Raw genomic sequence first — 230686 nt, 5'->3', positions numbered from 1 at the left:
GCCGCTAGCCCTAGACATTACTTTTGCTGACGATAAAACCCAGAGAGTGCAGGGTATTTATACTATCGATGAGGAAAAGTTAGACCAACTTAGCAAAGATGAGATGCTAGTGCTACATCAACAAAAATATTTAAAACCAATTTACACAATGGTATCTAGCCTTGGGCATATTTATTCGCTTATTCAGCGAAAAAATACTAGCCTAATGGCACAGTAGCTATATAGTTATGGTATCTGAAAAAAACCTGCATTATAAGGTATTAGAATGTGGGGATGAAAAGAACAAGGTCATCGTAATTGATAATTTTCATCCCGATGCTGAGACTATTTTTAAAAAAGCTCAAACATCCCCTCATTTTACTGCTCAAGCAGAAGATTTTTACCCTGGAAAGCGTAAGCCGGTTGAGCAGCAGTATGTTCTTTATCTTATTAAGACATTAGAGCAGCTGCTAAAAAAAACTTATAATATTGAAAAAAATAAGATGTTAAGCGTTGGCTTGTGTGCATATTCCTTAACAACCAACACAGAACGTCAATTGCGTCCCATACAATGCATTCCCCATATAGACACCCACGATAAATATCAATTTGCGGCAGTACATTATCTTAGTTATAGAGCTTTTGGTGGAACCTCTTTTTATAAACACCGAAGCAGTGGCTTGGAAAGTATCGATAGTCAACATCTTAAAAACTACTTTGCACAGCTAAAAGTAGAGATTATGAAAGATACTCCGACAACTTATATTCACAGTGATACGTTTTTATTTCAGAAATTAATGGAAGTGGAATTTTTATTTAATCGTGTTGTAGTGTATCCCAGTAATATGTTGCATTCTGGAAATATTTATCCTAATAATTCACTCTCATCCGACCCTAGAAAAGGTAGATTAACGGTTAATGCTTTTCTTAACTTTTCCGATTTAAACTAAAACCCAATTAGCAGAGTTGCCAAGAGGTAGATGATATGCCAAAAGTTAAACTTTACGGTTATGCGACTAGTCCATATGTTCGTAAGACTGCGTGTTTCCTTCATTATAAAAAAATACCTTTTGAATATATCCCTGTTAACCCAATTAATCCTAAAGAGACGATTGGTTTTACTGGCAATACGCGTGTTCCCATACTTCAAATTGATGACGAGTGGCGGGTTGAGTCAAGTGAACATGCCCACTGGCTTGACGAGTTATTCCCTGAGTATACCCTTTGCCCAAATGAATATAAGCAAAAAATTATCGAAGTGGATACTTGGCTAAACCGTGTTTTCTTACCATCAATTTTTAGGAGCGTTATCGATGGTAAATTAAATTTAAATGCACGTATGCGTTATTGGCGTTTGGCTGCAATTGTTTCCTCACAAACACCTTTACCCGAAAAAATACGTCATCAATGGCCAGAGATATTAATGCAAGCAAGTTTTATCCAAAAAATGGGTGAAGATATGGATCTTACTGAAGACCCAAAGGATATGCAGATGAGAATCGGTATGGAGCTAGTTACACATATTGGTGATGGGCCGTTTATTGCTAGTATGGAGTGCCCGACAATGCTAGACTTTGCTGTATTCCCACAAGTTGTCTTTGGTGTTATGGCCGGTCTTGAAGATAAACTATTGGCTGCAATGCATCCTGTACTAAAAAATTGGATTAAAGCTGTGGCCAAACATTTACCCGAAAACCCTATACTTATTCCTAACTATATGATTGTGAAAACAGTGGATCAAGCGATATATGAAATATAATTTTTGTTCTCTATCTGTCAAGAATTTTTTACCTTGGTAAATAGTAGCTTAATTTTTCAGTTAAAAATTAATTTCATCACATAATAGTATTATTAAATATAAAAAAATTATTTATTAGCATTTAAAAAATGAGTGGCTCTCCATTTTTTTAAGTAAAATTTAATACCTAGTCTATAATAATTTGGTTAAAATGATGCCAATAAATTTCATGGTTTAATTTATTAATATTAAAAAATTAAGAAATAAATATGGGTGAACTAAAATCACTGGGCAAAGCGTATTATCAAAATTTCTTCACCTTCAAGTACTTCTCTTTTATTAGAGAAATACCTAAAATTCCACCAATTTTCTCTGGATAAATCTCGATAAAATTTATCCCATGCTGATTGCTCTTTTTCAAGAATTTTAACTTCACATGAACTGGTTTTGCATTCAATAGATTTTAGTTTCATTGTATAAAAAAGCTCGTGACCATATAAATAATTTTTAATTTCTTCTTCTTTTTTAATGCTCCAAACAGGGTCAATATCTTGCTTGTCAAATTCATTAAGTTTAACTTTAATTTCGACAAAACTCTGTGCTGCTTCATCGTGGAAATCTTCTTTAATATCATCTTTTGTTTCATGTAAACTAGATTTATTTGAATCAACTAAATATTTATTTTCATTTAATTCGGGAATGTTAATATCTACTATAGTTAAAGAATTTTCCGTTGAATCAGGATGGCAATCATTTTCTTTTTGGTTAGCGGAAGTAATCGTGTTTGTGGAGTATGATTTTTTTTCTATTATTTCAAATGATATAGTATTATATAGAATAAAAGTAGAGAAAGAACCAATGAGTACCCCAAAGGTTAAACTTAAAATCAACTGAAATTTTGTATAATTCATTATTTTTTTAACCTCGATGATCCTATTTTTAAAAAGGGCGATATCCTTTCGCCACTTAAATTTTTTAAAATTAACTTATACGGTTAGTCACTGCATACTACTTCTTCGTAGCAATGTTCTCTACCAAAAGGATCCATCCAACACACTCGCTCTGTTACGCGGCAATCGCCACCTTGAATAGCTTCTATTTCCTCTATACTCAAATCTCTTATCTCTTCAGACATAAAATTTTCCTGATATATTTTGGTTTCTTAAAATTTATAATCACCACATACTATTTCTCTGTAACAGACTTCTGTCCCGTCAGGCTTTACAATACAATGAGAAATGATTTCTCTACACTCGTCGCCCCTTCCCAAAATACTATCAATTTCTTCAGGTGATAGATCTCTAACATCATCATTTTTTTTATTCATATGATTATCCTCATAGTGAGATTTAATTAAAATTAGATATGTTAATTTGCCTCTCAGCACTCATAACAGTTTCCATTCTATGGGCCACCAATACCTGTGTAATATTTAAATTGTTAAGGTTAGTGTTGACAATATTTTCATTGCCTACATCTAGATGGCTAGTAGCTTCATCCATGAATAGGATAGAAGGGTTTGAGTAAAGAGCCCTTGCTATTATAATTCTTTGCATTTGCCCTCCACTTAAACCTCCACCCATATCTCCTAGGTATGTATTATATCCTGCAGGCATCGAATCAATATCAATGTTGATAGATGATAACTTTGCACAATTTCTGATTTTAACTAAATCTGGGAGAGGATCGAAACCAGAAATATTTTCTGCGATAGTTCCACTAAATAATGAATCATTCTGAAGAACACCAGATATTTGTGAGCGGTAATTTCCGACTTCAGCTAAAGGCTTTCCATCTATGAGTATGGTGCCTTCGGTTGGTAAATATAATCCCATCAAACATTTTAAAAGTGTTGTTTTTCCACAACCACTCCCTCCAACAATAACAACTTTCTCACCTTGTTTGATAGTAAAATTTATATTCCTAAAAACAAAATTCTCGCTATCTCCGTACCTAAATGCGAGGTTTATAACTTCTATCTTCCCACTAATAATATATTCATTTCTTCTCTGAAATTTTGAAATGCAAGAAGTTTTATCATCATTATCATCACCAAAATATGACTTACTACCAGAAGTATTTATATCAGTTTTAGCACGAACTATATCAGATAGTCTGTTCATGTATACATTCAATGTGTTTAAGCTCATTATTTGACGCATTAATGACTTAACTGTATCGACATACTTTACCTTAAAACTAATAAACGCAATTAACATGCCTAGGCTGATAGAATTCTTAATTACCATCAAAGATCCTAGATATATTATAGTAATATTTTCTAAACCAAAAATTATTTGTCTAAGAAATTCAATTTTATTCTCTAGATGTGCACTTTCATACCTTTTATCGGTTTCTTGAGAAAAATAAGTCAGCCATTTATAATGTCTATTCTTTTCATTTTCTAGTATCTTAACTGATTCAATTAATCTGACGCTTTCAATAAAAGCTGTATGGCCTTTTGCGCCAAAGGATACCGCGTCTTCTAATAGTACCTTTTGTATTTTGAAGTTATTAAAATCTAAAACAACATAGAAAACGCTTACTGCAAACACTATAATTGATAATTTTACGCTATAAAAAAGCATGGCGATAATCGCAATTATAAGCATAATAGCATCTATGAACGAGCTGACCACTTCATTACTTAGATAATTTTTTAAATATCCTTGGGCTTCAAATTTTGTTATTACATCACCTAACCCTCGTCTAGAAAAATATAAAGTTGGAAGGCGAATCAAATGATAAAACAACCTCGAAGATGAATGGAATCCATATTTAAAAGAAAATAGATTTGTAATGTAACTTCGTGAATATGAAATAATAGATTGTATAATTATTAGAAAAATAAAACAGAGAAATAAAATTTCTAATAATTTTATATTATGACTCTGTATTACTTTGTCTATTATAGTCTGAATGTAAAAGGGAGTAGATAAAGAAATTAATTGAAGAAAAAAAGATAATAGAATTATATATAATATATTACGCTTAATACCTGAAAAATCTTTAAAAAATTTTTTAATATCTTTGTTTTCTTTTTTATCCTTCTTCTTGAAATTTTCAGTTGGCGTCACCTCTGCAGCTATTCCAAAGAAAAATTCGCTTAGGTTTTTATAAATAACGAACCTTTTCCCTATGGATGGGTCATGAATATAAATTCCGCTTTTATTTATAGATTTTAAAACTACAAAGTGATTCTTCTTCCAGTGAAGAATACATGGTAATGAAAGCTTATTTATACTTTTTATGTCAACTTTAACTGGCCTGGTTTTTATGTTAAGTTTGTTTGAGATATTTAAAAGATGAGAAAATCCACTTCCTCTTGAAGAAATATTAATGCTATCTCTGAGCTCGATTAAATCTACTTTTCTTCCATGATAATTTAATATCATAGCAATACATGCTAACAAGCATTCAGAGGCTTCGTTCTGCATGATTAACGGCAGTTTTTTTTTAATTGAATTTTCTAATCGGCCAAAAAAATACATAGATTCACCTCAAAATAAAATCCATGACATTAAAACTTTCAACGACATATAGGTTTACTCCTTTTTTATGGTCGCATGAGCGCAAAGAATTGTGAAATTCGTTAATGTTGTTCGCTAATCCTTCCTTCATGCTACCTTCTAACAATTCATAAAATATTTCATTATGGTAACCATACTTAACACTTTCTTTAAAATCTAGATGGAAAACTCTTTTTGTGGAATTTATGTTTTTATGATTTTCTTGACATCCATCTTCTGCTATTAACTTTCCTTTTATATTAAATTTTTGTAATGTGTTCTTTTGAGCATAAATTACAAGTGAAATTTGATTTATGCTTTTATTGGGTTTTAAAATATTTACAAAAAATTCTTTCTTAAATAATAATTCATAGTTTAAAATATAATAAAATATTAATATAAAAAATAATATTAAAAAAGCAAATAATATTGATGAGTTCGTGGTTGGGGAAAGATGTATTTTTCCTAAATTATTCGAAGAACATTTATCAATAACCTTTAAATTATAAAATTTATTTTTCACTAGAATAAATACTTCTCTTTTATTTTTATAGATTTAAACCTATTGATAAAACGTTTATATACACTTAGTTTTCCATTCTTTTTCCAAGCTAATAAACGAATACGCCGGCTGAATTTCTTAAGTTCATATGCTCTATCATGAAGTAGGAAAACGTCCAAAATTAAGCATATGTTACCTTCGTCGTATTCATACTCGTATATAGGATATATGTCATATTTTTCTAGCCTTATTAATGTTTCTCTAACTACACGGGCCCATATTATATATCCACATGGTTTTCCATAATGGTTTCTAATTATTTTGTAATTTCCGTTCCTCGCCGAAATGTAAATCCATCTTATTTTAGATGTATTAAAGTTAGTATGTATTCTAGATCTCAATTCACACATTATAGAGAATATTTCTGATACTGACTTGTTCATTTTTTAACCTCTCTCTATGTTGCAAAATGTTGACTTGATTTCATTTAGAAAGCTTATACAAGAAAATCCACAAACAACTACTTCACTATCATATTTTGATACGAAATAAAACATATCAGAAAAAAAATCAATAATTATTTTTTCACTTTTTTCAAATATATAAAGCACATAATTATCGGCTATAGCATCATAATCAATAGCAATTTTTTTTGTTTTTATTATTGTTGTCTTTGTACATTCATCTTCCCTAAAAATCCATTCCGTAGTGCTAATAAATTCTTCAATAAAACTTGAGTAAGAATGTCTATCAAATATTTTGTGCTCATATAATAATAGCTGTTTAATTATATTTTCTCTGTAATATATGGGTGTAAGAAGAGTTCTCCTATATAGGCGTATAATACAAGATTTTATAAAACAATTATAATTTTTAATTTTCGATATTGATTTTGAAAGGTTGACTGTTTTTTGAAAAGCTTGAATTTTACATCTATTAAATAGCAGATCTAAATATAATGTATTGATATAATGGAAGAGAGGGTCACAACTTATTGATATTTTTAAAGTGTTTCTTTTTGTTTTCTTATTTTCTATTAAATTTTTTACGATGTCAGAAAATAGTCTGTAATCAATATTTTCTTTCAAAATATTATAGCATTTTTTTGGCAATCCAATGGCAGTAATTAAATTAGCTCTAAAGTAAGCTTTGTATTGGCTCATATAGTAGCATTCAAGTATACTTTTATTGGAAAATAAATTGTTATATTTATCGTATTGATGAAGAACTTCGCCAGCAATATGTAAAATTGCATCTCTCTCATCGTTGAATGCATACATATTCTCGCGATTTTGATAATTAAAGCTATGACTAACAAATGTAGCTGTTGTCAGGTCTAACCATTTCCCTGAAATTTCTATATTGGAAGCATTAATAGCTCCATGATATATTCTATTAATAAATGAGAATGAAAATTGATCCGCACAAGAAGATAAAAAATTACCGATAAATTTAATATAATTTTTCCTTCCGCCCAATAATAAATTTATCTTTTGGTTTATAGTGCGAACACGATAGGTATCTTTAAACAGCCAAAGATAATCATCTCTTTGAGCTGTATAGCTTTGGTTTGGAATTAAGTGAGCAGGTCTTATAGAGCTACTCCTAACCAGTATGCAACCTTTTCCTCTAATGTTATTACGTTCGCCTTCGAATGTTGGCCTGAGTGCAGTTTTTTCGCCGGTAAAAATTATTCCAAAGCATGAAACTACGCCTCTTGGCATAATTTTTTCAAAAATTTTTGAGTATATAATTTCACACATAGCTTCAACTAAGCTAAACCCGCCATAAGAATGCCAAGTATCCTCTGCTCCAGATAATGGTGTCTTGCCTACTCCTTTTAAGTGGAAATTATCTAAATATCCACACCTAGCACTCCCCCCATTTCCGCCTAAGTCACTACCATATCGATCAGCATATAATTTTTTTTTATATTTGTTGTCAAATAAGTCGGCGCTTATAAAGTCGCTAGGAATACCAAAACTAAAATTTTCTAAAAACTCTTTATCATTGGCTAAGCTAGGATTTAATTTGCTTATTTGTTTTTTATCAATCCATACTGTTTTTGTGTTCTTAATTAGGCTTGTGTTAAAAGCAACTAAATTTTCTGGGAGTGTGTTAATATTTAATCTGTATTTGTCGGTCATTATTTATACTAGACACCTTTGAAAAAACATATATAAACTCTTTATAAAAATTATAACCGCCTATTTCTAAGCTATATTTCTCCTCTACATGACTCCTATGTATACTTTCTATTGTATTTACAATCGATCCATTAAAAAAAATACTGGATCTCTCTGTGCAATAATAGCACTTAATTTTTTTTGATAAAAAAATAGGAACAAAACTTCTGTCGCATTCGGAAAAGATCCAGTCGGCAGCAGATGAATAATTATTGATTAAATCTTGACACCAAAATAATTCAGGAGATTCATATAATTCTAAAATTTTATTAGTAATGTTACCCTTAAAAAAAGCGGGAGAATATATTATTTGCCTTAAAGATTTTATATATTTTTTTATGCAATAATTTTTATAAGAGGTTAGCTTGCCAAATTTTAAATAAGATATATTGAGTAATTTTAGGCCTGTTTCGTATATTTTATGTTTTGAATTAATCTGTAGTCCTTTTTTTTTAAGAAAGAAAGAGTCGATAATGAGTAGGAGGTTGGAATCAATATTTTTTCCGAGTGGAGGTTTGTCGCAAACACTTCTATCTCTATTTATTTCATTTAGGAGAATTTCTAAAATAAAATCTATATCTTCAAAGCTTGATAGAAATTTAGCCTCATTGATATTGAAACCAAAAACTCTTAAGCAGTGTAATTTTTTATAAGCTCGTAATTGATTTTTATAATAGTCAATCAGTATCGAGTTATCTAAATAACACCCGCTATATTTTGAGTAATTATAAATAAACTCATTGCTAATTGATATAATTGCACTTTCTTCATCGTAGAAAGATGGCATATTTGGTACTTGATAGTTTTTTCCCGATGGTAAAAATGTCGAGCCTGTTAAGTCTAACCATTTACCATCAAAAGATATATTTGATGAAGTTAAAGCAGAGTGTGCAATACGGAACAACCTTGAAAATGAGAATTGATTTGCGCAATTTTGCAAAAACTTACTAAAAAAAATTATGAAATCATCTACTTTAAGGAAAATATTACTGAGAAACCTATTGGAAACTCTAAGGCGGTAAATTTTGGAGCTAACCTCTAGACATCCTTTCAATTCACTAGGAACTTCATAATTTATTGGTGGCATGAAATGAGCAGGCCTTAGGCTTTTTTCCCTGACTATTATTGCCCCCTTTCCCCGAATATATTCATCTCCATTGAAGTTAGGCGTGTATGCCGTTTTCTTACCTGTATATATTAATCCCAAACACTCTATGGTTCCTATTGGCAGTATTTTGCTTAGTACCGTTGAGTTTATCACCTCACATACTGCTTCCAGAAGGCTCAAACCACCATAAGAGTGCCAAAGGTCGGTATGTTCTCCATATAGGTTATTTCTTCCTATACCTTTAATTTGAAACTCTTTTAAATTGCCGCATCTAACACCACCAGCATTCCCTCCGACTCCATAATATTCAGCACAAAGTGACACTTTTTTAGTTTTATTAAATATAATCGTATCAAATAAGTGATTATCTATGATGCCGAATGAAAATCGACTGGCAAAATCTAAATTATTTTGAAGAATTTTAGGATATTTTTTTCTTAGGCTATCATTGATCCAAAGCGTTTCGGTATTTTCCATTTTGTGTGCGAAAAACCGTTTTGTACTGCCTTGTATTTTGTCTATGCTTAATTTTTCCATAAATTTCATATAGCAATTATATATTGTCTAACTGGTCTATAATCATTGCTTAAATCTGTAAAGAAATCTATTTAAAATTTATATTTGGCGTAATAAATACGATTTCATAATAAATATTCATAACTAATTATATAAATGCTTTTCCTATTAGACCTCAATTTAAAAATTAGATGGTAAATCGAGGTGCGGAAATTATGTTATAACTAGAAAATGATCTAAGTTCCGGAAGGACATATATCTAGTAGTTAAATTGATAATATTTATGATTGTCCTGACATTTGTAATGAAACCATCTATGACTACCTGATCGAGTTTGGGGCGTTAGAATTTATTTAGTTAATAAATTTGAGCAGCTATGAAATGGAAAAGATATATTAAAGAATTCACTAGCCGAAGTAATATTAAACATTATAGTATTAGAAAATATTGTAGGAATAAGTATCAAGACTTCATATGTTAATAAAAATAAGAAGGTTTTATTTTAGTGAACGGAATGAATTTAAACGGGATATATTAGGTGATTTGCGAAATTAAGTTTTGACACTCGTTGTTAGTAGCTACAGGAAAAGATGATACCGTGGTTGCAAATACAATCCTGTTTGTATCCATCAGTCTAAATAATATATAGAGTTATTTTGACTGTTTTTCATTTAGAATTCCTCTTACTGTTTTTATACACAAAAAAGCTAAAAATTAGGACAAACGTAGATCATCTAAGAAAAAAGATAGCGACTTGGCGGGCTACTACATCATAGTTTTCCGTTTTAGCCCGTGAAGATATATAGTATGACAATCCTTTACTAGACCGATGAGCTACAAGTCTAGATAAAAGGAGAGACTCCGCCTGAAAGCTTCCAAAGCATTTGGTGCTACCGATATTATTTTTTCATATACCCTTCCTCTTGAGGTATTTATTTTTCTAGCTCTAGTATCTTTGGTGGATTGTAGTACCCAGACCTGCTAACAGATCTTAAGTTCATTTGGCAACATTATGAAAATAGCTGTGGATGTTTTAAGCGACTTAAACTATGATTTTAGTGCAACATCAGGACATTAAATATCAGCTATTGCACTAAAAAAAGATATTTAATAAACTAAATAGAATATAACTTTACCCGCCACATCTTGCTTATCAATAGGAGCACTTATGGCAGCAAAATTGGCAGTAATTACCGACTCCTCGTGCAGCCTACCTTCGAAGCTTGTTGAAAAATACCGAATTAAGCAACTACCGTTAAAAATAATTATTGATGGTAAAATGCACCCAGATCCTTGTGATGCGAGTAAAACTTTGGCTTTATTTAAATCTGGGATGCTGTCTAAAAAACATGAAGTGACTACAGAGCCGCCAACGCCCGAAGAATTTGAGCAGGCAATAAGAGAAGCTGTCGAAAGTGAATGTAAAAATATTGTTATACAAACTGTGAATCGTACACAGGGTGAGACTTATAACAATGCAAATATTGCGGCTTCTAATATGCGCAGAGAGCTAAATAATGGTCGTCATGATTTTACTATACGTGTAATGGATAGTCGCACAGTATTTGCTGGTCAAGCAGTCATGATTTCAGAAACCATTCGCCGAATTCTAGCTGGACAGAATGCTAATGAAGTTCGTCGCTCTATGGATCATTTGTCGGAGAATATTCATACATATATATTGCCTAGAGATCCATTGCTTGCTCTAAAACGTGCTCAAAAAAGAAACGAGAATGCGGTTGGGTGGGGTAAAGTGTTTATTGCTAGTGCACTTGGTATTTATCCGGTGTTGTGTAATGTGAATGACTCATCTTACCTTGCGGCAAAAGTAAGAGGTTTTGAAAATACTGTAGAACAACTGTTCAACCATGCTTGTGTACAAATTGAGAACAAACTTTTGATTCCTTTGGTAGGGATCAACTATGGCGGCTCAATGCAAGAGTTACAAGAGTTGCCTGGCTATCAAAAATTAAAAGAAGTGGCTCAAAAACATAAAGTGCAAATTATTCCATCAGTGATGAGTATCGCTGGAGGCATATATACAAGCGTCGGTTCGCTATCACTAGCAGTGGCTTGCGAACCAGGTGAGTGGTCTGGAGGTTAGAGATCGTTCAATTACTTATTTCTGTGTTAATTCTATACTAAACATTCTTCGCAATAAGAATTTTTTTGGCGTTAATTGTGTCGGTTTTGTTTAGCAAACATAAGCTAAATATGAATAATCTTCATGCTTATATTTTTAGAAGTGTAAGAAAAAATAATTATTAATTACAAGTCGCTTCGTTATCCCAAAGGTCAGCTAGAGATGATAAAAATTCAAATGACGCCTCTAACAAAAAATAAGCATCTTGAATATAGTCTATTCAAATAGTACGTTTCTTTTTTGAATAATGTGAATTATGCATTTTAATATTCACATCGTGTTGTAATAAAATTACATTTATCGAATTTATTGTAATGTTATATAGAAGACCGAATCTAATGCGACACAGTTTATTTAATACTTGCACTGTAAAATACCCCTTTTATCTTTTAATTCTGGCCCGATAAATGCTTTTTCTATTAGCCATTCCTCAGTATATGGATGTTCTTTAGACTGCCAGCGTCCCTTTCTAATATCTGCAAGATAGCAGTACATTGTGTAATAGATAGATAGTGTTGAGACAATAGGCAAGAATTGTAGTTTAAGAAATTTCGATCTTGAATAGAAAGCTTTACCTTATACTAAGTAAAAAAATGTTTTAGAAGACAATGTTAGATTAATTTCGAAAATGTTTGACAGTAATCGAAAAATAAATTAGTTTCTAGAATATACGTTTTTATTGGTAATAGCGAAATTTCTAAAATTTTTGTTTTACGATGGTATCGAATTTGGGTTCTGATAGTTAACGCTAAAATTTAGAGGTTCTATTTCCCTGCTTTAAGTGATTCTGAATAATAAGAATTATTTAATTTGTTAATTTGTAGTGCTATATAACTAATAACATGTCCATGTTTTTAGAGGAAATTTTATTTCTCTCTGAATTAGTGTACTCAAATATACAGTATTTAATTAAAATTTAATATGTTAACTATATGTATTAATCCATACTAAATATAAGGTTGGTTTTATATCCTGAGTAATACCTTGGCTGTTTGCGACACAATGCTGTTCTTTGTGCCTTTCGTCGAATGCTTTATTTAATCGCTAGCTTGTTGCTATGCAAAAAAAGCCTCTTATAATTATTTATAATAATATATTGGTGGTGCTAATTAGCATTTCTAATATGGTGTTCTTTCTATTAATTAATTCCCCTTTTTTATTTAAAAAAATTAATTATTTATACAAAAAATTATTTTTTAAAATAAATTCTCCATCTGTAAATATAATTACAATTTTTTGATTTAATTAAAATACTCCTTATTTTTATGCGAAAATTTTTGTCTTAAAACAAGTAAATATTAATTTTGTATTTGAATTTTAGATATATTTATTTAATTTATTGTCGCTCCCTAATTCTTATTGTAAAAAAATATTTTATATTCCTTTAGTTAATTGTTTTTTTTTGAAATTAGAATAAGATCTGTTGAAAATTATTTAAACCTTTTAAAAAGTCAAATATGTTTTCATAAAAGATTGACGTGGAAGTAATAAAAAAATGTAAATATTGTATTTAACCTTCTGGAGTTATTTTATGCAGCTTAATAGAGCAGTACCATCTAAACGCTTGCCTCGTTTTGAGAAGAAAGCACCTGTAAATAATGATAATAAGATTAAAGTAGGTATTTTAGGAACGGGAAAGATAGGCGTCGATTTGTTGGTTAAGGCGTTAAGATCCAAGTATATGGACTGCATTATGTTTGCAGGAAGAAACTCTAAATCAGAAGGGATACAATATGCCAAAAAACTTGGTGTTACTGTTTCCGACCGAAGTATTAATGCGTTTATAGAGGCTGATGAAAAGTGTGATGTAATATTTGACGCAACATCAGCATCGCAACATGTTAATCACGCTCCGTTATTTAAAGAGATGGGAGTATTGGCAATCGATATGACTCCTTCACAAATAGGAACTCCACTAGTGCCTGCTATTAGCCTTGCTGATGTAAAAAATAGCAGCAATATTAGTATGATCTCATGCGGTGGCCAGTCTTCTATTCCTATAGCTTACGCACTTTCACTTGCAATTCCAGAAATTACGCGCTTGCACGTAGCTTCTTATCTCTCACCTAACAGTGTTGGTCCTGCAACCTTGGCTAATTTGGATGAGTATTACAGCAATACTAGAGCCGGTTTACGAAAATATAGTGGCATCAAAAATATAGATGTTGATTTAATTGTAGATGATAAGAATTTTGCTTCAAAGATGCGTAATGTTATTTTTGCTGAAACCTCTTGTACAAATTTAGATCTGTTAGACAAAGCGCTTAATGACGTGTTAAAAAAAGTACAGCACTATGTGCCTGGGTATTGTCTTGAAGGATGTCCTATCTATGAAAATGGCGGAGTTAAAATTAATATTTCGGTGGAAGGGAGAGGTGATTACTTACCAAAGTATGCCGGTAATTTAGATATTATCAACTGTGCTGCTATTGCAGTGGCGGAAGAATATGCAATGCTTAAAAATTATTTCATGTTTCCCAATGTTGCACTTGTTAATTAATGCTAAATATTTCCTGTCATTTTAAAAAATATTTTGGCGCATATTGAATGTCATTAATTTTTCTTAACAATTTATGCGTCAAAATAAATCACTAACGTAAGAAAATTGATCTATAGCTATATCCTTAAGTGTATTGAATAGTGATAAAATAAACCTAACGTTTACAGATATTTAAATTTGAACAGTGTTAGGAGGGGAGCTTTGGAGAACGACTATAGAAGCTATTTCGAAAGCATATTAGATATTTACCCGCCATGGTCAATAAATAATATTTCCATCGATGAACGACAATCGGTTATTCATGTCAAACTTAGCCGTTCTGAAGATAAATCGATCATCTCATTTTTTACTAAAAAGCGTTATATCGTATCTGATAGTAAATTTGTTAACGGTTATTGGCAACATTGCAACCTAGGCAATTATAGATGCTTTATTTCGGCCGATGTTCCAGTGGTTAGCAATACGGACTCAGATGCCATAACGAGAGACACACTCTCTGAGCCTGCTTTTTTAGGGCATCCAAACAAAAAATATACCCACCAACTAAGACAAGTTGTTGCGTTAAATAGTGCGCAAGGTTTAAGTAAAAATGAAATATCAACAAGCCATAATATAGAGACTGCTCTTGTTGGTGAAATTCTGGGCGATGTGGCTAATGCCCCTGAAAATGTCCAGGCACCTTGCTATATCCCAACAGAATCAGACATTATCTGGCAGAATATATTATTTGATAAAACTCTTATAAAAACGCAGTCTTTCCCTCTTAAGCTACTACTTTCTAAGCTTAAACTTGCGGCAATTGATACTCAAAAGAAAGAGTTATTACGCCCGATAATTATTGAGTTAAGAGAGTTTTTTATACAGCAGGCTGCGTCATTAAAAAATGAAATTTCACAAATTAGTGGCCTTGCAGTTCAACAGGATAGTAACGCAAGTAGGCGTCGCAGTGTGCACAAGCTTATTCTTCCCGCTGTGAAGAATCCGGTTTGGGTAGATATTCTAATGGATAGAATTCATTTAGATTCTAACAATATGTCCTTGAATTTACTTCTAGTTAAACTACGCTCTAACTATAAATACAATCAAAGTGAAGAAGGAAGTGAAGAAGTAGTTGGCTTGCGAGAATTTTTTAGGAAAAATTATCAGACATTAAGAAAAGAGCTTGTTCAAATTAACCGTTTGTTACAAACTCGACCAAAACAGAAATTTACTTTACCCGACTCCAGGCATGATGTGTGGAGACAGATCCTTAAAGATGATTCATTTATTCCAAGTCAGCACATGGCATACAAGTTATTACTCTCGAAGCTGCGATCGGATGTGTTGCTAAATCCCAGTCCAAATGCGGAATTAAGTGCTGCTAAAAGAATAAGGCAGTTCATTGCGGATAATCAGCAAACTATGCAGCAAGAGTTAAGGCAAGTTATTAAAAGTAGTAGTGCTGTTTAGGGCATTTGTATAAATATAAAAAATTTGGAGATCAAGTATGGCGCAAGAAGCCGATATTGCTTTCAAAAATTCTCTTGTGGACAAGGAAACACTGGTTCAGATGATTAACGATGGGGAATTTCTTATTGTTGCAGCAGAAGAAGATGTTCTAACGTCTCTTCCATCTGGTAACTGGATTGGTGGAACAATTCCTTATTTCATGACAAATGATGGTGGAACAGTTAGTAGAGACAAGATTTATGTAAATATTCTTACCGGTATTTCCCCACACCGCGCCCCTAGAATGACTTTGTATGATACAAACTCAATTTCTAGGATTGCTCAAGAGGCACCCGAGCATGGTTTTACTATTTTAATTTTACCTGCGATGTCTGATGTTCACGCCAAATATGCAGAAAATGCGCCTGACTTTCCAGATATGTATTTCTCGCCAATAATTGGTTGGGTATCCGGCACACATTTAGACGACTTAGGTACTAAAAAAGCTAAGGCATGTTTTGGGCCGGCCAGCGGTATGATGGTTGAGCAACAAGCGGTGGCAATGCATATTCCAATCCCGGAGCATCAATTAGCAAATGTCAATATTATTAACTTGTTTAGCCAGGGTGATGGGCCAGTAATTACGTTCGATAAGACTAGTTTTTCTGTTGGCGAATGTAAGATTGATGGAGTTACCAAAAATTTGGCCGAGTACATTAAACAGGAAAATATTGACACTAAATTGCCTTTAGTGGCCGATTATTCCGGTGTTATGGTCAATGCTAGTATCCAGAATGTCGACAGTACTAATAATGAAGTTAGCTTGTATGCACCGGTATTTACTGATGTTCCTTATCGCTTCGCTAAGCCAATAGATAATTATGTTCAGTCATTTGAAAAAGCTTTGCCTGCTTCGGAAAGTGAGAATGTTGCTTTCTCATGTAATTGTATATTGAACTTTCTTTATTCTGAGCTGGAAGGCAAGAAAACCCGAGATATCACCGGGCCTGTAACATTCGGTGAAGTTGGTTATCAACTTTTAAATCAAACTATGGTGTATTTGACACTGGGCAGCAGCATGAAGTAGGCCGAAGCAGTAAGTAAAAAGGTAGAAGTTAGAGGAGATTGTGGTTGTGTTCTCCTCTTTAATTCCAATAAACTTTAGCTTACTGAATTTGTTGCTATTTGGGTTAATGCTTGTTCAAATAATTCGGCAGGCTGTCCGCCACTGATTAGGTGCTTATTATTTATTATTACCGCAGGCACAGAATTGACTCCTGCTGATTGGTAGTGTTGTTGTTTAGCTCTAACATCCGATACATATTTATCCGATTCTAAAATCTCCTGTGCTTCTTCGGTGTTTAGTCCTACTTTAGCAACTGTTTGTAAAAGCTGCTGATGATCACTCGGATTGCCATTTTCTTTAAAGTACAAATCGAAAAGTGCCAGTTTTAACTCGGTCTGTTTATCGTGGCTCTGCGCCCAATGTAACAGCCGGTGAGCATCAAATGTATTGTATATTCGGCCACCATCAGCGTAGTTAAATTCGTAACCAACACTTTTCCCTCTCTCTTTTAATACTTCTTTATTCTGTTTACTTTGCTCTGTGGTAATACCGTATTTTTGTGTTATATGCTCAGTAAGCTCTTGTCCTTCCTTTGGCATCTGAGGGTTCAACTCAAAAGGTTGCCAAGTAATTGTCGCATCTATATTGGATGCTAAATTTTGTAGAGCTTTCTCCAAGCCTTTAAAGCCCACTATGCACCATGGGCAAGACACGTCAGAAACTATGTCGATTGTTAGTTTAGTAGTCATGATCCACCTTTTGGACTGATAGGTATAATTACTAGACAATATATAGTGAGATTTAGTTGCAGTCCACATAAATAATATTTAGGCCGCCTTTTGATCAAATTACGGCTGTTGACAGCGGCTTATATTGATATCGTATCCTAGCGGGTAAGTGCTCTTATTCACCATCATCTTATTATTACAATGCCACTGGTATTGTATATCGATTACTTCAATGTTCTTTTATAGAATTTGTCTAGTTTCTCAACTGCTTTGGTTACATGTTTTTCCTGGTCGTAGAGGTGAAAAGACTGAGTACCTCTAACATCGAATAATTTTTATCATTACTTTGAGCTCGTTGAACATTAGTAACATCAAACGGGCGCAGTAGTGTGTCATCACCAACGATGGCAAGGAAAGGTTGATCACGAGTTAACTCCATGTTTACTACTCTTTACGAACCACTAATTAGGCTTAAACAGGTTTAGTGATAAAACGTTTTTAGGTAGAAAGAATTGGCCCCATCAATTTATATTTTGATGGAGCTTTCCCTATCTCTCTATTACCAACTTAAGCAATGAGCTACACATGCAGGATGAATTGTGTGTTGTGGCTGGTTGGCCTTAAGAATCCAATAGCCATTTTCTTCTAAAATTCTGCACACTCCTTCGCCATCTACTTTTGTTAAAAAGCAGATGGAATTTGATGAAGCGGATAACGATAAAGACTCTCGCCCTGATACTCCCTTGTAACGGTTTACAAGGAAGTTATTTGAACCTGGAAGCCCTTGTTCGCCGGTTTCGCCCTGAGGCCCTTGTGCTCCTGTGTCGCCTTTAATACCTGCCATCCCCACTAGCATCATATCTGCTGAGGTCAGCGCTCTTACGTCTGCATTACATAGTTTTAGGTTGGCTTCATCTAACGATACGGATGTATCATCTGTTGCTGCACAGGAGACAGTACTATTTGTGGAATTTTCCCAAAAGTCTGATGCTTGTTCTCGGTTCATATAAATTCTGTGGCCGTCCGCATGTGTGAAATAAAATCTCGCATAAAACATGGTCGTTTGATGATTATTGCCGTCAACCCAGTTGTCATCTGTAATGAAAGTTTCGCGTGGTACATGAAGGTGTGAATAATGGGTTTCGTATGTCACATTCGACGAGTTAATATGTAGTGAAAGAGATTTCTGAGCATATAGTCTGGAAGCCCAAATTGGGTATATGCCATCGGCAAGGTTTATGGTGAACTTGCCTTTGCTGGGGCCATGGACGTTGGAATTGCTGCAGGATCGATCGCCTGAACAATTGAGTGTTAAATCAAAATTATCTGCACCATAAAACGTTGCATCTTTGCAGGCTTCTGCTCCTGAACAACTAATGAGACATGACTCGCCTTCGGTACAATAGTAAGTCTCACTGCCAGCTGTATTGACGTCGTCAAAGCTAAGCTCTCCTGCCAGGGTTTGGGAAATCGAAAATATACCTACAAGTAATATAAATAACTTGGTTTTCATTGTGTTAAGTTTCCATACTTATTTTGTCGACCTTAAAAAAAACTACGTTTCTAAGGGCGATTTTTTGAGTTTCAATGAGAATAATTTTCACCAATCGTGTGTGGTGTTACTCTTTTAGTTGTAGGCTCAGTGATTTTGGTTACACAAATTTTCAAAGCATGAGAGAACTTAGTAACTAACTATTAATAAATCATAGGAAATATACGTTGTGTTTAAGTCATAGTGATTGATGAGGATGGACGAACTTCCACATGGCTATCAAACCCAAAATTCCAAGGGGGATACTAGCTAAAAATATGCTTGAACCTAACTGACGTGTTTGTTCGATGCTCGTTCCTTCAACGCCAATCGCATTTGCAATAATGCCAACGTAGGCTGCGCCAAGGGCGTAGCCTAAGCGCTGAACTGTCGGAATAGCACCTGTAACACGCTCTTTTTCTCCTACTCCGGTAAATTTTGAAGCGCGACGTAATATAAATGTCCAACACATACCAAAGCCTGCACCCTCACATGTGGCAAACAAGGCTATCAGCCAAATTGGCCCGTTTGGTATACTGTAGACAAAGCCTGAAATACTCAAAACAACAATTGTCATCCCGCAGCAAATTATTTTGCTGTCGTTATGTCCTGAAAGTCCTGCAGAAGAACCTGCTATGAAAATAGAAGCGGCAGACCATCCGATGGCGGTACAGGCAATAACGTAGCCGGCTAGCATTGCAGATGATCCATGAAGCATGGTCATCAGAAGTGGGCCATAAATTGCGATGGTAACAGTTGCTGCGCACATGCATAGGATCATGACCAGTGCTGCACCCACAGGGTTAGCCAGGCTTAAGGGGCTTTTGGGTAACATACGTCCACCTGTATTATCTCGAGAGTCTAGCCATACAAATGCTATAAGACTAATAAACCCTGATGTAACTAATAGGGGGGATACGATAGGGGATGGTTCGTGTCCGGCAAATGCGATACATGTTACGCCCACAAATAGAAGTAAAAGTCGTTGCCAAGGTATCCTGATTGGAGTCTTCGGGAGCAGTGGGAGGGTTTTTATTGGTGTCTTTATCAGAATCCATATAGATAAAAAAACTGCTTGTAAGGCAAAAAAACAGAAGCCAGTACGCCACGAGCCAAATTCTATAAAAAGTCCCCCTATTAAAGGGCTTAAAAAAGTAGATACTCCCCAAGTGACGGAAACTGCGCCAACAGCTCTGGGTATTAAATGTTCTGGAAAGAACTGGCGAATAGATATAAACGACAGTGCAGTGAGCCCACCACCACCGAGTCCCTGGACTAAACGTCCTATCAACATGAACCACATATGCGAAGCTGTAGCGCTCAAAATACAACCTAGCGCAAAAGTGGCTGCTGCAATTGCCAAAGGCTTTTGCACTCCGCGATGGCTAGCCAGCAAACCGCTGATCGCGCCGGATACAATCGAACCGACTTCGTACAATGCCACATTCCAGGAGAGCAAAGTCGTGCCTCCAATGTCACTAACAATCACAGGTAGCATGGTTGCCACTAGTGTGCCGTCGGCAGCATGCAACCATACTGCTACGCAAAAAATTGTCAGGGCTGGTAAATATTGAGGAACCATAATTTCCCGCCAGCTAGATGAAGTTGTGGACTCGAGGGGCATTCAAACTTTCCTTTTGTTACTTTTGATACTTAGCTTTATTGTTGCAATACTTGACTTTATAATTCCTCAACTTAAGTTGAGGTCAAGAAAAAATAGAGGGGAACCTTCATATGGCAGTTGGTTTAACCGTGGGCGAAGTTGCCCAAAGAAGTGGTATTGCTATTTCGGCAGTTCATTTTTATGAGCGTAAAGGCTTGATCCAATCAGTGAGAAATCAAGCAAACCATCGGCGATATTCTCCTGTGGTGTTGCGTAAAATCGCCTTGGTGCAAGTCGCACAGCGAGCCGGGATTCCACTCAAAGAGATTGCCTCTGCTTTGTCGTCTTTACCTCCTGAGACAAAAATTACTGCGGATGACTGGAGTTTGCTTTCCACTCAATGGAAAGCTGACCTGGATGATCGTATTGCCCGTTTGCAGCGCTTAAGAGATCGTATGGCAGGTTGCATCGGTTGCGGTTGCCTCTCTTTGGAAAAATGCGCCTTATTTAATCCAGACGACGTCATGGGGAAAAATGGTTACGGACCGCGTTTGCTTGAGAAAGACTAGTGTCAACAGGCTCTATAGCCTAAAAAAAGCCCAAAAAAATATTTCCCCAAAATTTTATATTTTATCGTTGTTAGGTGCGATGGGGTCTTTACTATACGCCATACACTCATCTCAAATTTGTATTGATAAAGTTTAATCTTTAACTTATTTTGTTGTTTTAGTAAGTCTAAGTACAACGGCCCAGCCGTGTGTATAAGGCAGTAGGAAAGTTAAAAGTGTGAACTAAATAAGTATTCTTTATACCTAGTATAGTAAGTTCACCTTTTAGGAAAATCTATGATAGACTTCACTGCTTCTCTCGATATTGATAATGATAAAAATGTAAATTCACAGACGCACTCTTGTATTTTTTCTATAAAAAGTCGCAAGAAAGATATTAATAAATATAATCAAGCGCTCATAGAAGCGGCAGCTAACTTTGCTCCTAGTACATTGTCACTTATGATTGGTGCCGGTGCTGATATAAACTATCAAGATCGCCATGGTAATTCGGCTCTAAGTAGAGCGCTATTGAGCTTTGTTGCTATGTCGTTATCTGGCAATGCATCTGAAAGTAATACTGAGAAATGTCTTGAAATAGTAAAACTGTTGATTGTTGCTGGTGCGACACCTCGTACTCCGGTGAATGACATCTATATGTCTAAGAAAAAGTTCAGTAATTGTTTGTCTTTTATAGTAGAAAGCCTTGATTTTACAAATATCGATATGGATGAGGATTTTTTAACAAGGTTGTTAACTGCTGAGGTTGGATCTCAGTCATAAATATATTTATAAATTTTCTTCTTTAGTCTAAGGCTTATTCATCGTCTTCTAGCATAATCTATTGAATAAGTCTTAGGTGTCTATTTTTTCTTTCTATAATCGCTAGCTGAAAGACCAGTATATGCTTTGAAACGCCGGCCAAAAACTGTGAGTGACTCGTAACCCACATTAAAGCAAATTTGTTGAATACTTTGTTTTGAATTTGTGAGTAATTCTTTGGCAATTTCTAAACGATATTCTTGTAAGTATATTTGCAAAGACTTTCCTGTTGCCGATTTAAATCGGCGAGTTAAGTTGCGCGTACTAAAGCCGAAGCGCGCAGTTATTTCATCCATACTTAAAGGCTCTGCGTAGTGTTCTTCTAGCCAGTTTTGAATTGCCAGAATACGAGTATCACTATGCTGTTTACTCTCGACTGTATCGATAGTGATTTTTCTGTAGTCCCTTCTTGTTCCCATTAGGCAATGGCGTTCGCACTGTTGAGCTATTAGTGTGCCGCAAAATTCTTGAATTAAATACATACTTAGATCCATTGCTGCGTTTACTCCACCACCACAGTAAAGTCTGTTTTCAACCGTTTGCATTTGTTCTGCCTTTAAAATAACTTCGGGGTAGCGCTTACGAAAATCATCAGCATAGTGCCAGTGGGTAATTGCACTATGACCGTTTAAAAGTTTAGCCTCTGCCATAAAGTATGTTCCCGTTAATAAACCAAACACTAATGCACCATCTTTATGCTGTCGCCTTAGCCATGGGTAGAGGATTTGGTGTTGCTCTAAATAATCAGTGTTAACTCCCCAAACAGCAGGTAAGATTATGGCATCGTAGGATATTGTCGCTTGCTTAATAGATATATCCGGTGCTATAGACATATCGCCAAAGGCGTTAACTGGGCGATTGCTCAGGCCAACCAGTGTGATTGAAAAGGTAGGAGCTTGTTGTTGTCTGTGTTGAAATACCAAAGCGGTTTTTAGAATCTCTACAGTTAAACTAATAGAGCCTGCCCAGGCTGATTCACATACAAAAATTGCGATATGTTTCATAGTTAGCTCCACTATGTAGATATGCACAAGTATTCGTAATAACCTAGCCTTTTGCAAGAGGACAAATCTAATAATGGCCAAAACTGTTGAATACGTGTCTTGTAATGAGGAGTATCGAATTTGCCGCTGAGGTAGTATTTAATAGTAACGTTAAGATGAGCTGTTATCGATATAAGCACTCAATCCCCAGGAATATTCTATGAGTTATAAAAACCTAGTAAGTGCAGAAGAAATTCAAATATATACCTTAAAATCTGACTGGCAGGGCTTATGGCTATTACTGTTTAACTGGGGTTTAATTGCCTTAGCTTTTAGCTTACCTATTTTATGGCTTAATGCTGCGACTATTTTTATTAGTTTGGTATTGTTGGCTAATCGTCAATTGGGCTTGGCAATACTCATGCATGAATGCTCCCATTATAGTTTATTTAAACGTCGAAAACTCAACAATTGGCTTGGGAAAATATTATGTGCTGCCCCAGTTTTTGCCGACTTAGATGGTTACCGCCGTTATCATATGAGGCATCACAAAGAAGCAGGTACCACTACTGATCCCGATTATCCTAATTACAAGAATTATCCAATAACAAAAGGTAGTTTGATCCGAAAAACGTTAAGAGACTTAACCGGGTTAACAGGTATAAAAACTCTCTATGCGCTCATGTTAATGAATGCAGGTATTTTAAATTATGATATGTCGTATAAGAATAATTCAAATAAGTTTGATCTAAATGTGTGGCAAATTGTTAAAAACTTGTTAGCCAACTTATTTATGCCTGTTGTGGTAAATGTAATGATGTGGTGGATATTATATTTGTTTGATAACGCTTGGTTGTATGCCTTGTGGTGGATAAGCTACATGACTATCTATATGTTTATTTTGAGAGTACGTAATGCTGCTGAGCACGGTAACGTTATGGATTTGCTGAATAAAGATCCGCGTTTACATGCACGAACTACTTACGCTCGTTGGTGGGAGCGCTTAATTTTCGCGCCTAACTATGTTAACTATCATTTAGAACATCACCTTAGGCCTAATATTCCTTGCTACAATCTTAAGGCTTTTCACCGTTTCTTAAAACAAAAAGGAGTGTTGGATAAGGCTAACATTGCTAGTGGATATGACGAGGTTATCCGCGAATTGCTGGGAAAAAGAGATGCAATGACAACAAGTTAACTGTTATAGAAATTGAGCCCTATGAAGGCTCAATTTCTATTTACGTTATGCTCAATTAAAAACTCGCACTAGCTCTTATATACCAAAAACCTCCGTTGAATCCGTAGGGTGATGTTAAAGAAGCTTGCACTCCTAGAAATTGTAATACACCATTTTGTTCATCATCTGGTTCAACATCAAATACGTTGTCGCCACCAATCGCGAGAGTGTATTTCTCTGCCAGAGTCCAGCGTGCTTCTATATCGACTAGTGTATCTGGGCCATAAGCATTAGTATCTGTGCCATCCCCAGGCCCAAATAGACCACCGGTGCTCTCCCATTCACCGTAATAATTTAAACGGATGTAAGTATTGAAGATACCATTAGTATCGTAGTTAAAAGTAAGAACAGAACGTTGGTTGGGTACTTGATTTTCAAGATCGAAAACACGGGACTGATTGATTGTGCCTGCTCTAACACTTTTAACTTCTTGTTTATTGTAGCTGTGGCGCCAATCTACAGTGAGATCGCCTACCGGCATGTCAAAAGAACTACTGATATTAAGATCTATACCATTGATATCCGAATCAAATGCATTAGTGAAAAAGTTAGCATTACTGCCAAGTAATAAATTAGCATCGGCGACTCCAGCGTTAGTTAGCAAAGTAACTTGATCAGTATCTATAGTATTGTTTTGCAAAGCTAGACGATCTTCTATTTCTATATTGTAGTAATCTAAAGTAATAGTGGTGTTAGAAAGTGGTGTAAACACCGCCCCAATAGTAAAGCTTTGTGATTCCTCTGGCTCTAATGGAATTGCGCCTAATGCTATGGCAACCGGGTTATTGACCGGGTAAGTGCCATTAGGAATAAGATTACCGGCAGTATCAGATGTGGTAGTAATATTTAGTGTGTTAACTTGTCCCGGAGTAGGTGCTCTAAAACCAGTACTGGCTGTGGCGCGTAGAGCGAAAGAATCGGTGAAGGCAAAACGTGCAGAGAGTTTGCCATCAAAGGTGGAGTCGAACTCATCGAAGTCTTCCCAGCGCGCTGCGCCGCCGAGAGTAAGTTGCTCAGTTACATCGGCTTCAATATCAATGTACGCGGCAACGCTATCACTTTCAAAGTCTCCTGATGATTCGCTTGGGAAGCCTTGAAAACCGTCTGAGCCAACCCCGAAAAAAGCAGCGGTTGGGCCTGCCATAATCGATCCTGGATCGCCCGCAACAATCTCATAAGTTTCATTACGCAGTTCGAAGCCGAAGCCTATGTTCAATGGTGACGCTAATGCATCGATATTAATAGCTTGAGTAAAATCGCCATTAATACTAGATTCTTCTTGTATCAAGGTTCCTGGGGTAAAGCTAGTCGGCGATAGTCTTCCTAAGCTTGGATTGATAGTATCGGAGATTTGGTATTCCACTTCATTTTCGGCAAGACGGCCGCGTATTTTCCAGGTGAAATCATTGACTTCACCTTTTGCTCCGAACACAAACGCATAGTCACTGATGTTAACGCCGAACTCTGGGTTATAGCCGCCAGGGAATTGAGTGAAAATTGGATTACGCAAAACAAACCCACTTGGACTATTTGTATCACCTACTAAATAATCGGCGGGGTTTAAGCCTTGTGCGACAATAGAATCGATAAGTGTTTGAGGTGCATTGTCGGGAAGAAAGTCACCATTGGCATCTGTTTGTAGAGTGGCTCGTGCAGCAAATTGTTCGGAAGGATCGAGTACTGGGCCACGATAGAAAAATCCCGATATAGTTTCATTATCCATATAACTGGCATTGCTGAATAAGGACACATTATCTGTTAGTGCGAATTCTGAGTTTAAAAATAACTTGGTGGCATCGACTTCAGGATCTCCCCAGCGTTGACCGAGACCATTAAAGGGAACTTGCTCTGCTCCTACTACTCCTGCAACTTGCTGTGCATCCGGGCGGGCGTTGCCACGTGAGGTTGTGTCTGATGTGGAGTGTTCTAGTGTGGCGTTTAAAAAACCATTGTCACCTAAGCTGAAACCTGCGTTGGCACTCACTGAAAATCGATCGCCGTCTCCTTCGAAATAACTACCGTACTGTGCTGACAGTGTTAGACCCTCAGAAGCATCTTTAAGAATGATATTAACTACGCCGGCAATTGCGTCTGAGCCATATTGGGCAGATGCGCCATCACGCAATACTTCGATACGTTTGATGGCGGCAGATGGAATTGCTGAAAAATCAACACCTTGAGAGCCTTGGTTTGCGGTTCCCAGCGGAGCTAGTTGCAAGTTAACTAGGGCCGAACGGTGACGGCGTGTACCATTGACTAGTACCAGTGTTTGATCCGGTGAAAGATTACGTAGGGTTACTGGACGAATAAATGCCGTGCCATCAGCAATAGGAAAACGTTGGGTATTTAATGAAGGGGTGATTCGACTTAAGGAATCGGTGATATCAAAGGATGCTTGCTCGGCGATTTCTCCACCGCCTAGCACATCTATGGGGGAGAGTGTTTCTGATGGCGCGACACCTTCCCGGCGCGTACCTGTAACAATAACATTTTCTTCAATTGTCGTATTCTCTTTTTGTGATTGCTGTGCATTCACCATTGATGGCAATAAACAACTATATAGTGCGATCGCAAAAGAAAGTTTGTGTTTGCTAAAGCTCACAGTGTTGACCATCTCATATTTCCTCTTTGTTATTTTTTTATGATTTTAGTTTTATGGGTAATAGAGCGAAAAGTAGGGCGGCAACCTACATCAATAAAATTAAAAGTAGCGCTTTATTGTTAACATGTTTAACGAGAAGGTACAGTCTAGCCATAAGTTTTACCCACAACTTAAACGTGTGAAATTATTTTTAGCGTAAATTTTTTTAAAATTATCGTAGTGTTAATAGGGTTGCCTATTAGTTTATTCTTATTTTTCATAAATAAGTATAAATAAAATTCTTATCTATGGATATGGACTGAGTTTTTTTGGGTTGGTTTACACCAGAAAAAGCGGTAGGTTGAATTTAAAAAGCGGCCGATTGTGAAATCAGATCATTTGTATATCAGCCGCAATTGCGGGCCACTAACTGGCCCTGGCGAAAAAGAAATAATACGCGACAACTTTGTTGCCTTGTTTGTATTTAAAGGTACTCAATAGAGTTTAAATTATTTCAAGTGCTAGGGCCGTTGCCTCTCCACCACCTATACATAGCGATGCGAGGCCTTTGTTTAGTCCCTTTTGTTTTAAGGCATGAATAAGTGTTACTAATATTCTTGCTCCAGATGCGCCTATTGGGTGACCAAGAGCACAGGCACCGCCGTTGATATTGACCTTTTCAGGCTTTATTCCCACTTTGCTGATTGCAAGCATTGTGACCATGGCAAAGGCTTCGTTAATTTCGTATAAATCAACCTCGTCTTTACTCCATCCTATTTTTGTTAACAATTTATTAATTGCGATAACTGGTGCCACAGTAAAATGATCGGGTGCCATTGCGTGAGTATCGTGGCCAACAATTTTAGCTAGTGGTGTCAGACCTTGTTCCCTAGCAAGTGCTTCACTAGTCACTACCAGTGCTGCGGCGCCATCGGAAATTGAGCTTGAATTAGCAGCAGTAACAGTGCCGTCTGCTTTAAAGGCTGGTTTTAATGTAGGGATTTTCTCTGGCCGCGCTTTACCTGGTGTCTCATCTTCTTCAACAATTGTATCTGCTTTGCGTCCGGGAACTGTTATTGCGGCAATTTCTTGGGTGAATGCTCCCGACTCCATAGCGCTCTTGGCTTTAGATAACGATGCCAAAGCAAATTCGTCCATAGCTCCACGGGTGATCTGTTCCTCATCTGCCATCGATTGGGCGAAGCATCCCATTGCTTGGCCATCGTAGGCATTTTCCAAACCATCAAGCATCATATGATCAAGCATTTTGCCATGTCCCATGCGGTAGCCTGTGCGAGCTTTGGGTAAAATATAGGGGGCGTTGCTCATACTTTCCATGCCTCCGGCGAGTACTGCATTTGCCGAGCCTGCTTTAATTAAATCGTGGGCTAGCATCACGGCCTTCATGCCCGAACCACAAACTTTATTTATCGTCGTGACACCTGCTTGTAGCGGCAAATCAGCTCCCAAAGCAGCTTGTCTCGCTGGAGATTGTCCTAGGCCTGCTGGTAATACGCAGCCCATAATTACTTCATTTACTAGTGATTTTTCTAGGCCTGAATCCTCGATGGCAGCTTTAATTGCATGTGCACCAAGATCCGTTGCACTCAGCGGGGAAAGAGCCCCCATAAATGCTCCGATGGGGGTGCGCTTGGCGGCAGCAATAACAACGGTATCATTCGTCATAAACAGACTCCACTAAAATATATTTTGCTTTTCTTATTTTATGTTTTATGCAAGGTGGGTAGCCATAAATTGGAAGCTTTTTACCTTGCCTCTATGCAAAGAATACCATGCAATCCAGGCGGAGTGTTCACTATATCCTATGACCTTCTATATCACCTTTGATATATGACGCGTGTTTAGATAACTTTCTTAGGTGGGCTCTCACAAGACTTTCAGGGGACATTTAAAGTAGGCAAAGTCTCTATGGTTTCGACCTGTAACTTAGCTGCTTGCAGGTAAGATTGCCATAGGGAGCGTTTTGTATCTTTGTCTAAACAGCGAAAATCATTAAGCGATAGCACTCGGTGTTTGATTAAATCAAGTAAAACCGTTTGATCGAGCTCTAGTAGTACTCGTTTTTTTGTTTTCATGTCATTTTGACCTTGCATCTGAAAAGGCATTAATCTATATTGATAATGATTATCATTATCGTTTAATTTGAGGCAATGTCAAGATGAAATATTTATGTGAATATCACCGAGAGTTGATCTGTACGGATGAGCAGGCGGCACTTAAGCTATGGCATAAAGCGATGTCGCGCTCCTTCGCTGCGAGCCAACAAGAAGACTTTTGTTTGGCGCAATCTATGTCTGGTACTGCTGTTGATATTGCGATTACACGCTTGAATATTGAGCGGCATCGTTACGAGACTAAGGTGTTTCTACCAGAGCATCTCTCTGATTCCGGGCGCTTACTTGTTGACTGTTTATGTTATTTAAATCAGTATGATGAAGCAGAAGAAATGCTAATTTATATGCAGAATTATTTTCTAAAAAAAATTGCCGAAAAGCGTAATACTCATGATCAAAAGAAGTATTACATGAGGTTATTAGAAGAATTTTCTAGGCGTGTTTCAGCCTTGCTAAGAATAAGAGGAAAATCCAATCGTGCAGATAGTATTTCGTTGCTTTGCAATAAAGTGATGATATCTGTAAAACGGCAATATTTATATTAGGAATCAAGTTAAATATTATTATTCAATTTATAAATGTATTGATTTGGCGCTTAATTTTCTCATATTTATTTTTCTTAAATGCTAGTAGTAATTATTTCCTGCGTTAATTAAATATAAATTTCAAGCTAAAAAATCAATATATTTTTTAAAGAAGTAATGTGTGTCAAAGATAGTATTTTACCGTGTTCATCTTTGACATTGCTTAGTTAACTCAATTAGAATCACTTATGTAATTTTTCGGTAGTGTTAATAGAATTAATAGTTTTCCAGCAGTAATTTTAATAGTGGTATCAAAACTATCAAAAAGGCAGGAGAATCATATAGTGAATATTAAAGTTTTATTTCCAGCTGTTTTATCTTTTTTCATTACATCTAATGTGCAAGCCGATAAACAACCTCCAGTTATGGAAGAAATTTTAAATCAACCAGAAACTCAGCAATTTTCTGGTTCTGAATTTATGGAGTGTTTTGTTGATACACCGGCGTTGGATCAGTTTACTCGAAATGTTTGTTTTAGTGTTGCCAATGCTAGAACCACTACAGCCGTCTTTCGCATTCAAGGTGGACCGTCGTCAAATTTTCGAGTTATTTGGTCTGATAGTCGCTGCTCCCAAAATTCGAAGTCCTGTTCTCTTCCGATTTTTCAATACAGATCTATTAGTATTTCGGCAGATGTTCTAAACCTTTCAAATAATCAGTTTTTCAGTGTAAGTGCCCAAGCGTTTTATGAAGGTTTTAACTAGGGTTTACTAGTCGTCCTCAGATACTTTCAACATTAAGCAAGGACTGTGCGCAGCACACCTTGCTTCCTTGTTTGTCCATTCCTCATATTTCCATTGCCTGCTAATTTCGGCCTTTTAGAGTCGGTATTTTTTTGTCATTCATTACAAAATTTCTTGACAGACGGTTTTTTTGGTATTTTAATACCTTTCAGTACATAAGTGAGTCATGTTTGTACGTTGCGCTGACAAGTAACTGGAGAAAATATGTCACAGCTTTTTAAACCCCTAGAAATGGGGCCTTTTAGTCTACGTAATCGCATTATTATGGCACCTGTCAGCCGTAATCGTGCTAATAGGCAAGGCGTTCCTTCATCCTATGCAGTTGAATATTATCGGCAGCGTGCCAGTGCCGGATTGATTATTGCTGAGTCTACCGCCATCAATGCTTCCAGTGGCGGTATGAATGCGCCTGGTATTTATTCGCTAGAGCAGATACGAGCGTGGAAAAAAGTGACTGATGCTGTGCACGAAGAAGGCGGTCTTATTTTTCTTCAATTATGGCATTCTGGACGTGCAACTCATGACTCTTTGTTGCCGGAGGGTATTACCACTGGTGCACCTTCTGCTATTCGAATTCAGCGCGAAGTAATAACTTACGAAGGTATGCAACAGTGTTCACAGCCTCATGAATTTAGTCGTACAGAAATTAAAAACCTCGTACAAGATCATCAGATAGCAGCGACAAATGCTCTTGAAGCCGGCTTTGATGGGGTAGAAATTCACGCTGCTAATGGCTATTTGATCGATCAATTTCTACAAGATGGCCCCAACCAACGCGAAGACGAATATGGTGGCTCAATTGAAAATCGAAGCCGTTTCTTGATGGAAATTATTGATGTTGTCACAAAGGTATGGGGGGCTGAACGAGTAGGAGTCAGGGTATCACCTAGCGGAGATTTTAATGAGATAACTGATCGCGATCCTTTCGCAACGTTTAGTTTTCTTTTTTCTAAGTTAAATAAAATTGGCTTAGCCTACTTACACAGTGTTGAGCAATTCCCTTGGTCACCCGTTTTACAATCCAATAAAATATTAAATGATCGACTTCGTCCTTTTTGGCATGGCGTATATTTTGCCAATGGTGGCTTTAATGCAGACTCAGGAAATACCCATATTGCCCAAGGTTTAGCGAGTGCTATCACCTATGGTCGGCCATTTATTGCTAACCCAGATCTGACAGAGCGCTTTAAAGCTGGAGCTGGGCTCAATACCATTGACGAAAATACAATTTATGGTGGAGATTATCGAGGTTATACTGATTATCCATATCTGTCATCGAGTGCTAATTGATGCAGTATTCTGGAAAGGGTTAAAATTTTTAAAAAAAGTTTAAACCAAACGAACTATTTGTAGTCCAACAGTACCCAATAATTGCTTTGTAGCGAATTGCTGCATAATTAGAGAAGTTCTATGGATACTGTATTACAACATCGCCTTAATCTATCTTTGCTATTGCTGCGTATTGGTGTCGTTATTGTTATGGGCATCTGGACTATAGATAAATTTGTCAATCCCGCTCACGCCAGTGCAGTATTTGCTCATTTTTATCATATTAGTGACTTGAGCGTAAATACGTCTTACATCTTAGGTGTTTTACAGTTAGCAATTGTCGTCTGTTTTTTAGCAGGATTTATGCGAACATGGTCTTATGGTTTAGTCTTTTTAATGCATGCAGGCTCTACTTTAAGTTCTTATGCTCGTTATATTGAACCCTGGGAAAAGACGAATTTATTGTTCTTCGCAGCTTGGCCTATGTTGGCTGCGCTAGCCGTTTTATTTATTTTACGGGAATATGATAACTGGACTATCGACGCAAGGAGATTGCAAAACTCTGAAGCTATTAGTTAAGTGATAAAACTTTAATGTTCTATAGCTTAAGGCTAAGTTTATAAAGAACTTTGGGGAAATATATAAGAGCAATATATTTCCCCAAAGATGGGTATTAGAAAGTGTACTGTAACTGTACTCCTATAATTGTCCTTGACCCTGAGTCTATTTCAATAACATTGCGTATAGCTGGGTTTGATGCATCGGCAAAGCTAATTACGTTATCACTGCCATTATCAAAGTAGAAGATTTCTGGGCGAATTCGAAAACCTCTAGCAATCCAAGGTAAGTCTATTGGTGCACTGATGCCTAGCATAGAACTACTATAATCATCGCCTAGATCGTCTACTTCACTAGTAGATTGTCCGGCAATGAAGTGGATTATTCCTTGAGATTGTCCGGCTGTAAAACGATAGCCCAAATCTATCCAGTAGTTTTGATTAGTGCTGTCGGCAATACCAAGTGAACCATTGCTATTGGCGAAAACTATAGCGCCTGCATTATTACCAGCAGGTGAACCTCGCTGCGACATTTCAGTGTTACCCCAATTTTCACCTATACCATATTCTGCGGCTATCACCCATGAACCAAAACCTCTTCTTAAACCTAATGAAGCCCCCCAAATAGTTAGCTTATCATCGACAACATTACTACTTACCTGATCATAGGTTTGATGGTGAACAAAAGCACCAGGAAATAACTGCCAATTAAATGTTCGATAGGCACCACCCACATCTATACGAGGAAATACACTGGATTTAATTCCAATGGGTGTTCTAAAATTGTTTTGGGTATTGGTATTATCTACTAATGTATCGCCAGTATTTGGGTCTAAAAATGCAAAAGCGAATGCTCCTTTACGATTTTGTAAGCGATACGTAAAACGGACTTGCGATTGTCTACCGGGGGATACATTACCAACGGACTGGCCCGAGTTGTTGACCATAGCAACATCAGGATTTAACGGCGCGAAGGGCGTAGATGTTTGACCTGCTAATATTTGCCATTGCTCATTTATATCCCAAGTGCCGAAGGCGTGACGTATTGCAACAGAATCCCCCATTCCGGTTTCGATATACATGCCAACATTATCTTCATTTGTCCAACGCACCCGCAGTCGTGAGTTGTTGGCTAAATCTACTACGGTACGATCAAGTGTGGTATTGCCGATATCATTACTTTCGTAAAATGAATTTGTAAATATGATTCCACCAATCGTTGATTTGGCGAAGCTAGTATTAGCGCAAAAAATTAATCCCGCACCGGCAATGGCGAGTAGCTGCTTTTTCATAGATGTTTCCATAGGTAAGTTTAGAGATCGAGTTTTCATCCAATCAGTAATCGCAGGCAAAAGAAGCCCCTGAGGAGTGCCCCATACAAAAATTAAAGTGTTGAACTAGTGTTAACTGGACCCAGTTATTAATTAGTGGCAGTAGGTCCTAACAATGGCGTGATAACGGCTGTGTTTAAAACACAGCGTCAAACATACCGTTTCTTGCGAGCTATGAAGTAGCTTCTAATATTTATATGCCATAAGATGAGTCCCTTTTTTTTTTAGTTTTTTAATCGACAGAATCGAGCAGAGGATCAGCCGTGAGCTGATCTTTTTCGTCATGTAATTTCTTTTTTTTGACTTTCTTTTTAAGCTCTTTTTCTTTATTCGGCTTTTTCGTGGAAGTTTTAAATCTAACCGGCTTTTCAGTGATTTTTTTATTTTCGGCAAGGCTTTCTTCAAGCTTATCTGGTGTTATTTGTTCGTCTACTTTTTTTCCTCCTGTTTGAATGACGATATTACTTTCACCGTACTCTTTAACATCTTCCCTTTGTGTTTCATGTAACAGAAGATCTGGAGTTTCCTGCTCGTCCGTGTGCTGTCCATAAGATGCGAAAGAAAGCGTACCTATAAGTCCAATAGATAAAACTCTTACGATAATTGTCTTACCCACACTAAAGTTAGTGCGATATATATTTAATAGATGCATGTTTTTACCCTCTAAAGCTACCTATATCACTAGTTTGCCACATATATTCATAGCACCTAAATAATTGTTCTCGGTTTAAAAGTCATGGCAGAGAGCGAATGCTTATATGGTGATTCGCCTATTTTCTCAACTTTACCCCGTGCCAGTTTGTAACGTGGGCGTTGACTGATGGGATCCAGCACTCGTCCCGCTAGCGCATTGGTAGCACCTTTTGCTGACGGTAAATTAAAATAAGTGAAGGACACGCCCTTTTTAACCGCATCGGTGACAATTGCTACTGCTTCAAAACTGGCAGAATCCATAGTGATATAGCCGTTCTTCATCATTTCTGTAAAGGTCATGTCTTTAACTTCTTTCCAAGTAAGACCAATAGTAGACTCAATTTTTTCTCTCGAAGTTTTTTCAGGCTTATTACGGTTTTTCTTAGGTCGCGGAGGACGGGCTTGAGTTTCCGCACCGCCAAAAGCGTCGAGTAGAGGATCGTCTATTTCGATTTCAGATGAACCCATATCATCGGTAACTATACCTTGATCTGTTACGTATTCATCATCTGTAACTGCTTGTAGTAAATCCGGTTCTTCAATATCGGCATTCGCTTGAAGAGGGATTACACCGCGTACACCGCGATCTTTTTTGGTGTGGTCGTACCCTCCCACTTCGACAGGTATTTTGTCCGACCATACGCGTAGCTGGTCACCACTTTCGATACCCCGTTTTGCTGCGTCTTCGGGATGGATCTCCAACCAATTGTCCGGCCAGCGTTGTTTTATATAAGGACGGCGCATTTGATCATCGAATCCTGACTGCCAAAATTCATTGATACGACCTGTAGTAACCCATAACTCATCTTCTTCAGGCCGCATAAATTCCCAATAGTCGCTGAATAATTCCCAGGGAGCTTTAAGCAGGTTTGCACGTCCTGTGCTGGTATTAAACATGGTTAAAGATCGCGGATTTATAGGAGTGAGTCCGGTGGGAGTGCCCGTTGTTAAGGTGTCGTCGTGTAAACGTTTAGTGCCAACGAGTTTGCCGTCTTCCCAGCGAATTGGCCCTTGTATGCCTTCTGTACCGTATTCACGCAATAGTTCGTGAGCGCGCTTATCATATTTTTTTGCATATTCAACTAATGCAAGATAACTGGTTCTACGGTTGCGATTATAGAATGCTGCATCTTCAAAAACTTCATTGCTGTCTTTCCAATCAAATCCTGAAAAACCCATTCGTTTGGCAAATTTTGCCGCTATCTTCCAATCGGGCAAAGCCTCTCCTGGTGCATCATAAAATTTAGAGTATAAACGTATACGACGTTCACCATTGGCTCGGGTAAAATCCTCTTCGCCCCAGGTAGCAGCGGGTAAGACAATGTCTGAAAAACGCGTACCTATTGGAGTGACTGGATAGATGTCCTGGTCAACCATCACCATGCCACCGCTGGACATGCGTTTTTTCAAAGTATTAATCACATCTTTTTTATTTGTACTGGTAACCTGATGCGCATTGCCCCGTGTCAATTTTTCGAAGGTATCGATTAAATGTTTTGAAGCGACCATAGCATGGGTCCAGGTTGTGCCTATAACCCAAGTGAATTTTGCCCGACCATCTTCCACCCAACGATCTAAATCTATCCCTTGTTTACGCCATCCTGGGAATTTTTCTGGTGCTTCTTCTTCTGGATATCTTCCTCCTGGCATCATCCCTCGCTGATGTCCACCAAAACGGGAGATGACTTGACCAGGTCGGTTACCTGCGCCACAAATTAAGCCAAGAGCAGAAATTGAGGCGGTATTTAAATAATTATTTGACCAGTAGAGGCCTTTTTCAAAACCAAAAGATGCTTTTGGACGGCTGCCATCGGCATTGGGTTTAGCTAGCCACTGTGCGGCTAAGGTGATTTTTTCAGCCGGGATACCGGTAATGTTTTCGGCGTTGGCAAGCTCGGCATGCTTATTGTCTAGTATCCACTTTTTAAAATCCTCATAACCATCCGCCTGGAAAACTTCATTTTCTATCTCGGCTCTATTATTAATCCATTTGTTGACAAACTCTTTATCTTGCCAATCATTTTCTACAATGATACGAGCAATAGCATAATTTAAAATAGTATCCGTTCCCGGATTTATTTCTAAATATAGGCCCCCCATTTTTTCTGCATAAGCAACACCTGTTGTTTTGCGAGGTACCACAGCAATGACTTTCATACCGCGTTCGCGTATGCCTTTTAAAATCCATTCTGTATATACAATAGTTTTAGATTCAAATGGATCTGTCCCTGACATAAATAATACATCAGCGAGTGACCAGTCTTCATAGGATGCGGAAAAATTATCGATACCTGCATCGGCCATTCCCGGCGTATCAGGCCCATGGCCCGTAGGTTGATCGTGAACTGCCCAAGCAGGTGTTCTCATTCTACCCAGTGCTAATTTAGTGAGAGCGTGAGTGTTTTCCCAATATTGATAGGAGTACATTTTCATGGCCCAAGCTGAGCGGCCATATTCGTCGAGGACATGTTGCGATAATTCCGCCATAATATCTATTGCATCATCCCAGCTTATGCGCTGTAGTTCACCATTAACTCTCAGCATCGGATATTGTAGACGATCTCGTGTTGCGCTATCGGGGTTATAGCATTTTTTTGCAATAGTGCCGCCGCGAATACTGTGGTCACCTTTAACATTCACTACTGTCGAGTCTTTATCGGCAACAACTAAAACATTATGCGCTTTGCCGTCAACACTAACAATATTATGCTGATTTGGGCTAGCCCAAGCGCCGCTTAATATAGGTGCTGGAAAGTCTACGCCAAAAGCGTTGCTACTCGCGTCGATATCGCCATCATTGCCAACTGGCCAACGAAAAACTTTATAACCGCATCCGGTGATACAGTAGTCACAGGCAGTAGTAAATACCTCTGCATTTTTGGGTGGTAGAGGTACATTGTCTTTCTCTATATGTATTAAATCATCACTACTCATGCTTAAACCCTCTATATCTTCCAGACTCACATATGCAAATTATCGTGATGGCCATAAATAAGTCCCATCACGCCGGTGGCATAAATATCATCACCTTTAATCTCGAGAAGTATCTGCGGTAAGCTTTCTGTTGCATGTCCAGCCACCACCATACCGTGGCGGGTTAAGTCAAAAGTAGATAAATGCAGAGGGCAGGGGCCGGCAACTTGATGCTCTGCATTATATAAACCATTTAGTGGGCCGCCCATATGAGGGCAATAACTATTAAATGCTACAATATCTTGTTTTTTACCTACACCACCTCCCGCCTGGGTCCCTACTTTTACTAAAAAATTCTGGCATTGAATACTTTCGTCACGGGGGTAGCGAAAATAGACTTGTTCATTATCTTTAAGCTGGCTAACTTTTGCTATTTTTTTTTGTGGGTAGGTCTTCACTAGTCCATCCAAAGCAATCGCTACACCCGGAACCGAGTTTAGTACTACAGATGAGCCCCCCATCAATAGAAAATTACGCCGGGATAAACAGGGTTTATCCTTAAAGTTATCTTTATCGGAAAACATATTTTTATACCCACTGTTTAGTTTTTTATAGGTAGGTTGGCAAAGTATTCTGCTAATGAGTAAATATCTTTGTCACTCAAACTTTTAGCCATAGGAGACATGATTTCATTTTTTCTATCACCATCACGATAAGCAAATAATTGTTTTTCTATATATTTTTGTTTTTGGCCAGCTAAATTAGGATAGAAAGGTAAGTTTGAAACACCATCTTCACCATGACAACCAAAACAAGTTTGCGCATTTTTATTTACTATCTTTTGTTGTTCATTCAGGGCGCTGTGACTGTTGCTAGATATAGTGATTAATATACCTACTAGAAAGCGATTTATCTTTTTCACAAATCTCTCCATTTCAATTTTTGTGAAATTTTATAAAAATAATTGTTTTCTGATTTTTTGAGGTTCCTTGTTGTTTTTATAGTTCCAGAAGAAGTGACGCAAAAAGACTACTTTATCTTAAAAAGTGTGTAAATAGTATTTTGTAAATAAAACCATAATTGCTTCTTTTAAATTTGTATTAAATATATTTGACGACAAATTTAAAAAAGATGCCTTAATAAATATCATAAGTGGCACTTTTATGGTTCGTTTTTAAATATTTTTTTATTTTCTTGTATTTTTTGTGGACGCAGCTGTATAAATTTTTTTATAAGTGTAAATATGGTTTTTGTGTTCTTAGAGATATGTTTGTTGAAAAATTTACGTGCCAGCTAAACGATTTATACGTCTCATCATGGTATTGTATAGTAAAAGTAGTGAGCAGCATTTTTTAGTATTTAATTTATTAACATCTGAAAAAAATTAACGGAGTCTATAGTTTTCTATTTTTCTATAAATTTTCAGATAAAAAATTAATGTTTTAATATTTCGATGTGTAGTTATAGTGTTTATGGGATAAAAAATGAAAATGGACATAAAATAGAGTGGAAATCATCAGCTAAGCTTTATTCTCTATTCTTTCATAGATAAGAGGTATTTGTTATAAGGAATTTTCCGCCATAAAATATGATCCTTATCGCACCTACTTTTAACTTGGCTTATGCACCAAAGGGAATCTGTGAGAAGAAAGTCGTTATCGATTTTACATGCGTTTAGCAAGTTTCTTGTTAAAATCTTTCGAATACATGCAATCAAAACTGATGTTGATTCGTCTTATAGACTGTGAATGGCGCATTTACTGAATATCCATATTATAAATCATGATCTTAGGAGATCACATATGAAAGGTTTTGATAAGAAACTGGTGCTTTCTACTCTATCTGCAGCTGTTGTGGCTGCTGGTTCTCAAGTAGCATTTGCGGTTCCAGACCAACCCACTGAGTGGGAAAAGTGCGCGGGTATTGCAAAAGCTGGGAAAAATGATTGTGGAGCGCTGGACGGCAAGCATCAATGCGCTACTATGGCCAAGCAAACCAATAGTGATCAAGAATGGGTATATGTGCCAAAAGGCACCTGTGAGAAAATTACGGGTGGTACCGTAGCTAAGGTTGTGCCCGCAAAAAAATCCTAATCGTGATATCTACTCAAATTTCCGGCGCAGGCATTGGCTTGCGCGCTCCACATATAAGTCACTTATTAAATTATCATGTTGATGATTTGTGGCTTGAATTGTTAGCTGATAATTGGTTTGCTAAAGGTGGCTTGGATGCTTACTATTTACGGCAAATATCGCAGCATTATCCTTTGAGCCTTCACTGTGTGGGGCTATCTCTTGGCGGCGTTGAGCCTCTCGATCACTCTTATATTGAAAAACTTAGAAAACTGATTGATCTAACAGGCGCATGTTGGCTTTCTGATCATCTATGTTTTAATCATGTGAAAAACCATTACTTGCCTGATTTACTCCCATTGCCTTATACGGAAGAGATGGTGATACATGTTGCTGATCGTATTCGTCTTGTACAAGATGCTCTAGGTAGGCAAATATTATTAGAAAATGTTTCCTCTTACCTAGAGTATAAGCATAACACTATGTTGGAGTGTGAATTTTTAAATGCTGTTTGTCAACATGCTGATTGTTATATGTTGTTAGATATTAACAATGTTTACGTATCCCAGCGAAACCATGGAGTATCTGCAAGAAAAACATTATCCAATATCAATATTAAAAGAGTCAAAGAGATTCACCTTGCCGGTCATAGAGATAAAGGAAATATTGTAGTTGATACACATGACAATTTTGTCTGTGATGAAGTTTGGCAATTGTACGAAAATTTTATTGCTCCACTTGACGAGAAAATTCCGACATTGATTGAGTGGGATTCAAATATACCTGATATTGATATACTTTTAGGTGAAAGAGATAAAGCCAAGAAAATTATGTTTCAAGAAAAAACATGCAAAGCTGCAGGTAAAATAGTTTGAATAAAATCGCAGAGCAACAACAAATTTTTGTTGAAAATTTAATCGATAGAAGTTTTCTTTGTGCTGAAGATTTTGTTTCTTCAGAAAGCTGCTCATTTACAGAAAGATTTGGTTTGTATGTTCATAATTCTTATCAAACTTGGCGTAATGCTGTTGCATCTTGTTATCCGATAACGAAGAAAGTCTTAGGTGATGACGGCTTTACAAACTTAATTGCAGCGTTTGTTGATGAATGTCCTCCAACATCTCACGACCTTAATTATTATGGCGCTGGATTGGCCAATTTTTTATCTCATTATTCTGCGGATAACTCTGAACCTATTTTAGAAATACACCCTTATCTTCGTCAATTATGTGAAATAGAGTGGTGTATTTATATAAGGTATTATTACGAAGATGATAAGCTAATGAATACTGAACAATGGCAAGCATTCGCCAGTTGTAAGTCATCTAATATAAAGTTTTCTCTATCTAAGTCTATGGGTATCTTTAATCCTAATTGGAATTTTTCATGCTTATTTCATAGCATTCATAGTGAACCCCAACATTCTCTCAGAAAAAGCAGTGAATATATTGCTGTGTTCAGAAATAAATTTAAGGTGGAATTGGCGCAGATATCTAAGCTCGAATATTCTATTCTCCAGGCTATATTTGACGGTATGAATTTAGATTATCTTATCGAAAAATTTGGTGAGTCTGGTGCGGCTCTGTTACCTGTTTTTATTAACAAACACTGGATAACAGGATACCTTTTCTGTCATGAATAAGGATCAATTAGACACGTTATTTCAATATGCTTTTAGTTTGTGTAAAAACGAAGACGAAGCTTACGATTTACTCCATTCTTCCATTGAACGTTTTTTAAAGAAACGAGGTATTCTCAATGTCCAAGCGTACTTACGCAAATCTATTCGCAACGCTTGGCTAGATAGTAAGAAAGTCTCCGTTGATATCGCTCCATTTGATGAAGAAACGAACTTGGTAGAAGGCTTTCAATCGTTAGAAACCATAGTTATTAATGAGAATCAGTTGTCTAAAGTATGGACACTATTAACTGCCGAAGAACGAGAAATTCTCTATTATTGGGCTGTTCTTGAATATAGCATTGATGAAATATCCTTTGAACAGAACATACCTAAAGGAACAATTTTATCGAGAATTCATCGTATGAGAAAACGTTTGAAGGAGAAATCATTAAGATTGGTGGAGGTATCTAATGTCTGAAAAGTCGCTGAAAAGTATGGTGAGACGTATCGCCACACAACCACATTTATCAAACGAACGAGTTGAAAGTTTGCAGCAGCTATTACAAACAGAAAAAAAACGTCATTTTGATATCTTTCCTTTTCTTTGGGGAATGGCTGCATCCCTAGTATTTTTTGTAGGGATTTACGGTGTTAAGCTTTATCAAGCGGATAGCTCTGCTCTATTAGTGAGCGAAGAAGTTGTAAAAAACCATATAAAGTTAAAGCCTTTAGAAATCGAGGATGAACATTTTAATATCTTAAAACAGTATTTCACTGAGCTCGATTTCGTACCCGTTGAAAGTAGTATAGGCTTTTTGAAAAAATCATTTTTAATTGGTGGCCGTTATTGTTCTATTAGCGGTGAACCAGCAGCTCAACTACGTTATCTCGATAGTAATGATAAGTTAACAACAGTCTACCAAGTGGGTTATGATCAAGAAAAATTTAGCTGGGTGCCTGACAAAAGTAACGGAGCTGCACCTGTTGAAAAACAGGTGCGTGGTTTAAATGTAAAGATATGGCGCGAAAAAGGTTTGGTTTTCGCCAGCGTTCAGTAAAGCATGCCAGCGGATATCTATATATTTATTGTTCTTTATACCCTTAGTTTTGCATGTCTCGGTTAATAGAGAAAGGGCCCCAGGCTTGACATGTTGGCATAACTTCTAGTGCATTAATGTTAACATGTTCAGGCACAGTACTCGTCCAAAAAACAATATCAGCAATATCTTCAGCCGACAAAGGTTTGGTGCCCTCATATACGTTTGCCGCTTTTTCTTGATCGCCTTTCATTCGTACAACTGAAAAATTGGTTTCCGATAATCCAGGTTCGATATTAGTGACACGGACATGCTTGCCCAATAGGTCTGCTCGCAGGTTGCGTGAGAACTGTTGTACAAAGGATTTTGTGGAACCGTAAACGTTCCCTCCAGGATAAGCCCACGAACCCGCTACCGAACCTATATTGATAACATGACCTCGGTTTCTTTCTACCATCCCTGGAATCACTTTGCGTGTGACACGTACTAAGCCCATAATATTGGTATTAATCATGGTTTCCCAATCGTCAAGATTTGCTTCGTAAGCGGGCTCTAAACCCAACGCTAAGCCTGCATTGTTAATGACAATATCTATATTTTGATATGCCTCTGGTATGCTGTTGAAAAAATCATCAATTGAGTTTGCTTGACATACATCGAGTGCAGCAACAAAGATATTTGTAGCCCCTAATTCATTTTTAAGTGCCTCTAATTTGTCGATACTTCTGGCACCCAGAATAAGTGTATAGCCGTGTTGTGCATATTTACGAGCACAGGCTTCACCAAAGCCTGATGAGGCACCTGTAATAAGAATGGTTTTTGTCATATCTACCCTCCTGAATGATAGCGCTAATACTACCACAGGAGTTTATAGAAATTATCTCGCAGCTCTATGGGATTCTTAAAATTTTGTAGGACGGACATAAGCAAGCCATGAAAGGCTTGCCCATTGGTCGCAAGGTCAAAGCGAGTCTTTGAAATGCGAGGAAAATCGCGCTTTTCTGTTAAGCCTTTTAAAGGCGACTCTTGAAAAAACAGAGCGCGTTTTTTTAAATTCGAAACCCCAGTATATCAACTGGAAAAAGTAACTCCAAACACCACTACACATACGCGACGGCTTTGTTATTACTCCCGCACTTGACAAGGAAACACTAAAAATATTGATGGAAGAGTATTCCTCAACAGAGCAACAACTTGAGACAATGAAAAAGGCGCGAGTGAAGCATGGTTTCTTTGTGGATATTGACGATGGCGAAACGTTAAAAAAGCCGTTCCTGTCATTATTGAAATATTATAGGTTGCATCAGGTTAAGAGGGTGCTGCATGGGCAAAGCGAGATCAATAGGATTGATAACTCTTTAGCGAAAGAAGCAATAAAAGCGTTAGATAACTATGCAATTAATAAAATTTAGAAAAGAAATAAGATATGCCTCGTTAGTATTGTTAATGACTGTAAATTACAGTTATAGTCTAATTTTCGCGCTGTGCAGTTGTTGGCTGAAAATCTGAAGCAACGAAAAAACCGCTTAGAAGCGGACATTGAAACGGATGTCGCCGTTCATTTGTTTTTGCTCTCTGTGTTGTTTCATATATAAGAGCCTTGGCGTTTAAAGCTGATCGACAGGACTTGTCGTCCCAGCTCTTACATCGCCAGTACCTCTTTGATTCTAAATCCGCAACCGTAAAGCATGGCAGCAATGAGCTGGTATTTACCCGTCATATGACTCAGAATTTCTGATACTTCTGTTGGTGAGAGCACCGTCGGTAAGTTCTTCGAGCGTTTAGCAAAGCCATACTCTAGTCCTTTAATCGGTCTCTGAAGAACATGGCGATACATAAAAATAATTGCACACAGAGCTTGATTTTGAGTTGCCGCACTCACACGCCGATGAGTGGCGAGGTAGTTTAGAAATCGTTCAATATTGCGATTACTCATCTCTGAAGGGTGCCGCTTATCATTGAATAAGATTAAATGGCGTATCCAGTAAAGGTAGGTCTTCTCAGTGCGCAGGCTGTAGTAGCGTATTCGCAAGACTGTACGAACCTGTTCCAAAAACGGTGATGGCGGCATAATGTCAATCCTTTAACAACTGTATCTATGAACAGTTATAACAACTTTTAGCCATTTTGCCTGCCCTTGGGTCTCGTGAGCACCGAAAGTTACGGACATAAATATTTCGCGCTCAATTAGTTAACCTATTGATTTATATTAGTATTTTAACTTTTATCGAGTGCATAAAAGACCTCCAGGAGGCTCGTTAAACACAGTGGCTTATTTTTTCCAATAGAGATTGTTAAAGTGGATTGTTGTAACGCCTTGAACCTGTTAGAGTTTTATCGACAACATTCATCGGAAAGCCGTTGTGGATAAGGGGGATAAACGGGAATTCCGACTAATATACTGTTAAGTATACAAAGCAATGGAGCAATATATGGATTACGGTAAGTTAAAAAAAGAAATAAAGGACATAGCGGATGTAGCTTCAAGTGTTCCTGAACCGTTTCGAGAACGTTGTTTTGAGATATTACTCGAAAACCTTCTTGCCGAAGGAGATGCAGGAAAAACTGCTACCCCACCGAAACCTAAAGAAAAAGGTAGGGCCACTGCTGACAGCGATCATGGAAAACCTGCTGGCCAAAATATACCAACACCAGCAAAGGTTCGGGTTTTTATGAAACGAACAGGAGTGTCAGATGACGACCTTCAGGCATTATTCTTGTATGAAGATGACGAGCTACATTTTATTAAAGAACCAGCCGCTGAAGTTGTATCGACAGGACAAATTGAGTGGGCGTTGCTGATAGCACTAAAAAATGGAATTCTGGAGAATTCCATGTCCTGTGACGCAGAGTCTGTACGATCAATTTGTCAGGAAAAAGGCTATTATGACAAGAAAAACTTTTCAACAATTTTCAAAAAGCCTGCCAATTTAAAACTATTCAGTGCTCCACTAGAGTCTCAAGGTGAGGCTCAATCATTATCGAATGATGGGCAAGATTATCTTGGAAAAATAGTAAAATCTCTTGTTGGAGCTAATGCGTGAAGCAAGAGATTATCGACCAAATTGAGGGTTTTCGAGTCAAGCTGAAGCAACTTAAAAAGGAAGTTAACTCGATTCCGGGTGAAAGAGTTTCTAGAAAAGTACCAATGGCATTGGCAGATGAAATAGCCAGCATATGGGTGGAAGAGCTACGTAGCCCTATAGAGCATAAAGTTAAGCTTGACTCTAAGTTGATTCAAGAAACAGCGGAACATATGAGGCAGCTTCATATCTTAAGTCGCCCTAATAACTACAAAAAATCTTACCTTAAGACAATAAATTCTGTACTCCGTAAATTCGACGATAAGTTTATATTGCCCATAAAGCAATCATATCAGGAAGAAGTCGATAGCTCGTTAAGCTTGCATGATTTGATTCCCAATCTAGCCACACCGGAAGAATCAGATTATTTAAAAGAGGCCTTTGATTGTGCTTCTTCGGGTTTTAATCGTGCAGCTATCGTATTAGGTTGGTGTGCAGTTATTCATAAAATTCAAGAGAGATTGATTTTTGTAGGTCTAGATACATTTAACAAAACATCGACGAAGCTTAAGGCTAGCACTAAAGGAAAGTACAAATTCTGGAAAAAAGAATACTCAATTTCATCGCTATCCGAATTGCAAACAGTTTTTGATACTGACCTAATAGTGATCCTTGAAGGAATGGAACTTATTGATGGAAACCAAGCTGAGCGGTTAAGGACATGTTTCCAGTATAGAAATCATAGTGCCCATCCAGGCGAGGCGCCCATAGAGGAGCCTAATATGATTGCTTTCTTCAGCGATATTAATAGCATAGTCCTAAACAATGAAAAGTTTCGCTAAAAAAACTTAACAAGAAAAGCAAGCGGTTTCACCGCCGCTTCTTTAAGCGTTGTGAACATTAAACAAGCATGTGGAAATCGTTACTAAATCTATTAAATGGTGCTCTCGGTGAACGAAACATTGAGAGTGGTGAGAGAATTCCAGAGGACGAGGAAGTTTTTCCTGATGGCGGAATTATTCGTGCACCATCTTTTGAAGGACTCCCGTTTAGTAAAGAGGTTCCATATGGTGGAGTACGTTCTGAAGACCATGGAGAAGTCTACGAAATAATTATCGGTGTGGGGTATCAAATATATGGCGGGCAATCACTATTACTAGCTGATTTTGGTCAATGTTCGGTGGAAATACCTAGCCCTTGCAGCGGCATAGTAGAAGAAGTATTAACTGAGCCCGGTAACCTAATTAAATAGGGTGATCCACTATTTAAAATAAGTCGTGCTCATAACAAATAAAGCCAGCAGGACGCCGCAAGCGGCGCCTCTACTTAAGGCGTTATGTGTGCAAGGAGGCCGTATGAGTTTACCTAGAAAAGGTAGTAGAGTAATTAATGTTGAGGGAATAAGTTATCGCTGGTTAGTTAGGGCGAGGCCAACATATACTCAAGCTTGTCAAGATGGCTATATGGTTGCTGCCGTTGAGCAAGAGAATGTAAAGGGATCAACTCTATCCATAAAATTTAAATGGCAACGCCCAGATGTGGCAATTAATATCCATCCAAATTCTGTCACGCCAAAACTTGTCGAGTCGTGCATCAAAAGTGCTATAAGCGAGGGATGGAGACGATCTGAGCCTGGGCCAACATTTGTTTATGAGTGTGAGCTTGATCAACACAGAACAAGGTTGTCAAATTGACAGTTTTTCCGTCGCTCCTTTTTGTGCTTGATAGCACAAAAGGGCTCCTTCAAAATTGCAATTTACAACGGCGTTAGATGTTCGTGTCGTCTGAGAGAAATCTAAATTATCAAGGGTCTATAGTGACAACGAAAAAAGAAGTTGAAGCTGAGAGAAATCGACAAAAAATAGAATCTCTAAAAAGGAAAGGAAAGCTCGATTCTTTAAGAGATAAGATAATTTTTGTTTCCAGTTTGGGTATTGGTATTCCAGCCACCGCTTTGGGGGGTATAGAGTTTTTAGAGCCAGCACTACTAAATATTATTATCAATGGTAAAGAAGTTGGGTTGGTAGGATTGCTTCTGGTTGGTGGCCCCGGAGCAGTTAAAGCATTCATAAAGGCTATTAAGGTGGCTGATGATGTATAAAGAAGAATTAAACGACAACTTAGACAATATTCAAGATGAATATATTAACGAGCGGATCGATGCCCAAATCGAATACTATACTCGGAAGGCTAATGCAGCCCGGTCATTGGATCGCTGGTCCAAGGTGATAACCATCATCTTTGCATCCCTTATTCCTGTTATCGTCACTATTGGGCCATTGGAAATATATTCAAAAGTCTTAATAGTTATTCTTTCTATGTCTATTGTTGTATTTATCGGTATTCAGCAGATCTTTCAAACAGATAGAGTTTGGAAAGAGTATTTGGATGCTTCTGTAAAGCTTAGGCATGAAAAAATGCTTTATCTTACAAATATGAACGAGTATAAGGACGAGAGGCACTTCCATGAATTGGTAGGTAACATCGAAAACATCTTGTCCAATGCGACAAATACGAAAATATCGCACGTACCTCAAACAATAGTATCTAATTATTGGCAAAATATTGAAAAGACATCTAACAAGTAAAGGCAGCGGACAAGTGCGCCGCTGCTTTAAGCGTTATATTTAATCTGAGTAATATGATTATGAAAATACTTATGTTTGCGATTTGTCTCGCACTTTCAGCCCAATCTTTTTCTGCAGTTAATAGCCCAAAAGGGAAAATTACTGGTTTTTATACAGGCTGGAATGAGGATAACGTTCGAATCACTATAGAAGGTGCCCAATATCAAGAAGAAAATTGCCCAACAAAAGATGGGTATATGGTTTCAAAGAAAGATATCAATGGTTATGAAACACACATCTCAGTATTGTTAGCTGCATTCATGAGTTCAAAAGCAGTAAAGGTTGTGATTGAAGGGTGTACCGTAAATAGACCCAAAATTATTGGTGTCTCAATAGATTAATATAACAAACAGCTCAATCCGACCTCCACTGCGTTGCTCGTTTTGTGCTGTTCCGCTACGCTCGCACAAAACAATTAACTCCGTTCTGGCGGCTTAGCTGGGCGTTAAATTCCAAAGGAAAATACATATCAATGAAGAAAGCTCTAGTATCAATGTTATTTTTATTTGCGGCTTCTGTGGCCGCAGAGCCTCAGTGGTGTAGCGGTACACTTACTCATATTTACGTTTCAGAGGGAGGCGAGGTAACTATTCGAGGAACTTGGCGAAATGAGCATACTGTTATATGTAATCTCAATCAGCCAAGATCAAATATATCGGTTGAGGTTTGTAAATCTTGGTTGTCTATGGCGTTAGCCGCTAAAATGGCAAAAGCCGAAGTAACTGCATATTATTCTGACGTCCAGTCGTGTGGCTCAATACCTGCGTATACGTCGTCCCCTAGTCCAGGGTATTTCATGCTACGTGAATAATTTAACAAACAACTCATGTACGCTCACTGCGTTCGCCCGACACGCCTTTCGGCTCGCGGCATAGTTGGGCGTTAGCTTTCAAGGAGAGTTTGGTGGGTACAGCAGAAGTTTCAGATAATCTTTGGGGTAATAAGCTATACCAGCAAAGAGCGCGGGAAGCATTCCCTTTCCTTGTGAGGCAGGCGCTCATAGGGGAGCCTATATATTATTCAGATTTAGCTGAAGAAATGGGAATGCCAAATGAACGCAACTTAAATTATGTTCTAGGATGCATTGGAACTACCATCCTTGAGCTATCGAAGCAGAAAAATGAAGATATACCGCCGATTCAATGCTTGGTTATAAACAAAGCAACTAAATTACCAGGTGAGGGATTCGGTTGGTTTATCTCTGAAGCTGATTTCAAAAAACTAGATACAAAGCAAAAACGTATTGTGGTTAATGGGCAGCTTTCTAAAATTTATTCTTATCCCCGCTGGTTAGAACTATTAGATGAATTGGGTTTAAACCCACCCAATTTTCCAGAGCCCATTAAGAAAAAATCAATGGGTGGAGGAGGCGAAGGTGAAGCGCACAAGAAATTAAAGGAATTTGTCGCAAATAATCCTACTGTAGTTGAGCTACCTCAAAGCTGCCCCAGAGGCGAAACCGAGTTTAATTTGCATTCTGGTGACTCAGTGGATGTCGTGTTTTCATGGCGTAAAGAAATTATTGCTGTCGAAGTAAAATCATTAATTTCTGATGTAGGCGATATTCATCGAGGCCTATATCAATGTGTTAAATATCAAGCAGTTCTTGAGGCTATGCTTGGCATACAAGGTAAACCTAAGAATGTTAAAACACTTTTGTTATTGGAAGGAAATTTCCCAAAAGAGCTTGTAAGCACTAAGAACATGCTTGGAATTGATGTCTTATCCAATATCACAGTCAAAAGCTAACAAGCGCATGTTGTCGGACGCAGTAAAGCTGCGCCCATTCTAAAGGCGTTATGGCTCACTAGGAACGGAATGCGGTATTTATTAATCTTATTAATTATTCTATTTTCCAATGAGTTGATTGCTCGTGAGCAAGATCAGATTAAAGGCGTCAAATTGGATAAAGAATTAGCCAAAGGAAAGTATGATTTATACCTTTGTCTCGAATTCGATAAGGAAGCAGTTGGCGCATATATGATGTCTTCTAACGGGAATGAGTTCAATGTACCTATATGTATAAATAGAGGTGAATATGGACCGATGGGGTACCGTACTAAAAGAGACCTCTAAAAACACGGTATGTTTAACTCAAGAGGATGGTTATTGCGATGATAGTGGTTTGTGTACTAGCTTTATGTTGCCGGATTTATGCGGAGCATCCGCGCCATAACAAAGCCATCGTAGTAATCGATTGGAAAAAGTGATAAACATATCTCAAGACCAAGTTGATCGAGCTTAAGTGGCAGATAAATATAATCCTGTGTTAACTAGTCACTACAATACGACTTAGCATATGACAAAAATAATGTGTCTAAGACGGTTGCCTTAGAACCAATATTCCTCGGTGTATTTCCTTACGAAGAAGATGAAGATTAATTGATCTTTGTCTATTACAAGCTAACAAATTTAAGGGGCTAACTTACCAAGTTAGCTTTTTTTGCGTTTAACTTTTAATAAAAATCGTCGTTAAAGTATCGTTGACGTAGTCCGACAAAGACTAATAAACATCAACATAGAAAAATAGGGGGTGTTATAAATGCTTGTTTTTACTAATAACGACCAGAATGAGCAAACAAAAAATGGCAAAGAGAGGGATAACCCCCCCTCTGCTAAAACATTTTCCAAATACTGGAAAAATCGAGTTTAGCATTAGCATCATCTTGCGAGCCATAACTGGCGTACAAATTGCGCGCCAACGCTCCCATAGGAACACTGCTTTTTGTCGAGACACTATTTTGCAACGCCAGACCCAAGTCTTTTAGCATAAGTTCGACGGTAAAGCCTGGTTTAAAGTCGTGGGAGGCTGGGGCGTTTGCCATCACACCTGGTGCTGGGTTGTATTTTTCCAGTGACCAATTGCTGCCCGAACTCTGCAACATTATTTGAGACAATACGGCCGGATCGAGGCCGTTGTTGATTCCCAGTTTTAATGATTCGGCGGTACCTGCCATATGCACAGCGAGTAACATATTATTACACATCTTGGCGATTTGGCCTGCGCCGGTATCGCCCGCTAGAAATACATTTTTTCCCATGCCGGATAAGACGGTTTTGGCTCGCTCAAAGTTTTCTTGCGAAGCGCCACACATAAATGTAAGGGTGCCCGCTTGCGCTGCACTAACACCGCCAGAGACTGGAGCATCCAGCATCTCGATACCATGTTGTTGTGCGTATGCATGCACAGATTTAACACTGTCGACATCGATCGTGCTGGAATCAATAATTAATGCTGATTTATTAATATGCTGGATGATCCCAGGTGTTTGCTCATTGCCAACATAAAGATCTACCACATGTTTTCCTGTAGGCAACATGGAGACAATGTACTCTGCATCTTCAACAGCGGACGCTGGAGTCTCGGCAACTGTTATCTTATCTTTATCGACAGCCACCCTATCATTAGTGAACTTATCAAGGGATTTTACAAAGGGATCATAGACGCTAAGCTGATGGCCTGCTGCCAGCAGGTTTACTGCCATTGGTCCACCCATATTACCCAATCCAAAAAAAGCGATCTTGGCCATGTATATGCTCCTAGATGTTGTCTAGAGGATTAACTGCCCATGGAGCTTTAAAGAAACCATCGACAACTTCTTGTGGAATGTCTCGATGATTTCGATAGTGCCAGTTGGGAGCGTTGTCTTTGTCTACCAAAAGTGCTCGCACGCCTTCGGTAAACTCGGTAAAACGAACAATATTTGTTGATAAAATCATTTCAGATTTGAATGCTTCTTTTAAACTAAAAGCTTTAGCAATCTGTAATTGTTGATCGATAATTAATGCACTTAATGGTGAACCTGCAGCAAGTGTTTTTTGTGCTCTACTCAACCACTTATCCTCAGTTTGATATTCGGCAAAGTTATCGATAAGCGTATGAATATCTGCTTCACTACAGATAGCGTTAATGCTATCTAGATGCGGTAAAACATTGCTCGCAGGTTTTAAACTAAGAGAGTCTTGAGCAAAACTTTGCAGTAGGTTATCAATAGTTTTGCTGTCGAGTTCTTTATTGTTTTGCCATGTTTGTTGGCATAATTGTGCGAAAATTTCCTCGAAATATGTGCTATCAATAAATATATCCGCTAAATCTAGATCGATGCAGTCACTGGCATTTATCGCGGCGCCAGTTAAACCGAGGAAGCGGCCGCTGTAACCTGGCATTTTATTTAAGAAGTAGCTAGCGCCTACATCAGGGTATAGGCCGATGGTAATTTCTGGCATAGCGACTCGCGATGTAGGGGTGACCACACGAAAATCGGCACCGACAAATATACCGAGTCCGCCACCCATAATAATGCCGTTACCGAGAGCTATCACAGGTTTTTTATAAGTATGAATGGTGTAATCTAAGCGGTATTCTGTGGCAAAAAAGAGTTCGGCAGCATTGCATGCTTGGCCTGGATTTTCCTTCATGGCGTAATACATCGCTCGCACATCGCCACCTGCGCAAAAGGCTTTGTCGCCACTGCCCTGAATAAGTACACAAGCAATACTGTCATCATTTTCCCAGGCCGACAATTGACTAGACATTGCCTTAGCCATATCGAGGGAAAGCGCATTCAGGGTTTTAGGACTATTAAGTGTAATGCGAGCAAGTTTTTTGTTGCCAGGGCAGTCAAATGTCTCGCATAAAATATTATCCGACATAAATTATAAACTCTGTGACAAATATTAATTATTTTTTCCGCTATTAATTATTCTTCCATTGGGGGCTACGTTTTTCCAAAAAGGCTTGTACACCTTCTTTTCGATCTTGTGTCTCAAACAGTGTTAAAAACAAGTCTCGCTCTTTTTGGAATAGAACACTCATGGGTTGTTCTCGGGTTCCCATAATAAGCTCTTTACAGTAATTCACGGCAATAGGGCTTTGCTTACTTAATTTTGCACATAATTTTAAGGCGTGCTCTAACACATCACCTTTTTCTACCACTTCGCTGATAAGACCAAGTGTTAGTGCCTTGTCGGCATCTACTTTTTCACCTAGTAAAATCATGCGCTTGGCCCACTGCTCGCCAATCAAGTGAGTTAGATGTTGTGTGCCAAGTCCACAAGGTAGCAAGCCCACAGTGCATTCCGGTAGCGCCATTAGTGCGTGCTGCTCGGCGATACGGATATCACAAGCCAAGGCGACTTCCAATCCGCCGCCCATGGCGTAGCCATTGATCGCAGCAATGGAGACACCTTTATAATTAGCCAGAGTTTGAAAGGCGTCACCAAAGGCGCTGGCAAAGTGTAAACACTTTTCTTTGTCATCATGATTGAATTGGTTTAAGTCTGCACCTGCAGAAAAAAACTTTTCGCCATCCCCGGTAATGATAAGGGCGTAATTATTGGTATCTTTATTTAATGTCTCGACAATGTCTGCCAACTGATGAAGACTCTCTGCCGTCCAGGTGTGAGCTGGTGGATTATTCAGAGTTAGTACACAAGTGTGGTCGTGGTGTTGAAGTTTGATTGCTTCGCTCATTTTAAAGGCTCCTTATCTTCTGCCAGGACGCGTCTTGAAATAATAAGACGCATAATTTCGTTTGTCCCTTCAAGAATTTGATGCACTCGTACATCGCGGAAAAGTTGTTCTACTTGATAATCTTTTAAATAACCGTAACCGCCGTGTAATTGCACGGCTTGATCACATATTTTAAAACCAATATCAGTGGCAAATCGTTTTGCCATAGCACAGTATGAGGTTTTATCTTGATGGTCTTGATCTATCTTCGCGGCGGCGAGATGTACCATGTTACGCGCCGCGATCAGTTCTGTGGTCATATCAGCTAAACGAAATTGTAGCGCCTGAAATTCAGTTAGGGCACGGTTAAATTGTTTTCGTTCAGCCATGTAACTGGTAGTTAAATCAATGGCCTTTTGAGCGGCACCGAGAGAACAGGTGGCGATATTAACGCGACCACCATCAAGGCCTGCCATGGCAATTTTAAAGCCCTCTCCTTCATTGCCTAACAAGTGACTGACAGGCACTTTGACATCGTCGAAGGTTATGGCTTTAGTCGGCTGATTTTTCCAGCCCATTTTCTTTTCATTCGCACCGTAAGAAATACCTGGCAGATCCGCGGGAACCGCAAAGGCACTAATAGTTTTGGTATTCTCACTTGCTGAAGAAGAAGGCGAAGTGCGCGCCATTACAATGAGTAGTTCAGTGCTGCCTGCGCCGCTGATAAACGCTTTTGAACCGTTAATAATATAATGGTCGCCTTCGCGTTTAGCATTGGTGCGCATTGCGGCTGCATCACTTCCTGAGTTGGGTTCTGTTAAACAATAGGATGCCAGCTTTTCACCAATAGTAAGCTTGTTAGCCCATTCATCTTTGAGACTTTCGCTACCCCAATTACAAAGCATCCAGGTGGCCATGTTGTGGATGGAGATAAATGCTGCGGTAGCAGTACAGCCGTAGGCTAACTCTTCCAGAATTAAGCTTGTGTCAAAGCGACTTAAGCCAAGTCCTCCCCACTGTTCTGGCGAGTACATTCCACAAAAACCTAACTGTCCTGAGCGTTTTATAGTTTCTATGGGGAAAAACTCATCTTGATCCCACTGGGATGAATTGGGGCTTAGCTCACCCGCTGCGAAATCGCGAGCTGCTTCTTGAAAAGCCAATTGTTCTTCTGTCAACGTTACATTCATAAAATAAGCTCTAACGTAATTGGATCGACATGTTGGGTTGGGCTTCTATGTCGTCTTCAAACCAACGCGCGGTAATGGTTTTGGTTTCTGTGTAAAATTGTACCGCTTGTTTGCCGTAAGCGTGTAAATCTCCATGGAATGACCCGCGCCAACCGGTAAAGGAGAAAAATGGTAATGGTACGGGTATTGGAATATTAATACCTACCTGACCAACTTGAATACTATGCTGGAATTTTCTTGCCGCTGCACCATTGTTGGTGAAGATTGCTGTACCATTCGCACGGAAATCATTGTTGATCAGCGTGATAGCATCTTCTAAAGATTCAACATTTAATACGCATAACACAGGGCCGAAGACTTCTTCGCGGTAAATACTCATTTGTGCTGAGACATTATTAAAAATTGTTGGGCCTACCCAATTACCATTGGCAAAACCATCCACTTGAACATCTGAACCGTCTAATACACAGTCGGCCCCTGCATCTTTACCTTCTTGAATAAGACTTAATATACGTTGTTTGGCTTCGGGGCTTACTTGTGGGCCGTAGGCGGCACCCTCTTGGCGCCAGTAGTTTGGTCTTACTTGCGATGAGGCGGCAACAATATCGTCAATCCACTCACTTGCTTTGCCTACTAGCACTGTCACAGAGCTTGCCATACAGCGTTGGCCGGCCGCACCAAAGGCGGCACCAACAATAGCGTTTATCGCATGCTTTTTGTTGGCGTCCGGCATAATTACAGTATGGTTTTTTGCGCCAGTCATGCACTGAACACGCTTAAACTTATCTGTTGCTGTTTTATAGACATGTTGGCCAACATTGACCGAACCAACGAATGAAACTGCGCGGATATCGTCATGATTAAGCAGTTGATTAACACAGTCTTTACCACCATTAACCAGCTGTACTATGCCCTTGGGAGCACCTGCTTCTTCGTATAACTCTATCAAGCGTACCGCCGTCATTGGGTCTTGCTCTGAGGGCTTTAGAACAAAAGTATTGCCACATGCATTAGCCAGAGGGAACATCCAAAGTGGAATCATGGCTGGGAAATTAAAAGGAGTAATGCCAGCGCACACACCAATAGGTTGTCGCAGTGAGTAGGTATCAATACCATTGGCTACGTTTTCGACGGTTTCCCCCATCATTAATGAGCAAATATTACATGCATGCTCTACAACTTCGATGCCGCGCCACACATCGCCCATGGCATCCTCAAAGTTTTTACCTAATTCCTCACATATAATTTCGGCAATCTCTTTCTGCTTCTTTTTTAGCAAATCCTGATAGCGAAACATTAGCCTCGCTCTTTCTGGTAGAGGCGTTGCTGACCAGGCAGGAAAATGCGCTTTGGCTGAGGCAACAGCGCGATTAATTTCATCTTCCGTAGCAAACTTAATCTGGGACAGCGCCTCTTGGGTAGCCGGATTGGTCAGTGGGATACTAGTGTCTGAATCGCCATGAATAAACTGGCCATCAATATACATGGGAACATACTGGGGGAAACTCATGGTGTTATCCTCGTCGTTGTACAGTAAGCAGAGCTGATTACTCATGTTTTGTCGGTGACAGCCTGCCACCGTCAGCTCTTGTGAAGGCTTATGGAAGAACAGAATTCGGTTTTTTGTTCCACCATATTGCCTATTTTTTAATAGGTTATTTTGTTGCCGCAGTGCTGCACACGGCTATGTATTATTTTTATTTTCTTCTTTAATTTCAGTTTAACCGCAGGCGAAGCAGCGCTTTGCTTAGGTATATCTGAAAATTGTCTCAAAATGTTATTTATATCGTTGTGCTAAAGCCTAATCGGTATAAGGCTTATATGCATATTCTTAGTATTTAAACATGCAGTTAGCCACTGTAATAAGGAATATGTTATTTTAAATATGGACTATATTGCTATGAGAGCTTGATATGAGTGCACCTTCTCGCTGGCCACTACCAAAAGATGGAATACGCTTTGTTGCTCCTGAGTTTATTGAGAAATTTATGCTAAGCCATCCTTTAACACGAGGCTGTTACCCACTGGCTATGGGCTATTACCCTACAGCCGCAAATCACAAGATGAAGCGTGCTGTGCACGATAATCACCTACTGATCTATTGTGTCGATGGATGTGCACAGTTGGCTACAGAGCAGGGTAAGTATGTGGTGGAGGCTGGTAACCTGCTGGTGCTGCCGCGTGGAGTATCACACGCCTATCGAGCCGATAGCGATAAACCATGGACGTTGTATTGGTGTCATTTTGATGGCAGTGTCAGTGATGATTTTATTGGACAAATCGCTGACACGAAAACAGCGAGTATTATTCCAATTGGACACTGCGCTCCTATCTTAGCCGGCTTTAAAGCAATTTTAGCGGTGCGTAAAACTGGTTATAGCAACGCGGTACTAATCCATTCTGCTAATCAATTACGACAGCTACTGGCAAATTTACCGATTGAATTACAAGCTTATAATGTTGTGGCTGAATACGGTTTTAATATAGATAAAATTCAATCTTATATGTGGCAAAATATTGCCGGTCAAATTAGCTTGGATATGCTTGCAGATACAGCGAAATTATCAAAATATCATTTCTCTGCACGCTATAAAAAAATTACCGGTTACTCTCCTATTAAACATTTTATCCATATGAAAATGGAGCATGCATGTTTCTTATTAGATTCGACAGATTTGAATGTAGCAAAAGTAGCTCAGGAGCTTGGCTATGATGATTCTTTATATTTTTCTCGCTTGTTTAAAAAAACTTTAGGGCTTTCTCCAAAGCAATACCGTTTAAGTCATTAAATATAGTTATTTAAATAATATTTTCAGTGGCGAGCAGTCTATACATTAAATGTTGTTTAAAGGTTAGTTGGATGAACTTATTAGTTTGTTTCATCCACCTAATTTACAGTTACTATTTCTCCAGTCTTGCAGGTTAGACAAACTATATTAGGTAAAGGTTTATAATGGCAATTAATGTGCATCCCAACCTGCGAGGAGGGTTGGCTTTTGTTCGTAACAAAGTAAATAATCTGCAAAAAAATGTTGCCTTGCAAGATATTGTTAAGCAAGCTAAAGCAGATTATCCTGTATTTGCTTCTTCTGCTAATAGTTTGTTAAAAAAGGCAAGTCAATTTCTCCAGCGCTTTAATCAAAAATTTGAGCAGTACGCAAGTAATCCGCAATCGCCACAATTTTCTCGTCCGACAGCTCCAGCGAACAATCCGTATTTTGCAGCTAACCACAATAACAGCCATTACGCCCAAGCCCAGCAACGGCCTTATACAGCGCCACAGAACCAAGGACAACAATACCACGCTAGGCCAAACAATATGTCTTCTGGAATGAGCGGATACCAAGTACACAATCAACATGCTCAGCATCGGCCGACACCCAACAACAGGCCGAATATTCCGGCAGGCCAGCAAGCCTCGCAACCAGTTGTTGCGCAGCAATCGGAGACCACTAATCAAGCTTCACCTTCTCAGCCAAGGCCTAAGTTCAAGCGCCTTAACATGGATACTGTTATGTCGCTTATAAACGAAGCAGATCGTAAGAAGATCGCATCGCGATTGGCTGATAATAATTGCAGTGTGACTTTAGAGAAACTAACAAATGATGAAGGGGGAGTATTTATATTTCCTAACAAGCCTAATATGCCCCCTCTTAGCGCTCAAGAAATGAGATTTGCCATGAGCAGACGTAATGCACAAGGCCAGATGAAACATCCCGTATCAGGGCAAACATTTCATGGGCGTGAGGCTGGGCTGTTAAAACCAGAAACAGTAAAGTTTTTTATTCAATCTCACGGTGAACAAGTACACACTCAACAACCTTCGGTTATTCCAACACAGCAGCCCGTCATTGCTCATGCTAGCAACCAAATGGCCACGAATCTGCCCAGCAGTCAGGTGCAATCTAATACTCAGCAGCCAGCTAATCAAGCTTCTGCAGTTATTCCCAGCAGTACTGAGGAAGAAAATCGAATGCTGCAACAGGCGATTGATGCGAGTTTTCTAGAAGCTCAAAATGCTACTAGTACTTCATCAGCTGCTCCTATTACAATTTCACCAGACCAGCTCCAGCGCTTTGATCTTTCTGGGCGAACGCCTGAACAAAATTTAAGTTTAGTAACAAAACTTAGGGAGGAGTGTCCTGTCACACTGGAGACATTAGCTGAAGATTCACATGGGGTTGTGTTTTTTGGCGGTAATGAATTACAACCAATAAGTTATACCGCGTTGCAAGGTTTAGCTAGCACAGCCCAAATGATGCATCCCACAACACGTCAGCCCATTGATCTAGATAATGTTCGAATACTGACTAAGGCACAAATGACTAATTTAATGAATGCTGTTAATACTCAAGCTAATGGGTAAATCCATCATTCATTCAGGCTTTTAAGCTCTCCTGTAAAACATATAAGAGCTTGGGTGGCTTTTTCTTAAAGCCCTTATATGTCTATCAGTTAAACCTATCTACTGCCGCTTTCAGAGATGAAGCGTGTTGTTTTATATTTGCTATTAGGGCCTTTACAATTGGGTTTAACTACTTGCTTAGGGTTCTTTTTACGCCTAACTAACATGGTTCCAGGTTCATACCCTTCTACCCTATATGCACCATCATTATTTGCGTGAGCACGACTTTTATAGCCTGTTACTTTGCACCCCGTAACGCCGTGATGGCGCAGTCTCTGTTCCACTCTATGTGCCAATTCTTCCCCTCCGTCACAAGAGATAATATTAAATGTAAGTCTATTTCTGCCTTTTAAGTTGGACATGCCTGACATTGCCCAAGTATCAATAACATGTTCAGGTTTAAATTCTTTATATTTTGCTTTTTGTGTATCAGTCTTGCGCCTAGTATGGACATACCATTTATCTGGACTACCATCAGTATCTATTGAGATTTTTACATGTCTGCCTGATTCAATTTTTTTCTGTACATCATTTATATATTTTTCTGTAGAGCGCGATTTTTCTCCACGGTTCAAGCGTCCTTCCATTAAGTCTGCTCTCATAACTAGTTTATGAAAATTTTGCTTGGGCAGCCCTTTGCGCCTAAAAGCTTCTCTTCGAAGCCTAAAGTTTTCATCAATATTAATATCGCGTTTATTTCTCCACTGAAAACCAACGTGCAATACGTGATCATATTTAGTCGACTTGTTTTGCAACATAGGCCTTGTATCCCTTGCTCTAAGTGCCCGTAAAAATTTCTGTGCTTGGGCGACTCTAGCTGCTGTTACATGGGCGGTGTTGCGGATATCAGTAGCCCTTAACAGTCCAGGTGGCATGTTTTCCTCTTCTCGTATTGTTATGAAAATTCTACTTTATTAATCAATATCATTACCATTTATAGGCTTTGTATAAATAAATAAAAATATGTTCTATTCTATTATGTAATTAATTTAGTCAGCGTTATTTCATAACTTTTATACTTCTGCAGCAAACATTAAACATATACCGTTGTCAGCTTAATAAAATAAATAATAGATAGGTGAGAATTATCAAAAATCTAATAATCTTTATTTTTTTCAATAATGAGTATCTGCAGAAAAAATGGATGAGAAATACTTGGTTTCTTAACAGATTTTAATAGAGGCTCAGTACTGTCAAGAAAGTATAGGTGCCAGTTTACTCCCAGATTTTTTCTGTTATAGTGCCGAATCTGTTGAAAAGAATTTAATGTTGTAGCCAAGATGTCTTTTAATACCCAAGAACTTAATAAACTCAGACAAGACCTAACCACTTACGATGAAATATGGGTATTTGCTTACGGTTCGTTGATTTATAAAGTTGATTTTCCTTTTATTGCCAAAGCGCAAACAAGTATTGTTGGATGGACGCGCCGTTTTTGGCAGGGCAGTCATGATCACCGTGGTACTCCAGAAAAACCTGGAAGAGTGTTAACTCTTATTCCAACTAAAGGTGAAATTTGCCATGGTATTGCTTATCAAGTTAGTCATGAAGTGTTTGAACATTTAGATTATCGAGAAAAAAACGGCTATCTTCGCTATGAAATGGATCTTTATTTTGCTGATCAACAAAAAAAAGCGGGCTTGGTGTACATTGCACCTGAAGACAATGAGGCTTTTCTGGGTGAGGCGTCCGAGTTTGATATTGCCAAACATATATCTGACTGCCGTGGCCCCAGTGGCGAAAATAAGGACTATGTATTTTGTCTGGCCAATGCGCTTCGAGCTCTAAATATTGAAGATCCACATATATTCGAAATTGAAAAATGGCTGCTAAAACAGTAGCAGCCATTTAACAAGTCCCACAGCAGCGAAATTTACAGCTGTGTCTCCAAAGGCAGGCATGAAGTGTCCTTAATTTCGGTCACTGAGACGTGAGAGTGGGTCTCTCGAATATTTGGGATCAAGGCCAAATGAGAGCGTACAAATTGTTCATAGTGTTGAATATCTCTCGTTACAATCTTGAGCATATAATCAATCATTCCTGTCATGGTATAACACTCTACAACCTCTGGTAAGTTGACGATTTCTCGCTCAAATGTCTCGATGCTTTCTAAGTTAGTGCTAACCAGATTGATGGAGGTAAATACCACCATATCCATTCCGAGTTTCGAGCGGTCAAGCAAGTTTACCTTGTTTTTTATCACGCCATCACGTTCAAACTGGTTGATTCTTCGCCAGCATGGTGACTGAGACATATTTACCTTTTCGGCGATTTCAGCGGTAGACATGCGCCCGTCTGTCTGGAGTATCTTCAGAATCTCCACATCTTTTTTATCAAACTTCATGAATAAGCATTTCTTTAAAATAGTGTTAAGTGAATTATATATTCAATTTTCAAACAAAATAAGGTTATTTAGGAATATTTTTCCTCTGCTTTGCGAATAAAATGAGGAAAGCTTGAAGGCTCTGTAAAAGCAGTTGTCCAGAATAATAAAATATAAACATCATAGAGAGGTGTAAGGTAATGGCAGTATTTGATGCGATAGATTTTTCGCAACATGAAAATGTAGTGTTCGGTCATGACAAGAAAACAGGCTTAAAAGCGATTATCGCTGTTCACAACACCACCTTAGGCCCCTCTCTTGGCGGTTGTAGAATGTTCCCTTACAGCAGTGATGAAGATGCTCTGAAAGATGTTCTGCGCTTATCTCGCGGTATGACTTATAAATCTGCATTAGCCGAATTGCCTCTAGGGGGTGGTAAATCTGTCATTATTGGTGACCCTCGCACAGATAAAAGTACTGCACTGTTTCAATCTATGGGGGCATTTATTGATCGTTTGGGTGGCAATTATATCGCTGCTCAGGACTCCGGCATTTCAGTAGAAGACTTGCAAATAATGGCTGCCCAAACCGAGCACGTTGCCGGTGTCCGCAATTCTGTTGATGAACACAATCGCTTGCGCAGTGGTGATCCTTCGCCGGCAACAGCTTATGGTGTTTTCATTGGTATTAAAGCTGCTGTTGAGCAAAAACTAGGAACCACAGATCTAAATGGCGTTAAAATTGCGATCCAAGGTGTTGGCAATGTTGGCTTTGGTCTAGCAAAACACTTACATGGTGAAGGCGCTAAATTATATGTTTCGGACATTAATCCTGAAAACGTGAAAAGAGCTGTAGATGAGTGTGGTGCTACTGCTTGCGAAAATGACACCATTCATACCTTAGATGTAGATGTCTACTCCCCTTGCGCTTTAGGCGGTGCCATCAATGACAATACTATTGATAAGATCGCAGCTCCGATTATTGCCGGTTGCGCCAATAACCAATTAGAGCGGGAAGAGCACGGCAGTATCTTGCAGGAAAAAGGTATTCTCTATGCACCTGATTTTGTGATTAGTGCTGGTGGAATTATTCATGTGCAGTTTATGCTAAGTGGTCGCACATGGGATGCTGCTACTAAGCATGTGGAACGTATTGGTGGCACTCTCGCAGAAATTTTCCAGCGCGCTGAACAAGGAAAAGGAACTACTTCTGAGATTGCCAATATTCTCGCCGAAGAGCGTATAGAGCAAGCAAATACGGATGTGTTACAAGAAGGAAGTGATCGATCATTACAATCTAAGTAATGGGAAATGGCTTAGAGATTGTATAAGTAAGTACGATTTAAGTGCTTACTTATCATTACCTTATTATTGACAGGCTTAATATTGTAAAAAATTATCAGCATGTTTATTTTCTGCTTTACCTTTACGTAAAGGTAAACTAGAGTTGTGCACTGATAAATTTTTTGAGATATGTGCCTACATAAGGCTTTTGGGTTAATTGATGCAGTTTCAAAGTTATACAATTTCCGAATTGGCAAATGAATTTGATATTACAACTCGGACTATTCGCTTTTACGAAGACAAAGGGTTGTTACAGCCTGTACGCGAAGGACAGAAAAGAATTTACTCCCAAGCGGACAGGGTGCGCCTAATACTGATCTTGCGTGGTCGCAGATTAGGTTTCTCTATCGATGAGAGTAAGGATCTGATAGAACTGTATAATCCTCAACATAATAACCAAAAGCAGTTAGAAAAGTATTTGCAAAAAATACGGGAAAAGAAAGAGTCATTAGCCCGACAGTTGGATGATATAAAAATCCTGCAAAGAGAAATTAATGACGCAGAAAAACGCTGTCTAAATGCGATGAAAAATTTAAAATAAATAGGTATTGCTATGAACGTGAATTATCAAGTACTCAATTTTGGTTTGGGTTCTGATATCGACATGTTACGTGACTCAGTTAACAAGTTCTGTCAGGCAGAGCTCGCTCCCCGAGCAGCGCATATCGATCTTGAAAACAACTTTCCAAGTGATATGTGGCGAAAGTTTGGTGACATGGGTTTGTTGGGAATGACCGTCGATGAAAAGTATGGCGGTAGTGGTATGGGGTATATTGCCCATGCTATAGCGATGGAAGAAGTTTCACGAGCTTCAGCCTCTGTAGGTTTGTCTTACGGTGCACACTCTAATTTATGTGTTAATCAAATTCATCGTAATGGCAATGAAGCACAAAAAGAAAAGTATTTACCTAAACTTTGCAGTGGTGAACATGTAGGAGCATTGGCTATGTCGGAGCCTAATGCTGGTTCTGATGTGGTGAGTTTAAAACTGCGAGCGGATAAAAATGGTGATCATTATATTCTCAACGGGAATAAAATGTGGATTACCAATGGACCCGATGCTGATACTTATGTGATTTATGCAAAGACCGATATTAATGCGGGTGCCAGAGGTATTACAGCTTTTATTGTTGAACGTAATACTCCTGGATTTTCGCAAGCACAAAAGCTTGATAAATTAGGCATGAGAGGATCGAATACTTGTGAGCTGATTTTTGAAGACTGTAAGGTTCCAGCGGAAAATATTCTAGGAGAAGAAAATCAGGGTGTTCGTGTTCTTATGTCAGGCCTGGACTACGAACGTGTGATTTTATCTGGTGGCCCTGTCGGCATTATGCAAGCCTGTATGGATACCGTTGTACCTTATATTCATGACCGCAAACAATTCGGTCAAAGTATTGGCGAATTCCAATTAATTCAAGGCAAAGTCGCCGATATGTACGCTGAGTTAAATGCTTCGCGTGCTTATTTATACAGTGTGGCGCAAGCTTGTGATCGCGGTGAAACAACGCGCAAAGATGCTGCGGCCGTTATTTTGTATACGGCTGAGCGCGCAACACAACATGCACTTGATGCTATTCAAATTCTCGGTGGTAATGGTTACACCAATGAGTTTCCCGCAGCCAGGTTGTTACGTGACGCCAAGTTATATGAAATTGGTGCAGGTACATCTGAAATCCGCCGCATGTTAATTGGACGTGAGTTATTTAAAGAAACTTCTTAGAAGCTGTTTCGATAAATACAAAATTTATGAAATAGTCTCTAGAGATAACTACCCTAAATAGTCGGTATATAAAGACTCATATAAGCCCTTAAACAATGAACTCTCTCAGGCAAAGCCGCAATTGTTTAAGGGCAGCATTTAAATATACTGCTTAAAATGCTGCAGATTATATTGAAAGTGCAATATCAATAATAAATAAGGCTTACTTTATGACGATAATTAAATCGAAACTCAATATTAAGTCGCAAGATTTTCTCGCCAATAGTGAGAAGATGATGAGCTTAGTCGAAGATCTGAAACAAAAAGTCAAAAGTATTCTTGAAGGAGGTGGGGCTGCTTACCAAGAACGTCATAAAGCGCGAGGTAAACTATTGCCAAGAGAGCGCATAGACGCATTATTAGATTCGGCATCGCCATTTTTAGAAATTGGTCAAATGGCAGCTTATAAAGTGTATGAAGATAATGTACCTGCTGCTGGAATTATTGCCGGCATAGGTTCTGTCGCGGGTCAAGAATGTATGATCGTTGCTAATGACGCGACAGTAAAGGGTGGAAGTTATTTTCCTTTAACTGTAAAAAAACATTTGCGTGCACAAGCTATTGCCGAGCAAAACAATTTACCTTGTATCTATCTTGTAGACTCTGGTGGTGCCAATTTACCTCAACAAGATGAAGTATTTCCTGATCGTGAACATTTTGGACGTATTTTTTTCAATCAGGCCAATATGTCCGCTAAAAATATTCCCCAGATAGCAGTTGTAATGGGATCTTGTACTGCAGGTGGGGCTTATGTACCCGCTATGGCGGACGAATCGATTATTGTGAAGAATCAAGGCACTATCTTTTTAGCTGGGCCACCTTTGGTAAAAGCGGCAACGGGTGAAGATGTATCAGCGGAAGAACTTGGTGGCGCTGATGTCCATTGTCGTGACTCTGGTGTCGCCGATCACTATGCGCAAAATGATCATCATGCTCTTAAGTTGGCTCGTCGCTCAATATCCCGTTTAAATCGTATTAAACCTACGGATATCGAAATTAAAAAAAGTGAGCCCCCTCTTTATGATGTCAATGAGATTTATGGTGTTATTCCCACAGACTCAAGAAAACCCTTTGATGTCAGAGAAATTATTGCTCGTGTAGTCGACGGCTCAGCTTTTGATGAATTTAAGTCGCTTTACGGTACAACTTTGGTGTGTGGTTTTGCTCGCGTTAATGGTTATCCGGTAGGTATTATTGCCAATAATGGTATCCTATTTAGTGAGTCTGCTCAGAAGGGAGCACACTTTGTTGAGTTGTGCTGTCAACGTAAGATTCCCTTAGTGTTTTTGCAAAACATCACAGGTTTTATGGTAGGCAAACAATACGAATCACAGGGTATTGCTAAACATGGTGCCAAACTAGTGACAGCAGTGGCCTGCGCTCAGGTACCAAAAATTACTTTTATTATTGGCGGTTCTTTTGGTGCCGGTAATTATGGAATGTGTGGACGAGCTTATGATCCACGTTTCCTTTTTATGTGGCCCAATGCGAGAATTTCGGTGATGGGCGGAGAGCAAGCTGCTAGCGTGCTTGAACAGGTAAAACGAGCGCAAAGTGAGAAACGAGGTTTAGAGTGGAATACCGACAATGCTGAAGAGTTTAAAGACAAAATTATTCAGCGCTACGACGAACAAGGCCATCCTTACTATGCTTCTGCGCGATTGTGGGATGACGGTATTATTGATCCGGCACAAACACGCCGAGTACTGGCTATGTGTTTGTCTGCATCATTAAATCAAGAGATTCCTGAAACACGCTTTGGCGTATTCCGTATGTAGAGGAATGATTAAAATGAATAATGAATTTGTTTGTTTGGAAAAAGATCATCGCGGTATTGCCAGTGTTATATTATCTCGTCCCGAAAAACATAATGCATTTAATGATGAGATAATTGCAAAATTACAGAGCATTTTTTCTCAAATAGCTGATGACGATGACATCAAAGCTGTAATTCTAAAAGCTGAGGGCAAGAGCTTTTCTGCCGGCGCCGATTTGAATTGGATGCGCCGTATGGTTGATTATAACCACCAAGATAATGTTAACGATGCACGAGCACTAGCTAATATGCTAGATACACTTAATCGCATCCCTAAGCCGACGATTGCTCGCGTACAAGGAGCAGCATATGGTGGTGCTATTGGTTTGATCGCCTGTTGCGATATAGCCTTTGCCACACCTGCAGCGAATTTTTGTTTGAGCGAAGTTAAACTGGGGCTGATACCGGCTACTATTAGCCCTTATGTTATTGCCGCAATCGGTCAGCGAGCTTGTCGCCGATATTTTCAAACAGCAGAAGTATTTTCAGCTACTACAGCAGAAAAATTAGGTTTGCTTAGCGAAGTAGTTCCTCCGGAACACTTAGATGAAACAATAGAAAAATGTCTCGTCGCGCTACTGGCAAATGGTTCCAATGCGATGCGCGAAGCAAAACAGCTAATTTTTAATGTCAGCTATCGTATGGTTGATGAAGAACTCATGCAATATACCAGCAACAGCATTGCCAGTGCACGAGTTTCATCTGAAGGACAAGAACGCTTGGGAAGGTTTTTGGCCAGTAAAAATAAGAAAAATTAATATTAAGTCAACTTTTCACTAAGCGCAGCAGAGACGAATTAAATGTTTAATAAAATCTTAATAGCAAACCGTGGCGAAATTGCTTGCAGAATAATTCGGACGGCAAAAAAACTAGGTATTTTAAGTGTTGCGGTTTATTCAGATGCTGATAAAAATGCAATGCATGTAGAGGCTGCCGATGAAGCTGTTTATATCGGGCCTTCTCCAGCGTCAGAATCTTATCTTGTTGCCGAAAAAATATTGGCAGCAGCAAAAATTACTGGCGCGCAAGCAATTCATCCAGGCTATGGCTTTCTATCTGAAAATGCGGATTTCTGTAAATTATGCGAACAGGATAATATTGCGTTTATAGGGCCTCCAGCCAAGTCAATTGCAGCGATGGGATCGAAGTCTGCAGCTAAAACGATTATGGAAACAGCTAACGTTCCTCTGGTGCCTGGTTATCACGGTGATAATCAAGACCCCGAAGAGTTAAAACGTATTGCTGATAATATGGGATACCCTATTTTATTAAAAGCCGCTGCTGGTGGTGGCGGAAGAGGGATGCGTCCAGTATATGATGAGAAACAATTTTTACAGTCATTAACAGAAGCAAAGCGAGAATCATTATCCAGCTTTGGCGACGATCACATGCTAATGGAGAAGTATCTCGCGAAGCCGCGTCATGTTGAAGTACAGGTTTTTTGTGATAAAAAAGGTCAGGGTGTTTATTTGTTTGATCGTGACTGTTCTGTGCAACGTCGCCATCAAAAAGTTATCGAAGAGGCTCCAGCGCCTAATTTATCGGATGTTTTGCGTAAGAATATGGGTGAGGCTGCTGTTAGGGCAGCACAAGTTATTGATTATGTTGGCGCTGGAACCGTTGAATTCCTAGTGGAAAAGAACGCAGATGGCAAAGAACATTTTTATTTCATGGAAATGAATACGCGTTTGCAAGTAGAACACCCCATTACTGAGATGATTACAGGGCAAGACCTAGTGGAATGGCAACTGAGGATTGCCGCTGGAGAAGATTTACCTTTGCAGCAAGATCAGCTACAGGTAAGAGGTCACGCATTTGAGTCACGTATTTATGCTGAAGACCCGAAGCAAAATTTCTGTCCAAGCACCGGCAAACTCATTCATTTACAGGCCCCGTTTGAAGATATAAACACCCGTGTAGACACTGGAGTAAGACAAGGCGATATGGTGAGCGGTTTTTATGATCCGATGATTGCCAAACTTGTTACTTGGGATAAAGACCGGACAAGCGCTCTTAAGCGTATGTATAAAGCTTTAGGAGATTATCAAGTTGTCGGGGTGACTACTAATATTGACTTATTAAAACGTATCGCTTCATCTACAGCTTTTCGTGATGCTGATGTGGACAATAATTTTATTGAAACCCATTCGGATATTCTATTTAAGGATATTGAAAATCAGAGTAACGCTGATATCGCTTTAGCTGCTTTTTACCTCATCCTAAGAAGGCAGCAGCGACGGCAGATGATGTCACAATTGGAAACACATTCACCTTGGCAGCTAGTGGATAACTGGAGACTTAATCAACCTCAGGTACATCGTGGAAGTTTGACGATAGACAAAGTTTCCTACGACATAGAAGCCGAGCAAGTGAGTCAAAATGGTGTTGAATGTTATCTATTACGTTTTTCTGATACAGAGTTCACCATATCAGGACATTTGGATGGTAGTACTATTTGGGCCGATATTGATGGCTATCGAATTTCTGCAAGTGTTGTGGAACAGAGCGATTTTCTTTTTACGTTAATTGGACGCAATACTCATTTAGATTTTATTTTAGATAGTCCAGATATGGGAGATGACCAGCAGGACGAAGCTGGAAAAGGCTGTGCTGCACCTATGAATGGCCGAATTCTTGAGGTTTTCGTTGCACCAGATCAGCGTGTTAATAAAGGCGATAACCTTATTATTATGGAAGCGATGAAAATGGAGCACACTATTACAGCGCCATATACCGGTGTTGTAGAGAGTGTCTTATGTAACGCCGATGAGCTAGTTGACGGTGGTAGCGAACTAGTCGTTATTAGAAATACGGAAGACAATTCTTAGTTACAAATAAATATTATGTTAAATGAAGAAATAAAGCCGCGTTTTAGTGAATTGGATGGCCTGGGCCATATAAATAATACGACTCTGCCAATATGGTTTGAGCATGCCAGGACACCTTTGTTTGAAATCTTCAATCCCAATTTAGAATTAAATAACTGGAATTTAATTTTAAAAAAAATGGATGTGGAGTTTGTGGCACAAATTTTTTACGGTAAAAATATTGTGGTAAAAACTTGGGTAGAACATATTGGAAACAGTTCTTTTGTGGTGCAGCAACAAGCTTGGCAGCAAGATAAGCTTGTTGCCAAGGGTAGTTGCGTTATGATTTATTTCAACTATAAAGATGAGAAAACTGAAACTATTCCTGATAATTGCCGAACGCAATTAGAAGGGCTGCGAAGACTCAATACAGATGGTGAATAAATATTAAGGTTGCATGTTATTATGACTTTACCTCAGGAAGTTAAAATTGTAGAGGTTGGCCCGCGCGATGGCTTACAGAATGAAAAGCAAGTATTGGATATTGCTACTAAAGTTAGCTTAATTAAAAAACTGGCAGATGTAGGTTTACAGACAATAGAAACTGGCAGTTTTGTTAGTCCCAAGTGGGTACCACAGATGGCGAATAGTGGTGAAGTCTATGAAATGTTGAACCACAACTCTTCTATTCGTTATCCTGTACTAGTGCCTAATGTGAAAGGTTTTAGTAATGCATTATCTTTTAAAGTAAAAGAAATGAGTTGTTTTACTGCAGCTTCTGATACATTCAATCAAAAAAATATCAATTGCTCGGTAGATGAAAGTTTAGAGCGCATCAAAGCTTTAATGGATGAAGCTAAGTCCCATAATATACCTGTACGAGGATATGTTTCATGTATTGTCGGTTGCCCTTATCAAGGGGATATAGAGCCGGCTATGGTTGCTCGTGTTACTGAAAAGCTGTTATCGATGGGATGCTATGAAATATCTCTAGGGGACACCATTGGGGTTGGTACCCCAGGAAGAATTTCCTCATTAATTGAGTATTTGAGTAATTATGTACCTAAAGAAAAACTAGCCCTTCATCTACACGATACTTATGGACAGGCATTAGCGAATATTTATGCGGGTCTACAATCTGGGATTCGTGTTTTTGATAGTTCTGTCGCGGGTTTAGGGGGGTGTCCATATGCTAAAGGAGCATCGGGTAATGTGGCTACCGAAGATCTTGTGTATATGTTCAATGGCCTAAATATTCACACAGGTGTAGATTTAAATAAACTAATACATGTTGGTGACTTTATATCTAAGGTACTCGGGCGTGTGAATCAATCTAAAGTAGCCAATGCCTTACTATCAGAGTGATAATAAATTTATTCAGCTTTTGATTAAAATTATATTTTATTCGATCAAGATTATATTCTAAAGGTTATTTACATGAAATTAGAAGGCAAACTAGCTATCGTTACTGGTGGTCGATCAGGCTTGGGGCAAGCCGTCGTCGAAAATTTCTTAAAACATGGCGCAAAAGTTGCTGTTTTAGACTTGGTGTCTAATTCTGTTAATCCCCCTGATCCCGCTTTTGAAGAAAGTTACAAATATTATACTGTTGATGTGACCGATCGAGAGGCTGTATCTTCAGCTTTAGCTGATATACAGCAACTATGGGGTAATATTCATATTTGTGTTAATTGTGCAGGTGTTGCCCCAGCGAAGAGAATTTTAGACAAGACGAATAAAGCGATGCCTGCCGAAGACTTTGAAAAAGTGATATCTATAAACTTACTCGGCACCTTCAACCTCTGTGCATTAGTTGCAGAAAAAATGGCAGAAAATGTTCCTACAGATGACTCAAATGAACGCGGTGTTATCATTAATACTGCATCTGTCGCGGCATATGAAGGGCAAAAAGGACAGTGTGCCTATTCAGCCAGTAAGGGAGCTATCGTAAGTATGACATTGCCTATGGCAAGAGATCTTGCCCCTGTCGCTGTACGTGTAGTAGCTATTGCTCCCGGTGTTATGGCTACACCTATGATGGTAGCCATGCCTGAAAAGGTTCAGCAAAGTTTGGAAAGTGTTATTCCCTTCCCCAAACGTATGGGAGCCCCTGTAGAATTTGCCCATCTTGCTCGGCATATTGTTGAAAATAGTTATATTAATGGTGAAGTTATTCGTTTAGATGGCGCTTTGAGAATGCAGTAGTTTCTTAGCTTTTGTCCCTATTAAGCTGACGACTAAATATATCGCCCTGATATATTTAGGGAACCTCTATTAATTGGTTTTGACCTCTACGCGAGTCTGTCGGGCCTAGCGAGCGATCTATGCACTGATATCAATCCGACATATACTGCCGTCCCGTCGGGTTAATAATGTGATGACAATAAAAGTGAGTATTTGATCAAATATTCACTTTCACAATGTTAAAGTTTATTAATTAGTTAATAAATAGGCATAAATATTGTGAATACAAGAAATATAGTCGTTTCTCTACCAATTTTCATGATGCTGGTCACTTGCGTTCTCTCTTGCTTTTCCTATCAATCATTTGCCAATAATATTGAAAATTGCCAGCGCTCTTTGGTAAAGGGCAGTAATTGTCAAGCGAATCGACTTCTTCATGTCCCTTCTCCCGATTGGCGAGATCAAGTCATTTATTTTTTGATGATTGATCGCTTTGCCGATGGTGATGCGAGTAATAATGATCAAGGTGCAGGAGTATATAACCCGGCAAGAGAAAGCCACTATAGTGGCGGTGACTTAAAAGGGATTATAAACAATATTCCATATATCAAGAATTTAGGAGCTACCGCTGTTTGGACTACACCCCATGTGGCTAACATGTGGTGGGACCCCGAGAATCAATACAGCGGTTATCACGGATATTGGGCAAGGGATTTTAAGAGCGTTGATGAACATTATGGAAACTTGGATGATTATAAAGATCTATCTGATGTATTACATCGAAGTGGAATGTATTTGATTCAAGATATTGTAGTGAACCATGTAGGTAACTATTTTAGCTATCATGGAGAGTTTGACCCTAATTATCCTGAAAAAAACTTTTATATAAATAAAAACGCTAGGCCAACGAATGCCCCAGAGCAGCCGCCATTTCACTTTATCGATGTAACTAACCCCATACACCGCGATAAAAATATCTATCATTGGACGCCAGAGATTGTGGATTTTTCCAACAAGCACCAAGAAACTACTTATCAAACTAGCTCCCTAAGTGATCTCAATACAGAAAATCCAACAGTTATCAATGCGTTAAAAGACTCTTTTGGCTATTGGGTAAAAGAAGCCGGTGTCGATGCTATTCGAATAGATACTGTTAAATATGTAAAAAGTACTTTTTATGAAGATTTCTTACATGGTAAAGGTGGTATTTATGAAGTAGCTGAAACTTCAGGGCGAGATAATTTTTACAGTTTTGGCGAGGTATTTAATACATCACAACCCTATTTAGATGACGGTGAAAAAAAAATATCAGAATATATTACTTCTGATGATAGTAAGAAAATAGATGCACCCTTGGGCTTTCCTCTTTACAAAGAGATTGGTCGTGTGTTTTCCGAGGGCGCACCGACCGCATATTTATCGTATCGCCTGGAAGCATACATGCGTGAATACCATAATCCCTATCTAGTGGCTAATTTTATTGATAATCATGATGTAGATCGTTTTCTTTCTTCAGGAACTGTCGACAACTTTCGCCTCGCCTATGTATTGCTGATGACAATTCCCGGTGTTCCTGTTATATATCAAGGAGATGAGCAGTTATTTACCAGCTATCGAAAAGCTATGTTTGCAGGTGGATACCAAAGTGAAAAAAATTATTTTGATAAAAAAAGTTCAATGTATAGGTTTATTAAAAAATTAATAGAAATAAGAAAGTCTAACAAAGTGTTTAGTCGAGGTAGTCTTGAAATACTGCAAGATAATACAGTTGGTGCGGGCATCTTTGTATATAAAAGAGAATACAAAAATAAAGTGGCTTATACGATTCTAAATACTTCTAATAGTGCTACATTGCTCAATAATTTATTAACTGACTTTTCTAGCGATGATAAACCGAATATCGTCTTAAGTGAAAAGTACAGTAAATCATTAAAGTTTAGTAACTATCAAACATTGACGTTCGTTGCACCAGCTAATTCAGCTATGGTTTTAATCGGCGATAAAGATAAGCACAAGTTAGCAAGAGAAAAAATAAAAGATCAGATAGTATTTGAATCTATAGATAAAAATTACCTTAATAAAAGGGCAGCCCTTATAAAAGGCTCTGTATCAGAGCCTTTTACACAACTACAAGGTATTATTGATGGTGCCTATGATAATGCTACAAATATTATTGCAGACAAAAATGGTCATTGGAAATTTGAAATCCCCGTCAATGATTTAGGTAGTGAAGAGCATTTTGTAGAAATATATTGGCCAGCAAAAAAACTGGCATCTAAGAAGAAATTTTATACGACGCGAACCACTATTGCTGAGTTCAGCCAAAGACTAAAAGATCCTAAGCTTGATCACACGGGGCCTTATAAAAGTTATTTACTACCTACTCATGAATCAGTTGGTTGTGAAATGGATATCGAAGAGGCTGAAATACGCTCTGCTGGTCGTATATTAGAACTAACTTTAAGCATGTGTCAGGTATCAGATATTTGGCAGCCGCCAAATCAGTTTGATCATGTGGCTTTTTCTATATTTTTTGATACCGATATATCTACGGGAATCGAGCACCTGCCTATTATTGGTGGTAGTTTTCCAAATGGAGGCAAATGGAATTTTTCCCATATCAGCTACGGTTGGGGAAACTATATCTATACAACACATGGTGCCTCGCTAAAAAGCGAAGGTAGTAAGCTGGGAGTAGCGCCGAAAATAGAGGTTAACAAGAAAAATAATACGATTCGCTTTACTTACGATGGTAAAGAACTTGGCCTCAATGATTGGCGCAATGCAAAAATATATATCACAACATGGGATAAGGATGGTGGTGGAGCATATCGAAATCTCGGTGAAAAAGTAGGTACATGGCGCTTTGGTGGCGCTAAAGAAAGGCATGAAAAGATTCTAGATGACGCTTTAATTTATATTAAATAACATTTTCCATACAAAATCGAATAAAAAGGCTTAGTTATTAGAACGAACCATATTCATCATTTTGTCACTTAAGATTGAACATTAAATAAAATACATTTACTTTAATTAGGAGAAAACTCCGTGTTTAACTCAGTGACAACCAAAAACCATGCATTGGCAGCCACGTGCCAATTGTCCAACGCGCCGTCTTTAGCGACAGCAACAAAATCTGCCTCTGCTCATAAACCCTCGTTACTTGGCGTTCCAGTACCCAATACACTAATTGGTACAGGAAGCCGCTATGCAATGTCTGGCCCTTCTAATCCTTTTAATTTGCTTGATGATGATATTACTCCTCAGCTTCCACCGTCACGTTCTTCGTCATTTCACTCTTCAAGAGTTAGTCGAGATAGCGCTCATCCTTCTGATTTTTCTGATTCTCCTCGTACATCTGATTATATGAATTCTAGAGCGCAAGGCTCAGGAGGACGGCATGGGCAAAGTCAACTTTCTAGGCGAACTCATAATTTGGAACAAAGTGGGGCACAAGCTCATTTTCAAGGTAGGCATGAAGATGCTGCTATAAGATTTCGTGAAGCTGCCGGCTTACGATCAAACCCTGCAACTGAGAGAGGGAGAGATAGCGGTCATCAGCATGCTGCTGCTATGGCACAAAGCTCAGCTGATAAATCTCAACGAGCACACGATAGAGGCACTGAGAGACATAAGAAAAAAGTACAGGCTAGAAGACAAGAGCATGCAGCTAAAGAGAAAGCAAAACAAAAGGAAAGAAATAGAGAGCTAAATAGATTGCAGCAAGAACGAGCACGGAAGAAAAAAGAAGCGAAAGCGGGCAATGCTTCATCTCATCGCCCGCCTCAGCCATCACGTCATCGTCGTAATGGCTCAGGTGATTCAGGTGGCTCGGGAGGAGCATCATCAAGTTCAAGATATTGTAATATTAATTAAATAAAGTAGACATAGATATATCAATCATTAAATATCAAATAATGATTTAAATAAGACTTAGTTTGACTTCTGCTAAAGAAGTCAGACTAATGTAAGCATAAATATTATTGGAAAAAATTGTAGTAAGTTTTAGCTATAAGGTTTATGAGTGTTGATCACATTCCCGTATTTAAAATACTATATGCATTAATAAAAGCCTTATAATTCAGAGTTGATAATGAACTACAGATAAATATACTCTATAGACCTTCTCTTAAATTTTAGTGAGAGTTTTCAAGCTGATAAAATGTTGCTTGTACATAGTCATCAGCATCTCCACTATTATTTTGATTATACACACCGGCTTTAAAATACATATAATCGTTTATCACGTTATAACCACTGTTAGACATGTCGATATCGGCCTTGCCAAGCTCCTTATCATCTTGGCTAATGATAGCTTGTAAGGAATTTCCTTTTACTATTATTCTATAACTGAATTTTTCATTTAAGGCGATACCGTCTTTAGGGTCTTTTGCTTTATCGCTTCTACTACCTATAATGTCATAAAAAATATCGTCTCCACCTGATATTTCATGAGCGGCGTAGATAGAACCTTTTTTATGTGCCGGAAGCTTGCGATAGTATAGGCGTATTGGCTCGTCGTCTTTTGCATGTATCTGGCCAATAATCACACGTCCTACTTGTCCCTTTTTGCCTGTGGTCGTGACGTGGTTTACCGCAAGGGTCGCGTATAACTCACCATCGACAGCACCAGCATAACGCTGTGCTATCTTAGGTGCAGATGAAAAAACCCAATTATTTTTATTAGGATTATTACCTTCACCTTTAGTTTTGATTCTTTTATCTCCTCGGCGTAACATTTCACGTAGTTCTGTGCGCGTATACTTAGTGTTTTTAGAAGTTTTGGCACCTTTAATTGGAGATTTAAACACCATGCCTCCATCCTTCGCAGTATAGAAAAAACGTTTATCTTGGAATCCTTTAACTAAAGCTTTTTCCTCTAAACGATCTGCTTTTCCATCTTTATTTTCATCGACTGGTATCGAGAGATACCAATCAATTAACTCAAAGTTACCGCCTGGTGCTAATTGTGGTGATAGACCGTAACCGCCGCTGCTTGAGCTGATAATGCTTTTTGATACAGCGGTTTTTTCATTATTTATTTCATCTAAAGAAAAATCATCAAAGCGTCCTTCCCTAGAATTGAATGAAGCAAATATGGCAATTTTATTACTGTTACCTGAGTTAAAATCCAGCGTTGTTTTAGTCCAGTCCTTCATTTTATTTTTGGACTCATAAAATAATTTACCGTCGGCTTTGGCTCCGATTGTGCCTGAACCCATAATATAAGATGTTAAACGGTAATTTGTATTGGCTTTAACCTCAAGCAACTGGGCGACATAGGCACCTTTACCACTTAATTTAATGGATTTTTTATCGTTGTATCCTTTGTTGGAAAAGGCAACGGATTGCTCATCAGGGTTGACTTCCTGCCAACCTGTCCATCCATTTTTAAAACTGGGATTTGTAATTGTTATCGCATACAAATAAGGAGATACAAACCCAAGAATAAAGATAAAAGACCTAAATTTCATATTTAAATACCTAATATGATATGCAAAAACCAATATAGAAAAACTAGTATTAATTTATTGAATTACTGATCTAGCTAGTAATGTGTGCAAATTCTCTTTCCTTTTTATGCTGATTTCTTATACATCACACATACTATTTTTATTTTTACAGTATTTCAGGGCGATGAGATAGAAGGTAGCCACGTTGAATTCGGACCAACCATCATTTCATCCAGTAATTGTAACAAAGTAGTATCTGCACCTACACCAGCATCTACACCTTGGCTCATTAATAAGCCGCTGTTGTTATCCAATACCATATCGGCAACACCTGTTGAGCCATCCATACCTATATTGCCACTAGCACCTGAAAAATCGGTGAAAAATGTTGCTGAACCACTATTTGTAAATGTGCCTGAGTAAAAATGATTATTATCAAAATCCGAACTTGGACTTATAGGGCAGTCATCGACAATAGCTTTTCTGGAGCTACTATCGCCATTGTCTAACTGTCCTGCAATAGCGCCCATAACACCATCATCCTCACCATTGGCAACGAGGTTATTATCAAAGTCGACGATGAAACGTCGGCTTGGATTACAATCTTCAGTCGAGAATTCAACGGCTTCACGGCTATTTAGTATCGTGTTGTTTGAAACCTTAACACTAGAAATAGTTCTGGTACTATTGCCCGTGGGGCCATCCGGATCACTCGCACCGTTTTCAAGGGCTTCGCTATTGGCCAGCAAACCAGCTCTTTGCCCTGATGCTGTTCTTAAGCCTGCAATATAGTTATTGCTAATCGTATGACCAAAAGCTGAATAACTAATACCTCCATCGTCGGGGTTATTGCCATCTTGATTAATAAAAATGTTGTTGGTTGCGGTGTTTTGTCCACCATCTTCAAATGCAATCATCCCTGAAGAATCGAGGACTGTATTGTGGTCTACAGTGTTAGAATTTGACTGTACACGCATGATTCTTCGATCTAAATTAACATTAACGAACAAATTATATTCGACTTTGTTAAGGCCATCTTCCAGAGAAGATTCAGATGTGGAGCGCCCCAGTTGAATTGCATAAGCACTACTTGAACGAGATGAGTCTGTATCAGGGCCAGGTGTCCCTATATCTTTAAATAAATTGTAGCGAATAATATGTGCTTCTTGACTTTGTGCTGATGAGTTATTAAAAACAGTAATAATAGCTCCTGCATGGTCTGCTTTGTTATCTTTATCTGTAAAGTAATTGCGCTCAATAATATTTTGCAGACCTTTTACTGATATCCAATTAAATGTTGAGGCACCAGGGTTACCCGCTTCTCCTTTAAACTCACTATTGCTAAGCGTGATATTATCACCTTCTAAATATATAGAACTATCGCCATTGGAGTCACACTGAGAACTTGAAATAATAGATAGGTTGTCAAATGATAAACCATCCATTGTAATATTATCACCACCTAAAACAATACAAGTCGCACCACTAACTTCAGCTGTACTACCACTGGTTTTAGTAATAGTAAGATTGTTTGCCATAAACTCAATTTCTGCCATGTTGATGTAATCATCAGATGCTGCTGTGTCTAGGCCAATCCAATCACCATCAACAGCATTTACAGAAGCAGTTGCCAGCGATGATTCGCCATCGACAATAAAAGAAAATATACGATCAGTTGCGGCGGAATTAATTGCCTCCGTGAAACCATTATCATCCGTGTATTGTGCCGATATAGTAATAGTTTTTCCGCGCTGATCCGGTGTCAGAGTGTACGTAGCACTTGTTGCCCCACTTATTGCCACCCCATCTGCCGACCAAATATAAACTACATTACCGCTTACACCATTAGGATCTGTAATGACTGAAGTTAACATCTCACCTACTTCAAGAGTGCCATTAATAGCTATTATACCTTCTATATTCATCGCTGCTGGAGTAACAGAGGCTGTCGCTGTAGATGTTAAAGTTGACATTGTTGAGCCATTGTCTGTGTAGGTTGCTGTTACAGTGATTATTTCACCTACCTCGTTATTTGTTACTAAGTAGGTACTTTGTGTCGCCAAAGCTATGTTATTGCCCGATGCCATCCACTGATAAGATACTGATCCTTGGATACCGTCATCATCACTCAGTTCTGCTGTCAGTGTTTCGCCCACGCTGGCTGTCCCTATGATAGTGAGCATACCTGGTACATCTGGAATAGCTGCAGCCACTACTTCGGTTGGCGCCGAAGAGACGCTTGAATTAAATCCTTCATCGTCGGTATAAGTAGCCGTTACAGTAATGGTTTCGCCAAGTTCATTTTCAGTAAGAACGTATGTGCTAGTATTTGCGTTTGCGATATTATTTCCAGCTGCGGCCCACTGATAATTAATATTCCCCGATATGCCATTAGCATCACTTACGGTAGCAGTAAGTCGCCTACCCACAGCAACGGGACCAGAAATATTTACCACTCCCGCCACATCAATTGCTGATATTCGTGCTGTAGGTGCAGAGGTATGCCTTTCTTGGAAATTATCAGCATCGATATAACTTGCTGAAGCGGTAATTATGCTTCCGATCTGATCTTCTGTAAGTACCAGTGTATTGTTTGTTTCACCTTCGATAACTTCGTCTCTAGCATTTTCTTGTGAGGGGTCTCTTGCAAACCAACTATATGTGATTTCAACATCTGTTAAGCCATTTCCATCTTCTACATTAGCTGTAAGAGTTTGTTCGTTTATCGTATTTCCTGTAATGGTAATGTTGCCTGTAATGTTAACGGCATTACCCGCACCACCACTTCCTCCGCACCCAAAAAGTAGGGTATAAATAGAGCTAAACAAAAATAATCTAAGTTTCATTTTCACACTCCTAGAGTCTTTTTATAATTGTGCAGCTGTGTAACATAAATTTGCATAGTGAAAATTTATATAGCACGAACTTATATAGGGTCAACGAACTAGAAAGTACTTCCTATATTTGAATTTTTATTAAATGAAAACTATTTTTTATTTAAAACAATTCTTAACTAGCTTTGTTTAATGATTAAAAATAAAAAAGAGTTAAATTTAAAAAATAAGCAGTTATCGAAATTATTACTTTTTGGGAATGAGTGTTGAATATTTCATCTTGAGTCTCATTATTTCATTATTATTTATTTTTCTTATTATTTTTTTTGGTAAGGCCAATAATGCAAATTATTATGTTGTTTTATTTTTGGTATTACCGGTTTGCGCCAGCTTGAAGAAATTTAGCAGATGGCAATAAATATTTGTTTATTATGACGCATATTAACTCAAAAATAGAACATTTACTACCTATTATTGTATATTAATTAATTGATTTTTAATTTATTGGTAATACCAATATGTGTTTGGATAATATAAAATTGCTTTCTGTTTTGTTATATTGGTAATTCCAATATAAATATATTCATTATAACTTTCTCATCGAAAAGAGGGTTTGTGAATAAGCTAAATCTTAGTTCTCAAAATCTTTAAAATAATTTCTCATATCGATAATACGGTAATAGATATAGTCTTAAGGTTACTTATAAAAATTATGTTTAATAGTAAATAAATAATATAAATTATTTTTTATTAATTTTTGAAAAATAGAAAATTATTTTTTAATTTATAAAAATATTAATTGTTAATAATAGCGAATTGACTATCAATTTATTGGTAAAGCCAGAGAATTTTTAATATTTTAAGTTCACAAAAAGTTAATAAATTTAATTTTTTTCTTGTTTTTTTTAATTTAAATTAGATAGTATTTAGCTGATTTATATAATTTGCCTTTCAATAAGACTTTCTATGTTGTTGGCTGTGACAGTAGTAACGTTTGATTTTATATGGTCTTTTCTTTTTATTTCTAATTACAATTAACTTGTGAGTTAAATTATGAAAAAAACAGTGAGATATTTGCGAACGAAAAATATATGTTTATCGTCAATAATAGTATTAATGACGTCTTTGTCTTCTCATCTTGTTTCAGCACAAGTAGTTAGTGCAAGTTCACACGATGGAAATATTCCAGAAAATACATTGGATAATAATTTAAGTACTCGTTGGTCTGCGCGTGGTGATGGTGAGTGGATTAAATATGATTTAGGGCAAAATAAAATAATCGACAATGTCGATATTGCTTTTTATAAAGGTAATCAGCGTCGCACTACACTCGATATTCAAGTATCTTCAAATAATCAAAATTGGACGACTCTGTGGAGTGGTAAGCAACCGCAGCGAGTTCTTGGCTTACAAAATATTGAGTTGGCGGATACCAGTGCTCGTTATGTTCGTATTGTAGGCTACGGTAATGATGGTGGGAGTTTATGGAACAGTTTAACGCAAGTAAAAATTAACACTACACGAGATAGCAGTCTACCGACACCGACACCGACACCGACACCAACATCATTACCGATACCCACACCCACGCCAAACCCTAATACAGCATGTAATTATCCTGCTGATGTTATGGATTTAACCAACTGGAAGATTACTATTCCATTTGATAAAAATGGACGCGAAGGACCAACTCGAAAAGCAGGAGAAGTGAAACCACCTGCATTCTATAACTACATATTGCCACCGTATTTCACAATGAACAGCGACTGTTCCGGAATCATCTTTCGCGCCCATACTGGAGGAGCAACTACCAGTGGCTCGGGCTATCCACGTAGCGAACTTAGAGAGCGTATAGCTGATGGTTCACGTGATATTTCATGGAATTCCGATTCCGGTAAGCACACAATGTTTATTCGTCAGAGGATTACTCATCTACCCGAAGTTAAGCCTCATGTTGTAGTAGGGCAAATACACGATGGCGATGATGATGTTATCGTCTTCCGTTTAGAGGGGAAAAAATTATTTGTTGATTTAAACGGTAAAGATGGCCCTGTTATGACCAATAACTATGAGTTAGGCACAACTTTTGATGTCTCATTCGTTGTGGAAAAGAATAAAACAAAAGCTTATTACAATGGAAAGCTTGTGCATACTTTAAATCAATCCTATAAAGGTGCTTATTTTAAAGCTGGAATGTATACACAATCAGCCTGTGCTGGAAGGAAAGATGTAGTGGGAGAATCTTGTGATTCTTATGGTGAAGTAGAAATATTCGATCTATGGACAAGGCACGAATAAGAGTTACTGAACTATGAACAGTAGGTAAGATCTATGGAAGAAAGATCTTACCTACCAATTAGAAAAAGCTAGTATTTAAACTTTAAGTGCTAACATCATCTACCAGATTTTCATTCAAGCGGTTCAATGAAAATCGTTTTCTTCTTTCATTTACCTTACGTTGAATTTCTTCAACGGCGCGAGCATCTGTTGCTTCATGAAGGGCTTCCATTAGGCGTGAAAAATGATTACGCATCGCCACTCTAGCCATTTGAGGGTCACGTTTTAAAAGCGCATCGTAAATTTCTTTATGCTCGGCTAAACGTTGTCGCGCATCAGTTTTACAGACAGAGTTGTGAGCCATATGAATATCGGGCAGGCTTTTTTGCATATCCCATAAGTGAGCAATAGTACTGATTAGAGCACGATTTTGTGTGGCTCCGGATATAATGCTATGAAACTTTCTGTCTGCGACATCCGAAGTGAGATTCCCTTCGGAGTTTTCAACTTTCATTTCCTCTAGTGCATCGTCAAGTGCTTGTAATTGCTCCTCAGTTATCATTGAGGCAGCTAAGGCAGCTGCTTCTCCCTCAACAAGCACACGTGTTTCTGTAAGTTCAAATGCGCTGATATTACGCTCGAAATCTTGAGCAGATATTCGGGAGAGAACATAAACTCCTGATCCTGTTTTGACTTCTACTCGTCCATTAATTTCAAGCGCAATAATTGCTTCGCGTACCGTCGGACGGCTAACGCCATAGCGTTCCGCCAACTCTCGTTCCGATGGTAAACGGGACCCAGGAGGATATTCTCCAGAATCTAAAGTCTCCAACATCTTGTTGGCTATTTGACGGTATAAACGCTGAGACCCTTGGGTTCGTTCTCGGTTCATCTTACGTCCTCTGATAAATACACAGTTAAGTTGCTATCCAGTCATTCAAATTGGCTTGTCAAGGCCAGCATATTACAAAACAATTGGTCAGGCAACGAGGTTATATATATTAAGTGGTCAAAAATAATATTTTATATGGTAACCCAATGTTATCTAACATCCCATTTCAAAAAATATGTCAAAGTTGAGCACTGTTTCCGGTAATTAACCTAGTTGAAAATATTGGTCATACACATTAAGTGATTAAAACTGTGGTACGCAGTGCATCAGTATTTAATTATTTTTATTGTTAAAATACTCTTTAATAGATTCAAAAAGTATTTGAAATAGTAAAATAATTGGCCAGCCAGACTGAATTATTAAGTGTTAATTGGTCATGCAGATTTTAGTTTGATAGGTTTAATTTTTCATAATTGCCTTCTTTTTAGTAACTATTAATTATAAATGGAATAGCATTTATCTAGCTAGCGATGTTAATGAGTTTACTCATTTAATCGCTTTTATTATGGCTTTATCCCTTAAACCCGGCTGTATTTAAACACATAATAACTTTTTTTCAATTGGGGACACTATCTGGACAAGCTGCTCATGTTAAATTGGTATACCAATTTTTATGTTATTGGTAATGTTGATTGGTTGACAGATTATAGGAGAATGTTTAAATTGCCACAAAAAATAATAAATAGACCAATTGAGGTTACATTATGTTGAGATGGCCATGCACCAATAATAAAGATAAAGATTGCAGGCATAATGGGGTAGCTAAAAAGTTTATACCTGCTGTGTTAGCCAGTGTTATCGCATCAATATTATCCACTCAAGTGATCGCTCAAGATCAAGAAGACGTGGAGTTTGAAGAAGAAGTATTAGTCATTAGTCCTGCCAGAAAAGCCTTACAAGATGCACTCGCTCTTAAGCGAGAAGCTTCCAATATTACCGATGTTTTAGCTTCTGGAGATATTGGCGAAATTCCAAGTTTGTCGGTTGCAGAAGCCTTGGAAGCTATTCCTGGAGCCACCACTCACCGCCTTAAAGGAAGTGGTTCACAAGTTTCTCTACGTGGCTTGGGACCTGTGCTTGGGTTCTCAACATTTAATGGTCGCGCTATCACCACCGGGGCAGAAGGCCGCAACGTAAACTTCCAGCAATTCCCAGCAGAGCTTATGGATAAAATTGTTATTCATAAAAGCCAAGAAGCGGACATGGTAGAGGGAGGAACCTCTGGTACGGTCGAACTTAAAACGGTGAAACCATTAGAATATGGCAAGAGAGCTTTTGTTGCCGATATACGTGGTAAGTACAATTCTCATGCTGACAGAATCGATGGCAATGATGGTTTGGGCTCGCGTGGTGCGTTTACCTATATTGACCAATTTGATATTGGCGAAGGTCGTTTAGGTGTAAGTGGTGGTCTTGCGTTTTTTGACTCTGGTAATCCAGAAGAGAGTTATATTACCAGTTCGAATTTCAATGTTTGCCGTTTTAATGATCGAACGGATGCTAATACTAGCCGTTGCTCCAGTTTCGGTCAGGCCTCTGATTACTATGATGATTTATTTCGAGAACAACAGGCTTTTATTACGGAAAATGGCAGCTTGGATGGTTATCAACTCGATGATCTTTACATTGTTCCTAACTCTATCGGCTTTCGCACGTTAGATGAAGAAGAGCAACGCTGGGCATTTATGGGAGCAGTGCAATGGCAACCCAATGACCAATGGGAATTTAATCTCGACCTACAAATCTCGAACAAGGTATATAATGAGGAACGTCTTGAACTTCAAGTGGACGATTTCCGCAGAGGACATAGAAATGTCAATATTAATCAAGACGGTACCATTAACTCTCTCGATGGTTCATCACGTCTAAGGCTTGATGGTAACAACTTTGAACGTGATGAGGATTATCAAGGTGGCGGTTTAGCGATTACTTTTACGCCCAATGATAAGCTTACCTTAGATTTAGATATTTCCTACTCAGATACCGTTCGAACACAAGATCAGCAGTACGCGCGTTTTCGTACATCAGAAGAAATTAATTTTCAATACCGTGATAATGGTTTAGTTCCATCTATTAACCTTCTGGATTGGACAAGTGAGTCTGACAATGGTGTTTTTGCTCAAGGGGATACCTTTGATGCCAACAACTCCTTAAGTTTTGATCGCGATTCTGACTCGCGTTTACGTAGTCGACTACTGGAGCGCAAAAGTGACATAGGTGCAATTCGTTTTGACCTCGACTACGCCTTTGATGATTCCATTATTACATCGGTTGAAGCGGGTGTTCGTTATTCTGATTTTCACCGCGTGACGGATCAAGATGATGATTTGCAAACACGTTTAAATGATGCCTATTTCGATGCAACAGGTGAGGAGTTATCCACAGCAGAAATTCGGACACAAATATTTAATAGCTGCTCTCGTTCTTTTAGAAATGATGACTTCTTCGGCAGTGCTAATGGCACTAATATTGGTACAACTTTTGTCGACTTTGATACCGCTTGTGCTATTCGCACAGGTCAAGGAGGAGTAAGTGGTATACCGCCGAGAAGCCAAGTTCCCTTCCAGTTTAATGACATTGATGTTCATGAAATTGTTACCGCTGCTTATGTGAAAGCTAACTTCGAAACGGATATTGGTATACCCGTATACGGTAATATAGGTGTTCGTGCGGTACGCAATAAAATTGAATCATTTGGCCGTTTGGGCAACCTTTTACTTGAGCAAGATCCAGATGATGCTGATAACCCATTTCGAGTCATTACAGAAGGTACTGAAAATTTTAGTGAGTTTACTGTAACTAATACTGAAACCGAATTTTTACCAAGTGCCAGTGCTATTTTCGCGTTGACCGATGAGATTCAGCTGCGTTCAGCAATTTATCGCTCTTTGAGTCGCCACAGCATTGATTTCTTCTCAGCAGGTATTAACTTTGATGAAGACGATCAATCTTTTCCGACTGCAGAAGAAGCAATCGCTAATGTGAATACCTTATCTGTAGGCAATCCATTCTTAAAACCGATTCTAACGTGGAATTATGACCTTTCTTTTGAATGGTACTTTAATGATGAATCGACGGTCAGTGTCGCACTTTATTCTAAAGATTTTGAAAGTGAGCTACAGAATGTAACAAGCCGATCGGATTTTAATATTCAAGGTGTAGGTGATGCAAGCTTAAGCCAACTGCGTCGTGAAGAATCTGGCCGAGAAGCAAATTTATGGGGAATAGAGCTAAACGCACAAACGGTCTTTACCCAATTGCCCGGTGTTTTTTCCGGCATAGGCACCCGTTTTACCTATAACTATTCTCAAACTAATTTTGTTACGCAAGATCCCAAGTTTGGCAATACCGTACGCCAGGCTTCAGGGACACCCGAAAACCCAGAAGCAGTATTCATCCCGAATAACAATGGTATTGTGACACAAGTGCTCGATACCACAGGTAACCGCTATGATGTACCGGGTTTGACAGATGCTGGTTTATTAACGCTTGATGAAGCTTCTTTTTTCGGACAATCAGACCACGTCGGATCTCTCACGCTATTTTGGGATATAGGGCCTGTGAACTTACAGGTAATTAATAAATATCGTAGCCGTTATTATCAGCCAAATTTTGGAGATGATAGATCAAACCGTTGGATATCTTCTTTTCATATTGTTGACCTTGCAGCGAGCTGGAAAGTTAATAAGAAAGTGAGAGTGCGAGCTACTGTACAAAATATTAACGATGAGCCTCAAGTAGGACATCGGACACAGAACTCTAACTCACTGACATTATGGTCGAGTACTGGACCAAAATACGAATTAGGTGTTACGGTTAAGTTTTAGAGCCTGTATTTTTATGATAGTAGAAAGCTATATTGACATTTTATTAGTGCTTTTTTACATTGCCTAAAGTTTTTTAAAGAGTCACTTAGCTTTCTATATTATATTCAATACGCTTTATACCATTAATTAAAAACGAAATATGAAAATGCAAAAAATAGTGTGTAATATTTTTAACAGATTGCCTGTTGCGTCAAAAATTTTAGCCATTTTATGTTTGTTTTTTTGCGTTTCGTCTAGTTATGCAAAAGAAATTCTCGTTGTTAATAAAGCTGAGTTTAATGAGGCTGTTCAATCTTTAGTTGCCGGTGACACCATCGTTATGGCCAATGGTATCTGGAAAGATTTTGAAATGGTTTTTGAAGGCAAGGGAACCAAACAAAAACCTATTAAACTGAGAGCTCAAGAAAAAGGTAAAGTTATAATATCCGGTATGTCGAATCTGCGCCTTGCCGGTGAGTATTTAGAAGTCTCTGGACTAGTATTTAAAAATGGCTATACGCCGACGAGTACAGTAATTTCATTTCGTAAAAGTAAGGAGCAAGGCGGCAATCCATCAGATTATATAGCATTCAATTCACGCCTTACAGAAGTAGTTATTGACAATTTTAGCAATCCTGAACGGTTTGAAACGGATTTTTGGGTATTAATGTATGGTAAGCACAATCGTGTTGACCATAATCATTTCAGTGGTAAACACAATAAAGGTGTGCTGCTTGCTGTCAAACTCGATAGCAAAAATAGCCAACAAAATTATCATAAGATCGATCATAATTACTTTGGCCCCAGATCTATTCTTGGCGCTAATGGTGGAGAGACAATACGTGTTGGTACAAGCCACTATTCTTTGAGTAACTCCTTCACACGCATAGAAAGTAACTATTTTGATCGTTGCGATGGTGAATTAGAAATTATATCTATTAAATCTGGTAATAATTTAATAAAAAATAATGTCTTTTTTGAATCCCGTGGCACTTTAACTTTAAGGCATGGAAACGATAATATCATTGAAGACAACATCTTTTTGGGCAATGGCGTCGATCACACAGGAGGTATTCGTGTTATTAACAAAGGTCAAATCGTACGTAACAATTATTTAAATGCACTTACAGGTTATCGTTTTGGTGGTGCATTAGTGGTTATGAATGGTGTGCCTAATTCACCGATTAATCGTTATCATCAAGTGGATGGCGCGATTATAGAGAATAACAGTATTATTAACAGCCACCATATCCAACTTGCTGCTGGAAGTGATAAAGAGCGATCTGCCGTTCCGATAAATAGTCGGTTTAAGAATAATCTTATTTATAATGATAGTAAGCAAGATATTTTTACGGTTTATGACGATATAAGCGGTGTAAAATTTGAAGATAATTTAGTGCATAAAGTTAATAAGGCAGAACTTAAAAAAGGCTTTAATTTTAAGTCGGTCAAGTTAGACAAAGATTCTACTAACAATCTGCTATATCCATCACAGAAGAGATTTTCTAATATTGGCGTAAAAAGAAATCTAAAACCCATTAGAAAAAATGATACAGGTGTCTCTTGGTATAGCAAAGAAGGTAGTATTGCAGCATTTGATTCAAGAGACGAAACGACTGTTAAGCCTGGTCTGGATACTCTGACAAATGCATTTCAACAGGCAAGTTCTGGTGATACCCTAGTGTTGGCACCAGGAAACTATGTGGTCTCAAAAACACTAAAAGTTGATAAAACAATTACAATCAAAGCGGAAAAAACTCGCTCCACTAATATTGAATACACACGAAAAACTCTGTTCGAGATAAAGGAGGGAGGTAATCTTAAATTAAATGGTGTTGATGTTTCCGGTAGTAGAACCCCAGATGATATTGGTAACTCTGTCATTCGGACACATCGTTACTCTATGTTATCAAATTATACTATTCTCATAGAGAATAGTAATTTTAGAAAGCTAAATGTTAACCATTCCTTCAATTTTATTGATGTTGCCAAAAGCACTATGGCGGATCGTATTGATATTATCAATTCTGAGTTTACTGATATTACAGGCGCAATTTTAAAACTCGATAAAGAAGTTGATGATTATGGTATCTATAACGCTGAATATGTCTCCATTGTTAAATCTAAATTCAAGAATATCGATAAATCTCTAGTGGACTACTATCGTGGCGGAACAGATGAAAGTACTTTTGGCCCTCATTTTTTTATTAAAGAGTCTATTTTAGAAAACGTTGGAAAGGGTAAGAGAAATAAATCTGCTGCTTCTATATTCCTCCATGGTGTTCAGGTAAGTACTATCAATAACAATAGGATCGAAAACAGTGCGCCTATTAATGTCTTCCATACTGTTGGCGAACCAGTCACAAAAATTTTTAACAATACATTTACTAATACGCCTGATGTGTTCGTCCAAGAACTATACAGTCGCAAAGAAAATACAGCGTTGATATACGATAATACTCAGGCAGGTGTCACAAGATGAAAACTCTAGTCTTTAGCATTGTCTTGTTTTCTATTTCACTGCTGACCTCAAGTGTTAATGCTCAGGATGGACGAAAACATCCGCTACTGGTATTGAACACTAATGATATTTCTCAGATGCGCCTAGCTAGCAGTGAGTTACCATATTTTAAAGCGTCATACACTGAAGTACGAAGCTTTGTTGAAACTGTAATGAGTGAAGCTATTGATGTGCCTGTACCAAAAGATGCTGGCGGTGGCTATACACACGAACAACACAAGAAAAATTATAAAGCTATTCGCGATGCAGGAATGCTTTATCAAATAACACAAGACAAAAAGTATCTCGACTACGTAAAGCGTTTATTAATGGCTTACGCAGAAATATATCCAACTCTAAGTGAGCATCCTAAAAAGAAAGAGCAGGCGCCAGGCAGGTTATTTTGGCAAAGCTTAAATGAATCAGTATGGTTAGTGAATAGTATCCAAGGCTATGATGCTGTTTATGAAGCTCTTACTATAAAGGAACGTGAAAAGATAGAAATGGGCGTGTTAAGGCCCATGGCAAATTTTCTCTCCGAAGAGTCACACTTTACTTTCAATAAGATTCATAATCATGGGACCTGGGCTGTTGCCGCCGTTGGCATGACCGGCTACGTCATTGGTGATAAATCCTTAGTCGAGAAAGCTTTATTAGGCTTAGATAAAAGTGGTAATGCAGGATTCATTAAACAGCTTGATAAGCTATTTTCTCCTGATGGCTACTACACTGAAGGGCCTTATTATCAACGTTATGCATTAATGCCTTTTGTGTTGTTTGCAAAAGCGATTGACTACAATGAGCCGGAACGCAAAATATTTCAGTATCGTGATAGCATACTTCTTAAGGCTATATATACAACAATACAATTGAGTTACGCAGGCTTATTCTTTCCCATTAATGATGCTTTAAAAGATAAAGGCTTAAAAACTCGTGAATTAGTATTAGGTGTTGCTGTTGCCTACGGCTTAACCAAAGATCCGGCGCTCTTATCGATTGCCAAATCGCAACAAACCATTAATTTTTCTGGTGATGGTGTATTAGTAGCAAAAGGGTTAAATGACGGTAAAGATATTGACTTTCCTTTCCTATCTATGCAATTAAGCGACGGCTCAGATGGCGATGAAGGTGCTCTCTCAATATTTCGTACAGGTAAAGAAGCTGGCCATATGGCTGTCGTAATGAAAAATACGTCTCAGGGAATGGGGCACGGCCACTTCGATAAACTAAGCTGGCTATTTTACAATAATGGTAAAGAAATTATCACCGATTATGGCGCAGCACGTTTTCTAAATGTAGAAACAAAGTATGGTGGCCACTACTTGCCTGAAAACAAAACATGGGCAAAACAAACAATTGCACATAATACCCTCGTGGTTGATGAGCAAAGCCACTTCAATGGTAAGTTGTCTAAAGCGAGCCAGCATCACCCGCAATCGTTATTCTTTGCTGTAGATAAGAGCATCCAAATCAGTGCCGCTAAAGCAAAAGGAACTTATCCGGGTGTCGATCTTATTCGCACTTTGGCCTTAATTAAAATTAAAGGCAATTCTGATCCAATATTATTGGATGTTTTTAATGTATCAAGTAAAGCCCAGCATCAGTATGACTTGCCTCTACATTATCGTGGTCACATAGTGAATACCAATTTTTCGACTGCGGCAGCTACTACTGAATTGAAAGCCTTTGGCGATAAAAATGGTTACCAGCACCTTTGGGTAAAAGCGAAAGCAACGCCCAAAGTAGATTTGCCTCAGGTTACCTGGTTGCAGGATAATCGTTTCTATACTTATACAATGTTGGCAAATAAGAATTCTAGTATGTATTTTTTAGAGTTGGGAGCGAATGATCCCAATTTTAACTTACGTAGAGAAAATGTCATTGTTAAACGAGTTAAAGATAAATCAAATTTTAGTTTCATATCTCTACTGGAAACACATGGTGAATATAATCCAACATTGGAATATACAAAGAATGCAAATAGCCAAATAGAGCGCTTACAGTATTTTAATAATAATGATTCTGAATACATTCAGATCACAACAAAAAAAGGCCAAGTTTTGGGGTTAGGCCTTTCATATAACGGCAATCAAAAAAGTAAACACAGCATACAAGTAGAAGGGAAGCGTCGAGTATGGCGTGGCTCTTATCATTTGTTTGAGGATTAGAAATATGTTGACGCAAAGTGAAAACTTTCTTTTTAAAAAGAAAGAGAAGATCGAAGTTGTTGCGCCAGGTATAACAAGACAGCTTCTTGGTTACAATGACCAAATATTAATGGCGCGAGTGACTTTCGAAGAGGGAAGCGAAGGTTATGTTCATGACCATTTCCATTCGCAAGTAACTTATATTGAAAGTGGTGAATTTGAAGTAAATATTGATGGTGAAAAAAAACTGATGGTCGGTGGTGACGGATTTTATATTCCCCCTAATGCTAAACATGGTGCTATTTGTAGAAAGGCTGGGGTGCTAATAGATGTCTTTAGTCCTGTGCGAGCAGATTTTATAAAAGATAATTCTCTTTAAGGTATTCGTTGTCATGAAGGTTAAAAATTTACGCTGGTTTATTTTATCTCTGGTCGCACTAGCTACAGTTATCAATTATATTGACCGTAATGCCCTTGGAGTTATGTGGCCTGAAATATCGAAAGATTTAGGTATGGATAAAGATGACTATGCCACTATTATCTTTTCTTTTACTTTAGCTTATGCCATTGGACAGTCGGCTTTTGGTAAGATTTTTGATGCAATTGGTACTCGTCTAGGCTTTGTTCTCTCTATTGTTATTTGGTCTGTTTCCATTGCACTGCATGCTGTTGCCAAAACTTTAACTGCATTTGCTTTGTTCCGTTTTACTATGGGCTTTGGTGAAGCGGGTAACTGGCCCGGTGCGACGAAGGCAAACGCTGAATGGTTTCCTGCAAGTGAGCGTGCTTTTGCACAGGGTGTATTTAATTCTGGTGCGGCCGTCGGTGCGATTGTTTCTATTCCATTAACAGCATTTTTATTTGGTATTTTCGGTTGGAAGGCGACTTTTGTTGTTATTGCTGCCTTTGGTTTAGTTTGGATTATTCCTTGGGTTATTTTGTATAAAGGAGCTCCCGCTTCTCACCCTTGGTTAACCGATGAAGAACGTGAGTACATTTTAAGTGGCCAAAAGAAGCAAGCAGACGAAGTGATAGACGATGACGGCTTCGCGCCAGGCTGGTTTGAGATGCTAACGTATAAAAAGAGCTGGTCGGTAATTTTAAGCCGGTTTTTTCTCGACCCCGTATGGTGGTTGTTCATCGGTTGGCTTCCTATTTATCTTACAGAAAAGTTTGGCTTTAACGTAAAAGAAATCGGTATTTATGGGTGGGTTCCCTATGTAGGTGCTTTGTTAGGCGCACTATTTGGTGGATGGCTTTCCGGTTACGGTATAAAGAATGGTTGGGGTATCAATAAAGCGAGAAAAGTTGTCATCACTCTTGGTGGCGTGATCATGTTTCCTGCGCTTATTTTTACAGCTTTTGCTTCAACCCCGTTGGTGGCAGTTTTATTAATGGCAGTCATTCTATTTGGTTTCCAAACGGCAATTGGCAATATTCAAACACTTCCTAGCGATTTTTATGCAGGAAAGTCTGTTGCTTCTTTGGCTGGTGTTAGTGGTACTGCTGCTGTGTTAAGTGTATTGGCAACAACTAAATTAGTGCCAGTCATAACAGCAGAATCTTATGTTCCGTTTTTCTTACTAGGTGCTGCTCTTGTGCCTTTGGCGATGTTATCTATTTGGATTTTTGCAGGCAATATTAGTCCTGTTACTCCAAGGGATATAGAAGCTAAAGCGGTAGAGCAGTAAGTTATTTGAACGTAAATCATTTTTTAAAAGGCAGAAATGGTATGAAATTAGATGGAAAAGTCACAGTTATTACTGGTGGTGTTCGTGATATTGGTAAAGCGGTTTCTTTAAAGCTTGCGTCTGAAGGTGCTAAGCTGATTATCAATTATTTTGATAATTCAGAGGTGGCAGAGCAAACCTTAAAAGAGGTTAAAGATGCAGGTGCGCAAGCTATTTTGGTGCAAGGAGACATGACCAAAGCAAGTGATGTTGAACGCCTTGTGAAAGAAGGGCAAGCCGCTTTTGGTGCAAGAATTGATGTATTAGTCAATGTAGCTGGCGGTTTGGTGGCTCGCAAGACTATTGATGAAATGGATGAAGAATTTTTCAATTTCTTAATTAAGCTCAACCTTAATACAGCTTTCCTATTAACCAAAGCTATTACGCCACATATGACTGATGGTGGTTCTATTATTAACTTTGCATCACAGGCTGGACGCGATGGTGGTGGTCCAGGTGCATCTGCATATGCAACTGCAAAAGGTGCGCTAATGACTTTTACCCGTTCAATGGCGAAAGAGCTTGGTCCTCGTAATATTCGTGTTAACGCTTTGTGTCCAGGTGTTATTAGCACAACCTTCCACGATACATTTACTAAAGATGAAGTACGTGAAAAAGTTGCTGCCGCAACACCATTGCGACGTGAAGGCGGTGCAGCTGAAGTTGCAGATGTTGTTTCATATTTAGCATCTGAAGAATCCTCCTTTTTAACGGGCATTAATATGGATGTGAATGGCGGCCTTTACTTTTCTTAATAAAGTAGAGGTATATTTCTATTAAATAATTACATTTTTTAAGGGTTAGCTTTAATGAAAGATAAGGTTGCGATATTAGGCGAATGCATGCTCGAATTAAGTCAAAGTTCGAGTGTTATTGAGCAAATGTCGAAACCAATGCTACTTTCATATGGCGGAGATACACTTAATACAGCTGTGTATCTCGCCAGGTTAGGGATAGAGGTAGAGTATATAACTGCGCTAGGCGACGATTCTATGAGCGAATGGATGATCAATTGCTGGCGAAGTGAAGGCGTGGGCTGTGCCTCTGTGGCTCGTTATGCAAATAGTTCTCCCGGCTTGTATATGATAGAAACGGACGATACTGGAGAAAGGTCATTTTTATACTGGCGAGACAATTCTCCAGTACGCCGCTTACTGGATAGTGATACGAAAGCACAAGACTTACAAAATACTTTGTCGAATTATCAAATTTTTTATTTGTCAGGTATAAGCTTAGCGTTATATGACGATTCATCTCGTGCACGACTTTTTAATGTTATTAAGCGGTATCGTAGTGATGGTGGAAGCGTTATTTTCGATGGTAACTACAGGCCTCGTTTGTGGCCTGATATAAATCTCGCAAAAAAAGCTTACGAGCGCATGTATCAGCTTACGGATATTGCTTTGCCTACTGTTGAGGATGAAAAAATGCTGTTTAACGACAGCAACTATGAGGATATTAAATCTCGTTTGATATCTTGCGGTGTTAAAGAGATCGTTTTAAAAATGGGCGCCGAAGGTTGTGTGGTTAGTAATGGTGCCGAGGATATTACCGTTGCTACCACTCCGGTAAAAGTTATCGATAGTACTTCTGCGGGTGATTCATTTAATGCGGCTTATCTTGCCGCAAAAATTAATGGTGCAGACTATTATCATTGTGCCAGTTCAGGGAACGCTCTGGCGGCCTTAGTTATTCAGCATCGCGGAGCAATAATTCCCAAGGAGCTTATGCCCGACGTTTAGCTGTGGTAAGTTGGTCTGGAAATAGAGATCAAAATTTACAATTGGGGACTTTTAAACATATTATTATAAGAAGAGTTAATTATGCTTAATAGGTGTATTTATTTATTGGCTTTGGCTGCTATTAGTTTAGCCGCAGGGTGTGGCGGGGGTTCTTCTAATAATAATTCATCGATAAGTAGCACCAATAATTCAAGCTCAACACCTGCACCTACTTCCACAATATCAGTGACTACTTCACCTAGTCCTTCACCTAATCCAACTATTGTTCCTACTGCAACTATTACAAATACACCGCTTCCCTCAGCTGAACCGACTATAGCGCCGACTTCTACAATAACACCGACACCTAGCCCTATGACTGAAATGAGCTACACCACAGTGTTCAGTGAATCGCTAGATGCGGATGTAGATGGTTTGGATGCTTATCAGCTTGTGCGTGAAAAGTTTGGCAGAAATTCTATTGAAGCTCCCGATGTGTACGCCAGTGATCATCAGTCTGTAAGACACCTTAACCAACAGACAGATGATATCGTTGGTGATCATTTTGTTTTTACTTTACATTTAGGAGATGACGGAGATAAGGGTAATTTTATCGATCGGCAGCGTAATGAAATAAAAGTTTATGGTTCCTCTATTGATGAATTAAAGGGGTTTGAAGGTAAGACTTTTGAGTATAGTTGGAAGTTTAAAGTAAATGAAAATATGGAAATCTCTAAAAAGTTTTCTCACTTTTTTCAATTAAAAGCTGTTTATGGCGATGATGCTCAGCCGATTATTACTATCTCTGGCTCCGAGCGCTCGGGCACTGATAGTATGCAAATTCGCTACAGCCCTCATACAATCCCCTCAAATACCCAATATCTAGCGTTTGCAGATTGGCGAGAAGTGAAAGGGGAGTGGCTTAATGTGTTTTGCCGTGTGACCTATGCTGAAGCACAGGAGGGTGGCAAAATAGAAATGCGCATTGTACGTATGAGAGATAATGTCGAAATGTTATCTATTAACGAAAACAATATCGATATGTGGCGTGGGCCTGCCACTGCCTCAGAAGTAGGGCGAGTGCCTTTTGTTCGCCCAAAATGGGGTTACTATCGCTCATACGCCGATGCTACCAACCTAAGAGCAGATGAAGAAGAGGTGCGCTTTGCGAACTTTGTTATCAAAGAAGTTGTGCTAAACGAAAACAACTAATCTGCGATACCTTAAGTTTTATTTTTGAGGCCTTTTCGTGCGATTGTGAAGAGTGTAGGAAGAGGTTAGATGGGTACATGCTGTACCCCAGAAATGTTTGCTACTGTTACTTATCAGAAAGCTGTGCTTTGTGTAGTGCTCCGCAGGACTCTCGCACAATCAATTTTGTTGGCAGCTGTACAGAATTAATTTCTTTGCCTTCAATTAAGTTAATGAGCTTTTCTACCAACATCTCCCCTGCGAGCTGTGTATCTTGTTTCACGGTAGTGAGAGGCGGTGAACAAAAAGAGGACATGGGAATATCATCAAAACCGATAACTGCAATATCTTCAGGCACTCGTTTTCCATACTTAGATAATGCACGTATTGCATTCATGGCGATAACATCAGATGCACAAAAAACAGCCGTAAAATCATCTCTGGCTTGTAATAAAGCCTCCATTCCCTCAGAGCCATCTCTATCATTAGCGTTAGCATCAGACTGCAACGAAGGCTCAACTACAATATTGGCTTCAAGGAGTGCTTTGGTATAGCCCTGGTAGCGAGAAGCCATCTCTGGACTAGAATCTCCCGTAGTGCCTAAAAACGCTATTTTACTATGGCCTAGACTAATAAGATGCTTGGTTGCTTGATAGCCACCGTCTATATTGTCACAGCCAATAAAATGCCCCGGCTGATTAGCCATAACCGGTCCCCAGGCTACAAAATGTGCCCCCATTTCGTCCAGCTGTGCAATCTTCTTAATATAGGTTAAGTAATCGCCATAACCGAGGAAGATGATACCATCGGCTTTGTGTGTATCTTCATAATCTGCTCCCCAATTATCGCTGTAATGCTGAAAGGAGATGAGTAAGTCGTAGCCTCGTCGCGCAGATGAACGAGTAATATTAGCCAGAATTGAGAGAAAAAATGGACTGATCGCAGTATCCGTAGAGCCAGGGTCTTCGCTGAAAAGCAGAGCAAAGGTCTTGGATTCTTTCGACCGTAACTTTCTAGCGTTGATATCGACTTTATAATTGAGCTCCCGAGCAATCGCCTGTACACGCTCACGTGTCTCTTTATTAACTAGTGGGCTATTTCGCAAAGCCCGCGAAACAGTGGGCTGCGATACCCCTGCGCGATAAGCAATATCAAAAGATGTGGGTTTATTTGATTTCATACCTTGATCACTCTGCACATTTCATGTTGTTGATACGCCAATTCATGTAAATAGATTGATTAGCTGTCCTAGCTCCGCTCCGCCAAGTAGCGCTGATAGTCTGGTATCTGACGCTCATAGTCCTGATCCATTAAATGTGAGGATATAAGATAGTCGGCTGTGGCCTCGTTGTTGGCGACGGGGATATTCCAAACATTGGCAATTCTCAACAGTGCCTTTACATCGGGGTCGTGAGGCATGGGCTCGAAGGGGTCCCAGAAGAAAATAAGCACATCTATGGTGCCTGTTGAAATTTTGGCACCTATTTGTTGGTCACCGCCCAAAGGGCCACTGATAAGCTTGTCGATGGCTATATTTAAGTGCTGTTCAAGTTTTAAACCGGTTGTGCCGGTAGCGAGCAGCTGATGGTTCTGCAGCACTTCTCGATGCTTTGCAGCCCATTTGCAAAGCGTCATCTTCATATTGTCATGAGCGACAAGTGCGATATTTTTCTTACGGTTTAATTTCGCGAGCTTAGTATGCAAAGTCTTCTCCTAGACTTAGTATGGCAGCTATGAATGCGCTTTAAGTCTGCCTTGGGCTGAGACGGAAGTCAAACCCAATCTAGATGAAACTTATTGAGAAAACCCCTTGACGATACCCCCATTAATACTTATTATACGCGCCCTCAACGCACTCGTAGCTCAGCTGGATAGAGTACTCGGCTACGAACCGAGCGGTCGTAGGTTCGAATCCTACCGAGTGCGCCATATATCAATGACTTAGCCGCGTTAGCGGCTTTGTTGTTTCTAGAAGGCAGTAAATACACAAATAAAGCAGCCGCTTCTACACGCTTAGGTTTGTATTGATATACCGCCTTCATCTTTTCTGTTAAATGACCTGACTCGTTTCTTTTATGATCAGTGGCGCTTTTTGCTTTAATGTCATGAAAGGTAAAGTGTTCACCGATTTTTACGTTATTATTTATTGGTTTTATTTCTGTATTAATTGCGTCTTCAAGGAGTGCACCATTTAACTCTGCGCCAACGGTTTTGGCTTTTTTTATTATTCGTTGCCACGCGCTATCCAGTGCATTTTTTGTATATGGTAAGCATGCTTTATTGTGTAATAGTGTTCATAAAAAGCTGTGATTGCAAAACATAATAAAATCAGCAATGAAGTGTGTGACTTATATTACAGTTGCTCAGACCCAGAGTGTGGCCATACGTTTGTGTCGACCTTGTCTTTTAAACATACTCTATCACCGTCCCGTAGTGACTCTAAATCACTGGCGCTATCTATATTAAAAGGGCTACCGGAATGCGAGCGCAATCTTTCTTAATAAGCCAATTTTTAATTTATTATTCAATAGCTAATAATAATCCCATTTTATCTGGTTCCTCGGCCTCTTTATCTTTATAAATTGCACGGACTTCCATAAGTTTTTTCTTTCCAAGTGGAGTTAATTCACAAAACTCAAACTCTTTTTCACTATCTCTTTCCATTCTCACTTCTTGAGTTGTAACAAGAAAGCCCAATGCAGAAAATTGGTATTTTATCGTTTGAAACTGAGTATCATTCAATGTGATACTAGACAGGCTAAAACCATCTTGACATTTTTCTTCAATTGGGTCACTAAAAAAATCTTTTATGTATTTTGTAATCTCTGATTTTAATTTTTTCTCACGATTAGGATGGATAGCACTTGGTCCTACTATGCTAAACAATTCATCCCATGTGAATATAAATTTAGCATTAACCGAATATCTTTTCTCACTGTCCCCATAGGGAAGACGGCTATTTAAATAACTTAGTTTAGCTTTTAACTCAACTATATCACTCCCTTGAGAAAGCGATTCAGCGCCTTCTGGTGACTTATAAGAAATGTTGTTAATTTCTTTTTGAAGTTCTTCAATTGTATTCTGAAGTGTTATTATTTTCTTGTTAGCTTCACTAGAAGCGATCAAATTAGATCGTACCCAACCAACAGCTGGATACATCTTCATAGTTTTTATTAGACTTAGAGCAACTAGCCCCGGTAATTCTGTATGCAGATTCCAAAACTTCACTAGTCTCCCAGTTTTCACTCTATTTTTAAAAGAAAGAAGTTTTTCTTTAAGTTCTTTTTCTTATTCAGACTTCCCGAGCGGGATATCATCTGGAGAGTCGTGAATAAAAGCCATGACTTTTAAATCTTTTTCGATTGCATAGTTAAATTCCTTTTCTGTATAGCTTATTCCTTCTTCAGATAAAGAACCGTAACGGCCACCTATAATAAGTAAGTAATAATCACAGTCGTCTATTATTTTTTTAATAAATTCCCATTGCTCTTCGTCTGCTGCGGGGAACATTTCCATTCCTGCGGGAATACAATCCATTTCCATGAGAGTCTTAAGTACATGCTGTCTTTCATCCTTTAAATCGGCATAAGTAGAACTTATAAATACTTGATATCTTTTTTCCATACAAGTTTCACGTGTCTATATTTATAATTTGATTATTGACTAGTTAGTCGTTTTTATTCTTTTCAATTTTACATATCTCTGCAATCAAAGCCTAATTTTTTTGGATGTATCTACCAGTATTGACGCCACAAAAAAACAATGGCGCCATATGTTTCTTTTGGTATGGTGCGCCCAGTGATTTTTTAAAATTGAAATTTTAGTAATTCTCATACTTCATCAATATTTAGAATTACGTTGTATTCACGTTAATTCGCTCAGAAGCCACTCCGCCGCACCTGTGAGTTACACATGTTTTTTGGGTTTGTGAAAGTATATAGAGCAAAGCCTCTATAAATAAGGGACTAAGAAATTATTTATAAACGAAGTGATTGCACGAAGTGAAAGAAAGTGCAGGGTATTGAAAATGTTATGTGTCGTACTTACTGACAAGATATTTCTGAACCCAAGGAAACTTAGGGTCGAAGTTAACTAGCTTTTTACCTTTAGCTTTAGCCGCAAGGCGTATACCTTTATTGTGATCTGTATTGTCAAACACTAGCGCTTCGTCTACTTCCATACTTGCATCAAAAAGTAATTCCATTGTTCTTTTATATCTCGCTACTATTTTCTCCTGTGGGACACCGTGGCCACCTTCAGCGACACGAGCACTTACCCTGGCAACATTGATCTCAGAATCATCAATACCTACAAAAAGAAGTAAGGTTGTAAAGCCTTTGTTTTTAGTCGTAACAATGTATTCAATTTTGGACGGGTGAGACATTACTGATTCGAAGCTATGGGAGATGCCTTGTTAAAGTAAATCGAAGCGTTGTTCTTCTGCCATCTTCTGCGCTTTAAAAGCATTTTGTAGGTCGCTACCCGTAAGAGTTTCTGCTATATCATCGGGATTAACATATATACCAAAGTCCATACCCTGGCTTTTCATCATACGGGTTAAAGTTGACTTCCCCGACCCGTTAGGTCCTGCAATAAGAATAAGTCTCGGTCTCTTGTTCATGGCTTCCTTTCCGTGCTAATCGTTTCTATATAGTTATCGGGCATAGGGCGTCGTACTATATTTCCATTTTCGTCCAACTTCTCAAGATAGTGTTCACCTGTTTCTAGGTCTTGGCTTGCGATCTCATTCCCAGCCTTCAGTGCATTGTTCCTAGCTTCCTTTGAGGCCTTTTGGGCCATTTCTTCAATATCTGATGTCGAAAACTCATCAAAATCCTTCATATAAATACCTTTTTATTTAACCATCGTTAATAACCATACTATCGATTTAGTACTGTTGAATAAAGTATTTGCATGCCAATAAAAAAGGTGGGGTGGAGTAAGATGACAACGGGGTAGGGGGTTAAAAGCGTAATAGTTGCTACTTTTTTCTCGTAAGTATTTGATTTTATTAGGAGTGCTATTAGTAAAACCTTAGGTTTTTCTCCCCTGACCTTAGGGTCTTCAGGCTGGATATTAGTGAGTTTAATTTTTCTGAAAAATAAACCTGGGTTTTAACCTGTACCCTAGTTTCCTTTTGGGGCTGTAGGGCTATTTGTATCTGGATACTTTCTCTTTCTAATCCGTGGCATACTCTGGCGAAATGTTCGCTGTTTGGTAGAAAAAGGTCATCCGCTAAGCCACAATATTTTTCAGCAGCTATTGCCGCGCGAGACACGACTTCTCCTTTGATATGGCTGATTAAAATATCCTTTCCTTCGGCAAAGTGGATATATGATTCACGAACAACTCTGCCGTGTTTTTTTGAGTTATGTATTACGCTACCTTTACCATCTGCGATACCATAATGACAATAGGTGCCATAGTCCAACTGTAATGTCGCTCCCGTTTGATACATAGCCTTCTACCTGTATTCATCTATGTGGTACTGGTAAGTATGATCCTATTTTTATCCTGAATAGAATCTGAACCGATGACGAAAACTTCGGAAGTGTATTCCAAATATGTTTATTATAAAGAGCCCAAAGCGCCTAAATAATATTTGTGGGGCTTTTTATTTGTGCAAATGGACTCTAGTTCTTCCGTGCTACTACAGGTTAAAAGAAGCGAGGTGAAGATGGGTAATGGCGTTTTCTAACAATCTAGTGGCATCGTTGCTGGCGCTGGTAGCAATATGCCTTTTAGTATCAGTTGTTACATTGAAAGCATTTGCATTGATAAATGATTGGTGAAGGTCTTCTCGCGGAATTTTATAGTTTTTATTATTGCTAAATACCCAAAAGTTTAGGGTGCCGCTAACGCCCAATGTCTTTGCAGCTTCCACTAAGGCTTTTGATGTGTTGAAATATAGCCCTTTATTTGCTTCAACAAGCGCTTGTCGTGTCATTTTATGTTCGCACTCAGCATTAAGATTTTTTGTATAAACATCCTTGATAATGACATCTGCTGAGACTTTGTAATAATTCATTGCTATTTTAACAGCAGCGACAATATCGCTAGATCTAGTTGCATCGACATCGAATACCCAAACTTCGTTATCAATAATTGCTGCTTGTTTTTGACTCTGACTGGAAGAACTTTTAAAGGGTGAAACATTTTTATTATGTTTAGATTTCCATAAGCCGAGCCTATCCAAAGTTGTTCGCAGAATAACATTTCTTTTGTGTCTGGCATTATTCAAAACAAGGGAAACATCTGCTTTCCAATCTGGGTTACCTTCTACTACCGTCATTGCTCCCTTAGCTTCATTCATCGTCCATTCCCTCATTATATGCCAACGCTTCTGAAGTTTTTCCGCAGGCATAATGGACTTTGCCAGTTTCGATAGCTTTCACTGCAGCAAAGTTAATCTGTTTGTTTGCAATGCTATCTTCTTTAAAATTATCGGGGTTATATATCACACAGTTTTCCAGTTTAATCAGCACCATATTATCGCCAGATAAAAACTGTTCAAACTTATGATCTGCTTCCTCTTTGTTTTTTGCAGGTATTACTGCAACACCAAGGATAAACTCGGAGCCGTCTACATTCATTGGTGAATATTCGTTAAGCTCTGCCTTGTGGTACATTAACCAAACATCTTCGTCTTCCATATTTTTACTCCTTACTTCAGTCCTCTATCGTTATACATTCTATATTAGTGATATATAGAGTTACGTCAAAGGCTAAAAGCTTTGCCAATATCAATATATGAGACATGCCAATGATTTTGCTGCCATTTTCGTTAATGCATTGATGAAGCATATGCAATAAAACTTCGATTTCTATTATTAAGAGTATTAATTCTCTTTGGCTATAAGCCTTGAGCTAAAGAATAATGAATATGCTTTAATGTTTACATGCCATTAAAAGTTGCTTAATGAAAAAGGGAACAAATTCGACAAAACCAACACAAATCATTATGTTTAATTAACATAAAATAATTAAAAATTAATATTGCTGAGAGAGTTGCACAACTATGTTTAATACAGTATCAACATGTGATATGTCTCCTAGACGGCCGGTATTAGCCAAAGCGAGAAAGCCATCATTAAATCCTGGGTTAGAAGTAACCTCTATTCGTCCCGAAAAAAATATATTTTCCGATACTAACAGTTTATTTAATAACGTGGGAAAATTTTTCCGAGTATTAAATAACGCCGCTTTAAGAGAGTTAAAAGGAGACACTAATTATGAACTTGCAACACTAGGCAGCAACGCTTCCTCTAGCTCACGGAAAAAAAAGAAACATAAGTCTAGTTTTGGAAAATTACCGACAGATACTATGGCATCAATTATAAAGTATACGGACCGCGATCCGGCGGATCTTGTGACAACAGTTTCTGCTTTGAGACAGACAAGCCGGAGTACTAGAAATGCTACAGAAAGAGCTATTCAAAGTGATAAAAACCTTATGAATAATTATAAAATACAAAAGAGAATAGATGATTTTATAAATTCATAATACAGTTTAAATGATCGAGCTAAAAAGTCATTTTTAATGAGTAATAAAGTAATGTAATACCTCTGTTACAACATAGTAAGCGCAGTAAAAGAAAGGAATAATCAAGGTTACAGTGAGGAGCGTCCAGATCATCGGCATACCCACAATATATTCTGTCACATCACTTGCCTCTAGTCGACTCCAAGTAAAATCGGAATGATTGCGCTTACTCTTTTCATCAGTAGATAATCGCCTAGCTAGTTCAGCTTTTTTTATCAACTTATCGAAGTCTTTTCCTAAAGTGAAGAACCAACCGGAAAAATGTCCGCCAACAATCAATGTGAAGTGCATGAGTGTGGGTGCTAAATTTGTTATAGCTAGTAAAATTAGCCATCTGTTCTCTGCCGCAAATGGGTCATTTTGAAATGAACTAAACAATGTTTGAGAATTGATTTGCCAACCGAACAAAGAAGCAAGATATAAACTAGCAAAAATAGAAAAAAACACTAAAAAGAGTATTACAATGGCTGATAAAAAGTCGATAAACAACCATATAGCCCAATTCGATTGCTTGTTGTTATATTTAGTTAAACAATATTGCGTGACACTTACAGAGCACCAATCAGATAATGCATTAATAATGGGGAGTATAACAAAGAAAAATACCAGCATAAAAGCAATTGAACTACTGTGATAAACTATCTCTTCTGTATCAACTAGTTGATTTAACCATAGAGGAATTGATAAAAATATCATCCCAGAAAAAATCAAACTTAAAATGGCAAGACTGTGATGAAAAACTTTATTGTATTCACACAGTTTCTCATAAAACACAGAATACAAACAGGATAAAATGCCTGCACTAATGGCAGCAATAACTCCTGCTTTAACCACAGTGTAGACGCCAATGCCTATGCTGGCATTTACAATATCTATAACACCAGTACCGACACTTGCACTGACGACCGCTACCACACCAGCGCTCATAACAGCAAAAACACCTGTAATTGCATTGGTTCGAGAGCCTCTAACGGCGGTAAATATAACCCTTGCACCAGCAACTGCAAAGAATACAACTCCTGCAACCACACTTATTCCAGCCCCGCCTACGGTACCGGCTACGGCAAAAAATACCACAACACCGATCACTATAAGACCAAAAAAAACAAAAGTAAGTACCGACACCATGATGCCAGATTCAAACATCCGTTTTAGCCAACTGTTTTTTGTCGACAATTCGGAGTTGGTATTTAGGTAAATGTCGCGCTTATCTATAAAAGATTTTATCTCTATAAAAGCAAAAGCTAGAAATAAAAAGAAAAATAACTTTTGATACCAAGGACGAGCAGGAAAAATCTCCGCAGTATCGAGTTGCACTGCGTTTGCTGAGAATAGCCAAGAAAATAGTAGAAGTGCAATGGGGTACATATAGGCAATCGCTAAAGACCTATTAAAACCATCAATACATATCGACTTCTGATCGTAAATAAATGTTAAAATTGACTCGGTCTTTTTTTTTGCATTGACAATAATATGCTTATTACTGCGTATTTTCTTGAGTTGATTTAAGTGCTGTTGGCTTATGCGTGGGCCATCTTCATCCGAGTAGTCATTAAATTTTTGTTCATATTTGAGAAACGCTAAAAAAAATGTGGGTTTTGTTTTAATGGCAAAAATAACTACTAGAAGAATTAGGGGTATGGAAATAAACCCGTAAGACCATAGAAATAGAGATAAATCTTTAAGATATTCTAGCCATTTCATCTAAAATCAAATCCAAAAAATAGTATAGATTAAATGCTATTAAGCACGATTTAGGATGATCTAAGTGCGTTCATATTACAAAAACTTAAATTAATGCTAACACATATTTCCAAAAAAATAGATTTATAGGGTGCCATATAAAACTCAAATACGACACTAATTCAATATTTCATCATAGATATATTTAATTGATCTTAAAACATATTAAATTTATATAGATACAAGTTTAGTAAAAGTTATTTTTAATTGAATCACTTTTGGATAAAAATTATTTGTTGGTCTTTATGAAATATAGACGTTTAAAACGTTTTATGAACGAGAGCTTAATGAGTAGGCCGATGCTAACTTTATAATAGAATTTGTGAGTAATAATTAGCTTGTTAATTTTGTGTTATGGACTAACGCAGTGTATGAATATGAGTTTTGCTACTATAGATTAAAGCCCTTTGGGGTTCTAAATGTGAGTGATGTAAGAATTTTATTATTAAATTATTTTATCTAAAACTTTATTCTAAGAGTTTTTTTCGAAAAATTAATAATAAGTTAACAATAATTAGGGCCTATAACTTTATGTTATTGGCCCTAATATGAAATATAGTTATATTTCTATGATTACAGTTTGAAAGGTGATGTTATATTATTTTAACGTAAGTATTAGTTGTTAAAATCATCCAACAGTGTTAATCCAAAACCACTAAGATTCATACCATCGCGAGCTATAATAGTATATATTTTTCCTGCTTCAACTGTAATTTGTGCTGGCCCAATGGCAATATCTTTTGTTCCTGCTATTGTCACTGAAACATCGTACGATCCAGCTGCTAAGCCTAAGAATCCACTATCTGCTCTCAATTCGATATTAGAAAGATTGGGCATCATATTGCTAATGTCCGCCATGGGTTCTGTTACATATACGTCCACAGCCCCGGCAGCGGATGATCCATGAATGACTCGAACGCGAGCTTCTGTTGCTACGGTTCTTGTATTATCCACGAGTACTAAGGGTTCGATATTAGCAAGGTTATTTAATGCAATTACCGAATAGGCTGTTCCATTATCTAGTGTTATATCTTCATCTATAACGCTCATCATAGTACTGGTTGCAGCTACCTTAATATTATAAGAATCTGCAGGAACATTTAGATAATCTGTAAAATTAGGAAACGCTAGATTACTTACTAAAGGCATAGCGAAGTTATCATTAGCTACTACATCTACTGCAGGAGCATCTGCTGAATTATGGACAACTCGTAAATCAGAGCCGTCAGTACTGCTGTAAACAATGTTAGCCGCTCCGTCATTTGCTGCCACCAACAGTGCAATAGGGGATCTATCATTACCAGTACTTACTGGATTTACTACCGCGCTGGCGAAAACATCAGTACCTGCTGCTAAACTTAAAGTACCACTATCATAGACTACTGTTGTTGTTCCTTCTAAGGTTACTCTGATTCGATAATCAGCTGGGGCGATTTCGACTGGCCCTAGTGTACCTCTAAAGGAAAAACTCCCAAGTACGGTATTTACTGAAAGCTCTGCGTCTGGTGCAGTTACATGTACATCAACCCTTGGAGCTGAATGTGCACCATGTAAAACAGTTACCCTCACCATTGTGTCATCGAAAGCTTCTGGCCGTGATACGACAATTGGTTCGATATTTTCTAAAGCATTTACAGCCAGAATTTCATTACGTGTATCCACTTCGAAATCTAAGTCGGCAGGACCAATAACTGTCGTCGTCTGCTCATTTGGTAATAGGCCATCTACTTGGACGCTATTGGTTCCGGCATTAACATCAAGCAAGCCGGAGCTTGTGGCATAGTCAACATTCGTCAGTGCAACGTTACCATTTAATGACACATTAACCGCCGGAGCATCGGGAGAACCGTGAAATACACGAATCTTAGCCATTGGTGTTGGTGTGGGAGTAGGTGTGGCTGTGGGAGTTGGTGTTGAGCTTGGATTATTATCGCTACCGCCGCAAGCTGCTAACATTATTATTATCGTAGGCATTGAAAGCAGTTTAATTAAAGTGTTCATCACTATTCCTCATGTATGGTGTGGCTTACTATACGACCACAAAATCAGGCCAGATCATTTAAATAGTAATGTGGTTCACATTTTATTTTTTTATTTCATTGAATAGTATTAATAATAAATTACTAATACTTCGTGATTTATTTTTCTTTTATTTTTATTTGATATGTTAAATTGTCTTTCAAATTTATTTTATAAATATTAAGTAATATTTAATCGGTTTTGTTGGAGTTTTTTCTGTTATTAATATTTTTAGCTGAAAAGTATTAATACTAAATAATTTTTTATTTTTTTACTTTATTCATCAGGAAATAGAAGATATTAGTTATTAAAAATCGCTGGTGTTTGCCACCAGAGACGGAATTGGTAAATTTGATATTGGGATGCTTTTCTTATTAATACTATCAGAGTGTATTTTGCAACATAAGATCTTTGGGATGAGGTTGCATATAATAGGACATATCTATGTAGGGGATTGGATGCCTACGGAAGTGGTGACGCAATACTGTTATTGGAACGACCAATGGAATATAACCAAGGCGGTATTCTTCAATCATAGTCGCCATTTCGTCCTTATCGCCTTTGTCTAGCTCATGCTTAAGATATCCTTGAATGTGCTTAAGCACATTAGCATGGTTTTTCCTATTGGCAGGTTTACGTAATATATTAGTCACCATACCAATATATGATTCGCAATATTGAGAGATTTCCATTTTGCCAATTTCGGCAACTAATTGGCCTAATGCTTTTGTTTTTGATTGACTATGACTAATATAAATTAGCTTATGTTGAGCATGGAAGTTGACCAAGTCTTTTTTTGAAGGTGAGCTTGTTAGTAAATCACACCAGCGCTTGTAGATGAATACGCGTTTTATAAAGTTTTCCCTGATATGTGCATCTCCTAAACGGCCTTCCTCTTCAACTGGCAAGTTTGGAAAATACTTCATAATGACAGATGCATATATACCTGTCCCTGAACGGCTTGGATTTCCATTATTGTAGATTTTGACACGTTCCATTCCACAGCTAGGGGAGTCTTTCTTGAATATATAACCCGAGAGGTTTTCGACCCAGTTTAATTGATTCTCTGCACAACGAATGAGTGGCTCAGTCACATCCAACGAAGGATTCCTTGTGCCCACACATTTAATCGATCCGTCTATTTCATCGCTAACTAAGCGAATTGGCTCTCTGGGTATCCCTAAACCAATGCTAACTTCGGGGCAGAACGAATGGAACTCAAAGTATTTTGACAAGATCTTAGTGATATAAGCATTATTCTTATGGCCAGAATCAAAACGAACCCTCTCTCCCAGCAAGCAGCTACTGATGCCTATATTTATTTTATTAGTTGAGCACCTATCGTCACTAGTTTGCTTAAATTCTCTTGTCACTTATATTTTCTTTTTTTGGGATTATAGATAATATCAGACCCAGCATGATGGCATACCCCATACCTTTGAGTGCCTGATTGGCTTGTATATGTATTTCTACGAAAGACAGATGAATAAAGTTTAATAGAGTGAGGAATGTTTAAAATGACTATATATTTATATATGTAAACCTAGCTAATTCAATTCTCAGTGATATATGAAATTACTATGCTTTATAGAGTGTTAGGGAGTGTAGGGGAATGTTGGAGAAAGTTAATTACGATTTAGCGACTACTTAGGTGCATGAATATTATGTGTATACATATTGGGTGCATGAATAAAAATAGTCGCTACATTGAGTGCCATCGTCGGTTTATAGTAACTTCTCTATTCTTTCCCAACTGGTAACACGACCCATTTGTAAAGTTTCAAAGACTTCTTTTGCATCTTTTGCGGAGCTCATTTTGGCCAAACCAAGTAGAGCTGCCTCATAGCTTACCACACTGCCGTTAGACGTTAGATACTTACCATCAATAACAACATTAACGTCAGACTTTACTTTAACCTTTGGGAATTTTTTCTGCATTTCTTTTTCACCACCGGCCCAAGTAGTTGCTTTTTTACCGTTTAGGATACCACTCTGAGCTAGCAGAGTTGCACCTGAACAGTTACTCATTAGTAGTTCAGCGGAAGTATCAGTCTTTTTAATAAATTTAATCAGTTTTTCATTCTTGAGCAAAGGTTCCATTTTATAACTAGAGGGCACTACAAGTGCATTCAATTCTATTTCATCACCAATCCAGTTATCGACCCCAATAGTAAGGCCTTCTTCAGTCTCTATAGTCTTTGTATCTTTAATACCAATGGTAACAACTTCATAGCCTTTAAACCAAGCTTGTTTGTTTGCGATACCAAATACTTCAAGTGGCGCAGTCACATCTGAACTTAAAACACCATCAAAAACTAGAATTCCAATTTTTTTATTACCAGCCATGGCTACTGTGGAAAGTAGCATAATAAATACAGCAACAAATAATCTTTTTGAAAAATAATGAATCATTGAATAAGTCTCATGAAATAGTGATAAATATTGTATCGCCATTATAACATAATTATATGAATGAACAGTTAAAGTCATTCTATGTATATAGTGTAATTTAGAAGTAGTTTTTAAGTGTAAAAAATTTACAGCAAATCCACCCGGTAGTCAGCTGGTCATGTCTTTGCTGTAAACTATTTTTGTTTATTTGCGCGCCGATTAGGGTTTGTATGCGACTAAAATGTCTCTTGGCGCATTCAGACGAATTAATTCAATACCTTCAAATCCTGCACGTGTTAACATTTGAGTATATTCGTTTTCAGTACGTTCTTTCGCTCCCGGCTCAAATGCGATCAGCATTTGCAAATTCATCATAACTCCCCACCAATCACCAGAGTAATCATTGTTAAGCACTTTTTCGCTAATTACTAACATGCCTTTTGGTGGCAGTGCGTCATAACATCCCTTTAATATAGTTGCACATTTCTCTTCACTCCAATTGTGTAAAATATAACTTAGAAAAATTACGTCTACTCCTTTTGGCGCTTCTAAATTGAACATATCACCGGTGATGAATTCAAACTTTCCCTGTAAATTATTACGCTCAATCATTTCATTGCATAATGGCCTTACTGGCTCTAAATCCAGGCACAAACCCGATAGATGAGGTTGTTGCTTGATGACTTCACCAGCAAAACTTCCTGTACCTCCAGCGAGATCTAAAATTCGAGTATAATCGGAAAAATTCAAGACTTGAGCTGTTTCTTCACCAATAGGAATATTGTATGAGTCGAGTAATTTAAAAAAAGATCTAAGTTGTTCTTCGTTACCATAGATTGCTTTATATAACTCTTGTGCCGATTGCCCCCAAGCTTGTTCATGGCGAGGTGAGTATTCACGCATTGCGTTTGGTAGGTACTCCCACAAACGATAAAAGTAGTTGTCTTTCTGAGAGAAACCCATTGGGGTATCCGCATCCTTATGCAGATAAGCCCCTGCTGCAGAGTTTCTATAACGCCCTTGGTTTTGCTCAACAAGTCCCAGATTTTCCACTGCGCTTAATAGGCGTTGAGTTGCATCGGGATGTGCAGAGATTTTTTCTGCCAGCTCTTCGGGCGTAAGACCTGGTTCGGCAAGGTGATCAAATATTTGCATGTTACTAGCCGCTGCAAACGTTCCAGCGGTGTAAAAGGAAAAAGCAATGGTATTAAGGTGGTTTAACGCTTCAATAGATTTCATTGTTCTGTCTCCAGTAAGTTTTCTGCAATATTTACATCGATATCATTAGTATGATGCGCTAGTCGTTTAATGTTGATAAAGTCCCGCCAAGTTACGGCATCTGTTGTCAAGTTTCCCCCCCAGCTACCACTGCCTAGCATAAAAGATAAAGGCAAATCTGTTGATACACCCATCATTCCAAAGGTTGCTGGTGTATTAACTAACAACCTACCCGCGAACAAATGGTTTGCAAAGTTATCTATGTTGTCACCACTATTAGTGAAAATAGATGCGGTATGTCCGGCACCACCATGAGTTAATATATCTTTAGCTAAATCTATAATATTTTTTTTCGATACAGAAAAGATTGAGAGTAGTGGTGCAAGCTTTTCCTTCGCTAGCCAAATATCCTCTGTCTGAGCTGGTATAAGAATGACCCTAATATCATACTCTCGTGATATATTAGCTTGTTTGGCCAAGCGTTTCGCATCTAAACCAATAATGCTTTGCTTCAATTTTTTATTATCATCGAAAAAAAGATGGTTGGCGGTTCGGGCTTCACTTTCGTTTAGAACAGCAGCCCCCATATTTTCTAGTGCCCGGCAAAACTCATCGTATACAGAGTTAACAACGATAATGTTATTTTCTGACCCACAAATAATTCCATTATCATATGCCTTACTCTCGATAATCATTTCTGCAGCTTTCGTAAGATTAGCATCTTCATATACGAGTGTCGGAGCATTTCCTGGGCCAACACCTAAACAAGGTGTACCTGAACTGAAGGCTGACTTTACTAAACCTTCGCCACCAGTTGCCAATACTCTGTCAACACTGGGATGAGACATAAACCTATGCACGCTTGATCTACTAGAAGGTTGTGGAACAACTTGCAATATATCTTGTGGAATACTATGTTTCGAAAAAACTTCCCGCATCATATTGACGAATTTCTCACCGATGTTTACTGCTTTTTTGGGGTAGCTAACAATTAATGTATTGCGTGTTTTAACAGCATGGAGTGATTGAAATAAGGAATTAGGAATAGGGTTTGTCGATGGTATGATTGCAAAAATAACACCCAAAGGGCTGCCATACTCCACTACATTAGGGTCATTGTTATCCTCTAAACGACCGAGAGTTTTTAAACCATACAAGTTTTTACTTACATGTTTACATACTAGACTTAATTTGTGTTGCTTATGGAAGCTATTACCAATTCCTGTTTGCCTAGCTTCCTCATTAGCAAAAAACTCTAGGTTTTTAGCAACGATACTCGACATATCCCTTATTACAGCATCTAATTCTTTATCGGTTTTCATCAACAAAGGAGCGAGCGCCATTTGAGATTTTTTCACTGTCTCGTCGATAGCTAAAGTAGGATTTTTCTGTGAAAGAAAGGATACTTTTTCACAACTCAAGAAATATTGCTTGGAAGCCAAGCATTTCATCAATTGCTTATTTATTTTTAGCAGAGTGCTTGGATACTTAGATTCGAGAAAGTCAAAGTATTCATCATCGAATACCCATGCTTCGACGTTATCGTTCGCGTAACTACAACACATTCTTTTCTTCTTTGAAAAAAAAGAGTCGAAGTCAATATAATTCCCCGCGTTATTTATTGTATAGGTAAATTCGTTGGCTAATGTGCTAAAACATTCACTACTATCCTCTATCCTTGATATCACCTGCTTTATTGTGCCTGATCTTACAAGTAGAAAACTTGTTGTGTTTTCCCCTGCATTAAAGATAAGTGAGCCGGCTAAAAACGTTTTAATTGTAGGCTTCTGCTCTAATGGAATACTAGAGACTATATCTATCATTGACATTATCAAATTCCTTTTTACTAAAAGTTATATTGTAAGGTAATGAAATGTAAATCCAGTTCGTACTGAGCGTTTAATATAATGTTTTCTGCTGTCTGAGCTTGTGTACTATTGGCAGTAACAGATGCTTGCTGATAATCGAGATAGGCATATGCCACATCAATACTAGAACCGTTCTTGCGCTTCCAACTAGCCCCTAGAGTAAACCATTCTATGTCTGATCCCGGAACAAAGGGAGACTGAGATTCCGGGCCTCTAACAGGGGAATTGTCGTAGGCGTACCCCATGCGTAAAGTAAGTTTATCGTCATATATATAGTCTAATGATACAGAGCTACGTACACTATCACCCCAGTCAGTAGCAATTCGGTGGCTAGATTGACGATTATTATCATAGTCAAATTGCCAACCTTTAAATTTGCTCCATTCTTTCCAGGCAAATTCCGTCATGAAAAGAAACTTTTCATTAATGGGTTGTGCAAATCCTAAACTTATCGACGCAGGTAATATCAAGTCCATATCGACTCCTGTATTCTGCCATATTCCTTGATCGCTTATTTCCGGTCTAATACGTTCATAATCTGCATTACCAGATAGTTCGTGAGTCTCTTCTGCTCGGTATACAAGACCAATACTTGTTTGTGTCGTCGGTAACTTATAGTGTAAACCAAAGGTAAAACCGACACCAAACCCATCAACCGATACTGTTTCTTTACCATCATTTTCGTTGGACAGTGACTCTGTTGGTATTGGAATATTGCATGTGATATTCATATCAATACAACGCCCAATTTGATTAAGCGAGCGATCAAAATCCACAAGAGAGTAGCTGACTGGTAGTGATAGACCTATCGATAAGTTATCATTAACACGATAACTTGCACTACTTGAGAAAGTAAAAACAAATAACTGGGAAAACGTTCCATGATATCTTCCCACCCAATCCCTAGGATAATCTGTACCATAACCATAAGGTGTATTGAGGCTAAAGCCATATTTCCAATTATTTATATCTTTACTCATCCAGTAAAGATTCGGGCCGCCAAATAAGCCACCCATATCTCCGTTTCTATCACCATCAACTGCTACTGTATTACCATTAAACTCGGTCTGAGATTGTGCTTCAAAGTCAGCGTTAAACGTAAGAGCATGAAATACACCAGAACGTTGATTGCCTTCAATTTTTGAAAGTGCAGCAGGGTTCGCATAGACAGAAGTAGCATCTTCAGCTTTTGATACCTCTCCTGAATAGGCTCTACCTGTTCCAGTTGCACTACGTGCATATTCTTCATATTCGTGTGCAATTAAATCGACGGGCAATCCCAAGCTAATTAATAACGATGGTGTTATTGTATAATGCAAGTACCGTTTTATTTTCATTTTATATTCTCGATTACTACTTATTGTGCTGCAACGAACTTATCACGAACAACCCGTTTTAATTTTTTGCCTGTTACTCCTGTATCATTACTAGAGGACTCAAATATTATTGAGCTAATTAGAGGCGTGTTATTTTTCTCCAGCACTAAATTGATTTCCTCTAATAGTTTGTCATCTTTTTCTCCATTGTTGGTTTCAACAGTTAATATGGGTTTTTGGTATCCCGCTTCTGATTTGACTCCGACTATCGAACAGTCGAAGAGATGAGAAAAATTTCGTAATATTAATTCTTCCGTCTGGCAGCTATATAAAAATCCGTCTTTGGTTTTTATCGAGTCCGTGGTTCGATCTACATGAAAATAAACACCATCTTTATTCTTATAGACAAGATCTCCCGTAAGCCAAAAACCTGCGAGACGATTTTTTTCGCTAAGTAGAGTGTTATTCCAATAACCTGCGGTAACAGACTCTGATTTTACTCCCAGATATCCAACTTTATGGGCATCTAACTTGTTACCATCATCGTCAAGTACTGCGGCTTCGACCCAGTCGAAAGGTAAACCTATACGTCTATCGTATTTATTACTACCGGGGTAATGCATATTTCTAAAGGCGGCAAAACCAAATTCGGAAGAACCTAGATTATCAATAAAGACGGAACCTTTATGCCTTTTTCCTTTGTGTGTATACGATCCTTGCTCTATTAGTTTTTTAATATGACTTTCATGATTTGCATCACCGGTGCTCAGCCAATAACTTATGGAAGATAAATCATGCTGATTCAAATCATAACGACAAATATCGACATAAATTTTGGGAAAAGATACAAACATATCTGGTTTGAAAGTTTCGAATGTAGAGAAGATATCGGTAGCTGATTTTTTGCTCTGTATCTTAATAAGTGCGCCTCTCAATACCGAAGACATGATAATCGAAATTGCAGAAGCATGAGAATGTGGGAGCGCTGATAGGATACGCGTTCCCATTTGTTTGTTTATTTGCTGCTTAATACCGAAGAAAAACCCGTGGTGATTAAATTGTACTGCCTTAGGGATACCGGTGGTACCAGAGGTATGGCCTAGTAATACAGGGTCACTTGCTTGATGTTGATAGTATTCTTCGCATTTGCCAGAAGAAGAGTCTATGTCAGATATGTTTTTCTTATTGATATCGCTATTTAATACCTTTAACACCGGTTCTAGCGAAAGCCATTTTTCTTTAGTACTGATAGCCATTACTGCACCCACTCTTTCTAAAAAGCGAGCTGCAATATCTACAGTAAGGTTGCCATTGATCATTACAGGTATAGCGCCTATTTGTGTAAGTGCTAAATAATTAATTAGATAGTCTATTGTATCGTCAAGATATAAGCCAACCGGATCTTTACAAGTGATCCCTTGTAATTTAAACCAAGCGGCATTTGTATTAGACCAGAGCAAAATATCCGCTAGAGTAAGCTCTAGAACTTGTCGTCCATCCGGTAGATTAACAGGAATATCTAGTATTAATATCTTCCGATTCTTATCCGTTTCATGTTTTGACAAACTGTAGAGGAAATTACCAGCTCCAATCCCAGGAGTTGTCATTATTGCATCAATTTTTTGGTGATCATAAATAGTCATAACTTATAAATTCCAGTTTCTTAAGGCCATTATTAAAGTATTTCAGCGGACATATCCAATAGTTTGTTACGCAAAACTTTGCCGTTTTCGTTGCGGGGAAAGGATTCTAATTTCCTATACTCTTGAGGAAAATAGTGACCCTCGAAGACTTCCTTGATACATTCGAGCATCTCTTCTTTGATGTTTTTATAATCATTCTTATTCTTGTTCTTGACAAAACACATAATAGGTTTTGCTTCGACACAGTCAGATGGAAGTACAGCAACCTCATCAATCCATTTAAAATTGCTTAATAAATATTCTTCCAGATTTTGAGGCACAATCCAGCGACCTTTATATTTGAATATATCTCCTTTTCGTCCTACATATTTATATTCGTCATTGCTATTTTTACTGAAGATATCACCTGTCATATACCAACCATTGACGAAGCTTTTTGCATTCTTATCCGCCTGATTATGATACCCTGGAGAGACACTTGGCCCTTTTACCATAAGTTCTCCTCTGCTGGAACTATCGTGTTGAAGCAACTTAACTTCATATCCTGGTAAAGGTGAGCCGGTGATCGACGGTTTACAACTACCGGGAATATTGGATAAAAAAATATGGCCAACTTCAGTAGCGCCTATCCCATCAATTATCTCCACACCAAAGCGTTGTCTCCAAGTGACGAATGTCTCCGCTGGTAAGGGAGATCCTGCAGAAATGTATTTTTTACAAGACGCTATAGATTCGGCCAGTATTTGACCATGATGATTGAGTAATTTTGAGTAGAGGTTGGGGACTGAAAAATGATACGTAGGTTTGAACTTTTTGATATTTTCTAAAACCAGATTTTCATCTGGCCAGCGATCGTCGAGTATCGAAGATGCATTATTTAATAGTGTGAAATAAAAACTGTTACCTAGACCATAACCGAAAAACATTTTTGCAGTGGAGTAAATTATATCTTCATTCGAAATGTTAAGTAAGCCTTTTGCGTATACTTCATTGTTATGTAGCATGCCAGCCGATTTATGTGTAACGGCTTTTGGCATACCGGTCGTTCCTGAGGTATATTGCCAAAGCATTACGTCGTCATTGGTCGCATGGTATGTATCTAATTCCATCGACTGTAGTATTTCAGATAGTAATATTGTGTTATGTTTTCCACTTTTATCGATGTGGCTATCATCAATGTCACTAAAAATATTTTGTACTATTATAATCGCTTTTATATTAGCTTCTTCTAAGGCTTTGCATATATTATCGTAATTTTCTATTTCACATATAATGAGCTTGGCTTCACTGTCTTTCATGTAGTGTTGTAAATAAAGAGATTTAGCTCTTGGGTTTAGAGGTACAGGAATTGCTCCAACTTGTAGGCTGGCTAAAAAAGAAAATGGCAGTGCTGGTGTATCATTGAGAAAAAAAAGAACTCTGTCATTTGCATATACATCTAGTTGATTCATTTTCCAGGCGATTTTTCTAGATTTTATATGAAGAGAGCTGTATGTGATTTTCTCATTTTTAAAATAATATGCAGTTTTATTGTTGTCTTCAGTATTTTCGTAAATATACTGTGCTAAATTTTTTACGACATTCATACCTATCTCCTATTGTTGTATAAATTTCGCAGAATTTTTTGCGAAAAGACTATGGCGATTACACAAGAATTTTAATAGATTAATTTTTATCTCTTCTCCAAAAAAATATTCTTGATGAGGGTTTTTAGTGAATTCTATTTGGTAATTTGAATTATCTTTAATGATTTTTCTTTTACTATATTTGCTTAATATATTGAGCAAAAAATATAATGGCATCATATAAATATCCATTATGGGTGGTCTGCTATCTTGTAAAGATTTTTTTAAGAAATTGCCTTCAAATATTTCCTCTGCTAGAGAACTTATCTTTATCGATAGGTTGTCATAGAGATTGTTGTCGTTTGTCAAAAAATACTCGCGAGCTAATTCATGAGTATGATCAATTAATTTAACCCATGACAATAGTTGATGCCTTGTATAATTATCATTTGAAGATAACGAAAAATTATTTTTGCTATCTATGTAGCTGACAATAACGTTTGAATCAAATAAAAATCCGTCTGAAGTTTCTAATATCGGTATTTTTCCGATGGGAGAAACTTCCATAATCCAACTTGGTTTGTTTATAAAATCTACTTCGTGATATGTTACTTCTTTATAACAAGCCAACATTGCTAATTTTGCTCTTTGGCAAAATGGACAGATGGAATTACCGTAAAGTACCATAGAACTTTTCATGATAACGTTTTCATTTTTTTTACTTTATATAATTTTTACTTTATATAAGTGCTAATTGTCAGCCAAAGAAAATGGCGAGTATTTTTTGATTTTATATTATGCTTCCAGTGCAGTTTTACTTAAGTTCTCTTTATTTTCACGATAGCTAGACTCGGTATTGTTAATAAATTTTCCAGTAAGACCGTAATCTGTTATGGCAAGTATTGTTAATACCTCATTGGAAGTATTTTCTGTATGATGTAATACCCACCTAGGTACGTAAACCATAGAACCAGGTTCAATAATAGAAGTTTTTCCCCCAATATCGACGAAGCCTTTACCAGATAACACGTAAAATAGTGACTCATGTGCATGTTTATGGGATTCTGTTCTACTATTGGGTGATATTTTTAGTATTCGAGGGTCAATTACTTGTGGCGATAAAGATGTGCGTTGTACACTGAATTTAATATTACTATTTTCATTAGTATTCTGATATAAATCTTTTCCGCTTTTATCGGAAATTTTGAATAAATTAGTTTTAGATTCTATACTTGATTTTTCTACAATACTTTTATATATAGGTTCGACTGATAATTGCTCTAAATGATTATAAATTTCGTCAAAATAAGTTAGCCTCATATCCAATGATTTTTTAACAGCTGCCAACATTTTTTGGTAAGAAGTAAGTTTTGTTGTTTCATCGGGACTGTTGTTATATATATCTAGTGCTATTTCCATAAGAGCTTCATGATGACCATCATCACACTCGATATGCAAACTAAAATATCGATAGTCATCTTCAGACATTCCAATCGCCTTTAATGCATTAATAAAGTATCCATAAAGTCTAGGTACTATGCTTTCTGTACCCCAAGCCAGGAATGCAGCCGCCTCAATATCGCTACAATGACTCAGGAATTTTATGCATTGTTCTACATAAAGCTTGGTATAGGACTTTATATTGGTATTAGGCTTTATTCCTAAAGTGCGAAGGAAATCACTCATTAATTCCGAATGTCTCTTGTCTATATCTTCTTCACCAGCTTCTTCATATAGATTTTCAATAATCACAGCTCTATATTTGCTCTCATCCATTCTGGATGCAGCGAGGCATAGAAGCTTAGTGAAATTATTGGAATAATGATGATGTTGCTGGAATAAAAAACAGAGATGTTGATGTTGGTAGCTACCTTCTCGAAGCCTTGTGAATAAAGGGCTTCGCCATATTGGGTGGTTAGATGTTAAATCATTTAATTCTTGAATTATAACTTCTTGATTTTTTTTGAAAATTGTTTCGATCATTTTATTCCCTTATTTGTCTTGGGTTTTGAATTAGTAATATGAATTTTTATACTCTAATACCTTATTTAAATAATAATGAACAAACTAATTTATTTAAAAATACAAATCTACTATTTGTTATCTAGATGGTTTTAATCGAGGTCTTAACGCTAACCAAAGCCTTTAGGGAAATTACTAATACACTTTAGCGATTCTAATAGAAACTTTAATCGACTTAGTTAGATATTTAGAATTTGTATAAAATTAAATTTAGAATGTTAAATATATTGCTTATATATCTATATCTAAATTTTTAACGATAGATATCTAGCCATTGCGATAGAAATCTAATGATTTATGTAACTATTTCAAACATTATTATTAATGAACTAATATGTGTTGAACTTTTTTTAAAGAATTTGCTAATTTTTGTACTAGTTTATTGCATCAGTTAATAATTTTATTAAACAAATAATTTTTTTTCTTTCCATAAAAGGCTATTGAGAGTTTTTTTTCACGGACTGTTATCAATTATTTAGACTGTGTGTTTTCGCTGACTTAAATATATTTTGACCTTATGAATGTTGAATTTATTGATATTATAAGTTTGAGCAATTTTTGAGTTTTTAAAGTATTTAAGTTTTCTTAAGTTTGAGGTTAGATTCTTTTCCTTAAAATCAAAGAAATTTATATTTTTATGGCAATAACCTTAACTATGCTTGATTATATATTCATGTTTAGATGAGTCTAATTGTATTTCTTTCGCAAATTTTTTTCATCGTGGGTTATCCTGTTTTTGATTTATTGGTAAATCAATAGGATTAAACTTTTGAAATGCTATGTTTTATAAGATTGTTGTGAAGTGATAAGACTGAATGTGTTAACTATGCTTTTAAGGTATAGATATGTTTTTGGTAGTGGGTAATTACTTTTTAGAAAAGTGTTTAAATCTGTTAGTTTAGTTTGCTATAAGTCTTATGATATCAGAATAGGGGAGTTTTCTAGATAAGGTTTTATAGAAAAAGCTTTGAGAGAGTAAGGTTTCAATCTTCTTATAATATTGAAACCTTACTTATGCTAGGTGGTATAAAAATTATATTAGGGCCTATTATACGGCCCCCGAACTATTCGCTTATTTTTAATTCAAACGCATTAATAATTTTATTCTTGTCGAGAAAATTATTTTCAAGAGGCTTATTGGGACTACCTTCGTATACTTTTATTTTATTTTCATCGCTGAAGTAGACAGATTCAAAGTTGGGAATGTAGTCAATATTTGGTGTGTTATCGATAAAGTTAACCGGTGGTCTAGCCATTATTAGTTCTGGATTGGGTTTATTGGCCAGTCCTTCTTGTAAGGCCGCTATTACATCTACAGAAAATGCCCCTATATTATTATTTTCGTTACTTTCTTGAACTCTTTGATTAACATCGGCATATAAAACAATATTATAGCTACCTGGCTCTAGGTTTAGACCGTTTACAGATAGTATTATTGAGTGGTTACTACCAAAGGGTCCTAATACGCCTACAGTACCAAAAAGCACCAAGGGATTGAATTCAGAATCTGCAAGATAAACACTAACCCCAGGAAGTATAGGAGATGGACAGATAGAGCGGACACTGTAAGTAATTGTAACACTTCCATCAGTGGGTATTACTGAAGGTGTGATTGTCCCACTATCAAAAAGAAAATCTGGCAATTTTAAGGTTCCAACGACGGTAGGAGAGTTACTTGCCCTGGCGTTGTCACCTTGCAATCGAGCTACTACATAAAGTGGTGTGGTTGAACAAGAGTTTTGTAAGGTCTCTAATAGAGTTCGAGCCTGTTCTTGAATCGCGAAACCTGAAAAGAATTCACTTTGGCGCCCTACTGGTGGCTGGCATGGGGACCCAGGTTGCCCTCCACACCTAAACGCAACCCTCCGCGTGGCAAGAGGTATTCCTGTATTAGGATTACTATCCCCTGATAAAAAGAAGCTGACACTCAATTCAGCGAGGGGAGAGGTGCCGAAAATATCATACTCAACACTGAAGCCTGATAGAGGCGTGGGTATTGTACTATTTTGAAAGGCTAGGTTGTTAAGTTGGGCTGCGGATGTAGAAGTAGTAATAAATACTAGTGAGAAAAATATACTTATGAATAGATTCTTCATATGATTAAACCTCGAATATTAAATTATTATTAATTACAGCTGCGAGAACTTAATCATTAAGAGTGTAAGATAAAATTATTTCAAAAAAAATTACTTTATATGTGTGAAATTTCTATTTGTGCCACGAAAATATTTTAAATGACTATTTTTGAAATCCATTTATGATTTTATCTTAAATAGCTTCTATGGCGGTGTTCTTGTCATACTAATGCGGCCTGTTACCAAAGCCAAAAGATAGTATTTTATTAGAAATAGGAGAAAGTAATTGAAGTGACAAAATTTGATTGATATCAAATAATATCGTTTACATGGCTTACATATTAATAGTGAATAAAAGCCTTTATTATAAAATAAATGGAGCGTATTATTAACATTTTAGATACGCCCCATAATTGCTAAGGTTTACTCTTAGTCACAGGTTAGAACTACAGTTTTGCCTGTGGCTTCTGGCAGACGATATCTACTTCTTTGGATATTATCTCCGCAATCATAAGTTACTCGATAATCCTTTGCGAAATAAGGTACGGGATCGCCTAGTTTATTGTGATCAATCACATAGTGACATGAGTGGAAACCGTCGCACTGTTGGCGGATATGACCGCTAACGTTACCTGTTCCTGCACCACCATTACCACCATAAGTTGCGGTAATGACGCGAATTCCACTAGTTTGGGATTGAGTATTATTACTTTCACATTTTAGGAAAGCTGTACGGCCAGACGCTTCTCTGAATACAAATTCCCGTAAGTTTGAATCGCCACAACGATATCTAACCTCAAAGTCTTTTGCGCATCCAGGAGCAGGATCACCTAGAATATGGTGGCTTACGTAATAGTTGCAATCACCAGATCGACCTTCACAAGAACTGCGAACTTGTTGTGTAACGTTACCGAATGGAACCGCTGGGCAGTTTGCTCCATAGGTAGCATCGGTAATGGATATCGTATTCGCAAATGCTCCTTGAGCGAAAAACATCAGACAACCTAACAATTTCTTCATGTGTCTATTTCCTATAATAAAATGTAGTTAATTATCTGTACGTAATGTACGAAAAGCACTTTAAAGAAAATGATAGAAATTTTGTCCCCCACTGTTGGGGGGATTTTTTTGGATATCAGTTTATACAAGTTTTTGGATTAATTGTTAAGCTGCTTGATAGTGAATTTGAGGCCAGTAATCGCTGTTGCAAGCACTACTATTTGGGTGGGTATATAATTTATTGAGTTTGAGTAATAATTTTTATAAGTCGTTGACGTCTAACCTAACGATATAGAAATACGTGTGCCTTCGTGATTTTCTATAGTAAGTTGCCATTCCTGATGCTCACATAGTCGCTTAACTATCGATAAACCAAAGCCTGTACCTTGGCTATTTTTCATAGATATATCAGTTAAATTATCCGAAATGTTTTCTTTGATGCCAGGCCCGGTATCTTTGATAATAAGTCTTTCGTCGATAAAATCAACACTGATTTCTCCAGCTTGAGTGTATTTAAAAGCGTTACTCAGCAAATTGTCTAATAGAACCTTTAACATTTCAGGTTGAATATAAACGTTGGTGTGACAGCTATCGCTGATAATTATATTAATGTTTTTATCTTTTAGCAGTAGTCTGTTATCCAATATAGACTTTTCGATGATAGGCATTATTTTCACATTTTTTTTATCTGCACGAGTGTGTTCTTCTCGGGCCAACATTAAAAGAGTATTTACCGTCTTTTCCATTTGCTCGGCAGCGTCAAAAATTCTCTGTTCGATACGCTTTTTAGTATCTACATTGGCTTGCTTGTTTTGTTGTAACTCAATTGCATTTTTGATAATAGCTAGGGGTGTGCGAAGCTCATGACTAACATCGCGAGTAAAGCACTTTTCACGTTCAAGGGCTTGTATCATACGCTGAAAAGATTGCTCCAGAGTGTGAGCCAGAATGCCTATTTCATTATTAGGAAACTGATTAGCGAATATGGCAGGTACTTGCTTAGGAGCAACACCGCCCGCCAAGTCTGCAAGCTGTCTAAGTGGTTTTGCGGTTTTTCTACCAATTAACCAGGCTATAAAGCAAGCAATAAATGTCACTATTATTGCACTTACACACAGAAATGTGATCACTCCGCCGCGAATTGGCCTCACCATGAGATCATTACTCACTTCCGCGAGCAAATAAACGTCTTTATAATCAGAAAATGTAAATAAGTGATAATGCCTACCTTCATCACCATAAAATTCAGTGCGCTTTGGTTCTGTTAGGAAATCCTCGCGCATATCATCAGGTAGCGTGGTTTTGGAAAAATGCAGTTGCATATTGGGTTGTCTTACTGCCGGCCACTGATTTCTTTGCTGGTAATAAGTTTGCAAATATTTAGCTTCTTGTCCGATATCTTTTTCAATGAAGCTATCTTCAAGGGTGTACATTAAAACAAACGATATAAGACTGTATATTAGAGATAACCCTAACGTAAACAGACAGAACTGCAAGACAATACGGCGGCTTAAACTATGATATTTAGTAGATTTTTTGGTCATAAATTTAACTTTCTTCTTTAAGCGCTAAAGTAAAACCAACACCATGTACCGTTTTTAATAGTGGAAAATCAAAGGGTTTATCTAATACAGTACGCAATTGGTAAATGTGTGAACGCAGAGCATCAGATTCGGTCGGCTCGTCATGCCACAGTTTATGACTGAGCTCTGAGCGGCTTACTATTTGAGGATAAGCCTCTGCTAATATTCTTAAGATTTTAAAACCCATGGCACTGAGCTCAAGCTGTTGTCCCTCGCGCATGGCAACTCGTTTTTTCTTATCTAATTTTAGGCCGCCAATTTCTAAGATACTTTTACTATCAATTAGATGACGTCTGGAGAGGGCTAAACAGCGTACTTCGAGTTCTTGTAGGGAAAAAGGCTTGGTTAAGTAGTCATCTGTGCCTGTTTGAAAGCCGGATACCTTGTCATCGATACTATCTCTTGCAGTTAGCATTAAGATGGGAATATGACGATCTGCATTTTCTCTGATGTGTCTGCAGACTTCTAATCCATCCATATTAGGTAAATTCAGATCAAGAATAATCAGGTCATAGTAATGTTGAAGTGCCAGATCTAATCCCTGTTTACCTTGAGTAGCAAAATCAACCACATGGTTTTTTTGCTCCATAAATTCGGCAATGTTTTTGGCGATATCCAAATGATCTTCAATTAGTAACATCTGCAGTGCATTAGATCTTGGCATAGCTACTTTTCTCTCTATTACTTTTTCCTATTATTGCTTCTTGAGATTATAAAACCAAACTTTTTAACATATCCAAAGCTGGTTGAAAGCCTGGTTTGTTAGCTAACAATTGGTTAAGTGTTGCAATGGCCGCTTGCTTATCACCAAGTTTATGCTGAGTTTTGGCAATTTGCATATCTAATGTGGGATTATTAATCGTTTCTTTTGCTAGACTCATCAAAGTTAACGCATGCCTGAGATTTTGTTCGTTATTAGTGGTTTTTAGGTAATAAAAACCATACATACCGGCCATTGCAATGTGATATTTTTCTTGGTTTGAGGACATAATCTGTGCTGCCTGTGTATCCCCTTGCAATATTTTGGCAACCATAGCTAGGGTTTGGTCGTCTTTATATTGCGGCATTGTTTGTACTTTAAAACCTAGAGATTTCACTAGTTCGACAGCTACCGCCACAGTGGATGAGGGGTTTTGCCCAGTAATCAAACGTTTATCGACTGCAACATGGCTTAACATAATATCATTGGCTTGAAATTTACCACCACGTTCAACAAGTTTGTCCTCAAGCATGAAGTTAAATTCTTTTATCCATTTTTTACCGAATAGCTTTTCCTCTTTATTAGTAAAACCATTCACCGCTTTATTGGCGATTAAATAGCTTCCATCAGCTAGTTGCACATCCACAAGCGCAGCAGGACCGTGACATACTGCTGCAACAGTGCCTTTTTGTTGATAGACATCGGCAATAACTTGCTGCAGTGCTCCGTCTTTTGGTAGATCAAACATAGCACCTTTTCCTCCAACGATAAATATACCGTCATAGAGACTTGCATCTATCTGCTTAGTGGTAATACTGTTATTGAGTTTTCTCATTATCGTCTTATCAGCTAACACTTTTGCATTGTAGGGTTTACTTGGATCATATTTATCTGCCTCCACTGACCCTCCTTTGGGGCTAGCCACATCTACCGTTATACCATGCTGTTTAAAGATTAAATAAGCTTTGGAAAATTCATCAAACTCATAACCAGGAGCTGTTTCACCTTTATTTTCACCGTGGCTGCTCACTACCATCAGTATTTTAGAGCTGGCTGATTTGGCTGTCACTTGTGTAGATGTAAACAGTAGAATAAGAATCGAAAAAAGTTGTATAAATAAAGACTTATGCTGATTCATAGTTGTTCTCTTGTAAATTGGCGACTACTTATGTAGTCGCTATTAAGTTGATAGTTACTGAGCTAATAGCTTGACAATCTAGGTGTGAAATAGATGTGAAATACACTATTAAAATTGTCGGTTATGATTCAGTCATTAATTCCCGGATAGAACTAGATAAGCTGTGTTTACTGGCATGTATTCCAAGGGATGTGACAGTGACTAGAATGATTGCTAATGTGGCCAGCAACCATAAGAAACTGGGTTGATAGTTTAGCGAAAACTGTGACTGATAAATCAGAAGTCCAGCGATATAAGTACCAACAATTGCGCCAAAAGCTGCAATTGTGGCTGTGATTATCCATTCAATTATATTGAGCTTGAAACAGGCTTTTTTATCAAAACCAAAGCTCATAATAATACTATTTTTTTGTTTTTCTTTTGTGCCAAGAGACTGGATAGAAGCGAGCATTACTATCAAAGCCAAAGCGATGATCAACAGTGAAAAGCCGGAGATAGCCTTGGTTATCATTGCTAAGATATTGTCAAACCTAGCTGTCATTTCCTTAAGTGAGATCATGCGTAAAGACGGATGTTTTTGCCATAGTGCAGTTAATAGTGAGAACTGCTCGGTGCTTAGCTCTAAGCTCGCTATATTGTACTGAGGTGCCCGCATATTTGCTAATGCTGTTGTTGGTATTTGTACCCAAAAAGTAATCGATCCGGCGCCAGGCTTATAGGCGTGAGTGGCAACTATACTAAAACGAATACTTTGCTCGCCAATATAAAAAGTCAGTTGATCACCTAATTTTAATCTTAGGTCAGTCATCACCTCCTGTTCTATAGAAATTTGTTGCCAGTTTTTATCCGTAGCTGTCCACCATCGCCCCTCTAGAAGTTTGTTGTTGGCAGGCAAACTATCCGTCCAGTGTAGGCGAATAGAACTTTTAAACGTTGATAGGCTATCACTAGGTTTATCACTAAAGTCATCTAGATGTTGATCGTTCACATGAGTTAACTTAGCATAAACATAGGGTTTGTTTTGACGAATTGGAATGTTGTGGCTTTTTGTCCAAGATAAGATATCATGCATTTGTTGTTGGTTTGCTTGAGATACCAACAAATTTCCATCGTGTTGCCGCGAATAATTTTGCATCGTTTCACCCAGGTCTTTTAGTAGCATAAGAGTAAATAACAATAAAAATGCACATAGACCAAGCCCTAGAATTTGCGTACTTTTGCTAACTAAGCGCTGTTTCATCATAAACAAGGTAAAAGGTAAAAGACCGGAAAAGTTTTGGGTAAACTTTTCACCTAAGGTTAAGATTAACCAGCTAATAATTAAGATAAGTAGTACACTAGTTATTGTGCAGGTCATTACCATAGAGGTGAGCAACGCGTTATCTGAGTAAACAAATGCCACGGCCATGAGTACCGACAATGCACTCGCTGTTCCAAACCAGTAACTAAGAGAATACTTATTGTTGTAAGCCAGCAGCCTAACTGAAGACTGTTTCAAGCTAATCCAAACTGGTGCTTGAAAAATAATAAAGATCATAGCAATAGCTGACCCCGATTGGAGTGCTAACCCCATATGCCACTGCCATGATAAGCCTACAAATGTGTCGCTTAGCCAATGAATAATTAGCCAATGGCAGGTGGCGGAAACAAGCACTACTATGGGTAGTAATAACACCAGCCGTAAAATCCATTTGAAGGCAGAAACTTGCCAGATCGTTGATCTTTTTGCCCCTAAACTTATACAAATAGATGAAAAATACTGCTCTTTATGTATCTGCACATGAGAGAGTTGCTCAACGGCAACGGCAGCCATAAAAAATAAAATAATGGAGGCTAAACCGATAAAATTTTCGCTACGTTGCCAAAATAATGCTAACGGGTGTGCTCCTTGTTTATGATAAGTTTGGGCGGCAGGTAAGCTCTGTTTTTGCCAAGTTACAATTTTTTTAATCTGCGTCGAATCAGCCCCTATTAGATAGCGATGTTCAATTAAATCATTTGGAAAGCCTAGCCTTCTTAAATCTTGTTTGTTGATCATAGCACGCATGTCTACACTGTGACCTTCCATTAAACGATCAGGTTCGTGTAATAGAATACGCGCAACTGTGAAATACTCATTTGCTAATTTAATATTGGTTCCTACTTGCAGAGACAAACTGGTAAGTAAGCGCGAATCCAACCAAATTTCTCCAGGTTTCGGTCCCGCCGAACTTGGTTGTGGGGTATCACCTAAAGCAGATGCTATTTTTAATTTCCCTTGCAGTGGGTAGTTGTTGTCGACGGCTTTGAGCTTAGCTCTTTGCCATTTGTCAGCATGGGTGAGTGTGGTGTTGATGTTTTGGGTTGATATCAATTTTTGAGATATGTTATTGAGCTCAGCATGCTGTTTTTTGGTAAGCGCATGTTTGTGAATTAATACTACGTCTGCACCTAAGAGATTTTCTAAGTTGTTACTTAGAAAATTCTGGATACTTTGGCTAGTTTGGCTCAACGTAATGACGAATACCATCAAGATGGCTTGAGTCCAACGCAAAACCTGATGATGAGTATAGTGTTTTTCTTGGTGATAAAACTGCCATGCCAGTTGTAGGTTTCTAGTTAACATGCACACACCCCAAGTGGTTCTTGTATAGTGTGATCACAGCGACCATTTTTCAAATAAAACTGGTGTTGTGCACGTGCCGCTAGAGTATTACTGTGCGTGACAAGTATCAGTCCAGCCCCTTTTTCTTGGCAACACGAAAGTAAAATATCCGCAATATCATCAGCACTTTTTGCGTCTAGATTACCTGTAGGTTCATCGGCAAAAATAAACTTAGGGTCAAAGATCAATGCCCTGGCGATGGCCACTCTTTGTTGCTCTCCACCACTTAACTGTTGTGGTTTGTGGCTAAGCCGCTCGCCCAAACCCACTCGTCTCAACCATCCCTCGGCTTTAGTTTCTGCCCCTTTATATCCACGTAATTTGAGTGGCAGGGCGACATTATGTATGGCGGATAGTTCAGGAAGAAGGTGGAACTGCTGGAATATAAACCCTATATCTTCTCGTAGCTCTTGGAAAGTGCTGATCTGGTTGTTCTTAATATATTGGCTATGCCCATGACTAGCCTGCTCTAAACCAGCCATGAGCATTAATAATGTGGATTTTCCTGAACCAGAAGGGCCTGTGATAGCGTAGGACTGACCTTGGATGACGGATAGGCTTAAATTATCGAACAACTGAACCTTAGTGTTATTAGTGCTAAACCAATGACTGATATTACTTAAATCTATTCGAGTGGACTGTAATTGCGACATAACGGATACTCATTAAATATTAGGTATCGTCAGGCTATCCAGTGGCTTGTGAAATAGATGTGAAAAAGTAGAAGGTAAAAATAGAAGTGACGAAGTAATACAGTAGATAAAGAGATTTATTTAGAAATACGTCGCCTTGACTTGTTTGCTGATGACTTTCTCTTAAATTTAACGGGTGAGCCTTTTCCTGCTAATCCATCAAAACGTACATGGCCGACTTCACCAATCAGCCCGCTAAGAGTTTTTATCATTGGTGTCATAAAATTCTCATAACGCAGCTCTCGTTGGCTGATACCTTCAAGCTGAGATTCCCACTGAGCTGTCATATCCGGCGCGGCGACACATTCAGGGAGGGTCTGAATAAGCTGCCTACCAATGTCGGTTGATCGGATCTCTTTTCCGTGACGTGTTAGAAAGCTACGCTTAAATAACAACTCAATGATCCCTGCTCTTGTAGCTTCCGTACCTATACCGTCGGTGTCGCGGAGGATCTTACGAATCTCTGGGTCGGTCACATAACGGGATATACCGGTCATTGCAGATAATAATGACGCATCATTGAAGCGTTTTGGTGGTGTTGTGTTTTTATCAAGTATGCATGCATCAGTGCAGGTGACCGAATCTCCAATTTTTAATGTTGGCATTTTATCTTTCGAAAAATCGTTGTCTTCTTTTTCACTTTCCTTGTTTTTGGGGTTTTTAAGTAAAGCAATTTTCCAGCCTTCAGCGATCACTTCTTTCCGTTTGGCGATAAAAAGACCGCCCTCGATAATTGAATTCACCTGTATTTGTCGATAGTCAAAGCTAGGTAAAAATTGCATAAGGTATTGTCTTGATACGAGGTTGTATAGCTTCGATTCTGTTGCAGATAAAGCCGTAGAAGATTTTTTTTTGGTTGGAATAATAGCGTGATGGGCGTCTACCTTTTTATCATTCCAGGCCTTTGACTTCTTGTGTGTATCGGTAGCACCGGCAATATTAGTTAAATTATTATCAACAGAAGATATGGCCGAAATAACTTGGCTCGCTTCATTAAAATGATCTGCAGGAAGGTAGCGATTATCAGACCTTGGGTAAGTAATTAATTTGTGTTTCTCATAAAGACTTTGACAGGTATCCAGCACCTGTTTTGCACTAAGACCAAATAATTTTGCCGCATCTATTTGCAACGCTGAAAGGTTGTAGGGTAGGGGCGGCGCTTGTTTTTTTGGCTTATTAGAAAAACTATCAATACGACCCGTTTTATTTTTTACCCGAGATGCAACATTTTCAACAAGCTTACGAGATAAGACTCGATTCTCTTCATCCATATAGGGTTGACAGGCTTCGCTGGGTTTCCATTTTGCTTTGAATGCAAAGCCTTGTTCCGTCTTTAGGTTCACTTCTAATTCGTAAAAGGGTTTAGATATGAAATTTTCGATCTCTAAATCACGTTTAACCACTAAGCCCAAAAGAGGAGTTTGAACACGGCCTATAGATAGTACTCCTTTAAACCCAGATTTTTGCCCTTGCACTGTACATAGGCGAGTCATGTTTATTCCATATAACCAGTCTGCTCGCGCTCGTGCTAAAGCTGATGTCGCTAGCGGAATAAAGTCAGTATTACTTCGAAGGTTTGCCAAAGACTTTTTAACCGATGAAGGATTTAAATCGCTAATGAGGCAGCGCTGTGTGGAAGCGATTTTTGCTTTAGAGACACCACAAAAGTTAATGACCTCATCGATCAAAAGTTGACCTTCACGATCGGGGTCTCCCACATTTACCAATACTTTCGCCTGTTTTATGAGCTTTTTTAAGACACTAAATTGCTTTTTTGTTTTGGGCTTAACTTCAAGTTTCCACTGAGATGGTACAATAGGCAAGTGAGCGATATCCCACTTTTTATACAACGGATCGTAGGCTTCGGGCTGGGCTTGTTCTAATAAGTGCCCTATACACCAACTGACGATATCACCGTTACCCAGTTTAATAAAGCCTTCGCCTTTTTGATGTGGCTTGGGCAAGACATCCGCCACAGCACGTGCAAGGCTGGGCTTCTCGGCAATATAGAGAATCATAAATAAACGTTAGCTATGTTATTAATCCTGTTATTATATACAGTATAGCAAAGGTGGCAATTGGAATTGTCTATACCCACTCTGGGTTTGTTGCTGTACAACTGTCGGTGGGTAGGTGCCTTTGGCGTTATTTGAATATAATCGTTGGCTCTCTCGATTGCTCTTTCAATCAAGTGTGTGACAATGTGTGCTCGGAGATAGAGTTTAGTAACTTTGTGTTTGTAGTGATTGCTTACTATGGCCTTCGGCACTAGGCTAGAACAACTTAAGTAAGTGCAAACATAGATAGATGTGTTATCAGAGTATTTATGTTTCTTTGTATTAGGCTGCTAGAAGTACTCGACGGTAAAGCTATCGGCCACTTTTTTCGGGCCGAATGATTTTAAAGGTGTATCAATAATATTATGAGAAAAAGGCCGAGCAGTTAACTCGGCAATTTTTAACAAATTGATCGTTTTAATAACCAAACACCGCTTTTTGGCAGTTTAAAAGACCTGCGCCATACTTTACTGTTGCTCCTAAAGGCGTGGCTGTATTCTTTAGGTGCTGGCGGATTTGCCGAGGTGTCCAGGTGGGGTGCATTTGCTTTACTAGAGCGGCCGCGGCGGCAACCATGGGGCAGGCGGCGCTGGTGTATGATATAGGTTCTTTACGGCTATGAGGTGCGGTAGAGCATATGTTTAAGCCAGGCGCACTTATTTCCACTGCTTGACTTTCTTGTAGGCTCGATGGGCCCCAAGATGCTGCTTCTAATTTCCTGTTGTGGTAATCAACAGCAGTGACAGCCATAACTGAAGGACAGCGAGCCGGCTCGCCGACACCATCTTCGCCATCATTGCCCGCAGCTGCAACGATGATACATCCTTCATCCTCCAGTTTCTTCGCTGCTGCTTGGTAAGCTGCACTGTATTGAGCATTTTTGTGGCAAGGCTTTTCAGTGAGGCTCATGGAAATTACATCTATTTTTTTTTCTAAGCACCATAGCATACCTGCTATAATCCGTGATTTTATTCCTTGTTTTTCGCTATCGAGTACTTTAACCGCGTAGAGCTCTACTTCCGGTGCAATCCCATAAGTATGTATGCCATTATGTAGTGCCGCGATAATACCTGCGCACTGTGTTCCATGTTTATCATCATCGTGCCATGGCAGAGAATGTGCCAATGTGTTGTTATGATAGGAAACAAAGTTTACTCCTTCTTGCACAGATAAATCATTGTGTAAGCCATCTATACCTGTATCCAACACCGCTAACTTAACATTTCTTCCTTTTGTTCTCCGCCAGGCTTTAGTTGCTTTTATCCTATCTAAATGCTCAAACTTATACTTCTTTTTTTTCTTTTTGGACAATGAGTGGTTATGAGTATCTTTGGATCGAAAATCTAGCAATTTATTTACAGTTACGTCACTACCAATATCTCGTAGGGCCTGGATATAGCCGTCGTCGTACAGATCTGATTTAAACTTACCTATACTAGAAACTTCTTCCCCTGCATCTTGCAAAAAGCATTCAGAATCAGCTTCAATGCTAATACCTTGTTCTTTTTCTAATTTTTCCCGCTGTTGATCGCTCAACTGTGTAACATATGCATTGATATCTTTAAACTCTAGAATATCATTGTCTTTAACCAAAGATTCGGGATCTCGTATATCCTCTTTTGCATAAATTTCTATCGCATCTTTGGTCGGTTTACCACCAGGGTTAATTATTTTCTTTTGTTTATTTGTAATCGGGTGTTCAAAAGTAATAATAAAAGCATCTTTCATCTCTTTTCCCTCTTGTTTTATTTATAGTAATAATTATTAAAATTCATAGCCTCCACCCGTACCACACGACTGGTCAGATCCTTTTCTCTGAATATCTTTAAATACAAAGAAAACCCCATATTTATTATTATTAGAAATATCTTTATACTGATAAAAAATGTCTACTTCCCATTTAAGAGGTTCGCCCAGGCCATCTTGAAGATAGGCATTAAAATGAATATGTTTCATATAATTTCCTACTTCGACTGGAGGTCGGTATGTGTCGGGGTAAATATTTAGTTGGCAGGGGAGGGAATCAAATGGTTTTATGATATTTATAGTAGGTGGTTTCCTCCCAGATTCATCAAGAAAAATACATTCCATAGTATCATTTTGGATGCACCATGGTAGTTGTTGGTAGTGCACATAAAAATTACTATATTTAACTTCCCATTTAAATGTTCTCGTACTATCAGTAAATTCGCCTGAACCAGTGCGAGTATTATTCTCGTGATTTTCCATTACTATCTCCAATATTTTTGAGTTAAGTTGTCAGAGCTACCTTTAATGTAAGAAAGAGTAATTCTGATAACTTAGTAGTGTTTAGCGAACAAAACTTATCTCAGGAGGAAAAAAATATTATGGAAGTTTTAAATGAACTGTTAGATATTCAATAAATAAGAAAAATTATTCATATCCACCACCGCTTCCGCTGCTGTGATTTAGTGTGCAGTGCTTGTCATTCTTAGGGACAACCGCTTTAAAAGAAAAGATAATGTGGAGTTTTGTTGGGTGAACCTCATCCTTTGGATGCTTGCTTTGCTTTATAACTTCTACACACCACATGTCGCACTTGCCTATCATTGCCTCGAATGTGATTAACTCAAAATGTTCGCTAATATGAGTAATACACGGAGTACTCATATAATCCCATACTAGTGGTTCTCTATTGGAAGTGGGTCTTGAGATTGTCAATTTATAATTACCATCATTATTGATGAATAATTTTAAAATATCATTTTTTTGAAACCATCTAGATAGCGGGCAACCGGCTATTATCTCAAAATTTGAGTCTTCTATAATGCAAGTAAATAATTCTTGATTTTCCATTTGCTTGGTCTCATTATATATTATAAGTTCTAACCGTGCTTAATTTTAAAGCTTGCTTGATCTATAATGTGATTATCCTCTGTTCTCTTAAGAATATAGCGGTAATTACCTCCCTTAAAAAAACTCTTCTCTACATTCACATAAATAACCAAAGCTGAATTTGGTGTTAGCTGTTTTCCTTGCCATAAAAGAGTATTACTCTGATTATAAATACTAAGCGTGTATGTCTGTGGTGATCCTAAAGTAGAAGGGGCTTGAAATCCCAAAACTAGGTTTTCAGTTGATGAGTCTAGGAGAATGTTTTCTGTGGATGAGCCGTTCCCATTTCTTGTTACATTAGTACCAAGCACGTATACAGCAGTACCGACACTCGGTTGTGTATCGGTTTGTATAGTCATTAGTGGTATTAATATAATGGTTGCGGCAATTGCACCCCAGGCGGTTTGAGGAACGGTTATATACTTAAGGAAGCTAAAAGATTGTGATTGTTTTGTATTTTTTTCTTGTATTTCGCTTTCTTGTATTTGCTGTAAACCCTCGAGCAAGCTATCAGCCAATTCAACTTGTTCTAATAATTCTGGGTTTTCCATACACTCTACTTGAAAATTGAAAACATCTTCTTCGCACATTTTTCCTCGTACATAGTCATCAACTCGTGGGTCGACGGTGACGGTAGATGAAGTATTAATATCTACTTGCATAGATGCCTCCGGAGTAATTCTTACTGCCGTTAGTAATAAGTGTTATTGTCTTTATCATTATCTCACTATGTGTGAGGTTTCTTTCCATTAATAAAGATGCTTTCATGGAAAATCCTCATATTGTTCTTCTATAAACTTCTTTAAGCGTTGTTTTGCCCTAAATAACACTCGGTTAAAATGTAAGTCTGACAATTCTAAAGCAAGACATATCTCACCCTTATCCTGCTCTTGTAAATAGTAACGTGTGAGTATCTCCCGGTCTCGATCGGTAGCTAACTCTTGTAGTACACGCCTTACTAATTTACCTTTGCGTTCTCGCTCATAGTTGTTGCTAGGGCCTGTGTCTTCATCGTCAGTCTGTTCAATCTCGTTATTATTCTTGCTACTCTCATTTCGACGAAAGTGCATAATCATTTGATTATTGCCTGTCTGCAAGATAAATGCAGCGAGCTTATCTGGTTGACGAACTGAACCATCGCGAACCTTTTCGATCACTATCCGCCACGTTTCTTGGCATATATCATCCGCTATTGCAGTATCACCATTGGCCTTGCGCCTTAATGCATACATCAGTCCTCGCTGATAGCGCTGTATCATATGTTTTTCAGCAAGCATATCTCCCTGCTGAATACGGCTAACCAAATCACTCGCTACTGCTGGTTCAGGATTAGAACTCACGCCAATGTTCTCCGTTGCCAAGAAATAAAAAACCTGCCCAATAATACGGGTGGCTCCATTTTGATATTTTACTTAGGTTTAAACGCGCCTGTTGTAATGCTTTAGCTGGTGTATATTTATTGATAAATAATTGTCGGTAGAAATCTTCCATTAAAAAAGCTGTGGCCTCATCTTCCACTGGCCAAATAGAGGCAATAACTCGTTTTCCTCCGGCTTTGAAAAACGCACGAGACAAGCCAAGAGGGCCTTCTCCCGAGAGCGTCTTTCCTGATGCAGTGTCGCAACCACTTAATACTACTAGCTCGGCATTAATATGCCATTGGGAAATATCCTGAACTGTTAGATCTTTACCTGTTAGTGTATGCTCTTGTTGAGGGTTTGGTGCTAAAGAGATAGCCGATAATGAAGGATAGTCCCAGTTAACCAAGGCGTGAGTTGCAAAATGTAATATTTCATATTGCTCTAAAGCAGTATCATATATTGCTCGTTTATTTGCCTTATTGCCAACTAAGGCATCAATATCGCCATATTTTTGCCAAAATTTGGCTATCGTGTTTACCTCTTTTTGCACATATGGTAGTGGTCGAAGTTCAGCGTTACGAGTTATTGAGTGCCCGTTTTCAAACAAGGGTTCCACTTTAATTTGGTGTGGGTTAGCAACTAATAATAGTGTACCTGTTTTATAGTCAACAGGAGTTTCCCTTTGCAACTGTTGTTGCGTTGCGATGGAGACGCCATAGGTAATAGTGTTATTGACTAGCAATGGTATCTGGGTTTTGGGGTTATATAGCGCGGAAAAAGGGACTTTATGTAATGGGCCGTCAGGGATAATTAATAGCTCATTGTAATTCTTAAGGTCTTCTGCGATATCTCCTAGGATAATTTGGCTCAAGTTTTGGCGTTGTTGGTGTTGTTGTTGCCAAACTTTATTGCTTAGTTTTGTTGTGGGTAAAATCGCTAATTCTTCTAGTAATGATTTAATATGATGATTCAGTTCAGATTCAGGAGGTAATCTGACTTCTTTTAATTGCTCCTTGCTCATTAACCATAGTATGGACTGTTGTTCCGTAGTGAAAAAGTAGATAATAGCTTTTTGCAGCGGTAAATTTTCTCTGTAATCTTTTAAGTCTGCGGTATCAATTGCTGTTAATACAGAGTTTTCTGATGATGATTTTTTTTCCAGAAATTCTCTAAAGCTTTCCTCTATTAATCGCTCTTCCTCCTCATTAAATGTATAAATATTTTGCGATATGTTTGGTGTGGTAGCTTTCTGAGTTCTTTTTGGGAAATTACCGTTATCCCTGTTGAGTAAATTACTTTCTAATAAATTCTCATATAATGTTCTTGCTTTAAATGACTCTGCACTTATTAAACCCATTTGTGGCTGATAATGACTTTCTTGCGAGGTGTCTAAGTACAGCATTGTTTTCAATTCATAGTAGGTCTTTTGTAAAGCAAAGTATTGTTGACGTAGGTCGTCTCGTAATAGTGTACTTCGGATGTTCTCTATAGTTGTTATGGCGCGATTTATATATGCTAAAACTTCATTTCTTGGAGATTTTAATTTGAGTGAGGCTTGTGCGGCAAGATAGTTTGAATGTGTATAGGAAAGGTCGTCTCTGTTTTCTTCTTGGTGGCTTAGGACTTTTTGCAATATATCCAAAGCTTTTTCACTTTGGCCTAAAGCGATATATATTTCTGCGAGTTGGGCAAGATTTCTGTCAATATAAAACTTGTCTTTACTTGTTTTAGCTAGATTGAGTATGTTTATTTGGCTGTCAAGCGCTTGCGTATATTTTTTCTGTTTAATATATGAAGAAACTTCTGCCGTGTAGAGGTTTAATTTATGTTGATCCGTTGTTTTTTCATGTGGGAATTCCAATGCGCGTGAAAAGTGAAAATGGGATTTTTGGTAATCACCTAGTTTGGAGTATAATTTTCCTAGGTTAAGTGATACTGTAATTAGATCACCTTCTGCTTGAACATTTTGATAAAGCTTACGTGTTTTTTGATAAAGTTCTAAGCTTTCCTCAAGCCGGCCAAGTTCCATATTGATACGTGCTTGTGCTGCCAGTATATGTCCTTGCCAATGAATAGTATTTAATGTTATTGCAATTTTATTTGCTTTTTTTAGAAGTTCCAATGCATAGAAATAACGGCCACGTATGGCATTTACAACTGCCATGTAATAGAGTGTCCGCATTCTAAAACCGCCATGGTCATCACGCGCGGCAAGGGTATAAGCTTGTCGATGGTATTGGCTGGCAAGTTGTAATTCATTTTTTCGACGAGCGAGTAAACCCATAGTATTAAGAACAGCTGCCTGCTGCTGGGTATCTTTGGCATTCTTAAAATATTCAAGCGAACGTTTTAAATGCTCTAATGACTTTTGGTATTGACTACGCTGAGTCGTTAGTTGCCCTAACTGATGATGGATGTATCCTAGTAAGTAGTTTTTTTGCCATTGTATTAAATCTGGATTTTTCTTTGCGTAGTATAGAGAATGTTGAAAGTGTTCCTGTGCTTTATTGTAGCGCCCCTGTGTATATTCGTCGCGCCCTAAATGAATATATGCGATGGCCGCTGCGTAGTAATCCTTATCATCTACCGCGATTGAGATGATTTCTGAGAATAAATCAGGCCTTTTTTCATGAATACTTAAGCCGCTTGCGGAGTCGCCTGCAAGGAAGTACGTATTTTTTAACTCCTCTCGATCTTTTATTTTGAGCCATTGCTCAATCGCTTTTTCATAATAAAATAGAGATTTCTTAAACGCGTCTTCGAGTAATTCTTTCTGATAACGAAATGCCTTTTCAAGGTGTTGTTCTGCTATGAGACGCTCGGGCTGGTCGACACTAGAATATATATTAGTAGCAATGTTTAATTCGCCTTTGATATTGCCGTCCCCAGCTCCTATTCCATGAATAACAATACGACATTGTTTACATTTATGGCTATTTATAAGTAAACGTTGCCTCCTGTAGAGGTCTTTAAATTGTCCCTCTGCTAGTATTTTTTTTTGTGGTGATTGTACCAGAATTTTCACTTCAATAGCATAAGAATTCAATAATAATACTAGGAACTGATTTGGTTCAAGAGTGATTGGGATGACGAGTGTCTGTTGGGAGTTAAACGGGATTGCTGAATTTAGTTTACTAAGTTCAATGACTTTTTCGATAGCTTCATTTTTATCTCTATTTTTTTCTGCAGAAGCGTAACTACATAGTGCCAGACTAATTCCCAAAAGAACATGCAGAACGACTAGTAATGGTTGGTAATTATTTTTAAAAAATAAACGCATTTCATCACTATGCCTAAAACGTTTTTCTTATCTTGGAACCTCGTCATAGACTATGAGAGCTACTAGTCTATCAGCACCACTACTTTGCCAACACTGCTACAGTATCATGCTGCACAAAGCCAGTCGGCAATGTAGATAAGAAAGAACAGACGGTCAATTTTTTGATTATAGTGTGGTTGTTTTTTCATAAATATGGCAGACGTCTCTTATATATTAATCTGGTCTGAGTCAATCTGCTTTTCATCAATCCAACTTTAAACAATCCACTTTAATCAATCCTTAGCTAATTGATCCACCAGCCAATATACATAAATAATCTATACCAACTATAGATCTTATATTGCCAGTAGATTTTTATTATAGCCTTACTGCTTTATCCAGCGATGGTTAATTCTAACGACCATATCTTTTCTTTGTCTAGTTATGAATAATGATTTTGATGTCAAAAGTATAGGCGTTTGCTTTCTATATTTCGATACTTCATATAACGTGCTGAGTTATAGGGATATTACAATTTTAATGCATATAAAATCACATACCTTAGTTCTACTATTGCCGTTTTTAGTAGGGTGACCCATTTAAAGGTTTCGTTGGTAATAGTTGTTGAAATAGAATGGTGTTTTAAATCGTGCCAATTTTCCATTGCTGTTAAAAAGTTCTGTAAGCTGCAATTTCATGGTATTTAAAAAGATAACTTTACATAAGTAATAAAGCTTTGAGACTATTGCGCCAAAATTAATAGTAAGGTGCTTTATTGTGGATCAACCTGTATTTTCTGAGCAAATCAAGCGTTTGATAACGGATATATCAAAAAAAGACAGTGCCGGATTGGTTCTCTTTGCTGCGCGTTGTGCTCTGAGAGTGTTTCCTCTTGTGGTTGTTAATGACACCAACTTTTCATACTGGTCAGAAGGACAGCGTGCGTTCAATCTTCTGTCTACTTGGCGAGCAGCAATTGCTAATATAGTGGACTTTCCGTATGACCCTCGATTTCTACATGAATACGCCTCTAATGCATTTTTATCAGCCAACTATGCTTCTGATCATAGTTATACATATCTCGCTTATAAAGCTATTGCCCATGCGAGTATGGCTTTTTACGCCTATGCCACAGAAGATAAATACCTAACAAACCTGATCGGCTCTTCATTAGCTGCCTCAGAGAGTGCAATTGCTGCTTGTCGTGTTTTAGAGAGTTTAAGCAAAAATGAAGAAGAGGAACAATATAAAGAGCTGAATATACTCAATGAGGGGACAGGAGATATATTAAAGCATGCACCTTTGTGGATCGATATTTTCCCCCCAAGTGAGTATCTAACCATAGTTGAAAAAGTGTTACCTAGTGCTCTAGATAACTTGGCCGAAGAAGAGAGTAGTTTATCATCGCAAACTAGTCAATTAGTGCATGCTGTTGTGCCTATTTATCAAAATTTATACACAGGGACTTACTCTAAAAAATCTCTTATGTATGAATGGGAGCAACTAAATAGATACTTTCAGAGTTACGAAAAAACGAGTGACTCGGTGGCTGTTGATGAGAAAATAGGAGGCACAGAAGATACTACAAGATATCGAGCTTCTCAGCAGTTGAGCTATCAAGATGCAAGTACACATGATGCTTTAGATCGTAAAAAATTAGTGGAGACTCTTGCTGGTTTCTTACTGCACCCGGCCAATCATCATCACCAAACCATTGGTCTGCTAGGTGACTGGGGGGTAGGTAAATCCTCGGTCATTAAACAACTAAGAAACCTTTTGATTAAAAAGCGAGATAAACAAGATTTTTTACTTGCGGAGTTTAATGCTTGGGCCTATGAGCATACTGACAATTTGCAAGCCGGAGTCGCACAGGAAGTAATACGAACACTTTCGGAACGATTGCCCAGCGATAATCGTTTTTTATGGGTGATTAAGCGTTTTTTTCTTATTACGCGTTTTGCTATACGTTTACACGGTAAAAAATTATTATCTTTAATGCTTTTACTTCTTTTGGTAGTGATTCCCCCTTTTTTCGAAGCTTTTAATCAAATGCTGAAATCTCTTTTTCCTCAGGCTAAACACGCAAAGGAAATAATTATTATGACTGGAGGTGTTGGATTTTTATTATTTTTGTGGAAGCAGCTAAAACCTGTATTGGCAAATCCTATGGCAAAAGAGCTGCTGACATATTTAAAACTGCCGAACTATGGTCATCACCTTGGCACTATTCCTGTAATGCGTGAAACAATCAAAACTTTGTGCAATATCCGCCTGCAAAACTTCGGTAAAGAAAAGCGCTTACTCTTTGTTGTCGATGATCTTGATCGTTGTGGTCATGAGGGTATTGTTAAAGTATTTGAAGCCGTACGTCTAGTCTTAGATATTCCTAACGTTACAGTGGTTATCGCTGTGGATCAGCGTATTGCCTTAGCTGCTTTAGCTTTACATTATAAAGAACTGGCTGATTTTCATGAGTTGCGCAGTTCTAAAGCAATTGCTAGAGATTATCTTGCCAAGGTTATACATATTCCCATTACTCTAAGTGAGCCTAGTAAGAGTAGTGTTCACCGGTATTTACATGATATATGGGAAAAGACGGAAGCTGCCATGGATAAGGATACATCTAATCAAGCTTCTGATGAATTGAAAGAAGATGCACAAATTAGAAATATCATTGAAGAAACAGAGAATAAGATTTTATATGGTGAAAGGCAAGAAATTGAAAATCCTAACGAAAATTTCCATGGTAGAAATAATATAGAAGCAGTATTAAATACTAATGATAGTAAGCCGGTTGATAGTAAGCCTCGCGATAACGAACATGAAGTTAAAATTATCGAGCGTCTTTCAAATATGCAAAAGCAGTCTTTTTTATATTGGCTTGATTATTTTAATTTGAATAACCCCCGACAAATTAAACGCTTAAATAATTGCTATAACCTTTTGAGAAGCTATTATGATGAGGATGAGCAGGCAATACCCTATAGTTCAGAAGATGATGAGCATATAGCCGTTTATCCAATAATGTTAACCTTATTTGTTCTAGAGTATATTAATGGTCTTGACGATATGAAGCGTCGTAAAAAGCTAAAAAATATTATTTTCGAAAATAAAAATAATGTGATGAAATCGGAGAAAGTCGAAGATCCAAAGATCACTGCAGATATTCTAGCTGTCTTATGCAGTCAGTTTAAACAGCTTGTAGTTGTGGATCTAGTAGAGCCTTTTGTGTTGCCGGCTATTGAAATCGAATAATAAGTAGAACAAAAAAGGGGAGGAATGCATAAGTGCTTAAAAGATATTAGCACTGAAGTCAGAAAGCCTAGTTAATGAAAATATCTTGTTCATGAATAGCTACATTATTTTTTTAAAAACTGGCTGAATACGTATTCATGTGTTATTGAAACTCTCAATGTTTTAGTGAATATCGACCTCCTTTTAGTCGTTTTTGAAGGCTAAGACTAATGCACTACTAACAAGTAGGAGAAACGTTAGCTTTTTAGCTAAACTCTTGTAAAGCCTTTTAAACTGGGGCTTTAAGAGTATTTAGGGCTAACTTTACAACAAGCTAGGGTGAGTAAGTTGATCTTACATCCTGGAGTAAATTTATCATCTGCTCTTACATTCATTGTCCGCTAAAATCCATCTTCGGCGCTTCGCATCGACTACCAATTATCAACATAGTATGAAAAACTACGGTTAATATGGCTGATAAAGGCTCTTAACCTTCAAGGAGAGACCCTTAGACAGAGCCACTAAGAACAATAAGAATATGCTGTAAGTAAGAGGTTTTACAATGAAACAACCGCATCTGTCCTATTGGCAAGTTTGGAATGTGAGCTTTGGTTTTTTAGGCGTACAGATAGGTTTTGCCCTGCAAAATGCAAACGTTAGTCGAATACTTTCGGATCTTGGTGCTGATCTACATTCTCTTTCACTGTTCTGGCTGGTTGCACCTGTTATGGGCTTACTTATTCAGCCAATCGTCGGTTCAGCTTCAGATCGTACTTGGAATCGCCTGGGGCGTCGTAATCCTTATATCTTGGCAGGTGCTGCGGTTGCAGCTATTGGTATGATGTTGATGCCCAATGCGCCCTTGTTTGTACAAATCGTTTCACCTATGGTTTTTGGCGCAATTATGTTAGCCCTGATGGATGCCTCTTTTAATGTTGCATTTCAACCATTTCGCTCCCTTGTATCTGATATGGTTCCTGCTGAACAGCGCAATCAAGGCTATTCGGTACAATCTTTATTGATAAATATTGGAGCAATCTTTGGTTCCATCTTACCATTTTTATTAACTAACGTTATTGGTTTAGAAAATACTGCACAAGCTGGTTCTGTAGCGCCATCGGTAACATGGGCTTTCTACATTGGTGCTTCTGTACTTTTAGGCTCAGTGCTTTGGACCGTTTTTAAAACCAAAGAATACCCCCCCGAACAATATTATGCATTTAAGAATTTAGACCCAAAAATAATTGCCAAGCAAACTGAAATCAAGCTTACATTCGCACAAAAGATGCGATCTTTCATTGGTCTGTTCGCCAATATGCCTACGACAATGAAACAGCTAGCTATTGTGCAGTTTTTCTCCTGGTTTGCCTTCTTTATTATGTGGGTATATGCCATGCCTGCAATTGCTCAAAATACCTGGGGGCTGGATGCCAAGTGGTTTGACTCACACTACCTATCCTCTGTTGCGCAAGTACCTAATGACGTTTTAAACGCTAAAGGCGCGGCGGGTGATTGGGTGGGGATTATTTCCGCAGCATATTTCTTATTTGCTGCTTTATTTTCAGTTGTATTGTCAAAACTAGCGAATAATATTGGTCGCAAAATAACATATTCACTCTCGCTGATGGCAGGGGGATTGGGGTTTATTGGCTTTATCTTTTTTACCAACCCAGAGCAAACCCACGTCAATCTTTTAATTGCACAGTTTACAGTGCCAAAAGGCGCTTTGGGATTAATTATTCCAATGCTGGGCGTAGGTATCGCTTGGGCCGCTATGCTGGCCATCCCATATTCTATTCTCGCGGGATCGCTACCGGCAGATAAAACTGGCGTCTACATGGGTATATTTAATTTCACTATTGCGGCACCGCAGATCGTTTCTGGCCTAGTAAGCGGCCAAATATTGACACATGTTTTCGATAACCAAGCTATTTACGTTATTATGTTAGCCGGTGTGTCGATGTTAGCGGGATCTATTTGTGTTTATTTTATTAAAGATGAACAAGATGTAATTATAAATGACATGTCACCAGCTGAAAGTTAGAAGCCTTAATGTTGGCTAAATTTAGCGTCTATAGTATCTAGCTGCTTGTAAATTAGCCTCATAGTTAAGTTTTATATATATGGGGCTACTTGAAATCTATTTTGTTTTTATGATTTGACCAATTTGTTGATTTTCACTCTATAATTTGTTTTTACGCTCGTCTACGATAACGCTCTTTATTAAGAATTAGAGGCCGTTTCATAACTCGATAACTCGCGAATGTGGGTAACACAAGTCAAAAACAACCGAAAAGCGGCGTTTACGTCAAGTAAATGAGCACTTTGAGGTTATTTTTTACGCCGTACCATTGAGTGCAGTAATTATGAAATAGCTTTTAGGATTATTTGAGGATTGTATGTGTAGTAGTAAATGGGTGGTTATTCGTCAACCTAAGCCGACAGCTAAACTCAAGCTTATTTGTTTTCCTTACGCCGGAGGAGATGCTAGCGTCTTTTCGTCATGGGCGGATAAAGTGCATCCTGCAGTTGAAGTTTTGGCCATTCAAGCGCCTGGTCGCTCTAATCGCTTATCTGAACCTGCACTGCGTTCAATAGATCAGATCACCGAGAGCTTATGCTCGGAACTACTCCCTTTTTTAGATCGCTCCTATGCTGTGCTTGGTCATAGCCTTGGAGCTCGTATCGCTTATGAGTTTGTTCACAAAACTCGTCTGAAAGGTTTACTTCAACCTGTGTATTATATCGGTTCCGGTTCCAAGGCGCCCAATGTCCCTTCCCGTGAGGGGATAAGATACGATTTGCCAGATAATGAATTCATCGAGGCTATCAAAGATCTAGGTGGAACGCCAAAAGCAGTTATTGAAAATAAAGAGCTCATGGATTTAGTTCTTCCGACTTTAAAAGCAGACTTTTTCTTAGTTGATACTTATAGAGCGATTCAGCGATTGCCACTAGATATTCCGGCTAGCATTTTTAATGGTCTTAAAGACTATGATCTTGACGAAGACTTCAATGCCCAGTGGCAAACACATTTTTCTGAGGTTTTAGAATTTAAGACTTTTGATAGCGGTCATTTTTTTATTAATGATATGAGAGAGGAATATTTGTTAGCTCTCAATAATTGTCTGACCAATATTGTTGAAAATAAACTTTAGAAACCTGCGCTTAGTCTTTTCTTCATTAATTACACAACTAGAAAAACCACATCATATTCTTATGATGTGGTTAATATTCTATTCAAGGGTAGACATTGATAATCCTATATTACTCCGAGATAGTGAGTTTATATTCGCCTCTACCTTTATATGCTTGAACTTTAAAGTAATATTTTCCTCTCGGTGCGTTAAAGCTTATTGATTCGTTATTATTTTGGGATCTAGACTCTTTAATAACTTTCCATCGGTTCGTTTCATCTAATTGATACAGATATAAATCAAAATCAGCGTCAGAATCTCGCGGTCCTATCAAAGTTGCTTTTAACGTACCGCCTGCATAGTCTATATAATCCGAACCACCAGGATGATTCTGGGAGTAATCTGCTCCGCTGCCTCTTAGGTTACCTTGATAAGATCTTCCTGAATTATCGGAACCAGAACCAAGTGTCACATTCTTCCAATCAGAGTATTCACTTACGCCACATGAATAAATTGCTCTGACGCGGAAATATGCTTTATCTATACCATTTTCGTTGTATACCTGGGACTCATTTAAACGAATTTCCATCGAATTATAATAAGTGGTAGGGTTGTCACCATTCCAAATTTCTATTTGATAATAGTCGGCATTTGTTGATGTTCCCCATGAAGCCGTGAACGATCTTAGTTGGCTATCGTAATAACTCAGATTTGTTGGAATTTTAATTTTACAATTACCACCGCCTATATCGCTTACAGGTGCCGTTTCTGCAAAATATTCAAAGCTATCGGCATTGTTAACGGCTCTATTAGGACTATTTCTCGCCATACTCTGAACGCCCGAGCTACCATAAACATGATCGTCGGTATCTGCAACATTATAAAAATGGCTTAACTCATGGATTAAGGTCCCAGCTTTCGTGTTTAAACCACTGTCATTATAAGCTGGCCAAAATGATTGACAAATGTAAATTTCGTAGGGGGAGTATGGATAAACATAAGCATAATAGTTTTCATCACAGTCGCAATTGTAGACAATATTTTGGTTATAGAATGCGTCACTTACCCTTTCAAAACCGGCAACAACTGTGTTGTAACGCGTAGATGTAGATTGGCCAAACCATTTTTCATAATGATCGCCAGGGGAATAATATGCATTATTTTCAAGATAGCGCCGGGAATTTCGTGTTCTAGACTTCGCGCTATCTTCAGCTTCACCCAGCGATTGCTGTTGTGAACTACTACAGTAACGGGTTGAAGATTTATACAACTTGTGGGGTTGACTGCCTGGCGTTTTCTTAAATTGCGCACTTGGCTTTGCCTTTTTTCCTCCATTCATCCAGATACTAAGCTTGTTCGATTCTACCAAACCTACGGGGTGAATGACCTTATTTGTCTTATTATTACTTAGAGGGTTGAAGGCATCGACAATCAGCTGAATATCGTATCTACCTGGAGCTGATAAATCATAAGCGCTGGCTAAGTTCATTGTCACTACATGATTTTCGTTCGGTTGTAAAACTAAGTAGTCATTTTCTGTTGGTGGTGCTCGTTTAATAATTCGCCCAGAATAATGAAGTTTCTTACCGTCTCGAATGACATTAAATATTCTACTATCAATTCTTCCTTCTCGTAATTTCCAGCGTAATATTCTTACCGGTGTGTCTAAGGTGTTTGTCACTGTAACCGTCACATTCCTTTCATGAGTGTCATCATAGTAATTATTGATATAGATTTCGGCTTTTAAAATATTTTCTTGCGAAAATACGTTTGCTGAATTAAATAGTGTTATTGAAAAAAAAAGAAAAATAAAAATTTTTGTTTTTTTCATAAATATAACCTTATGTTTTTATAGGCGCTAAAAATATTTTAATTTTCACTGTAACTTTTCCTAATATTACTGGTATATAAAGCATGAATTACTCTAGTCACGAAAAGAAAAAATAATGTTAAAAATATTGTTCTCTATAAGCAAAAAACACACAGCTATAATTTAGGCTTGAAGTATTTGCTTTTAGTATATTTTTTTAACCTATTTGATGGTAATTGATAAAAACGATATTGTTGTTTTGTAAAATAAATTTTATAAAAGGAGTTGTGTAAAAGGAATTGTGTAAGGTGAATTGTATAAAATAAATTTATAATTTTATTTTTCTTAGTTAAAATTAATTCAATTAAATTTTTGAATTCGTATTTGTTAAATATATTTCATGTCAAACATGTTCATTGATGTAAAGATAAGTTGGGGTTGGATGGTTATGAGTCAACAATAGTAGGTTTAATAGTAGCTTTAATAGTCGCTTTCAATATTCCACTCTATGGTTGATCGAATACTCATTGCAGAGGCAATTATTGGTGTGACCAATTTTTTTAAGTTGTTTTGATATGTTTTTTGATGGGCAAGATATATATGATATTTATTGTGAATGATAAGAGGGGCTGCTCTTAGATAGCTCTCAACTATCATTCAACCATTCATTCTCTCAATTATTACTCTCTCAAGTATTATTGGTGTCAAAAAATGTGAAACTGACGTTGCATACAGTCTCACTTCAGTTGAATTTAGTAGCATCTAGTAGATACAGGTATAACTTTACTTTTATTGATTGAGTAAAAGCTTACTTTATAAAAATCACATTACAGTGATATTTTGAAAAATATAGATGCCAAATAAAAATAATAACGTTGTCGCCATAGCGACCGTTGCAATCATCATAATATTATTACGTTTTTGCAAGCGCTGAAGGTTTTGCTCATTATTCTGTTTGTGCTCAGCAATTTGCTGCGAAAATAGATCTTTTATTGAGTTAAGGTCATCTTCATGCTCTTGTTGCAGGTTTTCAATACGCTCGCTCAAGCTCTTGTTATCGTGAGCAATAGTATAGTATTTCCTCGCCAGTTGATCCTCCGTTTCAAGCTGCCGTATTTCATTTATGAGGCTATGGCCAAAGTCTGAAGGCGAATTAAAAGATTGATCTGCATATTGGTCTAAGATGACATAGCCGTCAGCGTGGCCAATACCGGAATAGATAAAGCGCTCTGTGGAGAGCAAATAATCGATGACTCTAGCATTATTCCACAATTGCATACCTTTATTCGTCTCGGCACCAGCTCGAACAACAGCGATTGCTTTGGGATCGTATTCTGCTATAGCTGCATCGAGATCTTGTATAAACGTTTCTATCTCTGAAACATTGACTACTACCTCATTCCAAGGAACCGCTTCCTTTAGTTCTAATGCTGACCGGTAGTCGAGCAGGGCACGTTTGGTTCCTGCTACTAAAAGGTTCGGTAAGTTTTTTCGATAATTGCGAACAAATTGAGTAAGTGGTGTTTTAGGTCTTTTTCTCTCCGGAATAATATATTTGTCTTTGTCGTCGTCAAAGCCATTCCAGGTGCCGATAACTTCACCGCGCAGCTCTACGTCTAAACCATTGTGCAAAGGTGAAGATTTGACAGACAAAAAGCCGCCAATAATCACGTGTTCATGCAGCTCTGTAGGAGAATGATCTGGTGGGCAACGGAAACTAATAGAACGTTCTCGGCCTTTAATATCACCATAGACGCAAATATTTTTATGCGGTCTTAAACCGGTAACAACACCTCGAATGGTTATATAGCCATGAGGCTCCACTAATTTATAGGCATCGAGAATTTCATCTGGGTATAGACAAGTTAAGGTAGGATTCGAAGATGCTGTCGCCGGCGTACTCATCGCTATGGGTAAATCTCTTGTTGATATTTAAAGATTCGACATAATAACGAAATTAAATGATATAACCATAATAATTAAATAAAATACTAAAGTAATTTATTATAAATCAATTATTTATACTCGTTTATTTCCACTATTTTGCTCTGGCCAGTTCAAAAGCGTCTTGTATTTTTGTAAAAACGATAAAATCATATGCATGTTTTGTCTATTTAAGATATTTTCATTTATAGATGACCTGTATTAAGACAATATTTGTCTTAATTGAAGTGCTCTTATAAATATTGGAATTTTTTTGTTTGAAAAAATTTCTAATATATAGTTCTTGGTTATAGCTGTTTTTAAATATTTTAAGCATTAATTTTGGTTTTTAATTAATGCAGTAGGCGAAATACATCGCCTGATGTCGGCGTGTCAAATAGATGCTTTTGGCGTCTTTTCAAGGCTGATATTAACTTATTTTTACTGTTAAAGTAGTTAACATCGTATCTTTTATTATCACTAATATTTTTCTAGGTACTTTAGTGGCAGTTTACTGATAAAACAAAGAATACTTGGTTTGTAAATTTTATCGACATTGTTTTTTTTATTTGTGGCGTTCTAGCATTTATTTTATTGATTAAGACTTTAGTAACTGGGTAGGGATTGTGTGTTGTGCTAACAATTTTTCTGATATTTATATGCGATCTACTTTATGGTCAACGCTTTATAAAATAAAGCGTAAGCAGATTAACTAACGCTAATTAACTTTGTTTTTAATTTGTCTCATATTTAGCCTTTTCTCAAATACCATCTTCACTCTTTCTTATACTGAAAAGGAAGGAAATTCCAAGCCTTTATTACTTAAACCTACTGAAGACCTAATCTCAACAAGTTCTACAATTTGGCACTTTGTATGATTAATAGAGTTGAGGTTATCAGCCTTTGCTGTGAGTGAGTATTAAAAAATGCGTTACTTAGTAGGTTTTGGCTTTTATATTTCTTCAATGTTTTTTGCCTTAAACTTTTAGAATTGTTTATTACTCCTGCGAATATCCGTTTGAAACACTATTATTAAGATTATGTGTGCCTTGTTTTGTCCAGCATATGATCGCAAATGGGGTAGTTGGGCTCGATTAGTAGGTGAATAGTGTAGATTTTGATGAGAGACCATGTCCATAAAACGTACTGGTGAACGAGGACATTCCTGTCTGTATATAGTGATGCGTTTATCTGTTATATGTTGTATTTTGCTGCTGATAAACAGCTTCAGCTATGCCGATATTCGCGGCGACTATTATGATCAGAATGGCGTCGCCCGCGCTTATTTTACCGGCAATGTTATATCTCGTATTGATAGTAATATTAATTTTAATTTTGGTACTTCCGCCCCTCTGCCTGGATTTGGCATTGATGATTTCTCTATTCGTTGGCGCGGTGAAGTAGAAATTCCAACATCGGGCGACTACACCTTCATTACCCGTTCGGATGATGGGGTTCGCTTGTGGGTAGATGGAGTACTGGTTATAGATAACTTCACTGACCATTCTGCAACAGATAACACTGCCATAGTGAGCGGCTTGATTGCCGGTCGACGCTACTCTATTGTCATGGAGCACTACGAACGAGGAGGTTTTGCAGTGGCCACTCTATCCTGGGAAGGCCCGGGTATAGCGCGCCAAATTATCCCCGCAGGAGCGCTCTTTTTAGACATGACACCTCCTCAGCTGTCGAATGCCACTTCCCCCTGTTTAGATGGAACTATGACTGTCTTCTTTTCTGAGGAGGTGACCCAGGCAAGCGCAGAAAACCTGGCCAACTACTCTGTGGATTCTGGTGTGGTGCTCACTAATGCCACATTAGGCCCTTCTGGTAATACTGCTGTCATCGAGTTTTTTGGCGGCTCGGGGAACGGCTTTAATCTTGCGGTTAACAATATTGTTGATATTTCAGGTAATGTGATGTCCACGGCACAAACAGTGAATGTGCCTTTATCTGGTAACGGATTGCTCGCTTCGATTTATGATCAAAATGGAATTGCTCGCCAATATTTTACTGGTAATGTCTTCGAAAGAAGAGATCCCAATGTAGATTTTAACTACAGCACTGGCTCACCGGTGCCTGGTATTGTGCCTAGCGACGACTTTTCAATACGTTGGCAGGGGGAAGTAGAGGCGCCTGTTGACGGCAGCTATATTTTTGCCACGGTATCAGATGATGGGGTGCGCTTGTTCTTGGATGGCACCCTCATTATCGATAATTTTACGGATCATGGTGCCACTACTAATACCAGCACCCCGCAAACCCTGGTAGCCGGCCAGCGTTACTCTGTTGTAATGGAATACTACGAACGTGGAGGTCAAAGTGTCGCCAGTTTACAATGGCAAGGCCCCGGTATTTCTCGACAGCCAATACCTACTGAGCAGTTGTTTTTTGCTTGTAATACTATCCCTGTGAGTACGATCGCCGAATGGCGTTTAGACGAAGCTGGGTGGAATGGCAGTGTTGGTGAGGTTGCTGATAGTAGTGGTAACGGTCTCAATGGTAGAGCGATTAATCTTGATGATTTACCGTCCACGGCAATGAGTAATCCTGCATTAAGTGGTGATCCAGGGACTTGCGGTTATGGTGTCTTTGATGGTCTGTCCGATGGCTATGTGCAGATTGATGACCCTGGAACCAGCTCGATTTTAGATCTTGATACAGAGTTTTCAGTCACCACTTGGATTTTTCCAACTGCTTTGCCTACGGGTGTCGGAGGACTTCATACCATAGTCTCTAAAGATGAAAACTTTGAGTTTCATCTCACCCCAGCAGGGCAAATCTTCTGGTGGTGGGGGCGCACTGGTGGTCGCTTACTTACTTCTACGCAAACGGTTACCTTAAATACCTGGAATCATGTTGCCATTACTTACGCCTCTGGCCAACAAGCAATATATATTAATGGAGTAATAGCTGGTACAGGGACTTCAACAGCCGCTATTACCACCAATGACGATCCGGTATTAATCGGCACAGACCTCGACTTTCATAGCCGGCGCTTCACCGGATTAATCGATGAAGTAAGGATTTTCGGTAGCCAGTTAACTGCGGTACAAGTAAATGCGGTGATGAATGATCGGCATATTTGCCCAATGTCTAGTGTTGATCACTATGCTATTAGTCATAGTGGTATTGGTCTCACCTGTGAAGCTGAGAATGTCACCATAGTGGCTCACGATAGTTTACATGTGCCCGTGGATGTGGGTGGGAGGTCTATTCAAATTAGTACAACATCTTCAAGTTCAGGCTGGAATCCTACTGACAGTAACTGGAGTTTGGTCAGTGGAGGCGGAGTGTTAACCTTCCCAGGCGCTGGGCTTGCGGAGTATCAGTTTGCCAGTAATGAGGCCTCGGTTACTTTAGCTTTGGCAAATATTTCACCTGCTCTCATCGATATTGATATTGTTGATATTGCCAATTCAGCCTTAACTGATGATGATGGAAGTTTGGAAGATCCCTCACTAAGTTTCCGTGAAACTGCACTGCGCTTTTATAATGATGCCGATGGGAATGGTAATGCAGACGGTAACGACCCTATCGCAAGCCCAGTTATTTCTGGGCAAGTGAGTACTCCCTTTGTTTTGAAAGCTATTGAAACTAATACCCAAACCGGTGCTTGCCAAGCTCGTTTATTGGGGGATAGGGATGTAGATTTAGCTTATGAATGCGTTAATCCTTTATTCTGCTTTAACACGGGAGATGTGCAGATTCTGGGAACGCCAATCGGTGAAAATGATGCAGGCTCCGTAAGTAATTATGTGCCATTGCGACTAAGTTTTGATGCCGAGGGCGAAGCCTCATTAAACTTGCGTTTTTTTGATGTGGGGAATATAAGGCTGCACGCTAGGGCAGATTTGCCTGCTACGGCAGACGATCCTGCGATCACCCTAGAGGGCAGTAGTGCAGTTACGACTGTTAAGCCAGCTAACCTGGTTATCACCACTATTGAAACGAGTGGTGGCGCAGCTAACCCTGGTACGAGTGCGGCTGGCGACGGTTTTACTGTTGGCGGTAGCCGCTTTCGAGTGGTTGTAGAATCCCGTAATGCGATAAATGGCTTGACCCCCAACTTTGGTGCTGAGGTTGTCGCCGAAGGTATTACTCTTAACTTGGTTTCCTTAGTGATGCCTGCTGGAGGTAACGCACCTGCGTTAGAATCTCCTGCGAGCTTTAGTTTTGTTGGCACTCAAGGCCGTTTCCAAAATAATTCCGTCAATTGGCCGGAAGTTGGCACGATCACAATTAATGCTACTATTGCCGACGGAGACTATCTGGGATCGGGAGATGTAAATGGAAGTGTGAGTGGCAATGTTGGACGTTTTTATCCTAGTCACTTTCGATTACTCAGCAGTAACCTAGTGCCCGAATGTACTAGTGGTGGTTACAGCTATATGTCGGATCAGCTTTTTAATCATCGACCACTGGATTTTTCATATTCTATTGCCGCCCAAATTGCTAACTCAACTACTGCTCAAAATTACGATACGTCCTTAGCATATCCTGTCACAAGCTTTCTGGCTGTAGCCGAAGACAGCAATAATGGCATAGACCTAAATGCTCGTACACTAATACCTAATGCGGATTGGGAAGATGGTGTAATGGCTGTAACAGGGGGGAATAATGGTGGTTTTTCCCGCGCACTAGTGGGAGTTAACGAAGTGACAGACGGCCCTTTCAATAGCTTGCAATTTGGTTTGAAAACACGTTCTACAACACTGGATAATGTTGACTTTCTGGCGGTAAACAGAACCATGAATGCCGACTCTACAAATGATTGCTTGGCTGATAATAGTTGTAACGCTGTTGCACTCGGTAATCTTGGAATATTCCGCTTTGGACGTTTATTTGGCAACAATGCCCATGGGCCTGAAACGGCTGATCTTGCGGTAACCCTGAATAGTCAGTACTGGAATGGGAGTGAATTTGTTATTCATGAAAGTGACGATTGCACAGCGATTGCAATGGAAGATATTAGCTTTGATGGCAATGATTTAGTAACAGATGGCAATCGTAACGTCGCGCTTAACAGTGGTGCCACCTCCGGTATTTTTACCGACTTTACCCCAGGTATCGAAATGCGTATGAGTGCCGGTGATGCTGGCCTTGTATTCACTGCTCCAGGTGTTGGCAACTTAGGTTCGTTTTTGGTGGGTATAAATCTGTCCGACTATCCTCACCTGCGCTTTGATTGGAATCAGGATAGCAATAATGCTGACGACAGTTCACTGCCAAGTATTAATGTCAGCTTTGGTCGTTATCGTGGGCACGATAGAATTATCTATTGGCGAGAAGTCTTGCAGTAGGTTATTGCCTTGATGAAAATATATAAGCTAACTCCCGCAAGGTCACAAACATTTAACTAGAACTCCCCTTGTAAGAAGCCATTCCTTCACCAGAATGTGGAGTGTAACACAATGTAAAAATATTCCTTTTTTGAATTAATTGTTGTTGTTTTAATAGCTTTTTGTTGGCATGATCCGCCTCGCCAGGATTGCGCAGTCTCGGGCTATAAAAATAATATTAAGGATTATTAAGGATTTTAAATGCATATTAAGAAGTTATCTGCAACGTCATGTCTTGCCATTTTGGGATGCTCTTTCAGTACAGCCTCTATAGCGCTCGAAGAAGTAATTGTTAATGGTCCCACAATTAGAAATGAGCCATTTATATCTGCCCGCCTTGGTGGTGGAGGCTCTGGTGGGGGATTTGGCGGTAATGGTGCTGGTTTTGGTGGCGGTGCTGTAAATAGAATTGCTGAAGAAGAAAGAAAGAGGCTGGAAGAAGAGAAGAAGGAAAAGGAGGCTGAGGGAAAAGAGTCTTGTCTTAAACAGGCGGCTGAAACATTTCACTCGTGTGATCAGAAAGCACTTACTGTATTTAGTCATCGTATACGTGGTTGCGTAGATCAGACATTGACTATAGAGCTATTTGGTCGTGGTAGTGTCGGTGTTGATGCCTCGCGTAGAGATATGAACTGTGTGCGTAATAATGAAGCAGATCGTGAAGTCCAGCGAGCTGCCTGTAGGACAAGAAGAATTTCTCAGGAAAATAATTGTTAGCATTACTACATATTTAGAAGGAATTTTTGTTGAACTTGGCGCAAGAAGCAAAGAAAAAGGAAAACTGATGAAAAGCAAAATATCTATAGCTGCTTTACTATGTCTAGCACTAATTGGGATATTGTTATTAGTACAAAATAATGAGTCAAACAATGGTAAAGTGTCACATCTGGTAGATAAGAATGATGAGCAAGATAGCTCTGAAGCTTCTACTAATGCAGTGGACGAAGGCGATAAAAGTATCAATTTGCCTGATAGCTTTAAAGACATCATTTACCATAAAGAATCCATAGAAAAAGACGATCGCTTTATAGGCTTAACCCAGGCAGAGCAGCATCAACTGTCCGAGTGGGATATGAGAAATGGAAGTTCTTTAGAGCAAAAAGATTTGTATATTAATTATGATAAAAAAACAATATATGCTCTAGCTAAACAAGGAGATATTTATGCCATGCAAGCTGCGGCTTCCCAATTAATAATAGATTTAAATATTCCAGAAGCATTAGACACTTTGCGAGATGCAGCAGCATTAGGTTCTATAGAGGCTCTTTATATGCTCGGAGCAAGGTATGGAGATGCAATTTATTCTTTAAAAAAAGGACATGAAACAGAAGAGCAAATAAGAGATAAATTTAATGTGCCTGTTTTTAAAGATTATAGCCTTGAGAAAAGTTTAGAGATCTTGGCTGCGGCGCATTATATGGCTTCTGCTTTGAGAGGGGATGCGTATGGTGCGGTTGTGCATATTGATGCGTTTGAGAATTATCCTTTGCAGCGAGAAATAGCTAAAGAAGACTGGCCTGCCATTATTAAAAACGCGAACGCTATTTACACGGCTATTGATGAGCGTCGAGAAAAAATGAACGCGGATGAATTTGATAATTCTTATCCTGCGCCCTATGCTCGCTTACACGGCCTACCTAAAGAAAACAATATGTCTGAAAAGTTTTGCGAGATTCTCGAAGGCGATTGTTAAACAGCTATATTTTATTCTTGCTCAACGTCTTCTCTACTTTGTGGAGAAGATTGTATGCTGAATTTAAATGCCGAAACTCGTTTATATATTTAATATTTTATTCGAAAGGTTTTTTTCTGACTACCTGATGTTCAGCGCCTCTCATCTGCTACTTAGATGATAAGAAGTTCTTGTAGTACTTAACTAATCTGGCAAATATCAAGAGTATGTTTAGCGAATCAATATTTCAAGTAAATCTTATATGACTTTGTTCGGTGTCATTGTTTGGTTACACACAAGAAATTCTGCCGCATTCATGGTATTAGGAACGGCGACAGATAATTTATTTAAGCCAGATTGTTGGCGTTGGTCATTGTAGTTCTTAATTAATTTGAGTGCTTGTTTCTCTGTTCGCATTTTTTGCTTAGAGCTAAGAGGTATTGAACCCATTAGACCGGTAGTACTACCTGGCGCTAAGTGTTCTACAAGGCGCAAGGTGCTTTCGTATTTTATGGCGACATTATGGGTACTTTTATTTTTTGCTTTTAACGTTTGGTATTCCTCCAGGTAGCTAGCGGCAAGATAAGTGAGTGGAAAGAGAATGCCGTGTACAGCTGCCTTATATGCCCATTTCCGCCCCTCATGAATATCGTTAGTTCTATGACTTTCGAGCAGCCGTGTACTTAACGCTGCCATAGCATAAGCGTATCCTTGTTTTGCTAGGCTTTCGATTTGTGTTGGGGTTAAATTGACGATATATTTATTTTCGATTAGTAGACGGCCATCAGAGTCGTGAGACACTTTTAGAAAGTTGTCACTACTACTCGCATATGACGCCAATTGATCAATGCTTGTGCACTCGGTTTTAGCCCTGCTACTGTTATAAGCGCTTTTGTTTATGCGGTCTGATTTTTTAGTAGCTGCTTGAGTAAAAGTTGGGCTGTTGGATGCAACTCTATATTCAGCACCATTATTAACATCGCTGGCTTTTATATTATCGTTTTGTCTCTTAATACAGTGATCTGTTTGAAAAAAATAAACGTTTACTACCATCGCAAGTGAAAAGCCAAAGGTAGTGGGTGCTAAGTATGACAGTTTCATTAACATTCGAACTCGGTTACTTATAAATAATAACCTTATAGCACTAATTTCCATCGATTTCAGTTAATTTAACAGCTTTTAATGTATGTTTATTGAAAATTTTTGTAAAGGTTATGTAATTTTGATAAAAACTGCGCCCATATTAATAATTAAGAACGCAGGCTAGTATGTTTAATGTTGCGCTATGATTGCATCTTACTTTATTTTAATAATTCCTTAATAGCGCTATCTATACCACTATCTTTCTTAGCTTGACGATCTTGTTTACTTGCAAATGCTACTTTCATATCCACTGGTATGCCTTGATGTTCATACCATTTGCCGTCGGCACTTAATACGATCTGATTCGATATCTCAAATGCGATTTCGCCCGTAACACGGCTAGACACAGGTGCTGAAAAACCTCCATTAGTTTCTTCTCCAATAATTGTTACATTTGATCGTGATTTCATAGCTAAGGTAAATGTTTCTGCTGCACTAAAAGATGTATTGCTCGTTAGTACAACTACAGGTTTTATATATTGAGTATTGCCTTGAGGTTTTACATAAACTTTTTTCAGTGGTGTACGTGTGTTGCCAAACTTTTCCTGAAGTGAATACACATGAGTACGTGTATCGATAAATCTGCTAACAATATCTAAAGCCATTTCACTAGAGCCTCCTGTATTCCTGCGTACATCGATGATGATACCAACAGTGTCCCGCATATCATTCACAATTTCATCGATTGCATTACTTGAAGATTTTATGAGATCAGCAAGGTTAGCCTTCTTTTTAAAATTGTCAAAACTGTTTATCTCAATATAACCTACATTGTTTGATGTAATAAAAGAAATAATATTTTTTTCATCACCGAAACGTTTTATCTTACTAGAATCTGAAGAATAGCTTTCAATTATACTTGTGACTAAGAGGTTCTGTTGTATTGCATGTATGGCAGAATTAACTTCTCTAAGTTCCGATGTTTTATTATCCGCTAGATATTCACGTTCAAATATATCAAATATGCTAGATTTGTTTTACCAGCAAAATCAACGCCACTAGGTCTATTTAAAAGATCATTAATCCCATCTTTTAATGAGCCTTGTACTAGCGTTGTATGGGGGTCTGCTAATGGTGTTAACATCTCTTTGAATAGTTCAAGTAATTGTTTCTCATTTTTGATGCTACTAACTCGTGGCTTGAATCTTGAATAAATTTCATCCCAGTTTGTTTTACTTGCTTCAATACCTACATGGTATTCATTTACCTTGTCCCATAGAAACTTGAAATCGCGATCTGCATCGAAAGTATAGTCTTTGCTTCCTTTTAAAGGCAGTAAACCTGATTTGCATTTTTCCGGTAACGAATCAATACGCTTCCCTTGTTGTGCAGGTTCGAAGATAACCGTTCCTTTTAGTTCCAATATAGTATTATTATCTTTGAATTCTATCGCATCGTTAAATTCTTCTATTGAAAGTTTACCCTCTGCCTGAACTAAACAATTATCTTGTGTATAAGAAAAATCTGTCACAGTGTACTGACTGCCGTCAAATATAATTTCAGTCATTTCACCATAGCCAGGGGAGTCATATATCCCACCCATAAATTGTCTGCTAGTAGATGTAGACGTAGATGTTGATGCTGTAGACGAAGCTACTGGTGTTGTAGCTGTATTATTATTGCTTGGAGTGTTGGATGACGATCCTCCACCTCCACATGCGATTAATGAGACATATACTGCAAGTATAGGGGTTATTTTTAAATAGTTTTTCATTTATTTCACCGCTTATGTATTTGGAAAGGTATTGGGTTGATTACCTTTACTAAATTTTATGGTGAAGACTATATAAAATGTAAATGAATGAAAAGTTAACTCAAACTTAACGTAAGCTTAACGTTACAAATAGCGAATAAATAGTTACATATAAATATAGATATTAATTCTTTACGAAAAGAGTCAGGAATTGAACAATAATTTTTAAACTATACGATTTAATTTCGTATGAAAATACTCGTAGTCTTTTATGGTAAATATTTGATCTATTTAAGATTTTTCTAATTTTGGATGCTGTTAAGGAAGGGGTATGTTGAAGCAATCTAATAGCTTGCTATAGATGTTGGCTAAATATATAACTCCGTTTATAAAAATCAGTCAACAGGGGTAATGATCGTATTATGTAACAGTATGTTTCTGTACCGTATGTTTTTATATAGTATATCAAGCAAATATTTATGCTAGACATACTATATGTAATTGGTAAGCTACTCCTATTCTGGAGAAAATTATTCTGTTGCAGAATATCAAAAAAAGAATTGAGCTCGCATTTGTATTAATGTATCGCTATCAGTGGTTCTACCATTTTTCTCTGTAATTCGTGAAGTGTTTAACATGATCTTACTATTTCCGGTAGGGTACCAGTTGAGTCCTAGGGTAATTGTTTGACCTTCTTCTCCATCGATGTCACCATCTAAATCTACATCTGTGTCTCTCAGATTTAAGGTGCTATAGCGGACAGCAATTTCCCACGCACCTGTTTGCCAGAATTTTGAATCGAAATGTGTTAATTCTTTTTTAGGAACTATACCGCTAAAGCTTCCACTGCGCGTTCTATAGCGCCGTCTTTCTCCTGTTAGTGCCCAACTTGCTTGCGCATAAAACCCATTAAAACTTGGATTATTATTTGAGACACTGGAAGTTAAACGGTTAATATCTGCCATGAAGTACTCTGCTTGTAATAGGCGGGGGCCATGACGCAACCCAAATTCCAGGCCTGTGAGTGTATACTCCTGTGTATCTAAGATACGTGGATGAGAAATATTTGAGCCTGAAACTAGTATAGTTTCAGGGCGTGTATTAAAGCGAACACCTCGATTAGCTTTGGGCTTTCTTCTGCTTGCCGACGCTCCTAAATGTAATAACACTGAATCGTTGCGTATGGCTTTCCAGGTTCCTCTTGCTGTTATTGCCTTGTCATTGTTTCTATCGCTATTGGTAAGTTCTAGGCCCGCTAACTCGGAGTCAAAGGCGCCGATACTAACCCCCCAATTTCTACCTCGAGTATTCGCTTGTATACCTGTGCTATAGTCAGGGCCAATAGCTGTTGCTAAAGGTCGCTCCATTAGTACTAGATAATTAGAATTGGATGTTTCAGATAAGCCAAAAGGTTCTTGGATACGCCCAGCAGCAAAATGAATGGGCCAAGCACGATAATCAACTCTAAGGTCTCGAAGTTCTAGTTCGCCATCCGGAAAATCGCCACTTAAGCGCACGCGCCAATCGTCTCCAAGCTTTGCTCGAATACCAAGGCGGGCGCGGCGCCAATCGTTACTGCTCTCATTATTAGCATCAACACTTGAATTTACTAAAAAGTCGTGCATGAATCGACCAGTCAAACGCAAGCTAACACTATCGTTTACATGTGTTTCAATACGTTTGGCTTTTTTTGCATGAGTATTATTAGCTATACCGAATAATAAAGTTAGCACAGCAAGCAATATGACGAAATTTCTTATTTGTATAAGTTTATCTTGAGTTAACATTTTTTTAATTCCATATTAAGTATTATATTCGTGAATTTTTTGCTCTTGCAAAAGCCAATGTCTTGTTGATTTTTGCAGATTCAATTTACGCTGGTGGCTGACTTCGATAATAGTTCCGGGAAACTGACTTAATGTATGCTCAATAATTTTGAATGAATGGGCATCTAGGTGGGCATCAAGCTCATCTAACAGAAGCAAATGAGGGTTCATAAGTAATGCTCGGGCGAGCATGATGCGCTTGCGTTCTCCAAGTGATAAGTTTTTACCCCCTTCGCTTAATTTAGAGTCTAAACCCCGTGGCAAACGTTCAATTATGTCCCCAAGGTTGCATCTTCTAATAATACTATCGAGCTCAGTCTGATTTATATGAGTGTTGGCATAGCTTAAGTTGCGTAGAAGTGAGCCACGCATTAAACCAATATCTGGTGATACTAAAGCAATATTTTTTTGCGATACTCTAATGTTATGGTCACTAACAAGAGGTGTATTGTCTAATTCTATTTGCCCTGTATTTAAAGGCAATATTCCGGCAAGAGTGAATAATAGTGTAGTTTTCCCTGTACCATTTTTACCTTCTAAAAAAATGTGTTCTCCGGCTTTTATTTCAAAGTCACTGATTTTTAAAATACCTTCGATACTGATTTTTCTAGCTGATATTTGACCAGTGCTAGTCCCTTCTAACGAAGGTTTTTTTCCTATTTTTATGTTTCGTCTAGGTGAGTCTAAAAACCGTAAAATTTTTTCATTAGATATTTTCCATTGTTGCCAGTAATCTACAATACGTCCCATATCCCGCAGAGGAGTTAATAATAATCCGAGCAGTGTCATAATAGCCGCAATATCTGCACTACTAATGTGCTTTTCAATAACAAGTTGGCTAGCCGCGATTAAGACAAGGGCTGTAGTTAATACTGTTGTTGCCTCAAGTGAAGCATATAATGCACCGACAATATATGCTCGTTTTATTGTTGCATCGTAAAGGGAATGGCTCTGCCTATTCACTCGACGAATTTCTCGATATTCTTGATTATATGCTTGAACTGTGGTTGCCGTATTGATTCGATCCGTAACTGTTGCCGCTAGACGAGCGCGAAACTTTCGTATTGAACGAATTGCTCGCGGTAGTTTTGAACCAATAAAAGTGCACAAAGATACGGCGATTAATAAACTCAGAAAAACAACTGACATCAATAATATCTGTTGCCATGCTAGTACAACTAGTACCACTATTATGGTACTAAACATGACAAGTAGACGTGCTAAACCCAAAGCAACCCATTGTCGTAATCCATTTAAATCGGTAACAAAACGCAAAGCCATAGCACCATGAGAAAATCGTTGAGCCGCACGTAAATCCGCGAACATTAAATGGCGAAATAATTTTAAACGCACTTGTACGATATAGTTCTGGCCTAAATGTTCTGCAGAGACTCTTTCAGCCCACCGCAATAAGGCGATGACAATAGATGCCGGTAGCATCAATATCATAGGTAACGCAGTTTGTATGAATGAATGATGCAGAGTATATTCTGTGTTTTTCTCCAAGGCATTTATACTGTCGAAAAACTCAGCTACCAATCCACTGACAAACAAAATAGCTAGTGCATGTAGTACTCCCAAAATAACTAACGATGTTAAGTATACTTGACGTTTTCCTTGCCAAACGGGGGTGCTGATTGCTGGTAATGCTGTTAACCACATATGACTAGCCCTAATGCTGAACTGAAAGTTCGCTCTATTAGTGTTAAGAGGTTTTTATATAGGCACTCCATTTTTAAGCTGAGTGCCTCTAGATCTATTGTTCACTTGGCAATAAAGATTTACCGAGTTACTAGATTTGAGTTTGTTAATACAGCCCTAGATATTTAACAAATTCGAGAATCTTTCATAGGCTCTAGGCAGTATGACCACATACCTGTGTGAGTTCGCTTTGCTTCGCTACTATCTTGGCGGTCGCTATTGCAGGAGATTCTGCTTTTTTCTCCGTTTGAAAGTGTTGAAAAAACTTTTTAGGTAATATGGCTTGTAGGCTCATGGGTGATGAAAGCTCTTCTGCCGTAATTGGATCACTTGGGATCAAAGCTTGTAATTCACGCATTGCTAAAGGAGATAGCGTTAAACTACCACTTACACCTAAAACTGGAAGTTGTTGTTCTTGTAGCCAGTTGTATCCTGCATATGCACCTAGAGCGTCTGCTGCCGCAAAAAAGATACCGTCAACTTTGGATTTAATAAGTTCGGATTGTAGTAAGAAGCATGTTTCCGGATGAGAAACGCCATCAGCAATCTCTGCAACAATAACGTCGACATTTTCCTTTGCAATATTATTTAGAAGAGTTTTAGCGGTAGTAATCAGGGTCGATTGGTTTGCTAAATAAGTAGAAGGCAGGCCAGCATCGGTAAAATCTAATACTCGTTGTGCACCTGAATCAGTCATTCGCCATAAATCACCACCAGCACCGGTACCAGTTAATTTTACAGCACCCACAGAATAACCCATGGCTGTAAATCCTCTTATCAAGCTACAGGCTGTATGAGTTTTTCCTGAATTCATCGATGTGCCACATGATATGAATAATGGCACTTGTTTAGCTTTTGGTGATGATGATTCTGGTAAACTAAAGTCTGATAAGTTTATAGCTTTTCCTTTACCGTCAGCGAGTACACCTAGAGGACGAATTTGAGTTGCTTCTTTCATGCGTGAATGCTGTGTCGTTGCGGTTGCTGCCAACCCTCCTGCTGCAACCATGTCACACGTTGATAGATTATGTGGTACTAAGCCTTCAAACTGATCAGGTGCATATCTATTGCCGTAAGCTAGTACAATGAGGTCTCCAGGAGCTAAGCTCGCTCGACGGCCATCGACGAGTTCAATACGTTGATGTTGACCTATTTTATCTATCTTCGCTAATACTACATCACCAGGATGAGGGCGGTAGGGTTCGCGTATGAGTAATTTTGCCTTTTCTAAGTCTACTCGTCGGCATGCGAACGATACTTTTGCATCATTAATTTGTTGTTGCTGTAGGGTGATTTTCATAATGTTCTCCACAAGGATAGCTCGTAGTAAATAGGTCTGATACCTGTTAATAAGTGTGTTTAAACAGGTAACGTCCAGGGAGAAGAATTTATTCCCAATTATTTTTATAAATATATTTGTTGTTGTGACCTCGTATTTCTAGAGGCCTAAGAGGATACTGCTCGGTTTAATCATTGTTCATGTGTGTTCGTCAGTATTCTATAACTAAAATAGAGGGTTACTAACCTGTGGCATTATATGTTGGTTTAATAGCAGCGCATGGATACACGTATGAACTCCTTAAAATCAAGCCGTTTCGTATAAATGCACTGTATTTTAAAGGACGATGGCTAAATATATCGTGACGATATATTTAGCCGCCGGGTTAATAGTTTGTATCTTCTAGCCACTGAAAAACCATATTGGATTATACCACAAAGGAAGGTATTTATGAGGGTTATTTCGGGTTACTGTTTACACGTAATTAGGAAGCTAAAGAATCGTGAATATATTGTTACCTGGGCCAATATTCTTTGTTTTTCTTATCAATGTAGTAATACGTTTTTCATTAGAAGAATCTTGTGAAACCCATTTGGTTTTAAGCAGACGATCATAGAGGGCACTTAATTCTATAGCCTGTTTTCTATCTGGAATTGTCTCTCTACATTTATATGCTTGTATTTTATGACAGCATTGATGCGCATTGTAAAGCAACGATGCTTCTTCATTACTAATGATGTTGTCATATTTAGCAAGTTCTAATAGTTCAACAAAATGTTGGCAATGGAATTTATAGTAAAGTAGACCTTCTATAACGCCACTTACCATAAAACAATAAGACATCCATGATTGACTACCAAATGCATTATGTGCTTCTAATGCAAAGCGAGCTAAACGGCGTTTTAATGCCTTGTGCTTAATATGTGGAAAAAGCATGGTATAGTCTTTTATACCATTATGGTAAACAGTGAGAGTTCCAGAGCTTTGATATCCGTTATCCCAGGCGATACCTGGCGTAATCATCGTATCATTAACAAGTTCGTAGGGTGGACAAGTGAAATTTATATCTGTGTGAAGTGTGTGATCGATGTTTAAACGTGTATTAGTCAGTGCATAAGCTGGGAGAGTGGGAATTTTAAATACTAAATAGTCGTTATAACAGTTTTCATCCCCAGAAGCGCGTATCAATTCGGGGTGCTCTAATTGGAAAATAGTAACTAGCATCTAAGTGCTATCTCCATGTATTTAAGTGCAGGCATTCAAGTACAGGTATTCTGGTGTGGCTCTTAATTGAGACTCTTAGTTGAGACAAACAAGCTATAGAATAAGCTTTTGTAATAAAGAGTAAAGCTACCAGTTGGCAAAAAAAACTTTCCAATAGAATTGTTTCAAAGTGTAATTGCTTTTTAAAATGAGTGTTTGAATTTCTGTGGGCTCAATATATCTCTAATAATCTAAAATCAAACTCAATAAAATCGATAATTGCTCGTGAGCATGCAGTCGTTACTTGTCTTTCACCAGCTAAAATATCGTAAGGTTAATCCCACGTTATAGGAATAGTTTTTTTTAATTAGTTTGATTAACAATTTTCATTCTTAGAAACCCAATATTTGAGTTTATCTCTTTTAGTAATAGAAGTGATGATGTTATAAAAGCAAGTGCATAGGGTGTGGTAACTTTAATACATACTATGGCTTATTGATCATTTACTTATAATGTTATATCAACAGAGTATTATCTAATACTTTGGTTATGTGAAAAATTTATGAAATATGGGTAAAGAGCTTCAGCTCTGCCTATACTCTATAATTAGAGGTTATTTCAAAGTGGCCTTTGGTGTATTTTAGCGAGCAATATATGATTGAAGAATAAAGCAATGAATAATACTAGTAGATGGGAATTAAAAAAGCTGATGTTGCTATCCTTGAGCTCTGTATTATTACTTTGTGCTATTATCATGTGTTTTTTTCCTCAGCACCATATTCTTTATCAAGCCTTTAATATGAAGTATATCGAAGGTGCCTCTACTGGCTTTATTCTCGCCGATTACGACATGAGTGATCAGTATGGCAACAAGGTTACTTGGGAAAAATTGTCCAGCCAGCCCCTTTACCTTACTACCGGTTTTACCCGCTGTGGGCATAGCTGTCCTGTGACAATGTCTCTCTATCAGAGAATGTTTGATCGTGTTGAAGGGAACGCGACATTTGCGCTTTTAACAATTGATCCTGATTACGACAGCGAACAAGTGATGAACGAATATTTAAGTGTTTTCAACCCTGCTTTTGTTGGGTTGATTATTAAAGATAAAAATCAACTGGGGCGAGCTGTTGATGATCTTAAACAATATATCAGTAGAAATGAAGGCTCTATAGATATTGCTCATGCAAGTAATATCTATCTTCTCCACCCAAGTGTTCCGGGTCTAATTATTTACACCAAGCCCAGTGTTAATGTTATGTTGAAAGATCTCCATACGATAAATATGATGTGATGAAGGAAAAGCAAATGAATGATGAGCTCGACCAGAAAGTGCAAAGTTTCATAAGTGAAAAGATTAGTAGTGATCTTGCCTGGTCGGATAAGTTTATGCTTATAGTACTGGCTTGCCACTTACCTTTTATTTATTTTGTCGTTCCCTATGGTTATGGAACCCACTTACAAGGGGCAATTCCTGCAACCTTAGCAGTGTTAGCCAGCTCAGCTATTTATTTCGTAAGTAAAGGGGCTTTTATTTGCCGTGCAGCGATCTCCATCAGCTTTATGGTGATGTCGATGGTAATGATTATGCAGCAAATGGGACGTCTGGAAATGCATTTTCATATTTTTGCCGTGCTTGCATTTCTTATTATTTGGCGGGACTGGAAAGTCTTACTGGTTGCTGCTGGAGTCATTGCAGTTCATCATTTAGTAAGCGTACCCTTACAACTATCTAATGCGACTATCGGTGGGATACCTTATATCGCATACGCGCAAAATTGCAACTGGACAACCTTTTTGATTCATGCGGTATTTGTTGTGTTAGAAACAGCTATTTTAGTATTTTTTTCAGTGCGCTTAGCTGCACAATATAAATTATCTTATCTTATTATGGCCAGTGTAGAGCTTTCATCAAAAGACAAAAATCTGATGATTGATCTCAGTCGTTTTAATATAAATTCAAAAGAAGGCAGGTTGGTGGTTGAATCTTTTAACAACTTCTACCAAATGTTACGCAATATATTTGATCAATTTAGGGAGGTAGCTTCCAACCTTACCACTATTGCAAGTAACTCTTCAGATATTGTGACTAACAACCAAACTCAGTTAAATGAACAGAGCGAATGTGTAGAGCTTGTTGTTAATGCTAGCCATAACATGATTGCTAATATCGCCGATGTAACTGAAGCATCGCTTAATGTTGCAACGATATCTGATGAAGCGAAGTCATTATCTGGGCAGAGCGAAACAAAAGTAAATGATACTGTCAATCAAATCGGGCAGCTGATTAGTCAACTTAACGAAATGAAAGTTGTTATTGATCAGCTGGCCTCGGATACGATTGAAATAGGTAGTATTACTAATGTTATTCGCAGTATTGCCGAGCAGACTAACTTATTGGCTCTTAATGCAGCGATAGAAGCTGCGCGAGCAGGGGAGCAGGGCAGGGGGTTTGCTGTGGTCGCCGATGAAGTTCGTACACTAGCGCAACGTAGTCGCGATGCGACTTCTGAAATAGATGGTATTGTGGAAAACCTTGAAACCTCTTCAAAACGAGTGGTTAGCATGATGGAACAAAGCCAACATCAAAGTGGTAAAACTATTAAGGAAGCCGAGTCAACCAATGCATTACTGCAACAAACCTCAGTTGCTATTAGTAGAATTCACGATGTCAGTTCACAGACGGCAGGCTCAATGGAGCAACAACGAAGTGTCTCTGAGAAGGTTAATAGTGATATTGAATCTATTAAGAAATCAAATATTAGTGTTCAAGAACAAGTAGATAGCTCACATCATCTTGCTAAAAATGTGGCCGATTTAGCGGCTGAGTTACTAAGTGAAATAAGTGAAATAAAGACCTAAAAGCAGTTAAATTTCGTTTCTGTTTTCATAAATAAAACTATACATATTACCGAGCTTTTGTCAGATCATTTAGATAATATCATTAATTAGTGTGAGAGATTTTTTTGCACGTTAGCAGGGATAAAGGCTCTATCAATATTTCCTTAAATATTTAAAAATTTCATTACTGTTTATAAAGTTATTTTGTGTATATTGTTTTTTATTGAAGAGAACTTTTACGGGTTGACTACCACTAAAAGCTAGTATTTTAACTAGTCTTTTGGATAAAAAATTTATGCTTAATACCAAATTTAACGCTAGGGCTTCTTTAACATCTAGAGTTCCGAATCAAACTAATGTTAAAACAAACGGGGCCCCTGGCACACCATTTATGGCTAGGATAGCTACACATGCTGTTAGCCAGCTAGCAACGAAAGGTAATGGAAGTCTTGCAATGCAGGGGGGATATGATGGCACTAGTAATCATAGAGGGAAAGCTGCAAGTAGTTCCGCTGGCAAGAAAAAGCCGTGGCACAAGGACGGATGGAATAAAGTTGATAACTATACTCAACTAATTAAAAGATTAGGGAAAATTGACACTGCTGAAAAACGTGAAATGGTAACATTTCTGAGAAACGAGAGAGCAAAATTAATAAAAAATCTAAAATAATCTCAGAAAGTAAATATCTCATTTAATAGCATCTCCTATATACGGAGAAAAACTGATTCGCTATAAGAAGCCCCCATAAGGTGGGGGCTTTTGTCAGTCTTAATTAGGCATTAACCATTAGTCATCGTGAACGTGTCTAAATGGAGGCTGTGTTGCTCCTTGACCAATAGATGTGGCGGTATTCTCAATGCCGGTATAGCCTTCGTTAGGATTGAATACATCGCGGCCAAACATTGAATCCACATCATCTGCTGTACCAAAAATGCCATCTTCACCAATACCAATTACGCTAAATGAAAGATTGCCGCCCTGATCCATAATATTGGGTTGATCGTTAAACTGATCTGTATGCCAGTTACCCAAGTAATGGCCAGCCTCATGCGCGACAATTTCACCGACACCAACACCAATTAAATCTATGATCGATGACTCGTCAGAAATTGGGAATTGATTAAGCGAATTAGGATTTGTCGCCTCAGCGCTTAGAAGATCAAGTAACACAAATCCTGTTTCTTCTGTATCAAAGTTACCTACGTCGATAGATTGAGCGATACCGATGGTTGATACGCCGAGCTCAGCAATTGTGCCGCCAACGATAACACGGCTTACATTTGGCATGCCAAAAGGATCTTGATGATCACGGCTATTGAGTAAACGGATCTTAAAGTCGCGGTTGCGACCTGAACGTCGGATATCATGTACCAAGCTTTGTTCCAGAACACTCATAACAGAGTCAATAACAGCATCTTCATCGGCATCAGTAAGACCCCAATTCGGCAAGAAGCTAGAAAGTGGTGAAAGGGTAACGATGTTAGTTCCTGGAGGAGACATATCATCAATAGACTCAGCTAGATCTACTGTGGCACCATCAAAATCGACAAAAATAGTTTGGAAAGCGCCTTCCTCGGCTGTACGCAAAGTTGGTAACTCAGCGTTTAGTTGCAAGGTATAAGGCCCTTCATTCATGCCTTTTAATCTCAGACGGTAAAAGCCTAGCTTATCGACCACATGATTGACACTGACCAAACCTGAAGGTAGTGGCGAATTATCTGGGAAGATGAACGAAACATCCCCCATCGAACCTTGTCGCTCGGTTAAAGTGCTGTCAAGCAGTGTCATATCAGATGCTGTGCCTGTAATGGCGGCACCGAATACGTCACCAGGTTTTGCCAAAAATACATAGGTTTGCTCGTCGAAGTAGTCAAGACCCACAGTCATTGTGTAGGTGCCTTCACTCAGCGCGCCGCCAAATATTTCACCTGGGCCACTTGAGGAATCGTTGAGGTCTGTTAACGAGAACGAGCCAAAGCCGCCGACGGAAATGAAATAATCACCTGATGCAGGAATCTCAAATGAGAGAAAACTATCGAATGACTGGGAAACATCACCATCGTCATTAAAGGCAACTCGCACTCCATCAGCATTGTATACTTCTATATAAGGATCTAGGTCACCTCGTGGTATTGGCGTATCGATATCGATCATCAAGGTCTGACCGGCTTCTAAATCCCGCAATGCATAGAAATCAAAATCAGCCGAGCCTGTTCCTTCTGAACCGTAAGGGCCATCGCCAATAACAGAATCTACAACAATGGCATTGCCTGACTCAAGGTTAACTTCGGTGGCTAACAATAGAGAACCTTCATCTTCTGCTGCAGGAGTTACAATTTCCGGTGCTGGTAACTCAAACTCACCAGAGATTGACACTGAACTATGTTGCCATGAACTTGTGCCAAAAAAAGGCAATACGTTAAAAGGGAAGAAGAATTTATCCGGTCCCGGCATGATGACACTTGTCGTATTACTTTGAGCGAAGCGGGCCTGTGAAGCCACGGCCTTTTTCATATTCCAGTAATTCCAATCAATTTTGTCATTGTCTGGCAGCATACTTAACCATGGATTCGGAGTTGACGGAACCATAGCTTCGAATTCTTCAGGAGAATATTTTTTTGCAGAATATTTATTTAAATATTCTGACATATCTTTCTTTTGGGCTATCGCCGATGGAGTTAACATCCATAAACTTGAAAATGCAAGTGCGGCTAAAGGTTTTATGTGGTGTCTTAGGAAAGGTCGTTTGGACATCAGAAAAACTCCTTTAATAATGTGTTAATTGTTCTATTGCTTTAATCGGCTAGGGCATAGTCACCCCTGAGAGATCGTTACTCTCATTGGTGTCTTACAATGATTATCCCCAGTGATCATCCAGAAACACGTATCCTATGCTTATTCTGGCTACTGCAAACAAAAGTGCTATTTTGTTTGCTCTTGCAATCAATGGCTTGTTGCCTTTGATCAGGCACCACAGCCTGTGGTGCAATTAGTTAGTACATTTTTTATCGACGAGTACCAACTAGCGTCAACTACAAAAGTGGATATTAGTAAGTAAGCTATGGGTATGCCTAAATTAATTTTTTCTTACCCAAAAGCTGATCCTACGCTCATAACTTATTATTCAGCAAGCTTGTTTTTTTTACTTTGGTGCCAACAAATTTTTATTCTTTAATTATATTTTGACAAATGCTTGTTTTTTCCAAAATAAGGTTTCAATTTATTACACACCAAAAATTTACAAGAAAAATGGCGTCGTATTTTTTGTTTTTGAATCGTTATTTGCACTTTGAGATGATTTTGATACGAATAAAGTTCTGATATTTATATAAGTATTTGACGCATGCGTATTTTGACGACTAATTACGATTTAATTTTGGCGTTTATAAATTCTTTTTTTTTATTATAAAATTTTGTGTTAAATTTTATACGGTGCCTTTTTCGAGACCGTTATGGCGGAGGCAAAGGTATAAAAATGAACGAAAGCCCGTGACCAGAAGAGAAACTAGGTTTACCATAAATATTTCTAATAGTAATAAATAATTATTTGCCTTATTTTGCTCTCAATAAAAATGAGCGTGCAGTAGCTAAAGGAATAGCTAAAGCTATTACGATAAAAAATTGCATCTGCAAAAAGATAACAACTATCAACCATAAATTTAATGTGGAATAGTCTTTAATTTATCCTCCTATGGTTTGCCGTTAAAGATGATCTAATTCTTACAAATACACCTTAATACGCTAAGTTATTTTTTTGCTCAAAAAACAATCGGTTTTGCTCGGAGCTGAGGGGGAGGTAAGTGTGCTGGAAACCCTTGCAGTAGCGGTGTACCATGTATGCATAATATTCATAAAAGTGTTGTTAAACAGACTAGAGTTTGTGTGAATAGTGACCAGAAGATAACGTGATACCTAATTACACTGTGCTCAAATGAATCAAATCCGCAATCCATTCTTGAAACCGCGCTATACAAGTCCTATAAGTACTACCGAATACCCGGCAACAAGCAGATAGCAAGCAAATAGAGAGACAAACAATGAAACTGGTAAATGCTGTCGCCGACTTTTTTAAGAAGTATCCACATGACACACTAATTCTTACACCTAATAAACGCTTGGGACGCTTTATGCAGCGCCAGTATGCGCTGTATCAGCAAGCACAATCCGTCACCGCTTGGCGCAGTCTTAGTTGCCTCTCTATGAACGCTTGGCTACAGCGTTTGTGGGATAGTTTGAACATACGGCAAATGGATGTGACTTCCTCTGTTGTGCTCACTGCGAGCCAGGAGACTTTGCTTTGGCAGACTGCGGTTAATAGACAAAAAGATGTGGTGGAGCTGTTTAACCCTACTGCTGCCGCAGATGTAGCACGCAGCGCTTGGTCTACGTTAAAGCAGTGGCAGGTGGAGATAGATAAAATACCTGAATTACATCCTGCTTTTGAGGCCTGGGCGAACGAGTATCGAGCACTATGTGACGAAAAGTCTTTAATTGATTTTACTTCCATGGTCGAGCTACTCACCGAAGTGATTAGCCGCTCCCAGCTAAGGCTACCTTCTAATATTGTGTTACTGGCTTTTGACGATATTCCTCCTCAGCTGGTAGGCCTATTAGAGGCTACCAAGAACCAGGGGGCTTATGTTCATTATGAAGAACTTTACTCCTTTGTAAATCAAGATTTAAAGCAAGCCCGCCATGTAAACTATATCGGCTTGGCAAATTATCAAACTGAAATTTGGAGCGCTGCATGTTGGGCGGCCAACCTTATAGATAACAATCCGATGGCGACGGTTGGAGTGGTGATTCCAGAATTGAATCAAAGCCGCGCACAAGTAGAACGTATTTTCACCCAAGTGTTTGAGCCGCAATATGTTTTACCTGACCAAGCTCGTCATGCTCCCGGTTTTAATATTTCTGCTGCTGTACCCTTGGCTAAGGTGCCTCTTGTTGCTTCGGCTTTATTACTCCTAAAGCTTAATTTCTCTGAACTCAGCACTGATGATGTCAGCCAGTTATTACATTCTCCTTTTTTTGGAAATGCGAGCGAAATGCAAATGCGGTCGCAGTTAGATAAGCAATTGCGAGAGCAAAATTTAAGTGTAAGCTTCAAAACGTTGAGCGCTATGATTGGTGAGTTTCCTGGTAAGAGTAAAAAAGAGAAGCAAGACGATGAGCAGGTCAGCTATCTGACAAGTTTGCATAGCGGCTTACAAAATTTTCGCAAGCTTTTATTACATGCTCCTAAAGAACAAGCGCCGACAGCTTGGGCGCAATTATTCGCTGAACAATTGATCGCTCTAGGCTGGCCCGGCGAGCGTGCGCTAGATACATTGGAGTACCAACAACTGGAAATATGGTATTCCGTTATTGCTAACATGAGCAATTTTGACCATGTTTACCCCGCTATTAGTTTGGCTAAAGCCATCGACATACTTTCTAAGCTTGCGAACGATACGGCTTTTCAGGCACAAACGAAAGATTCTCCAGTACAGGTATTAGGTGTTTTTGAGGCGGCGGGTATGATGTTTGATCATCTGTGGATAATGAATATGGACAATGCTTCTTGGCCGGCAGCGGTGAAGCCAAATCCATTGCTACCATTGTCGATGCAAAAGAGCCTCCAGATGCCCAGAGCTTCTGCTGAACGAGAGTTATTGTTAGCAAAACGTTTAACTTCCCGCTTCGCCAACTCAGCGCAAAAAGTCATATTTAGCTATGCCATGCTCGATGGTGATAAAGCTATGCAGCCAAGCAGCTTATTGACTGATTATCATCAAGTGACATTAGATGAACTCAATCTTATGGCGCCTGCCGACTACTGTAACCTCATCATGCACAACGCCCAGCTTGAACGTGTTATAGACATTAAAGGTGTTGCGGTTGGAGAAAGAGTAGAGTCAAACAATGATATTCGGGGTGGTACTCAAATATTGAAAGATCAAGCTGCTTGCCCATTTCGCGCCTATGCTAAACATCGACTATTTGCACGAGAAGATATACAAGCCCAGCCGGGTCTAAATGCTGCTGATCGCGGCAGTTTAATTCACGATGCACTGGAACGTATTTGGAAGCATATTAAAGATCATTCCCAGCTTTTAAATATGAGCGATAAGTCCTTAAAGGAAGTGATTAACAATGCTATCGATTCAAGTATTAATGATTTAAAACACAATAAGAGTATCGGTCTTAAACTGGGTGAACTTGAGCATAGTCGCATGTATAAATTACTGCGTGCATGGTTGGAACTTGAAAAAAAACGCAGTCCTTTTTCTGTTGTTTTTCGTGAGGCGAAGCAAGATATAGCGCTTACTGGTTTACCTATAAATGTGCGCTATGATCGGGTGGATAAACTTGAAGATGGTCGTTTATTTGTTATTGACTATAAAACAGGAAAGTCTGAGGCAAGGACATGGTCGGGAGAGCGTCCTGATGAACCACAGGTACCTATTTACGGGGTTGCTAATGAAGATAATATTGCTGGTGTTGCCTTTGGCCAGTTACATGTGGACGAAGTTGCATTTAAGGGTATTGCTGAGCGCGATAATATTGCGCCAGGGCTGCGCTTGCCTGACAATCTGGGAAATATAGATTTACCTGATTCCTGGCAAGATATTATCACTCACTGGAGGGAAGTACTATACGATTTGTCCCGCGAGTTCTTAGCCGGTCATGCAGAAGTAAAGCCCAAACACGGCGCGGTGACGTGCCAGTATTGTAACCTTCAAAGTCTGTGCAGAATACGAGAACTTGAATACAACCACAAAGATGGAGATTTAGAATCTTGAGTAAGGTGGTTGATAATAATGGTGTGATTGATGCCCAGCAGCGTTTGGATGCACTTGATCTAGATTCATCTATTATTTGTGAAGCGCCCGCTGGCAGCGGTAAAACCGAACTATTGACACAGCGTTTTTTAGGGTTGCTCACTCGCGTGCGTAAACCTGAAGAAGTTTTGGCAATTACCTTCACCCGTAAAGCGGCTGGTGAAATGCGTGAACGTATTATTAATGCTTTACATACAACAAAACACAGTGCTATACCAGAAGAAGCCCATCGTCGTATGACATGGCAATTAGCCAATGATGTGTTAATTATGGATGAGCACAATAACTGGAATATTCTCGATAATCCTAATCGCTTACAAATCCTCACCTTTGATAGCTTATGCGCAGGACTTGCCAATACTTTACCGTGGCACTCTTCATTTGCCTCTGCGCCACAGGTGAGTGATGATACTGAAGAATTATTTTTAGAAACGGTTAGACAATTTTTACAGACATTAGAGAGCGATGCTCCCTGGAGTGAAGCCTTAGCCTTAATATTAAGTTTATTGGATAATAATACCCAAAAGTTGGAACAGTATTTCGTGCGTATGCTTCATCAGCGCGAATCTTGGCTGCAACTTTTTGGCTCAGGCTTGAATCCACAGCAGCAGCGACAAGGTATCTTGCCGCGCTTACAAGAAAATTTAGAAAATGTTTGTCGCGATGGTGTTACCAAGGTCAAAGATTGTTTGTCGACGGAACAGGTTTGTGAATTATTGCAGCTAGTTTCATTTGCCGCATCTGAAATATCTAAGTTGAGTGATGACTCGCCCCTATTAGCATGCTTAAATATGGATGTGGATAACAATAACTTGCCTGATACTTCTGATAAAGGGATCAAACAATGGCAGGCAATAGTTAATCTACTCTTTACTGATAAAAATGAGTGGCGCAAATCTTTAACAAAGAAAAATGGTTTTCCTACCAGTAAAAATAAAGAAGAGAAAGCATTTTTACAGAGCCAAAAAAATCGCTGTTTAAAGCTTATTGAAAGCCTTAGCGAAATAGATGGTTTGGCAGAGTATTTTACTGATATTAAACGTTTTCCTAGTATTGAATACGATCAAGATCAAGCGGCGCTTTTGGATGCTTTTATTCAGGTGTTACCAATTCTCGCTGCTTATTTAACTGTTCAGTTTCAGGAAAAAAACAGTGTTGATTTTTCCGAAATAAGTATCCGTGCACGTATGGCCTTAGGAGGCTTATCACAACCATCTGACTTAGCTTTAGCCTTAGATTATAAAATACAACATATTCTTGTTGATGAATTTCAGGACACATCTCCTGCTCAAATTGAGTTGCTGACACGTTTGACAGATGGCTGGCAACAGGGGGACGGTCGCAGCTTGTTCTGTGTCGGTGATGCAATGCAATCTATTTACGGCTTCCGTGGCAGCAATGTTGGTTTATTTTTAGATTGTATCGAGCGTGGTTTAGGCGATGTTGACTTACAAGCAATTCGTCTAAAAACAAATTTCCGCAGTGATTTCTCTGTAGTTGATTGGGTAAATCATACCTTTGCTAAATCTTTTCCGGCTCGTAATGATATTACAGTAGGCGCTGTTACTTATGCTCATTCTCAGGCGTTTAGCCAGGTTAACATAGATAATGCTGTATGTGTTCATGGTATTAGTGATGAATATGACTTCAACGATAGTGAAGGTGCTTTAACGGTCGAGCTTGTGCGACAGGCAAAACAGCGTAAGCCTGACGGCAGTATTGCGATACTGGTGCGTACGCGACATCATGCATCGGCTATTGCAAGTGAGCTGACGAAAGCAGGATATAAATATCGAGCAGTGGATATCGAGAACCTCGCTGACAATTATGTTGTGCAAGATTTGATGGCTCTAACTCACGCGATGTTGTGGCCAAGTGATCGTGTGGCTTGGCTATCTGTTTTACGTGCACCTTGGTGTGGCTTATCTTTGGCTGATCTAGAGATCGTTGCTAATCTTGGTATAAATTCAAATGTATTGCCCACACTTATTCAGCAGTTAACTTGGCTGTTAGATGTACCAGTGGAAAAAGCTAGTAATACTGAATTACAAGGAGATTTATTTCTACAGTCCTCATCCTCTCCTTTGATGCAACAAGACATGGCAAAAATTCATCTATTGTCTAATTCTGGTCAGCAACGTTTACTACGCGTAGTAGCTGTTTTGCAGCAGGCTATTGAGCAGGCTCAGCGCAAAGATTTGCGTTTGTGGGTTGAAGGTACGTGGCTTTCTCTTGGGGGGCCTGCATGTTTGCAAAATCAACAGGATAAACAAAATGTAGAGTTATTTTTTGAGTTGCTAGAAAAGCTAGAAGAAAGCACTGTGCTACAGAAAAAAGATATGCTTCAAAAAGGCGTGCAGAAGTTATTTGCTGTGCCTGATCCTGATAGTGATGATAGTTTGCAGATTATGACGATTCATAAATCTAAGGGCTTGGAGTTTGATACTGTTATTTTGCCGGGCTTACATAAAGCATCTCGCAACCTCGATCCTGAGCTTCTGCGCTGGTATCAGCGTGTAAGTTTATCTGGTGATCAAGAGCTGGTATTAGCGCCTATTAAAGCCAGCGGTAAAGATGAAGATCGTGTTTATCAGCATCTTATGCATGTTGAAAGAAAAAAAGAAGAGAATGAAGCCTGTCGTTTACTGTATGTCGCCTGTACACGCGCTAAAGTAAGTCTTCATCTCATCACTCAAGTTAGTTCTAACCCTAAAGATGAGATGGCGTATAAAACCCCTCGCAAGGGGACTTTGATTCATCCAATATGGCAAGCGATAAAAACACAGATACAAGAATATAGCCTAGACGATGGGTATAACACCTCTGTCAATAATGAAGAGCTAGATAATGATGATAATCCTAAGGTTTTAACGCGTTTACAAGAAAACTGGAGTTTACCATTACTGCCTCATGGGGAAATATTAAAAGATTACATTCCCTTCTTCGAGCATGACAATGTTCGAATAAATTATCGAGAACCTGTAGATCATGTTCCTCGTATTATAGGCACATTGATTCATCGCATTTTACAGGAGTGCAATATTGAACTTTTGAAAAGTTGGCATGAGCACAACTTTGAAAATTGCCGAGCTATGTGGCAGGCTCAGCTTATGAGTGCTGGTCTAGCGGCAGTTGATTTAGAATCGGCTTTAGAAAAAATTCAAGTAAGCTTGACTAATCTTGTAGAAGATAAAGACAGACACTGGATTTTCTCCAATGACCACCCACAACGTTATTGTGAATTTGAAATTTCGGTGAATTCGTCAGAAGGAGTGAATCATTTTATCGTTGATTTGCTACTATATGATGGTGAGACTACATGGATTATCGATTACAAGACAGGTCAACCTAAAAGCGGTGAATCTATAGAAAGCTTTATGGCTACAGAGAAGTCGCGTTATAGAAAGGTTATGTATCAATATCGCTTTGCGATAGAAAAATTAGGCTATAACAATATCAAGTTAGCGCTTTATTTTCCGATGCTTGGTCGTTGGTTGGAATATGACTGATGTCTGTTCATACTAACTGGTTTGTCAGCAATTGATAGAAAGTGAGTAAAAGACTAAAAAAATATCCAGCTTATCAAGCCAGCTGAAAATTCTTCAAAAACACTTTAAGGTGCGAAATGAACGCTCCACTTTATTGTGTTTTTTATACATTTCATGGTCATAAGTAATTTCCATACCATATTCTATTAAAATTAGTGTGAACAGGCATTAGTATGTCATAACTCGGTTTTCTATGAGTTAGTAATATGGGGAATCGAGCTTCTAAGTTAAAAATTGCTATTTACTGATACATAATCAATACAAATTATATTAATCTTTTTTACATACTGTACTTTAGAATAAATATAACTATTTATTAATAGAATGTTGTGCTGTCAGGGCAAGATGTATAAAAATTATAATCGCATTAATGAACGCAAATCCATGTAAGGACGATTGCTAGTAAGATATTTTACTGAAAATTTTTTGAAATAATATTAAATGAAAGATCTCCGGTTAGGCCAGTTTACCCTTGGAATTAATAGAAGTTATATATTGTCTAGCCATCTAAATATAAGCTTTTAAAAATAATTAATTTAATATTTTTGAGTTGTGAACTCCATCAAATTAACAAAATTACTATGCTATTAAATATCTATACAGCATTATTAAAACGTTGCGTAAGAAAATCATCGGTAGAATCCTAGTGACATTATCAAACAACTATTTTCCACAGCGGCCATTTGCCGGTAAGTTTGCAAATATCTAATTGATTTTTTAACTTCGCAGTCTCAGTGTAAACGTATTCAAACCTTAATTAACTCATAAACTATTAATCATTAATACTGGAGAAAAATAAAATGATTTTTAATCGCCATAAAATATTTTTATCTATTCTCGCAGCACTTCCTTTTGTGACTTCTCTATCTAAGCCTGTGTTCGCATCTGATACATCATTGTTAAATAATGCTACTAACCATGAAAAAATAAACCTATCAAACCAAAAAGCAACAGAACATTTTGTTCGGATGGAATTGCAGTCATTGATTCCATGGATAAAAAAGCAGGAAAATATGGGTAAAATACTCACCTCCAAACAAAAAATGGAGCGTGTTAATTTTTTAAAAAAAGCTATCGCAAAAAAAATGGATGAACTGACTGCTTTAGGTTTTCAACCAACAGACCCCGTTGTTCTGGTGGATATTGGTTTTAGTGTTGTTGCGACAAAAGATCAACTAGCTAAGATTTATGAAATAGATGGAATTAAGTCAATCATTGCTAAACCTTCTATCCGCCCTCAGCGAAATTATAGTACTCCATGGATTGGCGGCGCTCGCGCTCATGACTTAGGTTTTAAGGGTAAAGGTCAAGTAATTGGTATCCTCGATACAGGTATTGATTACACCCACAAAGATTTCGGTGGTGATGGCAACTATTTACAAAATCCCCCCGACGCTATCGAACCAGGTTCATTCCCCATAGGGCGAGTGATAGGGGGGTATGATTTTGTAGGTAACGCTTCCGATAGCTTCAGTGCCATCCCTGATGAAAATCCTATGGACTATCGAGGTCATGGCACTCATGTAGCGGGTATTGCAGCGGGTAATGGTATCGAAGGCATCGTGGGGCCAGGAATCGCGCCAGAAGCAAGTATATTAGCATACAAAGTTTTTTCTGATGATCGAGATGTCATTGACGAAAACAGAAATAAAGTTGTTGAGGCCATCGAAATGGCTATAGACCCTAATCAAGATGGAGATATGAGTGACTCAGCAACTGTTCTAAACCTCAGCTTTGGTATTTCATTCGGGGGCTTGAATACACCTTCAACTGTCGCGGTGAAAAATGTAATTGATAGTGGTGTGTCGGTCGTTTTAGCCGCAGCGAATAATGGTAATAATATTCCTTATAATATCAATGATATTGGCGCTACTGTTGAGGATGCTATTCTTGTAGCCGCCAGCGCGGTTGGCAATATGCCTAGAACATTTATTCCTTTTTCATCTGAATCAGGTCGGCGTTTTGATATATTTGCCTCGCTCTTTGAAACTCAGCTTATTCCCGCGATTACAACTCCCATTGTTGGGGAAGTCGTCAAAATGACACCTTTTGATGCTTGTGACCCCCCTTCTGACAGTGATATCAATGGCCGTATTGTGGTTACATTTGATGACTTTTTTAGCTGCCCATTTTTTGTAAAGGTTGATAACCTTAAAAGAGCTGGAGCGAGTGCTCTCATTTTAGTTTCTGATCGCATACCATTAATGGCAGATATTATTGCACCATCGGATGGCAACGTAGAAGGTATACCTGTCTTGGATATCACATCCGAAGAATACAAGCAATTAGACCAAGAATTAGATAATTATAAGGTAGTCGCTGAGCTGTCAAAGGACAATGTAAAAGCCTATACAACTGCTGCTGATGTTATTGCAAGTTTTAGTTCTAGAGGCCCAGGGCCATCAGGTTTATTTAAACCCGATGTATCCGCACCGGGTTTTAATATTACTTCTGCTACTGCTCGCACAGGTGATGGAGTAGATATAAGCAATGGAACCTCAATGGCTGCACCACAAGTAGCGGGCATGGTTGCTTTACTAAAAGAAAAATTTCCTAATTTGGCTCCTCCAGCAATTAAAGCCATCATCCAAAACACAACGACACCGGCAAAATTATATAATCAGCCTGATCTCAGTCCACCACTCAGTTTACAAGGTACTGGCGTTGTGAATATTGAAAAAGCATTGCAAGCCACTAGCTATGTTTATCCCGGTGGGGTTGGATTTGGGGTAATTAATCCTGAATACAATGCTTCAGCAACGCGTTATATGACTATTACCAACATGTCTAACTACGGAAAGAGGTATCGCATTGAGCATGCTCCAAATCAACGTTTACCCGACGGTGTTATGCAAATAAGTGTTAATAGTGAGGTATATGTGGGCGCGGGGCAATCAGAGCGCATTCCAGTTAATATGCATATTAATGCCAATAAGCTACAAGGATCTAGAAGAAATGAGGTAGATGGTTGGTTATTGGTTCGTAGTGATGAAGAAATGATGCGAGTGGGCTATATGGCTATCGTTAACCCCGCATCTAAACTTAATGTAAGCAAGCAAAATGGCATATTCCAATTGAGAAACAATGCCTTTGGTGATGCCATTGTTCACCCTTATACCTTAGCTTTCCACCGGGATAATAGCTCTGAACCCAATGGTATCAAAAGTATGGGGTTTCGTTTATCAGATAAAGGGTTCCTCGAACTCGGCATCAATGCCAACGAAGATTGGGCTAATTTTGGCTTTAAACAGTTTGAAATGTGGATCGATCTTGATGAAGATAATATTGATGATTACCACATTACGGTTCAACATGAAGGCGCTTTTAGAGCTTCTAGGAATGATGACTTAGACGTTATTATTCGGTCACTTACTGGGGCAATGCCCCCTGCATTTGTTAAGACAGCAAATGCTTACCTCGACAACTCGATTATGACCATTAACTTACTTGATATTATTAGGTTTGATGGCGACAACACATTCAATTATAGAGCCAGTATTAAAGATCTTCTGGATGTCAGCGCGCAAACGCAAATGACGGGCAGTATTGATTTGAGTAAATCGATAAATTTTGATCAAGAAGTTGTATCAGTTGCTGCTCAACGGTCAAGTTCGCTACAGGCAAATGGAACGACGGAAATTCTATTCCTCAGCCCAACCGAGAAGAAAGGCAGTCGCTCAATCATTCGTTAGTCAAATTCTCTTCAATAGATCTAATATAACGGCGCCGCTCATAGTGTACCTGGCTATAAGTTGGTTGCCGTTATCACTGCACAAATACTGTACTGCATTAATACGTCAGTGTCTTAACATCATAATTACTTCTGATTGATAACTTCCCGGCTTGATATTAAGTTTCTGCAAAGTGTTGCTATGTTTTGATACACCAGCTTCGGTGTCACACCTTTTTTAAAAGTGCGAAGTCAAAAGCCTAGGAAGATCTCGCATTTGCCTTTGATTTGTCTAAACTCCATTCAGGTATTGCTTGGGAGTAACCGACTAATTACACTAGTGAGTTAAATCCGCTAATTAAAATGTAGGGTATTCATTTTGGATAAGAATTCTTTAGTAGAACGGATCGCAACTTTGATAATGGATGGTTTTGATCGCGATTTTCGTACCTTTAATTCTCATACAGCTAAAGCCCCAAGACTGTTTGAACAGGGTGACTGGAAGGGAATTCAGGCAGCATCAAAAGATCGTATACAGGGCTACGATATAAGAATAAAAGAAACCTGTAATTATCTCAAAGAGATTATTGGTGAGCGTAAAGAACTCTTAGAAGAAAATTTATGGCGTGAGATAAGAGCCAAATATGCCGAATATTTGAAGAGCCATCAGCAGCCGAAACTCGCGGAAAGTTATTACAATTCAGTTTTCTGCCGTACTCACCACCGCCGTTACTACAACAACGATAATATCTTTGTGCGCTCATCACTGTTATCCAGTGATATCCAGGTAAATTCACCTACCATCAATATGTATAACTGTGATGTCAGTGGTATTAATGAAACATTGACTCAAATTATGCATGATTTTAGCTTTAATGTGCCTTATGAAGATTTAGCGCGCGATATACAACTTGTAGTAAGGCGTTATTTAAAGACGTCTAAGTTTGAAGTTCGTCGCGATACAAAATTTCATTTTGATGTTGTCAACAAGCCATTTTTTAGAAATAAAGCGGCTTATATTATCGGTCGGATTGTTACCGACTATGGCGATCAGGCCTTTTGCATACCGGTACTCAACAATGAAAACGGTAGCCTATATCTCGATACTTTAATCCTTGATCTTAGAGAATTAAATGTGTTGTTTGGTTTTGCTCGCGCCTACTTTATGGTGGAAACTGAGTCTCCCGCTGACCTAGTCAGTTTCTTACAGCGGCTATTAGTGAGTAAATCCCGCACTGAACTCTATACCCATATCGGTTTCCAAAAACATGGAAAAACCCAGTTTTATCGAGAATTTTTAGAACACTTAGATAATAGTACCGATAATTTAGTACAGGCGCCAGGCATTGAAGGGATGGTGATGGCGGTATTTACCTTACCCTCTTTCCCTTATGTATTTAAACTCATTAAAGATAAGTTTCCGCCAGAAAAAGAAACAACCGAAGAAAAAATTAAAGAAAAATATATGCTGGTCAAATTGCATGACCGAGTGGGACGAATGGCCGATACTCTAGAATATTCTCATGTTGGCTTACCCCGCAGCCGTTTTAGCCAGGTGCTTTTAGATTATTTGCACCGAGTAGCACCTTCTAAAATTGAAATTGAGGGAGACAAGGTTGTTATTAAACATTTATATATTGAGCGGCGTATGACGCCTTTGAATATTTACCTACATAATGCTACCCAAGCGCAGACACGAAATGCCATTCAAGATTTTGGTGATGCCATCAAGCATATGATTGCAGTTAATATTTTCCCTGGTGATATGCTGCTAAAAAATTTCGGTGTATCACGTCATGGGCGCGTGGTGTTCTATGACTATGACGAAATCGAATATATGACCGATATGAATTTTCGTAAGATACCCGAAGCTACCAATGAAGTGGATGAATTTTCTGATAAACCCTGGTATCACATAAATCCTCGAGACGTTTTTCCCGAACAATTTTTAAAATTTGTATTGGTAAAACCGGAATACCGCGAGCCTTTTTTAGAAAAGCATAGAGAGTTATTGGATTACAAGTTTTGGCAAGAAAAACAAAATCAGATTAGACACGGTGTTTACCAAAATGTTTTCCCATATCCTGAGAAGAACCGTTTTATTTATGAGCGTAATAAATAAAATTATATAACTGCAAAGGAATTGCTAATAGCGTAGATATAAATACTACAGGCTCTAGCAGCAATAATTCACGTATTTAATGCATTAAAAAACGGCGACAGCCGGGTAAATGAGCTGTCGCCGATTAATCTTACATTCATGACTAGTAATAAAATGTAAGGAGGAAAAAGCTCTTAGAATTGTGCCGCTTCTGTTGAGCCTGTTAAAGCAGTTACGGATGAGTTGCCCCCTTGAATAACATTGGTAATGTCATCGAAATAGCCAGTTCCTACCTCTTGCTGATGAGCAACAAAAGTGTACCCTTTACGGGCATCCATAAATTCTTTTTCTTGTAGCTCTACGTAAGCACTCATATCACGTCGAGCGTAAGCATGTGCAAGGTTAAACATACTATTCCACATATTATGAATTCCAGCCAATGTAATAAACTGGAATTTATAACCCATAGCGGATAACTCCGTTTGGAATTTAGCGATAGTGGCATCATCTAAATTTTTCTTCCAGTTAAACGAGGGCGAACAGTTGTATGCCAAAATTTGATCTGGGTATTCCTTCTTAACGGCTTCTGCAAATTGTTTAGCTTCATCGAGATTAGGGGTCGCAGTTTCACACCAAAGTAAATCGGCATAAGGAGCATAGGAAATACCGCGATCAATAGCTTGTTCTATGCCTGCTTTAACACGATAAAATCCTTCGCTGGTGCGTTCACCTGTAATAAATTTCTTGTCGCGAGGATCATTGTTGGAGGTTAACAAATCGGCAGCATTGGCATCCGTACGGGCAAGTAAGATGGTTGGTACCCCTGCGACATCCGCTGCTAAGCGTGCGGCGATTAACTTATCAACAGCCTCTTGTGTTGGTACCAAGACCTTGCCACCCATGTGACCACATTTTTTAGCAGAAGCTAATTGGTCTTCAAAATGCACACCGGCGGCACCAGCGCTAATCATATTGCGCATAAGTTCATAGCCGTTAAGTACTCCGCCGAAACCGGCTTCTGCATCAGCCACTATTGGCGTGAAGTAGTCGATGTAACCTTCGCTATCTTGCGTTTTGCCCTCGCGCCATTGAATTTGATCGGCTCGGCTGAAGGCGTTGTTAATTCGACGCACAACTGTCGGTACAGAATCAACCGCATAAAGCGATTGATCGGGATACATTGTTTCTGAGGTATTGGCATCAGCAGCAACTTGCCAACCAGATAGGTAAATCGCTTGTAATCCTGCTTTAACCTGCTGGACTGCCTGCCCACCTGTAAGTGCTCCCATGGCGTTAACGAAGTCTTTTTCGGGGCGGAATTCTGGGTGTGCTCCCTCTTCGATAAGTTTCCATAATTTTTCTGCACCTCGTTGAGCAATAGTATGCTCCTCTTTCATGGAGCCACGCAGACGAACAACGTCTTCTGCCGAATAGGTTCGCTCAACTCCAGCCCAACGTGGGTCTTCATTCCAGCTCTTTGTTATATTGTCAATTTCGTCTTGCCGATTGTAATCACCGGTAGGCATAGTCATGTCCTCTGTATTGATTCACTTATTCTGGTAAAACCCTGTGGAATTTGTTGACTAGCTTAAAAATGCGCGCATAATAAATCCAATTTATAGATTTTATTTTCGGTATTTATCTTATGAATCTCCACGGCATAGATCTGAACTTACTGGTGGCACTGAATGTGCTATTGAAGGAAAAGAGTGTCACTAACGCCGCTGATTTTTTAGGCATTACTCAGCCGGCAATGTCTAATGCTTTAAAACGACTGCGTGTTCAGTTTAACGACCCGATTCTGGTGAGAACAAGCGACGGAATGAAAGCTACAGACCGAGCTAAGCAACTAGAACCGCAAATACGTGAATTGATTTTACATGTAGAGCGTGTCGTTCAACCGGTGCAGGACTTTGATCCTCTCCATAGTGATAGATTCTTTCGGATTGCCGTTAGTGATTATGCGGAATCGACACTTATTCCGAAACTATTAGATTTTGTTCGCGAAAAAGCGCCCAATATTGTGATCGATATCATGACCCCAAGTGATGTTAGTTATCATGATGTTGAACAAGGCCACGTGGATTTTGTTATCAACCGTTTTGAAGAGTTACCTAACTCTTTCCACCAAACACTTTTATGGCACGATACATTTACCTGCATGATGTGGAAGGGCAATCCTATTGTCGATAACTTTAATTTACAAAGCTATTTGGATTCGCAACATCTATGGGTAAGTAAAACAGGCATGGGAGTAGGGGTAGGCGTTAACCCCGAAGATGTACAGCGTTTAGGTTGGGTCGATGCGGCGCTTGACGAACTGGGTTTAAAGCGGAAAATTAAGGTGTTTACTCGTCATTACCAGGCTGCGATGCTACTGGTAGAAAACAAAGATTTAGTGCTGACTATTCCCAGCCGAGCTGCCCGCCTAAGAGCCGATAATCCCAATTTGGTTTTTCTTCCGCCACCGTTTAAGATTCCCGAAATGGAGCTTAATATGGCTTGGAGTGCACTATTACACAATAATCCAGCACATCGCTGGCTACGTCGAGCTATGGCCAACGTTGCACATAATTATTAAAAATACCGTTTTTTTGCAAATTATAGATTCACATTGTTAGCAAATAAGTGTGCTTGATCCTAATTACGTTATATCCATGAGTAATATTCACAGTAGTGATGTAGTGTATAACCAACATAAATTAGAGTAATCTTCCTTCTCCACATAGAATAGCGCCATTCTTAATTATGAAAGGTGGTACTCGTTGTGACTCACTCCCAGAATAACATCAATGCAGATTTAACGACTCAGTCTTCTAAAGAGCGAAGCTATGATGATTATGTTCGTGTGGAAGGCATTTGGGTCGATGCTCGATTAAAGGAATTTATCGATGTAGATGTGTTGCCAGGCACGGGTGTAAAACAGGAAAGTTTTTGGTCCGACTTTAGCGCTATCATCGACGAATTTACGCCTAGAAATAAAGCGTTATTAGCGCAAAGAGAAAAACTTCAAACGCTTATTGATGACTGGCACATTGCTCAGCGTGGTCAACTTTTCGATAAGAAAGCTTATCGCGAATTTCTGCAAGAGATTGGTTATATCGTACCTGAAGTAAGCGATTTTAAAATCACTACGCAAAATGTCGATGATGAAATTGCCAATCAAGCTGGCCCGCAACTTGTAGTTCCCTTAAAAAATGCGCGTTTTGCCCTAAATGCTGCGAATGCTCGTTGGGGAAGCTTATATGACGCTTACTATGGCACAGATGTCATCGATGAAAATGGCGAACTGGCCAGAGGCGCCCAATACAATAAGATTCGTGGTGCCGAGGTAATGAAAGCCGGTCGAAATTTTCTCGACAAAATTGCGCCATTGCAACAGGGTTCACACCACGATGTAGTTAAATATTATGTCGACCAAAATCGCTTGGTAGCGACTTTAAAAAATAATCTGGATACTGTTTTATCAGAGTCTGAAAAGTGTATAGCTTATCGCGGTTCTAGTGACCAACCCAGTGCTATATTATTGACAAATAATGGTTTGCGTTGCGAAATTCAAATTGATGGAAGCTCTGAAATTGGCAGTAGCGATGCTGCTGGTGTAAAAGATATTCTAATGGAAGCGGCATTAACGACTATTGTCGATTGTGAAGATTCTGTTGCAGCTGTTGATGCCGAAGACAAGTTGGAAATCTATCGTAATTGGTTAGGTTTGGTTAAAGGTACTTTAAGCACACGCTTTGAAAAAGTTGAGGTGACGCAGGCAGGTAAAACTCACCGTGTAATTGAGCGTTCACTTAATGATGATCGTCGTTATACAAGCATAGATGGCAATGAATTAATATTGCCCGGTCGCTCATTGCTATTTATTCGTAATGTGGGACACCTTATGACAAACCCGACTATTTTAGATAGTGAGGGTAGAGAAATACCTGAAGGAATTCTCGACGGTGTTATTACTAGTTTGATTTCAATTCATGATTTAAAGGAAAATGGGCGTTATCGTAACTCAAGGAAAAAAAGTATTTATATTGTAAAACCCAAAATGCATGGACCAGACGAAGTTGCTTTTACAGCCGATTTATTTGAGCGTATCGAACAAATCTTGGGCTTAAATAATGCTACTATAAAAATAGGCATTATGGATGAAGAGCGTCGCACTACTTTGAATTTAAAAGCGTGTATAAAACAAGCACCGGATCGCGCTGTCTTCATTAATACAGGGTTTTTAGATCGTACGGGCGATGAAATTCACACGAGTATGCAGCTTGGGCCGATGGTGCCGAAAATGCAAATGAAAGCGCAGCCTTGGATCCAAGCTTATGAAAACTGGAATGTTGCCACTGGCTTGATGTGTGGGCTATCAGGTAAAGCACAAATTGGCAAAGGGATGTGGCCGATGCCAGATAGGATGGCAGATATGATGCAAGCCAAGGTGGCGCATCCTCAAGCTGGCGCCAATACTGCATGGGTGCCATCGCCAACAGCGGCTACATTACATGCGTTACATTATCATGACGTTGCTGTCTTTGATCAACAAAAACTTATAGTCAGCAAAATTAATGAAAGCACCGAATTATGTTTTGAGGAATTGCTCAATATTCCACTATTGGTTGATAAAACACAATTAACTTCCGATACAATTCGTGCCGAAATAGAGAATAATTGTCAGGGGATTCTCGGTTATGTTGTACGTTGGATCGACCAGGGAATTGGTTGTTCAAAAGTACCCGATATTCATAACGTGGGTTTAATGGAAGATCGCGCTACATTGAGAATTTCGAGTCAGCATCTCGCTAATTGGCTGTTACATGGTATCTGTACTAAGGAAGACGTAGAAGCAGCTCTAGAGAGAATGGCAAAGGTTGTCGATGAGCAAAATAAAAATGATCCAGTATATGAACCTATGGCATCTGATTTATCGGGGAGTATCGCTTTTCGTGCAGCATCAGATTTAATTTTTATGGGGGCTGCCCAGCCAAATGGATATACCGAGCCCCTATTACATGAATATCGCAAACAGAAAAAACAACATCTTCAATCTAAATGTTAAAGATGATTGGATAATAAAACTATATAGACTAGAGCCCATACCCAGGTGAGGATAAAGAGTAGAAAACAATGATGTCAACTATAGAGTCTAGCCCCAACTTTACAAATTCATTACCCGATCGTATTGCTACCTATGTTGAAGCTATGGGAATTAGCAATGTGAAAGAAATTATTTACAACCCTAGTTACGATGACTTATACCGTGCTGAGACGGATGCCAGTTTGTCAGGCTATGAGAAAGGTCAAGTTACTGAAACTCAAGCGGTAAATGTCGATACGGGAAAATATACCGGCCGCTCACCTAAAGATAAATACATTGTTCTCGATGATGTCACTCGCGACACGGTATGGTGGACATCCGACAAGGTGAAAAATGATAACAAACCTATAAACCAAGAGGTTTGGAGTGATTTAAAGAAAGTCGTTTTAGATGAATTGTCGGGTAAGACCTTATACATTATTGACGGATTTTGTGGTGCTAACAGAAACACTTGCCTGCGAGTAAGGTTTATTGTTGAAGTGGCGTGGCAAGCGCACTTTGTTAAAAATATGTTTATTCGTCCAAGCGAGGAGGAACTACAAGATTTCGAACCAGATTTTGTTGTACTAAATGGTTCTAAAACAAGTAATCCAAATTGGCAGGCGCAAGGCTTAAACTCGGAAACATTTGTCGCTTTTAACTTAAGCGAAAAAATGCAGTTAATTGGTGGCACATGGTATGGCGGCGAAATGAAAAAAGGTATGTTCTCTATGATGAACTACTTTTTGCCACTGCAAGGTATTGCCAGTATGCATAGTTCAGCGAATGTTGGTGAAGATGGCGATGTTGCACTCTTTTTCGGTTTATCTGGTACGGGTAAAACAACTCTTTCTGCCGATCCCAAACGTGCTTTGATCGGCGATGATGAGCATGGTTGGGATGATGATGGTATTTTTAATCTTGAAGGTGGATGCTACGCTAAAACTATAGATCTGGACGCAGAAAAAGAGCCAGATATTTATCGTGCTATTAAGCGTGATGCCTTGTTAGAGAATGTTGCGGTCGATGAGACAGGTAAAATTAATTTCTGCGATAATTCAAAAACGGAAAATACACGGGTTTCTTATCCTATTTACCATATTGATAATATTGTTAAGCCTGTGAGTAAAGCGGGGCATGCTAAAAAAGTTATCTTTTTAACAGCAGATGCTTTTGGTGTTTTACCTCCTGTTTCAATACTTACTCCGGAACAAGCGCAGTACCATTACTTGTCTGGATTTACAGCTAAAGTTGCAGGAACAGAGTTGGGTGTTACCGAGCCGACACCAACTTTCTCGTCTTGTTTTGGTCAGGCATTTTTGTCTCTGCATCCAACTAAGTATGCGCAAGAACTTGTTAAGCGTATGAATGCAGCAGGTGCGAGTGCCTATTTGGTAAATACCGGCTGGAACGGTACAGGTAAGAGAATTAGCTTAAAAGCGACGCGGGCCATTATCGATGCTATTATGAACGGCAGTGTCGATCACTCGCAAACAGCCACTCTGCCTTACTTTAATCTGTCAATACCCACCGATATTGTGGGCGTTGATAATGAAATTTTAGATCCTCGCAATAGTTATTCAGATGTTAATGAATGGCAAGTTAGAGCGACTAAGCTTGCACAGTTGTTTGTTGATAATTTTGTTAAATTCACCGATTCCGCCCACGGGCAAGAGTTGGTAAGTGCTGGGCCACAACTATAATAAAAATATTGGTGACTCTTTTACAACAATTTGCAGGAAGCGAGTTGTTGTAAAAGTTAGTTTTAATAATATATTCACTTTTTTCGTGTAACTTTATTTTTTTCTTATAAAAAGAACTTTAATAGTAAATAGATAATATAAGTCACATTAAAATGACATGGAGGCAACTATGATCGACCCACTTACGCTGAATGAATTCATTGTTAAAAAACAGGATGAAGTTCAATTTAGCAGTGGTGAACTAAGCCAGCTTTTGGGTGCTATAACTCTAGCTTCAAAAATTGTACACCGTGAAATTAATAAAGCAGGATTATTAGATATTACTGGTAGTGCAGGTGTACAGAACATTCAAGGTGAAGACCAGCAAAAACTGGATGTTTATGCTAACGAGAAGTTCAAACAAGCCCTTGCGCTGCGAGGCCATGTGTGTGGAATTGCTTCTGAGGAAGAGGATGACTTTGTTTCCTTTTCCAATAATAACCAATCACTGAGCAAATATGTTGTTGCCTATGATCCTATAGATGGATCGTCTAATATTGACGTTAATATTCCTGTCGGCACTATCTTTTCTATCTACAAGCGTAAATCATCTAATGAAAAGCCCGTAGAAATAAGTGATTTCTTGCGCTTTGGACGAGAGCAAGTTGCTGCGGGGTATGTTATATATGGCTCTTCTACAATGCTTGTTTATACTACTGGACAAGGGGTAAATGGCTTCACTTTTGATCCTTCTGTTGGTGAGTTTTATCTGTCCCATGAAAATATGCGTATCCCAGAGAGAGGTAGTATTTATTCCATCAATGAAGGTAATGCAGATAAATTTTCAGAAGGCGCGAAGTGTTATCTCGAAGCATGTAAAAGTGGTAATACACTTTCAGGTAAGCCCTACAGTGCCCGCTATGTTGGCTCTTTAGTTGCAGATTTTCATCGTAACTTGATAAAGGGAGGTATTTTTATTTACCCTTCTTACCGCGGAGTTCCAAATGGGAAATTACGCTTATTGTACGAATGCAACCCTCTTGCTTTTATCGTTGAGCAAGCAGGTGGAAGTGCCAGCGATGGAAATACTAGAATTTTAGATTTAACAATGAATGAACTACACCAGCGTTGCCCACTTTTTATTGGGTCTAAGGAAATGGTCACGGAAGCTGAAAATTTAATGCGTTCTGAAATTTAGGTAATGCTCTCTTATAGCTTGTATAACTCGTATAGAGAGTTAAATAAGGTAATTAAATAGTATGTATGTGCTGTTGTATTACCAATATTATGATCAAAACAATTGCCACATCGACCAAAAGTTGATGGCAGTAATTTAAGGATAGGGAAGATAGTTTTCCTAAACTTTGTTTGGCGATATTAGAATAGTAAAAAATGCTATTTAGTTTTTATAAATTTTTATCAATTAAAACGTAAGCCTGCTATAGGATGTAGTATATTGGCTTTAGCTAGAGATTTAATTTATAAGCTTGTGATAAAGCCTACGCGAAAAATTACAAATTAAAATCAAAGTTTTTCTTGATGCCGCTTTACTTTAATTTGTGCGAGTAGAATAGGGATGGATACTGTTTTGCTGGTGGAGAAAGAAACGTGTTAATTTTTCTGGGTTTAATAAACTATAGTTCGTAAATGGGAGATGTTGTTATGTCTGATGTGTTAGATTTACTTAAAGATGAAGCAAGTTACTTACTTGATCATCGTTGTCAAGGGATATCCAAAGATTCGATTAGTGTTCCCAGCCCTAGTTATATCGATGATGTATTTGCTGCGACGGATAGACGTCCGGCAGTGTTGCGTAACTACCAGGCATTGTTAAATGCCGGCCGTTTAGGTGGCTCAGGTTATATTTCGATACTGCCAGTAGATCAGGGCATCGAGCATTCGGCAGGCGCTACTTTTGCGCCCAACCCTATGTATTTTGACCCACAAAATATTGTCGAGCTTGCTATTGAAGGTGGCTGTAGTGCAGTGGTGTCGACGCTCGGTATGCTCGGTACTGTATCAAGAAAATATGCACATAAAATTCCCTTTATTCTAAAGCTAAATCATAATGATGCAATGGTACATCCTGCGCATGCTGATCAGCGCATATTTGCTAGTGTTAAACAAGCTCTTGATATGGGAGCGGTGGGTGTTGGAGCAACGATATATTTCGGCTCTAGTGACTCTCGTAGACAGTTACAAGAAATCTCTGAAGCTTTCCAGCAGGCTCACGATTTAGGAATGATTACTATACTGTGGTGTTATTTGCGTAACCCAGACTTTAAAAAAGACGGTACTGACTTTCATGTCTCTGCTGACCTGTCTGGTCAGGCAAATCATCTTGGTGTCACTATTGAAGCTGACATTATTAAGCAGAAAATGGCAGAAAATAATGGCGGATTTAAGCATATTCCTGTCGGTAAAACCCATAAAAGAATATACGATGAATTGACCACCGACCATCCTATTGATTTAGTTCGTTATCAAGTGGCAAACTGCTATATGGGCAAAATAGGCTTAATTAACTCTGGCGGCGCGTCGGGCGACAATGATTTTGAACAAATTGTTCGTACTGCTGTAATTAATAAGAGAGCTGGCGGAATGGGGCTTATTTGTGGTCGTAAAGCATTTCAGCGGCCCTTTAAAGATGGTGTAAAAATATTGCATTCTATTCAAGATGTATATCTTGACGACCGAGTTACCATCGCATAAAACCTGATAGTATTTCTCTAAAATTTATCGTAACTGCCTGAAGCTATATATTAAACCTCACGTTAAACATAGCTTCAGGCATTGCCTCTACAATGCCTGCCAATTAGTTTATTTCCTGCACTTCCACCAGTCTATTTTCATATTAAATCCAAATAGGTGGACATATTTCACTATTGTATTTTTGATTATCACAAGACATTAATTTTTCTATCACTTACTGGGCTAAAGTTAGGTTTTCGATAAGGGTATTACATACAATTACTAGAAGCCATTGGGTTTATGTCAACAATGGCTATGATGAAATTAATCTTAACTAAAACTAGGCTGTTGATATATTTTATGCGATCATCGACTAGGCAAGGGAACATCTACTGCTAATATGCAGGTTTATTAGTGTGTCTATTTACACAAGGTAGCTTAAAAAATACCTTAGCATGATAAATAAATGTAGAGAGTTTCTGGTACATTAATCTAAGAATAAGAGTTTTTTAATTCGCGTTTGGGCAAATTAAAAGAGTGTACCTGCTTACGCCTAGCTACGCGTATTAAAATAGGGGGGGATAGTGAAAATAGTCATACCCAGAGAGCGCCGCTCATATGAGAAGCGTGTTGCCGCGACACCTGAAACTTGCAAAAAGTATACTGCGATGGGTTTTCAGGTAATGGTGGAAACTGGAGCTGGACTGCAAAGTCGTTATACCGACGCCATGTACGAGCAAGCGGGAGCAAGTCTCGAAGCTGATCTGGCTAAGTTATATAAAAGTGCAGACATCATTTTAAAGGTACAAAGGCCTATATTAAAAGGCGAAGACATAGAGGGTGAAGAGGCTTTTGATGAACTGTCATTCTATGAAGAAAACACCATTTTAATTTCGGTTCTGTCGCCTTTTAATGCCCCTCAATCCCTCGCAGCTTATGCTGATGCCAAAATTGTTGCGATGTCATTGGAATTTGTACCCCGCATCACACGTGCCCAAAGTATGGATGTGCTTAGTTCTCAAAGTAATCTTGCCGGCTACCGCGCGATACTTGATGCTGCCTACGAATACGATAGGGCCATGCCGATGATGATGACCGCTGCCGGCACGGTTGCGCCGGCAAGAGTCATGGTGCTCGGTGCAGGTGTTGCAGGATTACAGGCCATTGCTACAGCAAAACGCTTGGGAGCTATTGTTTCCGCCACTGATGTTAGGCCAGCAGCCAAGGAGCAAGTAGAAAGTCTCGGTGGTAAATTTGTAATGGTGGAATCGGAAGAAACCAAAGACGCTGAAACCGCCGGAGGCTACGCGAAGGAAATGAGTGACGACTTTAAGCGTAAGCAAGCAGAGCTTGTGGCCGAAACGCTAAAAAAACAAGATATTGTTATTTGCACGGCGTTAATTCCTGGTCGTAAAGCGCCTGTTCTGGTTACTGAAGAGATGGTAAAAAGCATGCGTCCTGGTTCCGTTATTGTGGATCTTGCTGTTGAGCAGGGGGGGAACTGTGAGTTTTCCCAGCCGGGCAAAGTGGTTGATGTTAACGGTGTTTCTATTGTTGGTCACATGAACGTTCCAAGCCGTCTTTCTTCTGATGCCAGCGCTTTATACGCCAAGAATGTATTTAACTACTTGTCGTTGCTCGCCAAGCAAGATAACGATTCGCTGAGGATAGATATTCCCTGGGATGATGAAATTATCGCGGCTTCTGCACTCACTCGTGATGGTGCTGTTATCCACCCAACATTTATTGAAAACCAATAGGAGAGAGACGATGCCATCAGAATTTGTGTCTCAACTGTCAATTTTTATTCTTGCCGTGTTCATCGGCTACTATGTCGTCTGGAGCGTGACACCCGCTTTACATACACCTCTAATGGCCGTAACTAATGCCATATCCAGTGTGATTATTGTCGGTGCTATTATCGCAGCCGGTCCTCAAGGATGGAGTATTTCAAAGGCCCTTGGCTTTGTTGCCATTATGCTGGCTGCCGTCAATATCTTTGGCGGCTTTGCTGTCACACAGCGCATGCTAGCCATGTATAAAAAGAAAAAATAAGGGGCTTTATATGCAATTACATACTGATTTGACGGCACTTGCCTATCTTGCCTCTGCTGTCCTATTTATTCTCGCATTGCGAGGCTTATCGTCACCCGAATCTTCGCGACTTGGCAATACCCTTGGCATTATCGGCATGGCTTTGGCTGTTATTACGACCATAATGAGTCCCGAAATTACCTCTTATGCTTGGATTTTTGTCGCTTTAGCCATTGGTGCGGTTATAGGTGTAGGGATAGCATCCAAAATCGCTATGACAGCTATGCCGCAGTTAGTGGCAGCCTTCCATAGTTTAGTGGGGCTAGCGGCGGTGCTGGTTGCTGGAGCGGCTTATAGTAATCCAGGTGCTTTTCATTTGTTATCTGACAGCGGTCAGATTTTTGTTGCCAGTAAAGTCGAAATGTCATTAGGTGCAGCGATTGGTGCCATGACATTCTCTGGTTCAGTGATTGCGTTTACGAAACTGCAGGGTCTGGTCTCTGGTGCTCCTGTGGTTTTTAAAGGACAGCACTTGTTAAATGCAATCTTGGGACTATCTATCGTCGTTTTGATTATTCTATTTTGTATCAATGAAGCACCATGGATGTTCATTGCCCTGGTTGCGTTGTCATTCTTGCTGGGAGTATTGATTATTATTCCCATTGGCGGTGCGGACATGCCGGTAGTGGTATCCATGCTTAATTCCTATTCCGGTTGGGCCGCCGCAGGCATCGGTTTTACTCTGCATAATAATGCGTTAATTGTCACCGGTGCATTAGTGGGCTCATCAGGTGCAATCCTGTCTTATATTATGTGTAAGGCAATGAACCGCTCGTTTTTCAGCGTTATCCTTGGTGGTTTTGGTGCTGAAGCCGAAGCCGGTGGAAGTTCTGCTGCAGTTGCCGATCGTGCGGTCAAACAGGGAAGTGCGGAAGATGCCGCATTCATTATGAAAAACGCAGGTTCCGTTATTATTGTGCCCGGTTATGGCATGGCGGTCGCTCAAGCGCAGCACGCCCTTAGTGAGATGGCGAATGCCTTGAAAGATGCTGGAGTAAAGGTAACTTATGCGATTCATCCCGTGGCAGGCAGGATGCCGGGGCATATGAATGTACTGCTAGCGGAAGCGAATGTCTCCTACGACGATGTTTTTGAGTTAGAAGATATTAACAATGAATTTCAAACAGCCGATGTAGCATTTGTTATAGGTGCTAACGACGTGACCAACCCAGCAGCTAAGACTGACCCCAGCAGTCCGATTTTTGGAATGCCCATCTTAGAAGTCGCTAATGCTAAGACCGTACTATTTGTTAAGCGGGGCATGGCAGCAGGTTACGCGGGTGTGCAAAACGAGTTGTTTTTTAGAGACAACACTATGATGCTATTCGGCGATGCCAAGAAGATGGTTGAGGGGGTTATTAAAAGTATAGAATAGTCGTATACATGAAATGCTAAGGGTAACATCATTAAGTGGTGTTACCCTACATATACCGTTTAAACCCTACATATACTGTTTAAAATAGTATAGACAATCCCAAGTGTATGAAAGCCTCCATCACTTAATAAATCCCAATATTTTTCTTTGGTTCAGCCTCGGTTAATGTTGATCATCTATCATAGTTGCTAAATTTATGTAAAAGCAGCTTTCTGTGGATTAATAAATAATTTCTCAGATGCTGCTTTTATATTTAAATGCAGTGGGCAACATGCCCTCAATACCAGATTGTTGTTAACCAATGGAGCGGACTCAGATGCTATCCCTTAAACGAACTTTAAGTTTTATATGTCTACCTTTAATTATTATTTTGGGTGGATGTTCTACTACAGAATCTCATAGAGAGGTAGTATCGGAAAAAGTACAAAGTTATGGGACATCTTATTCTGGTAAAAAGCATACTTTAGTTGTTGGAAAATTTGAAAATCGTTCAAATTACTTGCAAGGACTGTTCTCTTCCAATATTGATCGTTTGGGCAATCAAGCGAAAACTATTTTAAAAACCCATTTACAGCAAACTAATCGGTTTAAGCTGGTTGATCGTGAAAACATGGAAGGTATTGCTGAAGAAGCTGAGCTTGCTGGTATACAACAAAAACTTAAAGGCGCGCGTTATACCGTAACGGGTGCTGTCACAGAGTTCGGCCGTAAGCAAACCGGGGATAAACAACTTTTCGGTATTTTAGGATCAGGCAAAAAGCAAACAGCGTATGCTAAAGTCTCTTTAAATATCGTTGATGTCGTGAGTTCTGAAATTATTTACTCAGTACAAGGTGCTGGTGAGTATGCCCTTAGTAACCGTGAAGTATTAGGTTTTGGAAGTGATGCGGGCTATGACGCTACTCTTAATGGTAAGGTGCTTAATTTTGCAATAACAAATACAGTAAACGCTATGGTAAGAGATATTGAAAACGGAGTATGGCAAGTCACTGAATAAGGATATTGATAACAATGCAGTTTTCTTCTTTTAAATACACTAGTTTCTTGTTATTAGCTGCTATCTTATTAAATGGATGTACTTCCACAGATACGCTCTATCATTGGGGCAACTATGAAGGCTTACTATATAAAATGTATAACGAACCTGGAGAAGCCACACCAGAGGTTCAAATTGAACGTCTTATTGTAGATATTCAGAAGGCAGAAGCCTATGGTAAAAAAGTACCTCCAGGTGTTTTCGCCCATTTAGGTGTGATGTACGCGGCAAATGGAAATCTAGCCAAGGCTCAAGAGGCTTTTATCGAAGAGAAAACTCTATTTCCTGAAGCGGCTGTGTTAGTGGATGGTATGATTCTGCGTTCGCAGAATAGCTATAACAGTAAATGACAAAAGACATTAGGATGATGTGAGATGACTTATCGATACTGCAAATTATATATTTTATTAATAGTTAGTATTATTTTTGCTGGTTGTGAATCGGCTTCTACCTACCATGATAATAGTGCCTTTTTAGAGTCTAGGCCTCGCTCTATTGTGGTGATTCCCCCTCTTAATAACTCAATCGAAGTTAATGCAAGCTATACATTTTTGTCGACTATTTCCAAGCCCCTTGCTGAAAAAGGCTATTATGTCTTTCCTGTAGCAGTAATCGATTTGTTTATGAAAGAAAATGGATTGCCTGGTCCTGCCGAGATGAATAATATTCCCCTTGATAAAATTCGAGAAAATATTGGTGCTGATGCAGCTTTGTATATTGTGATCGACGACTGGGGACAAAAGTATCAAGTGCTATCATCTGCAGCGGTTGTGCATGCGGATCTTCGCTTGATTGATACCCGTAGTGGCGCTCTGTTATGGAGTGGTCGCGCGCGCGCAGAGCATAGTAGTGACAATGGCCAAAATGGTTTGGCTGGAGCCCTTATTGGTGCGATTGTCGATCAGGTTGCCGGCTCTGTTATTGATCACACTTATGATTTATCTCGCGAAGCTAACAATAAGGCAATTTATCAAAGTGGGTTTTTAGATGGGCCTTATCGATTACCTGACTAGATATTTTTAAAATTGTTTTGTATTTATAATTCGCTTCAAATTATATTTAATATTATGATTGAATTGAGCAGCCTTATTTAGTGCCCTTGCATATTCCTTCCCAGTTTTTTGTAACAAAGAAAGCTTTGGCTTATGGATATTTCTATTTATGTCGCTTGGTAAATCAGTTAAATGGATTGAAAAAGGCTTTAGTGCGTAACATTCGGTTTTATGAATCCAATAACTATCCATAAAATTATCAACAGCACAGTGCCAAGTTTTTGCATGATTTATAAAGTTTTGTGCAGCTCTAGGTGATATCATATACGCTTGTGTACCTGAAGGCGGTTTAAAATAGCGAATTAATGTGTGATTACCATAGTTATCTATTTTTTGATTTCTATTATCCCAGACACATGAAAGGCGAATATAATGATACTTATCAATTAACTGTTTTGCTGCATGTAATGCTTTAGGAAAATTATTATCAATCGTAATGTCATCTTCTAAAACTACTATTGTTTCTTGTGTGTTTACGCAAGTTTCCCACAATAGATAGTGAGATGCCCAGCATCCGAGCTCACCTCCTGATAGCTGCAAATCTAAAGAGGAACTTTTTCTGCTGATTTGATAGTGGTCAAACAAATAATGCTTGCTTTTGCGACCGTCAATAGCCTCAAAAAAAGCGTAATCTAAACTAAAGGGGGAGAGTTGTTGAGTAAGAAAGTCTTTGCGCTCTTTAGATTCTGCGAGATTTATAATAAATATCTTCATCGGAATATTTTCTATATAAAAAAATATCTTATAAAGAAAATATAATTCAAACAACTAAAGTCATTCTTAATTATGAAATATGTCTCAAAGCCTATAATTTTTAAGGTTTAAATGTATCTAAATGTATCAGGGTTTCTGGTGATTACCTTTTTAAATAGATCTTTAATGATTTAATTTGGTGAAATGAATGTGAGGTTATTATAGAGGGAGAGCCTTGAGTTTCTATGCTTTTGTAGGGATTAACGGTGTTTTTCTAACTAAAAATGAATATCTAAAAAAGTAATCGCTGACTTTTTATTGGAACATCTAATTTAAATCTGTGATTAAAGTAAGTACCTGCACTCATATATTAATTTCCGTAGTACCCCAAAGACTATTTTTATTTGCGATATGTTTTGGCCGAATTTCACTAGTAAATACGATCCAGACAAGGTTTTGTATTATTTTTAAGTGTGGAATATTATGTGGAGTTTCTGAGAGTTATCTTTATTGTATATAGGTAAAAACATAAGGGTTTATAAGTCTAGTGTTGGCTATTTTTTATGATGATTAAAATAGTCTATTGCTAATTTTAAAGTGCCTTCAATGCTTATCTATTATATAAAGCCTCATCACAGAATTTTACTCATTATCATTAAAGGGGTAGTTTCGTTTGTTGTCTTAGTTAATCTTGCTTTTCCTGTATGTAAACACGCCAATATGGGGTTGTTTGTTTTTTGATCTTTTGTGGGGTGCCCACAATAATAAATTTGTTTGATATAATATCTTCGATCTAGTTGGTTCATCTAGGTTACTTATTATTATGTATAATAGTTAAATATTCTTGTCTGGTTTATATGGGTCAAACATATGGCTTCTAGCTATGATGATAGCAAAAAGGTTCTCTTTATCCTCCCTAGTCTAGGAGACGGCGGCTCCGAAACATCATTGTTAAATGTGTTGAGGGTTTTTGAAAAAAATGGTCACTCTATCGAGTTAATTATAGAGAAGCAGACAGTAGCTGAGACGCAAGACCAAGGAGAGCACCTAATGCTACCTGACGGTGTTAAGGTTCACCATTTGCATGATAAGTTTATGGGAAAGAGTGGAAGTAAGTTTTTAAGAAAATACGCCTTATTGCGATTAATCCGACAATTGGATGTAAAGGTTGCCGGCTATGACTTAATCTTATCAAACTACGTTACATCTAATGCCTTTGTTGAACGCTATTTCCCTGACAAAGTATATTACTGGGTTCATTTCGACTTTAGTAGCCAGATGCGTAAAAACTATGAAATTTCTCGTCGAAAAGGTGATCGATTCAAAAAGAAGCTAAAAGCGTACTTCAATAATAAAAATCTTATATTTGTGTCTAAAGGTGCTTCAGACTTTCTTTTATCTCTGACTGGTTTTAAAGCGCGCACCGCGACAGTTATTCATAATATGTTTGATATTGATAGGATTCAGAATGCTGCATGTGAAGAGCAAAACAAGATACCTCCGGAGCCTTATATTATTCATATCGCAAGGCTTGATATTTTTCAGAAACGTCAAGATCTGCTCTTCGAAGCATTTAAACATATTGATTCTCGCTATAAATTGGTACTTTTGACGCGTTCTAGTTTAGAGCTAGACGCTATGATTCGTAATGCAGGTTTGAGTGATAGGGTTATCGTTGCTGATTATCAGAAAAACCCGTATCCATGGATTAAAAAAGCTCGATTATTGGTGCTCTGCTCAGATTATGAAGGCTTACCTATGTCCATCATTGAATCCTTAATCTGTCATACCGAAGTGGTCAGTACCGACTGCCCTTCAGGACCAGCTGAAATTCTTAGCGGTGCTTTATCTAACAACTTAGTACCATGCAATGATGCTCAAGCATTTGCCAATAAGGTTAATGAAGTACTGGCAAATCCTGCTCCTAAAAGCTCTTTTGACGACTATATTCAAAGGTTTTCGCAAGATACCATCTTCCCTCATTACCTAAACTTAATCGGTAACGAGGAGGATTCATTATAAGCTATCTTTCTGGAACTATATCAGTCTAATGTTGCCGATTTGTTGAGCTACTTTCTAGGTATCCTCTTATCTGTTGACAAGTTTGATCCAGGGATGCTTCACTTCCCCATTATTTATACTCTTTGACTGACTAACTATGACAAAAATTAATAAACTCGGAGCTGTTTTACCTCTATGCATCCGAGGTAGCTATGATATAGACGATTTAGGGCGTGTTGAGATACTTTTTCGCTCCCTAACTGCTTTCTCCGCTCCTGGCTTATTTGGCACATTTTTAGTTGTGACGCCTTCGGACGAGGTGCAAATTGTTAGGCAGCGCTGTGAAAAATGGTCTCATTTAGGAATAGAGGTTATTTCAGAAGAAGAACTAATTCCTGAGTTAGTCAATCATCGAGAATTGCGGGGGTGGCGTAAACAACAGCTGGTAAAGATCGCAGCAGCGAGGCGGATTAAAGAAGAGTTTTTCATTACCTTTGATGCCGATGTTATATGTTTGAAGCCCATCAGTATAGACAATCTTATTATCGACGGGCGTGCCTTGTTACAGTATGAGTACCGTTCTCAGCACCCTAAATGGTGGAAGTCTTCTGCCAGGATTCTTAAGATGGATGCGGATGTGGGAAATGTTGAGTATGGTATGACCGTAACACCTGCAATTCTTGCCAAGGACTTATGTAACAAGTTGGCTGAGGAACTGAGTGATAAGAAATATGGTTCATGGGTGGATAAAATATGTGCATTACACAAGCCAAAAAACCCATCTAACTGGACTATTAGCCGTTTTCTTAAATCCAAGTGGACCGAGTATTCGCTCTATTATTTATGTGCAATGAAGTTACAGTTGCTAGATCAATATCATGTGACTGCAGGTTCAGCTGATGTTCCACAGCTCATGCTCATTCACGACTCCCATCCATTTGAAAATTGGGATGTCGCTAAAAGCTTTTCAAATAAATGCCCGGGGCTATTTTGTGTTGTTGGCAGTAAATCGAGGTTAGAGCCTGAAGTCGTTTGGGACAAAGTGAAACCTTTTATCCCTTTTGAGTGATTCCTATGATGCCTGTTCCAAAAAAATGGCCCTTTTGCAATTGTGTTGTTAGCTACTGAGATAAGTAATGGAAAGACAAAAATTATCTTGCTTTATTATCGTTTGTAACGAGGCTGATAGGATAGAACCCTGTCTGCAAAGCCTTGCAGGCTGGGTCGACCAGCTTATTATCTTGGACTCGGGAAGTACCGATGGCACAGTAGAGATTGCGCAACGGTATACACAAGAGGTTTATCAAACAGATTGGCCAGGCTTTGGCCCACAGAGAAATCGAGCTTTGGCTAAATGTCGTTACGATTGGGTTCTTAATATCGATGCTGATGAGCGTATGACCGAAGAGTTACGTGACGAAATTGATAAAACTTTGTCTCAACCTCATCTCAATGCAAATCTAATACAAATTCCTTGGCGAACCTTTCTTTTTGGTAAGGCTTTGCGTTTTGGTCGTTATTCATCCCCTCAGGGGAAGTTATTTAAACGTGAAGGTGTGGCTTTTAAAGATCGGCAGGTGCACGAGACCTTACTGATTCCAAATGAAGTGGCTTTGACTTTGAAAGCACCTCTATTGCACTTTAGTTGGCGAAGTTACCAACATGTGCAAGAAAAGCACCTGAAGTATGCTTGTTTGTTAGCACAGCAAAAATTTGATGCTGGCAAGCGCAGCTCGATAAAAATGGCCGTAATACGTTTTTTTCTGGATTTCTTGCAGCAATACATCCTTAGGTTAGGGTTTTTAGATGGTTGGAGAGGATTTCTTATGGCCGTTATCCTTGGTCAGTATGCATTCCATAAATACGCTGCGTTGGTGGCTCTACAAAATAAGGATTCCGATGCAAAGTAATTGAAGGCGCGCTTTTTACATTGAGTTTTGAATTGAATAGCAAGCCATGAGAAACAATATTCTGTATCATAGCAATATTAAGTGATGCTCCGTATTTCTAAGAAGTTAGTTTTGTTTAAATATTGAGCTATAACGCCCTAGGAGCCTAAGCAGCTTGATCGAACTGCTACCTGTAGGCTAACAAAGAGAGGCACGCTTGGCAAAAGTGAAGATTAGTGTATTTTTCGTAACCTTAAATGAAGCTCAGACAATCGAGGCGGCAATTCGCAGTGTTGCCGGCGTGGACGAGATTGTTGTTGTTGATTCGGGCTCTTCAGATGGTACGGTAGATATATGTCAGCGGCTTGGTGCAAAGGTCATTCATCAAGAATGGATGGGATTTGCCAAGCAGAAGGCCTTCGCCCTTGAGCAATGTCGTAACGAGTGGTGTTTTAATCTAGATGGTGATGAAGTTGTCACTGCAGGTGCTTTGGCGGAGATACAGGGCTTAGTTGAAAATGATCAATGTGACCTGATTCGCCTGCCTTTTGAAGATGTTTTTATGTCGGCGCCGATGCATCATTTATCCCGCAAGCGCTCAATTATTCGTGTTTTTAAAAAATCTAAGGCCAGTTACCCAACAGATAAAACTGTGCATGAAAATGTGATTAGTCGCGGGCGCGTTCTTAAAATTAAAAATCATATTATTCATTATGGCTACTGCGATGCTGCAACCTTAATGGATAAGCAAAATAAGTATTCATCACTTGGTGCGCAGGACAAGTTTAAAAAAGGTAAACGCGCTTCGCGTCTTAAGTTGTTGCTAGTTTTTCCTCTTATTTTTTTGAAGTGCTTCTTATTACGTAAGCTTTTTCTATCAGGTACTCGGGGCTTTATCCAAGCTTATATTGAAGCGATGTATGCCTTCTTAAAAGAGGCTAAGTTGTATGAGTTGGAATACCTTGAGAAAGAAGAAAAAGATAGCAAGCGTTAATCGTGGTTAAACTAGAGCAAGGTATTGCTTGGCTATATTTTGCATATCAAGCTTTGGTAGTACAGTAGCATTTTCAAATTCTTCAGGATTATCCATTGCTTTTATTAGTGCCATTTTTAGCGCTTCGGGTGAATTACATGGTACCAGATATTTACTTAGCGAACCGCTTAATAATTCACTTGGTCCATGTGGGCAGTCGGTACTGACTACAGGTGTTTGGCATGCAAGTGCTTCGGCGAGCACAACGCCAAAACCTTCAAAGTCTGAACATAAAACTAGGGCCTTTGCATTGCGAATAAGGGCATAAGGGTTTTGTTTAAAGCCCAAAACGCGAATATATTGGCTAACTTGGTAGCGCTTTACTACTCGCTCAAGTTTATTACTCGGTTTCGTTAATAGTAAAGTGCATGGCGGAGATTGCCAGGTTTGTAATGTTTTGAACAATACATCATGGCGTTTTTGCTTAGCAAAGCGGCCAATATGAATGATGTAAGGTTGTTCAGGAATATCGCTGTCAGGTGCTAGAGCAAGTGTTTGGATTTCTGCTAAATCAAGAGGGTTGTATATTGTCTGCAGTGAATTAGCCTGAATGCGTCGACTTGTACGAAGCTCTTCTTCAAGCCCCTTTGACACTGTAATAAGATTTTTTCCATGCAGGCATCCGAGTGCCTTCTTTTTTCTAAAATATTTGAAGGGCCCTAGTTTAATTAAACGTTTGAGTGTTTGTTCTATAGAGTTATGAATAACATAATAGGTATTCGGAGGGTTCAGAATACTGACAATTTGATGGCAATCATCCAGGTTTGAAAGATATAAATCGAAACTGCCAACACCATCAATGTAGCATTGTAGTGAGTTGGCCAGTGCTTGCTGAATTTTGGTTTTGTATAGTTTTAGATCGCTTTGTTCAGATAAAAAGTGAACATTAATGTCCTCAGGTAATGCGTAGTCACGTTTATTTTTTAAAACAATGAGTTGAACAAAAGCGCCTTCATTCTGTATTGCTTTGGCCAGCGTCAAGCATACTTTCTCAGCGCCACCGCCATTTAAGGTATCAATAATAATCGCAATACGTAGCAAGCTCATCGGAAAACACTAAGTATACTATTGGGCTTGTATGAGTGCATCGAGATCATCGATGGCTTTATTTAAGCCGTTCTCAACATGTTGTGATGAAAAATTGTGATCCTGAGCGATAATTGTCAGCATTTTTTCTGCCATTGAAGAGGCATCCATATCGCTTTGTGCCAACAAATTTAGGGATGCGCACAAGGAAACACGGCCCTGCTGTTCTTCTGTTATTGGTGCCGCCACCACCTTTAAATGATAGGTGAGTGACTGCAGTAGCGAGCTGCCGCCAGCGAGCAATGCGGCATGGGCTTGTTGCAGTAAAGAATTGAATTCGGTAGGGTCAAGGTGAGGAATCTCTATAATTGCAGGGTCATTGCGATGTTCTGCGCTGGCGTTTAAACCATAAACAACAATAACTTTCAGATCACACTGTTTCGCGATGTTAATCGCTGCATCTGCGAAGATGTCAGTCACTAGACGATTGTTGACATAGTGCCCACCGCTACCTGAACTAACAACAATGTACTTATTTGAGGTCACCTGATACTTTTTGTGCAGTTGTGCAGCGAGTTGCTTATCAGGTTTGGCAAATATAGGGCCGACAGCTAGTGGCGGCTCTCTATTTAATATGTTGAGTTTAAATTTTGCCCATATACTAAGTTTCTGTAGCGCAAATTGCGGCTGCACAAGCCAGATTCTATCCGTATATTGTAGCCGCCGCAGAGCTAGGCCCTTTGAGAGCTTTTTTCCACGTGGGCATATGAAAATAGTTTTGATTCCCAGTTTCTTACAGTGACGCAGTTGACCAACCCGCCCTGAGGCATCGAATAAGACCAGTTGTGGATTGAATTCAGAGATGTACTGGTTGACAAGTTTTGTATGCAATGTAGGCGAGCGAGGCGTTAGCTTTACGGGGAACGGACAGGTTTTGTGGTATTCAGTTTGTTCGTTAAGTATAAAGCGTATATCTGCATCAGGATGGCGCTGTTTTATTTCCTCTGCTAAACACATAGATCTCATATATTCACCAATTCCCTTAGGCGAAGATACGGGAACAAAGAGGATTTTTAACACCATAAGAATTCACTAACTTCTGCAATCTTGATTAACTTACACCCAAAGAGATGTACTGCGAATGCGCCTAGGTCAAAATAGCGTTTCATCATGCTGGAAATTAATGACTTACTTAACTAAATACCCTGGCCCTGCATAAAAAGCCTGTATCATAGCGAACTAATGTTGTGTGCACCATGTTTTGTTTGGGTAACTGTGACCTTTGGCGTCATATAAGTGTATCAAAATGTTCAGTGTTAGCTTGTTCGCATTTGTAACACAGTGGCAGTCTACATCTACACTAATGTCAACTCTGCGATAATGCCTGAATATGTATCAATACCTCACTATCCTGAGAATAGGTTACTGCAACTTCAAAACAAAGTTAGTATACTAGGTATTATTAAACTCTATTGTTCTACATATCTTTACAAAAATCTTATGTCATTTTATTGGAAGCGTACAAGTTGCTGGATTGCATTACTTTTTTGTTCATTTTCACATGAAGCTTACAGTAGTGGTGTTTCCCCTTATTTATCGGAAAAGCTTTCCCCTCTTATTGAAAATGAAGTAGAGCGCTTAGCTGTCGTTGCCGGAATTCCTAATCTAACACGCCCTTATAGCTTAGCCACAATTTTTCATTATCTTGAGCGTGTTAGGGAAAGCCACCCTCATTTGTACCATCGTTTAAACAATTCGTTAAAGCCTTATACCCATCGTTTTTCATTAACTCATGCCAAAGCAGAACTACGTTATTCTGATCAAGTACATCCACTGCCAAATGAGCGCGGTAACGATACGGATTCCCTGGCGAATATTAGTTTAAGAGGGCAGTGGCAGGTGGCAGACTGGTTTGCTATTTATGGTGGCACCCACATTACAGGATATAGTGGATCGGATAATGATCAAAATAATTATCAGCCTGCTGGCAGTATAATTTCTATAGGTGTTGATTGGGCGCAATTAGATATTGGTTATAAAGATTATTGGTTGTCTCCTTTCCAGAGTACTTCTCAATTGCTTAGCACACACGCTGAGAGTATGCCTTCAATATCACTGAGTAATAATTTACCCATTGAGTTTTTTGATATTCGCTGGAATTACCAAATCTTTCTCGCTGAAATGTCTCGCCAGCCGGTGTTATTTAACAATGAGTTTAGTGATACGGATAAACCTTTAATTGCAGGCTTTCATTTAGGCTTTCAACCGACACCATGGTGGTCTTTTAGTGCCACTCGAATTCTCCAGTTTGCCGGTGGTGAAAGACCTTTGGATGCGACCACTGTGGTTAAAGCATTTTTTGATCCGCGCGCAGCAGATAATGATGCCTCAGTTGATTCAGAGTCTGGTAATCAAATTGCTGCGCTTTCCAGTAAAATTAACTTTGATGGACGTCTTCCCTTTTCCTTTGCAGTAGAAATTGCGGGTGAAGATACTTCCAATAATAAAAGCTATCAACTGGGTAATACTGCGCTTACCGTAGGCCTGAACTTCCCTTACTTTTTTTCAGAAAACTTAAGTCTCGTGTACGAATACTCCGACTGGCAGGATGCATGGTATGTCAATAATGTTTATCGCGAAGGCTATGCCAATGATGGATTTGTGCTAGGCAACTGGGCACTACAAGGACAGCGTTTGGGAGCTCTTGCAGGCGAAACAACTGAAGGTAATAGTCATTTTATTAAAACTCAGTGGCAAACTTCCTTTGATCATATTATTTCTGCGCTGGTGCGAGTTTCCGACCATGAAGATACGGCTAATTTTGAGTATCAGCAAGGTTGGGAATTGGAAGTAGATTACTCAATTCCTGTAGGTACTCATGTACTAACTTTCGGCGCTTATACAGGAAAAGATAATTTTGGAGAAGATTTTGCACAATTTAAGTTGTCGTTGGAGTGGTAAGCAGGAATGAAGAACCGTGGTATGTTAAATAAAACTAGATTCATTTTTTTGCTATGTCTGATGTGTATTATTTCCGTGGTAAGAGCGGAGACATTTTACGAAGCGTCGGTGGGTGTGAGCCGCATGGCTTTAGATATTACGCAAAAGCGAGGACCTGCATTTGAAGACAATAGTAATGCTATTAACATTGCTATAGGTGCTTACCGACAGTCAAACGAAAAGTCTGCCTGGGGTGGGGTGGTTGAGTACATCGGACCCATTGGTCGAGACGACCTGCCTGGCAGTGGCCGCCTTATCGGTTTTCGCCCGCTCAATTATTTGAGGAATATGGGGAGAAATATCAGTTATGAACTCTATGCCGGAGCGGCTCAGTATGATTGGCGCAAAGCTGCCAATGGTTATTATGGCGGCTTTAATCTAAGGTATGAAATTTTCGATAATCGCTTAGGCCTTGCTGTTGATGTTAAATACTTTCAAGACCTTGCCTTTGATTCTCCCCAAGGCGATGACATAGTCGATGGCTTCAACACTGGCATAAAATTAATCTATCGATTTAAGTAACGCTTGTACAGGGTGTAAGAGGTGCTTAGCCTCTTCCCTTTTTACTTGGCTGCGACAGGAAAATCCAGTGGCAATTAACTCGTCGGATTCATAGTATTGCTTGACAGGCTTCTGCCAACTCATTTTATAGAGTTTTTGTGACGTTTCCTTATTCTTACTTTCATGGCCGAAGGTTCCAGACATACCACAGCATCCAACATTTAAGATTTCTAAGGAGTGACCAAAAGCGTTAAAGACTTTTTGCCAATTCTTAACGGATGCAGCTGCGTTACTACTTTCAGTGCAGTGAGGCAAAAGTTTAAAACTACGTGCTGTGGTGTGTGGGATTGATGCCTTGGGGATTTGTTTTATTATCCAATCCTGTAGTAAATGAACGGACGGTGCTTCATGACTTCCCACATACTTTTTATACTCGCCTTGGTATGTTAGCGTCATCGATGGATCGATACCCACCATGGCAACACCGAGAGCGGCGATATCGTTAAGCTGTTGGCTATTTTTTTTAGCTGCTTTAGTGAAGGCTCTGAGAAATCCGTGCACATGCAGCGGCTTGCCATTGGGTAAGTAAGGGGCGAGTAGTGGTTTAAAACCGAGTTTTTCTAATAGCTTGCATGTATCAAACACCAGTGAGCTTTCAAAGTAAGAAGTAAACGCATCTTGTACAATAACAACAGTTGTGGCTTTTTCTTCGGCCGATAAGTTCGCCAGTACTTCCTTAGTTGCAATTTTAAGAGGCGCTAACATCTTAGCGTTTATCATCGGGCCATCGACAAAGCCAACGGCTTTATCCAATATAAAGCGTGTTGCAGCAAAACTCATAATGGGGTTATACAGCCATGGAACTTTTGCACAATAAGGTAAGAGATATTCTAAAGCGCCGACTAAATAGTCTTTCAATGGACGAAAGTAGCGTGTGTGATAAAGTTCGAGAAATTGACTCCTAAACTCTGGCACATTAACTTTGATTGGGCATTGTCCGGCACAAGATTTACAGGCCAAACAGGTTGCCATTGACTGATAAACTTCGTGAGAAAAATCGTATTCTCCTCGCCGTTTCGCTCGCCAACTTTGAATTTTTTCAGGTAAATTATTGACGTCTACTAAAAAGCTGAGACTTTCTATTTTTTGTTTATTACGAGTTGTTTTGCTAATTGAGGTCAGCCATTCTCTTAGTAAAGATGCTCGCCCTTTAGGAGACTGTGTACGCTCACGAGTTGCTTTCCAGGAGGGACACATAGCATCTTGAGTATTCCAATTAAAACAGGCTCCATTGCCGTTACAATATACGGCATCGCTAAACTCATTCCATATTTTTACCGGAATTTCTCTATCACTTTGGCCTCTTGTCGGCACCTGGTCAATGCCAAGTAAGGTTATATCTTGCGATGGGGTTGCGATTTTTCCAGGGTTTAATTGATTATGCGGATCGAAGCAGGCCTTTATCCGTTGTAATTGTGGGTAGAGGTCACCAAAAAAATCCGGTGCATATTCCGAGCGTACACCTTTACCGTGCTCACCCCATAGTAGGCCATGATATTGGCGGGTAAGTTCAGCTACGCGATCTGATATTTCCCATGCAATTTCTTCATGGCGATTTTGCTTCATGTCCAATGCAGGACGCACGTGTAAGACTCCTGCGTCCACATGACCAAACATACCATATTGCAGATCATAAGCGTCTAGTATTTCACGGAATTCAAAAATAAAATCAGCCAGATGCTCTGGTGGTACGGCGGTATCTTCAACAAATGGAATGGGCCGAGCTTCGCCTTCAACATTGCCCAATAATCCCACTGCACGTTTACGCATGCCCCAAATTTTATTGACTGAGTCACGGCCTACGGCAATAGAGTAACCCATGCGCTTGGGGTTACTATCTGCTTCTTTACTGAGCAAAGATTTTAAACGCTCGATGCCTTGGGTTAATTCCTCCTCGGAGTGGGCAGTATACTCAACCAGATTAATGCCTTGTAATTCGGCATTGTCTTGATCGTCAAAAAACTCTTCTACTTGGTGCCAGACGAAGTCCTGCATGGCCAAATTTAAAACTTTTGAGTCAATTGTCTCAATCGATGTGGGTGCTGCCTGCATTAATTGTGTTGCGTCTCTTAAAGACGCGTCGAAATCCGTGTATTTGACAATCACGATTGCCGCGTGGGAAGGAATGGTTAACAGGTTTAGTTTTGCTTCACTTACAAAACCCAGCGTGCCTTCGCTACCACAGATAAGGCTATTGAGGTTAAAGCGACCGTTTTCATCTCGGATGTGGGCTAGATCATAGCCTGTTAAACATCGATTAAGCGGCGGAAAAACCTCCTCGATAAGGGCTTTATTTTCACGATAGATATTATCCACCAAACGATGAATAAGGCCGACTTTATCTTGTTGCGCACAGATGGCTTCAAGTTCGCTATCGGCAATAGCTTGCGAGGAAATAACCGAGCCATCTAGCAAGACACTTTTTAGTTCGATAACATGATCTCGAGTTTTACCGTACAAGCAAGAGCCCTGTCCGGAGGCATCTGTATTAATCATCCCGCCTATGGTGGCACGGTTGCTGGTGGACAGCTCTGGAGCGAAAAACAAGCCATATTCTTTTAAAGCAGCGTTAAGCTGGTCTTTAACCACGCCCCCTTGTACTCGCACCCATTTCTGTTCGGCATTAACCTCCAAAATAGTGTTCATATGCTTGGATATGTCAACGACAATGCCATCGGTTAAAGACTGTCCATTAGTGCCTGTGCCGCCACCACGAGGAGATAGCACAATGTCACGATACTCTTCTTTATCTGCCAGCTGACACAAAAGCACTAGATCATCCTCATTGGCAGGATAAATAACCCCTTGTGGCAATACTTGGTAGACGGAATTATCTGTGGACGACACTGTTCGGTTGGCGTAGTCAGGACAGATGTCGCCGGCGAATGCTGAGGCTTTCAGCGCTTCTAGAAAGCTCAAATAATGTGTTTGAACAGGGTTCAAATTTTTTAATACGGGAATCATAAACGGTAGTGCTGCGCTTGAGTTGTTTATCTACATAATATTGTAAACCACTGCAATGAATAAGCGTCCTATTTATGGCTTGTTTGTTAATAGCTCTACCTTCTGCCCAACCTCTAACTGGCATGAGGATATACCATCTAAGGTACTATTGACGCCATAAGCCGGCGCTTTGGTGTTGTCGGGCATACTATTGAGTTCAGTTAGAGATCTAAACGGTGTAGCCTTGGGCAAATACTCCCCTGTATCAGGGTTAACTGTGATCATAATGCAGCGCTGGCAATGATCAACCAAGTTAAATGCGAAATCGTGTGCCGATGAAGTGAGATACTGATATTGATGTTCACTAAAAGCCGGTAACCCTGATAAAACTATATTGGCGCGAAAGTTTCGCATATCCACTTCGTCTAAGTTTTGCTCATGGAGTTTTTGATTCAATGCTTCTAAAGATGCACTGTTAGCAATAAGGTAGGGCGCGGCATCAGAGAAATATTGACTGTCGACAGCAAAGCGTTCAGGCTTAATAAACTCCCTTTTATGCCCTTGGTGAGCTTTTAGCAAACGTAGAGGAACATCTGATTTTAAAGCTTCAGTGATCCACTGGTTAACATCATCGGCTGCACTTTGACCGAAGCTGTGATCTTTCCACACTTTTACTGGGATAGGCTCCTTGTCATGTTTCGGAGTTGCAACGGATATACTGCCCATTTCTGGCGCAGATAATGTTAAGCCATTATTTTCGATACTAGGCTTTATCAAAGCCATATTCGGCTTTTTACGTTGAGTTAATGGGGTGCCATCGTCGGTAAAAATCGCCCACTGCCGATCATGTTCGATACCAGATACTAAGCCCACTGCACGCGATAGTGAAATCCCCTGTAATGATTTAACTGGATATACATAAAGGCCAGAAATGCTTGCGCTTACTTTCATTTTATCTCCTTAATGCTTATCTTCCTTTTGTTGTGTATTACTCTGAAATTGTTTCATTTGTTGATCGTTTGCAGGTGTTTGGTACTTTTCCTTCCACTCGGGATAGGGCATACCATAAACAATTTCTCTGGCGCTATCGTAATCGATTTCTTCACCGTGTTCTTCAGCAGCGGCGCGATACCATTTCGATAAACAATTGCGGCAAAAACCTGCTAAGTTCATCAAATCTATATTTTGAGCATCTTTTCTGCTATCCAAATGTTGTAATAAGCGTTGAAATACGGCTGCTTCGATTTCAGTCTTCGTTTGTGTGTCCATTGTTTATTGTTCGCTTGTGTTATTGGTGGCCATAAAACCAGAATGCTTTTGGGTAGGCCTGGGTAAATACTTATCAGGTGAATACTATCAGATGTAAAACGAGTCTAGGGGAAACACTTGCACTAAATCTCCAACCGACATCTCTTTGTGAGAGGGAATCAAGGCCAGAGCTTGTGCCCAACAGACCGAAGTGAGTACACCAGAACTTTGGTTAGTAAATTTCTCAACTTTGCCATTATTGATACGTACGCGAATATACTCCGGACGTGTTTGTGCTCTACTTACCGCAAAATTAACAGGTAAATAAAAACTTACAGGGGCAGTATCTTTTTCGCCTTGAAGTTTTTTAAGCAAAGGGGATGCAAATAATATGAACGTGACAAAAGCTGACACAGGATTACCAGGTAAGCCTAAAAAAGCTGTGTTGCCAATTTTTCCGAAAGCTAGAGGTTTTCCGGGTTTTACTCTTACCTTCCATACGGCAAGTTCACCCAGTGCCTTCACAGCTTCCTTAACATGATCTTCTTCACCAACTGAAACGCCTCCAGTAGAAATAACCAGATCTGCATCCTTTGCGCTGCTTTCTAGTGCTTGGCAGGTGCTTGCATAGGAATCTTCGACAATTGTCCTTTCAATAACTTCACACCCCATCATGGTCAGGAAAGATACAAGCATGGGTAAATTTGAGTTATAAATTTGACCGGGTTTAAGAGGTGAGCCGGGTTCTACTAATTCATCCCCAGTACTTAACAAGGCAACTTTAATTTTTCTACGTACACTCACTTCGGACTCGCCAATGGAAGCGATTAGACCTATGTGCTGAGGTTTTAAGCGCTGCCCTTTGGTTAAAATGGTGTGCTCGGCTTTTATGTCTTGTCCACAGGCTCGAATGTTTTCTCCTATGTTAGGTGTTTTTAAAATTCTTACCCTTTCACTGTCCAGTGCTTCGCAGTTTTCTTGCATAATAACTGCGTTGGCATTTTGAGGTATTTCACTGCCTGTGAAAATTCTTGCAGCAGACCCTGCCTTTAACGGAGAAGGTGCCGCACCTGCAGGTATGCGCTGCGAAACTGGGAATTCAGACTGACCATCAGTTAATTCATAAACATTGACCGCGTAACCATCCATTGCACTATTATCCGCTGGGGGTACGTTAACCTTAGCGACTATATCGTGTGCTAAAACACGATTGCAGGCCTGTGCGATACCGACGCTCTGCTCGCACGTTATTGACTCTATTGCAGCTAGAATATTTTGTTGCGCTTCCTCGACTTCAAGCATTGGCTCTCACTTTATATTGATAACGCATAGGGAATGTGGTTAGGTTTTACTTGTTAGCCACCAGTTGACCAACAAAATTGCAGGGACGTGTTAAAGAATTTACTTGTTCTTCTATAATTTTGTTCCAAGCGGTGCTACAAGCACCAGTAGAGCCGGGCAGACAAAATATAAGAGTTTTGTTAGCAAAGCCTGCAAAGGCGCGGGACTGAATAGTTGATGTGCCAATTTCATCATAGGAAACTTGACGGAAAAGCTCGCCAAAGCCGGTGACTTCTTTATCCAATAAAGGGTGCATGGCTTCTGGAGTGCTGTCTCTACCTGCAAAGCCGGTGCCTCCAGTAATTAACACTACCTGGGCTGCACCGTCGTATATCCACTGAGACACTACTGCGCGTATGTGGTAGACATCGTCTTTTACCAAGGTGCGATCATGTAATTTGTGGCCCGCTGCGGTAAGACAATCCACGAGTTTTTGCCCTGAAGTATCGTTCTCGTTTGTTCGCGTATCTGACACAGTCAAAACACACATATTTAATGGCACAAAGGCGTCAAATTTCTCTGGCATAATAGTTCTAACTCGATAAATAAAGAATTAAATGTGGTAGCGGTATTTTAACCTAGCCACCTGTTGCATTCATAAAGCGCAGTATCTGGGGTTCCTGAGTTAAATCAAACTCGTGTTTCTCTGGCTTTATCTGCATCGCTTCAATAATCGCTTGACGTAATACTTGATCATCATCATTTGCACGCATGACCTGTTTGAGGTCGACACTATGCTCATTGCCAAGGCATAGCAATAGCCTGCCGGAAGCGGTGACTCTAACGCGGTTGCAGCTTGCACAAAAATTGTCAGTGTGAGGTGATATAAATCCTATTTTGCCGGCATAGCCCTCTGCCTCCCAGTAGCGCGATGGCCCGCCCGTTGAATGTTCAGAGGGGTTGAGCTGGAAGTTTGTGGCAAGTAGGTTGCGCACATCTTCGCTACTGATAAACTCAGCATCTCGCGCGTGGCTGCTGATTTCTCCCAGGGGCATTTCCTCGATAAAACTAATATCCATACCTCTTTCAAGAGCGTAGCTAGCAAGCGGTAAGGCTTCATCGAGGTTATAGTTCTTCATTAATACTGCATTGATTTTAATTTTTTCAAAGCCGGCATCAAGAGCGCACTCAATACCATCAAGAACCCTCTGCAAATCTCCTACGCGGGTGAGCTGCTTAAATCTATCTGCTCGCAGAGAATCCAAACTTACATTAATGCGTTTGACACCCGCCTGTGCTAGAGGTTTGGCCAGCTTAGTTAGCTGTGAGCCATTGGTTGTTAGGCAGAGTTCCTGTAAATGTTCTATTGCACCTAGACGCTGAAGCAGGTGGAGTGCATCGTTGCGTATCAGTGGTTCACCACCAGTAATACGTATTTTACTTACTCCCAAATCTACGAAGGTTTGACTGAGTCGTACTAACTCTTCGTGACTGAGCACTTCTTTACGCGGTAGAAAGGTCATTTCTTCAGCCATGCAGTAGATACAACGAAAATCACATCGATCTGTAATGGATAATCGTAGATATTCGATTAGGCGGCCGAAGTTATCAGATAAGTTTGCAGAAGTCATAGAGTGCAATTATTCATTACTATGGCAAGAAAGGCTATTAACATTGGTTAACAAATCTCGAATTTCAGTTCAAATTGTCACGTTACATTTCATATCGTGCTCTTTTGCTGTTCATTAATTTCATTGTCACTACCTTTCGTGTGTTTAATACTCTAACCAGTTTGCGCATGTTTTATTTTGGTGCGCTACCACTTTTTAAATAATAGCCACTGCTGGGTTTAGACAACAATCTCCAAAAATAATGCACTTATATTGACCGAAAATGATTTTTATTGGTGCGAGTTGTTGTGGCTTTTCTTTAGTCTGAATCCTGGCGCTATATTAGTTTATGTTTCTAACACATTGATTTTAAAATAAAAACCAGATTTTTTGGCACTTTCAGTTCTGTGGCATTTTTATTGCTAACACAGATAGATAAATAATGTCTGTGTTACTAAAGGTGGTGTAAGAAATGTCCAATTATAGGAACCAGCCGGGTTCCCCGGGCACGGTACAACCTGGGTCAGGTAAAGTATGGCTAGTTGGCGCAGGTCCTGGCGACCCAGAACTGATGACATTAAAAGCAATGCGAGTAATTGAACAAGCTGACCTTATTTTATTTGATCAGTTAGTAAGTGATGAGATCAAGGCATTGCTACCCAAGTCTATACCATTGTTTTACGTTGGAAAGCGCAAAGGACACCATAGTATTGCTCAGAAGGATCTCAATAGCTTACTGGTAAAAAAAGCTTTGGCTGGCCATAACATTGTGCGATTGAAGGGCGGAGATCCTTTTGTGTTTGGCCGTGGGGGAGAGGAGCTACTCTCTCTGGTAAATGAAGGTGTCGAGGTAGAAATTATTCCAGGAATTACAGCAGCATCAGGTTGTTCAGCCTCGAGCACAATTCCTCTCACCCATCGTGGTTTGGCTCAAGGTTGTACGTTCATTACTGGGCATGGCGAGAAGACTCTGGATCTTGATTGGCAAGCACTTGCAAAGCTCAATCACACACTTGTTTTCTACATGGGCTTAACGAATGCCACTGTGATTGAAAACAAATTACTTGATGCAGGTATGTCTCCAACAATGCCGATCGCCATTATTGAAAATGGTTGCCGGAAAGAGCAAAGACAAATAATGGGGTCTTTGGAAAACTTAAATTCTCTTGTTATTGAGCATGCAATGGTTTCTCCTTCGCTAATAATTATCGGCGATGTTGTTAATATTGCAAAGCAGGTGAATGAGCTAAGCCTTTCTAGAGCTGAACTAGATAAACACAATATTAAACATCAAATTTTGGATAATACTAAATGCGCCTAGGGCCTGTTAGCCGGGTCGATAGCTGGAGAAAATAAATATGAATAAAACTCGAATTGTTGTCGTAGGCAACGGCATGGTTGGCCATAAGTTTATCGAAAATTTTTTGGCTCATGAAAACTCAGAAAGTTACGACATTGTTACTTTTTCTGAAGAACCGCGCTTAGCTTATGATCGTGTGCAATTAAGTGCATATTTTTCCGGCTCTTCAGCAGAAGATCTTATGTTAACGTCACAGGATTATTATCGAGAGAATGGTGTGAACTATATTCTCAATGATAAAGTAGTCGAGCTTAAAGCTGCCGAGAAAAAAGTTATTACTGAACATGGCCGTGAAGAGCATTATGATAAATTAGTGCTCGCTACCGGCTCTTATCCTTTTGTCCCTCCAATTCCTGGTAATGACCAACCTCATTGTCTCGTTTATCGCACTATTGAAGATCTTGAAGCAATGAAAGACTCTTCAAAAGAAAGCCGTGTCGGCGTTGTTGTCGGTGGAGGTTTACTTGGTTTGGAGGCCGCTAATGCTCTAAAAAACTTGGGGCTTGAAGTCCATGTAGTTGAGTTTGCGCCGAGACTTATGGCGATTCAGCTAGATCAGGGAGGAGGGGATTTACTACGACAAAAAATTGAAGCACTCGGTGTCAATGTGCATACTGAGAAAAATACAAAAGAAATTGTAGCAGGGGAAAACTGTCGCTACAGCATGAACTTTGCCGACGGCTCGAAGTTAGAAACAGATATGATTCTTTTCTCTGCCGGTATTCGCCCGCAAGACGAACTTGCTCGACAATTTAATATCGAGACCGGTGAACGGGGAGGAATCGTTATTAATGATAATTGCCAGACTTCTGTTGAAGATATCTATGCAATTGGAGAGTGCGCGCTATGGCGGGGTAAAATCTTTGGTCTAGTTGCTCCTGGTTATCAAATGGCGAAAGTTGCGGTATCCCATATTACTGGCGGAAGTGAAGTATTTACCGGCGCAGATATGAGTACTAAGTTAAAACTTCTCGGTGTTGATGTTGCAAGTATTGGTGATGCTCATGGGCGTACTGCAGATGCACTCAACTATGTTTATCAAGATGGCGTTAATGAGATTTACAAACGTTTAGTGGTTTCTAAAGATGGTAAAAAGTTACTTGGCGCTGTGCTAGTTGGAGATGCAGAGGCTTATGGCAACCTTCAGCAAATGTGCGTACACGCTATGGATTTACCTGATATGCCAGAGGCATTAATTTTACCAACGACAGATGGTGCACAAGCAAGTGTCGGTACTGATGCTTTACCCGATGAAGCCCATATTTGTACTTGCCATGAAGTCACTAAAGGTCAAATTTGTGAGGCGGTTGCACAGGGGGCCAATAATATTGGCGAACTTAAATCTTGTACTAAAGCGGGCACTGGATGTGGTGGCTGTGTCGCTCTTGCAACCCAGGTATTAAATGCAGAATTAACCAAGCTCGGTGTTCAGGTTAATACCGATTTATGTGAGCACTTTGCTCATACACGTCAGGAGCTTTATCACATAGTTCGCGTAGAAAAAATAAAGACTTTCGACGAGTTAATTGCCAAGCACGGTAAAGGTCTTGGTTGTGATATTTGTAAGCCCACAGTGGGGTCTATTTTAGCCAGTTGTTGGAATGATTATGTTTTAAAGGATGAGCACGCCGGATTGCAAGATACCAACGATTACTTTATGGCAAATATGCAAAAAAATGGAACCTATTCTATCGTACCTCGCATTGCCGCTGGCGAAATTACTCCTGATAAACTGATTGTTTTGGGACAAGTAGCAAAAAAATACAACCTTTACACTAAGATTACCGGCGGTCAACGAATTGATTTATTCGGTGCTCAGCAGCATGAGTTGCCTTCAATTTGGCAAGAACTAGTAGATGCGGGTTTTGAAACAGGACACGCCTATGGTAAATCTTTACGCACAGTAAAATCCTGTGTCGGCAGTACATGGTGTCGCTACGGTGTGCTCGATAGTATGTCTATGGCCATTAAGGTTGAGAACCGTTACAAAGGCTTACGCGCGCCACACAAGATTAAATTTGCCGTATCAGGTTGCACACGGGAGTGTGCCGAAGCACAAAGTAAAGATGTGGGAATTATTGCTACAGAAAATGGCTGGAGCTTATATGTTTGTGGTAACGGTGGAATGAAGCCTCGACATGCTGATTTATTTGCTACCGGTTTAGATGATGAAACATTAATTAAGTATATCGACCGTTTTCTGATGTTCTATATCCGCACTGCGGATCGATTGCAACGTACTTCTGTATGGATGAACAATCTTGAGGGTGGATTAGATTACCTTAAGTCCGTGGTGGTCGACGATAAACTTGAGCTTTGCCATGAACTGGAAAGTGATATGAATAATATTGTCGATACATATCAATGTGAATGGAAAACAACTATAAATGATCCTGAAAAAGTAAAGCGCTTTAGAACTTTCGTAAACAGCGACCAAAAAGATTCAACCGTTGTTTTTGTTGAGGAACGAGAACAAATCCGTCCTGCTACCGATGAAGAAATTGTTCGTTTGGTAGATATAGATAAAGATGATGCCCTGCAAACTGCTTGAGGTGATAAAGATGATTTCTACAGATAATAAATGGCAAGCCATTTGTAAAGCCGAGGATTTATCGGCTAATTTGGGAGTGCGTGCCATCCTAAATGAAGAACAAGTGGCTATTTTTAAAGTTAGGGATGATTTATATGCTATTAGTGCTATCGACCCTTTTTCTAATGCTGCGGTACTTTCTCGAGGCATAGTAGGTGATCTGGAAGGCGCTGTAGTATTAGCGTCACCGGTTTATAAACAGCATTTTTGCTTGAAAACAGGTAGTTGTCTTGAAGATGATACGGTTAAGCTTAAGACCTATCCTATAAGAGATAATAACGGTCGTATCGAGTTGGCTGTAGCTTAGTTGATCTGATCTAGTATTTAACAAGAAGGCAGGAATATACGATATTCATTGCCGCTTGCTTGCGGCACTATTTCAATACTTCCTTCAATCAAGTTAAGCATTTTATTAACGAGGTATAAACCCAGGCCTATACCTTGTACATTAATACTGTCCGTTTGACTATTATCCAGTGGGTTTAATAGTACTTCTATTCTTTCTTCTGTCAGAGGTGTTCCTGAATCTGTCACAGTAAACCTACAACCGCCTTCAACAGTTTCCAAATCTAGCTTAACAAAGCCAGAATCTGTATTGTGCATAGCGGTGTTGGTTACGCCATATATTATTCGCTTTATGCGATTTTCTTGACTACAAATTGATACTTGCTGCTCAACGTTGAAAATCAGTTCCACTGACTTTTTGTAAAAGTAATTACTGACGTTAGTAATGGCCCCTCGACATAACTCGTTAATTTCAATATTGATAGGTTTTATATCTTCCTCTTCTTCTTGAGATTCTCTAGAAAGCTCAAGTAGATCGTTAAAAAAGTTTAGTAAATAGTGGCCGTTAGTACGTATATTTTTGAGTGCAGAAAGCACAGATTTTTCTTCTGATTTTGCCAGTTTCTTTTCTAGTCTTGAGCTAAAACCAATAATCGAATTAAGAGGTGTTCTTAATTCATGTGACATATTAGCTAAGAAACTTGTCTTAGCCGCATTTGCTTTGATTGCTATGTCTCGCGATTTTTCAAGGTCTTGTGTGGCAAGTTCTATACGTGTTTCCAGAGATTGATTGAGCGTAACTAGGTCTTGGCGAGCATTTAAATAGCGACTGAAAATAACTGCAGCAAGTGATATTAGGGAGATAATTCCTAAGGTAAGTGTGGAATATGTTAGTGTTTGAAAAACTAAATATCTATTGCGGTGATTGTTTATTTTATCTTTTAATGACCGATAAGGTGGCAGTGTCGCCCAGTTGACTGTTAGCAGACTAAAATTAAACGCGTCTAATTTGTTTTTAAGATAGTATTCCATGTGTAATAGTGCATGATGCCAGTGGCTTTGCCCTGTATCTGAAAGTAAAGCTGTATTTACTTTTACAATATCTTGCCGTATTTGATTTGCTGTATCCAACTTGGGAGATTCAGAAAATTTAAGCAGGTTGCTACTAATTTTTAGGATGATTGGCAGTTGTTTTTGGTCATCCGTGCTAAGGACTTGCATCTTGGTGGTAACATAAAATTTAGCATTGTTCAGTAGTGCAATGTTAGATTTAAATTTTTCTAACTGATTCTCTTTAATAGCTAATATGGATGCAATATCTTGTACATTTTTTTTATACCGATCTTTAAAGTGATACTCTAACTTGTTAAATAATTGTTGAGATGTTTGAATTTGCCTATGGTTGAGCTCTGTCAACGCATCAAAATTATTTGTTGTTCCAGAATGCAACATCATCATACTAAAATAGATACTTTCATCTATGATAGGCAGCTGTATTAAGGTGCTTTTAATGTCGTCCAGGTGGTGTAATTCTTTGCTGGTAAATATAAGACCTAGCAATGAGCCTAGGGTTATTATCACACCGGAAAACAACCAAAATCTAATCATTTGTGTTGGCCTGTATATTCAGTATCGCAGGATTAACTTCTCCTGTAAGTGTATGAAGAAAGGCCTCTATCGCCTGGATATCTTCAATACTAAGGTGTTCTCCTAACTGATAGTAGGCCATTTTTTTTATGGCGACTTCTAGCGTTGGAGTTTGGCCATCATGAAAATAAGGTGCGGTAAGTGCAATGTTGCGAAGGCTGGGTACTTTGAATTTAAACCTGTCTTCTTCCTGTTTCGTTATATTATAAAGACCATAGTCTGCTTCAGTGATGCTACCCCTATCATTAAAGTAGTTGTGCACTATGCCAATGCGCTGATACATATTCCCGCCTATATTAATACCTTGATGACAGGAAATGCAGCCTAGAGATTTAAAGCGATTGTAGCCTTGTAATTGTAAGCTTGAGAGGGCATTTTTATCACCCTTTAAGTAACGGTCGAAGGGGCTGTTAGGAGTGATAAGTTCGCGTTCGAAATTTGCGATTGCAGCCTTTATATTGTCTGCATTAATACTACTATCATATATTTCTGTGAATTGCTGTACATACCAGGGATCTTTTCGTAAGCGCGCTATAATCATAGACCAGTTGGCGTCCATTTCTAACTTGTTATGAATCGGCCCTTCAACTTGCTCTTCTAAACTATAGGCTCTGCCGTCCCAGAATTGCCTGAAATTGAGTGAGCTATTGAGTACGGTAGGTGAGTTAATCTTCCCCATTCTACCCTCCACTCCGATCGCGATTGGTATATTGTCATCACCCCCTGTGACGATCGAATGACAGTTGGCACAGCTTACTTGTTGATTCCCTGATAAGCGTTTATCGTGGAATAGGCGATGCCCTAGGATAACTTCATCATCTAAAAATGAAGCATGTTGAGGTAGAGGAATGATGGCCCTTTTGTCCACATCCTGAATAACTGTCGAGGAAACAGTCTTGGCAGTTTTGCTATCGCACGCCGCTAGTGTGATAGCCAAAAGCACTAGAGTGCACTGCCTAAAATAATACGTAAAAGTTAATAATCCCATTAACTGCCACATCAAATATACAGATACGCCAACTTTTAATAAGCCCGACTTTTAATAAGCATAGACGACATGACGAGATATCTATACTTTTATGTTGTTGTGTTGCTTTAGGTGACGATATATTGTTGTGGAAGTTATAGGCTACGAGAACTCTAGGTATGCCACTGCAAGGTTATCATTGAGAGAAAAATTGAAAAACCATCGTTTTTTATCAGCAATTTTTTGTACCAATGCTAGGCCTAAACCAAATCCTCCTGTATCAACTATATGCTTATTACCATGGTTATCTACATCATTTATATCAAAGCGACTGTTACTAATTTCAAGGCGTAGCGGGCTAGGAGCACTAATTTTTATTTTCCCTTTAGAGCAGTGTTGAAAAGAGTTGCGGATCAAGTTATCAATGGCGATGTATGCAAGTGCCTTCTGTGAATTGATAGAACTTAGGCTATCAATATTGATGTCGACTTCAACGACTTTATCATGGAGTAGATTACGATTTTGCTCAACAATATCGTTCACGAGTGAAGCTAGCCTGACCTCGCTTTTTTCAGGTGTCGTATACTCGTCTATTGCTAACCATAAAATAGCCTCAGTAACAGCTTTCATGGTATCACTGGCCCGACGAATTCGTTGCAGTAGAGGCAAAATATGCTGATACTCAGGCTGTGAGCCTTTGTGCTCTAGCACATCCATAGTGTTGCGGATGATGGCGATTGGCGTGCGTAATTCGTGGCTGGCATTGCGTAGGAATGAACGTTCGCGTTCATTTTGTAAGTTAATGCGTTCCAGTGCGTGAAAGAGGTTGTGGGCCAACTGTCCGATCTCATCTTGTTTTATATCCTTTGGTAAGGGAGCTGGCTTCTGCTGGTCACTGAGGGTGTTGATCCAAGCAGATAAACTGCTAATTGGATTGAGCGTTCTGTGAATGAAGCTGCGCAAAATAAGCAAGAGAGCGATGATTAATACAAGCCCTAACAAAGAGATATGTTTGACACTTTTCCAAAGGTCGACTCTGTTATCTGGAGAAATCAAAAGCCGGTAGTATATGAAGAGTTCACGATCTGAATTCGGTAGTTTTTGGGCATATAGGTGATGATGGCCATCGCCATATTCATGGTTTGACACTTGGTAGTAAACACCACTTTTACGTTGATACCACGATTCCCTTGCATTAATTGGGAAAAACTCTGCGATATTATCAGGCATACTCTCCAAGCCGATAAAACCTTTGAGAGAATAAGACTCTGGAAGGGGCGCATGAGGATCTTTTTGGTAGGCTTTAATAAACAGTTGTGACTCATGAATAAGTACCGAGTGCGTGGCATCACGCAAGCCAGAATCTTTCGATAAGAGCATCATGTAGGAATAGAATATCACCATGAAAAAGGAAAAGCCGGTGATAATCCTTCCTACTTTTGCCGGTAGCGATTGCTGGGGATTATTTTTCATGCCTTAATGCCACACCAACACCGCGCAGAGTATGAATTAGCGATGTGGAAAAGGGCTTATCGACCAGTTTACGTAGTGTGTAGATGTGAGATTTAAGGGCTTCTGAGTCGGGTGGGCTATCTTTCCAAAGAACACTTTCTAGTTCTCTTCTGGACATGACGTTTGGGCTTGCCTGCATGAGTGCCACCAATAGCTTCCAGCAGGCGGGGGACAAATCAATATTACGCCCGTTGCGAGTGACTTGGTGCCCATCTTGGTTGACTTCTAAGTCGGCTACTTTTAATAACCTTGTGTTTGTTGTCTTACGCTTACTTATTACTTTTAGACGAGCAGTTAACTCTGGTAGGTCGAAAGGTTTGACCAGATAGTCGTCCGCTCCTGCATCAAAACCCGCTAACTTGTCTCTTAAGGTGTCTCTTGCTGTTAACATTATAATCGGTTGGTTATGGCCGAGCTTTCGAAGTGTTTGGCATAGATCTAGACCATCTATACCCGGCATCATGATATCGAGAATAATAGCGTCATAATCTGTTTCTTTTACAAGTTCTAAGGCATGATCGCCGCGCTCAGCATAGTCACACTCAAAATCTTGCATCTCGAGGTAATCTAGTACACTTGCAGCAAGGTCACGATTATCTTCGGCCAATAGTACCAGCATATTATGCAACTCAATCTATTTCGATTTTTGCGCAAGTATACAATCAGGAGCTAGACGGGGCGTTAACCCAGTGCTTACTCTCTTGCTATTTGCTACTTACGTTTTTATTGTTATTTTAGCTTTCTGGGGGTTACCCACATCTATGGCGAGTTGTTGGGCTCGCTCTTAAAGTCTTCTAAATACTTCTGTGCTTTAGGCGTTCGGGGTTCTATACCAATTTCGTTTGGACTCAAGAGACGTCCATTGCGAGAATAGATGTCTACCTGGGCAATTTCTTCACCAGATGCCTTATCAACGAACTTTAGCTCCGAATTTAAGGGGTCTTCACGCCATCTTTCTGACCACTGATGCATGGCTAGTAGCATAGGGAGTAGATCCCACCCCTTGGCAGAGAGCTTGTACTCCATACGTTTTGCTCCCTCTTCCACGGGGATTTTAAAGACGATACCTTGATCCAGCAACGTATTTAGGCGATCAGTGAGAATATTACGGGAAATGCCCAGGGCTTCTCTTAGCTGTTCGAATCGGCGTCTACCGCCAAAAATCATTAAGTCTCGCAGAATGAGGGATGCCCAGACGTCACCGATGGTGTCTAGCGCCACAGTGAGAGAGCAATACAGTTTTTTATCAGGCGATTTATCCATACTTTTTATTATGCTTTAAATTTAATGGAAATATTAGTTGTTTTTTAAGACTAATGAGTGTAAGTTTAGTTTTACATTATTTTAGTTCGAAAAAGCAACTAATCTTTTAAAAAGACTAATTGCTGATTCATATTATTTATTCTTATTCAAATTGAGTTATAACCATGAAAACATTATTTTTAGCACTATTGACCATGACTCTAAGTGTTAGCATTTTGGCTGGTGAAAAGGTAAACAGCAAGCAGTCTTTGCGTTTATGTAAAACGGCTATGCAGGAGAAACTCCCTGAGAATATGAGTTATAAATTTAAACGTAACCCTGCTACTTCGGTAGAAAAAGACCGCTATAAGCACTGGGTTAACGTGCTTGAAATCAGTGATTCTGACAGAGTGGCAAAAAAAGTGCTCTGTGAAACAAGCCGTACTGGTGAGGTTTTAGCTATAGAAGTACAGCCTGGTCGCTGGAAGATGTAATACTGTATCTTTTAGCTTATGCCCCAAACCTTGTAACCTTAACCACCACCGCCTTCGTTTGGAAGGTGTCTTTATTAGCCCAAGCCTTGTAAAAATTATAATAAGGCCTGGGCTGAAAGTTCTGGTGATCCCCGTTGTTGTTGTTCAGCCTTTTTGACAAGAGATACGATTTTTTCATTGATGGGAGCCTGCCTCCCTATCGAATTTGCCAGAGCGACAATTTCTCCATTAAGAAAATCAATTTCTGTCAGCCGCTTGAGAGATAAGTCCTCATACATCGAGGATCGCGCTTGATCATCGATAGCGAGCATGGCGCTGGCGATACGTTTAAATGCCCAGGTAGGTAAACGTAATATAAACGGCAGTGTGTTGGGTATTACATTGCCAACGCGACAGGTTTTAATGTTTGCGTTTTCTAAGACTGATAAGGCTTCAGAAATTACGTCTGCCATTACCTTTCTATAATCCGGGTTATGTAACTGATTTAACAGTGGCAGGCCTGATAAAGCGTTCACCGCATTATTAAGATTCATAACAAGTTTTGTCCATTGCACACAAGCCATATCAGTGTGTAGTTCCACTTCCATATTTGACCCCTGAAAAAGCTGGCTTATGTGTTCTGCTTGAGTGTTTTGCTCTATCGCCAATGCTCCTTTTGTGCCTTGATGAAAATGCCCCTTGCTTTGATTAAACACATTAAATGGAACCATGCCGGCCAGCACTTTATTATTTGGTAGGTATTTTTTTAAAGTTTGAGTATTACGAACGCCATTTTGCATACTAACAATAATACTTTTATTGTCGATAGCCGGAGCTAGTTGCTGAGCTGTAAGCTCGGTGTCTCCGCTTTTAACACAAATAAATACAAAGTCAGAATCAATAGAGTCTGTTATTTCGGTATTAAAATTTATTTGTGATGGTGCAAGGTTTATCTCGGGCTTAGCAAAGTGGCTTAATTTAAGACCGTGATCAGCAACCACTTTTTGCAAACGCTGACGGCCAAGCATTTTCACGCGATGGCCGGCATGTATTAAATTGCCCCCAAGATAACACCCTATGGAGCCTGCACCGACGACAGTAGCTGTATATGTTTTCACAATTTTCCTACTTATTCTTATCTAATTATTATCTTTGTTTCGAGGCTTTAAAGTTTGTTGATAAGCCTTTACAAGCACTTATAGCAAATAGAGAATACCATTTTTGCAGATAAAAAGAAGCCTTACAGCTTTGAGACTTCTGATATTACGATTAGACCCGACGGACAGCATGTAGAATCAAACTGCCCGCCAAGGAAATATCTTTATGCTTTATATGATGTCATATTGGTTGAATACATAGAACGCTACGATTATGATAATTTAGTTATTGCTTACTCATTGTTTCGAAACGATCTATTAAAGTTTGAACTTTGCCTTTTTGTTTATTTGTTTGATTGATCCTATCTTTGGAATTTGAAGCGTTAGCATCCCTAAATGATGCTTTAGATTCACCAGAAGATCTAGGTACTTGCTGTGATACCTCTTGGTCGTTATTGCTTAAATAGAAGTTTTCTACGCTAAGTATTTCTTGGTTCAATTGATCAAGTCTGTTAAACATATCTTGGCGGTCGCCTTTTGTCCATGCTTTTTCTGTACTAATTAATTTACCTATCGCTCTGTGAAGGTATTTCTCTACTGCAGCAGAGTTTCGTTGGTTTGTTTCTGTTAGTTTATTTAAGCTGTTTTTTTCATCTTCTGTTAAACCTTGTGGTGAGTTTAGTCTTGTCTGTAGTTCTTCAGCTTGGCGCATATTGTCTAAAGCGGAAGGTATATTTAGAGTATGGAACCTTTTCCAGGAAAATTGTGATTTTCCTACATCATCTAGAAGTGATTTCTGTGATTTATTTTTTTTCTTGAATAACTGTCTTTTATTCGTTTTTTTATCATCACTTGCCGCTGTGTCCAAAGAGCTATCTTCGGCTCTAGCTTCGTCGCCTTGTTTGGTAATAGTCTTTTCAAGAATAGTAATCAATCTGCCTATTATCTCTGTTGGTCTTGGCGCGTTGTTATCATGATATTTCTCAGGGTCTAATAATCGTTGTAAAAGCACTACTTGCTTGTCTAATTTTGTATCAGCCTTATCAATACGATCTTTAAGATTTTTAAAACTTTTATCTGTCGTGCTGAGGTGCATTAATTTATTTTGTTGTAACGGCGAGAGCCCGGTGCGTTGGAATAATGGATGCTTAATACCACGCGCTATATAGTTTTCACCCTCAACTCCAGACTTACCTTTTCTAATTGCCGAATTCATCATGGAAACCGCTTTTAATGTGGTTAGCTTAGGGCTAAGATGTGCGTCGTTTTCAGCAATACTGCCGAGCTTGGCGTTGAGTTCTTGTCTCCTAGTTTCCATGTTAGGTGGCCGTATTGCTTGAGGAGCTACTTCAGAGAGAATCTCGGCATCACTAGCGCCAGATGCATTGCGTTCTAATCCACGATATTTATCCCCTTGTTTGTCAACGTAAGTCTTATAAACTAGTGAATCAGCAATAGTAATTGCGGCACTTGGTATTCCTATTATCTTGGCTATGATGGCAACCGGAGGTAGAGCTAAGGACAATAATGCTAACCCGCTTGTCGTTGCCATACCGGCTTGTGCCCACCCATAAACCTTACCGTGATTAATATTTTCGCGTTTATTATGGCGCTTTAACATATCGTAATGATCAGAAGCATTCGCTACTAGTTGTGTGTCATTCAGCTTTGATTTATATACATCCATATTTGAGATTTTTTGCAGATTACTCTGTGCTTCATTCAGTCGTCGCTCTTCTAATTTACCTGCTTGGTATGCTCTTTTTCCAGCGCGAGATGCTAAAATATTGGATGGGAGAAATATGCCAGGAACGATGATATCGCCCATAGTCTTGGCGGCGTCGAGTAAGGGCTGTGCATTACTGCCAATACCAACTAAAGCAGTTATGCCTTGTGCAGTATTCGTTAACATTGCGCCTAACATGCCAGCCATACTTATTGTTAAATCTTGTGCCGAACCTTTGTCAATTTTATCTATTTGCTTCTGTACTAATTGAAATTGAAATTTACTGAATTCCTCAATAAACTTAGGGAGTTTCTCTGCAGGTAAGCTATCAATATTCGCAAGATATGTATCCAATTTCTTTTGGTCGTCTGAGCTAATATGTTCTGGTACGTATTTTGGTAAAAGTCTTGAAATAATATTTTTCGTTTGATTTTTTAATAAATCCTCAATTTTTTCATTGCTTTGCTCTTGATTTGCAATACCTTTTTTCGTGTCACCAACAATATCTTTAAGAGTATCTTCCGTTTGGGCGATTTCTCCTAGTAGGTCAGCATAGTCACTAATCTTTTCTCTCCACTCTTCTTGTGCACCGTATAAACCAATGCCAACAAGTACCGAAAAAACTGAACCTGTTGCAGTGTTTTTTGTTGCTTCGGTGATCAGTTTGTTAACAGTAATAGCCGCGCTCATTTCGTCGAAGCCGTCCACTCCCATTAAGGCCTTGGGTGCTTCTGCTAACACAGAGAAAGCTTTCTTGAAGGCACCGGGGTCTTTTTTTTCTTTCAAAATACGAATTGCATCGGAATAAGCATCTTCAAAATTATTATATCCTACCTCCTTAAATTTCTGATTAATTAATTCTTTTGCTTTGTTGTATAGCTCTTCGTTAGTTTTAGTACCTTCTCTAGGGTTGGATATAAGAAGTGTGTCGAGAGAACTCTGTGTATTAACTATAGGTGTTCTAGAATCAGTGCCAGTTATTGCATGAGTAATGTTTTCTGGGGGTGATGCTGGCCGGCGCTCTATGTTTTTTAAATTGGCTTGTCTGATTGGAGATATTCCACTAGGCATACTTATTCCACTCTTTATTTGATTGTTACATACTTCTAGTGAGTGTAATACGATAAGCAGTTCAGAATATTTTATTTATATTTGATTAGGATTTATAACTAAAGATTATCTCTGGCTTTTTATTTTTAACATTTAGTTAAGTGGTTTTTTAAAAGTACCCAGAAAAATAAAAGGTATGAAAAATAAAAACTTATTTTACTAAGGGTTATTTAATTCTTAAATAGATTGGGATGCGACTTTTAAGGCCGCAATCTGTTTTTGAGTGCTAAGTTTTTGCAAAAAAAAGCGTTGTTTGATGTAGTTAGATATTTCTAGCTAAAGAAAAGTTATTGCGTAATTAGTGGTGGTGCTATCTGAGTAAAAGCTTCTTGATTTCTTTATCTATCGGTTTTTAGAGTTCCCTATTGTATGTCATGTGTTTTTTTGTAATTTCGTATATGGTAATCTGATTAACATTAATCGTACATTGTGTAGTAAAAAATATTGCCATATCAATTACGCCAGTGAATATATATTACTGTCATTTATATCTGGGCTAGTGTCACTAAGGCTTCTTAAATTTTTGAATATGATAATTTTATTTCTTATCACTTGAAAGGCAGACGAATTTTTAATTCTAGCGGGATAAAAGTTACTGACATAGATGAAAATAATATAGTACTTTTGGCTGCTATTAAAAACCGAGATGTGTAAATAGAGAGAAATTTTTTAGCAAGGCTGTTCGGTTAATACACATGGGAGTGTATATGCAGCTCGAATCTTGATTGATAGGTGATAGGTAGATTGATAGTAGATCGGTAGTAGGATGAGGAAGCCCAAAAGAGGGTGGGCTTCCTTGTTCAAAGCTATTGCACTGTCACTGAGGGCGGTGTTGGTGTGATAATAGTTCGATATCCTTTGTTCGTTAAGCTTTGTACGGCAGCATCTGATACCTGTGTTCTTGGGCTATCGAACCTTCTATTAATAATAATACGTGCGATACTGGATTGTGTCGTTTGTGTAATAGTGGTATCCAGGAAGATAAGGAACCGATCTACTGTCGCAGAATCCCAGCCTTGAATAGGTGGTTGGCCAGGTGCAGCACTGCCGCCAGCTTGCAGCTCAAATCGTATCAGCCTTGTAGGAGCCCAAGTGGGTGATGTGGCAAAATTCACGATAGTATTCAGACCTGACACAATAAATGTTGAAACAGAGTTTGCTTGTACCAAGCCCAAATCCCCAGCAATGGTATTACTACCTGCAACATTGAAGGTAAAATAATTGCTATGAATATCTTGAATATTGCCGCTCAGGGTATTGGAACCATTTATTGTTAGGGAGGATATTGATGTAGGTATATTTGCCACATCACCAAAGATTGTATTGGAGCCGGAGATACTCACATTTCTTATGGTGGTACTTTGCATGAGCGTAATATCACCTCCTACAATCATAGTTGCTCCACTTAGGCTGAGGCCTACGAGGGCTGAGTGAAAGTCTTGGATATTACCTGACAAGGTATTTTGCCCACCAAGAGTAAGCGATGTGACGCTTGCTGGTAACCCTGCGGTCGTGCCTGTGATTTGGTTTAGGCCAGATACTGATAAATTAATAGTGGTGTTATTCACGATATTATCAAGATTACCTGCAATCTGATTTCTACCATTA

183 protein-coding genes and 1 tRNA gene (2 of these 184 running past the window's edge) are annotated in these 230686 nt (G+C 38.8%); 89 read left to right on the top strand and 95 right to left on the bottom strand.

Annotated elements, in window-relative coordinates; all coding sequences use genetic code 11:
• The 3 genes in view from BVC89_RS22900 to BVC89_RS22890 are tightly spaced (at most 35 nt apart) and all read left to right on the top strand, a layout consistent with a single transcriptional unit that may run on beyond the window.
• Positions 1-217, top strand: the 3' end of a protein-coding gene (locus BVC89_RS22900) for a SapC family protein (protein WP_086934716.1). Its footprint begins 500 nt before the window's first position; the window shows 217 of its 717 coding nt (coding positions 501-717); its start codon lies beyond the left edge, outside the window; the stop codon is at positions 215-217.
• Positions 218-227: 10 nt separating this feature from the next.
• A complete protein-coding gene (locus BVC89_RS22895) occupies positions 228-929 on the top strand; it encodes a DUF6445 family protein (RefSeq protein ID WP_086933438.1) in 702 nt (233 codons plus the stop codon).
• Between the two features lie 35 nt (positions 930-964).
• On the top strand, positions 965-1738 hold the full coding sequence (locus BVC89_RS22890) for a glutathione S-transferase family protein (protein ID WP_086933437.1): 774 nt from the start codon (positions 965-967) through the stop codon (positions 1736-1738).
• A gap of 263 nt (positions 1739-2001) precedes the next feature.
• Here BVC89_RS22890 and BVC89_RS22885 read toward each other — a convergent pair whose 3' ends face one another.
• From BVC89_RS22885 to BVC89_RS22860, 7 genes are all read right to left on the bottom strand, one after another.
• Complete coding sequence (locus BVC89_RS22885; RefSeq protein ID WP_086933436.1) at positions 2002-2628, bottom strand: hypothetical protein; 627 nt, start codon at positions 2626-2628, stop codon at positions 2002-2004.
• Positions 2629-2711: 83 nt separating this feature from the next.
• Positions 2712-2852, bottom strand: coding sequence for a hypothetical protein (locus tag BVC89_RS29940; RefSeq protein WP_158658080.1), 141 nt, complete (start codon positions 2850-2852; stop codon positions 2712-2714).
• A gap of 27 nt (positions 2853-2879) precedes the next feature.
• On the bottom strand, positions 2880-3044 hold the full coding sequence (locus BVC89_RS29935; RefSeq protein ID WP_158658079.1) for a hypothetical protein: 165 nt from the start codon (positions 3042-3044) through the stop codon (positions 2880-2882).
• A gap of 22 nt (positions 3045-3066) precedes the next feature.
• Positions 3067-5208: a peptidase domain-containing ABC transporter gene (locus tag BVC89_RS22880; RefSeq protein WP_086933435.1), complete on the bottom strand. Its 2142-nt coding sequence runs from the start codon at positions 5206-5208 to the stop codon at positions 3067-3069.
• Positions 5209-5212: 4 nt separating this feature from the next.
• Positions 5213-5749, bottom strand: a complete 537-nt coding sequence (locus BVC89_RS22875; protein ID WP_086933434.1) for a hypothetical protein — start codon at positions 5747-5749, stop codon at positions 5213-5215.
• 425 nt (positions 5750-6174) lie between these two features.
• Positions 6175-7875, bottom strand: a complete 1701-nt coding sequence (locus BVC89_RS22865; RefSeq protein WP_086933432.1) for a hypothetical protein — start codon at positions 7873-7875, stop codon at positions 6175-6177.
• Positions 7847-9559, bottom strand: a complete 1713-nt coding sequence (locus BVC89_RS22860; RefSeq protein WP_103654300.1) for a hypothetical protein — start codon at positions 9557-9559, stop codon at positions 7847-7849. Before BVC89_RS22860 ends, BVC89_RS22865 begins: the two co-directional genes overlap by 29 nt.
• A 1147-nt stretch (positions 9560-10706) precedes the next feature.
• On the opposite strand from BVC89_RS22860, the gene BVC89_RS22855 reads away from it, so the two are divergent.
• The 4 genes from BVC89_RS22855 to BVC89_RS22835 all read left to right on the top strand — a co-directional run bounded on the left by BVC89_RS22855 (position 10707) and on the right by BVC89_RS22835 (position 16696).
• Positions 10707-11642: a DegV family protein gene (locus tag BVC89_RS22855; protein ID WP_086933430.1), complete on the top strand. Its 936-nt coding sequence runs from the start codon at positions 10707-10709 to the stop codon at positions 11640-11642.
• Between the two features lie 1570 nt (positions 11643-13212).
• Positions 13213-14181 (top strand): acetylating acetaldehyde dehydrogenase, encoded by a 969-nt coding sequence (locus BVC89_RS22845; RefSeq protein WP_086933428.1) that lies wholly within the window; start codon positions 13213-13215, stop codon positions 14179-14181.
• Between the two features lie 201 nt (positions 14182-14382).
• Complete coding sequence (locus tag BVC89_RS22840; protein WP_086933427.1) at positions 14383-15630, top strand: hypothetical protein; 1248 nt, start codon at positions 14383-14385, stop codon at positions 15628-15630.
• 37 nt (positions 15631-15667) lie between these two features.
• Positions 15668-16696, top strand: coding sequence for a DUF6976 family protein (locus BVC89_RS22835; protein WP_086933426.1), 1029 nt, complete (start codon positions 15668-15670; stop codon positions 16694-16696).
• Positions 16697-16770: 74 nt separating this feature from the next.
• On the opposite strand, the gene BVC89_RS22830 is transcribed toward BVC89_RS22835, so the two are convergent.
• From BVC89_RS22830 to BVC89_RS22820, 4 genes are all read right to left on the bottom strand, one after another.
• Complete coding sequence (locus BVC89_RS22830) at positions 16771-17424, bottom strand: DsbA family oxidoreductase (RefSeq protein ID WP_086933425.1); 654 nt, start codon at positions 17422-17424, stop codon at positions 16771-16773.
• Positions 17425-17677: 253 nt separating this feature from the next.
• Positions 17678-17842, bottom strand: a complete 165-nt coding sequence (locus BVC89_RS29930) for a hypothetical protein (RefSeq protein WP_158658078.1) — start codon at positions 17840-17842, stop codon at positions 17678-17680.
• A 120-nt stretch (positions 17843-17962) separates the two neighbouring features.
• Positions 17963-18916, bottom strand: a complete 954-nt coding sequence (locus tag BVC89_RS22825; RefSeq protein WP_086933424.1) for a collagen-like triple helix repeat-containing protein — start codon at positions 18914-18916, stop codon at positions 17963-17965.
• Positions 18917-19133: 217 nt separating this feature from the next.
• Complete coding sequence (locus BVC89_RS22820) at positions 19134-20558, bottom strand: MFS transporter (protein ID WP_086933423.1); 1425 nt, start codon at positions 20556-20558, stop codon at positions 19134-19136.
• A 110-nt stretch (positions 20559-20668) separates the two neighbouring features.
• Between BVC89_RS22820 and soxR the strand changes: the two genes are divergently transcribed.
• Both soxR and BVC89_RS22810 read left to right on the top strand, forming a co-directional pair.
• Entirely contained in the window at positions 20669-21106 is a 438-nt protein-coding gene (gene soxR, locus BVC89_RS22815) for a redox-sensitive transcriptional activator SoxR (protein ID WP_086933422.1), read from the top strand.
• A 276-nt stretch (positions 21107-21382) separates the two neighbouring features.
• On the top strand, positions 21383-21868 hold the full coding sequence (locus tag BVC89_RS22810; protein WP_086933421.1) for an ankyrin repeat domain-containing protein: 486 nt from the start codon (positions 21383-21385) through the stop codon (positions 21866-21868).
• 80 nt (positions 21869-21948) lie between these two features.
• On the opposite strand, the gene BVC89_RS22805 is transcribed toward BVC89_RS22810, so the two are convergent.
• Entirely contained in the window at positions 21949-22911 is a 963-nt protein-coding gene (locus tag BVC89_RS22805) for a GlxA family transcriptional regulator (protein ID WP_086933420.1), read from the bottom strand.
• A 199-nt stretch (positions 22912-23110) separates the two neighbouring features.
• On the opposite strand from BVC89_RS22805, the gene BVC89_RS22800 reads away from it, so the two are divergent.
• Entirely contained in the window at positions 23111-24088 is a 978-nt protein-coding gene (locus tag BVC89_RS22800) for a fatty acid desaturase family protein (RefSeq protein WP_086933419.1), read from the top strand.
• 55 nt (positions 24089-24143) lie between these two features.
• Here BVC89_RS22800 and BVC89_RS22795 read toward each other — a convergent pair whose 3' ends face one another.
• The 3 genes from BVC89_RS22795 to BVC89_RS22785 all read right to left on the bottom strand — a co-directional run bounded on the left by BVC89_RS22795 (position 24144) and on the right by BVC89_RS22785 (position 28804).
• On the bottom strand, positions 24144-26741 hold the full coding sequence (locus BVC89_RS22795; protein ID WP_086933418.1) for a TonB-dependent receptor plug domain-containing protein: 2598 nt from the start codon (positions 26739-26741) through the stop codon (positions 24144-24146).
• Positions 26742-27212: 471 nt separating this feature from the next.
• On the bottom strand, positions 27213-28394 hold the full coding sequence (locus BVC89_RS22790; RefSeq protein WP_086933417.1) for an acetyl-CoA C-acyltransferase: 1182 nt from the start codon (positions 28392-28394) through the stop codon (positions 27213-27215).
• 212 nt (positions 28395-28606) lie between these two features.
• Entirely contained in the window at positions 28607-28804 is a 198-nt protein-coding gene (locus BVC89_RS22785) for a hypothetical protein (protein ID WP_158658077.1), read from the bottom strand.
• 83 nt (positions 28805-28887) lie between these two features.
• Here BVC89_RS22785 and BVC89_RS22780 point away from each other — a divergent pair, with 83 nt between their 5' ends.
• The 4 genes from BVC89_RS22780 to BVC89_RS22765 all read left to right on the top strand — a co-directional run bounded on the left by BVC89_RS22780 (position 28888) and on the right by BVC89_RS22765 (position 32018).
• Entirely contained in the window at positions 28888-29388 is a 501-nt protein-coding gene (locus BVC89_RS22780) for a hypothetical protein (RefSeq protein ID WP_086933415.1), read from the top strand.
• Between the two features lie 323 nt (positions 29389-29711).
• Positions 29712-30131, top strand: coding sequence for a hypothetical protein (locus BVC89_RS22775; protein ID WP_086933414.1), 420 nt, complete (start codon positions 29712-29714; stop codon positions 30129-30131).
• Positions 30132-30374: 243 nt separating this feature from the next.
• Positions 30375-31460 carry an alkene reductase gene (locus tag BVC89_RS22770; RefSeq protein WP_086933413.1) on the top strand — a complete coding sequence of 362 codons (1086 nt, stop codon included), beginning with the start codon at positions 30375-30377 and terminating at the stop codon, positions 31458-31460.
• 120 nt (positions 31461-31580) lie between these two features.
• On the top strand, positions 31581-32018 hold the full coding sequence (locus BVC89_RS22765; protein WP_086933412.1) for a hypothetical protein: 438 nt from the start codon (positions 31581-31583) through the stop codon (positions 32016-32018).
• Positions 32019-32112: 94 nt separating this feature from the next.
• On the opposite strand, the gene BVC89_RS22760 is transcribed toward BVC89_RS22765, so the two are convergent.
• The 5 genes from BVC89_RS22760 to BVC89_RS22740 form a co-directional block, all read right to left on the bottom strand.
• Positions 32113-33288: a hypothetical protein gene (locus BVC89_RS22760; RefSeq protein WP_086933411.1), complete on the bottom strand. Its 1176-nt coding sequence runs from the start codon at positions 33286-33288 to the stop codon at positions 32113-32115.
• Positions 33289-33559: 271 nt separating this feature from the next.
• Positions 33560-33979 (bottom strand): hypothetical protein, encoded by a 420-nt coding sequence (locus BVC89_RS22755; protein ID WP_086933410.1) that lies wholly within the window; start codon positions 33977-33979, stop codon positions 33560-33562.
• Positions 33980-34035: 56 nt separating this feature from the next.
• Complete coding sequence (locus BVC89_RS22750) at positions 34036-36954, bottom strand: arsenate reductase (azurin) large subunit (RefSeq protein ID WP_086933409.1); 2919 nt, start codon at positions 36952-36954, stop codon at positions 34036-34038.
• 26 nt (positions 36955-36980) lie between these two features.
• The gene (locus BVC89_RS22745; RefSeq protein WP_086933408.1) at positions 36981-37517 is read right to left on the bottom strand and encodes an arsenate reductase (azurin) small subunit; all 537 of its coding nucleotides are present in this window, start codon (positions 37515-37517) and stop codon (positions 36981-36983) included.
• A gap of 17 nt (positions 37518-37534) precedes the next feature.
• On the bottom strand, positions 37535-37855 hold the full coding sequence (locus tag BVC89_RS22740; RefSeq protein ID WP_216825026.1) for a c-type cytochrome: 321 nt from the start codon (positions 37853-37855) through the stop codon (positions 37535-37537).
• 880 nt (positions 37856-38735) lie between these two features.
• Here BVC89_RS22740 and BVC89_RS22735 point away from each other — a divergent pair.
• The 5 genes from BVC89_RS22735 to BVC89_RS22715 are packed head-to-tail and all read left to right on the top strand — an operon-like array spanning position 38736 to position 41684.
• A complete protein-coding gene (locus tag BVC89_RS22735) occupies positions 38736-39026 on the top strand; it encodes a BufA1 family periplasmic bufferin-type metallophore (protein WP_086933406.1) in 291 nt (96 codons plus the stop codon).
• Positions 39027-39028: 2 nt separating this feature from the next.
• Positions 39029-39880 carry an MNIO family bufferin maturase gene (bufB, locus tag BVC89_RS22730; RefSeq protein WP_158658076.1) on the top strand — a complete coding sequence of 284 codons (852 nt, stop codon included), beginning with the start codon at positions 39029-39031 and terminating at the stop codon, positions 39878-39880.
• Positions 39877-40647, top strand: a complete 771-nt coding sequence (locus BVC89_RS22725; RefSeq protein ID WP_086933404.1) for an HvfC/BufC N-terminal domain-containing protein — start codon at positions 39877-39879, stop codon at positions 40645-40647. The genes bufB and BVC89_RS22725 overlap by 4 nt, the downstream gene beginning before the upstream one ends.
• A complete protein-coding gene (locus tag BVC89_RS22720; protein WP_086933403.1) occupies positions 40640-41104 on the top strand; it encodes an RNA polymerase sigma factor in 465 nt (154 codons plus the stop codon). Before BVC89_RS22725 ends, BVC89_RS22720 begins: the two co-directional genes overlap by 8 nt.
• On the top strand, positions 41097-41684 hold the full coding sequence (locus BVC89_RS22715) for a hypothetical protein (RefSeq protein ID WP_086933402.1): 588 nt from the start codon (positions 41097-41099) through the stop codon (positions 41682-41684). Before BVC89_RS22720 ends, BVC89_RS22715 begins: the two co-directional genes overlap by 8 nt.
• Positions 41685-41727: 43 nt before the next feature.
• Here the strand turns inward: BVC89_RS22715 and BVC89_RS22710 are convergent, their stop codons facing one another.
• Entirely contained in the window at positions 41728-42489 is a 762-nt protein-coding gene (locus BVC89_RS22710; protein ID WP_086933401.1) for an SDR family NAD(P)-dependent oxidoreductase, read from the bottom strand.
• Positions 42490-42826: 337 nt separating this feature from the next.
• On the opposite strand from BVC89_RS22710, the gene BVC89_RS22705 reads away from it, so the two are divergent.
• Positions 42827-43075: a hypothetical protein gene (locus BVC89_RS22705; protein ID WP_086933400.1), complete on the top strand. Its 249-nt coding sequence runs from the start codon at positions 42827-42829 to the stop codon at positions 43073-43075.
• A gap of 230 nt (positions 43076-43305) precedes the next feature.
• Here BVC89_RS22705 and BVC89_RS22700 read toward each other — a convergent pair whose 3' ends face one another.
• The gene (locus BVC89_RS22700) at positions 43306-43734 is read right to left on the bottom strand and encodes a phage integrase N-terminal SAM-like domain-containing protein (RefSeq protein ID WP_086933399.1); all 429 of its coding nucleotides are present in this window, start codon (positions 43732-43734) and stop codon (positions 43306-43308) included.
• 361 nt (positions 43735-44095) lie between these two features.
• Between BVC89_RS22700 and BVC89_RS22695 the strand changes: the two genes are divergently transcribed.
• The 9 genes from BVC89_RS22695 to BVC89_RS22655 all read left to right on the top strand — a co-directional run bounded on the left by BVC89_RS22695 (position 44096) and on the right by BVC89_RS22655 (position 49062).
• Positions 44096-44707, top strand: coding sequence for a hypothetical protein (locus BVC89_RS22695; RefSeq protein WP_086933398.1), 612 nt, complete (start codon positions 44096-44098; stop codon positions 44705-44707).
• Positions 44704-45528, top strand: coding sequence for a hypothetical protein (locus BVC89_RS22690; protein WP_086933397.1), 825 nt, complete (start codon positions 44704-44706; stop codon positions 45526-45528). Before BVC89_RS22695 ends, BVC89_RS22690 begins: the two co-directional genes overlap by 4 nt.
• A 68-nt stretch (positions 45529-45596) precedes the next feature.
• Positions 45597-45938 (top strand): hypothetical protein, encoded by a 342-nt coding sequence (locus BVC89_RS22685; RefSeq protein WP_086933396.1) that lies wholly within the window; start codon positions 45597-45599, stop codon positions 45936-45938.
• A 103-nt stretch (positions 45939-46041) separates the two neighbouring features.
• On the top strand, positions 46042-46380 hold the full coding sequence (locus BVC89_RS22680; RefSeq protein WP_086933395.1) for a hypothetical protein: 339 nt from the start codon (positions 46042-46044) through the stop codon (positions 46378-46380).
• A 122-nt stretch (positions 46381-46502) separates the two neighbouring features.
• Positions 46503-46787 carry a hypothetical protein gene (locus tag BVC89_RS22675; RefSeq protein WP_158658075.1) on the top strand — a complete coding sequence of 95 codons (285 nt, stop codon included), beginning with the start codon at positions 46503-46505 and terminating at the stop codon, positions 46785-46787.
• Positions 46777-47274: a DUF4231 domain-containing protein gene (locus BVC89_RS22670; protein ID WP_086933393.1), complete on the top strand. Its 498-nt coding sequence runs from the start codon at positions 46777-46779 to the stop codon at positions 47272-47274. The genes BVC89_RS22675 and BVC89_RS22670 overlap by 11 nt, the downstream gene beginning before the upstream one ends.
• A 59-nt stretch (positions 47275-47333) precedes the next feature.
• Complete coding sequence (locus BVC89_RS22665; RefSeq protein WP_158658074.1) at positions 47334-47654, top strand: hypothetical protein; 321 nt, start codon at positions 47334-47336, stop codon at positions 47652-47654.
• A gap of 131 nt (positions 47655-47785) precedes the next feature.
• Positions 47786-48124 carry a hypothetical protein gene (locus BVC89_RS22660; RefSeq protein WP_086933391.1) on the top strand — a complete coding sequence of 113 codons (339 nt, stop codon included), beginning with the start codon at positions 47786-47788 and terminating at the stop codon, positions 48122-48124.
• Positions 48125-48216: 92 nt separating this feature from the next.
• Positions 48217-49062 carry a PDDEXK family nuclease gene (locus BVC89_RS22655; protein ID WP_086933390.1) on the top strand — a complete coding sequence of 282 codons (846 nt, stop codon included), beginning with the start codon at positions 48217-48219 and terminating at the stop codon, positions 49060-49062.
• A gap of 866 nt (positions 49063-49928) precedes the next feature.
• On the opposite strand, the gene mmsB is transcribed toward BVC89_RS22655, so the two are convergent.
• Genes mmsB through BVC89_RS22625 form a run of 5 tightly spaced genes read right to left on the bottom strand, consistent with a single transcriptional unit; the run spans position 49929 to position 55465 of the window.
• The gene (mmsB, locus tag BVC89_RS22645) at positions 49929-50843 is read right to left on the bottom strand and encodes a 3-hydroxyisobutyrate dehydrogenase (RefSeq protein WP_086933388.1); all 915 of its coding nucleotides are present in this window, start codon (positions 50841-50843) and stop codon (positions 49929-49931) included.
• 10 nt (positions 50844-50853) lie between these two features.
• Entirely contained in the window at positions 50854-51966 is a 1113-nt protein-coding gene (locus BVC89_RS22640) for an enoyl-CoA hydratase/isomerase family protein (RefSeq protein WP_086933387.1), read from the bottom strand.
• 43 nt (positions 51967-52009) lie between these two features.
• Positions 52010-52786, bottom strand: a complete 777-nt coding sequence (locus tag BVC89_RS22635; RefSeq protein ID WP_086933386.1) for an enoyl-CoA hydratase — start codon at positions 52784-52786, stop codon at positions 52010-52012.
• A complete protein-coding gene (locus BVC89_RS22630) occupies positions 52783-53955 on the bottom strand; it encodes an acyl-CoA dehydrogenase family protein (RefSeq protein ID WP_086933385.1) in 1173 nt (390 codons plus the stop codon). Before BVC89_RS22630 ends, BVC89_RS22635 begins: the two co-directional genes overlap by 4 nt.
• Before the next feature lie 10 nt (positions 53956-53965).
• Complete coding sequence (locus tag BVC89_RS22625; protein ID WP_086933384.1) at positions 53966-55465, bottom strand: CoA-acylating methylmalonate-semialdehyde dehydrogenase; 1500 nt, start codon at positions 55463-55465, stop codon at positions 53966-53968.
• Between the two features lie 403 nt (positions 55466-55868).
• On the opposite strand from BVC89_RS22625, the gene BVC89_RS22620 reads away from it, so the two are divergent.
• Positions 55869-56744: an AraC family transcriptional regulator gene (locus BVC89_RS22620; RefSeq protein WP_086933383.1), complete on the top strand. Its 876-nt coding sequence runs from the start codon at positions 55869-55871 to the stop codon at positions 56742-56744.
• Positions 56745-56908: 164 nt separating this feature from the next.
• Entirely contained in the window at positions 56909-58321 is a 1413-nt protein-coding gene (locus tag BVC89_RS22615; RefSeq protein WP_086933382.1) for a hypothetical protein, read from the top strand.
• A 95-nt stretch (positions 58322-58416) separates the two neighbouring features.
• Here the strand turns inward: BVC89_RS22615 and BVC89_RS22610 are convergent, their stop codons facing one another.
• Positions 58417-59235, bottom strand: a complete 819-nt coding sequence (locus BVC89_RS22610) for a hypothetical protein (protein ID WP_086933381.1) — start codon at positions 59233-59235, stop codon at positions 58417-58419.
• A 405-nt stretch (positions 59236-59640) separates the two neighbouring features.
• On the opposite strand from BVC89_RS22610, the gene BVC89_RS22605 reads away from it, so the two are divergent.
• Positions 59641-60201 (top strand): gamma-glutamylcyclotransferase, encoded by a 561-nt coding sequence (locus tag BVC89_RS22605; RefSeq protein ID WP_086933380.1) that lies wholly within the window; start codon positions 59641-59643, stop codon positions 60199-60201.
• Between the two features lie 32 nt (positions 60202-60233).
• Here BVC89_RS22605 and BVC89_RS22600 read toward each other — a convergent pair whose 3' ends face one another.
• Positions 60234-60704, bottom strand: a complete 471-nt coding sequence (locus BVC89_RS22600) for an Lrp/AsnC family transcriptional regulator (protein ID WP_086933379.1) — start codon at positions 60702-60704, stop codon at positions 60234-60236.
• 179 nt (positions 60705-60883) lie between these two features.
• Between BVC89_RS22600 and BVC89_RS22595 the strand changes: the two genes are divergently transcribed.
• The 11 genes from BVC89_RS22595 (at position 60884) to BVC89_RS22545 (ending at position 74471) form a co-directional block, all read left to right on the top strand.
• Entirely contained in the window at positions 60884-61987 is a 1104-nt protein-coding gene (locus BVC89_RS22595; RefSeq protein ID WP_086933378.1) for a Glu/Leu/Phe/Val family dehydrogenase, read from the top strand.
• A 199-nt stretch (positions 61988-62186) separates the two neighbouring features.
• Positions 62187-62567, top strand: a complete 381-nt coding sequence (locus BVC89_RS22590) for a MerR family transcriptional regulator (RefSeq protein ID WP_086933377.1) — start codon at positions 62187-62189, stop codon at positions 62565-62567.
• Between the two features lie 12 nt (positions 62568-62579).
• On the top strand, positions 62580-63749 hold the full coding sequence (locus BVC89_RS22585; protein WP_086933376.1) for an isovaleryl-CoA dehydrogenase: 1170 nt from the start codon (positions 62580-62582) through the stop codon (positions 63747-63749).
• A 209-nt stretch (positions 63750-63958) separates the two neighbouring features.
• Positions 63959-65566 carry a carboxyl transferase domain-containing protein gene (locus BVC89_RS22580; protein ID WP_086933375.1) on the top strand — a complete coding sequence of 536 codons (1608 nt, stop codon included), beginning with the start codon at positions 63959-63961 and terminating at the stop codon, positions 65564-65566.
• Positions 65567-65579: 13 nt separating this feature from the next.
• Positions 65580-66362, top strand: coding sequence for an enoyl-CoA hydratase/isomerase family protein (locus BVC89_RS22575; RefSeq protein ID WP_086933374.1), 783 nt, complete (start codon positions 65580-65582; stop codon positions 66360-66362).
• Between the two features lie 42 nt (positions 66363-66404).
• Positions 66405-68432 (top strand): acetyl/propionyl/methylcrotonyl-CoA carboxylase subunit alpha, encoded by a 2028-nt coding sequence (locus BVC89_RS22570; protein WP_086933373.1) that lies wholly within the window; start codon positions 66405-66407, stop codon positions 68430-68432.
• A 15-nt stretch (positions 68433-68447) separates the two neighbouring features.
• A complete protein-coding gene (locus BVC89_RS22565) occupies positions 68448-68855 on the top strand; it encodes an acyl-CoA thioesterase (RefSeq protein WP_086933372.1) in 408 nt (135 codons plus the stop codon).
• Between the two features lie 21 nt (positions 68856-68876).
• Complete coding sequence (locus tag BVC89_RS22560; protein WP_086933371.1) at positions 68877-69776, top strand: hydroxymethylglutaryl-CoA lyase; 900 nt, start codon at positions 68877-68879, stop codon at positions 69774-69776.
• A 72-nt stretch (positions 69777-69848) separates the two neighbouring features.
• Complete coding sequence (locus BVC89_RS22555; RefSeq protein WP_086933370.1) at positions 69849-70616, top strand: SDR family NAD(P)-dependent oxidoreductase; 768 nt, start codon at positions 69849-69851, stop codon at positions 70614-70616.
• 258 nt (positions 70617-70874) lie between these two features.
• On the top strand, positions 70875-73523 hold the full coding sequence (locus tag BVC89_RS22550; RefSeq protein WP_245929201.1) for an alpha-amylase family glycosyl hydrolase: 2649 nt from the start codon (positions 70875-70877) through the stop codon (positions 73521-73523).
• A gap of 120 nt (positions 73524-73643) precedes the next feature.
• Entirely contained in the window at positions 73644-74471 is an 828-nt protein-coding gene (locus BVC89_RS22545; RefSeq protein WP_086933369.1) for a hypothetical protein, read from the top strand.
• Between the two features lie 260 nt (positions 74472-74731).
• Here BVC89_RS22545 and BVC89_RS22540 read toward each other — a convergent pair whose 3' ends face one another.
• Together BVC89_RS22540 and BVC89_RS22535 are read right to left on the bottom strand one after the other, a co-directional pair.
• Positions 74732-76069, bottom strand: a complete 1338-nt coding sequence (locus BVC89_RS22540; protein WP_086933368.1) for a polysaccharide lyase family 7 protein — start codon at positions 76067-76069, stop codon at positions 74732-74734.
• A gap of 155 nt (positions 76070-76224) precedes the next feature.
• Positions 76225-78894, bottom strand: coding sequence for a chondroitinase-B domain-containing protein (locus BVC89_RS22535; RefSeq protein WP_086933367.1), 2670 nt, complete (start codon positions 78892-78894; stop codon positions 76225-76227).
• 1041 nt (positions 78895-79935) lie between these two features.
• Between BVC89_RS22535 and BVC89_RS22530 the strand changes: the two genes are divergently transcribed.
• Positions 79936-81180 carry a polysaccharide lyase family 7 protein gene (locus BVC89_RS22530; protein ID WP_086933366.1) on the top strand — a complete coding sequence of 415 codons (1245 nt, stop codon included), beginning with the start codon at positions 79936-79938 and terminating at the stop codon, positions 81178-81180.
• An 82-nt stretch (positions 81181-81262) separates the two neighbouring features.
• Here the strand turns inward: BVC89_RS22530 and BVC89_RS22525 are convergent, their stop codons facing one another.
• Positions 81263-82051, bottom strand: coding sequence for a FadR/GntR family transcriptional regulator (locus tag BVC89_RS22525; RefSeq protein WP_086933365.1), 789 nt, complete (start codon positions 82049-82051; stop codon positions 81263-81265).
• A gap of 704 nt (positions 82052-82755) precedes the next feature.
• On the opposite strand from BVC89_RS22525, the gene BVC89_RS22520 reads away from it, so the two are divergent.
• From BVC89_RS22520 to BVC89_RS22485, 8 genes are all read left to right on the top strand, one after another.
• A complete protein-coding gene (locus BVC89_RS22520; protein ID WP_086933364.1) occupies positions 82756-85878 on the top strand; it encodes a TonB-dependent receptor in 3123 nt (1040 codons plus the stop codon).
• Between the two features lie 214 nt (positions 85879-86092).
• On the top strand, positions 86093-88339 hold the full coding sequence (locus BVC89_RS22515; protein WP_245929199.1) for a polysaccharide lyase 6 family protein: 2247 nt from the start codon (positions 86093-86095) through the stop codon (positions 88337-88339).
• Positions 88336-90525, top strand: a complete 2190-nt coding sequence (locus BVC89_RS22510; protein ID WP_086933362.1) for an alginate lyase family protein — start codon at positions 88336-88338, stop codon at positions 90523-90525. Before BVC89_RS22515 ends, BVC89_RS22510 begins: the two co-directional genes overlap by 4 nt.
• A gap of 4 nt (positions 90526-90529) precedes the next feature.
• Entirely contained in the window at positions 90530-90883 is a 354-nt protein-coding gene (locus BVC89_RS22505; RefSeq protein ID WP_086933361.1) for a cupin domain-containing protein, read from the top strand.
• Between the two features lie 13 nt (positions 90884-90896).
• Positions 90897-92195, top strand: a complete 1299-nt coding sequence (locus tag BVC89_RS22500; RefSeq protein WP_086933360.1) for an MFS transporter — start codon at positions 90897-90899, stop codon at positions 92193-92195.
• A 41-nt stretch (positions 92196-92236) separates the two neighbouring features.
• A complete protein-coding gene (locus BVC89_RS22495; protein WP_086933359.1) occupies positions 92237-92989 on the top strand; it encodes an SDR family NAD(P)-dependent oxidoreductase in 753 nt (250 codons plus the stop codon).
• A gap of 54 nt (positions 92990-93043) precedes the next feature.
• Positions 93044-93976, top strand: a complete 933-nt coding sequence (locus BVC89_RS22490; RefSeq protein WP_086933358.1) for a sugar kinase — start codon at positions 93044-93046, stop codon at positions 93974-93976.
• A gap of 81 nt (positions 93977-94057) precedes the next feature.
• A complete protein-coding gene (locus BVC89_RS22485; protein ID WP_103654299.1) occupies positions 94058-95167 on the top strand; it encodes a hypothetical protein in 1110 nt (369 codons plus the stop codon).
• A gap of 106 nt (positions 95168-95273) precedes the next feature.
• Here the strand turns inward: BVC89_RS22485 and BVC89_RS22480 are convergent, their stop codons facing one another.
• Entirely contained in the window at positions 95274-96326 is a 1053-nt protein-coding gene (locus BVC89_RS22480; RefSeq protein ID WP_086934714.1) for a LacI family DNA-binding transcriptional regulator, read from the bottom strand.
• A gap of 68 nt (positions 96327-96394) precedes the next feature.
• Positions 96395-96850, bottom strand: coding sequence for a methylglyoxal synthase (locus BVC89_RS22475; RefSeq protein WP_086933356.1), 456 nt, complete (start codon positions 96848-96850; stop codon positions 96395-96397).
• Between the two features lie 148 nt (positions 96851-96998).
• On the opposite strand from BVC89_RS22475, the gene BVC89_RS22470 reads away from it, so the two are divergent.
• Positions 96999-97075: transfer RNA gene (locus tag BVC89_RS22470), tRNA-Arg, on the top strand.
• A 377-nt stretch (positions 97076-97452) separates the two neighbouring features.
• Positions 97453-97647 carry an ogr/Delta-like zinc finger family protein gene (locus BVC89_RS30785; RefSeq protein WP_086933355.1) on the top strand — a complete coding sequence of 65 codons (195 nt, stop codon included), beginning with the start codon at positions 97453-97455 and terminating at the stop codon, positions 97645-97647.
• 19 nt (positions 97648-97666) lie between these two features.
• On the opposite strand, the gene BVC89_RS30210 is transcribed toward BVC89_RS30785, so the two are convergent.
• The 8 genes from BVC89_RS30210 to BVC89_RS22430 all read right to left on the bottom strand — a co-directional run bounded on the left by BVC89_RS30210 (position 97667) and on the right by BVC89_RS22430 (position 101799).
• Complete coding sequence (locus tag BVC89_RS30210) at positions 97667-98374, bottom strand: hypothetical protein (protein WP_216825025.1); 708 nt, start codon at positions 98372-98374, stop codon at positions 97667-97669.
• A gap of 60 nt (positions 98375-98434) precedes the next feature.
• On the bottom strand, positions 98435-98770 hold the full coding sequence (locus BVC89_RS30205; protein WP_216825024.1) for a DUF4062 domain-containing protein: 336 nt from the start codon (positions 98768-98770) through the stop codon (positions 98435-98437).
• 406 nt (positions 98771-99176) lie between these two features.
• The gene (locus BVC89_RS22455) at positions 99177-99530 is read right to left on the bottom strand and encodes a hypothetical protein (protein ID WP_086933354.1); all 354 of its coding nucleotides are present in this window, start codon (positions 99528-99530) and stop codon (positions 99177-99179) included.
• 30 nt (positions 99531-99560) lie between these two features.
• Positions 99561-99767, bottom strand: coding sequence for a zeta toxin family protein (locus BVC89_RS22450; RefSeq protein WP_086933353.1), 207 nt, complete (start codon positions 99765-99767; stop codon positions 99561-99563).
• Positions 99764-99988 carry a hypothetical protein gene (locus BVC89_RS22445; RefSeq protein WP_086933352.1) on the bottom strand — a complete coding sequence of 75 codons (225 nt, stop codon included), beginning with the start codon at positions 99986-99988 and terminating at the stop codon, positions 99764-99766. Before BVC89_RS22445 ends, BVC89_RS22450 begins: the two co-directional genes overlap by 4 nt.
• A 181-nt stretch (positions 99989-100169) precedes the next feature.
• The gene (locus tag BVC89_RS22440; RefSeq protein ID WP_086933351.1) at positions 100170-100604 is read right to left on the bottom strand and encodes a hypothetical protein; all 435 of its coding nucleotides are present in this window, start codon (positions 100602-100604) and stop codon (positions 100170-100172) included.
• 192 nt (positions 100605-100796) lie between these two features.
• Positions 100797-101459: a hypothetical protein gene (locus BVC89_RS22435; protein WP_086933350.1), complete on the bottom strand. Its 663-nt coding sequence runs from the start codon at positions 101457-101459 to the stop codon at positions 100797-100799.
• Positions 101452-101799: a hypothetical protein gene (locus BVC89_RS22430; protein ID WP_086933349.1), complete on the bottom strand. Its 348-nt coding sequence runs from the start codon at positions 101797-101799 to the stop codon at positions 101452-101454. Before BVC89_RS22430 ends, BVC89_RS22435 begins: the two co-directional genes overlap by 8 nt.
• 365 nt (positions 101800-102164) lie before the next feature.
• Here BVC89_RS22430 and BVC89_RS22425 point away from each other — a divergent pair, with 365 nt between their 5' ends.
• Positions 102165-102650, top strand: coding sequence for a hypothetical protein (locus tag BVC89_RS22425; protein ID WP_086933348.1), 486 nt, complete (start codon positions 102165-102167; stop codon positions 102648-102650).
• A gap of 33 nt (positions 102651-102683) precedes the next feature.
• Here BVC89_RS22425 and BVC89_RS22420 read toward each other — a convergent pair whose 3' ends face one another.
• From BVC89_RS22420 to BVC89_RS22300, 25 genes are all read right to left on the bottom strand, one after another.
• Positions 102684-104393, bottom strand: coding sequence for a hypothetical protein (locus BVC89_RS22420; protein WP_086933347.1), 1710 nt, complete (start codon positions 104391-104393; stop codon positions 102684-102686).
• 654 nt (positions 104394-105047) lie between these two features.
• Positions 105048-106433 (bottom strand): DUF4397 domain-containing protein, encoded by a 1386-nt coding sequence (locus BVC89_RS22415; protein ID WP_086933346.1) that lies wholly within the window; start codon positions 106431-106433, stop codon positions 105048-105050.
• Between the two features lie 401 nt (positions 106434-106834).
• Positions 106835-107824 carry a YbgA family protein gene (locus tag BVC89_RS22410; RefSeq protein WP_086933345.1) on the bottom strand — a complete coding sequence of 330 codons (990 nt, stop codon included), beginning with the start codon at positions 107822-107824 and terminating at the stop codon, positions 106835-106837.
• A 352-nt stretch (positions 107825-108176) separates the two neighbouring features.
• The gene (locus tag BVC89_RS22405) at positions 108177-108863 is read right to left on the bottom strand and encodes a DJ-1/PfpI family protein (protein WP_086933344.1); all 687 of its coding nucleotides are present in this window, start codon (positions 108861-108863) and stop codon (positions 108177-108179) included.
• A gap of 198 nt (positions 108864-109061) precedes the next feature.
• Positions 109062-110081 (bottom strand): methyltransferase, encoded by a 1020-nt coding sequence (locus BVC89_RS22400; protein WP_086933343.1) that lies wholly within the window; start codon positions 110079-110081, stop codon positions 109062-109064.
• Positions 110078-111889 (bottom strand): aldehyde dehydrogenase family protein, encoded by a 1812-nt coding sequence (locus BVC89_RS22395; RefSeq protein WP_086933342.1) that lies wholly within the window; start codon positions 111887-111889, stop codon positions 110078-110080. Before BVC89_RS22395 ends, BVC89_RS22400 begins: the two co-directional genes overlap by 4 nt.
• Positions 111890-111906: 17 nt before the next feature.
• Positions 111907-113265, bottom strand: a complete 1359-nt coding sequence (locus BVC89_RS22390; protein WP_086933341.1) for an OmpP1/FadL family transporter — start codon at positions 113263-113265, stop codon at positions 111907-111909.
• A 20-nt stretch (positions 113266-113285) separates the two neighbouring features.
• Entirely contained in the window at positions 113286-114887 is a 1602-nt protein-coding gene (locus BVC89_RS22385) for a class I adenylate-forming enzyme family protein (protein ID WP_086933340.1), read from the bottom strand.
• A 32-nt stretch (positions 114888-114919) separates the two neighbouring features.
• Positions 114920-116473, bottom strand: coding sequence for an AMP-binding protein (locus tag BVC89_RS22380; RefSeq protein WP_086933339.1), 1554 nt, complete (start codon positions 116471-116473; stop codon positions 114920-114922).
• 9 nt (positions 116474-116482) lie between these two features.
• Entirely contained in the window at positions 116483-117151 is a 669-nt protein-coding gene (locus tag BVC89_RS22375) for a glutathione S-transferase N-terminal domain-containing protein (protein WP_086933338.1), read from the bottom strand.
• Positions 117152-117247: 96 nt separating this feature from the next.
• Positions 117248-118435, bottom strand: a complete 1188-nt coding sequence (locus BVC89_RS22370; protein ID WP_086933337.1) for an iron-containing redox enzyme family protein — start codon at positions 118433-118435, stop codon at positions 117248-117250.
• A gap of 1103 nt (positions 118436-119538) precedes the next feature.
• Positions 119539-120570 (bottom strand): hypothetical protein, encoded by a 1032-nt coding sequence (locus BVC89_RS22365; protein ID WP_086933336.1) that lies wholly within the window; start codon positions 120568-120570, stop codon positions 119539-119541.
• 408 nt (positions 120571-120978) lie between these two features.
• Positions 120979-121569: a hypothetical protein gene (locus BVC89_RS22360; RefSeq protein WP_086933335.1), complete on the bottom strand. Its 591-nt coding sequence runs from the start codon at positions 121567-121569 to the stop codon at positions 120979-120981.
• A gap of 257 nt (positions 121570-121826) precedes the next feature.
• Positions 121827-123092: a sensor histidine kinase gene (locus BVC89_RS22355; protein ID WP_086933334.1), complete on the bottom strand. Its 1266-nt coding sequence runs from the start codon at positions 123090-123092 to the stop codon at positions 121827-121829.
• 4 nt (positions 123093-123096) lie between these two features.
• Positions 123097-123795 carry a response regulator transcription factor gene (locus tag BVC89_RS22350; RefSeq protein WP_086933333.1) on the bottom strand — a complete coding sequence of 233 codons (699 nt, stop codon included), beginning with the start codon at positions 123793-123795 and terminating at the stop codon, positions 123097-123099.
• 46 nt (positions 123796-123841) lie between these two features.
• On the bottom strand, positions 123842-124969 hold the full coding sequence (locus BVC89_RS22345) for a type 1 glutamine amidotransferase domain-containing protein (protein ID WP_086933332.1): 1128 nt from the start codon (positions 124967-124969) through the stop codon (positions 123842-123844).
• Positions 124970-125090: 121 nt separating this feature from the next.
• A complete protein-coding gene (locus BVC89_RS22340; protein ID WP_086933331.1) occupies positions 125091-127574 on the bottom strand; it encodes an ABC transporter permease in 2484 nt (827 codons plus the stop codon).
• Complete coding sequence (locus BVC89_RS22335) at positions 127568-128266, bottom strand: ABC transporter ATP-binding protein (RefSeq protein ID WP_086933330.1); 699 nt, start codon at positions 128264-128266, stop codon at positions 127568-127570. Before BVC89_RS22335 ends, BVC89_RS22340 begins: the two co-directional genes overlap by 7 nt.
• A 116-nt stretch (positions 128267-128382) precedes the next feature.
• Entirely contained in the window at positions 128383-130323 is a 1941-nt protein-coding gene (locus BVC89_RS22330; RefSeq protein WP_086933329.1) for a DNA topoisomerase III, read from the bottom strand.
• A 456-nt stretch (positions 130324-130779) separates the two neighbouring features.
• The gene (locus BVC89_RS22325; protein ID WP_086933328.1) at positions 130780-132090 is read right to left on the bottom strand and encodes a S8 family serine peptidase; all 1311 of its coding nucleotides are present in this window, start codon (positions 132088-132090) and stop codon (positions 130780-130782) included.
• A 36-nt stretch (positions 132091-132126) separates the two neighbouring features.
• A complete protein-coding gene (locus tag BVC89_RS22320) occupies positions 132127-132591 on the bottom strand; it encodes a hypothetical protein (RefSeq protein WP_086933327.1) in 465 nt (154 codons plus the stop codon).
• 165 nt (positions 132592-132756) lie between these two features.
• Complete coding sequence (locus tag BVC89_RS22315; RefSeq protein ID WP_086933326.1) at positions 132757-133179, bottom strand: hypothetical protein; 423 nt, start codon at positions 133177-133179, stop codon at positions 132757-132759.
• A 29-nt stretch (positions 133180-133208) separates the two neighbouring features.
• Positions 133209-133880: a hypothetical protein gene (locus BVC89_RS22310; protein WP_086933325.1), complete on the bottom strand. Its 672-nt coding sequence runs from the start codon at positions 133878-133880 to the stop codon at positions 133209-133211.
• A gap of 102 nt (positions 133881-133982) precedes the next feature.
• Positions 133983-134558 carry an RNA polymerase sigma factor gene (locus BVC89_RS22305; RefSeq protein WP_086933324.1) on the bottom strand — a complete coding sequence of 192 codons (576 nt, stop codon included), beginning with the start codon at positions 134556-134558 and terminating at the stop codon, positions 133983-133985.
• Positions 134548-137859: a CHAT domain-containing protein gene (locus BVC89_RS22300; protein ID WP_086933323.1), complete on the bottom strand. Its 3312-nt coding sequence runs from the start codon at positions 137857-137859 to the stop codon at positions 134548-134550. The genes BVC89_RS22305 and BVC89_RS22300 overlap by 11 nt, the downstream gene beginning before the upstream one ends.
• A gap of 756 nt (positions 137860-138615) precedes the next feature.
• On the opposite strand from BVC89_RS22300, the gene BVC89_RS22295 reads away from it, so the two are divergent.
• The 3 genes from BVC89_RS22295 to BVC89_RS22285 all read left to right on the top strand — a co-directional run bounded on the left by BVC89_RS22295 (position 138616) and on the right by BVC89_RS22285 (position 144230).
• On the top strand, positions 138616-141093 hold the full coding sequence (locus tag BVC89_RS22295) for a KAP family P-loop NTPase fold protein (RefSeq protein ID WP_086933322.1): 2478 nt from the start codon (positions 138616-138618) through the stop codon (positions 141091-141093).
• 541 nt (positions 141094-141634) lie between these two features.
• Positions 141635-143116, top strand: a complete 1482-nt coding sequence (locus tag BVC89_RS22290; RefSeq protein WP_086933321.1) for an MFS transporter — start codon at positions 141635-141637, stop codon at positions 143114-143116.
• 355 nt (positions 143117-143471) lie between these two features.
• Complete coding sequence (locus BVC89_RS22285; protein ID WP_086933320.1) at positions 143472-144230, top strand: thioesterase II family protein; 759 nt, start codon at positions 143472-143474, stop codon at positions 144228-144230.
• A 109-nt stretch (positions 144231-144339) separates the two neighbouring features.
• On the opposite strand, the gene BVC89_RS22280 is transcribed toward BVC89_RS22285, so the two are convergent.
• Together BVC89_RS22280 and BVC89_RS22275 are read right to left on the bottom strand one after the other, a co-directional pair.
• Entirely contained in the window at positions 144340-146040 is a 1701-nt protein-coding gene (locus BVC89_RS22280) for a M35 family metallo-endopeptidase (RefSeq protein ID WP_086933319.1), read from the bottom strand.
• An 801-nt stretch (positions 146041-146841) separates the two neighbouring features.
• Positions 146842-147924 (bottom strand): exodeoxyribonuclease VII large subunit, encoded by a 1083-nt coding sequence (locus BVC89_RS22275; protein ID WP_086933318.1) that lies wholly within the window; start codon positions 147922-147924, stop codon positions 146842-146844.
• Between the two features lie 1148 nt (positions 147925-149072).
• On the opposite strand from BVC89_RS22275, the gene BVC89_RS22270 reads away from it, so the two are divergent.
• The 3 genes from BVC89_RS22270 to BVC89_RS22260 all read left to right on the top strand — a co-directional run bounded on the left by BVC89_RS22270 (position 149073) and on the right by BVC89_RS22260 (position 154977).
• Positions 149073-153245 carry a DUF6701 domain-containing protein gene (locus BVC89_RS22270; protein ID WP_086933317.1) on the top strand — a complete coding sequence of 1391 codons (4173 nt, stop codon included), beginning with the start codon at positions 149073-149075 and terminating at the stop codon, positions 153243-153245.
• Between the two features lie 240 nt (positions 153246-153485).
• Positions 153486-154001: a hypothetical protein gene (locus tag BVC89_RS22265; protein WP_086933316.1), complete on the top strand. Its 516-nt coding sequence runs from the start codon at positions 153486-153488 to the stop codon at positions 153999-154001.
• A complete protein-coding gene (locus tag BVC89_RS22260) occupies positions 153943-154977 on the top strand; it encodes a hypothetical protein (protein WP_158658073.1) in 1035 nt (344 codons plus the stop codon). The genes BVC89_RS22265 and BVC89_RS22260 overlap by 59 nt, the downstream gene beginning before the upstream one ends.
• Before the next feature lie 237 nt (positions 154978-155214).
• On the opposite strand, the gene BVC89_RS22255 is transcribed toward BVC89_RS22260, so the two are convergent.
• The 7 genes from BVC89_RS22255 to BVC89_RS22225 form a co-directional block, all read right to left on the bottom strand.
• On the bottom strand, positions 155215-156057 hold the full coding sequence (locus BVC89_RS22255) for a hypothetical protein (RefSeq protein ID WP_086933314.1): 843 nt from the start codon (positions 156055-156057) through the stop codon (positions 155215-155217).
• Between the two features lie 200 nt (positions 156058-156257).
• The gene (locus tag BVC89_RS22250; protein WP_281261001.1) at positions 156258-156860 is read right to left on the bottom strand and encodes a S41 family peptidase; all 603 of its coding nucleotides are present in this window, start codon (positions 156858-156860) and stop codon (positions 156258-156260) included.
• A gap of 173 nt (positions 156861-157033) precedes the next feature.
• Positions 157034-157813, bottom strand: a complete 780-nt coding sequence (locus BVC89_RS22245) for a S41 family peptidase (protein WP_086933312.1) — start codon at positions 157811-157813, stop codon at positions 157034-157036.
• A gap of 527 nt (positions 157814-158340) precedes the next feature.
• Positions 158341-159579 carry an OprO/OprP family phosphate-selective porin gene (locus BVC89_RS22240; protein WP_086933311.1) on the bottom strand — a complete coding sequence of 413 codons (1239 nt, stop codon included), beginning with the start codon at positions 159577-159579 and terminating at the stop codon, positions 158341-158343.
• Positions 159580-159594: 15 nt separating this feature from the next.
• Positions 159595-161280, bottom strand: a complete 1686-nt coding sequence (locus BVC89_RS22235; protein ID WP_086933310.1) for an ABC transporter transmembrane domain-containing protein — start codon at positions 161278-161280, stop codon at positions 159595-159597.
• A gap of 193 nt (positions 161281-161473) precedes the next feature.
• Positions 161474-162619, bottom strand: coding sequence for a hypothetical protein (locus BVC89_RS22230; protein ID WP_086933309.1), 1146 nt, complete (start codon positions 162617-162619; stop codon positions 161474-161476).
• 471 nt (positions 162620-163090) lie between these two features.
• Positions 163091-163822 (bottom strand): hypothetical protein, encoded by a 732-nt coding sequence (locus BVC89_RS22225; RefSeq protein ID WP_086933308.1) that lies wholly within the window; start codon positions 163820-163822, stop codon positions 163091-163093.
• 652 nt (positions 163823-164474) lie between these two features.
• Between BVC89_RS22225 and BVC89_RS22220 the strand changes: the two genes are divergently transcribed.
• The 3 genes from BVC89_RS22220 (at position 164475) to BVC89_RS22210 (ending at position 167309) form a co-directional block, all read left to right on the top strand.
• The gene (locus tag BVC89_RS22220; RefSeq protein WP_086933307.1) at positions 164475-165092 is read left to right on the top strand and encodes an SCO family protein; all 618 of its coding nucleotides are present in this window, start codon (positions 164475-164477) and stop codon (positions 165090-165092) included.
• A gap of 14 nt (positions 165093-165106) precedes the next feature.
• On the top strand, positions 165107-166660 hold the full coding sequence (locus BVC89_RS22215; RefSeq protein WP_158658072.1) for a methyl-accepting chemotaxis protein: 1554 nt from the start codon (positions 165107-165109) through the stop codon (positions 166658-166660).
• 274 nt (positions 166661-166934) lie between these two features.
• The gene (locus BVC89_RS22210; protein WP_086933305.1) at positions 166935-167309 is read left to right on the top strand and encodes a hypothetical protein; all 375 of its coding nucleotides are present in this window, start codon (positions 166935-166937) and stop codon (positions 167307-167309) included.
• Positions 167310-167426: 117 nt separating this feature from the next.
• Here BVC89_RS22210 and BVC89_RS22205 read toward each other — a convergent pair whose 3' ends face one another.
• Positions 167427-169394, bottom strand: a complete 1968-nt coding sequence (locus BVC89_RS22205; protein ID WP_086933304.1) for a PPC domain-containing protein — start codon at positions 169392-169394, stop codon at positions 167427-167429.
• Between the two features lie 1283 nt (positions 169395-170677).
• Between BVC89_RS22205 and BVC89_RS22200 the strand changes: the two genes are divergently transcribed.
• The 4 genes from BVC89_RS22200 to aceK all read left to right on the top strand — a co-directional run bounded on the left by BVC89_RS22200 (position 170678) and on the right by aceK (position 182804).
• Positions 170678-173425: a PD-(D/E)XK nuclease family protein gene (locus BVC89_RS22200; RefSeq protein ID WP_086933303.1), complete on the top strand. Its 2748-nt coding sequence runs from the start codon at positions 170678-170680 to the stop codon at positions 173423-173425.
• A 5-nt stretch (positions 173426-173430) separates the two neighbouring features.
• Positions 173431-176973, top strand: coding sequence for a UvrD-helicase domain-containing protein (locus BVC89_RS22195; RefSeq protein ID WP_245929436.1), 3543 nt, complete (start codon positions 173431-173433; stop codon positions 176971-176973).
• 839 nt (positions 176974-177812) lie between these two features.
• Positions 177813-180704 carry a S8 family serine peptidase gene (locus tag BVC89_RS22190; RefSeq protein ID WP_086933301.1) on the top strand — a complete coding sequence of 964 codons (2892 nt, stop codon included), beginning with the start codon at positions 177813-177815 and terminating at the stop codon, positions 180702-180704.
• A 357-nt stretch (positions 180705-181061) separates the two neighbouring features.
• Positions 181062-182804 carry a bifunctional isocitrate dehydrogenase kinase/phosphatase gene (aceK, locus tag BVC89_RS22185; protein ID WP_158658071.1) on the top strand — a complete coding sequence of 581 codons (1743 nt, stop codon included), beginning with the start codon at positions 181062-181064 and terminating at the stop codon, positions 182802-182804.
• Positions 182805-182977: 173 nt separating this feature from the next.
• On the opposite strand, the gene aceA is transcribed toward aceK, so the two are convergent.
• Positions 182978-184309, bottom strand: coding sequence for an isocitrate lyase (gene aceA, locus BVC89_RS22180; RefSeq protein ID WP_086933299.1), 1332 nt, complete (start codon positions 184307-184309; stop codon positions 182978-182980).
• 119 nt (positions 184310-184428) lie between these two features.
• On the opposite strand from aceA, the gene BVC89_RS22175 reads away from it, so the two are divergent.
• The 11 genes from BVC89_RS22175 (at position 184429) to BVC89_RS22125 (ending at position 197745) form a co-directional block, all read left to right on the top strand.
• The gene (locus BVC89_RS22175; protein ID WP_086933298.1) at positions 184429-185364 is read left to right on the top strand and encodes a LysR family transcriptional regulator; all 936 of its coding nucleotides are present in this window, start codon (positions 184429-184431) and stop codon (positions 185362-185364) included.
• A 186-nt stretch (positions 185365-185550) separates the two neighbouring features.
• Positions 185551-187836 (top strand): malate synthase G, encoded by a 2286-nt coding sequence (locus BVC89_RS22170; RefSeq protein ID WP_245929195.1) that lies wholly within the window; start codon positions 185551-185553, stop codon positions 187834-187836.
• 68 nt (positions 187837-187904) lie between these two features.
• On the top strand, positions 187905-189557 hold the full coding sequence (gene pckA, locus BVC89_RS22165; RefSeq protein ID WP_245929193.1) for a phosphoenolpyruvate carboxykinase (ATP): 1653 nt from the start codon (positions 187905-187907) through the stop codon (positions 189555-189557).
• Between the two features lie 169 nt (positions 189558-189726).
• The gene (gene fbp / locus BVC89_RS22160) at positions 189727-190734 is read left to right on the top strand and encodes a class 1 fructose-bisphosphatase (protein ID WP_086933297.1); all 1008 of its coding nucleotides are present in this window, start codon (positions 189727-189729) and stop codon (positions 190732-190734) included.
• Between the two features lie 464 nt (positions 190735-191198).
• Positions 191199-192248 carry a class I fructose-bisphosphate aldolase gene (locus BVC89_RS22155; RefSeq protein WP_086933296.1) on the top strand — a complete coding sequence of 350 codons (1050 nt, stop codon included), beginning with the start codon at positions 191199-191201 and terminating at the stop codon, positions 192246-192248.
• Between the two features lie 563 nt (positions 192249-192811).
• A complete protein-coding gene (locus BVC89_RS22150; protein WP_086933295.1) occupies positions 192812-193987 on the top strand; it encodes a Re/Si-specific NAD(P)(+) transhydrogenase subunit alpha in 1176 nt (391 codons plus the stop codon).
• Positions 193988-193997: 10 nt separating this feature from the next.
• Positions 193998-194282, top strand: coding sequence for a proton-translocating transhydrogenase family protein (locus tag BVC89_RS22145; RefSeq protein ID WP_086933294.1), 285 nt, complete (start codon positions 193998-194000; stop codon positions 194280-194282).
• Between the two features lie 10 nt (positions 194283-194292).
• Complete coding sequence (locus BVC89_RS22140) at positions 194293-195696, top strand: NAD(P)(+) transhydrogenase (Re/Si-specific) subunit beta (protein WP_086933293.1); 1404 nt, start codon at positions 194293-194295, stop codon at positions 195694-195696.
• A 316-nt stretch (positions 195697-196012) separates the two neighbouring features.
• Positions 196013-196693, top strand: coding sequence for a CsgG/HfaB family protein (locus BVC89_RS22135; protein ID WP_086933292.1), 681 nt, complete (start codon positions 196013-196015; stop codon positions 196691-196693).
• Positions 196694-196707: 14 nt separating this feature from the next.
• On the top strand, positions 196708-197082 hold the full coding sequence (locus tag BVC89_RS22130; protein WP_086933291.1) for a DUF4810 domain-containing protein: 375 nt from the start codon (positions 196708-196710) through the stop codon (positions 197080-197082).
• Between the two features lie 24 nt (positions 197083-197106).
• Positions 197107-197745, top strand: coding sequence for a DUF799 domain-containing protein (locus BVC89_RS22125; RefSeq protein WP_086933290.1), 639 nt, complete (start codon positions 197107-197109; stop codon positions 197743-197745).
• Between the two features lie 6 nt (positions 197746-197751).
• On the opposite strand, the gene BVC89_RS22120 is transcribed toward BVC89_RS22125, so the two are convergent.
• On the bottom strand, positions 197752-198498 hold the full coding sequence (locus BVC89_RS22120; RefSeq protein WP_086933289.1) for a glycosyltransferase family 25 protein: 747 nt from the start codon (positions 198496-198498) through the stop codon (positions 197752-197754).
• Between the two features lie 849 nt (positions 198499-199347).
• On the opposite strand from BVC89_RS22120, the gene BVC89_RS22115 reads away from it, so the two are divergent.
• From BVC89_RS22115 to BVC89_RS22100, 4 genes are all read left to right on the top strand, one after another.
• Positions 199348-200499 (top strand): glycosyltransferase, encoded by a 1152-nt coding sequence (locus BVC89_RS22115; protein ID WP_086933288.1) that lies wholly within the window; start codon positions 199348-199350, stop codon positions 200497-200499.
• Positions 200500-200635: 136 nt separating this feature from the next.
• Positions 200636-201547 carry a DUF6492 family protein gene (locus tag BVC89_RS22110; RefSeq protein WP_086933287.1) on the top strand — a complete coding sequence of 304 codons (912 nt, stop codon included), beginning with the start codon at positions 200636-200638 and terminating at the stop codon, positions 201545-201547.
• Between the two features lie 67 nt (positions 201548-201614).
• Entirely contained in the window at positions 201615-202388 is a 774-nt protein-coding gene (locus BVC89_RS22105) for a glycosyltransferase family 2 protein (RefSeq protein ID WP_086933286.1), read from the top strand.
• A gap of 205 nt (positions 202389-202593) precedes the next feature.
• On the top strand, positions 202594-203361 hold the full coding sequence (locus BVC89_RS22100; RefSeq protein ID WP_216825023.1) for a glycosyltransferase family 2 protein: 768 nt from the start codon (positions 202594-202596) through the stop codon (positions 203359-203361).
• A gap of 6 nt (positions 203362-203367) precedes the next feature.
• Here the strand turns inward: BVC89_RS22100 and BVC89_RS22095 are convergent, their stop codons facing one another.
• Both BVC89_RS22095 and BVC89_RS22090 read right to left on the bottom strand, forming a co-directional pair.
• The gene (locus BVC89_RS22095) at positions 203368-204447 is read right to left on the bottom strand and encodes a glycosyltransferase (protein WP_086933284.1); all 1080 of its coding nucleotides are present in this window, start codon (positions 204445-204447) and stop codon (positions 203368-203370) included.
• Between the two features lie 18 nt (positions 204448-204465).
• Entirely contained in the window at positions 204466-205509 is a 1044-nt protein-coding gene (locus tag BVC89_RS22090; protein ID WP_103654298.1) for a glycosyltransferase family 9 protein, read from the bottom strand.
• Between the two features lie 417 nt (positions 205510-205926).
• Between BVC89_RS22090 and BVC89_RS22085 the strand changes: the two genes are divergently transcribed.
• Together BVC89_RS22085 and BVC89_RS22080 are read left to right on the top strand one after the other, a co-directional pair.
• Positions 205927-207387 (top strand): capsule assembly Wzi family protein, encoded by a 1461-nt coding sequence (locus BVC89_RS22085; RefSeq protein ID WP_158658070.1) that lies wholly within the window; start codon positions 205927-205929, stop codon positions 207385-207387.
• Between the two features lie 21 nt (positions 207388-207408).
• Positions 207409-207948, top strand: a complete 540-nt coding sequence (locus BVC89_RS22080) for a hypothetical protein (RefSeq protein ID WP_158658069.1) — start codon at positions 207409-207411, stop codon at positions 207946-207948.
• On the opposite strand, the gene ydiJ is transcribed toward BVC89_RS22080, so the two are convergent.
• From ydiJ to moaA, 6 genes are all read right to left on the bottom strand, one after another.
• Positions 207928-210951, bottom strand: a complete 3024-nt coding sequence (gene ydiJ, locus BVC89_RS22075) for a D-2-hydroxyglutarate dehydrogenase YdiJ (RefSeq protein ID WP_086933280.1) — start codon at positions 210949-210951, stop codon at positions 207928-207930. The two genes, BVC89_RS22080 and ydiJ, sit on opposite strands and share 21 nt — an antisense overlap.
• A 72-nt stretch (positions 210952-211023) precedes the next feature.
• The gene (locus tag BVC89_RS22070) at positions 211024-211881 is read right to left on the bottom strand and encodes an MOSC domain-containing protein (protein ID WP_086933279.1); all 858 of its coding nucleotides are present in this window, start codon (positions 211879-211881) and stop codon (positions 211024-211026) included.
• Positions 211882-211890: 9 nt separating this feature from the next.
• The gene (locus tag BVC89_RS22065; protein WP_086933278.1) at positions 211891-212199 is read right to left on the bottom strand and encodes a DUF1244 domain-containing protein; all 309 of its coding nucleotides are present in this window, start codon (positions 212197-212199) and stop codon (positions 211891-211893) included.
• 87 nt (positions 212200-212286) lie between these two features.
• The gene (locus tag BVC89_RS22060) at positions 212287-213480 is read right to left on the bottom strand and encodes a molybdopterin molybdotransferase MoeA (protein ID WP_086933277.1); all 1194 of its coding nucleotides are present in this window, start codon (positions 213478-213480) and stop codon (positions 212287-212289) included.
• 46 nt (positions 213481-213526) lie between these two features.
• A complete protein-coding gene (gene moaB, locus BVC89_RS22055) occupies positions 213527-214045 on the bottom strand; it encodes a molybdenum cofactor biosynthesis protein B (protein ID WP_086933276.1) in 519 nt (172 codons plus the stop codon).
• Positions 214046-214097: 52 nt separating this feature from the next.
• Positions 214098-215090, bottom strand: a complete 993-nt coding sequence (gene moaA / locus BVC89_RS22050) for a GTP 3',8-cyclase MoaA (RefSeq protein ID WP_086933275.1) — start codon at positions 215088-215090, stop codon at positions 214098-214100.
• 451 nt (positions 215091-215541) lie between these two features.
• Here moaA and cobA point away from each other — a divergent pair, with 451 nt between their 5' ends.
• Genes cobA through nirD form a run of 3 tightly spaced genes read left to right on the top strand, consistent with a single transcriptional unit; the run spans position 215542 to position 219326 of the window.
• Complete coding sequence (cobA, locus tag BVC89_RS22045) at positions 215542-216390, top strand: uroporphyrinogen-III C-methyltransferase (RefSeq protein ID WP_086933274.1); 849 nt, start codon at positions 215542-215544, stop codon at positions 216388-216390.
• Between the two features lie 37 nt (positions 216391-216427).
• Positions 216428-218980: a nitrite reductase large subunit NirB gene (gene nirB, locus BVC89_RS22040; protein WP_086933273.1), complete on the top strand. Its 2553-nt coding sequence runs from the start codon at positions 216428-216430 to the stop codon at positions 218978-218980.
• A gap of 10 nt (positions 218981-218990) precedes the next feature.
• Complete coding sequence (nirD, locus tag BVC89_RS22035) at positions 218991-219326, top strand: nitrite reductase small subunit NirD (RefSeq protein WP_086933272.1); 336 nt, start codon at positions 218991-218993, stop codon at positions 219324-219326.
• 17 nt (positions 219327-219343) lie between these two features.
• Here the strand turns inward: nirD and BVC89_RS22030 are convergent, their stop codons facing one another.
• From BVC89_RS22030 to BVC89_RS22010, 5 genes are all read right to left on the bottom strand, one after another.
• Positions 219344-220912, bottom strand: coding sequence for a histidine kinase dimerization/phospho-acceptor domain-containing protein (locus BVC89_RS22030; RefSeq protein ID WP_086933271.1), 1569 nt, complete (start codon positions 220910-220912; stop codon positions 219344-219346).
• Positions 220905-221894 carry a cytochrome-c peroxidase gene (locus BVC89_RS22025; RefSeq protein ID WP_158658068.1) on the bottom strand — a complete coding sequence of 330 codons (990 nt, stop codon included), beginning with the start codon at positions 221892-221894 and terminating at the stop codon, positions 220905-220907. The genes BVC89_RS22030 and BVC89_RS22025 overlap by 8 nt, the downstream gene beginning before the upstream one ends.
• 186 nt (positions 221895-222080) lie before the next feature.
• A complete protein-coding gene (locus BVC89_RS22020) occupies positions 222081-223391 on the bottom strand; it encodes a sensor histidine kinase (RefSeq protein WP_086933269.1) in 1311 nt (436 codons plus the stop codon).
• Entirely contained in the window at positions 223381-224049 is a 669-nt protein-coding gene (locus BVC89_RS22015) for a response regulator transcription factor (protein ID WP_086933268.1), read from the bottom strand. Before BVC89_RS22015 ends, BVC89_RS22020 begins: the two co-directional genes overlap by 11 nt.
• A 140-nt stretch (positions 224050-224189) precedes the next feature.
• Entirely contained in the window at positions 224190-224693 is a 504-nt protein-coding gene (locus BVC89_RS22010) for a winged helix-turn-helix transcriptional regulator (protein WP_086933267.1), read from the bottom strand.
• A 164-nt stretch (positions 224694-224857) separates the two neighbouring features.
• Here BVC89_RS22010 and BVC89_RS22005 point away from each other — a divergent pair, with 164 nt between their 5' ends.
• Complete coding sequence (locus BVC89_RS22005; protein WP_086933266.1) at positions 224858-225166, top strand: hypothetical protein; 309 nt, start codon at positions 224858-224860, stop codon at positions 225164-225166.
• A 95-nt stretch (positions 225167-225261) separates the two neighbouring features.
• Here BVC89_RS22005 and BVC89_RS22000 read toward each other — a convergent pair whose 3' ends face one another.
• The 3 genes from BVC89_RS22000 to BVC89_RS21990 all read right to left on the bottom strand — a co-directional run.
• Positions 225262-226263, bottom strand: a complete 1002-nt coding sequence (locus BVC89_RS22000) for a 2-dehydropantoate 2-reductase (RefSeq protein ID WP_086933265.1) — start codon at positions 226261-226263, stop codon at positions 225262-225264.
• A gap of 265 nt (positions 226264-226528) precedes the next feature.
• Positions 226529-229039: a class 1 isoprenoid biosynthesis enzyme gene (locus BVC89_RS21995; RefSeq protein ID WP_086933264.1), complete on the bottom strand. Its 2511-nt coding sequence runs from the start codon at positions 229037-229039 to the stop codon at positions 226529-226531.
• A gap of 845 nt (positions 229040-229884) precedes the next feature.
• On the bottom strand, positions 229885-230686 hold the 3' portion of the coding sequence (locus BVC89_RS21990; RefSeq protein ID WP_086933263.1) for a Calx-beta domain-containing protein. Its footprint extends 2753 nt past the window's final position; 802 of the gene's 3555 nt are visible here — the last part of the coding sequence; the start codon falls outside the window, past its right edge — the gene reads right to left on this strand; it ends in the stop codon at positions 229885-229887.

Origin of the sequence: Agarilytica rhodophyticola (assembly GCF_002157225.2) — a bacterium.
GTDB lineage: Bacteria > Pseudomonadota > Gammaproteobacteria > Pseudomonadales > Cellvibrionaceae > Agarilytica > Agarilytica rhodophyticola.
The sequence above is the reverse complement of the archived record's forward strand: the minus strand, read 5'-3'. Positions and strand labels throughout refer to the sequence as shown.

Bases quoted from the DNA above. Each gene is read 5' to 3' on its own strand.
- BVC89_RS22615 (WP_086933382.1), top strand. From the start codon at position 56,909: ATGGCAATTAATGTGCATCCCAACCTGCGAGGAGGGTTGGCTTTTGTT.
- BVC89_RS22115 (WP_086933288.1), top strand. From the start codon at position 199,348: ATGGCTTCTAGCTATGATGATAGCAAAAAGGTTCTCTTTATCCTCCCT.
- BVC89_RS22735 (WP_086933406.1), top strand. From the start codon at position 38,736: ATGAAAGGTTTTGATAAGAAACTGGTGCTTTCTACTCTATCTGCAGCT.
- BVC89_RS22635 (WP_086933386.1), bottom strand. From the start codon at position 52,786: ATGAGCGAAGCAATCAAACTTCAACACCACGACCACACTTGTGTACTA.
- BVC89_RS22425 (WP_086933348.1), top strand. From the start codon at position 102,165: ATGTTTAATACAGTATCAACATGTGATATGTCTCCTAGACGGCCGGTA.
- BVC89_RS22315 (WP_086933326.1), bottom strand. From the start codon at position 133,179: ATGGAAAATCAAGAATTATTTACTTGCATTATAGAAGACTCAAATTTT.
- BVC89_RS22280 (WP_086933319.1), bottom strand. From the start codon at position 146,040: ATGAAAAAAACAAAAATTTTTATTTTTCTTTTTTTTTCAATAACACTA.
- aceA (WP_086933299.1), bottom strand. From the start codon at position 184,309: ATGCCTACCGGTGATTACAATCGGCAAGACGAAATTGACAATATAACA.
- BVC89_RS22810 (WP_086933421.1), top strand. From the start codon at position 21,383: ATGATAGACTTCACTGCTTCTCTCGATATTGATAATGATAAAAATGTA.
- BVC89_RS22845 (WP_086933428.1), top strand. From the start codon at position 13,213: ATGCAGCTTAATAGAGCAGTACCATCTAAACGCTTGCCTCGTTTTGAG.
- nirD (WP_086933272.1), top strand. From the start codon at position 218,991: ATGATTTCTACAGATAATAAATGGCAAGCCATTTGTAAAGCCGAGGAT.
- BVC89_RS22665 (WP_158658074.1), top strand. From the start codon at position 47,334: ATGAAAATACTTATGTTTGCGATTTGTCTCGCACTTTCAGCCCAATCT.
- BVC89_RS22135 (WP_086933292.1), top strand. From the start codon at position 196,013: ATGCTATCCCTTAAACGAACTTTAAGTTTTATATGTCTACCTTTAATT.
- BVC89_RS22015 (WP_086933268.1), bottom strand. From the start codon at position 224,049: ATGCTGGTACTATTGGCCGAAGATAATCGTGACCTTGCTGCAAGTGTA.
- BVC89_RS22620 (WP_086933383.1), top strand. From the start codon at position 55,869: ATGAGTGCACCTTCTCGCTGGCCACTACCAAAAGATGGAATACGCTTT.
- BVC89_RS22005 (WP_086933266.1), top strand. From the start codon at position 224,858: ATGAAAACATTATTTTTAGCACTATTGACCATGACTCTAAGTGTTAGC.
- BVC89_RS22765 (WP_086933412.1), top strand. From the start codon at position 31,581: ATGGATACTGTATTACAACATCGCCTTAATCTATCTTTGCTATTGCTG.
- BVC89_RS22310 (WP_086933325.1), bottom strand. From the start codon at position 133,880: ATGCAAGTAGATATTAATACTTCATCTACCGTCACCGTCGACCCACGA.
- BVC89_RS22370 (WP_086933337.1), bottom strand. From the start codon at position 118,435: ATGATCGAAACAATTTTCAAAAAAAATCAAGAAGTTATAATTCAAGAA.
- BVC89_RS22680 (WP_086933395.1), top strand. From the start codon at position 46,042: ATGAGTTTACCTAGAAAAGGTAGTAGAGTAATTAATGTTGAGGGAATA.
- BVC89_RS22360 (WP_086933335.1), bottom strand. From the start codon at position 121,569: ATGAAGAAATTGTTAGGTTGTCTGATGTTTTTCGCTCAAGGAGCATTT.
- BVC89_RS22335 (WP_086933330.1), bottom strand. From the start codon at position 128,266: ATGTCGCAATTACAGTCCACTCGAATAGATTTAAGTAATATCAGTCAT.
- BVC89_RS22500 (WP_086933360.1), top strand. From the start codon at position 90,897: ATGAAGGTTAAAAATTTACGCTGGTTTATTTTATCTCTGGTCGCACTA.
- BVC89_RS22490 (WP_086933358.1), top strand. From the start codon at position 93,044: ATGAAAGATAAGGTTGCGATATTAGGCGAATGCATGCTCGAATTAAGT.
- BVC89_RS22585 (WP_086933376.1), top strand. From the start codon at position 62,580: ATGAACGTGAATTATCAAGTACTCAATTTTGGTTTGGGTTCTGATATC.
- BVC89_RS22215 (WP_158658072.1), top strand. From the start codon at position 165,107: ATGAATGATGAGCTCGACCAGAAAGTGCAAAGTTTCATAAGTGAAAAG.
- BVC89_RS22420 (WP_086933347.1), bottom strand. From the start codon at position 104,393: ATGAAATGGCTAGAATATCTTAAAGATTTATCTCTATTTCTATGGTCT.
- BVC89_RS22760 (WP_086933411.1), bottom strand. From the start codon at position 33,288: ATGAAAAAGCAGCTACTCGCCATTGCCGGTGCGGGATTAATTTTTTGC.
- BVC89_RS22720 (WP_086933403.1), top strand. From the start codon at position 40,640: ATGAATAAGGATCAATTAGACACGTTATTTCAATATGCTTTTAGTTTG.
- BVC89_RS22820 (WP_086933423.1), bottom strand. From the start codon at position 20,558: ATGCCCCTCGAGTCCACAACTTCATCTAGCTGGCGGGAAATTATGGTT.
- BVC89_RS22120 (WP_086933289.1), bottom strand. From the start codon at position 198,498: ATGAAGATATTTATTATAAATCTCGCAGAATCTAAAGAGCGCAAAGAC.
- BVC89_RS29930 (WP_158658078.1), bottom strand. From the start codon at position 17,842: ATGGAGTTAACTCGTGATCAACCTTTCCTTGCCATCGTTGGTGATGAC.
- BVC89_RS22290 (WP_086933321.1), top strand. From the start codon at position 141,635: ATGAAACAACCGCATCTGTCCTATTGGCAAGTTTGGAATGTGAGCTTT.
- BVC89_RS22880 (WP_086933435.1), bottom strand. From the start codon at position 5,208: ATGTATTTTTTTGGCCGATTAGAAAATTCAATTAAAAAAAAACTGCCG.
- BVC89_RS22705 (WP_086933400.1), top strand. From the start codon at position 42,827: ATGGAAGAGTATTCCTCAACAGAGCAACAACTTGAGACAATGAAAAAG.
- BVC89_RS22670 (WP_086933393.1), top strand. From the start codon at position 46,777: ATGATGTATAAAGAAGAATTAAACGACAACTTAGACAATATTCAAGAT.
- BVC89_RS22010 (WP_086933267.1), bottom strand. From the start codon at position 224,693: ATGGATAAATCGCCTGATAAAAAACTGTATTGCTCTCTCACTGTGGCG.
- BVC89_RS22895 (WP_086933438.1), top strand. From the start codon at position 228: ATGGTATCTGAAAAAAACCTGCATTATAAGGTATTAGAATGTGGGGAT.
- BVC89_RS22785 (WP_158658077.1), bottom strand. From the start codon at position 28,804: ATGAAAACAAAAAAACGAGTACTACTAGAGCTCGATCAAACGGTTTTA.
- BVC89_RS22860 (WP_103654300.1), bottom strand. From the start codon at position 9,559: ATGGAAAAATTAAGCATAGACAAAATACAAGGCAGTACAAAACGGTTT.
- BVC89_RS22595 (WP_086933378.1), top strand. From the start codon at position 60,884: ATGGCAGTATTTGATGCGATAGATTTTTCGCAACATGAAAATGTAGTG.
- BVC89_RS22520 (WP_086933364.1), top strand. From the start codon at position 82,756: ATGTTGAGATGGCCATGCACCAATAATAAAGATAAAGATTGCAGGCAT.
- BVC89_RS22855 (WP_086933430.1), top strand. From the start codon at position 10,707: ATGGCAGCAAAATTGGCAGTAATTACCGACTCCTCGTGCAGCCTACCT.
- BVC89_RS22090 (WP_103654298.1), bottom strand. From the start codon at position 205,509: ATGGTGTTAAAAATCCTCTTTGTTCCCGTATCTTCGCCTAAGGGAATT.
- BVC89_RS22125 (WP_086933290.1), top strand. From the start codon at position 197,107: ATGACTTATCGATACTGCAAATTATATATTTTATTAATAGTTAGTATT.
- BVC89_RS22700 (WP_086933399.1), bottom strand. From the start codon at position 43,734: ATGCCGCCATCACCGTTTTTGGAACAGGTTCGTACAGTCTTGCGAATA.
- BVC89_RS22020 (WP_086933269.1), bottom strand. From the start codon at position 223,391: ATGAAAAATAATCCCCAGCAATCGCTACCGGCAAAAGTAGGAAGGATT.
- BVC89_RS22510 (WP_086933362.1), top strand. From the start codon at position 88,336: ATGAAAACTCTAGTCTTTAGCATTGTCTTGTTTTCTATTTCACTGCTG.
- BVC89_RS22555 (WP_086933370.1), top strand. From the start codon at position 69,849: ATGAAATTAGAAGGCAAACTAGCTATCGTTACTGGTGGTCGATCAGGC.
- BVC89_RS22430 (WP_086933349.1), bottom strand. From the start codon at position 101,799: ATGGAAGACGAAGATGTTTGGTTAATGTACCACAAGGCAGAGCTTAAC.
- BVC89_RS22065 (WP_086933278.1), bottom strand. From the start codon at position 212,199: ATGGACACACAAACGAAGACTGAAATCGAAGCAGCCGTATTTCAACGC.
- BVC89_RS22095 (WP_086933284.1), bottom strand. From the start codon at position 204,447: ATGAGCTTGCTACGTATTGCGATTATTATTGATACCTTAAATGGCGGT.
- BVC89_RS22745 (WP_086933408.1), bottom strand. From the start codon at position 37,517: ATGTTTTCCGATAAAGATAACTTTAAGGATAAACCCTGTTTATCCCGG.
- BVC89_RS22395 (WP_086933342.1), bottom strand. From the start codon at position 111,889: ATGTCAATGATAGATATAGTCTCTAGTATTCCATTAGAGCAGAAGCCT.
- BVC89_RS22415 (WP_086933346.1), bottom strand. From the start codon at position 106,433: ATGAACACTTTAATTAAACTGCTTTCAATGCCTACGATAATAATAATG.
- BVC89_RS22080 (WP_158658069.1), top strand. From the start codon at position 207,409: ATGTTAAATAAAACTAGATTCATTTTTTTGCTATGTCTGATGTGTATT.
- BVC89_RS22220 (WP_086933307.1), top strand. From the start codon at position 164,475: ATGAATAATACTAGTAGATGGGAATTAAAAAAGCTGATGTTGCTATCC.
- BVC89_RS22575 (WP_086933374.1), top strand. From the start codon at position 65,580: ATGAATAATGAATTTGTTTGTTTGGAAAAAGATCATCGCGGTATTGCC.
- BVC89_RS22265 (WP_086933316.1), top strand. From the start codon at position 153,486: ATGCATATTAAGAAGTTATCTGCAACGTCATGTCTTGCCATTTTGGGA.
- BVC89_RS22525 (WP_086933365.1), bottom strand. From the start codon at position 82,051: ATGAACCGAGAACGAACCCAAGGGTCTCAGCGTTTATACCGTCAAATA.
- BVC89_RS22790 (WP_086933417.1), bottom strand. From the start codon at position 28,394: ATGACGAATGATACCGTTGTTATTGCTGCCGCCAAGCGCACCCCCATC.
- BVC89_RS22130 (WP_086933291.1), top strand. From the start codon at position 196,708: ATGCAGTTTTCTTCTTTTAAATACACTAGTTTCTTGTTATTAGCTGCT.
- BVC89_RS22715 (WP_086933402.1), top strand. From the start codon at position 41,097: ATGTCTGAAAAGTCGCTGAAAAGTATGGTGAGACGTATCGCCACACAA.
- BVC89_RS22320 (WP_086933327.1), bottom strand. From the start codon at position 132,591: ATGGAAAATCACGAGAATAATACTCGCACTGGTTCAGGCGAATTTACT.
- BVC89_RS22145 (WP_086933294.1), top strand. From the start codon at position 193,998: ATGCCATCAGAATTTGTGTCTCAACTGTCAATTTTTATTCTTGCCGTG.
- BVC89_RS22070 (WP_086933279.1), bottom strand. From the start codon at position 211,881: ATGAAAGTAAGCGCAAGCATTTCTGGCCTTTATGTATATCCAGTTAAA.
- BVC89_RS22480 (WP_086934714.1), bottom strand. From the start codon at position 96,326: ATGAAATCAAATAAACCCACATCTTTTGATATTGCTTATCGCGCAGGG.
- BVC89_RS22600 (WP_086933379.1), bottom strand. From the start codon at position 60,704: ATGAAGTTTGATAAAAAAGATGTGGAGATTCTGAAGATACTCCAGACA.
- mmsB (WP_086933388.1), bottom strand. From the start codon at position 50,843: ATGGCCAAGATCGCTTTTTTTGGATTGGGTAATATGGGTGGACCAATG.
- BVC89_RS22105 (WP_086933286.1), top strand. From the start codon at position 201,615: ATGGAAAGACAAAAATTATCTTGCTTTATTATCGTTTGTAACGAGGCT.
- soxR (WP_086933422.1), top strand. From the start codon at position 20,669: ATGGCAGTTGGTTTAACCGTGGGCGAAGTTGCCCAAAGAAGTGGTATT.
- BVC89_RS22710 (WP_086933401.1), bottom strand. From the start codon at position 42,489: ATGACAAAAACCATTCTTATTACAGGTGCCTCATCAGGCTTTGGTGAA.
- BVC89_RS22110 (WP_086933287.1), top strand. From the start codon at position 200,636: ATGACAAAAATTAATAAACTCGGAGCTGTTTTACCTCTATGCATCCGA.
- BVC89_RS22205 (WP_086933304.1), bottom strand. From the start codon at position 169,394: ATGTCCAAACGACCTTTCCTAAGACACCACATAAAACCTTTAGCCGCA.
- BVC89_RS22830 (WP_086933425.1), bottom strand. From the start codon at position 17,424: ATGACTACTAAACTAACAATCGACATAGTTTCTGACGTGTCTTGCCCA.
- BVC89_RS22030 (WP_086933271.1), bottom strand. From the start codon at position 220,912: ATGATTAGATTTTGGTTGTTTTCCGGTGTGATAATAACCCTAGGCTCA.
- BVC89_RS22795 (WP_086933418.1), bottom strand. From the start codon at position 26,741: ATGGTCAACACTGTGAGCTTTAGCAAACACAAACTTTCTTTTGCGATC.
- BVC89_RS22890 (WP_086933437.1), top strand. From the start codon at position 965: ATGCCAAAAGTTAAACTTTACGGTTATGCGACTAGTCCATATGTTCGT.
- BVC89_RS22495 (WP_086933359.1), top strand. From the start codon at position 92,237: ATGAAATTAGATGGAAAAGTCACAGTTATTACTGGTGGTGTTCGTGAT.
- BVC89_RS22630 (WP_086933385.1), bottom strand. From the start codon at position 53,955: ATGAATGTAACGTTGACAGAAGAACAATTGGCTTTTCAAGAAGCAGCT.
- BVC89_RS22560 (WP_086933371.1), top strand. From the start codon at position 68,877: ATGACTTTACCTCAGGAAGTTAAAATTGTAGAGGTTGGCCCGCGCGAT.
- BVC89_RS22375 (WP_086933338.1), bottom strand. From the start codon at position 117,151: ATGAAAAGTTCTATGGTACTTTACGGTAATTCCATCTGTCCATTTTGC.
- BVC89_RS22230 (WP_086933309.1), bottom strand. From the start codon at position 162,619: ATGAAAATCACCCTACAGCAACAACAAATTAATGATGCAAAAGTATCG.
- BVC89_RS22300 (WP_086933323.1), bottom strand. From the start codon at position 137,859: ATGCGTTTATTTTTTAAAAATAATTACCAACCATTACTAGTCGTTCTG.
- BVC89_RS22385 (WP_086933340.1), bottom strand. From the start codon at position 114,887: ATGACTATTTATGATCACCAAAAAATTGATGCAATAATGACAACTCCT.
- BVC89_RS22750 (WP_086933409.1), bottom strand. From the start codon at position 36,954: ATGAGTAGTGATGATTTAATACATATAGAGAAAGACAATGTACCTCTA.
- BVC89_RS22800 (WP_086933419.1), top strand. From the start codon at position 23,111: ATGAGTTATAAAAACCTAGTAAGTGCAGAAGAAATTCAAATATATACC.
- BVC89_RS22235 (WP_086933310.1), bottom strand. From the start codon at position 161,280: ATGTGGTTAACAGCATTACCAGCAATCAGCACCCCCGTTTGGCAAGGA.
- BVC89_RS22345 (WP_086933332.1), bottom strand. From the start codon at position 124,969: ATGAATCAGCATAAGTCTTTATTTATACAACTTTTTTCGATTCTTATT.
- BVC89_RS22175 (WP_086933298.1), top strand. From the start codon at position 184,429: ATGAATCTCCACGGCATAGATCTGAACTTACTGGTGGCACTGAATGTG.
- BVC89_RS22540 (WP_086933368.1), bottom strand. From the start codon at position 76,069: ATGAAATTTAGGTCTTTTATCTTTATTCTTGGGTTTGTATCTCCTTAT.
- BVC89_RS22350 (WP_086933333.1), bottom strand. From the start codon at position 123,795: ATGCCAAGATCTAATGCACTGCAGATGTTACTAATTGAAGATCATTTG.
- BVC89_RS22330 (WP_086933329.1), bottom strand. From the start codon at position 130,323: ATGATTCTCTATATTGCCGAGAAGCCCAGCCTTGCACGTGCTGTGGCG.
- BVC89_RS22805 (WP_086933420.1), bottom strand. From the start codon at position 22,911: ATGAAACATATCGCAATTTTTGTATGTGAATCAGCCTGGGCAGGCTCT.
- BVC89_RS22440 (WP_086933351.1), bottom strand. From the start codon at position 100,604: ATGTATCAAACGGGAGCGACATTACAGTTGGACTATGGCACCTATTGT.
- BVC89_RS22340 (WP_086933331.1), bottom strand. From the start codon at position 127,574: ATGTTAACTAGAAACCTACAACTGGCATGGCAGTTTTATCACCAAGAA.
- BVC89_RS22445 (WP_086933352.1), bottom strand. From the start codon at position 99,988: ATGAAGGATTTTGATGAGTTTTCGACATCAGATATTGAAGAAATGGCC.
- BVC89_RS22640 (WP_086933387.1), bottom strand. From the start codon at position 51,966: ATGTCGGATAATATTTTATGCGAGACATTTGACTGCCCTGGCAACAAA.
- cobA (WP_086933274.1), top strand. From the start codon at position 215,542: ATGTCCAATTATAGGAACCAGCCGGGTTCCCCGGGCACGGTACAACCT.
- BVC89_RS22770 (WP_086933413.1), top strand. From the start codon at position 30,375: ATGTCACAGCTTTTTAAACCCCTAGAAATGGGGCCTTTTAGTCTACGT.
- BVC89_RS22380 (WP_086933339.1), bottom strand. From the start codon at position 116,473: ATGAATGTCGTAAAAAATTTAGCACAGTATATTTACGAAAATACTGAA.
- BVC89_RS22835 (WP_086933426.1), top strand. From the start codon at position 15,668: ATGGCGCAAGAAGCCGATATTGCTTTCAAAAATTCTCTTGTGGACAAG.
- BVC89_RS22535 (WP_086933367.1), bottom strand. From the start codon at position 78,894: ATGAAACTTAGATTATTTTTGTTTAGCTCTATTTATACCCTACTTTTT.
- BVC89_RS22355 (WP_086933334.1), bottom strand. From the start codon at position 123,092: ATGACCAAAAAATCTACTAAATATCATAGTTTAAGCCGCCGTATTGTC.
- BVC89_RS22660 (WP_086933391.1), top strand. From the start codon at position 47,786: ATGAAGAAAGCTCTAGTATCAATGTTATTTTTATTTGCGGCTTCTGTG.
- fbp (WP_086933297.1), top strand. From the start codon at position 189,727: ATGATCGACCCACTTACGCTGAATGAATTCATTGTTAAAAAACAGGAT.
- BVC89_RS22755 (WP_086933410.1), bottom strand. From the start codon at position 33,979: ATGCATCTATTAAATATATATCGCACTAACTTTAGTGTGGGTAAGACA.
- BVC89_RS22060 (WP_086933277.1), bottom strand. From the start codon at position 213,480: ATGCTTGAAGTCGAGGAAGCGCAACAAAATATTCTAGCTGCAATAGAG.
- BVC89_RS22390 (WP_086933341.1), bottom strand. From the start codon at position 113,265: ATGAAAATAAAACGGTACTTGCATTATACAATAACACCATCGTTATTA.
- BVC89_RS22405 (WP_086933344.1), bottom strand. From the start codon at position 108,863: ATGATTCATTATTTTTCAAAAAGATTATTTGTTGCTGTATTTATTATG.
- pckA (WP_245929193.1), top strand. From the start codon at position 187,905: ATGATGTCAACTATAGAGTCTAGCCCCAACTTTACAAATTCATTACCC.
- BVC89_RS22200 (WP_086933303.1), top strand. From the start codon at position 170,678: ATGAAACTGGTAAATGCTGTCGCCGACTTTTTTAAGAAGTATCCACAT.
- BVC89_RS22505 (WP_086933361.1), top strand. From the start codon at position 90,530: ATGTTGACGCAAAGTGAAAACTTTCTTTTTAAAAAGAAAGAGAAGATC.
- BVC89_RS30205 (WP_216825024.1), bottom strand. From the start codon at position 98,770: ATGGAAAAAAGATATCAAGTATTTATAAGTTCTACTTATGCCGATTTA.
- BVC89_RS22885 (WP_086933436.1), bottom strand. From the start codon at position 2,628: ATGAATTATACAAAATTTCAGTTGATTTTAAGTTTAACCTTTGGGGTA.
- BVC89_RS22450 (WP_086933353.1), bottom strand. From the start codon at position 99,767: ATGAACAAGAGACCGAGACTTATTCTTATTGCAGGACCTAACGGGTCG.
- BVC89_RS22400 (WP_086933343.1), bottom strand. From the start codon at position 110,081: ATGAAATCTATTGAAGCGTTAAACCACCTTAATACCATTGCTTTTTCC.
- BVC89_RS22240 (WP_086933311.1), bottom strand. From the start codon at position 159,579: ATGTTAACTCAAGATAAACTTATACAAATAAGAAATTTCGTCATATTG.
- BVC89_RS29935 (WP_158658079.1), bottom strand. From the start codon at position 3,044: ATGAATAAAAAAAATGATGATGTTAGAGATCTATCACCTGAAGAAATT.
- BVC89_RS22780 (WP_086933415.1), top strand. From the start codon at position 28,888: ATGAAATATTTATGTGAATATCACCGAGAGTTGATCTGTACGGATGAG.
- BVC89_RS22580 (WP_086933375.1), top strand. From the start codon at position 63,959: ATGACGATAATTAAATCGAAACTCAATATTAAGTCGCAAGATTTTCTC.
- BVC89_RS22210 (WP_086933305.1), top strand. From the start codon at position 166,935: ATGCTTAATACCAAATTTAACGCTAGGGCTTCTTTAACATCTAGAGTT.
- BVC89_RS22590 (WP_086933377.1), top strand. From the start codon at position 62,187: ATGCAGTTTCAAAGTTATACAATTTCCGAATTGGCAAATGAATTTGAT.
- moaA (WP_086933275.1), bottom strand. From the start codon at position 215,090: ATGACTTCTGCAAACTTATCTGATAACTTCGGCCGCCTAATCGAATAT.
- BVC89_RS21995 (WP_086933264.1), bottom strand. From the start codon at position 229,039: ATGCCTAGTGGAATATCTCCAATCAGACAAGCCAATTTAAAAAACATA.
- BVC89_RS22275 (WP_086933318.1), bottom strand. From the start codon at position 147,924: ATGAGTACGCCGGCGACAGCATCTTCGAATCCTACCTTAACTTGTCTA.
- BVC89_RS22225 (WP_086933308.1), bottom strand. From the start codon at position 163,822: ATGCTAGTTACTATTTTCCAATTAGAGCACCCCGAATTGATACGCGCT.
- BVC89_RS22530 (WP_086933366.1), top strand. From the start codon at position 79,936: ATGAAAAAAACAGTGAGATATTTGCGAACGAAAAATATATGTTTATCG.
- BVC89_RS22455 (WP_086933354.1), bottom strand. From the start codon at position 99,530: ATGTCTCACCCGTCCAAAATTGAATACATTGTTACGACTAAAAACAAA.
- BVC89_RS22245 (WP_086933312.1), bottom strand. From the start codon at position 157,813: ATGAAAAACTATTTAAAAATAACCCCTATACTTGCAGTATATGTCTCA.
- BVC89_RS22570 (WP_086933373.1), top strand. From the start codon at position 66,405: ATGTTTAATAAAATCTTAATAGCAAACCGTGGCGAAATTGCTTGCAGA.
- BVC89_RS22435 (WP_086933350.1), bottom strand. From the start codon at position 101,459: ATGAATGAAGCTAAGGGAGCAATGACGGTAGTAGAAGGTAACCCAGAT.
- moaB (WP_086933276.1), bottom strand. From the start codon at position 214,045: ATGCCAGAGAAATTTGACGCCTTTGTGCCATTAAATATGTGTGTTTTG.
- BVC89_RS22365 (WP_086933336.1), bottom strand. From the start codon at position 120,570: ATGAAGAATCTATTCATAAGTATATTTTTCTCACTAGTATTTATTACT.
- BVC89_RS22190 (WP_086933301.1), top strand. From the start codon at position 177,813: ATGATTTTTAATCGCCATAAAATATTTTTATCTATTCTCGCAGCACTT.
- BVC89_RS22625 (WP_086933384.1), bottom strand. From the start codon at position 55,465: ATGAGTTTCCCCCAGTATGTTCCCATGTATATTGATGGCCAGTTTATT.
- nirB (WP_086933273.1), top strand. From the start codon at position 216,428: ATGAATAAAACTCGAATTGTTGTCGTAGGCAACGGCATGGTTGGCCAT.
- BVC89_RS22610 (WP_086933381.1), bottom strand. From the start codon at position 59,235: ATGCCACCTGGACTGTTAAGGGCTACTGATATCCGCAACACCGCCCAT.
- BVC89_RS22155 (WP_086933296.1), top strand. From the start codon at position 191,199: ATGTCTGATGTGTTAGATTTACTTAAAGATGAAGCAAGTTACTTACTT.
- BVC89_RS22695 (WP_086933398.1), top strand. From the start codon at position 44,096: ATGGATTACGGTAAGTTAAAAAAAGAAATAAAGGACATAGCGGATGTA.
- BVC89_RS29940 (WP_158658080.1), bottom strand. From the start codon at position 2,852: ATGTCTGAAGAGATAAGAGATTTGAGTATAGAGGAAATAGAAGCTATT.
- BVC89_RS22285 (WP_086933320.1), top strand. From the start codon at position 143,472: ATGTGTAGTAGTAAATGGGTGGTTATTCGTCAACCTAAGCCGACAGCT.
- BVC89_RS22605 (WP_086933380.1), top strand. From the start codon at position 59,641: ATGTCTTTTAATACCCAAGAACTTAATAAACTCAGACAAGACCTAACC.
- ydiJ (WP_086933280.1), bottom strand. From the start codon at position 210,951: ATGATTCCCGTATTAAAAAATTTGAACCCTGTTCAAACACATTATTTG.
- BVC89_RS22565 (WP_086933372.1), top strand. From the start codon at position 68,448: ATGTTAAATGAAGAAATAAAGCCGCGTTTTAGTGAATTGGATGGCCTG.
- BVC89_RS22325 (WP_086933328.1), bottom strand. From the start codon at position 132,090: ATGAAAGATGCTTTTATTATTACTTTTGAACACCCGATTACAAATAAA.
- BVC89_RS22485 (WP_103654299.1), top strand. From the start codon at position 94,058: ATGCTTAATAGGTGTATTTATTTATTGGCTTTGGCTGCTATTAGTTTA.
- BVC89_RS22825 (WP_086933424.1), bottom strand. From the start codon at position 18,916: ATGAAAACCAAGTTATTTATATTACTTGTAGGTATATTTTCGATTTCC.
- BVC89_RS22270 (WP_086933317.1), top strand. From the start codon at position 149,073: ATGTCCATAAAACGTACTGGTGAACGAGGACATTCCTGTCTGTATATA.
- BVC89_RS22085 (WP_158658070.1), top strand. From the start codon at position 205,927: ATGTCATTTTATTGGAAGCGTACAAGTTGCTGGATTGCATTACTTTTT.
- BVC89_RS22255 (WP_086933314.1), bottom strand. From the start codon at position 156,057: ATGAAACTGTCATACTTAGCACCCACTACCTTTGGCTTTTCACTTGCG.
- BVC89_RS22685 (WP_086933396.1), top strand. From the start codon at position 45,597: ATGTGGAAATCGTTACTAAATCTATTAAATGGTGCTCTCGGTGAACGA.
- BVC89_RS22140 (WP_086933293.1), top strand. From the start codon at position 194,293: ATGCAATTACATACTGATTTGACGGCACTTGCCTATCTTGCCTCTGCT.
- BVC89_RS22865 (WP_086933432.1), bottom strand. From the start codon at position 7,875: ATGACCGACAAATACAGATTAAATATTAACACACTCCCAGAAAATTTA.